Here is a 230686-nt window from a genome sequence, read left to right on the forward strand (position 1 = left end):
CACACTTCACACGAGTAAGCAGCCCGGGCCACACCCCCAACAGGACCCAGGCCAACAGGCGGCCCCGCCACCCCCAACACGACGGAGCCGCCACCACACCCAACAACCCTACAAACCACAACCAAACCCCAGCCGGACCAACCACACACCGCCAGCAAACAGCAACCCAGCCCGACTTTAATGCAGAGAAAGCCGAGAACGGGATTGCGATCGGCCTTGACGGTCGCTGCCGCGTCAGGCATCCACAATCGCCAAGTCTAAAAGCCAAAAGCGCGGGCATAGGCAACCCGCTTTCGGCAAAACAGACCACAAAACCCAAACACAAAGCTCCAACACGAACAAAAGGCACACCAGGTAAGCGCAGCCACCGACTACCATCTTCCAATCACAACCTAAAGCAAGAGTGTCATCTTATCCCATCAGCATCGATCCCTAAGTCTGCATCAACCTCGATAGATGTGTCCAGGCTCTGATCAACCCGGCAAAGCCAACGATAGAGTTCGTCTCTGGCCGTTTTTCCACATTCAAGCAACTCGCATTTGCTGTTTTATGCATTGCATCTGTCCTAATCTTCGCCTCACCCGCCAAAGACGCAAAAACTGATGACAAACCAGGAATCGCTCATCAGCCCATCAATTCAGCCACGGAAGGCCGAAGCCGTCCAAGTATAGGATCTGCAGAGACAATGCACGATAGAGAAGTCGAGGCGGATCAGGAGCCCCGCATGCAAGAACCAGGCAGATCGGTCGCGTATGAGTGCTTTCGCGCCGTATACCATCCCTGCTTTGGCCCATGAGAGGCATTCTGGCAAGATGGTCCATTCACTGGAAAAGCAGTCACTGCGCTGGGTATGCGACTCTGCCGCTGTCTTGGCGCCAACCATTCCGCGAGAAGGGGCCATCAGCCATTAAATGGCTTGATCCATGCAGATCAGTCTGAAGCGTACAAGACCCATCGTCCTGGTTCGGCTGTATTGCTCTAACTCGACCAATGCCTCAACCTGAATGGATTGATGAAATAAGAACCACGCAAGAAAGACAACCGCTCTGGCCGTCGGATCTGATGGCTGCCGCAACCACAACAATCCGCAACGACCGCCACCAGCACATCCCGATTCTCCAATAAGCGTCTCAGCCACTGCTTTGATGGTCAACCGCTCATGTCCTCATAGGAACTACGCGGATCCTGGACACGGTCCCTGGTGCCCTCATGACTGTAGCAACCCGCTAAGCGCTATAATTACTTCCAGCAGCATAGTCGGCCCCTGCTTCGCTGGTCGTCGTGCGCGGCCACTAGATATTTGCCGCAAGGAGGGGGTCATGACCGATACACACGTACGATCCGCATCACCCACAAACCAGCTCCGACGGAAACATGGGCAGGAGCATGAGTGCTTCACCTTTGCCCCGTCCCAGATCTGCCTGACCCCGGGCAGTACCTATGCTGATGCCCAGCAGGCCGGTGCGGACTACCTGCTCAGCCTGGATCCTGACCGTCTGCTGGCCCCATACCGGCGCGAGGTCGGCCTGCCCCACCAGGACAGCCCTTACCCTAACTGGGAATCCATGGGCCTGGATGGCCATATGGGCGGCCACTACCTATCCGGCCTGGCGGCATACTGGCAGACTCTGCTCGATCACCGCTTCCTGGCAAGGGCAACCTATATGTTGACTGTCCTGCGTGAATGTCAACGAGCCTCCGGCGACGGCTTCCTAGGCGGCATGCCCCACAGCGCCGAGCTCTTCCGAAGCCTGCGAAAAGGCCATATCCAGGCACAGTCATTCGATCTGCAAGGCGCATGGGTTCCCCTCTACAACCTCCACAAGCTCATGGCGGGTCTATTGGATTGCTGGCAGGCCTTCCAAATCCCTGAAAACAACAGCCAAGCAGCAGATGCCTCCGCCATGGCCCACGACATGGTTCTGCAGCTGGCTGACTGGTGGTGCAATCTAGCGGACGCCATTGCCGAGCAGGATTTCCAAACCATGCTGTCTTGTGAATACGGAGGATTGAACGATGTCTTTGCCCGTCTATACCAGCTGACCGGGAGAGAACGCTATCTGCGCCAGGCCCGCCGCCTGACCGACCAGGCCTTCTTCGAACCGCTGGCCGGCGGCAAGGATCGGCTTACAGGCCTGCATGCCAACACGCAGATCCCCAAGGTCCTGGGTTACGAGCGTCTGTTTGAGATCACCCGCGAGAAAACCTATCGCAGGGCCGTAGACACCTTCTGGCATGGGGTGGTGGACCGGCGCACGGTCTCCATCGGTGCCCACTCCGTCTCGGAGCATTTCAACCCGCCGGACGACTTCTCCGCCGTGGTCACCTCCCGGGAAGGCCTGGAGACCTGCAACAGCTGCAACATGGCCAAGCTGGCCCTGAGCCTCTATAGGCGCACAGGGCAGGCCCGATACCTGGATTTCTACGAGCGGGTGCTGGTCAATCATCTGGTCTCCACAGTAGGCATCCACGAGCACGGCTTCGTCTATTTCACCCCTATGCGTCCACGGCATTACCGGGTCTACTCCAGCGCCCAGCGCTCCTTCTGGTGCTGCGTTGGCACAGGCCTGGAGAATCACGCACGCTACAACAGCATGATCTTCGAACGCCAACCAGGAAATGAGCCCGGCAGCAAATCCGAGTCCCTGGTGGTCAACCTCTTCATTCCTGCCGTCCTGGACTGGTCCGCCCGCGGACTGTGCGTCGGACTATCCTATGCTCCCGGCCCCGGAACAACCAACCTGGGCCGTCTGGACCTGGAAGGCCCGCCGGAGGAGCAACAGATCCTGGACCTTTATCTGCGTCATCCCTGGTGGCTTGAGGATGCCAGGTACCGGGTCATGCAAGGACAGCAGGCCCAGCTGACCGTCGAGCCAACGAGGTCCGATTCAAACAGCAGCCCATGCTTCGACCATTTGCGCCTGACCTGGACTGGACAAGCAACTTTGGAGGTGGCCCACCGGGTCCGGGTGACTGCCGAGCCCCTGCCTGACGGTTCGGACTGGATCAGCCTGCTGCGCGGTGTCAAGGTCATGGCTGCCCGCAGCGATGACGCTGATCTGGAGGGCCTGAAGGCAGACGACTCCCGAGCCGGTCATATCGCCGCCGGTCCTCTGCGCCCGCTTGGCGACCTGCCCCTGCTCCTGGGAGAGCCCAAGGACTTCCTTCTGCCCCACCCCCAGGACGACGGCGCCATCGAGGTGGCCGTCGCCAGACCGCACGCACCAGCCCGGAAGGCGGAAGGGGACCCCGAGTGGACCGAGTCGCGCCTGTTGCTGGTCCCCTTCACCTCTATAGAGGCCTCCAGGTACTCGGTTTATCTGCCTTGGGCACAGGATTGGGATAAAGACCGCGTTCATCGCACCTTGAAAAACATTGATGTTCAGGAACAGGCCCATGAGCGTCAGATTTGCGATCAGGTGAACTGCGGATCCCAGCAGTCCGAGATCGACCATGAATATCAGGGTCGGAATGACCGGCAGGAGCTGATCGAAGGAGCGAACACCCGTCGCGCACTGACTGGCGGCTGCTTCTCCTACCGGCTCCATGATGCCACTGGGAAAGCAAGGATGCTGGAGGTGGCCATGCGCAGCCAGAACAGCACAGCTCATTATTCTCTGCGAGCGGAAGGCTTGGAGCTGGGGCAACCAGTCAGGAGCCATGAGCACGGCACGGTCCTCGACCGGTACCCCCTGAATGGGCAAGGCTTGAATGCCCTGCCCGACCGGTCTGTCAGGGTGAGGATTCAGGCTGGCAATGAGTGCCCCACCCCTGACATGCTGACCCTGGCCCTGATCCGCGGCTGAATCGCAGGCCCTTCCCCATGCAGAACTGACAGGGCTTCAAAGCAAGGCTGAGGGTGGCATCGGCAATTCCCCCGTTGCGCACTGCCCACTGCATACCCACCATATATATGGGTCGACCGCCTGACCGGGCGAAAGGCGATTCCTTTTATCGCGGTCAGGCGGTCGATGCTTTTCTCGGGAACCTAGTGCTGGTCGTCAGGCTTGGCGTAGATGAACTTGTTGCAGATCAAGTACACGATCAGGCCAAGCAATGCTACGGCAGCGCCGATCAGGAGCAGGTTGCTGTAGTTGGCCGCCAGGCCGGTGGCGCCCATGATGCTGAAGCCTTCCAGGCTGGTCTTGCCCATCAGGCCGCCGATGATGGCGATGCCGATGGAGCCGGTGACATTCATGACCAGGTCGTTCATGCCCACGCCGCGGCCTGACTGCTCCTGTGGCAGGGTGTCAAGCACGGTGGAGACAATAGGCGAGTACATGAGGCCGACGCCGGCGTAGTAGACGCAGGCAGTCAGAGTCAGAGCCAGAAGGCCGGAATTGACCACTAGGGCTGATCCGGCGAAGCCTAGTATCATCAAGCAGGCAGCGATGATGATCGCTGTTTTGCGACCGATTTTGTCCACGATGGCACCCGAGGTGGTGCCCAGCACGGCGGCTACCAGGAATGCCCAGACCACGTGCAGGGAGACCGTGGAGGTCGGCACCCGGTAGACGTCACGCCCGATGGCGTTGAAGATGGGCGACATGCAGTAGTTCATGAAGTAGAAGATCAGGATCAGGGCGATGCCCATCAACCAGCGCTTGTTGCGGAAGAAGGCCGGGGTGATGAAAGGGCTGCGGGCCCGGCTGATATACAGCCCGAAGATCAGGTAGCAGACCGCGGAGGCCACCAGCAGCCACCAGGCGGCATATGAGAAGAAAAGAGTCAACAAGGCCGTTGCCAGGCCGAAAATGACAAAGCCCAGCCAGTCCACCTTCTCGCCATTGCCACCGCCGGTGGGCAGGCTCTTGAGCAGAACGGGCAGGAAGAAGATCGTGACCGCAGGAATAAGGAACAGGTACTGCCAGGCCAGCGAGCTGAGCAGACCAGCAGCGAAGATGCCGATGGCTGCAGACACCTGGTAGCCTGCCGTGAAGATGCCAAAGAAGATCACTTTCAGCGAGGGCTTGAGATATTTGGTCGCCACGACCAGGTAGGCCGAGCCGGCCACCTGCTCCCCGGCGGTCTGCAGCAGCCGGGCCGCAATCACATTCCAGATGTTGGGGGCCATAATCGTGTTGGCCACATACCCGTACACGGACCCCACGAACAATATGCACAAGCCAAAGGTGACCAGCTTGCGCAGGGAGACGAAGTCGCCCAAGGAACCGTAGATGAAGCAGACGATGCCCAGGACGATGCTGGGCAGGGCCGTGATCAGCGAGGCCTGATCAGGTGCGCCCGCATCCTTGCCGACTTGCTGGAATACCAGGTTGAAGCCCTGCAGGCACAAGGTGCCCAGGACAAAGGTGATCAGCAGCAGGATCAATGATCGTACGGCTGTCGAATCCTCGGTGGGTTGTTCTTCGGACATAATGTCTTCAATACTCTTTCTCTTGCGTGAACTTGCCGGGGATGGCGGACATCACTCGGTCTGGGAGGCCAGACTGGTGATGCGGGTCATGAACTCGTTCAGGAAGCGGGGCACATCTACGTCGACGGCCACACGCATGGTCTTGTGCGGATCATTGAGCCGCTGCTCGTCCCCGATGGTGCGCCCGCGCGTGGCCCCTTCGGTCTCGACCTTCATATTCATAGGCAGGGTGGTGACCAGGGTCGGATCCACGGCCACGCCCACGGCCAGCGGATCGTGCAGGCCACAGCCTCCCAGGTGGGGCGAGGTGGTCTCATAGGCCTTGATATAGAAGTCGGTCATATCCGCCAGGAAGGTGCCTGCCGCAGTGCCCAGTTGCCGCCAGCGGGCGGTCTCCTTGTAGGTGAGCAGAGTCTGCAGGGTCACGTCCAGACCGACCATGGTCACGGGCGCGCCGGAGCGGAAGAGCGCATCTGCCGCGTCCGGATCCTGGGAGATGTTGGCCTCCTGCCAGGCATCCACATTCCCCGGCACGGTCAGAGCACCGCCCATAAGCACAATGGAGCCAATGCGCTGGGCTATATCGGGCTCCTTCGCCAGGGCGGCGGCGATGTTGGTCATGGGGCCTGTGGGCACGTATATTAGGTCCTTGCCGTAGGTGTTGACTGAATCGATGATAAAGTCTACAGCCGACTGCGTCTCCGCCTTGCGGTGCGAGTCCGGGATGGCCGCGTCGCCGATGCCGTTCTCGCCGTGAATGAAGACGGAGACAGGCAGCACCTTGAAGGAGTCGGCTTTGGAGGCGTGGGGCAGACCCGGATAGACCTTGACCTCCGGGTGTCCCAGCAAGTCGGTGATGGCCAGATCATTCCGGATGCCCTGCTCCAGCAGAACGTTGCCATAGGTACCCGTTATGCCGATCAGCTCAACTTCGGGGCTGCCCAGGGCGTAGGAAATAGCCAGAGTGTCGTCGACACCAGTGTCCAGATCGAGAATCAGCTTGCGCATGCAATGCTTCCTTTCGTCGCCATGGCTGTATAGAACCATGGCCGTAAGCACCCACGGCGTTCTTGGCGCGCATACGAGTTTACCATAGGTTGGACCGGGCTGTTTCGCCGCTCATGACAGGAACTAGCCGTGGACAATATCCTCAGATGCTCATGGCTTCGGCAACCAGAACTCAGGTGACGAGTCCGGCATCTGCCTTCTGGCTGATTGCACTGTCCATAATGACAAGCCGGACGCACAAGCCGCTCTCCCAGGTGCCTATGATGACTCTGATTCTGCCCGGATGAGCTGGCGAAAGGGGTACCCATGGCTCCAAGGGAAACGAAGGCATCCACAACCACGCTCCAAGAACGTCGACGCAACCTGCAGCTGATGGTCTCGCTAGGCGTGCTGGCCGGAGGCCTCTACGGCTACACCCTGACCGTCATCTCCGGAACGCTGGTTGGCATGAACCTAGGCTCGGGGCCGGACGGGCACCTGACGGCCGGCGAGCAGGGCATGGTCACCTCCGCTTTATTGATAGGGGCGGCGCTGGGATCCTACCTGGCAGGCAGGCTCAACGACCGCTTGGGCCCCAGACTCATCATCCTGACCGGCGCCCTGCTGGCCATCCCCGGAGCTCTGCTGAGCGCCCTGGCCCCGAGCCTGCCCCTGCTGGAACTGGGGAGGTTGGTCATCGGGGTCGGCATAGGCATGACTTCGACCATTGTGCCCATCTACCTGGCCGATATGGTCGGCACGGTTGAACGCGGACGGGTGGTTTCGGTCAACTCGGTCATGATCGTGGTTTGGCAGCTGCTGGCGGTCAGCGTCAACGCCATCATGAACCGGATGGGCGCCGACTGGCGGACCATGCTCTGGGCAGTAGTGCCACCAGCCGTCCTGCTGGCTTTGCTGGCATGCTTCCTTCATGACAGTCCGGCCCACCTGATCCGCCGAGGCGAACAGGACCAGGCGGCGGCCTTCCTTGAGGCTACACGCGACGAAAAAGAGGCCCGGGAGACCATGCAGGAGCTTTCACAGCCCAAGAGTGCGACAACCGCCAGCTTCAAGGCCCCCTGGCTCCGGCGGGTGCTGATCGTGGGCATCGGCGTGGCTATGATCAATCAGCTGACCGGGCTGAATATAGTCAACTACTACGCGCCGACCATCTTCACCGATACCCTTGGCTTCGACCCCTCCCTGTCCATGGTCGCCACTGTGCCCGTCATCCTGGTCTCCGCCATAGCGGCCACCATCGGAGGACTGGGGCTGATTGACCGATTCGACCGCCGCGCCATACTGGCCGCGGGACTTGCAGGCACCATCGTCTTTCTCGCCGCCATCGGGGTCTGCTACCGGTTCGTCGGCGCCCCCGGCTCCGAATCACGAACGGCCGCCTGGATCATGATCGGCATGATGATGATCTACGTGGTTTTCGTCCAGGGCCTGGTAGCCCCGGTCACCTGGCTGCTCCTGTCCGAGATCTTCCCTCAGGAGGTCAAGAGCCGCGGCATGGGCTACGCCAACGTGGCCATGAACCTGACCAACTTCGGACTCTCCCTGGTCTTCCCCACTCTGCTGGCCCGGCTGGGCGGCACCGGCGCCTACCTGCTCTTCGCCCTCATCAATGTATGCGCCTTGGTTTTCGCCTGGGTCATGGTGCCCGAGACCAGGGGCAAAAGCCTAGCCCAAATCGAGCAGGAGGCCCGAGCCCGTGCATGAAAAGAGGGCGAAGCCGGATGCCGGCCCGCCCTCAATGGGCCTGATGCTTCAGATGCCGAAGACCTGCTTGGCCAGCTTGGCAATAGTGTCGCCACCCAGCTCCGCGACATCGTTCTTGCACTGGTTTATCTTGCCAAAGAGCTGGTCCGCATCGTTGTAGGACAGGGGCTTGCCGATCTGCTTGGCCAGGTCCACTAGCTGGTCGATGGTCTCCAGGTTGCTCAGCTTCTCTACCAAGGTCTTCTCGTCCATGAATCACTCCTCTGTAAGCGGCGGTGCAGGTACCGGGGGCCTTACGCCATCGATGCCCATCTTTTCCCCTCCCATCATAGTCAACGACCGGATGAACCGGGCGCGCAAAGGGCTCAAATCAGGTCGTAAGAAAAATCGTGGATCTGGTCCAGGGCCTGCCGGCTCTCCACCAGCCAGGTCATGGCCACTGGATAGACGTGTCCCAGGGTCTGCAGGCGGTTGGGTCTCGGGTCCTGCAGCTCGAAGTCGCGGCCCTTCCTGCACAGAATCTCGGCCAGCTTCAGAGCGTCACCCTGCAGAAAATCGTCGGCGCTAGTGTTCAGGAAGACCGGCGGCAGGTGAACCATGTCGACCAAGGTCGTCAGGTCGGCCACCTGGTCGCCCCCAGCATGCATGAAGCTTCTAAAGAAGGATGGAGCAACGATTGCCAGGTCATCGGTGGGCGAACCAGTTGGATGGAAGTCTTCCAGGTCCGCCGATAAGTAAGGAGTCAGATCGAAAAGCCCTGAGACGAAGGCAGCGCCCCGAGGCCGCAGACCGGCAGGTTTCAGCCCCAGCCTCTGCGCGAATTGGTCATCGGACTCCACTGCCAGCGTATAGAGGGCCAGCGTGCCTCCGGCCGAATCTCCCGTCAGAAAGATCCGATCAGGCGAAACCGGATACGCGTCCAGGTGGTTCTTTATCCAGGTCAGAGCCGTCAGCATATCACCCAGCTGGCCCATGAAGTCCGTGCTCGGGACCAGTCGGTAGTTGACTGAGAAAACCGCAAAGCCGCGCTGGGCCAGGTGGGTGCAGAAGTTCCGGTTGAGCTCCTTGTAGCCGTACATGAACCCGCCGCCGTGGATGTCGATGTAGACCGGGGTCACCTTGCCGTTGCGCAGCAGGGCATCATGAGGAAGGTAAAGATCCAGCTTGTGGGCCCGCAGACCATCGTCCACATAAGCGATGTCGTTGAGGCAGTCCACTCCCTCGGGCACCTGCCAGTGACGGGAGCGGAGAGCATCCATGCGCCCGAAAGTCAGCCGGGAGCCCAGAACGGCCTGGACTATATCGGCACTGCAGCCATCCAGGTCCCCGTCAACTTCGGTCCAACCCTCCAGGAGTTCACGTTCCTCGTCGGTTACAGTCATCTCTGAATCGTTGCTCATCATTCAGCCCTCATATCTTCCAGCTCTACGCCGTTGGTCTCTGGCAGAACCTTCAGAACGAACAGGAGGCTCAGCGCCGCGAAGACGGTATACAGCAAATATACGTTGCCGGTGCCGATCCCATCCCGCAGCCAAGGGAAGGAGGTGGACACCAAAAAATTCCCGATCCAGTTGAAAGCGGTTGCTACGGCCGCGCCCATGGCACGGATATTGTTGGGGAAGATCTCACCAATGACCACCCACATGGCCGGCCCCCATGTGCCGCAGAATGTGAAGTAGAAGAGGTAGACCGCTACCAGAGTGAGCGGCGCCCACACACCCTTCAAGGACAACCCCGTGGCGGTGACCTGGGCATGGTAGAAGCCGAAGGTAGCGAGAAGAAGGAAGACGGCCATGCCAGCAGAACCGAAGGCCAGAAGCTTTTTCCGGCCGATCCTGTCAATCAACGCCATGGAAATGATCATGGGGACGAAAGCGACCACCGCACGAATAACCGAAATGTTCAACGCTTGCTGCTCAGAAAAACCGAGCGATCGCCAAAGGCTGGAATCATAGTAAAGAATGATGTTGACCCCGTTGAACTGTTGGAACAGCGCCACAGCAATAGCTATCCAGACCACCTTTTTCAGGCCGAAGGTGCGTCCGCGCAGATCAGACAGCCGTGGACTGGTCTCATTGCCAACCGAAAGCCTTATCTGAGCCACTTTTGCCTGTGGATCCCGGGTGCCATTGAGTTGCCTGAGCAGGGTGGCAGCCTCCTGGTCACGTCCTTTCATGACCAAGTACCTGGGCGACTCGGGCAACTTAAAGCAGACAATCAGCATGATCAGAGCAGGGACCAACATCATCAACAGCATCCACCGCCAGGTGGGCAAGGAAAACCACAAAGCCTGGTCAGCTCCACCTGAACTTTTGGCCAGCACATTGTTGACTATAACGGAGGCCAGCATGCCGATGCCCACCGCAAACTGCTGGAAACTGGTCAGGAATCCACGCATTTTCGTGGGCGAAACCTCGGCAATATAGGCCGGTCCGACCACAGAAGCAAAGCCCACGCCAATGCCGCCGATGATGCGGAAGAGTAGGAAACTCCATATTTCCGGAGCGAAGGCCGACCCTATTGAACTGACCACAAAGAGTAAAGCCGCCGAAAGCATGATCTTTACTCGCCCAAATCGGTCAGCCAGTTTGCCAGCGAACCAGGCACCGATCACGCAGCCCAACAGGGCAGCCGATACCGAAATGCCGCTCATGAAGCTGTTAAGGCCAAAACCTGCTTTTGTGCCGGCAATGGAATCCACGGCCCCGTTGATCACTGAGGTGTCGTAGCCGAACAGCAATCCTCCTGTTGCCCCTGCCAGACAGACCAGGATGATGCGGCGTCGCACAGACGGATCAAGAACTTCCGTCACATCACCAGACGATGACGACTGATTGTTATTTTGTGACACGGTCACTCCTTTGTAGCATGACACATCGTTACCACAAAGCTATACATACCCGAGGGTCTGAGAATGTCAATCGGTGACCCGGATACGACATTTTGTGACCTGTCTGCCAGGTGAAATGAAATAATGTACAGACTGCTTTCCTCGGAAAGGAGATGTTCAATGCTGCAAAATCCAAAGGAAGCCCATCAATACAACACAGTGATCAGCCCCGACTTCTTGGAAGAGGACATTTATCCCGAGGGCTATCCAGGCCTGGTCATCGTTCATTATGACAACGACGAATTGGTTAGCGCTCATTGGCACCAGGGTCTGGAAGTGATTCACACCATCCATGGTGGCGGCTCCTTCCAGGTCGAAGACCAGCACTATATGCTCAGGGACAACGATAACCTGCTGATCAGCCCGTATAAGATGCACCAGGGCCGCACCGTCAGCCACAGCAAAGGTTTGGTTAAGATCATCTCAGTCACCTTCAACAATGAAGTCGTAGGTCGGATTTACCCCTTTGCCGACAGGTTTCTTTTCTCGCTCTCCAGTCCCCATGCCAACATGCAAGACCGAAAGAATCTGGACCAGCTGATGATCGGCATCGGCAGCCTGTATGAATATCAGAACACGGCTTCGGCATTTCTGCTGAATGCAACGCTTTATCAATTGCTGCATCTGCTGTACACCAGATTCACCATCGGCGTGCGGCCGCCGGAATCAATCAGATCAGGGCGCAATGTCACCAGGCAGATTCTCGGCTATCTAGCCAATCACCACACCGAGAATCTGACCGAGCGGACTGTGGCCGCCTACTTTGGCTACAGCAGAGAGCACTTCAGCCGTCTATCCGAAAGACCACTGGCTCCACCTTCAAGTCCTATCTGACCAAATTGAGACTGGACGACGCAAGAGCCAATATGGATCGGTCCAGTGGCCCCATAACAAATATTGCCGCCGATGCTGGATTCCCCAATCTGACCAGTTTCACACGAGCCTTCACTCGTGAATACGGGATCACACCCCGGCAATACCGAAGGGGGCATCTCCAGATCGATCAAGCAACGTTACAGACGAACAGCGACGATCTATGCGACAAGTAGCAACACTCATAAAAACGTTTGCCTGATAGACAACAAGTCATGTCATGCCGTCAAACGGACATTCATGCTACTGGTCGCGCTCCTGCCGGTAGAATAATGGAAACAGCGACAGAAAGGCCAAGGATGACAATCGCAACCTACGAAGGCGTATCTGCGCTATCCCTGGGCCTGCCGCCCGCCACCGCCATTCCAGCAGCCAAAGGCGAACTGCCCATAAGGGCCTTCACCACGCGACCTCCCGTCTCCTCACGGCTGCGTCAGCACTTCTCCACCAGCATCGACAAGATCGTCATGCTGGCCCTGCTGCGGCCCGGGACTGTTCCTGTGACGGATGGCGCACACTGCCATGAGGTGCTGGTCATGGCCGTCGGGCTGAAGACCCCCGATGTGCCGGAGGACGTGTTGGAACACATCGCCGCCATGCGCTCCTCAGGCATGGTTTTTATCACCATTCACCAAGGTGAAGAGGGGCTCGTCTGCACGCCGGCCGTCCGCCGGGCCCTGCCTACCAAGGCCGGTCATGAGACCAGGCATACGCTCCACCTAGGCAGGCCCCGCCCTGCCGATCAGACCAGTCTGACCCTGGTGGGCGACGATATGGATCAGCTCTGGGACAGCCTGTGCGCCCAGGTGACCCTGGACCAGACTGACGGCACGGATCTGGACAGCCGACTCGCCGTCCGCGAGCGCATCGACCTGCTCAAGACCCAGGAGGCCAAGCTGGCCGGGGACCATGGCCGGGCCCGGACCACCCAGGCCCGCAACACAGCCTTTGCCAAGCTTCAGAAGGTCCGGGCCGAACTGAACCAGCTTTCCGCCGGTAGTCAGACGGCGCAAAATTAGGACACGGAGTCTAGCCCGGCCTGGTTCGGCCTTATTTGTTCTAGCTCGTTTCCCTAGGATGGTCGGCGGTCTCAGGATGCTCACCCAACTCGGCGCGTTCATCGGGGATATCCTTGTAGGCCAGGTATTTGCGCAGTTCGAAGGCCATGGCCAGGTCGGGATAATCGCTTAGGCGGCGGGGATTGTAGCCTGTCTCTCTGGCCAGGGCATCCAGTCGGTTCTGCATGGTGTTCTTGTGGATGAAAAGCTCCTGGGCGGCGTGGGTGATGCTGCCGTTGTGCCGGATGTAGGCGCTGAAGACCCTCTCGAACCAATCGACACGATCCGGAGGGAGGCCCGCAAAGACCTGATCCACAAAGGTCTGACACTGCTCGGCGGGCAGTGAGGTGATGAGCAGACCCGCGCCCATCTGCTCGTACCGATACCGCTGGTCATCGTCGGTGAATCCGGCCCAGCGCGCGGCGATGCAGGCCTGCCGGTAGCTGTGCCAGTACTGGCCCGGATCCGCTTGGATCATCCCCGCGCCTAGCACCACCTTGGAGCCGACTGCCCGACCGAGAGCCTGACGCAGCGCAGCCACGAACTCATCAAGCTCAGCATCCCCCATCTGCGGCGCATAGATGCGAAAGACCTTTGGGCTCACAGCGAAAAGGGGAACCCCGAAGGACAGACAGGTCTTGCAGAGCCTCTCGTAGAGCCTATCCTGGTTGAGCCTTTCCAGCCGGATACCTGGCGTCCGGCCGACCAGAGCCCGTCGTGGACCCGACAGATCCAGGTCGAGGGCCAGGGCCAGGGCGTTCATCAATTCGTCGTCCTTGTGCTCCAGAGTCAGTAGGTTGACCAAGTTGCTGGTCATGATCCGCCGGTTGAATCTGTCAATCTGCTCCATGTTGGCGCAGAGCATGAGCTCGGTCATGCGCTCGATGATCCCGCCCAGAGCGCCAACCTTGTTCACTGGGCCGGTGATGCCGATGACCGCCACCACAGCGTCATTGAGCACCACCGGCACGTTGACCCCGTCACGGGCGCCCTGATAAGGATGGCGACGATCCACGGCAACGGTTTGGCAGTCAACGGCCGCCTGACGGGCCGCGTCATGGAAGCTGCCTATGCGCGAAGCATCAGTGCTGGCCACCATGGCTCCCTCGGTGTCGAAAAAGTTGATATTGTACTCGGTTACATCCTTGAGATTATCGACGATTGTCTGCGCCGTCGCAGGGTCTATGGTCATGGCGCCTCCTTACGGACATGGTACATGAACCATTTTTGCCATCGTCACCCATCGCTTTTCGAGTATGGGTGCCCTGGCAAAAAGTCCATAACAGAGCCACACTAAAAGCGAGAAAAGAATGGGATCGTTACTGGACTGGCCCGGCAGCTACGACGGTGCCGGCCCTGGTCCCTGGCACAGGTTACGGATCAAAGGAACCGACATGGACATTACCCTGTCATGGTGGGCCGCCCTGCTGGGCCTGGCCCTGGCCATCATCCTCATTCTCAAGAAGCTCAACACCACCTATGCACTCATGCTGGGAGCAATCCTGGGCTGCCTGATCGGCGGCGCCTCCCTAGGGCAGACCGTCAACATCGTGGTAGCCGGATCCCAGAGCGTCATGGGCACGGTTATCCGGGTCCTGGCTGCCGGCGTGCTGGCGGGAGTCATGATGGAGTCCGGCGCTGCCAACCGGATAGCCCGAGCCATAGTAGACGGCTTGGGCGAGCGCATGGCCATCCTCTCCCTGGCCCTGGCCACCATGATCATCTGCGCCGTCGGAGTCTTCATCCCCGTGGCCGTCCTGATCGTGGCGCCCATCGCCATCGAGGTTGGCAGTCGGCTCAGGATCTCCAAGCTGGCCCTGCTGATCGCCCTGTCCGGGGGCGGCAAGGCCGGCAACATCATCTCCCCCAATCCCAACACGATCGCGGTGGCCTCAGGGTTCCACATACAGCCCTCGGCAGTCATGATCGGCAGTTTCATCCCGGCACTATGCGGACTGGCCATGGCCGTCCTGCTGGCCACCATCATGCAGCATCGCGGGCGTATCGTCACCATGGACGACCTGGGCGATGATGCAGCTAAAGCCTCCAAGGACAAGGATCTGCCCTCCTTGGGACGCTCCCTGGTGGCCCCTATCACTGCTGTGGTTCTGCTTCTGCTCAATCCCGTGGGCTCTATTCTGCATATCGGCCTGCTGGAGCGGTTCCAGGTGGATGCCATGTACATCCTGCCCCTGGCATCCCTCCTGGGTCTGCTGGCCATGGGACAGGGCGGCAAAATCCTCACATACACCAGCGCCGGCCTGCAGCGCATGGTTGATGTGGTCCTTATCTTGATCGGAGCCGGGGCCTTGGGCGGACTGATCACCAGCTCCGACCTGCCCAAGCAGATCGTCAGCCTCATCCACGCCATGGGCGTGCCCGGATCCATGCTGGCCCCCATCGCCGGCGTCCTCATGGCCGCAGCCACGGCCTCCACCTCCACGGGCGTCATTCTGGGCAGCAGCTCCTTCGGCAAGTCCATCCTGGCCTTCGGCACCTCGGGGGTGGCTGCAGCCGTCACCATGCAGGCAGGCGCCACGGTCATCGACCAGCTGCCCCACGGCAACTACTTCCACGTCACCGCCAAGTCCATCAACATGACCTTGGGCGAGCGGATGAAGGTGGTCCCCTTTGAGTTCCTGGTAGGCCTGACCATGACCCTGGTGGCCATGCTGGTCTATCTGGTCTTCTGAAATGACGAGTCAGGAAAGGCAACAACCATGAAAATCATCATTGCGCCCGACTCCTTCAAGGGCAGCCTGACCGCCAAGGAGGCTGCAAAAGCCATCGAACGCGGATTGCGACGCAGCCCCCTCAAGGCCGAAATGGTCCTGGTGCCCATGGCCGACGGCGGCGAGGGCACGGTCCAGTCCCTGGTCGATGCCACCGGAGGCCATATGATCCAGGCCCAGGTCACCGGACCCTTGGGGCAGACCGTGAACGCCAGCTACGGCATTCTGGGCGACGGACGGACAGCCGCCATCGAGATGGCTGCGGCCAGCGGCATCCAGTTCGTCAACGAACAGACCCGCGACCCGCTGACCGCCACCACTTACGGCACGGGCGAGCTGATCAGCAAGGCCCTGGACCAGGGAGCACAGGAAATCATCGTCGGCCTGGGCGGATCGGCCACCAACGACGGTGGCGCCGGCATGGCCCAGGCCCTGGGTGCCCGGCTTCTGGACGCCCAAGGGCATGAGCTGACCCAGGGTGGAGCGGCGCTGGCCCGGCTGGACCGAATCGACGTCTCCGGGCTGGATTCCCGGCTGGCCCGCACCCGCATTCGTCTGGCCTCGGATGTGACCAACCCCCTGACAGGCTCCGAAGGAGCATCGGCCGTATTCGGCCCGCAAAAGGGTGCAGACCCATCCATGGTGGCCACCCTGGATGCAGCGCTGGCCCACTATGCAGCCGTCATTCGCAAGGACCTGCATCGGGAGGTGGAGACCAAGCCGGGCGCAGGGGCCGCCGGTGGTCTGGGCGCAGGGTTCCTGGCCTTCACTCCGGCCGTCATGGCCTCGGGCGTCAACATCGTGGTGGAGACCACCCGTCTTAAGGAGCTGGCCTGCGGCGCCGACTTCTGCTTCACCGGCGAGGGCGGCATCGACTTCCAGACCGGTTTCGGCAAAACCCCCATGGGCACAGCCCAAGCCGTCAAGGAGTCCTCCCCCGGCTGCAAGGTCATCGCCCTGGCCGGCAACGTGGGCGCCGGGACCGAAGAGCTCTACAAGGTGGGCATCGACGCCATCTTCAGCATCAGCCCCGGGGCCGTCAGCCTTGAGGATGCCATGGCCAAGGCCGCCGACAACCTATCAGCAGCGGCCGAGAACATCGGTAGGCTCCTGTCCTAATCCAGTTCGGATCAGCTGAACAGCAAAGGGGGTTCCGGATGCCTTGAGCACCCGGAACCCCTGCAGTCGGAACCCCTGTCAGGGCCCCTGCTCGGCATGACCTTCAGCAGCCATGCCGCCAGTTGAAGGAGATCAGTCGAATTCGGTGATGACCGAACGGATGACTTCGCCGTTGACCAGCTGCTTGTAGGCCTCATTGATCTGGCTCAGCTTGATGTCCTGGCTGACGATGTCATGCATGTTCAGCCGTCCATCCACAGCAAAGTCCGCATACATGGGGATGTCATGCTTGATGTTGGTGGAGCCCATCCACACGCCCTTGAAACCGCGCTGGTGGACCAGCAGATCGGCCGGGTTGATCTCCAGGGAGACCGTGGCATCCGGCTTGGTCAGGCCGATCGGATAGGCGGTGCCGCCCACGCCCAGCATGTCCCAAGCCTGCTTCATGGTGACGGGCAGGCCGATGGCCTCAAAGGCCTGATCCACGCCGCCGTCAGTCAGCTCGCGCACCTTGGCCACAGGATCCTCGTTCTTGGAGTTGATAACATCGGTCGCACCGAACTTGCGGGCGAATTCCAGCTTGTTGTCCAGCAGGTCGATGGCGATGATCCGCTTGGCCCCGCAGATTCGGGCTCCTGAGATGATGTTCAGGCCGATGCCGCCGGTGCCGATGACGGCCACGGTGTCGCCGGGACGCACATGGGCGGTGTTGATGGCCGCGCCGGCTCCGGTGATGGTGGCGCAGCCGATGCAGGCGGCCTCATCCCACTTGACCTGGTTGTTGACCACAGCCAGCTGGTTCTCGTGAATCAGGGCCTTCTCGGCGAAACCGCCGGTGCCGAAGGCCTGGGTGATGGGCCGGCCGTCAGGGAAGGACAGACGGGGCTTCTCGCCTTCGCCGCGCACGCACTCCTGCTGCTGAGTGCAGGACTGGGGCTGACCCTTGAGGCAGTTGGCGCAATGGCCGCAGACCTGCTCCAGGGAGGCCACCACATGATCACCCACCTTGATGCCGGACACTTCGGGGCCCACGGCCTCGACGATGCCGGCGATCTCGTGGCCGATCACAGCCGGGAAGGGGAAGAACTTGTCATCATCCTCTACCAGATGCAGATCCGAATGGCATAGGCCGGAGGCCTGCACATCCACCAGGACCTCCGCGCCGATGGGATCGTCAATGATAATCTCTTCGGGCTGGGCAAACCCCTTGCCGATTCCATAGGCAATCGACGCTTTGATCTTCTGAGGCATAAACCATCTCCTAATCACAATGCCGCCGCCGGTTTCATGCCAGGCAGGGCAAAAATACATCGTTGGATACTCTGCTGCGGCCACGGCGGTCCTCAATGCATGCACCGCTGCCACAGACCATTCTCATAATAGCAGGGAGGAGACGGCAATGGCCATTCAAGCCAGTCCGGGGAAAGGCCAGCGGCGTTTCCTCGACTGGGGCTCAGAACATCCATAGAATGGGGTCCATGTGCGGACGATTCGCAGCTGACCTGGACTACTCCAAACTGGCCGAAATCTATGGTGCCCGGCAGGCTCCGGGGCTGCCCAGGCCCTCCTGGAACATCAGCCCCGGGTCGGTCATCGCCCTGGTGGCCCAGGACCGGCGTGGACAGCGGCACCTGCATCCGGCCCGCTGGAATCTGGTCCCCTCCTGGTCGGACAGCAGCCAAATGGCCTATCCTACCCACAATGCCCGGGTGGAGAGCGCCCTGACCAAACGGACCTACTCGGACTCTGCCAGGAGCCACAGGGCCATTATTCCGGCCAGTGGCTACTACGAGTGGACATCCGACCACCGACCCTACTACTTTCAGGCTCCCGACGGCCATACCCTGAGCATCGCCGGCCTTTACTCCTGGTGGAGGGCTCAGCCAGGCCAACCCTGGCTGCTGACGGCCACCATCCTGACGACACAAGCCACGCCAGAGGCATCCCGGGTGCACGATCGGATGCCCCTGCTGATCACTGATGCGACCCTGGGCTCCTGGCTGGACCCAAATGTAGATGGCAGAGCGATCCTGCCCCTGGCTGCAGAGTCTGGGCGCCATGCCTCCGAGGCGCTGATCATGCACCCAGTGGCGCCCCTGAAAGGGGACGGGCCGGAGCTGACTGAGGGCATGGCCCTGGATCAGAGAGTCAAAACGGCTCAGAGGGTGAATCCCAACTCCCGTGCCGCATCAGTGGGAACCGGGTCGTAGGCCCAATACTCGCTCAGGTTCTCATCGGAAGACAGGCTGCGAATCTCAGCCTTGTCGATGTAGACTTCGCCGGACAGATGGTCGGTCTCGTGCTGGAAGATGCGGGCCGGCCAGCCGTGCATGCGCTGGCGGTGCTTACGCCCTGAACGGTCCTCCCAGCTGGCCGTGATGTCCAGCCAGCGCCGCCGAACCGCCTGGAATCCTTCCAGGGACAGGCATCCCTCGTAGAAGGCGGCCGTCTCCTGCCCGATAGGCTCATAGGAAGGGTTGACAATGACCCTGAAGGGCAGTTCGTCAATCTGGCGGGGGTCGTCCTCATCGTCATGGACATGATCTTCGATGACTGCGATGGCCAGGCCCAAGCCCACCTGGGGTGCTGCCAGACCCACGCCCGGAGCCTCAAGCATGGTGGCACGCATGGCCTTGAGCAGCCTGTTCAGCGTCTTGGCTGCCAGCTGACCCTTGTAGGGCCGGGCCTGCTGACGCAGGACTGGCTCGCCCATCTGCACGATGGGCAGGAGCTCTTCCCTGCCAGCCTCGCCCAGCATGGACTCCACCCGGTGATTGAGATCGGCATCGAAGGCCGTTTTCCTGCCGAACATGAACGATTCCGCCTTTCCTGGGTCGTCGAATCAGATGGCCAGCTCGTCGGCCACGACTCCCGCCAGCCGCTGGCAGACCTGGTCGGCCTGCTCCTGGGTGGCCGCCTCTACCATGACCCTGACCAGGGGCTCGGTTCCCGAAGGCCGCAGCAGGACCCGGCCAGTGCTCCCCAGCATCCGCTCCTCCGCCTCGACCGCGTCCTGGACCTTGGCATTGGTGCGGGCTGCGTTCTTGTCCACCCCGGACACGTTGATCAGCCGCTGGGGCAGCTGTGGGAAGTCGGCGGCCAGCTCCTTGAGACTCTTGCCCGAACGCACAACCTCCTTGGCCAAGGTCAGGGCTGTCAGGGTCCCGTCGCCCGTGGTAGCGAACTCCCTGTTGATGACATGCCCGGACTGCTCGCCGCCCAGGGTGTAGCCGCCGCGCAGCATCTCTTCAAGAACGTAACGGTCGCCCACGGCCGTCTGAACGGTGACGATGCCCATCTGCTTCAGGGCCAGCTTGAGTCCCAGGTTGCTCATGACGGTGACCACCAGGGTGTCGTTGGCCAGCTTGCCCTCACGCTGCTTAGCGCGGGCCAGAATACCCATGATCTGGTCACCGTTGACCATGTGTCCCTCTTCGTCCACAGCCAGGCAACGATCGGCATCCCCGTCAAAAGCCACGCCCATGACCGCGTCCGAGGCCTTGACCATGGCCTGCAGCTGCTCGGGATGGGTGGATCCGGCATGCTTATTGATGTTGTAGCCATCGGGAGAGGCGTTGATGACCACCACATCCGCCCCAGCCCGGCGCAGAGCCTCGGGAGCTACCACCGAAGTCGCCCCGTTGGCGCAGTCGGCCACGATCCGCAGACCGTCCAAGGGCTTGGGCTGGGTCTTGTCGGGGGCGACAGGGGCCACAGCCTCCACCAGGTGGTCGATGTACATGTTGGTGGCGGTGACCGTGTCATGGGAGACGCGGCCCACGCCCTCGCCCACTGGACGCTCCCAGTCCTGGCCTAGGACCGATTCGATGTCGTCCTCCTTGGAATCCTGGAGCTTGAACCCGCCCCGGGCGAAGAACTTGATACCGTTGTCGGGCATGGGGTTGTGGGAGGCGGAGATGACTGCCCCCATCTCTACGTTGAGCACGCTGGTCAGGTAGGCGATGCCTGGAGTGGGGATGATGCCCACGTCGATCACGTCGAAGCCGCCCGATGACATGCCGGCGGCCAGGGCCGAGGCCAGAAAATCGCCGGAGACCCGTGTGTCGCGGCCGATCAGCGCACGTCGACGGCCAGCGGACCGATCCGCGCCACGACCCAGGACCCGGACCGCGGCATCGCCTAGATCCAGGGCCAGCTGTGCAGTTAGGTCTTTATTGGCCAAACCACGTACACCATCGGTACCGAATAATCTGGGCATTGCTCTCCTCCGAACCCGGCTGCCAGGCCACTGAAGGCCCCGCCGATCCTCACGTACCATCCTGCATGCAGGCGACAGGTTCATTATGGACCCGCCCCTGACCCGTCGCCACTCGGGGCGGGGCGGGCAGGGTGCTAGCGCAGCCGCTCGTTGTATTCGCGAACCTTGAGGATGCGCCTGGATGACTCCGTATTCTGGATGATCATTCCCCGCAAGGCCTTGGGAGCCTCGGCATGGTCGGCCAGCCAGGCATCGCCCGCCTTGACCAGGGCGGCCGGGTCGGCCTTGGACGGGTAGAGCCCGCCTGCCGACAGCGGGTTGAGCAGGGTCTCCGCGATATGGAAGGTTTTCTGGGCCCAGACCTGGTCCACGGCAGCGAAGAAGCGGTCCACGTAAGGCGCAAAGAGCTCCTGGTCCCCCGAGCCGGAGAAGCCGTCTGCCAGGGCCTCAATCTGTGAGTTGGTCAGATCCTCGTTATGCAGGGCCTGACCCCAGGCCCAGGCCTTGGCCTCGACCGTCGGACAGGCAGCCCGGGAGCCCATGGCGAACTCACGATTTTCAGTAGTGTCTCGCGCGGCCAGCTCCCGGTCGATCTCCCCGTCAGCCAGCAGATCGTGGGCGGACAGGGCGTGGATGATCAGCCAACGGGTGTTGTTGTCGACGGTCAGCCCCTCCAGCTTCAGGTCGCCGCTCAGCAGCCCACGGGCGTGTTCCTCGAAGTCAGTATCGTCCCCGTAGCCCAGGTAAGCGCGGACCAATTGGAACTGCTCGTCCGAACCGGGCTGGGCCTTCACGGCAAGGTCCCAGAGCGTTCCTGCCACCAGCTGCAGCATGGGTTGGCGACGACGGGATGCGGTGAAATGGTGGACGGCCGTGGAGATCTGGGACAGGGCGTAGCGGAAGGTGGTGGATTGGTGCTCAGTGGCCAAGGCCTTCAGGCTCAGGCTGATGAAGCGTTCGGCAGGGAATTGCGCGTCCCGGGTCATGTCCCATAGGCTGAGCCAGACCACGGCCCGGGCCAGACGGTCCTCGATCCGGTACAGGTTCTGCGCAGCATACTCCAGGGAGTCCCGGTCCAGACGCAGCTTGGCGTAGGTAAGATCGTCGTCGTTGATCATGACCAATGCCGGACGCTTCCTGCCGACGACCTGGGGCACCTCAGCTCCTTGGCCGTCCAGGTCCAGCTCGAACTGGTCCGTGCGCACCACCTTGCCGGACTTGTCTTCGTCGTAGAAGCCCACGGCCAGTCGGTGCGGACGCAGGACCGGATGCTCCTCGGGAGCAGTCTGATCAATCCTCATGGCGGTGATGGCCCCCTGCTCATCGGTCTGCACCTGGCAGGTCAGGGTGGTGATGCCGGCCTCTTCAAGCCAGAGCCGGGACCAGCTGCCCAGGTCGCGGCCGCTGGTCTTCTCCAGCTCGGTCAGCAGATCCTTCAGTGTGGCGTTGCCATGGGCATGAGCCGTCAGATAGTTGTGAATGCCCTGGAAGAAGCGCTCACGGCCCACATAGGCGACCAGCTGCTTCAACACGGAACCGCCCTTGGCGTAGGTGATTCCGTCGAAGTTGACCTCGGTGTCGTGCAGGTCGCGGATGGGGGCCACCACCGGATGGGTGGTGGGCAGCTGATCCTCGGTCAGAGCCCAGCTCTTTTCGCCTGAGCAGAAGGTAGCCCAGTCGTCGGTCCACTCGGTGGCCTCGGCAGTGGCCAGGGTCGACATGAACTCGGCGAAGGATTCATTCAGCCACAGATCATTCCACCACTTCATGGTCACCAGGTCGCCGAACCACATGTGGGCCAGTTCGTGCAGGACAGTCTCCACGCGGCGGTTGATCTGCGCCCCAGTGGCCTTGGACTCGAAGACGTAGGAGTCGCGGAAAGTGACCAGGCCGATGTTCTCCATGGCGCCTGCATTGTATTCTGGCACGAAGATCTGGTCGTACTTGGCCCAGGGGAAGGGCAGGTCCCAGGTCTTGGCATAGAAGGCGAAGCCTTTCTTGGTGATGTCGAAGAGGTATTCGGCATCACCGGCCAGGGAGTCCTTCAGCGCCTGCCGGCAGTACAGGCCCATGGGGATGGTTCGTCCGTCCTCGTTCCGATACTCGCTGGTCCATCGTGCGTAGGGCCCGGCGGCGAAGGCGGTCAGATAGGAACTCATGACCGGGGTCGTCTGGAAGGTCCAGCGGGTCACGTCCTCGGCGCGGCCGCCCTCCAGGGTCCCTTCGGCGGTTCGGCTGTCCAGGTCTTGGTGGGAGGCGGGAGGCATATTGGAAAGAACCGTCCAGGATGCCGGAGCATCCACAGTGAAGTCGAAGACGGCTTTGATGTCCGGCTGGTCGAAGACGGCATAGACTCTGCGCGCGTCGGGCACCTCGAACTGGGAGTAGAGGTAGACGTTGCCATCCGAAGGGTCCACACTGCGGTGCAGCCCCTCCCCAGTGCGCGAATAACGGCATAGGGCCTCCACCCGAAGCTGGTTATGCCCCAGCAGGTCGTCGAGCTCTATCCGGTCGTCCCGGAAGGCCAGGGCCGGATCCAGACGCCGGCCGTTCAGCTCGATCAGGCTGACCTGGTCGGCTATCAGATCAACAAAGGTGGACTCCCCAGGCCGGGCATCAAAATCGATCAAGGCCGTGGAGGGGAAAGTGGCAGGCCCCTTGGTCAGGTCCAGATTGACCTTATAGCTGACATTGGATACGACGAGGGCTCGTTCTTCGGCTTCCACACGAGTCAGATTGGCTCCGGGCATAATTTCCTTTCACGCATGGATGCCGGTGCCCCCACCGGCATCAGCATAGGTCCTGTACGGATATGGCATTCCAAGTCTAATGCGGACACCCGCCGACGGGCCAGAAGGACGATTCGCCTCTTTCCTTACGGCGCAGTCCGGACGGGAATAACCGCGCATCCAGGCGGTTGATCAAGGCCGATGGCTTACCAGCCGGGCAGAGAGGGGGGCGCCATGCAGGTCCGGACCGGATTCACCACGCAGCAGCTCAACATGCTCTGCCAATACTCTTATGGGATCGGCAGAGGGGACATCAAGACCCGGCCGGGCCTGCACTGGTTCGAGGATCCAGCTCTGGGCATCTACTGGGTGCTGCGCTCCCGCTACTGCCCTGAGAACGGCTTCGAGGGCATGATCGCCGCCCAGGACCTGGATGGCGGTCCGGACTATGCCCATATGGCCGTAGTCTATGCAGGCACCAATCTGCGCGACGACCCCCGGCACGACATCCATGCCGCGCTGACCTGCTTCCTGCCGCCGCTGAACGGGGAGCCAGGACAGACGCAGCAGGCAGGCATCCTGGCTCAGCAGGCACTTGACCTGGCCCGACGCAAGGCGGGAGCCGTGCGCGGGGTCCTCTTTACCGGACATAGCTTGGGCGGAGGTCTGGCACTGATCCAGGCGGCGGAGCAGGACCTGCCCGCCAGGGTCTTCTGCGCCGCCGACCCCTGGCGGGTGCTTGACCAGGAGCAGCGTCAGCGGGTGACCAGCCACTACGGGGACGGCAAGTTCCTGGATTACCGCCTGGGCAACGACAGGGTGACCGGAACCGCCAACCGCCTGCTGAGCGGACAGGCTGACCGCAGCGCCTGTGTGGTCTGGTGCGGCAAGGGGCCCAGCAGGTTCGGACACTGGCTGGGCGACTTCGACTTCGGCCAGGACGGTGAGGTCCTGGCCGAAAGCCCTCTTATGCCAGCTGCATGTACGCGTTAGTATATAGATGGGATGGTCCCCAAAGAAGGGGCGCCACCCATTCGCGAGGACGGGAAGCTGGGTTGTCAACTCCGTCCATACCGTACCGGCATGCATGTCAGAAAGGGTTTACGCCATGAAAGCACTTATGTACTACGGCAAGGAAGATGTACGTCTGGAGGACGTGCCCGAGCCTGAGCTCAAACCGGGAACCATCAAGATCCATCCCGCCTTCACCGGCATCTGCGGTTCCGACCTTCACCTCTACTACGACGGCGAACAAAACGGCGGCAACTCCAAAAACACCCCGCACCCTCTTTCCGGGGAGACCCTGCCGGTGGTCTTTGGCCATGAAATCTCGGGCACAATCGAGGCAATCGCCGATGACGTGCACACCGACATGAAGGTGGGCGACTCCGTGGTAGTCGAGGCCGAAATGGCCTGCGGAGAATGCCCGGCCTGCAAGGCCGGCAACTACAACGACTGCTCCAAGCTGGGCTTCATCGGCATCAACGGCTGGGGCGGCGGCATGAGCGAACACATGGTGGTGGCCGCCGAGCGTGTCTTCCCTGTGGGCGATCTGCCCCTGGATCAGGCAGCCCTGATCGAACCCTTCTCAGTGGCCTACCACGCCGTGCGTCTGATCCACACTGAGCCCGGGCAGACCGCCCTGGTCGGCGGGGCGGGGCCAGTCGGCCTGCTGCTTGGAACCGTGCTCAAGGCCAAGGGACTCAAGGTCATCATGTCCGAGCTCTCCCAGGCCCGCAAGGACAAGGCCCTGCAGTCCGGTGCCGCTGACCTGGTCATCGACCCCAGCAAGGAGGATCTGCTGGAGCGGGTCAATGCCGAGACTGACGGCCGTGGCGCCGATGTGGCCTTCGACGCAGCCGGCGCGGAACCGGTGGTCCATCAGCTTCTGTCGGCGCTCAAGGCCCAAGGCAGCCTGGTCGTCGTGGCCATCCACGTCAAGCCCATCAACTTGAACGTGACCATGGAGATGGGCTTCGGCGAAAAGCTGATGTCGGGGTCCATGGGATACGCCAACGATCATGCCGACGCCATCAAGCTGATCCATGACCGGAACATCGACCTGTCCACCTTCATCACCGACCGGATCAGAGTCGAAGACATCGTGGACAAGGGCTTCCGTCCGCTGCGTGAGGACGCGGAAAACCACGTCAAGATCATCGTGAGCATGTAAGCACTGCTGCCTACTGATAACACCAAAGGCTCCGGCCGTCCATCTGGGCGGCCGGAGCCTTTGGAATCAGCATGCAGGCAGTGGCGATCAATCCTGCGGTTGCACGTCGGTGGCGATGTCTGCCACTACGGGCACGATCATGGGCCTGCGGTGCAGCTTGCGGGAGATCCATCCGCCCAGAGTGCGGCGCATCATCTGCTGCAGCTGGTAAGTGCCTGTGGTTCCCTTGGCCATAGCATCCTCAAGCTGATCGACTATCTGGGCGTTGATGGACTTGAATTCGCTCTCGTCCTCGGCCACAGCGTTCAGGTAGAGCTTGGGGCCGGAGACGACCTTACTGGTCTCGGTGTCGACCACGGCAAAGGCGGAGACGAAGCCCTCGGTGCCCAGAATCCGGCGTTGCTCCAGCTCGTCGTCGGTCAGCTGGCCCACTGAATCGCCGTCCACATAGACGTATCCGCAGGGCACGGATCCAACCACGGCGGCCTGTCCATGGTAGAGGTCCACCACGTCGCCGTCCTCGGCCAGGACCACGTTCTGCGGATCCACGCCGGTCTTTACGGCAATCAGGCCATTGGCCACCAAATGCCGGTTCTCGCCGTGGATGGGCATGGCGCACTTGGGCTGCACGATGTTGTAGAAGTGCAACAGCTCGCCCTCGTCGGAGTGGCCGGAAACGTGGATGGCTGCGTTGTCGCGGTTGACCACCTTGGCCCCCAGGCGCACCAGTTTGTTGATGACCTTGTAGACCTCGTGCTCATTGCCGGGGATCAGCGAGCTGGCCAGGATGACCGTGTCGAACTCGTTGATGGTGATATCGCGGTGGGTCCCGTCGGCGATGCGGCCCAGAGCCGCCATGGGCTCGCCCTGGGATCCGGTGCACATGTAGACGATCTTCTCGTCGGGGATGCTGTGGGCATCCTTGAGATCGACCACGGTGTCCTCAGGCAGGTGCAGGTAGCCCAGGTCGGAGGCAATGGACATGTTGCGGACCATGGACCGGCCGGCGAAGACCACCTTGCGGCCGAACTTGTGGGCGGCATCGACCACCTGCTGCACCCGGTGGACATGGCTAGAGAAAGAGGCCACGATGATCTTGCGCTGGGCCTCGGCGAAGGCCTTGTCCAGGGCGGGGGCGATGGAGATTTCGGGCTTGACGAAGCCGGGGACTTCGGCGTTGGTGGAGTCCACCATGAGCAGGTCCACGCCGGACTCGCCAAGCTTGGCGAACTCGCGCAGGTCGGTCAGGCGATGGTCCAGTGGCAGCGGGTCGATCTTCATGTCGCCGGTGTCGATGATATGGCCTGCCGGAGTGCGCACGGAGACGGCCAGGGCATCGGGGATGGAGTGGGTGACCGCCACAAACTCCAGGTTGAAGGGGCCTACCTTGAGCTTGTCGCGGCCCTTGACCTCAACCTCGGTGGGCTTGAGATGGTGCTCCTCGCACTTGGCGTCGACGAATCCCAGGGTCAGTTTGGAACCAATCAGGGGGATGTCCGGACGCAACTTGAGCAGGTAGGGCACACCACCAATATGGTCCTCATGCCCATGGGTCAGCACCAGGGCATCCACCTGGTCCAGCTTGTCCTTGATGTAGCTGAAGTCAGGCAGAATCAAATCCACGCCCGGCTGCTCCTCCTCGGGGAAGAGCACGCCGCAGTCGATCAGCAGGATGTGGCCGTTGTACTCGATCACATTCATGTTGCGGCCGATCTCACCCAGGCCACCCAGCGGGACGATGCGCATGGAACCCTTGCGGTACTTGGGGGGCGCCACCAGACGCTGCTCGGCCTGAGTGCCCTTGCCGCGGGCGATGGCGCCGTTGCGGCGGTTGCGGGACTCGCCCCGGGACCTGCCTGACCCCTGCTTGCCGTTCTTGGAGGAGGACCGACGATTTCTACTCTTGCCGGTCGTGTTTGATTCTTCTTGTTTTCTTGCCATTCTCACTTGTGTTTCTATTATCTGTACCCCCGTCTGATACAGGGGCGACGCTTGGTTGCTTGTCAGGAACGCATCAGCCCTGCGGCCTTCATGCCTTTCTCGGCTTGGATCAGCTGGTCCTTGCCAGGCCCAAGATTAGGGAGCCTCATCGTCGTGCTGTCCAAGACGCCGGCCACTTTCAAAGCGGCCTTGGCCATGACCGCCTGCTGCCCTTGGCCGTTCAGAGCCTGGACCAGCGGCGCCAAGGCGGTCGACAACCTCTGTGCCCCTTTCAGGTCGCCTTGATCGAACCGAGTCGCCAGGTCCTGCATAGGACCGCTGGCCACATGGGCCATGACCGATATGATGCCGACGGCACCCAAGGCCAGGAAGGGCAGGTACAGCCCGTCATCACCTGAATACCAGATCAGCCCCGTCTCCTTGCGCTTGATGGGAACTGCGGCCAGGTCACCAGTGGCATCCTTGACTGCCTCGACATGCGGCAATTCGGCAAGGCGACGGTAGGTATCCACAGTCACGTGCAACCCGGTGCGGCCAGGTACATCGTAGAGCACAATGGGACGATCCGCAGACTGACAGACGGACCTGAAATGCGCTACAACCCCATCCTGGGAGGGTCTGGAGTAGTAAGGCATGACCACCAGGAGCGCATCCGCCCCGGCTTCCTGGGTCATCTCGGCCATGCGTACCGTATGAGCCGTATCATTGGAGCCTGCTCCAGAGATGACAGGCACATCGACGGCATCCTTGACGGCTCGCACCAAATCGACTTTTTCTTCCATGTGGGTGGCCGGAGATTCGCCGGTTGTGCCGTTGACCAGCAACCCATCCGCCCCATCAGCGACAAGCCTGCGGGCCAGTTTGCCAGCGGCCTCAAAATCCACGGACCCGTCATGGTTCATGGGGGTGACCATGGCCGGCACGACCCGCCCAAACGGGGCCTTGTCCAACAGATGGGTTTGAAGCTCAGACATACTTCAACGCTACTTGCAGACGGGGACTCATCACCCTCGCGACACCCTCCCCCTCACACTGTCAGTCTTGGACAAGCAACGTGCGCTGAACCTCCACGGTCCCTGCCCAAATCAACAGAAGGAGAAAGAGGCGGTTCCCAGTAGCATAAGCCAGAAGGCAGGGCAAGCCAGGCCACCCTGCCGCCTCCCACGCTGTGCGTTCGATCCGCGTCTATCCATCACCTGGCACTACTCAGCCGGGCAGAGAGCAGCATCCCCCCGGGGCAAGCTCATTGCCCTTGTGCGGCGGTGCCGCCGCGATATAGTGCGGCCACCAGGGTCATCAGGTCGAAGATCAGCGCCCAGGCCGCCAGCCACTCGAAGGAGGCGTCACGATTGTCGCCCGCACAATAATCGATCGCCCACAGGTCCTGCAGAAACCACAAGGCGCCCGTCGCGCCCACCGCCATGCACCAGGGCAGGCACGACAAGGGGGAGCCCCCGAACAGCAGGCACAGCATCCACGACGGCACCACGCACGAAGCGGCCGAAGCCGCCCAGGCCGCCACACGGACACGCACCAGATCCGACACGAACCGAAGCCAGGTCACCCCGGCCACCACCAACACGGCCACCGACACGAACACCCAGCGCATCACCCCCGGATGCATACCAGTTGCCGCGCCGAACGCCACCCCCCAGCAGGGCATCATCGGCATCGTCAGCGCCAGACACCAAAACCCAGGACGCCCCCCACGGCTCTCGAACCGACTCAAAAAACCACCACATCGCAAAAATCGAGAACAGGCCCACCAGAAGAAACTGGATGCAACGGCCGCGCACCCACTGCTCCTCCTGGTCGTAAAGGAACGCCCAGCCCGGCACAAACCCCGCGAGGAAGGCCGCACCGCACACCGCCAGCTTGCGCACCACACCGGCACACGAAAAGACACGCTCACCCGCAGGCGCATGACGCGCACACCCCGCCACCCGCGACATGACCGAAGACGCGCTCTGCAGCCAGGACCTCCCCACAGGAAGCCGCAAAGAGCCGGAAACACCAGCCATCACTCACCACCATCCCGCTCAAAGCATCGAATCCGCCACTCGGCCCGCCAGACCGTCGATTCCGGTCCTGCATCAGTGCCGTTCATGCAGGTCTCTTTCCATCCCGCATCGTCGAGGTTCACCCTTTCCTGTTACAGGATAGGGGTCACTGTCCGTTCGGGTCCTCTGGATACTGCGCCGTACCAGTCCGACTCACACCGAGGCTTCCGTTATCGACAACTGGATGACGGCGACGCGAGGGAACGCACATGATGGCCAGCCGGACTACCACAGCCAGAAGGAGAATGATGACCCCCACGGGCGAAGGGCCGGACGGATCCAGCCCTTTCAAGGTATCCGACACCATCGGACCGACAATCAGACCCACGCCCACCACCTCCAGCACATAGGGGACGAGCGCCAACCACCCCGACAAAGCCAGATCATGCAGACGCCGCACCATCAGGGCATACATAGGCACCAGCACTGCCAGGGAGAACAGCCCCGGTATGACGGCCAAGGAACCCGAGGAGAACAGGCCGGTCATAGCAGTGGACATGACCCAGATGAACGCGGCGAAAATCCATATCTCCTTGCGACAGGAACGCCCTTTCCCCTCGCGTACAGGTAGAAGGGCCGCTGCAAGCACTCCTGCATGGTCGCGTCGTACATGGGCTCGTACCCTTTCATCACATCCACACGACGCGGCCTCTTCGAGAACAAGGCACTGGTCATAACCATCACCTTTCCTTTCTTCATAAACACGTCCCGACGGTCCGTCAGAACGGAACATCCGATATTGATGTCAACGACAGCATGCCCATGGCGCCGTCCGGCGTCACCGGCTGGCGTCATCGTCATTATTGGAGGCTCCCAGGAGGGAGGCGATCAGCACGATCAGATCGAACACCAGCGCCCAGGCCGCCAGCCATTCGAAAGCCGCGTCACGATGCGTGTCCGCGCACTTCTCGATCGCCCACATGTCCAACACGAACCACAAGGCGCCGACCACGCCCACCACACAGCACCAGAACAAGGAAGCGCCAGCCGACCCCGTCACCCTGGCCAGCATCCAGGACGGCACCACACACAACACCACCATCGCCGCCCACGACAGGAACCCATTGCGCACCAGCCGCATCAGCAGCGGAAACACCAGCACCCCGAAAGCCACTAACACAGCCACAGACACCAGCACCCACCGGAACACCCCACCAGAGGCACGGCCGACAGCCCCGAAACCCACGCCGAACCCCGGAGCGCACGGGAAAGACAACACCACGAACCAAGGCCCCGGACGCCCCTTCCCATCCTCATACCGTCCCAACAGGATCCACACAGCCAACACGGAAAGCACAGCAAGCAAAATAGACTGAATTTGCCACATGCGGATCCAATCCTGGTCCTGGTCAAACAGGAGGAACCAGCCGCAGGCGAACCCGGCCATATAGGTCATCCCATAGAGCGCCGTCTTCCACAGCACCCCGCCCAGGGAGAACTCACGGGCGCCAGGCCGAGCAAGCGGCACGCTCCCGACCACACACGACATGACCGACGACAGGACAAACGCATCAACCCGATCATCAGCGCCATCCGACACCCCCCCCCCGGCACCGGCACGCCTGCCACTCGACTCAGACATCACCACCACCCATCCTTCGCTCTACCTCTGCGCAAGCACGGAACCCAAGAACCCTGCTAACGGCGAGAAAGGCTTCAAATAACCAAGGGCCTCAGACAACGACGTCTTCCACCCGACACCACCTTTATTCTGATTATAGACCTGAGGCTTTAAGGCATCGACCTCGTCTTTAACCACGGATCGGATTTCATAAGAAACGAATTTCAACCTCTTCGAAACCGGCAGGATGCCGTTCTATTTACCCAGCATCATCGAAAAGTGGGAAACCAAATAACCACCTTGTTACATAAGGTCACCCAAAAGCCTCAGCTTTGGAATAATTCAAGCCCTATTGAAAGACTCTTACCCACAACCTTCAAGCCAAACACTGCTGAACCTCCCCCGGCACAGACCCCCTTTGCCTTAACAGCCGGCGGGGGCGGCCAACAACCAGCAACGGTTTGCTCCCACCTGCTGTACCCGGTGGACGTGGCTGGAGAAGGAGTCCGCGATGATCTGTCCAAGGCAGGGGCAATAGCGCCATTGCTCTCAGGAGTAATTCAGATCAGTCCGGCAGCCTTCATGCCCTTACGAGCAAGAGCCACCTGATCCTCATCGGGACCCAGATTGGGCAGCCTCATGGCGGTCTGATCCAGTCTCCCGGCCGCCTTCAGAGCAGCCTTGGCCATGACGGCCTGCTGACCCTGGCCATTCAGAGCCTGAACCAGCGGATCCAGACGTGCGGCCAAATCCCTTGCGCCATCCAGGTCCCCGGCATCGAATTCATCGGCCGGGCGCTTCATAGGCCCGGAGGCTACATGGGCGATCACCGAAATGATGCCGACCGCACCCAAGGCCAGGAAGGGTAGATAGAGGCCATCGTCACCTGAATACCAGGTCAGGCCGGTCTCCTGGCGCTTGCGAGGCATGGAGGCCAGGTCGCCCGTGGCATCCTTGACGGCTGTTACCCCGTCCAGCTCGGCCAGCTTCCGGTAGGTGTCCAGCTCTACGTGCAGTCCGGTCCGTCCAGGCACATCGTAGAGAATAATCGGCCGCTGAGCCGACTGGCATACCGAACGGAAGTGGGCCACCACCCCATCCTGGGAGGGCCGTGAGTAGTAGGGCATGACCACCAGCAGGGCATCGGCCCCGGCCTCCTGGGTCATCTCCACCATCCGTACTGTGTGCGCCGTGTCGTTGGAACCCGCTCCAGAGATGACAGGCACATCAACGGCATCCTTGACGGCCTTGACCAGGTTGACCTTCTCCTCCATATGGGTGACAGGAGACTCGCCTGTTGTGCCGTTGACCAGGATGCCGTCGGCCCCATCGGCCACCAGGGTCCGGGCCAGATTGGCGGCAGCCTCGTAATCAACGGATCCGTCTTTATTCATAGGCGTGATCATGGCGGGGATCACCCGGCCAAATGGGGCAGGAGGAAGCAGATGGGCACCAGTCTCAGTCATATCTTCACGCTACTTGCAGAAGGGGGCGCTCTTGCGGATATCAGAACAGATAGTGGTCCAGGCCCACGGTCAACCCGGGAATGCTCCCGGCACGGCGCACGGCCAGGAGGACTCCGGGCATGAAGGAGACACGCTCGAAGCTGTCCGCGCGGATGGTCAGCTGCTCGCCGGGGTTGCCCATGAGGATCTCCTCGTGGGCGTTCAGGCCCCGCAGCCGGACGGCATGGACGTGGACACCGTCAACCACCCGGCCCCTAGAAGCATCAGCCTGCTGGGTCGCGTCGGGCATGGGACCCATGCCAGCCTGGCGACGGGCTTCGGCGATGGCGGAAGCGGTTCCCAGAGCCGTGCCGGAGGGGGCGTCGACCTTGTCGGGATGGTGCATCTCGACCACCTCGGCCGACTCGAAGTAGCGGGCAGCCATGGCTGCGAACCGGTCGGCCAGCACTGCGGAGATGGCGAAGTTGGGAGCGATGAAGACACTGAGCCCAGGATGCCCGTCCAGGGCCTGCTTGACCTGGTCCAGACGCTCCTTGGTCCACCCGGTGGTGCCGATGATGGAGTGGACCCCCTGCTCTATCAGGGTCAGGGTATTGGCCAGGACAGCATCGGGGCTGGTGAAGTCGACCGCCACATCCGTGTTGCTCGGATTAATGGCCGCCGGATCATCGTCCGGACCCAGCAGCAGGGCCGTCTGCATATCCTGCGCGCCATTCAGAGCACGCACCACCTCGGTTCCCATGCGTCCGTCTGCGCCCAGCACCGATACCCGGATCATCGGCTGCCTCCTTCTCGATTGTTCATTTCATTTCACTGTGTATTTTCGGTCTTTTTCTCGACCATACCCCTCCTGCGGCTCCTGGCCCAGCCCAGCAGGGCCAGAGGGACAGCGCAGCAGGTGACCACCGCCGGTATGGTCATGCCGCCGTGGGGCCCGAACTGATCCAGGGCGACCCCAGCCAGGGTGGAACCCAGGGATGTGCCGATGGATCCTCCGGTAGACAGCCAGGAGAGCCCCTCGGTCAGGGCCCGGGCATCCACGTTCTCGCGCACGATCAGGTTGCCGGTGGCGAAGATGGGCGAGACGCACAGACCGGTCAGCACCTCGGCCAGACCCAGCAGAGCCAGGTTGTCCATGACCAGGCGGAAGACCACGTAGCCCAGGGTCAGCAGCACCAGGAAGGTCGTCAGATAGCGCCAGCGGGATCCTTTGAGTCTGACCGAGCCGAAGATCAGCGCCCCACACAGGGAACCCAGGGCGAACAGGGCCAGCTGCAGACCCACAGCACCCTCGCGACCCATGGACTTGGTCAGGGCGGTCACTGAGACGTCAACGGCAGAAAAGCTCATGTTGAAGACGACGAAGATGACGACCAGCAGGAGGATGCCCGGGTAGACCAGGGCCGAGCGCGATCCCTGGTGGCCGTCAGTATCACTCGGCAGAACGGTTCCGTGGGCATCCACCGGGGAATGATCCGCTGCCGACTGATCGACGGCCTCCATACGAACGACGGCCGGGGGCTCGGTGGAACGCATGGCGAAGAAGGTCAGTCCGCCGACCAACAGGGCCAGGGCAGGCAGGTAGAGCTGGGAGACCGGGCTCACCGAGGTAGCCAGGTAGGCGGAGAGGATGGGTCCCAGGATGAAGACGCACTCGTCCAGTCCCGACTCCAGGGCGTAGGCGGTGTTGAGCAGATTGGTCTTGTCCTCGCGCAGCACCCAGGCCCAGCGGGTACGCACCAGGGCTCCGAAGGCGAACTGGGTCAGGCCCATCAGGGCCGCCAGCACGAAGAGCACTCCCAGCGGAACCCGGCGCATGGCCCCCACAGCGAATCCCAGGATGGCCAGAGCCTGTACGATCAAGGCGGTCACCCCGACCCGACGCTGGCCGAACCGGTCGAACAAGCGGGCGTAGAAGGGGGTGACCAGGGCCGCGCAGAGCGTGTAGACGGCGCTCATCAGACCGGCCGAGGTCCAGTTGTCATAGATGTTGTTCAGGGCCAGCACGATGCCTAGACCCATCATGCCCAGGGGCAGACGGGCCAGAACGGCCGACAGGCAGAAGCCGGCGGCGCCCGGGTAGGTGAACAGGCGCAGGAATGGGGATTTAGCGGCCGCCACGGTCACCGTCCTTGCCCAGCTGGTCGCTCACACGGCCTCCGTAAATGAAGATGTCGTCGATTCCCTCGAAGAACTTCGGGTCGTCGGAGGGGTCACGCCCGGCGAAGGCCGCATGGTCCCGCCCCTTGAGCTCGGCCAACCGCTCCATGCCCTTGTGGTCGTAGAAGCCCACGTCGCAGGAGGAATCCGTATGCAGGTAGAAGCGCTCGATACCCGCCTGATCCAGATGCTCCAGGGTGTCCCGCCACAGGGCGCCGCCCACACCGCGTCCCCGGGCACGGCTGGAGACCAGGAAGAGCCTCAGCTCAGCCTGGGGTGGGACAGCCAGATCGCACTGCTCCTCCAGCTTGACCTCGGTCAGCTGCCACTGGCGGGCCCGATCCAGGGTCTGAGCGCCCAAGGTTGTGGCAGACAGCTGTTGGTCCACTCGCTCCAGCTCCTCCTGGGCCTGGGGGAAGCACAGTTCGCCACGCCCCTCGGCCAGCAGGGTCACCCCCAGAAAGTCCTGCCCATCAACAGCTATCCGGGCCCTGGTGGTACCCACCAGGTAGTGCAGGATGAAGTGGGCGGCGCTCAGCCGGGACACGGTGCCCTCGGGATCCTCCTGCACCTTCCAAGTAGCGTCGAAAGTCCCCACCAAGTCGGGCATATCCGCCCAGACCATGGGTCGTATTTCCACGCTCCCCCTCCGCCGGGAGGCCTGGTCGTGAATACTGGACGTTGTCATCTGTCTCATTGCTCCATTCGGGCGTGCCCGGCCCAACGACGGCACTTGGCCGTCTGCCGATCGCCTGCTGTTCATGATTGCTGATGCGCGGCACCCATCGCCTTATCTTGCGGGGTCTGCCACAGACTCAGTCCTCGTCCGACTGCTCGGGTATGCCCTCGGCCAGGGATGCGAGAATTTCTTCTTCGGTCCTGGCACGGGCCCTGATGAGTCGATCCTGGGGCCGGTCTTCGCTTACATAATAAAGGCAGGCGTCGATGGTCGACAGGCCGATACCCTCCAAGCGTGACAGGAGCAGCCGGTAGAAGTCCAGCTGGACCAGACGGCGGTTGGTCGACTCCTCTCCGTGCGGTCGGGCACCGGTCTTCCAGTCCACGATGGTGTAGCGCAGATCCGGGCGATCAGGGTCCAGTCCGCCTGCGAAGACGGCATCCAACTTGCCCTTGACAATCTGGCCTGCCAGCACCGCCACGATGGGCCGTTCCACCCAGACGGGAGTGCGCTGGGTCCAGTCAGACTCGGCCAGCCGTTGCTCCCAGGTCAGCAGACGGGCCTGCACGGGATCGGCCTGGGAATCCAGGGACTCCCGCTCCTGGTCAAGCCCGGCCAGCATGCGGGCCCGCTCGGCCATGGCCCCGGGACCAAGCGGACCATCGAGCAGATTCGGCGATTCCGCCTGATCGGGCAGGTCCACCAGTCCTTGAGGGTCGGAAATTTCGGGCAGGATGAAGCGCCTGGCCCAGTCATGGAAGCGGGTGCCTGCCTCGGCCTGCGGGGAGGCCACCTGAGGTATGGGTCTGACCAGCCCCTGCCAGTAATCCCTCTCCATCTTGGGGTCGCCCCCTGCCGAACCAGCCTGGATTGCGGTGACGCTGCTAGCCCCATGCCCCAGGATCCGTCGGCCGGTGCGCCGCAGCAGATCCAGGTCCGTGAGCAGCTGGTCATCGGCGACACCCAGACGACCCGTGCTGACCTGCAGGACGCGGACCGCATTGGCGTAGAGCCCGTCATCGCCCTCCTCATCAACTGCGGGCTCGCCCGGTTCCCCGGCGTGCACCCAAGCGGCCGAACGATCCAGGGCTTGGCGTGTGCGCGCACTCAGCACCGGAGGCCAGAGCGCCTGGTCACGTTCGCCGTCGCGGGCGGCGACCTGATCCACCTGATCCAGCGCGCGGTCGACAATGGACTGGCGGTAGGACTGGGCGTTCTCACCGACAAAGAGCCCCAAGGGCGGCGTCGGTTCGCCCTCCTGCGCATCCTCTGCCTGCTGCAGCTTGACCGCATCGGGCTCTTCCTGGAAGAGCTCCACCAGCTCGGTCCAGAAGTTGGAGGCCTTATCCGGGTCTGGAGCCGGCGTGTTCAAAGCGGCAGACTCCGCCTGGGAATCCTGGCTGAAGGTCAGCAGCAAGTCATGTCGGGCCCTGGTCGCCGCCACATAGATCAGCCGCCGCTCGTCGTCCAGCAGCCGACGGCCGTACTGTTCGCGCTGAGAGGGGGTTATGGCATCGGCCCGGACCGGGCGGGCCTGGTCGTCCAGCCCGCTCTCCCGAGACAGGCCCATGGCCTCCTCCTCCAGGCCCGCAAGGTCAAGCCGACCCAGCAGGTCTTCAGGGTCAGCTCCCAGGGGGGCATCGTGAGGAAAGCGGGGCAGAATCATGGCATCAGCCCGCACCGGCACCGGCACGGACTCGGGATCGACCAGCCAGGTACGGGCCGTGCAGTTGTACTGGTAGACCGGGCCGTCCGGGGATTGGGCCACCGGCTGGTCCGAGGCGGGCTTGACCGTGAGCCGATCGCCCTGGCTGCTGGGGAAGGCGCCACGCTTGAGCCCGACAACCGCGACGGCATCCCACTCCAGACCCTTGGCCTGGTGGACGGTCATCAGGGCCACATCGGCCTGCCGGTCGTCCCCGTCAGTGGGCATTTCGGGACTCTGGTCCAAGGAAGACAGCCAGGAGACGAACCCGCGCAGGCTGGGCCCCAGACCCTGGGGCAGCTCGGACAGGTAGACATCAACCTGATCCAGCAGGGCTTGGATGCCCACCTTGGCCTGGCTGGGCTCCAGAGGACGTTGGGGATTGGCCAGGGAACGAGACAAGACCAGGTCCACGTCCAGATCCAAGGCACGGATGGCGGCGATGACCACCTGGCGCAGGGGGGCCGAGGACTCGACCTGGACCTGGCAGATGACCCGGGCGGCCTCGGCGGCCAGAACCCTTCCCCTGGCAGAGAGCCCGGAGCCCTTCAAGAGGTCTGACAGGTCGTCGCGCAGGAGCAGGTCCACCAGGAAAACGTCGTTGGGAACCTGGTCACGGTAACGGTGCAGATCCTCACGACGGCGGCGCGGATCGGGGTCAGACTCGACCAGGCCGGCACGAATCAGGGCCCGGTACTGACTGTCCTCGTTGACCTTGGCGGCCAGGGATGCCAGAGCGCTCAGGTCGGCCGCGTCCATGCCGAACCGGGCCGAGGCCAGCAGACGCATCAGGGAATCACTGTCGGTGTGGTCGCAGATCAGGGAGAGCAGGGCTCTAAGGTCCATGACCTCGGGTCGATCAAAGAGGGAGGAGTACCCGACGACCTGGCAGCTCAGTCCTGCAGCCTCCATGGCCTCGCGGTACCTGGGCAGGGCAGCCTTGGAGCGGAAGAGAACAGCCACGTGCGGCGCGTCACCGTGATTGCCATAAAGCTCACGTGCCTTGAGGACGAACCTGACCACGCCATCAATCTCCTGGCCGCCGGTGCTGTAGCCCAGGAGGCCCACGGTACCCGGGTCGGCATCCTCACGGGGACGGAGCCTGGCCACATCCACCTCGCGCAGTTCTACTTCGGACCGGCTCTCCTGGCCCCGATGGCGTAGGGGGACGGTCAGCTGGTTGGCGGCCTTGAGCACCCAGCTGGAGTTGCGGAAGGTGCGCGACAGGGTCAGCGGGTCCTGATCCTGCGAGCGCCCAAAGGCCGTCACGCCAGACAAGGGACCATTGCCGGAGGCGGGTCGGTCGGCCAACATGCCGAACTGGGCCTGGAAGGTGCGGAAGGCCCCGGGACTGGCCCCTCGCCAGGCATAGATGGACTGGAAGGGATCACCCACGGCAGTCACTGCGGATCTGCCGGGAGCCTGGTCCGCACTCCCCTGATCCTCCTGTCGATTTTGCGGATGGAAGATGGCCGCTAGAAGCAGCGCCTGGGTGGTGGAGGTGTCCTGGTATTCGTCCAGAAAAACGTGGCTATAGCGGCGACGCAGCTGGGCACTGATGGAGGGAAAACGCTCGACCAGCTGGAAGGCGGCCAGAGTGAAGTCGCCGAACTCGGCCATGTTGGCCTGACGCTTGGCCCGCTGGTAGTCCTGGACCAGGGTCAGCAGCTTCTCTCGTGTCAGAACCGCCCGGCGCATAGCATCCACCCGGTAAAGGCGAATGCTCTGCCTGGTGTCTCGAAAAGCCTCGATTTTGCCTTGATAGTGCTCGTCGGTCTCCTTCTTGCTTCGTTTGGGTGGCGTCTTGCCGGCCCTGGGCTCGGTGTCCGGCACGGGCTGGTCACCGATGAGCTGGTCCGCGCGATCCACAAAGGCGCGGTCCCAGGCACGGATCCGCTCCACAGCCTGGTCGAGATCAGGGCAGTCGCTGCTGATCATGGAGGTGGTCACTGCCCCGGTCAGCCCCAGGACCCGGTTGACGGTCGTCGAGAAGGTCGCAGAGCCCAGGTCGTCGGGTTCACCATCCTGCGCCGAGGAGCCGACGGGAAAGATCAGATCCAGATGGTCGGCAACCACCTGGGAGGCCAGCTGGTGGGCCCCTGCCGAACTCAGGGGACGGGTGTCCTGGTCCATCCCCACCAGCAGGCCGTACTGGCGCACGATGGACTGGAAGAAGGCGTCATAGGTGGACACGGTCGGCTTGAGGAAGTTACGCTCGGGATCCACGCCCGAGGTGCCTCTGCCCTGGTCGCGTCGGATGACCGCCGCCCCCACCCTGGACTGGAGTTCGGATGCGGCCTTGCGGGTGAAGGTCAACCCCAGAATCTGCTCGGAGGGCACTCCCCGACGGATCAGGGCGATGATCCGGCTGGTCATGGTCATGGTCTTGCCCGAGCCGGCGCCGGCCACCACCAGAAGATCCTCATTGACATCCGCATCGACGATGGCGGACTGTTCGGCAGTCTGCTTCATTCCTGATCCTCCAGTAGATTGGGCGCCACCAGTTGCCATGCCTGACATTCCTGACCATTGCCGGCCCGATGGCAACGGACAGGGTCGAAGACCGCGTCATCCCGGCCAGCCGTCAGCTTGACCCCGGCAGCGAAGAAGACCCTGGCTATCATGGTCAGCCCCCATACAGCCTGGGAGGAGACCCGGGCGGCTCGGACCATGCCCCACAGGTCCGCATCCACCCCAGGCGGCACCTGATCAGGCAGATCCGCAGGCTCAGCCTTGGACTTGAGCGGGGAGGGCATGCCGGTTCTGGGCTGAGCGATGGTGACCAGCCTGTCACGCTCGAACAGTGGCGGCTGATAGGCCATCTCCTCCCGGCGCAGCCCTGTTTGCGCATCCTTGGGCGGGGCCTGCAGCTGCAGGAGCAGAGACTGGCTCAGCTTCATCCCCTCGGTCCTGTCCAGATCGGGAGCCTGGGGCAGGCTCCAGGCCGCCCCCACCTCCGGGCTGCTGCCGGGCGTGGGCGGGAAGGCCAGTCCCAGCTGATAGCAGACCAGCTGCAGGTCGTTGAAGAGCTGCCCCTGGGTATAGGGGACCCTGCCGGTCTTGTAGTCCACCAGCCGCAGACGGATGCCCTCGGGCAGGGACCTGACCTCCAGACGGTCGATGCGGCCGGTCAGCCTGACCGTCGTCCTAGAATCCAGAGCTGCTGGGAAGCCGTCGACCAGGCCGGACATCAGGGCGAAGAGCCCATCGGCATCCAGAGGTCTGTCGGGGAAGGTGGCTTTCCAAACAGGAACCAGGTCCTCCACAGACAGGCTGACGTCGAAGGAGCGCTCGCTCTGAACCCCCAGCAGGTCGCCGACCGGGACCGGGCTCTTGCCATCAAGGCCGTATTGGGAATCCGATGAGCGGACGAAATAAGAGGCCAGGTTATCCAGGATCGGCTCTACCCGGCTCCTGCGACCACGCTGGTCATAGAGTTCGTCGGGGTCCCGCAGGCGCTGTTCCTGAGGGGCCAGTTCCTGGTAGATGTCCAGGAGCGCATCCCGCACCTGCTGCTGGCGGGCGTCCGGATCACCCTGGCCGGGACGGTCCAATCCCTGGGCTGTGCCCTCGCTGGCCACCTTGTGAATCAGGGAACCGAACTCCGTGGGCACCCTTGACGGGGAGGGGCCGGAGAACTGGTCACCCAGGGCCCACTCCAGGGGGCAGTTCCAGATGGCATCGACCGCTGAGGGCGAAAGAAGGACCACCTGGCGGTCGGACCGGTGCTCATGGCGATGGTCACGACCCTGGTCACGGTTTTGTATTCGATCCGCCTGACCGGCTTGATTGACGGAAGCATGTGCAGAACGAGGGGCATGGTCCCTTTCAGTAACCGATGTGACACCTGAGGCGGCGCCTACGGCCCTTGACTCGGCGGCCTGTGCAGTATGAACTTCTTCCGCCGAGGCCGGTTCAGCAGCGCCCTCCTGGTCATGGTCATAGAGGAAGGGCCAATGCCTGGGATCGGCCGAATCCTGGCCCTGGTCGGCCAACAGCCGCAGGGCTTGCACGGCATCGTCCACTCGCTCACGGTCGACTTGATCTTCCGGGAGCAGCGCTTGAACAGCCAGGATGGACCGGGCGGCCGCCGTCAGCCCCCTAGCAGACACCTCCAGCCCCCCATAGCGCTCACTGCCGCCGGAGCCAGCGCCGACCATGCTGAACTCGGCCTGGCTCATATCGGCGGTGCGTGGATAGCGTTCGGGCAGGTAGCCGTAGAGGAAGTCCGATGGAACCAGGTCATCGTTCCAGACCGCGCTGATGCGTACCTGGGTCCGGGCCCTGGTCAGCGCCTCCAGAAAACCCTTCTTCTCGGCGTAGAGGATGGAGCGCAGGGCAGGATCGTGGCTGAGCGTGTCCGCCAGGGGGTCGCCGATGCGGTCGTGCAGGACCAGGTCGGCCAGCTCCTCGGCCCCGAACATGGTGTCGCGGGGGATCAGATTAGGCCAGACCCCGTCCTGGACGGCGGGCAGCCAGACCAGCGGCCAGTCGGTGGCCAGGGCGGCGGCGCCGGCGGGTGTGGTCAGGGTGACGGCGTGCTCGATGGGCCCGATCCGCGCCAGGGAGTCGGCCTCGATCTGCATGGTGCGCACCTGGTCCATGAAGGCCTCGACCGTGGGGAAACGACGGGAGCCAGCCGCGTACTGGAAGAGCCGCATGAGCGCGTCCAGACGGTCGTTGGCCTCCTCCCCCTCCTGGGTGGCCATCAGGGCTCGCCGCTGCCAGTCATCGGCCAGGTCCAGGCTCCGCCAGGCCTCCCAGAGCACGTATTGGGGCTGACGGTCCAGGGCGCTGATGCGGGTGGCGGTCAGATGCAGAACCTGCAGGGCCCTGTCCAGGACCTGAACGTCAGGGTCCTCCCGGCGACCTCCGGCGATAGCGGTCATGGCCTCCAGAATGATTCCCGAGGATCGGTCATCCGGATCCAGCACCAGCAGGGTCTCCAAAGCCTGAACCGAAAGAATGGCTGGCTGTTGAGCACCCCGGTCTCCCAGATCCACCGGCTGGTCCGGGGCCGAGGCGGTGGAGAAGGGACCAGACCCGTCCCCTGGCTCGGCGCAATCGTGCCTGGTCAACAGGGAGTCATCGACGCTGATGCCGGATGAACGGTCCCTTTGAGCCCGCCGCTCGGCCAGGTCCTCGACCCAGGTCTGCCAGGCCTGTCCCAGGAACGGCAGGTCCTCCAAGGAGCCCGATGAGTCCGGGTCACTCCCCCGCTGGTCGGACAGGGGGGCCAATGCGGCCATGGTCTCCATGATGGACTCCAGGCGTTCCATTCTGACGGGTCGCTCTGCGCGAGCGGCGGTGGCGGGAACACGGAAGAGCGGCCCAGCCATCAGGGTGCGCAGGCGAGAACGGATCCAGGCGGCCACCTGGGCAGGATCGTCCGGGTCGCTTCCGGCGGCACCAGGGTCCAGCACCGATTGGGCCAGCTCGACCAGGGCGAAGAGACCCTGGATGGCGGGCTCCTGGCTGAGCGGACGGGTCACCGAGGAGAAGCGCACCGGCACACCCTGAACACGGAGCTTGCGGCCCAGGGTACGCAGGGTCATGTTGTCGTGGGCGATGACGGCCATGTCGTTCCAGTCACGCTGATTGGCCAGAAACTCATGCTTGATCTGCCAAACCAGGTCATCGTCCTCCTGGTCGGGGGTGTGGAAGAGTCTGGTCTGTACGCTGCCATCACGGATAAGACCGTCGCCATCGGTCAAGGGTGCCACAGGTCCGGCACCGGGCCAGGCGGGCAGCTTGCCAGGTCTGTCGGGCAGGGGGGTGTCGTTCTCCTCGACTCCGGCGATGCCCAGGCTGACCCTGGCAGCCACCAGATCAGCGTAGGAACCTGGAGCCGCCGGGTCGGAACCCCGGCCGCTTTCGGTATGCTCTGCAACTGCTTCCGGAACCACCATTCTCCGGGGTTTCAGGGTCACGGTGGCGGCGTCCAGGCAGGCGAAATCCTGGGCCAGCAGGGGGGCTGAGGCGCTTGGCATGGGCTTGGACAAGGCCGTCAGGCGAGTGGCCAGAAATTCCGGGTAGGAGCCGCGGAAGGACTGGACCGACTGGTCGGGATTGCCCACCAGAAGGAGTCGGCAGCCAGCCTGGTTCAAGCCCTGCAACAGGCCCATCCCGGCCAGGGTGATGTCCTGCCAGTCGTCCACGACCAGCAGGTCGGGCAGGTCGTCATCGGCCAGACCGTCCAGGCTGCGGGAGGCTTCGACCATGAGCATGGAGGGGTCCAGACGGAATTCGTCCGGGTAGCTCTCGGTGATGCTCTGGCGATACTCATCCTCCAGGGCGAAGGCCAGCCGCCACTGCAGGCCCAGCCGGTCGCGGCGGTCGGGATCCATGGGTTGGACGGCCAAAGCATCCAGAAGCTGATCCCGGTCATCCCTATCCAGGCCCAATTCCGTCATGCGGGCGAACATGTCCCGCAGCTGGGCGATGAATCTGTCCGCGACCCCTACGACCCGTCCCTGGTCATCGCCAACCAAAACGGAGGACCAGCCCGCCCCGTTGCGGAAGTAGCGTTCCAGGAGTCGGCAGACTGCGCAGTCGTCCCCGGCCTGTACATGCTCCAGATGGACGGTCATAACCTGCCTGAGCAGGGCATCCTCCTCGGCGCCGTTGAGCAACCTAGGCAGGAGCGGATCGTGGCCCCCCTGGGCCAGCCGGGACCGTGTCAGCAGACGGAAGGCCAGGGCCTGCAGGGTGCCCACAGGCCGGGTGCGGTCGGACCTGCCCCGCTCAAGAATGACCTGGCGGCTGACCTGGTCGGCCGCGGTTCTACCTGATACGGCCATGCTGGCTCCGTCACCAAACTGCTCCATACCGGCCAGCAGAGCCCGGGTAGTCAGCCTGGTCTTGCCGCTGCGGGGAGGACCAGCCACCACCAGGGCCCGGGTAGGCCGACCCTCCTCGTTCTGGAGCCGATCGCCGATAAGGGCGCGGACCGGTTCCATGGCCTCTTGCGGTTCCACCGGTGGCTGCTTGCTCATAGCTACAAGAATAGGGTCCGGCATGGTCCATCTACAGGCCCCGAAACCCGCTGGTCCGGAACCGCCGGCAGAAGGCTCAATCGATGCCTGATCAGGAACGACGTGCTGTTATCGTGGATAGCAGTTTCCAGGCAGTTCTTAGGAGGTAATGTCCCTTGCAGCAGAACGGTTCCCACCCCCAGCGCCCAGGTGCGGTTCCAGCCATGGACGATGCGCCAGCGCTGCCCGGGCTGCGGCTTATGCGTCCCTTGGACCTGGGGGGCACCGCCGCCGTCTACCTGTACGAGCAGGAGGGGCTCAACCGACCTGTGGCGGTCAAGGTGGCCCTCCAAGGAAGCATGGACCAGCAGACCCATCAGCTCTTTCTGCGGGAGGCCAAGACCCTGGCCAAGCTCTCCACCCACCCCTGCATCCTGAGCATTTACCAGGCGCTTGTCAGCGATGACGGACGGGATTGTCTGGTGCTCGAATACGCTCCAGGCGGCAGCTGCAAGGCCATCATGCTCAAGGGAGGCATGGATCAGGAAGGCGTGCTGGACCTGGGAGTGCGCATGGCCTCGGCCCTCTACTGCGCCCATGAACGCGGAATCCTGCACCGGGACGTCAAACCCAGCAACTTTCTGATCACCGACCAGGGCCTGCCCGTCCTGGCCGACTTCGGCATCTCCTCGGGCATCTATGGAGGCGAACGGGCCGGCGGCCTTTCCATACCCTGGGCGGCTCCAGAGGTCCTGGCCAACCGCTCAGGAGGGTCCGAGGCCAGCGACATCTACTCCCTGGGCGCCTCGCTCTTCGGCATGCTGGCCGGCCGCTCCCCCTACGAGTACGCCTACCGGGCCAGGGATGAGAATCACCTGTCACAGCTGATTCTGACAGCTGAGACCCCGGTTCTGCACATGGGTGAGGCCTCTCCTATGCTGGCTGCGGTTCTGGAGAAGGCCATGGCCCATGACCGGGACGACCGCTACTACTCGGCACTTGAGTTCGGCCGCGCCCTTCAGGAGGTCCAGCAGCAGCTCTACGGCCATGCGACGCCTTTCATCGGCGAGGGAATCGACCCCTATCCCAAGGGGGATGTACGCCCGCACGCCCATACCGGAGCCATTCCGGGCGGGACGGAGAACAAGGAGTCCGGTCACACCTGGACCGGGACAGGGACCAGTTCCGAATCGCGTCTGCAACCAGACAGGGAGGCGGTCGCTGACCATGGAGACAGCCAAGCCAGGCGGTTTCCTGGCGGCCGCCGCCTGATTCTTCTGGCGCTGATCCTCGCTGCCGTCCTGGCCGTTGCCTTGGTCTGGGCCTTCGTTGTCGGCCTGCCAAACGGATCCGAGCGAGGTTCACAGCCGACTACAGGAGCCTCCCAGATCCAAACCCAGCAGGCGCAGTCCCCGGACCCGACGGATTCGAGTGGCCCCCAGGATCTGCAGGAGGGCGCGGTTCCCTCGCCCACCCAGGGTCAGGGCCGTTACCAGGGCACCACGGCAGTTTTCACCTGGGCCAATCCCGACCCCAAACCGGGAGACAGCTACGTTTGGCATCCCCTGGACCAAGGTGGCAACGACGACCGTGGCCGCAGCGTGCAGACCCGACAGCCGACCGCCCGCATCGACGATCCGCAGGGGGGCCAGACCTGCATCAGCGTCACCCTGGTGCGGGCCGACCGGAGCATGTCCCAGGAACCGACCATCATCTGCGCTGTTCAGTAAACCCTCGGTGGAAGAATTTTCACATTCGACCACCCCGACTTTCACAGACCACCAAGCCCCTGCAAACCAGCTAAAATCAGTCCTCAGAGAGAGCATTTACGGCGGTCCGGGACGAGTTAAGAAGCTAAGCCTGTGTGGCAGGACAGGAAAGGAACCCAGGGGATTATGGACTTGCAGGGAGGATTCCTGCGGATGCGCCGGGCCGGGCTGCGCCTGCGGCATGCTCTGGCCGTCCGCGCCAAGAACCCTGCCGCCATCCTGGCCGTCACGCTGACGGCGCTGGTCCTGCTCATCCTGGGCGTCTTATTCGTGCATGGGGTGGACCGCCGTGCCGTTCAGGTGGATGACGGCAGCATCTGGATCACCTCCCAGAACGAGCGTAAGGTCGCCCGGTTCAAGCCCGACATCGGAGAGGCGGACGTGGCCCTGTCGACGGGCACCGACCACTTCGACCTGGCCCAGAGCGGATACGCGGTCATCCTGGGCCGGGAGGGAGGCATGGCACCCATAGCGGCCTCCACCGCCACCCTGGGGGACACCACCCGTTCGGATGCCAGGGTCCAGCGGATGGTCAACGGACCCACACTGGTTCTCTTCCAGGCGCGGACCGGCAAAATCTGGGTGGGCCGGGCCGCTTCGCCGGGAGATCTGGACCCGCAGCGCCGGGACCCTGTGCTGACCCTGGGCTCCGGGGCCTCCGTCACCGTGGATGCCTCCGGAGCCGTCTACGCCTACCGGCCCTCGGACGGGGTCGTGTTGAGGATCGACGGACCAGACTCCCGGGCCCACCGTGAACTGGACTCCCTGACAAACCACATCCCCGTCCGGGCCACTGCCTTCAGCGTCATCGACGGAAGGCCCGTCCTTTTGGCTGGTGACCGGCTTTACTGGCCCCAGGGATCCATCCGGATACCGCACCGGGGAGACCTGCAACTCCAATCCACTCCAGTGGATATGGACCGCCAGGGACCCTGGGTGGGCCTGACCGATCAGGAAAGCGTCCACCTGGTTGATCTGGATCACCCCAGCAATAAGGTTGAGACTGTAGACACCGGCAGCAGCGGTCAACCCGCTCAACCGGTCTCCTCTGGCGGATGCCTTTGGACGGCCTGGGCCTCTTCGGGGAACAATTTCCTGCGATTGTGCGCAACAGGGACAGCCATGCCGCAGGTTCGGTCACCGCAGCCGCGTGCCTCCACCCTGGAGGCCATCGGCCCCACCTCGGATCTAGTCTTCCGAGCCAACCACCGGAGGGTCATCCTCAATGACGTACTGACCGGCGATGTCTGGAATCCCCGAACCTCCACCAAGGTGATTCGGCCGCAGTGGCAGACCATGGAGGTCAAACACACGGACAGGACCGATCAGCGTCAGGACTCGGCCGACAATCGTCAGCGGTTCGCTGCCACCTGTCGATCAGGATCCCAACCCATCCAGGCCGAGGACGACAGTCTGGGCATTCGGGCCGGATCCAGAGCCCTGCTGGATCCCCTGCGTAACGATCACCAGACCGACTGCTCGGTTCTGCGAATCGAGGATGCACGCAGCTCACAGGGCAACCTTCGCCTGACCCCGGTCATGAACGGCCGCTACCTGCAGGTGGATGCCAGCGACGCACCTGTCGGCCGGGCCCGGATCAACTACTCCATCACCGACGGACGCGGCCAGGTCTCCTCGGCTGGCATCGACCTCAACATTGCCCCAGCCAAGATGGACCGAGGCGATCAGGCACCGGTCCAGAACGATACCCCTCCCGAGTACGAGGTGGAGCAGGGAGCCACAACCACCGTCAACGCCCTGGCCGGCTTCGAGGATCCCGACGGGGACCCCCTGACCCTGGCCGGTGCCGAGTCCGTCAATTCGGATCGGATATCCCTGTCCACCAGGGCTGACGGACAGCTGACCATGAGTGCCGGATCGGCCACCTCCGGTCAGCTGGCAGTCAAAGTCACTGTTTCAGACGGAGTCATGAGCGGTCAGGGACTCATCTATTTCACCATTAGACCCGTCAACACCTTGGCCCCACTGGTCGATCCGGTCATTCGCCAGGCCACTGCCGGCCGAGAGGCCACCGTGGACCTGAGCAGGAGCGTACACGCCAATGCCGCTCAGCCCCTCCGCCTGATCCGGGTCGACAAGCCCGACGGAATCCAGACAAAGGTCAACACCGAGAGCCTTTCCTTCACTGCCACCGCCGCCAACCCGGGCACCTATTACGTGCCCTACCGGGTGGCCCAGGGTGACCGGGAGACCCAAGGGCTGGTCAGGCTGGAGGTAGAACACGACCATGGCGGATCCGCGCTGCCGGTTCCTGTCAACGATGTAGCCCTACTTGGGACCGACCAGACCGCCATCGTCGACCCGCTCGACAACGACCTGGATCCCATGGGCGGAGTGCTGGCCCTGACCGATGTGCGGGTGGATCCGGACTCCGGCATCAAGGCCGGCATCGTGGACCACCGCCGGGTCTACCTGTCTGCCAGAAAAATCCCCACACGGCCGCTGAGCATTGCCTACACAGTTGCCAACGCCAGCGGCAGCGCCCAAGGGACCATCGTCCTGCAGCCTCCCTCCCTGAGCAGGGCAGCCTCAGCGCCCAAGGCCCCGAATCTGACGGTAGGGGTCCGCTCATCGGGCCTGGTCACGGTTCCAGTCATGGACAAGGTCACCCACGCTGACGGGACCAGCGTCACCCTGGACCAGCAGCTGACTACGGATCAGCGGGTCTTTGCGGGACTGGCCTTCGTATCCGGGGATACGGTCAGATATCAGGCCAGCGAGCGCACCGGGGACTTCACGGCCACCTATACGGTCAGGGACGATCTGGGCAACGCGGCCTCAGGCACCATCACCTTCCGGGTGCATGCCTCCGACCCGGCCAGCAAGCCCGCGCCTACACCCAAGGATCTGCGGGCCCAGGTGGCTGCCGGGACCAAGGTGCGCATCCCCGTTCCCCTGACCGGCATCGACCCGGACGGAGACTGCGACACCCTGTCCGGCTTGGGCAATCAGGCACCCAGGCTGGGCAGGATCGTCAAAGCCGGTGCCGACTACCTGATCTATGAGGCCTATCCCGACTCGCATGGCACTGACGAGTTCACCTACGCCGTGGAGGACTGGATGGGGCAGCGCGCCCAGGCACACGTGCGCATCGGCGTCTTCCCCGACTCCTCGGTGACCGGGGTCTTCGCCCGGGACGACAAGGTCAAGCTGCGGCCCGGGACCGTGGCCGACGTGCCGGTTCTGCTCAACGACATCTCCGGGGATGACGACTCCTTGAGCCTGGACCCCCACCTGGAGCGCCAGGGCCTGGACCAAGCCAGCGTAAAGGACGACATGATCCGGCTGACCGCCCCCTCACAGCCAGGCACCTCCTATCTGGTCTACCGGGCTCACAACCGGGCAGGGCTGAGCGACCAGGCCACCCTGACCGTGGTCTCGGATCCCCAGGCCCCCATCCAGCCGCCCATAGCGCAGGATTACCAGGTGGCTCCCGAGGATACGGTGGACAAGCGCAGCGTGGAAGTCAATCTGGCCGACTCCATCAGCAATCCATCCGGCACCCTCGATGACCTGCGCCTGGGGATTCATCCTGGGGCCAGGGCCCATGCCAGGACCGTAGGCGAAACCGGCTCCACCAAGCTGGTCATCGACCTGACCAACCAGGCCAGGGCCGTGCCTTACACCGTCACCAACACCCGGTACAAGATCACCTCAATGGCCTTTGTGAAGGTCCCCGCCTATGGGGTATTCCCCCCGGTCCTAAGACCACGCGCTCCGGCCCTCAAAGTGCGGGCTGGTCAGAGCATCACCATCGACATCGCCGATCAGGTCAGGGTGGGCGCAGGCAAGACCGCACGGATCACCTCCCGCCAGTCCGTTTCCGCCACCAAGTCCGACGGGTCCGACCCCTATGTGGACGAGCACACCCTGAGGTTCACCGCCGCCAAGGACTATGCCGGTCCAGCCTCATTGACCTTTGCCGTCCGTGATGGGGATCCAGGCAGCCAGGCCATCGTCAACGAGTCGGTGCTGACCCTGCCCATCACCGTAACAGGCGGCAGAGCATCCCCGCCTGTCCTCTCGGCACCGGTCATCGATCTGGTGGCCGGGGAGCCGGCACAGACCATCTCCCTGCCTGCCATGACCCGTTGGCCTCAGGGAAGCGACCCAGCAGACAGCACATTCTCTTCCGGGGACCCCCAGGGGCCGATCCATGCCAAGCTGAGTCCTCGGGGCCAGCTGAACGTGTCCGCTGACAAGACCGCAACGCCTGGCACCAAGGCCACCCTGTCGGTAACCATCGCCGGTTCATCCGGCCAGGTGCATACGGTCCTGACCTTCCGCATCGTCGCCACCACCCGGCCTCTGGCTTCGGTCCCCTCACGCCAGGTGGGGCTCAAAGCCGGTCAGAGTCTGGAATTGAACCTATTCGACGATGCCCTCAACCCCTTCCCCGACACCCCGCTGCGCGTGGTCGGCCTGGTCAGCGACGACACCTCACGTCTGACAGCCAGCAACCTGGGCGACGGGAGGATCGCCATCAAAGCCGATCGTGACATCGGCGCCTCCACCAACACCATTCTGGCCACGGTCGAGGATGGCAGCCGGGATCCGGGCCGCCGGGTGAGCGCCACCATCACCGTGGGCATCATCGACCGCCCTCAGGCCCCCAGAATGCTGTCGGGCGCGGCCCAGGCAGGCGACGGAACGGTTCTGCTGGCCTGGGAGCCGGGTGCAGCCAACGGCAGTCCGGTGGACGAGTATCGAGTCTCCTACACCTCATCGGCAGGCTCGGGACAACGCTCCTGCGGCAATGCCGTCACTTGCCGGGTCGACGGGTTGGACAACGGCCATGATTACTCCTTCACTGTCCAAGCCCATAACCAGGTGGGCTGGTCCCCCGCCTCCTCGCCGGCGGCAGCAAGGCCAGACGCACTTCCCGGAGGCGTGCAGGCACTGACTGTGGACGGCGGCAGCAAGGAAACCCTGACCGTCACCTGGCGTTTGCCAGAGAATCATGGCTCACCCATCCAGGGCTATACGGTCCACGGGGAGGGTTCCGGCTGCGGTTCGCCACGATGGCGGTCGGCCACCTCCACCAAGGCGGTCTTCGATGTGGGTCATGACGAGTCCGGAGGCACCTGCACAGTGAGCGTGACCCCAGCCAATATGGCCGGATCAGGACCTGTGGCCTCAGCCTCTGGAGCCACCTGGTCGCACCCGGATCCGCCTGCATTCCAGACTCTGGAGTACCAAGGCAAGGATCAGGTCAAGCTGGTCCTGAACCCTGGTGCCGAACACGGCCGACCCTGCGCAGACATCCAGGTGAGCATCGATGGCCTCGACCCCGGCAAGGCTTCCTGGACCCTGCCATGCGGTCAGCCGGAGGTCAGTGATGTCATCACCCTGCCCGCCGGATCAGTCAAACCTGGTGCCAGGCTGAACTTCCGGGCGGTAGCTCGCATCCGTGGAGTGGGGTCCGAAGGCCATTCGCCCGCCGCCACCAAGGAGCTGACCCTGCCCGAGGATGCCGACAAACCAAGCGACAAGACCCTTACCCGTCAGGGGTCCCTCAGCAGACAAGGATGAATGACCATGGATGATCGAAGCGCACAGGAACCCATCCAGCAGGACGGCACCATCCCGGATGACGCGACCAGGAGGAGTACCCCCAAGGCCGCCCGCGAGGCAACCAACGAAGGCCGACGGATCCCCGCCGACCGACTGGATGTACTCAAGCGACAGCGCCAGGCCCTCATGGCCGGTCTGGGGCAGCAGGAATCTGACTCGGCGGCGAACGACGACCGGACCAGGCCCGGCCGCATCCCCGTGGCTGCCGGACAAGAAATGAATCAGAAATCCGGGACGGAATCTGCCCCATCGGACCGCACCATGGTGGAAGACGGGACTATCCCCGGTCATCAGCCAGTCCGTGACCTGTTCTCCCGGTCCTCCTCAGCTCCTGCAGGGCCTGACCTCGTCGACGCCACCGATCAATCCCGTCACCCACAGCTGGAGCGCACCTCAGTTCCCAGATACGAAGTCGAGACCGGGCAGAACCAACGGCCTCCCACCGAAGCAGGAGGTCAGGCATCAGAGACCAGGCAGCAGCGACGTTCAGGCCATGCCACAGGCAAGAACCAGGCCCCCGTGGATGTGTCGACCTTCGCCAACCTCTTCCGCTCCATCGTGGACAACGTCGGCCAGGCGGTGCTGGGCAAGGAGGAAACCGTCGCCTTATGTGTCACCGCCCTGATCGCGGGAGGCCATGTGCTCCTGGAAGACAATCCGGGCACTGGCAAGACCCAGCTGTCACGCGCCCTGGCTGCCTCCATCGCCGTGGACTGCAAGCGGATCCAGTTCACCCCGGACCTGCTGCCCTCCGACCTGTTGGGTGTGACCTTCTATGACCAGGCTCAAGGACAATTCTCCTTCCGGCCCGGCCCGGTCTTTGCTTCCCTGGTTCTGGCCGACGAGATCAACCGAGCCTCCCCCAAGACCCAGTCGGCCCTGCTGGAGGTCATGGAGGAGGGCCAGGTGACCGTGGATGGCCGCACCTACCGCCTCCCTCGGCCATTCATGGTGATGGCTACTCAGAATCCCATCGAACAGCTAGGCACCTATGCCCTGCCCGAGGCTCAGATGGACCGCTTTCTGATCCGCACCTCGCTTGGGACGCCTGGGCACGATGCCAGCATGCGCATTCTTGAAGAAGCCGACATCCGCGACCGGGCAGGCCTGGTGGAACCGGTGGTCGACGCCGCCCAGGTGGAGGCCATGGCTGCCTGCGCCTCCAAAGTTTTCTGCGATTCCTCCATCATGGAATACGTCATCCACATCATCGAAGCCACACGGCACAGTCCCGCCATCCGGGTCGGCTCCTCCATCAGAGGCGGGCTGGCTCTGGTCCGTTGCGCCAGGATCCGGGCCTGCGCCCAAGGCCGTGACTACGTGATTCCCGATGATGTCAAGAAACTGGTCGACCCCATCCTGGCCCACCGGCTGATCCTGACCTCCCAGAGCAGGCTGGCGGACATGGATGAACACCAGGCGCTGGCCGAAGCCCTGGCCAAGGTCCCCGTCCCCACAGGAGAGCAGTGAGCCATGACCGCCTTCGCCAGCCGAACTGCCCCGAAAGCTAGACCGACATCCTCGACAGGATCCGAACAGAGCCTGCAATCCCGGGCCGCCGGCCTATGGCAGTCGATCACTGCCCTGGGCCGGGCTATGGCTCTGGCCACGCTTCTGTGCGTTCTGGCCTTCGCCCCTACAGGCTGGCGTGAACTGCTGGCGGGCGCTCTGCTGGGCGTGGGCATGCTCCTACTGGGGTTGTTGATGAGCCTGGGCAACCTGTCCTGTAGCGCTGAAACGAGCCTGGACCAAGGCCACCTGGAGGTGGGTGGCCAGGCCGAGCTGATCCTGGTGCTGACCAACCCAGGCAGCCGCTCCACCCGCCGCGGCCGAATCGGCCTGGCCCTAGGCCAAGGAACCGTCATGGCACCGCTGCCAGCCCTGACACCCGGTCAGAGTCACCAGATCCGCTTGAAACTGGAGGCCAGGTCCCGTGGCGTGATTGACCTAGGCCCGGTGACCATGGAGGCTGGGGATCCGCTGGGGCTCATCCGTCGCCGCCGAATTCTGAGCGGCGCCCGCAAACTCTATATCCATCCCCGCACGGTGACACTGCCGCCCCTCGAAGCCGGATTGGAGCGCGACCTGGAGGGGGACCCTGGCCCCGGCATTGTCGACGACGATCTGGAATTCCATGCCCTACGCCCCTACGTTCCGGGCGACGACATAAAACGGGTTCACTGGTTATCCACCGCCCGGGCCGGCACCCTGATGGTCCGCCAGTACGAGCCCACCCTGCGCACCAGAATCAAACTGATCCTGGACGGCCAGGCCATCTCCTACAGGAGCGCGGATGAGTTCGAGCTGGCAGTCGAAATCTATGCCTCTCTGGGCTGCCGATGCCTGCTTGACGGCCGTCGGCTGCAAGCACTGGCCCCAGAACCGGACGATCCCGATGCCCATGGGACCACCACCCTGCCTACGGAGGATCCCCGAAGCTTTCTGGATGCCTGCAGTGCCATCCGCCCCCGCCAGGACAGCTACGACAAGCCCGATCTGGCTGATGCTCCCGAGCAAACCAGTCTGACCATCCTGGTGACCGGTCCGCTGGGTGACCGCCAACCCTCAGTCCTAGCGGACGGATCGGCCCAGAACGCATCCCCGGTCATGCTGCTAGCTGCTGACCTGGATGCCCATCCAAGCCTGCAGACGCAACCGGGGTTGGTCAACGCTGTTGTGGGCAACAGGAAGGACCTTCCCATCCTCTTGGAGAACCAGCCATGAGCACATCCGCATCATGGATGGACCAAGCCCAGAGGGAACCTATCCGCCTGATCGACCGGTCTGGTCTGCAATCCACTGTCGACCCGACCAGGCGCCGCTCCCCCGCTATTCTGGTCGCCGCATTGGCCCCACTTGATCTGCTGGCCGGACTCCAGCTGCTGCCGGTCTATGGCAGCCTGCCCTTCTGGCTGACAGTGGGAGCCGCCGCCTGTCTGACCGGACTGCTGATCGCCATGCTCCCCCGCCGTGGGATCGCCACTGCCCTTCTCCAGCCTCTGCTGCTGATTGCCGCCCAGTTCCTACTAGGACCTATATTCGCTCTGAACGGGACCACCATGGCCCATGTCCTGCCCACCCGGGCAACCCTGGCACAAGGATGGTCCGCCACCTTCGGCGCGTTCAAGACCCTGGCAGCCATCGACCCGCCCCTTGGACAGGAGGCAGGCGGACTGATGGCCCTGTGGACGCTGATGCTCTGGACCTGTTACCTGGCCGTGCTGCTGGCCCGCCATGGTCTAGGCCGCAACCTGGGACGGCCGGCGCACCCCGTAGCCGTCCTGACAGCCACCCTGCCCATCCTGGCCACCATGGCTGTGTCAGCTGCCCTGGGCACCAGCAGAGGCCTCTATCCGGCATTGACAGGTGGCATCCTCTGGCTGCTCCTGCTGATCTGGTGCGCCAGTGGTCTGGGGCTGCTGCGTCTGCAGGGGCCCGCATCCGCCCTCCTGACCCTAGCCCTGGCAGCCGGACTGATGTTCTCCGCTGGGCTCCTGCCCGCCCCGACCCGACTGGTCATTCGCGACCACTACCAGCCGCCCATAGACCCCTACCAGTTCACCAGCCCCTTGAGCGATTACCGCGCCTACATCAAACGTCACCGCGACGATATCCTAGTCACGGTCCGCAACCTGCCCGCTGGCACCCCAGTCCGTATGGCCGTCATGGACCGTTATGACGGCAAGGTCTGGAATCTGTCCGACTCCTCAGGTGCAGGAGCCGCCGACTACCGGCGCATCGGCGTTCAGATCCGCACAGAAACACACCAGGAGAAGGCCAAAGACACCAAATCGACCGGACGACCTTTTACAGCAACCTTCCAGATTCGAGAGGGATTCAACCACGCCTGGTTGCCTTCCGCTGGACAGGTCAACGGTATCGATACGGATAAGGGCCTGCAAAGGGAGGATCTCTACTTCAACAAGGCCACAGACACTGTCCTGACCGATCAGGCCCTGCAGAAGGGAACCAGCTATACAGTGCATGGCCTGGCCGAAGATAGACCAGCAACCCGTCGCATCGCCGACAGCGATCCGGGAGATGTGCAGGTGCCTCCCCTGGCGGATGCTCCAGAGAGCCTGCCCAAGGCGGCTGCCTCCATGACCTCCATGCAGGTGCGCGGCGGTGCCAGGGCTCTGGCCATCGAGGAACGGCTGCACCGGGAGGGGTGGTTCTCCCACGGTCTGGCCGGCGATTACCCCTCGGCCTCCGGCCACGGCGACTATCGAATCAATCAACTCCTGCAGGGCCAGGCCATGGTGGGCGACAGCGAACAATACGCCTCAGCCATGGCCCTCCTGGCCCGGCAGATGGGCCTGCCATCCCGGGTGGTCTTGGGATTCCTGCCCAAGAACCGTGACGGCTCCATCAGCAGGGAACGGACCAGGACCCAGGCGGACGGCAGCACCAGAATCGACTTCACAGGACGCGATGCCCAGGCCTGGGTGGAGGTCAACCTAGAGGGTCTGGGATGGGTCCCCTTCTACCCCACGCCACCGGAGACCAAGACCCCTGACAGGTCCCTGGACTCTACGCCACCCAACCCGCGTACCCTGGTTCGCCAGCCACCGCCCCCGCTGGTCGATCCTCCCCGCGACGACCGGACCACCCAGGGTCGGACTACCGTCGGCGGGCAGGAAGCATCCCGGCAGTCTTCACCCTCCTTCTGGAAGCGGTACGGCCCTTTGATAGCCAAAGTGGCGCTCTGGACCATGCCGGTCTGGCTGCCCGCTCTCCTGGCTCTGCTCCTGCTGGCCGTCAAGGCTTGGTTGCGCCGACGGGCCCGGTCGACCGGCGATCCGAAGACACGCATCCGCGCCGGCTGGCGACAGATCGGCAACCTGGGCAGACAGACCGGCCTGTCCTTGGATGGCACCCGTAGCGAGCAGGCAGCTCTGATCGCCCAGACCCTGCTGACCGACCCCCCAGGGTCCTCGTCGGCTGGGCTGCATCGGGATCTGGATCGACTGCGCAACATGGCTGATCAGGCCTCGTTCGACCGTCACCCTTCAGATGAGCAGGAGGTCGAAGACTGCTGGCAGCTGGTCGACAAGCTCAGATCCGCCATTCTGGCATCCCTGCCACGAACCCGGCGTTGGCGCACCCTGCTTTCCCCTAGGCACCTGCGCTGACCTGCCTGCAACCTGGACCGCGAGAAAAACAAGATGAGGGCCCGTGCAATCGTAGCGATTACACAGGCCCTCATCCTTTATCACATATCCGGTAGCCGAATCCGCCAAGCCGGGTCATCCGGCTCAAGCGAATCGGCGGCTACCGGTTGCTCAGACGCTCACTGGTTGGAGTGCTGATCCTCCGAAGAGGAGAAGGTGGCCGAACCGGACTGCTGGGACGGATTCTGGGCGGAGTCACTGCCATCGGCGGCATCCGAAGATCCCGTGTTCGTGGTGGCAGCCGTCTGATCGCCGGCCTCAGCTGACGGATCCTGCACGTTGGGGGTGTCCAGATGGTTCTGGCCGCCCTGGTCATTGAGGAAATCGTCCGGGTTGAAGTCGTCGCCCAGCTTCAAGTCCCCGAAGTCGATGTTGGAGAAGTCTACATCATTCAGATCAGCATCGCTCAGATCCACGTCGCCGCCACCCAGACCGAAGTTGGGGTAGATGGTGTCGCGGATGGCCTTGTCGGGCTCCACAGTGGCGTTGCGGTACCTGGCCAAGCCGGTGCCTGCCGGGATCAGCTTGCCGATGATCACGTTCTCCTTGAGGCCCTTCAGGTCGTCGACCTTCTGGTTCAGGGCGGCCTCGGTGAGGACGCGGGTCGTCTCTTGGAAAGAGGCGGCCGACAGCCAGGAGTCGGTGGCCAAGGAGGCCTTGGTGATGCCCATGAGCTCGGGGCGTCCAGCGGCCGGCTTTCCTCCGGCCTTGACGGCCTTCATGTTGGCAGCCTTGAACTTGGCCTGGTCGACCAATTCGCCGGGCAGGAGGTCGGTGTCGCCCGAGTCGATGACCGTCACGCGACGGAGCATCTGGTGGACGATGACCTCGATGTGCTTGTCGTGGATGTCCACGCCCTGGGAGCGGTAGACCGTGTGCACCTCATTGACGATGTTCACCTGGGCGGCACGCGGTCCGAGGATACGCAGGATCTTCTTGGGGTCTACGGAGCCCTCAATCAGCTGGGTGCCGGCCTCGACGTGCTGTCCATCCTTGACCATCATGGGCGCACGGCGGGTGACCGGGTAGGTCAGCGCCTCCACGGAGGTGTCATCCGGGGTCAGTGTCACCTGACGGCCGCGGTCGGTGTCCTCCACCTTGACGGTTCCAGGGAACTCCGCAATGGGTGCCTCGCCCTTGGGGGTACGGGCCTCGAAGAGCTCGGTGACACGGGGAAGACCCTGGGTGATGTCGGAGGCCGAAGCCACGCCGCCGGAGTGGAAGGAACGCAGCGTCAGCTGGGTGCCAGGCTCGCCTATGGACTGCGCGGCCACAATGCCCACGGCCTCGCCAACGTCCACCAGCTTGTTGGTGGCCAGGGACCAGCCGTAGCACTTGGCGCACACCCCGCGGGTAGACTCGCAGGTCAGGACCGAGCGGGCCTTGACCTCCTCCACGCCGTGGGCGACCATGTCGCGAAGCACGTCCATGGACAGGGCATCGCCGCGCTTGTAAAGCACGGTCTTGCCGTCCTTGGGGTCGATAACGTCGGCGGCCAGGAGCCTGGAGTAGGGTCCGCCGTCGGCGGCCTTGACCAGGACCAGGTTGCCCTGCTCGTCGCGCTCGGCCACCTTCATGGTCAGACCGCGCATGGTGCCGCAGTCCTCCTCGCGCACAATCACATCCTGGGAGACATCAACCAGACGACGTGTCAGGTAGCCCGACTCGGCGGTACGCAGTGCGGTGTCGGCCAGACCCTTGCGTGCGCCGTGCTGGGAGATGAAGTACTCCAGCACCGAAAGACCGTCATGGTAGTTGGACTTGACCGGTCGAGGGATGATCTCGCCCTTGGGGTTGGCCACCAGGCCTCGCATGCCGGCGATCTGGCGGATCTGCATCCAGTTGCCTCGTGCGCCGGACTGGACCATGATGTTCACATTGTTGTCCGGAGTGAAGTGCTCCTGCATGGCGTCAGCCACCTTGTCGGTGCACTCGGTCCACAGGTTGATCAGCTCCTGACGGCGCTCTTCGTCGGTCAGCAGACCCATGTCATACTGGGAGTTGACCTTGGCAGCCTGTCCCTGGTACTCGTTGACGATCTCGCTGCGCTCGGGCGGCACCACGATGTCGGAGAAGGCCATGGTCACGCCGGACCACTGGGCCCGGGTGAAGCCCAGATCCTTCAGGGCATCCAGGGTGGCCGCGACCTGGGCGGTCGAGTACCGGGTGGCGATGTCGTCCACAATGCCGGACAGCTTGCCCTTGGGCACCTGCTCGTTGATGAAGGGGTAGTCCACAGGCAACGTCCGGTTGAACAGGACCCGCCCGTAGTTGGTGGCGAACAGACGGGAGCCGTCCTTGAAGACCTCCTCCTTGACCACGTCGGGGCTGCCGGGCTCGGGCTCGACGACCTTGAGGTCGCCGGGCTTCCAGTCCTTGGGCATGACGAAGTCGGCGGGGACCCGCAGCAGGATCTTGGCCTGCATGTCGATCTCACCCAGGTCCAGGGCCATCCGGGCCTCAGCCAGGCTGGAGAAGATCCGGCCCTGGCCCTTGGCGCCGTCAACCACCGTGGTCAAGTAGTACAGACCCAGAATCATGTCCTGAGAAGGCATAGTGACCGTGTGGCCGTCGGCAGGCTTGAGGATGTTGTCGGAGGCCAGCATGAGCGAGCGGGCCTCAGCCTGGGCCTCAGCCGACAGGGGCAGGTGAACTGCCATCTGGTCGCCGTCGAAGTCGGCGTTGAAGGCCGCGCAGGCCAGCGGGGGCAGGTGGATGGCCTTGCCCTCGACCAGGATGGGCTCGAAGGCCTGGATGCCCAAACGGTGCAGCGTAGGCGCACGGTTGAGCAGGACGGGATGCTCGGAGATGACCTCCTCCAGCACGCCCCAGACCTCGGGGTCGCCACGGTCCACCAGGCGCTTGGCGCTCTTCATGTTCTGGGCGTAGTTGAGGTCCACCAAGCGCTTGATGACGAAGGGCTTGAAGAGCTCCAAGGCCATGGGCTTGGGCAGGCCGCACTGGTGCATGCGCAGGGAGGGCCCGACTACGATCACGGAACGGCCGGAGTAGTCCACACGCTTGCCCAGCAGGTTCTGACGGAAGCGGCCCTGCTTGCCCTTGAGCATGTCTGCCAGGGACTTCAGGGGACGGTTGGAGGCTCCGGTGACGGGACGGCCACGGCGGCCGTTGTCGAAGAGGGAGTCCACAGCCTCCTGGAGCATGCGCTTCTCGTTGTTGAGCATGATCTCGGGAGCGCCCAGCTCGATCAGGCGCTTGAGCCTGTTGTTGCGGTTGATGACGCGCCGGTAGAGGTCGTTCAGGTCGGAGGTGGCGAAACGGCCGCCATCCAGCTGCACCATGGGGCGCAGGTCGGGCGGAATGACCGGGACGACATCCAGGACCATGGCCTCGGGCTTGTTGCCGGTGTTCAGGAAGGCGGAGACCACCTTGAGCCGCTTGAGGGCACGGGCTTTGCGCTGGCCGGAGCCGGTATCGATCTCGTGGCGGAGCTCCTTGGCGGCACCCTCCAGGTCGAAGTCCTGCAGGCGCTTCTTGATGGCCTCGGCACCCATGCAGCCCTCGAAGTAGTCACCGTAGCGGTCCTGCATCTCCCGCCACAGGTCCACGTCGCCTTCCATATCGCCGGGCTTCAGGGTCTTGAAGCGGTCGAAGACGGCGGTGATCCTCTGAATCTGATCGTCGTAACGCTTGCGGATGGCGGTCATGTCCCGCTCGGCACCGTTGCGCAGACGTGCCTTCATAGAACCTTTGACCTCGTCGGTCTTCTCCAGCTCGGCCAGGTCCTCTTCCAGCTTCTTAGCGCGCTTGTCTATCTCCAGGTCGCGCTTTTTCTCCAGCTGGGAGATTTCGTTGTCGAACTCGTCCTGCAGGTCAGGCAGATCCTTGTGGCGCTGCTGCTCGTCCACCTTGGTGACCATGTAGGCCGCGAAGTAGATGACCTTCTCCAAGTCCTTGGGCGCAATGTCCAGCAGGTATCCCAGCCGGGAAGGCACGCCCTTGAAGAACCAGATGTGGGTGACGGGGGCGGCCAGCTCGATGTGGCCCATACGCTCGCGGCGGACGCGGGAGCGGGTGACCTCCACGCCGCAACGCTCGCAGACGATCCCCTTGAAGCGCACGCGCTTGTACTTGCCGCAGGCGCACTCCCAATCTCGGGTGGGTCCGAAGATCTGCTCGCCGAACAGACCGTCCTTCTCGGGCTTCAAGGTACGGTAGTTGATGGTTTCGGGCTTCTTGACCTCGCCATAGCTCCAGCCGCGGATGTCGTCGGCGGTGGCCAGTCCGATTCTCAGTTTGTCAAATGCATTGACGTCCAGCACTCTGTGTCCTGTCTCTGATCTTGTAACTGCTCTGAAGTTTGCCTCTTGGCGGGATGCCCGTCAGACGGGCATCCCTGTGACTGGTGGTTCAGCGGTACTCCGGCTCGGGAGCGGACTGGTCTGCCTTGGCTGCAGCGTCCGGACGGGCGCCGATGTTGAAGCCCAGGTCGTCGGAGGCAGCGCTCGGGTCGTCGTCCTCGTCCTTCATCTCGATCACGTTGCCTTCCGCGTTGAGCACTTCCACGTTCAAGGAGAGCGACTGCATCTCCTTGAGCAGCACCTTGAAGGATTCGGGGATGCCGGCTGCCGGCAGGTTCTCCCCGCGCACGATGGCTCCGTATGCCCGGACGCGGCCATCCACGTCGTCGGACTTGGTGGTCATCATCTCGTGCAGGGTGTAAGCGGCGCCGTAGGCCTCCAAGGCCCAGACCTCCATCTCGCCGAAACGCTGGCCGCCGAACTGGGCCTTACCGCCCAGGGGCTGCTGGGTGATCATGGAGTAGGGGCCGGTGGACCGGGCGTGAATCTTGTCGTCGACCAGGTGGTGGAGCTTGAGCATGTACATGTAGCCCACGGAGATGGGTTTGGTGAAAGGCTCGCCGGTACGGCCATCGTAGAGCACGGCCTTGCCGTCGTCGCCCACCAGGCGCTCGCCGTCACGGTTGGGCAGGGTGGTCTTGAGCAGACCGTTCAGGGCATCCTGACGCACGCCGTCGAAAACCGGGGTGGCCACGGCGGTGCCGGGCTCGGCCTTCTCGGCGCCTGCCGGGATGTGCTTCTTCCACTCCGCTTCCAGGTCGGGGTCCAGGCTGATGTCCCAGCCGGAGTGGGCGATCCACCCCAGGTGGAGCTCCAGGACCTGGCCCAGGTTCATACGGGAGGGCACGCCCAGGGGGTTGAGCATGATGTCGATGGGGGTGCCATCGGCCATGAAGGGCATATCCTCCTCGGGCAGGATTCTCGAGATGACGCCCTTGTTGCCGTGGCGGCCCGAGAGCTTGTCGCCCTGGGTGATCTTGCGGTGCTGGGCGATGTAGACCCGGATCATCCGGTTGACGCCGTTGGGCAGCTCGTCGCCGTCCTCCTCGGCATCCTCGCGGGTGACCTCCTTGACCTCGATGACCGTGCCGGTCTCGCCGTGGGGCACCCGCAGGCTGGTGTCGCGCACCTCGCGGCTCTTCTCGCCGAAGATGGCCCGCAGGAGCCGCTCCTCGGGGGTCAGCTCGGTCTCACCCTTGGGGGTGACCTTGCCGACCAGGATGTCGCCGGCCTCGACCTCGGCACCGATGCGGATGATGCCGCGCTCGTCAAGGTTGGCCACTGCATCCTCGCCCACGTTGGGCAGGTCGCGGGTGATCTCCTCGGCGCCCAACTTGGTCTCGCGGGCGTCGGTCTCGTACTCCTCGATGTGGATGGAGCTCAGGGTGTCGTCCTGGACCAGACGCTGGGAAATGATGACGGCGTCCTCGTAGTTGTAGCCGTTCCAAGGCATGAAGGCCACCAGGAGGTTCTTGCCCAGGGCCATCTCGCCCTTCTGGGTGGCGGGGCCATCGGCGAGGACCGTGCCGGCCTCGACCCGCTCCCCATCCTTGATCAGAGGAACCTGGTTGTAGCAGGTGGTCTGGTTGGACCGCTGGAACTTGGCCAGCTTGTAGGAGGACTGGGTGCCGTCGTCATTCATGACACGAATGATGTCGGCGGAGACGTAGGTGACCACGCCTGGCTTCTCGGCCAGGATGACGTCACCGGAATCGATGGCGGACCGCCACTCGGAACCGGTACCCACCAGGGGACGCTCGGACTTGACCAGGGGGACGGCCTGACGCTGCATGTTGGTGCCCATCAGTGCTCGGTGGCCCTCGTCGTGCTCCAGGAAGGGGATCAGAGAGGCACCCACCGAAACCATCTGCCGGGGGGAGACATCCATCAGATCCACCTGGGAGACGGGCACATCCTTGGCCTCGGCCTCGGCATCACGGACCAGGGCCTCGTCCTCGACGAAGTGTCCGGTCTCGTCGATCTCCTGGTTGGCCTGGGCGATGGTGTGCTCGGACTCCTGGTCGGCGGTCATGTAGACCACGTCGTCAGTCACCTGGCCATCAATGACCTTGCGGTAGGGGGTCTCGATGAAGCCGAAGGGGTTGACGCGGGCGAAGGTGGCCAGGGAGCCGATCAGACCGATGTTGGGACCTTCAGGGGACTCGATGGGGCACATGCGTCCGTAGTGGGAGGGGTGCACATCGCGCACCTCCATGGAGGCACGGTCGCGGGACAGGCCGCCGGGGCCCAGGGCCGAAAGACGACGCTTGTTGGTCACGCCGGCCAGCGGGTTGTTCTGATCCATGAACTGGCTCAGCTGGGAGGTTCCGAAGAACTCCTTGATGGTGGCGTTGACCGGGCGGATGTTGATCAGGGACTGCGGGGTGATGGCCTCGGCGTCCTGGGTGGTCATCCTCTCGCGGACCACACGCTCCATACGGCTCAGGCCGGTGCGCAGCTGGTTCTGGATCAGCTCGCCCACCTGGCGGATGCGGCGGTTGCCGAAGTGGTCGATGTCGTCCACGTCCACCCGCAGCTCGATGTCCTGGCCGTCGCGGCGGCCGGGGAAGGTCTGCCCGCCGGCATGCAGGGTCACCAGATACTTCAGGGTGGCGATGATGTCCTCGGGATGCAGGCTGCGGTCGTTGAAATCGGCCTCAAGGCCCAGCTTGCGGTTGATCTTGTAACGACCGACCCGGGCCAGGTCGTAGCGCTTGGTGTTGAAGTAGAAGGAGTCCAGCAGGTTGCGGCCGGCCTCGGGAGAAGCTGTGTCAGCAGGCCGGATCTTGCGGTAGAGGTCGGTCAGGGCCTCGTCCTGGGTCTCGATGGTCTCCTTCTCCAGGGCATCCAGCACCAGCGGGTAGCCCTTGAAGGCCTTGCGGATCTGCGGCTTGGTCATGCCGATAGCCATGAGGAAGACGATGGCGGACTGCTTGCGCTTGCGGTCCACGCGCACGCCCAGCACATCGCGCTTGTCGATCTCAAACTCCAGCCAGGCACCCCGGCTGGGGATGATCTTGGCCCCGAAAATCTCCTTGTCGGAGTTGCGGTCCTGGGTGCGGTCGAAGTAGACACCCGGGGAGCGAACCAGCTGGGAGACGATAACGCGCTCCGAGCCCCCGATAATGAAGGTGCCGTGAGGGGTCTGCAGCGGGAAGTCGCCCATGAAGACGGTCTGCGACTTGATCTCGCCGGTGTCCCCGTTTTCGAACTCGGCGTTCACATACAGAGGAGCCGAGTAGGTGTAGTCCTTCTCCTTGCACTCCTGGACCGTGTGCCGAGGCTCCTCGAAGTAAGGATCCGAGAAGGTCAGGCTCATGGTCTGGGCGAAGTTCTCAATGGGAGAGATCTCCTGGAAGACCTCATCCAGGCCGGAGACGGGGGCCACGGTATGGGTCCCGTTGACCTGATCCTCCTCGACCCGCTTCTTCCAGCGGTCGTTGCCGACCAGCCAGTCGAAGCTATCGGTCTGCACACCCAGGAGGTAGGGCACCTCGATGGGTTCGCGGATGGATCCGAAGTTGACACGATCGGTGGCCTTGTGCAGTTTGATGTCGTGTTCGTCAGCGCGTGCCTGCGTAGTGGTGGTACTTCTTACAGCTTTATTGGCAGCCAAAATGGACGTTCCTTATCGCTCGCCGTACTCGATCATTCCTGTTACCCCAGGGAGATGCCGAATGGCCGCCATATGCCTATTCGCGGGCACCTCCTCGATGATGCATGCCCGCTATATGACACACCTCATGCAAAGCATCAAGAGTACCAGCTAAGAGCCCCGGAAGCAATCGGCGTGTCGTTTTAGAGCAACTGCTATTGGACCATGACCGGCACAGGGTGGGAAACCACTCGGGGATTGGCCTTGAGGACCAGCTTGGCCTGGTAGGAGCCGGCATTGACGCGGGGCAGCTGATCGTCGGGCAGGCAGCTGTCCTGACTGCTGTCGGCATTCCAGGTGATGGTCTGCACGTCCTTGTCGCCGGTGGCCATGAGCAGGGTGCGAGCCCCAACCGGACAGGCATCGGAACGCCAGATGGTCTCCTCGCCGCTGGTGATAATCAGCACCCGGCCGCCGTCGGAGCCGTCCACCAGACAGGAGCCCGTTCCCTTGTGACGAATGGTCGCCGTAAAGTCGATGGATCCGCCGACCCCGGTACTGGGATCGGGCGCGGCCAGCTCCAAGGCCAAGTCCTCCTTGCCGCAGTCAGGAGCTCCTGAGGAACGCTTCTTGCCGGAATCCTTCTTCTGCTTGTCTTTGTCCTTGGATTTGGTCTTTGAGCTCTGCTGGACACTGGTCGAGGTTCCCTGGGCCCCATTGCCTCCACGCAGTGCTCGGATGCCGGCCCCCACGCCCCAGACCAGACCAGCGCAGACCAACAGAAAGAGCACCGCCAGCAGGGCAGCCGCAATCCTCCGGCGACGGTACATCCGCCGCTTCTTCTCGCTCATGCGTCGCTTGGCCATACTTCTCCAGTCTAATCGTCAGGGCTGCCTTCACTGCGGCAGACTCAGGAGGCCATCTGGGCCGATCTCCAGAAGGCCGTCCTCGTCCAGGGAGGCGATACACCGATCAAGTCGGATTTCGTCGTCGCACAGGGATTTCAGGTCCTTCCTGGAGACGGGCGCGCCCGAAGCCTGTCGCAGTGCCTGGAGAATGGATCCGCGAATCTGCCGATCGGTGCCTGCGAAGCGCTGCCGGGGCCTGGTCCTGCCTGCACCCAGACCGGGCAGCCCAGCCTTGAGGAAACGGCAGTGGCCGGCCAGAGGACAGATGTCGCAGACCGGCTTGCGGGCCACACAGACCGTAGCCCCCAGCTCCATAACGGCCTGATTCCATCGGGTCGAGGGCGGCTCCCGCCAGGCTGCCGACCGGATCTGCGGGTCAGCCGTTCCCAAGCTGTCGTCACCATTCACGTGATGATCAGAAACTTCTGAATCTTCGTCCTCAGGCAGGACCTGCCAGGCCAGCTGGCGCTCTTCTCGGCTGGCAGCACCCCCTTTGGATTCACGTCCCAGAAAGACCCTGGAGAGCACCCTGCGAATGTTGGTATCGATGACGGCGATCCTCTCGCCGTAGGCAAAGCTCATGACAGCGCTGGCCGTATAGTCGCCGATGCCAGGCAGGGCCACCAGCTGGTCGTAATCCCGGGGCAGCCGGTCTGCGTACTGACTGGCCACCTGCCGCGCGCACTCCTGCAGGCGCAGGGCTCGGCGCGGGTAACCCAACCTGCCCCAGGCCGTAATGACTTCAGCCTTGGGGGCGGCGGCCAGTGAGGCCGCATCCGGCCAGACTTTCATCCAGGCCGTCCAGTAGGGCACCACCCGACTCATCTGGGTCTGTTGGCTCATGACCTCGGAGACCAGGACCCCCCAGGGCGTGGTTCGCCCGAAGCGCCAGGGCAGGTCGCGGGCATATCGGCTCCACCAGTCGAACAGCCGCAGACGGATGGGCTCCGTCTCCGCCAAGGTCGTCTCCGCACGCTCCATGGGTCACACCGCCCCTCACCATCCGATTCCGCCTCATTCAACCGCCGTATTCTGCCCGACGGTGCCGACCGGCACTGCCTGGCCTGTCGTTTGGCGACGGTAGGTTGGCCTCATGAACAGGCAGGAACAGGAGCGGTCCGGCGACCCCTCGAAGGCCGTCGAAAGCATGTACGAGTACGGATACCGCAAATCGAACTATGGTCCCGACGAGCTGGTCACCGACGCCCACGGCAACCCCATATCGGTAGTGGATGCCATGATGAAGGCCGATCAGGCCAGCCGTGTCAAGACCTCCACGCCCCACCTGTGCTACTACTCGCCGCGAATCCCCGGCAACACCGGCTCGGCCATCCGCCTATGCGCCGTGACCGGCACCATCCTGCACCTGATAGAACCCCTGGGCTTCAACCTCAAAGACACCAAGCTGCGCCGGGCCGGCCTGGACTACCACGACATGGCCCATGTGGTCCTGCACCCGGACTTCGACGACCTGGTCCGCTCCATGCCCGACAGCCGAATCATCGCCTTCACCGCCCACGCCGACAAGCTCTACACCGAGGTCAGCTACCGGCCGGACGACATCCTCCTGTTCGGCCCCGAACCGGGCGGCATCCCCGACCCCATGGAGATCATGGCCGGCCCTCACGTGGCCGAACAGGTCAGGCTGCCCATGCGACCCAGCCTGCGCAGCCTGAACCTGACCAACTGCGCCTCCATCGCCATCTACGAGGCCTGGCGGCAACTGGGATTCCAAGGCGGTCGCTGAACCCCGCGAGCGCACTCAGTTCTTGAAGCTGTGAATGGGTGCCGGGATGTGTCCGCCTCGATTGACGAAGTCCGCGCAGGAACGGGTATTGACCGGCACGACCGGCCCGCCGCCCATGAGCCCGCCGAACTCGGCCCACTCGCCCACCTGCTTGCCGATGACAGGAATGACCCTGACAGCGGTGGTCTTCTGATTGATCATGCCTATGGCCGCCTCGTCGGAGATCAGGCCGGCAATGGACTCAGCAGATGTATCCCCCGGGATGGGAATCATATCCAGCCCCACCGAGCAGACGCAGGTCATGGCTTCAAGCTTCTCCAGGGTCAGGCTCCCCTCCTGCGCAGCCTGGATCATGGCGGCGTCCTCGGACACGGGGATGAAGGCCCCAGACAGCCCGCCCACCGAGCTGGAAGCCATGATGCCGCCCTTCTTGACCTGATCATTGAGGATGGCGAGAGCAGCGGTGGTCCCCGGTGCGCCCACCTGCTCCAGGCCCATGGCCTGCAGGACCTCGCCCACTGAATCCCCGACGGCAGGGGTGGGCGCCAGGGACAGGTCGATGATCCCGAAGGGCACGTCCAACCGACGGCTGGCCTCCTGGGCCACCAGCTGCCCCACCCTGGTGATCTTGAAAGCCGTGCGCTTGATGGTCTCGCAGAGCTGCCCGAAGTCCGCCCCTCGCGCGGATTCGAGGGCGGTCTTGACCACTCCAGGACCGGAGACCCCCACGTTGATGACGGCCGACCCCTGGCTGACCCCATGGAAACCGCCGGCCATGAAGGGGTTGTCGTCCGGAGCGTTGCAGAAGACCACCAGCTTGGTGCAGCCGGAGCTGTCCGAGTCGGCGGTGCTCTCGGCAGTGGCCTTGACGACCCGGCCCATCAGGGCTACGGCATCCATATCGATGCCCGTTCTGGTGGAGCCCACGTTGACGCTGGCGCAGACCCGTTCCGTCTGGCTCAGCGCCCTGGGCAGAGACTTTATCAGCAGCCGCTCGGCCGGGGTCATGCCCTTGCCGACCAGGGCCGAGTAGCCGCCGATCAGGTTGACGCCGACCTCTTGGGCCGAGCGGTCCAGGGCCTTGGCCACGGCCACATAGTCCTCCACGGTGTGGCAGGCTCCGGCGGCCACCAGAGATATGGGGGTGACGGTGATCCGCTTGTTGACGATGGGAATGCCGTATTCGCGGGCGATGGAGTCCCCAGTGGGCACCAGGTCGCCGGCCAGGGAGACGATCTTGCGATGAATGTTTCGGCAGAGCATGTCCACATCCTGGCTGGCGCAGTCCAGCAGGCTGATGCCCATAGTGATGGTGCGCACGTCCAGGCGCTCCCGGTCGATCATGTCGTTGGTCTCCAGGACCTCGTCACGTGTGATCATGGCTGCCTCCTCAGACCCGGTGCATCCTTGTGAAGATCTCCTCGCGTTGGCAACGGATGGAGACTCCGATGTCCTCTCCCAGGGATTCCATCCTCTGACTCAACGCATCGAAATCATCCCAGCAGGCGGTGCAGTCCACAATCATCATCATGGTGAAGAAGCCATCCAGAATGGTCTGCGAAATATCCAGCACATTGATCCCCTGCTGGGAGAGGTCTGTGCAGACCTTGCCGATGATGCCGATGGCATCCTTGCCCACCACCGTGATGATCGCCTTGTCCATGACCGTCCTCCTCATCCACCTCGCCCTTGACCGGACCCCTTGAAAACCGGGACCCCGCTCCCCCAGCTTAGAGGAGCGCCGGGAGAAGCGGGGGTCGTAGAAGCCTGCAGTCCGGATTCAGGATTCGCGCGCAGCTGCCGAGGAGGGCAGGGCGATCAAGGCTCTGGGGGCCTTAAATCCTTTGGAGGCGAATCGTTCGGCGATGTCACGGGCAAGATCGGAGCCCTTGCCGGCGTCAGCCAGGGCGATGATGGATCCGCCGAACCCGCCGCCGGTCATGCGAGCCCCGTAGGCCCCGCCCTGGCGTGCTGCGTCCACGGCCTCATCCAGCTCCGGGCAGGTGACCTCGTAGTCGTCCCGAAGGGAATCATGGGAGGCGTTGAGCAGGCGGCCGGCCAGGACGTGATCGCCCCTGCCGAAGGCCTCGATGAAGCGGTCCACCCGTCCTATCTCGCTGACCACGTGACGGACCCGCCGACGCATGGTCTCATCCGGCAGCTGCTCCAGCAGGGCATGCAGGGCGGATGGGGGATCAGCGGCCCCATTGACCTGGTCTGCCACCTGGCGCAGGTTGGGCACCCCCAGCAGACGCGCAGCCTGTTCGCAGGTGGCCCGCCGCTGTTCGTATTGGCCATCGTTGAGCTGGTGCTGGGCCCTGGTGTCGACGACCAGCAGCTCCAGGCCCGCATCCTGCAGGTCGAAGAGGACCTGGCGCACATTGCTCATGGCATCCAGCTCCGGCCGGCAGTCCAGCCGCAGGGCGCAGCCGGATCGACACCGCATGGAGGCGCTCTGATCCATGCCCCCGGTGGAAGCGCCGGCCATATCGTTCTCAGCCGTGATGGCGGCCTGGACCAGCCTGACCCGGCCAGCCTCGTCGCCGCCCAGCCCCAGACCGAAGAGGTCATCCAAGGCCAGGGCTACTGCACAGGTCATAGCCGCCGAAGAGCTCAACCCGGACCCCACCGGCACACAGGATGCCAGGGCCAGATCGAACCCTTGAACCTGGGGGAAGCCATCCCGCTGCAGGGCCCAGGCCACGCCTACCGGATAGGCCGCCCAGCCGCTCACTCCCCGGGCCTGAAGCCCATCCATGTCAGCCTGGACCGGATGCTCCGGATCCATGGTGGAGACCAGTCGGACCCGGCTGTCTGTCCTGGGGCTGACGGCCACATAGGTGCGGGTGGGCAGTGCGATGGGCAGACAGAGCCCGGCGTTGTAATCCGTGTGCTCGCCGATCAGATTGACTCGGCCAGGGGCGCTCCAGACGCCCTGGGGATTCTCGCCATAGACCTTTTGGAAGAGCCCACGGGCCTTGGTGGCCCCTTGGCCGTCAGCGCCCTGGGTCCAGGCGTGTATGAATTCCACTGTCGTCGTCATTGATTCTCTCCATTCTCCAGATCCAGGGGTCCCAGCTGGCGGAAACGGTCGGCGATCCGCTCGGGGGTGGTGTCCGACACCCAGGCAGCCATGCCTGACTCGGATCCGGCAAGATACTTGATTTTGTCCACGGCCCGACGGAAGGAGAAGAACTGCAGGTTGAGCCGGTAGTCCTCCCGCCGCGGATCGTGCAGCGGTGCCTGGTGCCAGGCGGCGATGTAGGGCAGATCCATCCCCCTGCCGTCGCCCTTGTCGAAGAAGGCGTTGCCCCTCTTGAGCAGGGTGGAATACATGACGGCCAGGTCCCAGCGCTCCTGGTCGTTGAGCTGATCCAGGCTCAGGATCCCGTCGCGGATGGGGGCCAGGTGGACTTCCAGGGGCCAGCGAGCGGCGGCAGGCACATAGGCCACCCAGGTGGCATTGCGGAAGACCACCCGCCGCCCGGAGTCCAGCTCGGCCTTGAGGATGTCCGCCAGGAGGTTGCCGCCGGTGCGCTCCCGGTAGTCGGCGCACTGCCTCAACTCCTGCTCCAGCCGGGGGGCGATGAAGGGGTAGCAGTAGATCTGTCCGTGGGGGTGGGCCAGGGAGACGCCGATCTCCTGGCCATGGTTCTCGAAGGGGAAGATCTGTTCGATGCCCTCCATGGTCGAGATCTCAGCAGTACGGAAGGCCCAGGCCTCCACCACCGTCCGCAGACGGGAAACCGGCAGATCGGCGGGCAACGCGTGCTCATCGGGGTCGAAGCAGACCACCTCGCAGCGCCCGTTGGCCTCGCGCACTGGCCAGAGTGGGTTGCCGTCCACCAGGGAGGGCTGGTCGACCGCCTGGGTATTGGGCACCTGCATCATGGAGGGGAAACGGTTCTCGAAGACCGCCACGTTGTAGTCCACATCGGGGATCTCCCCATCCTGGTAGGGGTCCCCGGGCTTTCTGGCGGCCAGGGGGTTGCCCTTGGCGGTGGCCTGCGGGCCGGCGGTGATGGGCCGGTTCATCCGGGCCGTGGCCATGGGAATCCAGTCGCCGGTCAGAGGGTCCCGACGCATCTGCGGCGGCTGGAAGGGCACCGTCCTGCCCTCCTGGTCCTGATGGGGGGCGAACCGGTCGGTCAGCGGACGGGGATCGTCCAGACGCCTGGTCTTGCGGCCGGAGACGTACTCAGGATCGTCGTCCAGGTAGAAGAACCGGCGTCCGTCGGCCAGCCTGGTGGGGGTGATGCGGATGTGCTCCCTGGCATACTCGCCGGGAACATACCGCTGGGGGACATACTGCTCTGACTTCATGCTGCTCCTTCATCGTCCGTGATGATTGACAATCCATGGCAACCAGCTATGGCAACCCGCGCACTCCAGTGTGACCGGCCGCTCATTGAGCCTGATCCTCAGACCCATCGGTGGGTTGAGCCTGGCCTTCCTCGGGATTGACCGGCACCAACACCAGCCGCTTGACCAGGGAGCGGGTGGCCTCGGCCGACTCCTGGTCCAGCTGGTCGTCGGTAATGACGGTGTCCACCTGGTCGAAGGAGGCGAACAGGGACAGGGAGGTGCAGCTCCACTTGGTATGGTCGGTCAGGATGATGGTCCGGTCGGCGATGTCCATCAGCGCCATATCGGTGGCCGCCTCCAGGGAATTGGGCATCAGGAAGCCACGTGGGATGGAGACCGAGTGGGTCCCCAGAAAGACCGTGTTGACCCGTAGGGAGGCGATGACCTTATCCGCAATGGGGCCTACCAGGGAGTTGGACCGGGTGATGACGCCGCCGGTGACGATGACCTCCACGTCCTTGCTCTCCATGGCCTGAACCAGCTCGGCCACGGGGATGGAATTGGTCAGCAGGGTCACGCCGGCACACTGACGGCTCTCCAGGAGGTGCTGGGCGAAGACATAGGCCGTGGTTCCGCCGCCGATGGCGATGACGTCACCCGGGGAAACGTAGTCGATGGCATGACGGGCGATGGTGTCCTTGAGGCCCATGTCCATCTGCGACTTGACCGAGAAGAGCGGCTCAGCCAGCAGCGAGCTGGTGGTGACGGCCCCTCCGTGGACCCTCTTGAGCAGGCCCTTGTCCGCCAGGTCGGCAATGTCCCGACGGATGGTCATGGCGGAAACGCCCAGCTCCTTGGAGAGGGCGGTGATACGGACTGCGCCACGAGTACGCAACCGGTTCAATATCAGGTGTTGGCGTTGTGACGATATCATTCGAACATTATCGCACACATTCGCCCAAATTGGCAAGCCGGCCATTGGACTGTGGTCGCGGTCCAAAAACAGGGGCGAACAATCGATGTTTCCTCGATACCCCGACCATTCTTCCATATGCCAGAGGCCTGCCGCGGCTATTGCAGCAATCTGTCAGCCAAGGCACATTCTGTCTTCAAGTCGCCCACAAGGGCCTGCTGGGTCGCCTGAGAAAGCGAACACGATGGTGATGCAATGTCAGTTTCGATGGGTCAACCGTTCAAGTCCCCACAGGGTCACCTGGACCATGGCCTCCAGAACGATCCCGGCATCCATCTTCGAGCTGCCGCGAACCCGCTCCACGAAGACTATAGGCACTTCGACGACACTCAGACCCATGGCCTGGACCCGACGCAGCATATCCACCTGAAAGACGTAGCCGCTGGAGCGGACCCTTCGCAGATCGATCCGCCTGAGCACATCTGCTCGATAGACCCGTAGGCCGGCGGTCATGTCACGCACTGAGGATCCCAGGGCGGTGCGGGCATACCAGGATCCCATACGCGAGATCAGGTCCCGATACCAGGGCCAATGTTGAGTGCGGCCTCCGCGCACCCGGCGCGAGCCGATGACCAGATCCGGATGCGCCTCGCCTCGGGCCACCGCCAGCATTCTGGCCAGATCCTGGGGTCGATGGGAGCCATCCATGTCCATCTCGCAGATCAGGCCATAGCCATGCCCCAAAGCCCAGCGGAAACCCTGCACGTAGGCAGGACCCAACCCGCGGCGGTCATGCCGATGGAGGACGTGCACGCGAGGGTCGCGCTTGGCCATGTCCTCGGCCTTGGCACCGGTGCCGTCCGGCGAGTTGTCGTCGACGACCAGAACATCGACTTCCGGGCAGCAAGCCAGCAGCTGTGGAAGGGTCACTCCGATATTGTCAGCCTCTTGATACGTAGGCATGACCACAATGGTCCCTGCTCCACCACGAACAGCGTCCATGGCCGCTCTCAGCGTGCGATGCCGTAGGCCCCGCGCCGGTAAGGCTCAGGGTAGGGGGCCTGCTGAGCGGACAGCCCCAGTTTGTAGGCGGCCCTAAGCGGCCAGTAGGGGTCGCGCAGACTGGCTCGACCGATCTCGACCGCATCGGCCAGACCCTTGCGTACGATCCGGTCAGCCTGCCTGGGCTTGGTGATCAGCCCCACCGCTGTGGTGGGAATCAGCACCTGACTGCGCACCTGGTAGGAGAAGGGCACCTGGTAGTTGGGAGCGGCTGGGATCTTCACGCCTGGCACCAGACCTCCGGTGGAAACGTCAATCAGATCCACCCCGTGCAGCTTGAGCACCTTGGCGGTGCGGATGGTCTCGTCCAGACCCCATCCGCCAGTGGCCCAGTCGGTGGCGGACATGCGCACCAGCAGGGGCATGCCCGAGGGAATGACCTCGCGCACCGCATCGGTCACCTGGATCAGCAGGCGCATTCTGCCGGACAGGTCACCCCCGTACTCGTCGCTGCGTCGGTTGATCAGGGGATCCAGGAATTGTGAGAGCAGGTAGCCGTGGGCGGCGTGCAGCTCCACTCCCAGGAAGCCGGCTTGAACGGCTCGCACGGCAGCTGAACGGAAGTCAGCCACAATGGAGGCTATCTGCGCCCGCGAGAGCTGAACCGGGACCGCCATCCTCCCGAAGGCGATGGGGCTGGGACCCACGGGCTGCCATCCTCCTTCGGCCACGGGTACGGTGGCGTTGATATAGCCCATGGAGGAGCACCCGGAGGAGCCCTTGCGCCCCGAATGGTTGAGTTGGACGATGGGGACGGCTCCAGCGGCCTTGACATCCCGGACGATGCCCTGCCAGGCCCTGGTCTGCTCGTCATCCCATAGCCCCACGTCGCAGGGAGAGATCCGCCCCTGGGGATTTACAGCCGTGGCCTCCCCGATGACGACCCCGAAGCCGCCCAGGGCCCTGGATACATAGTGCTGATAGTGGAAGTTGGTAGGAACCCCGTCATGCCGCAGGGACGAATAGGTGTCCATGGGCGGCATCCAGATCCTATTGCGGATGTGCTGGTCGCGCAGTTCCATGGGCTGGAAGAGCGCAGGCAGGGCCGTCTCCCGCCTTTTTCCTGATTTTGATTTCCTGGCCTTTTTGACTCTTTTGGCCTTCTTGTCCTTCTTGGACGATTTGATCCCCTTGGCAGCCTTGCCAGTCTTCTTCTTGCCGTCGCCGGCATCCGGCTCAAAGGGCCAGATCGGTTTGGAAACATCCAACCTGCCGGAGCCGCTCACCGGCCCCGGCATCACCTGATCCTCATGAACCCGGCCGTCGGCCCGAGGGGCCTTGTCATCCAGCTCTGAATATTCCTGGACCATCTATTCCTGCCTCTCCCGGCGGACGGCCGTACCCCTCGTGGTCCCGCCCGTCGACGAATCCCTAATGGTCTCCATTGTAAGCACAGCCTCGCTCGGGTCCCAGCCGGAACCCATCAAGCGGATCAGGCCAGGTACTAGTCAGCCGCTTGCACGCTCTGAGTCGCTTCCGAAGTGAGCTCCTCGCTCTCCGGCTCCTGCACGCCTACACCACGGGTCATCTGACGCTGCTGCATCGGAGCCGACTGCTGAGGCTGGACCCCGCCGGTAAAGCGAGCGTCGGGGTTGCCGTAGGAATTATCAGGCTGAATGTTGGCAGCGGCCAGGTAGGTGTTCATGAACTCCTTCCATGCCGGGGTGGCGATGTACATGCCGTACCAAGTGCCCATGGACCGTCCGTTGATGACCTTGCCATTGAAGGAGACCTGACCCTCGGCATTGCCCACAGTGACGAAGGAGGCCACCTGGGGCACGAACCCGCCGGCCAGCATGTACTTGTCCTCATGGGTGCCCGTCTTGGCGAAGGTCTTGCGGCCCCCGTCCAGCTGGGTCACGGCCGCCTCGCCTCCGGGCTGGACCACGCCCTGGTTGAGGGCATAGGCGGTGGTCTCGGCGATGCCCGGGTCGATGGCCTGATGGCAGTTGGCCTTGGGCACCTTGATGGACCGCTTGTTCTTATCGATCACCTTGGTCATGGCAATAGGGCTGCAGGCCACGCCCTTGGCGGCGATGGTGGCGTAGACGTTGGCCATGGTCAGCGGGGAGGCCTGGACCGATCCGATGGTCATGGGCGGCTGGAAGCTGTTGTCTGAGTGGATGTCCATCTGGTCCTTGGGCGAATTGTGGTAGCCCATGTCCTTGGCTGTATCCGCTATGCTGCACAGACCAATCTGCTGGGCCATGGAGGCCTGGGTGGTGTTGTGCGAGCGAATCAGGCCCTGCAGGGGGCTCTCAGGCGAAGTGGTGCCGCCGCCCGAGTTCTCAACGTGCCAGCTGCCAGTGCCGAATCCGTAGGAGGTACCGTCAGCCGTCTTACAGGCGAAGGCGGTCTGCGGATAGCTGGTAGAGGTGCGCAGGGGCTGGTTGATGGACTTGCCGGCCTTCATCCAGGCCACCAGATTGATGGGTTTCCAGGTGGAACCCACGGGGAAACCCCAGCCGCCGCCATCCTGCTGGTCCACTGCATAGTTGATGGCCGTGCGGGTGCCACCGCCGGAGTTCTGGGTGGCGTCGTAAATGCGGTTGATCCCGAAGCCCAAAACCTCGCCGGTGCCCGGACGAATGGCCGCCATCGTCACTTCGAAGCCGGTCGGATCATCCACGGGGATGGTGTCCCGGGCCGCCTTCATGGCTGCGGCGTTGGCATTGACGTCCATGGTGGTGTAGATGTCCAGGCCGCCCTCCTTGAGGAGTTTGTTGCGATCCTCCTGGCTCTTGCCGAACTCCTTGGAGTTGAGGATCTGCTTGGTCACGTAGTCGCAGAAGAAGGCCGCGTCCCCGGCCGCCTGGCAGCCGGCGTCCGCAGACTGCACATGCAGCATCTGATCCAGCGGCTTGGCCTTGTTCTCCTCATACTGGCGCTGACTGATGTAGTTCTCCTGCCTCATCAGATCCAGGACGATGTTCCGCTGCTCCTGAGCGGCCTTGATATTGACGGTTGGGTCGAAACGTGCGGGATTCTTGGTCACGGCGGCGATGGTGGCCGACTCGCCCGGATCCAGCTCCTTGGCCGACTTGCTGAAATAGCGCCTGGCCGCCGACTCAACCCCGTAGACGTTGGTTCCGAACTGGGCGATATTCAAGTACCCTTGAAGAATCTCGGCCTTGGAGTACTTCTTCTCCATCTGCACCGCTATCAGCATCTCCCGCATCTTGCGGGCTATGGTCTCCTCCTGGGCGTGATACTCGGCGATGGGGTCGTTGTTTTCCTCGGCCTGGTTCATGAGCACGTTTTTGACGTACTGCTGGGTCAGGGAGGAACCGCCCTGGGTGTCACCCTGCTTGATGTAGGTCTGGATGAAGGCCCTGAGCACGCCCTGGGTATCCACGCCCGCATGCTCGAAGAAACGACGGTCCTCACGGGCCACCACGGCCTTCTGCATGTAGTCGGAGACATCCTTGATGGGTACCACAATCCGGTTTTGCGCGTAGAAGGTGGCGATGACGGTATGCCCGTCGGAGGCGTAAAGGCGGGACTGCTGGGGCAGATCGTTGACGTTGAAGTCGATGTTCTCCGTCTTCAGAGCAGGCATCAGATTCTTGGAGACGGCGTTGATGCCGAAGACTGCGGGGAACAGAAAACCAGAGACGACCACGCCACCTGCGACGCAGAAGATGAGGTAAGCCAGCAGCAGCGTGAAAAAGCGCCTGACCGACATGGATTTCTTTTGTTCGGGCATGGTCTCCATCCTAGGCCGTTGGCTCTACCTGACAGCGGCGTTCACATGCGTGAGCGTCGAATCAGCGGTCCTGGCTGGAAAATGATGATGGTGCGGCCCTTGCGAGAGATCCATCCCCGGTTGGAGAAGTCCATCAGGGCCTTGTTGACAGTCTCCCGTGAGGCACCGACCAGCTGGGCCAGCTCCTCCTGGGTCAGATCGTAAGGGACCATCAGCCCCTGCTCGAAGGGTTCACCGAAGCGTGTGGCCAGATCCAGCAGGGTCTTGGCCAGACGGGCCGGCACGTCCAGGAAGACCAGGTCGGAGATGCGCTCGTTGTCGGTCCGCAGGCGGTGGGCCAACACCTGAAGCATGTCCACAGCCACCTTGGGGTGCTGATTGAGCCAGTCAAAGAGGGCATCGTGATCCAGGGCAGCCAACTTGGTCTTGTTGACCATGACCACAGCCGAGGCGGTACGCGGCCCGCCGGAGGGGTCAAAGACGGGAATCTCGCCCAGAATCTCCCCGCGCCCATGGATGCTGAGCAGCTGGATGCGGCGGTCGGGCGACTGGCGAACCAGCTTGACCCTGCCCTCCTCCAGCAGATACATTCGGTGGTCGGTGTCCCCCTGCCGGAAGACCGTGGACCCCTTGGCATAAGTGGACTCGTGCATGGTGTCCAAAAGCTGGTCGGCATCCTGCCTGGGCACCTGTTTGAATAGGGCGGTCTGCCTGAGGGCGTTCCCGTCATCGGGAATCTCGTTGGGCTTGTGAACCGCCATACTCCGCACTCCTTTTCGCCATGTCTGGCGGGTCTGCACCGACTCACGCATGGTTGATGACCTCACGCCGGGTTCGACGCGACTGAGCACGATTATACCCACACACATAAACCCCCCTCGCCTGTCATGCGATCTGGGCGGTCCACTCCCCACGGCCGTAGCGCTGCCGGGCCAGGGTGCGGGCCCGTTGCTCAACCTCGGGCGCAGGACTTGATATGCGAAGATCCGACACCAGGGAGGGCAGGGTGTCCAGAAGGGCATCGATCAGAGATTGACGGGTCAGACTGGTCTGCCTGTCGATGGGATCCACCCGGCTTTTGACCGAGGTCACGGCCTTGTCGTGGAATTTCGCCGGATCCACGTTGAGCACCTGGGCCATCAGATCGGCATCCACTGAGTAGGAAAGGGTGGTGTGGTGGAGCAGTCCGCCCGGCCCACGGGAGCCTGGCGGCAATCTGCGTTGGGCGGCGCCCCCCATCTTGCCCCGCGGGGAGGCGATGTCATTCATACCCTGCCAGCCCGCCTGAATCCCTTGCATGCGCAGACCACGAACCAGCCAATAGTCGCAGATCCGGTAGGAGTCGATCAGGTCGGTCCCCTTGACGAAGTCCAGGGGCAGATAGAGGGAATAGGTGATGGCCCGGTCGGGCTGGATGACCATGGTGCCACCGCCGGTACAGCGGCGAACCAGGGTAAAGCCCAGACTGCGCGCCCGCTCCACGTGGACCTCCCGGCTCAGGGACTGGAAGCGTCCCAGGATCACCGCTGGCGCCGCCCAGTTCCAGATGCGCAGGGTGGGTGGCAGCTGGCCCTGGGCCACGACATCATTGAGAGCCTGATCCATGGCCATCTGCATGGCCGGCTGACGTGGACGGTCCCTGATCAGGTCCAGCTTCAGGCCAGACCAACGGCGGCGGCATTCGACCTCGTCTGGCTGAGACTGTTGAAAAGACGCCTGGTCGGGCTCCTCGTGCCTGTGGATGACCAGCCCAGACGGCAGGGCGCGCTCCAGTGCAGTCACTAGGGTCCATGGGGACACGCCGACAACCCGTTGGCCATCCTCTTCTGCCATGATCCTGCCCAGTCGCTTCAGAGCCAGACCAGGATCCAAGGGCAGCGGGATACGGCAAATTGCGGATTCCAGCCGGGATACCGGCCCATGATCATCCTCGGGTTCACGGGAGGCGGTAGGAGCCGGCTCCGTAAAGAAGTCGCCGTCAATCCTGCAGGAAGTGATGACTGGACGGGAGTCTGCCCCCCGGCCCAAGGTCAGGGTTACGCCCGCAAGTTTACCGCACATCTGCTTGCCGACACCGTGCAGAGGGGCCGGATTCAATCCGTCAACTCCCATCCGCGAGCGTCACGATGCCAGAAGGAGCCGGTTGAAGATGTCAGAATCAGGATGCCTTCGATCAGCCCCCAGATTATGGCAATGGTCGGCCCAATGAAGAAGAAGAGGAAGCCGATCAGGGTGAGCATGAGCTGAGCCACACCCCGGCCGGTTCTGCCCAGGTAGAAGTTGCCCACGCCGAAGCAGCCCAGAAAGATGCTGAGCAGACCTGCCGCCAACTTGCTATGCGGAGTGGGTGATATTGGATAGGGACTCCTGCCGGTGGGCATAGCCCCTGGATACCCGCCCTGGGGCATGCCCGGATAGGGCCAAGGCATAGGAGCCTGCGGGGGATACTGCCGGCCAGGATATTGATTGCCTGGATACTGGCCTGCTGGGTATTGATTGCCCGGATACCCGCTCGGTGGGTACTGGCCAGACGGGTACTGGTCGGGATAGCCCTGTCCCGGCTGATAGGGCCTTGGCGGATACTGGCCACCAGGATACTGGCCACCAGGATATTGCTGACCGGTTGGATATTGTTGACCAGCTGGATACCCGGCGGTCGGATACTGACTGGGCTGATAGGGCCCTGGCTGATACGCCCCAGGATATTGGCCGCCGTTCTGAGGGGCAAATGGGTATCCGGCATTGGCCCTCTGACCTGTCGGATACCCACCATGGGGATACTGACTCGTGGGATACTGACCGGTCTGATACGGACTCTGATTCCCTCCGCCAAAATCATGGCCAGCGGGATAGCCCGAAGCCTGTTGCTGCCCGTCGACTGCATCTGGACCTGACTGGCCCGGCTGCGCAGATTTGGCAGCGGTATCTCCCCCGGCGGGCTCCTGTTGCTCGGGCGAAACCTGCGGGGACGGGGAGGGACCGAAGCCGGGATTCCCTGTCGGCATATCGCTGGACTGCCGGTCATCCGGCTGGGGGGCATCATCCATAGTCATGCCCTCCAGTCTAGCCGCCATCCGGCCCGATCACAGCCGGCTTAGGATATCTCTGCCGATCTGCTCCGTGCTCCGCTGGGTGGAGCCGGAGCGTTCGATGTCGTCCTCCACGGCCCGTTCGATGCTGGCCGCCTCGTCCTCAAAGCCCAGATGATCCAGGAGCATCCCGGCCGAGAGAATGGCAGCCGTGGGGTTGGCGATCCCCTTGCCGGCGATGTCAGGGGCGGACCCGTGGATGGGTTCGAACATGGATGGGTAGGTGCCCGAGGCGTTGATGCAGCCGGAGGCCGAGTAGCCCACGCCTCCCACCACAGCCCCCGCCTCGTCCGTGAGGATGTCGCCGAAGAGGTTGTCGGTCACGATCACGTCGAAACGGCTGGGCTCGGTCACCAGGAATATGGTGGAGGCATCGATGTGCAGGTACTCGCGCTCCACGTCGGGGTACTCCTGACCCACCTGGTCGACCAGCCGCTGCCACATGTCTCCCGCGTTGGTCAGCACGTTCTTCTTATGAACCAGAGTCAGGCGACGGCGACGCTTCATAGCCAGCTGGAAGGCGTAACGGATGACCCGTTCCGCCCCGTAAGCAGTGTTGATGGAGACCTCGGTGGCCACCTCCTGGGGAGTGCCCCGGCGAATGAAGCCGCCGGCCCCGGCGTAGAGCCCCTCGGTGCCCTCCCGCACGACCACGAAGTCGATGTTGCCCGGATTGGCCAGGGGCGACACCACGCCCTTGTAGAGCTTGGAAGGCCGAAGATTGACATACTGGTCCAGTTCGAAACGCATTTTGAGCAGCAGCCCCCGTTCCAGGATGCCGGCCTTGATGCGGGGGTCGCCGATGGCCCCCAGGAGGATGGCATCCTGCCGCTTGAGCCGGTCCAGATCCTCATCGGGCAGAATGGCTCCATCGCGCAGGTATCGCTCAGCGCCCAGATCGAAGTCCTCGTAGCGTATGTCAACCTTGCCCCGGGTAACCTTTTCCAAGACGGCCTGAGCTTGGGGAACGATCTCTTTGCCGATGCCGTCACCGGCAATGACTGCAATGTTATATGTTTTCTGCTTGCTATTTGTCATACTGCGAGCATAACGAGCCAGCCAAGCCCCTTTCACGACCCCGACCGAATCCCGGACAGACTAGAATCAGCGGCTTTCGGGGACCATGATGGACAGGCACCAGGCGTTCTCGAAGGCCAGTTCCTCCCACTGCCGGTAGCGTCCGCTGATGCCCCCGTGGCCTGCCTGGGCCTCGATCCTAATCAGAGCATCGGCACCTACCTGCGGCTCCTGCAACCTGGCAACCCACTTGAGCGGCTCCACGTAGAGCACACGGGTGTCGTTCATGGATGTGGTCGCCAGGATGGCAGGGAAGTGGTCGCTGTTGAAGAGCCGGAGCCTGCTATCGGCGTCAGGAACGTTCTCATAGGGCGAGTAGGAGCGCATATACCGGTAGACCTGCTGGTCATGCAGAGGGTCTCCCCACTCGTCCCATTCAGTCACGGTCAGCGGCAGATTCGGGTCCAGGATGCTGGTCAGCGCGTCCACGAAGGGCACATCCGCCTCGATGCCGGCATAGAGCTGGGGAGCCATATTGGCCACGGCCCCCATCAACAGCCCGCCGGCCGACCCGCCGTTGGCCACGGTATGACGGGGATCCGCCCAGCCCTGAGCCTGCAGTGCGGCGGTCACGTCGATGAAGTCCAGGAAGGTATTGACCTTGTGCAGCCGACGGCCCTGCTCGTACCAAGCGCGGCCCATCTCCCCGCCGCCACGCATATGGGGGACGGCGTAGAGCACGCCTCGGTCAAGCAGGCTGAGCCTGCCTGTGGAGAAACCAGGGTCCTGGCTGATCTCGTAGGCTCCATACCCGGTGATGAACATGGGAGCAGGCTTGTCCTGATCCTGGTCCGGCCAGGGACGGCGCTCAGGATGGTCGGGGGCCTGAATGACCGTGTCATCAAGACCAGTCCTCCCGCAGGCATCCAGCGCCGGATGCATGCCTCGCCGCCAGACCAGGGAGACCGGCACCAGGGCCCCATCCCTGACACGGACCAGAATTCGACGCTCGGCGTAGCGCTCCGGCCGGAAGTCGCCCAGCACCCTGGCCCGCTTGAGCAACCGATCCACGCCCCGGACCGGATCCAGCTCCCGCAGCTCGGCGGGGGTCCCATAACTGCCCCGGATGTAGCGCAGCCCAGGAGCCTTGTAGGAGGGATTGTCCGTGGGGCCTATGCTGTAGAGACGGTCGATGCCGTCCCTGGCCTGGTCGGGCAGAACCTCGCGGAAGCGCCAGGGTCGGCCCGCCCGCAGATCCTCCAGCGCCTGGTCCTTGGCGATAACGGCTATGCGGGGCATGCTGTCGGCCCGGTAGGTCAGGACCACGAAGCTGCGGTGGATGCCCAGCCCCTCGATGCCTAGCCCACGAGCGCCTTGGAGGATGGCCGGATTGCCTGGATCCCGATAGGGCTTCTCTGGCGGCAGGGAGGCTAGGTCTCCGGAGCGCTCGCAGCCATAGGGGCTGCCCTGGGCCAGCCGCACCCCTTCTCCCAGCCGAAATGGCGGACGATGGCTGCGCAGATCGATAAGATCCACCTCAAAGTTGGGGTTGTTCACATTGTGATAGACCACAGCCACCGGCAGGTCCTCCCCCGCGGGACCGGCATTTTCGAACCGGGCCAGGCTGATGTCGTACTCGATTCCCTCCTTGCGGGGGATCAGGGGCACAAATTCGCCCTGCGGATCCTTCAGGTCCAGCATGAGCACCTCGCTGGTGATCTTGGACCCGGTGGCAATCAGCATGGCGGATTCGTCGTAACTCAGGCCCAGCCCCACCCAAAAGCGCTCATCATCCTCCTGATAGACCATGACATCCTGATCGGCCGAAGTACCCACCTTATGCCGCCAAACCGTGTTCGGACGCCAGGCCTTGTCCAGGCCGGTGTAGAAGACCCAGTGGCCGTCGGGGGTCAGCACTGCCCCTGAGGAGACCTGGTCGATTCGATCAAGCAGGTCTCGGCCTTGACATAGATCACGAATGCGCAGATCGTAGCGCTCATTGCCCCTGGTGTCCAGTCCATAGAGCATCCAACGGCCATCGGCGCTCAGGTCCAGACATCCCAGAGAGAAAAAGTCATGCCCCTTGGCCTCGGCGTTGGCGTCGAAGATGACCTCCTCGTCAGGCATGGATCCAGGTGCTGCATCGGCCTGGACAGCAGGAGGGTCCCAGTCATGCTGGTCGCGCACCGGCAGGCGGCACTGCACCCCATACTCCTGGCCCTTGAGCGTCCGGGAGAAGTACCAGTAACCATGCATCCGAGTGGGCACCGACATGTCGGTCTGCTGCACCCGGTCGGTGAACTCCTTGAGCAGGGTGGCCCGCAAACCCTTCTGGCCGGCAAGCCGTTCCTGGCAGTAGCGATTCTGGTCGCGCACGTAGGCCTTGGTGGCAGGATCCTCCCGGTTGCGCATCCACTCGTAGGGATCCTCGAAGTGATCCCCATGAAAGCATCGATCAGCAGGACGGCGTTCCGCACGAGGAGGGGCGGGGTTGACGGCCGAAAAACTCATGGGGCGATTATATTCGGGCGCGGCGACGCAGATAAGGCAGCAGGGTCCGCATCAGATTGGCGCCCGTGGTCCCGTAGAAGACAGGCACCTCCGTCACGGGCACCGGCTGTGTGGCAGTGCGCTTGACCAAGGTTCCCAGCCCGGTCTCCTGGGGGCTCAACTGACGGATGCCGATGGCCAGGACCCGGCCCGGATACTGCCGTACCACCTGAGCGAAGGTGGAGGGATCGCTCTGGCCGTCGTCGCCCATGAGCACGAAGCGCATCTTGGGAAAGTCGGCCATGAGCTGGCGGATGAACTCCATCTTGTGCTGCACGATGGAAGGCACGAAGGTCTTGGGCCTGGGATCCAGATCCCGTAGCAGCAGAGGCCCGGCAGGAAAGCCATGATCGCGGATGAATCCGCGTATGGATCCCTCCACATTCCAGGGCGAGGCCGACAGGTAGAAGAAAGGCATCCGGGGGTCCAGATCGCGGATGCGGTTGTAGAGCACGGCCATGCCCGGCACCGAGGACCGGCGGTGCGGATTCGAAAGGAGCAGGTTCCAGGCAGCCTTCCAATGATTCGGCACCTGGCTGATCATGATGGTGTCGTCCACGTCGGATATGACGCCGACAGGAGTCTGACCGGGCACGATGTAGAGCGGCGCATCGATGGGCCGGCGGCCCCGTACCTGGTAGGAGACACGGTGCACGCCTGGGACCAGACCATGCTCGGCCACCAGATCCAGATAGCCCGATCGGTCCGAGAAGACCGCATCCGCGCTCAGGCTGCGGGCGGGATCGACAGCATCGTAGACCGAGGAGTCACCCACCTGGACCCTCCCGATGGCAGTGCTGTCGATGGCCAGACTGACCCTGGTCCTGGGCGCAGGTACGGTCAGCAGGCCACGGATGCCCCGAATGGCCGGATCCCCGCGTCTGCGGCCGTCAGTCAGAATGGTGCGGCAGATCAGCCGGGAATATGATTCGGTGCCGTAGCCCACATAGGGCTGAACGTCGGGCGACCAGCCCAGGCGGCCGGTCATATTGATGGACAGCCCCACCCAGAGGTCGAAAGCGCCAGTAATCAGGCGACGCAGCAGACGCACCGGGGCTGGTCTGCTCTCGATGCCCTCACCGGGCGCGGCCGAATCGAAGGTAGTGCTGACCGAACGGACCCGCAGAGGCCCTTCATTGCGGCCGGATCGCCTGGTCATCACCGGACCGTCAGTTCAGGCTCTTCAGCAGCTGACCGTACTCCTCGGCGCTCATCAGATCGGGCTCATCGTCCTCCAGATCGATCTTGGCTATCCAGCCTTCCCCATAGGGGTCGGAGTTGATGACCTCCGGATCGTCCGAGGCCGCCCTGTTGACGTAGGCGATGGTGCCCGCCACCGGGCAGACCACCGGCTCAACAGCCTTGGAGGACTCCAGCTCGATGACCTCATCACCGGCATCGACGTGGGTGCCGGTCTCGGGCAGGTCCAGAAAAACCAGTTCTCCCAGCTGATCCGCCGCATACTCGGTCACACCCATGGGCGCCGGGGACTGGCTAGGGTCGATCCAGACGTGATCCTGGGAATACTGCAGATGGTCGGGCACATCCAGACGGGAAGTTCCATCACTGTGTTCATCGCTCATGGTTCCAGCCTACTCGGCCGTCTGCCGCGACAGTTGCACCTATCGGGCCGGACCTGGCGGAACCTGTCCCTCCACCTTGACCATGGTCCCGACCGGTGCGTTGTCGTAGATCCATTTGGCATCCTGCTCATACATGTTGATGCAGCCGTGTGATCCGTAGTGAGTGGGGTCGCCCTTGGCAATGCCTCCGTAGTTCCAATCGGCCGTATGGAAGCCCTCGCTGCCATTGTAGTAGGAGACCCATCTGACATTGGGCGACACGTAGCCGGGGCCGCGCATGGTCTGAACGGTATAGCGCACATTGATGAAGAAAGTGCCTGTATCTGACCAGTCCCCGTCATAGGGCTTGCCCGAACAGATAGGGAAGGCCTTAACCTCGGTGGTCCCATGGTAGGCGGTGGCTGTCTGATCGCTCAGGTTGACTCGGATCCAGATGTCGCCGTCAGGCACGTCATAGCGGGCCACCCGAGTCTGCTCCTTGTGAGGCGTGACCTCAGCGCTCGCCTGGATCGGGTTCACGTCGCCCTGGACCAGGGCCTTGACGACCAGATCAGCTGTGGCGGGCACATTCGTAACACGGACCCCGTCTACGCCCTTGGTGGTCTCAGCCACTACATCGCCCTTGGTGTTCTTGACATTGACGGCGGTGACCATATCCCGATCCAGATGCCGAGCTAGCTCCTGATCCAGATACTGCTGGATGGCCTGCCGATCGAAGCCCAGCTCCATGGTTCCCTTGCTGAGGTCTGTCACCGGCTTGACCCAGGTGGCTACAGTGGCGGCCGGAACAGTCATGACATCGTCATCAGCTCCCTTGATGACCAGATCCTTGGCCAGCCGTTGGTTGGCTTGAGATGCCACCTGATTGGCGGTGTCCAGGCTGATGGGCATGCCCACATCCTTGTAGACCAGCCCAACAGCCAGCTGCCTGCCTGGCTTGTCTATCAAGGAGGAGACAGCACTCTGCACACGGCCCAGTTCAGCCCCCTTGCCGCCACGTCCCTCCTGGGCTCTAAAAGCATGAGCACCGGAATCAAAGACGATGGTGGAAGGAACAGAGCGATCTTGACTGGGGATGAAACGTTCAGTCAAATACTTATTCATGGCCAGTTGATCCCGCTCTGCCACCAGCGGCACCGCCTCGCTATAGAAGGGGTTGAGCCGGGAGAGGCCTGCAGGGCCCTTGGCTGTCATGACTCTTGTGACTGTGGCATCCTGATCCACGCTCACGCCCAAATCCTTCAACCCAGCCCGCGCAGAGGCCCCATTGCCTTTGAGCTCCACCTGGGAGTCGCGCACCTGCTGATCGACGATCCGCCGGACTTGGTCGCTGGTCCGGCCCATCATGACCTTTCCGCCTAAGGTGACGCCGGGGGCCACCCGATCACGGAAGAAAGCACGAACGCCGAACCAGCAGCCTACCAGAATCAGCACAGCCAGAAGCGACATGGCCAGGATGGTGCGTCCTCGATGACCACTCGAAGGAGTCTTGTCGCTGGCACCTGCGCCGAAAGCCCGCTCTGCTTGTTCGTCGGCGAACAGGTCCACTGGGTCGGGCCCGTTACCGGTCGCGGGCGGCATGGTCACAGTTTCAGTCTGGTCGACATCCGGAATACGAGGCTCTTCTTGCCCCTCCATGGCCATAATGCACCTTTCGCTACTTACATTTCCACAAAATATTTTACGACAGAACCAAACCCAGAGGCACGGGCCTTCCCAAACCGGTCAGAGCTCGCTGCCATACCATTGTTCAATCATATGTCTGGCAACACTGGCCGCCTGGGGTATGTGCAACCGGCCCGAGGCCAGAGCATTGCTGAATTCCTCCCGTGTGAACCAGCCGGCATCCTCGGTTTCCTGACCATCCACCCGGATATTAGTATTCAGGGATCTGGCCTTGAAGGCCACCATCAGGGAGGAGGGGAAGGGCCAGGGCTGAGAGCCCAGGTAACGCATCTCCCCCAAATTCAGGCCCACCTCTTCCAGAGCCTCACGCCGGCCTGCATGCTCCAGATTTTCTCCAGCCTCGACGAATCCGGCAGTGACCGAACGAAAGCCAGGAACCCACTTCCGGTTGTGCTGGAGCAGAAGCCGATCGTGGCCGTCCACCACGGCCATGATCACTGCGGGCTCGATGCGGGGAAAGAGCGTGTGTCTGTCCCCCGACACATTCCCCTGGCAGATCTGAGCCCATCCAGCCTGGCAGGGATGAACCGGTGCGCCACAGTGGGGACAGAAGACCTGGAGTCCATGCCATACGGACAGAGCGACTGCGCAGATTGCCAGGCCCACCTGACGCGGATGTCCATGAGGGGCATACTCGCGCAGGCCAAGCCAGTCGAAGCGCTGATCCGCAGCCTGAACCAGGTCACGAAGAGGGTCATGGACGACCCGACCGGCACAGGCTAGATCCAGATCCAGGGCCAGCCAGGCCTGCTGGTCGGCCTTCCCCAGGTAGTAGCAGGGCGGCTCGAACTGGTCTGTCGAGCTTGCTAAAGGACCCCGCAAGTATGCAGCGGGCAGTGTGGCCAGACGGATGCTGGCTCCGGTGCGGCCAGACAAGGCTCCCTCACCCCTGGGCACGGCCACCTTCTCGCCCCTCACCAGGATGACCCCCGTGCCGTCCTGGTCCAGCAGGTGGTCAAGCAGACCGGGCTGCGGCCGCGATGCCGTGTCGTAGTCCACATCCCCCTGTGCCAGGGGCAGGAAGGGCAGGGGCTCGGTGAGAGCCAGCGGGGAGAAGACCGTTTTAGGATTGCTCATGAGAGCCTCCCCACGCGACGAACCAGATCCAACAGGGCAACGGCCACCTGGTGCGGATGCTCGACGGCGCTGAAGTGGCCACAGTCGTCGATAGCGGTAAAAGTAACGTCGGTTCCTGCCTGAAGCATGGCCTGGGCCAGAGGCTCCATGACACGTGGGGGGCTGGATGGATCGCAGCGACCGCTGACCAGGGCCACGGGCACCCTGATGCTGCCGACAAGATCGCTCTGATCCGGGCGGCCTGCAGCCATCCGCTCTCGCCAGGCGATGCCGCGAGGATCCTGGGACTGTATCCATTCGGTCATGGTCTGCACGAAAGCAGGCGAACGCTTGACCTTGGAATCGCCCTCCTGAGGCCTGGCGAAGTGCATGACCGGATCCAGCGTCCCCTCCACCTCGCAAGTTTGAGCGATCCGCAGCCGGTTGGCCCGGGAGACTGGACGGTCAGCCATCATGGTGGTGTCACACAGGGCCAGCCCGGCCGCCATCTGTGGATAAAGTCTGGCTATGGCTTCGACCAGGTAGCCTCCCATGGAAAGTCCGACCCAGATGGCCTTCTGCGCCCCCGTGGCGGCGACCATATCCACAAAGGCTCGAGCCATGGCATCCAGAGCACTAGGCAGGGCGCCATCAGAGTCTGCCGGGCCACAGGACGCCGGCTCAGGCAGGGGGCAATCGCCTGCTCCGAGCATATCTGGCGCATAGACAGGAAAGGGGGCCATACCAGCACGATCCGCCTGGTCAATCAGCAAGGCCGCACACCGATTCCACATGCGGTGGTCCACAGGGAAAGCATGGACCAGCACCAAGGGCAGCCCCTCCCCTTGTCGATATACGGTATTGACGATGTTCATGCCCGCCTCCAAGGTTTCACGGCTCATAGTGCACCAGCCCAGGTCAGGGCGCTCATCAGCACCTTGCCGTGCCCACCAGGCATCTGGCTCATGAAGGACTCCAGCATATCCGCCTTGGGATCGATCCACTCCACATCCAGGGTCTCGTCCTGGGGCTTGCAGTCCCCGGCCACCGGCACCAGATAACACAGAGCGATGGCATGCTGGCGGGGGTCGTAGTACTCCGAGACCCCCGGTGTGGGGAAGAACTCAGCCACGGTGAAGGGCTGTGGGCTGGCAGGCAGCATAGGCAGGGCCAACTGGCCCAGATCCTTGGCGATGTTTCTGGCCAGAGCCTCCCTGATGGTTTCATGGTAGAGGATCCGTCCGGTGATCAGGGTGCGTTCAATGTTGCCCTGATCATCCACGCGCAGAAGAGTGCCCACTTGGGTGACAGCGCTCATTTCATCCACGCGAACCGGCACTACCTCCACATAGGGCATGGGTAGGCATCGCCGCGCACGGTCAATGGCATCACGGTCCAGCCATCCGGGAGGATTCGAACCCGAAAAACCCCGGTTGAAGTCCTCTGGAGTGATGTGCGAGAAGGCGCCACGGTCGCGATCGGCATCGAAGTCGTCATCATCGGGAATCTCGTCGTTCAGCACTGGCATGGTTCCATTATCCGCACCAGGCTTGACCGCCCACGGGACCCCGACGGACATCTCCACCCAGAGCATATTCGGGCGCTTTCTCCAGCCTTGATGAAATGCTGATGGTTGAAAGCGGTTGCTAAACACGGGAGCTTCCCGCGCGACAGTCAAGCGACTTCAAGGAGCGTCATTATGACCACCACGACTATCACTTCGGAAAACTTCGAGCAGACCATCAAGGACAACGACCTGGTGCTGATTGACTTCTGGGCCACCTGGTGCGGGCCCTGCAAGGCCTTTGGCCCCATTTTCGAGAAGGCTTCGCAGGCCAACACCGACATCGTCTTCGGTAAGGTGGATATCGACCAGAACCGGGATTTGGCCGCGGCGGCCGACATCCAGGCGGTGCCCACGCTGATGATCACCAAGCAGGGGCAGATCATCTTCAAGCAGGCCGGCGCGCTCAGGTCTTCGGATCTGGACGACCTGATCAACCAGGCACGTAAGGCCGATTTGTCAACCCCTGCGCAGCCCTGAGCCAGTCGAGTTGGCTCCAAGGCAAGTTTGTACTAAAATAGAGATGTATTTGTCCAGTGACCATTTCGGTCTTACCGGAAGCATGCGGTCGATAAGAAGCATTAAGTCGACTGATCACTGAGGATCTGTCGGTCCAACAGAGGAGAGTAATGGCGAACCACCGTAGAGGACGGATGAGTGCGGTCAAGGCTCTGACCAAGCGTCAGTGGCTGCGTCTAGCCGCCGGTGTTACTGTTCTCGGTATGGTCATTGGCGCGGGTTTCGCCTCGCGCGACTTCTACGCATCCACTGAGAACTCGGCCAAGTCCGGCGTAACATCCTATTCCGCCACCCAGGATCTTGGCACGGTGTCCCGCAGCAGCACTAGGCAGGCCATCCGCAATGGTGCGGGCGGTGCCAACTCCGGTACATCCTACGTGAATGTGCAGATCAACGGGAAGAACAAGGTGGTGCTGGGCAACGGCTTCACCGATGTCAAATCCGTGCTGGAAGCCGGGGACATTACCCTGCAGCCGGGAGACCAGATCGCCCCGTCGCTGACCACTCGCATCAACGAGAAGACCATCATCCGCATCGACCGGGCCAACGCCCAAGTCAAAACTGACGAGTCGCCCATCCCCTTCAACACCATCGAAGAAAAGACCGACTCCCTGCCGGCAGGCACCACCAAGGTCAAGACTGAGGGGCAGAATGGCGTCATGGAGACCACCAGCCTGGTCACCGAAGCCGGCAGCAAACATCTGGCCAGCAATATATTCGCATCCTTCGTTAAGACCGTCCCCGTCGATAAGGTAATCCTGGTGGGCACTGGTGGCGGAACCCCTGCACAGTCCGGCTCGACTACCACCACGACGCCTGTAGGCGAAGCCCAGAGCATCGCCCACGATGTGGTCGCCTCCCGCGGCTGGGGCGAAGACCAGTTCACCTGCCTGGTGCAGCTGTGGAACAAGGAGTCCGGTTGGCGGACCAATGCCGCCAACCCCTCAGGTGCCTATGGCATTCCACAAGCGTTGCCCGGCAGCAAGATGGCCTCAGCCGGCCCCAACTGGCAGACAGACGCCCACACTCAGATCGTCTGGGGACTGGACTATATCCAGGGCCGCTATGGGACACCCTGTGGCGCATGGGCTCATTCCCAGTCATCCAACTGGTACTGATTCGTTTTCATACAACTCAACCAGGAACTTCCGGTAGGCTAGTTCGGCTTACCGGAAGTTCTTTTTTGCCTGAGACACGACCTGTTCCAATTACCTGCTGATAATCCGATCGTCAAGCGAGAGAAGGCCATCACTGAAACCTCGGTATTCCAGAGCTGTGATAAACTAATCATAATTGAGCGACATACACGTTGGCCGTGCGGATTGAGTCGGAGATGCAGTTGCAATGTTGTATGCGCTGTTGCTTTTGAAAAGGACCGTATGCAATTGTTATATAAGAATCGCGCATGCTGCATTACTTCTCTTATAGCTATTATCGTATCAGGGTTTATATTGGCAAACCTTTCGTGGATTGACCTAGCACAGGCAGATGCCACCGCATCCCCAATAGCATCGCAAAGCATGAAAAATCCAGGGACGGGGGGGGGGGGGGGACTCCAAGTATACCTGGCTCTACTCAAATTCCCTCTAATATTTCCACACCACCTATAACTCAAAAGCTGGATTCCTCTATTCAACTAACACCCTCTCCGGCTTTGCCCTCCCCCACTTCACTAGACTCAGCAAGCCCCGCTCTTTCCACTCGGTCGATAAGTTCTTGCCCCAATAGTCAATGTTCGGTCACCTTTGACACGGTCCAAGCTGACACAGAAGCCCCTGTCGCACAAATTATCCCTTCGGGAGGTCTGGCGAAACGACCGACAGATCCCACCAAGCACGGATACCTCTTCGACGGCTGGTTTACGGGCCAGGTAGCCTACGACTTCAACCAGCCCGTCACCAGCAACCTGAAGCTGACTGCAAAATGGACAGCCGGCGATGGCCATTGGTCTCTGGCACCTGCGCACGGAGCTGCATCGGGAAATACTGCAGTGACACTGACTCCCCCAGCAATCCGTGGCATCAAATTCTCTCAAATCACATCAGGAGCAACCCATTCCTTGGCTCTTGGGTCGGATGAAAACCTCTACGCCTGGGGTGATAATAGTTCAGGACAATTGGGCGACAGCACCAACACTCTGCGACAAACACCAGTGAAAATAAACAAGCCGGCCAATACGTCAGCCCAATTCACTTTCACTACCATTGCCGCTGGCGACCATTCCTCTTTCGCTATAGGTTCTGACGGTAACCTCTATGCTTGGGGGAACAATACCCGTGGACAACTTGGCGATGGAACTACCACAAACCGGTCGGCTCCTATCCAGGTTCCGAAGCCTGCCGGTGTCTCAAATGGATTTACCTGGACCCAAGTAAGCACCCGATGGGATCACACCCTGGCATTAGGCTCAGATCACAATCTCTATGCCTGGGGATGGAACGAGTACAGCCAGCTCGGCAACACCAGCGTCCCTACTGGCACCGATAATTCCGATGCGTATAGCAGCAAACCTGTACTTGTCAGCAGGCCAGCAGGAGTCACTTTCACTCAGTTAAGTGCTGGACGGTATAACTCTTTTGCCCTAGGCTCAGATGACAACTTGTACGCTTGGGGATGGAACGGATACGGACGGCTAGGAGATGGGACCGATATTCCGCGATCTACTCCTGTTCAGGTCCACCAACCCGCCGGCGTTACCTTCTCCCAGTTCAACGCGGGAGATACATCTTGTTTCGCAATCAGCACGAATGGAGATCTTTACGCTTGGGGATGGAACGGATACGGACGGCTAGGAGATGGCAGCAATGCAGAAGATAGAAAAACACCCACTTTAATATCTCCACCCAACGGAGCACCGTCAGGGTTTACCTGGATACGAGTCATGATAAGAGACTCTCACGTCCTAGCCATTGGCTCGGACGGCAATCTCTATTCCTGGGGACGAAACGATCACGGCCAACTAGGTATCAAAGATATAAGCACCGACGGTTCATACATCAATAGACCACACATTGTCAATCAACCAACATCTACAACTGCCCAGAAATTCACTTGGGCTCAGATCAATGCAGGATGGGAAGAATCATCTGCATTAGGATCAGATGGAAACCTGTACACCTGGGGATGGAACAACGGCGGACAGTTAGGTGATCCAGAGGTTCCTATAGGTACGGATAATAAGCAGGCGATGAGGCTGACACCAAGCTTGGCTGCTTTCCCGCTTTCGCCAGATGTTACTGCGGTCAAATTCGACCAAACACTGGTCAACGATATCAAAAAAGCAGGTACGAACTGGCAGGTGATGACCCCAGCTCATAGGAAGGGGCGAGTAGATGCGACCATTACCTGGAATCTCTATGGCCAGCAGTTCGATGAAATCCTGAATTACACCTATGACCCGCCCAGATATGTCGTCTCTTTCGATAAGGCTGACGGCAGCCAGACCACCAGTCAGTCGGTCATCGAGGACCAAACGGTTCCCAGACCAGATCAAGACCCGACCCGACCGGGCTTCCTATTCGACGGCTGGTTCAACGGCGATGCGGCCTACGACTTTTCTTCCCCCGTCAAGGGTCCCACGAAACTGACAGCCCACTGGACGGCAGGCGCCGGGCAATGGACCACCTCTCCCAAGCAGGGTCCCGACAGCGGTCAGACCAAGGTGATCCTGATACCACCTGCAGCACGGGGCATTAGGTTCAGCCAAGTCAGTGCCGGCGACGATCATTCATTGGCTCTCGGATCGGATGGAAACGTCTATTCTTGGGGGGCCAATAAATACGGACAGCTGGGCGATGGGACCACAACGGACCGCTTGACGCCGGTTCAGATTCCCAAACCGACAGGCGTAATCCGATTCACACAGGTCAGTGCAGGAAGAGCCTTCTCATTGGCTCTGGATGGACAGGGCCACGTCTGGGCATGGGGACTCAACAGCTCCGGACAGCTGGGCAACAATGCCGTTGCTACCAATGGCTCAGCTGCATACAGCTCGAGCCCGATTCGCGTGCAAGCCCCAAGCGGGATGACGGCAACAAACTTCAGTCTCATTGGTATCAGCGCGGGAATCACTCATGTCCTCGCCGTAGACGAGCAGGGCAGAGCCTGGGGCTGGGGATCCAATGAGTTCGGCAAACTAGGCGTTCCTTCTAGCACTGTAGCGACGACAGGAATCGCCACCAGACCCGTCCAGGTTGCAACTCCGCAAGGCGAAACGACGGGATTCCGCTATGCACAGGTCAGTGCGGGCGGTTCACATTCCCTGGCGACTGACACCCAAGGCCATGCCTGGGGCTGGGGATCGAACCAGAACGGTGTCCTCGGCAACACGAGCGATGTAACACTCAATGGTTTCACCTCCATACCTGTCCAGGCCAAGCCAGACACCAACCCGACAGGCGGCTTCAAGCCTGTGCAAATATTGGCAAGCACAGGCCACTCCTTCGCCCTCGATGAGCTGGGACGCCTATGGTCCTGGGGCGGAAACAGCAATGGAGAGCTCGGCCTGAGCGACACCAACATAAGGACTGCTCCGTCCCTGGTAGCCATGCCTACAAACGTCAGCATGTTCACTCAGTTGACAGCCAGCAGAGCTAGCGGCAATTCACTGGCTCTGGACCAGAACGGAAACATCTGGGGCTGGGGTCAAAACTCATCAGGCATGCTGGGGACCGGAAATACAGGCAGCCTGAACAAGCCAACCAAGATGGGCAATCCATCAGGCATCGACCACTTCGTCAAGGTCAGTGCTGGCACTGACCACACTCTGGCTATAGCCTCCAGCGGCAGCACCTTGGGCTGGGGAGACAACGGCCAAGGACGCTTGGGCAACAATGCAACGCAGACAGCCTATTCCCCTGTCGACGCACTCTTCCCCTTCAGACTCGGTATCCCATCCACAGTGAAATTCGGAAACACCAGAGGAACCAGTCCAAGCTTCACGGGGCAGGAGGACGGCGCATGGACCGTGCTGACGCCAAACCACCAGGCCGGCGACACGACTGTCAGCATCACTTGGACGCTCAATGGGGCTCCACAACCCGAGGATGAGACCAATGCCTTCCGTTTCATCCACTATGGCGTCCTGCCCTTGACAGGAGAAACAGGCATCCTGATCACCATCTTGGCTGGATCGCTGGCCGCAATCAGTGGCTTGGCCGCAAAACGTCAGCGGGTTGAAATGCAAAGTGGACAAGGTGGAAGGACGAACGTCCGACACGAGCACTGACCCGAAGTGCCAACCACATCACCAGGCCACAAACAAGCAAGGTCCCGCCACTACATACATGGCGGGGCCTTGCTGCGGTCTCTGTATCTACTTTGCTCTATGCGCACCCTCAAACCCTGACAACCGCATGGCAACTGCTTGCGCGACCGGGGAATGCTCCTGACAAATACTTCTTGAGGATGCCGTGTTTGCGAAAACGTGCTTAGAGCACGGCCTGGAGCACGAAGTCCAGAATGAAGAGGGCTGAGACCGCCCAGATGATGGGGTGGACCTCCTTGCCCTTGCGCTTGCAGACCATGGTCAGGCAGTAGGTGATGAAGCCGGCGGCCACGCCGTAGGAAATCGAGTAGGCAAAGCCCATGAAGATGGCTGTGAAGAAGGCCGGAATGGCCTCAGACAGCTCGCCCCACTCAATCTCCGCGAAGGAGCCCATCATCATGCAGCCTACAATGACCAGAACGGGTGCAGTAGCCGCCGAAGGCACAGCCGATATCAGCGGAGCGAAGACGGCGCTGAGCGCGAAGCAGGCGGCGATGACCACCGAGGTCAGTCCGGTCCGGCCACCGGCCGCGATGCCGGCTGCGGACTCCACATAGGTGGTGGTGTTGGAGGTGCCGAAGAGGGCGCCGATGGAGGTGGCCGTAGCATCGGCGAACAGGGCCCTATCCATCTTGGAGCTGAACCCTCGGCCGTTTTCCAGAGCCTGCTCATCCTCGGCTGAGAAGATGCCTGAGCGCCGACCGGTGCCCACAAAGGTACCGATGGTGTCGAAGGTGTCAGACAGGGAGAAAGCGAAGATGGTCACCAGAACCAAGGGCAGCTTAGCCGGGTCCGAGAAGAGGGCAGGGAACCCATCCTGACTGAAAATGGCCAGGAAGGTCTGCGGCAGCTGTGACCAGGCCTGGCCCAGATCGACCGACTTGGCCATGCTGGTGACCCCCATGGGAATGCCCAGGAGCGTGACTGCGATGATGGCGATGACGAAGGCGCCCTTGTTGATGAAGGCAAGGCGGCCCTTGAACTTGAAGATCAGAAGGAAGACGGTCAGCAACAATCCGATGACGAAGAGGATGACCCCGGGGGTGTTGAAGGTGGTCAGTCCAGGGTTGGCGCCTGATGCCGAAGTCTTGTCGGGCGCGAACTTGATAATACCCACATTGAGCAGACCCACATAGGCGATGAAGACGCCGATGCCTCCGCCGATGGCATGCTGAAGCAGGGGCGGAATGGCCTGGATGATCATCTTGCGCAGCTTGGTGGCCGTGACCAGGATGTTGATCAGGCCGCACAGGAAGACCATGCACATGGTCTGTTGCCAAGTGAAGCCCAGCCCCTTGACCACGGTGAAGGTGAAGAAGGCATCCAACCCGACACCTGGCGCCACGCCATAGGGCACGTTGGCCACCAGACCCATGATCAAAGTGCCGATGACAGCAGCGATCAGGGTGGCGAGAAAGACGGCACCCCAAGGCATGCCCGCCGTGGAAAGCACCGAGGGATTCACCACGATGATGTAGGCCATGGCGAAGAAGGTGGTAATGCCTGCTACCACTTCCGTAGAGACTGTGGTATTATTATCCGAAAGCCGAAATAGCTTATGCATATTCGATTCCTTATTGTCTTATTTGGCGATGAGACAAGAGCAGAATATCACGAGCGCTCGGCTTTTTTGTTACAAGACCTCCTCCAGGCTCCAATACCGCCCCACCACCTTCCGCTCATCTATAATCGGCATACCGGCACGGCCCTGAAGCCGTCCCACATGGGGATGAGCTGATGGGCGGGCACTGTTGAGGAGGGGTATATGGCCAGGAACAATCATTGGGATCCGGACGATCAGAAGCAGTATCAGCACGTGCATGACAGCGAAGTCGATCGCGGACAGGACGAGCGCTCCGCCGAGCGGATTGCAGCCGCCACAGTCAACAAGCAACGCACCCGCGAGGGCCGAACCCTGCGTCAGGAGCAGGAACGCCGCGACCAGCGCCAAAACGACAAGGAGGATTGATTCCTCAGAGGGCGCCCATCAGCAGGTGCGCCAAAACCATGAGCACGGCACCGATCAGCGCAGTCAGAGCCAGGGTGAATCCCGCCAGACGGGCGTTGCCAAGAACCTTGTCAGTGAACATGGTGGCGAAAACCGCCGTCGGAGCCAGGCAGCACAAGGCCACCGCCTGACGGATCAAGGGTTCGAAGGGCAACAGATACCATGCGGCCGCCGCGAACAGGATGCCGAAGGGCAGTCGCCAGGCCAGAATCTGCAATACGGCCTTGATGTCAGCCCGTCCGCCGGGCAGCTCCATGAGCATGCCCACCATGAGCATGGAGCAGAAGGCGTTGGCCGCCGAGAATGGACGGGTGATTTGGGCCGACCAGTCAGGCAATGAGATCCCGGCCAGCGTAAATCCCACCATGACCAAGTAGGTGTCGAATGAGGGCGAGCTCAGGAAGCCCTTGGCTATGGAGAGGGCTGCAGCCTTGCGGTGGAGTTTGCGGGCATCTGGGTCATCCAGCTTGACCGTCTCCCCCGCATCGGGATCCAGGGACTGGCCCGGTCGAATATGCAGAAGCCCCTGGGTCATGACGTTGGTGCCGGCAGAGACCATAACCGAATTGCCGATGTCGAACATGGCGGCGGGGACCAGGGCCGCCGTGCCCAGCAGCGACTGGAGCATGGGGAAGCAGAAACACCCGATGTTGAAGCCCGATCCGTTGAGCATAAGAAAAGCCCGCTGAGCCGTAGGACGATGCCTGCTGGTCAGGAAGATGGCCAGGGGTGGAATCAGCGAAGCCACGAAGGCGAAGGCCGAGACCAGAAGCAGGCTGGGATCGTGGGGGTTGGTGGCGAAGGAGTAGATGATGGCCCCGGGCAGGACCAGATCGAACACGACAGTCTGCAGCACCCGGTAGTCCAACGGGCGAAAGAGTCCAAACCGCTTGAACAGGTAGCCCACCAGGATGATGCCCAAGAGGGTGGCCGATTCCAGCAGTGCTCCCATGCCCTCGCTCCTTCCACGGATGCCGGAACCATGATACCTGACGAGCGGGTGCGCAGACCGGTTCTGTCTCAGCCGAAGCGACCGGATATGTAACGCTCGGTGTCCGGCTCGTGCGGGTTGGAGAAGATTGTGGTGGTGTCGTCCATCTCCACCAGGTGGCCGGGCTGACCCACGGCCTTGAGATTGAAGAAGGCCGTATAGTCCGAGACCCTGGCGGCCTGCTGCATGTTATGGGTGACGATGACGATGGTGTAGTCCCGCTTGAGCTCGTTGATCAGATCCTCTACGGCCAGAGTGGAGATGGGGTCCAGGGCCGAGCAGGGTTCGTCCATGAGCAGGACCTGGGGGTGCACGGCCACGGCACGGGCAATGCAGAGCCTCTGCTGCTGACCGCCAGAGAGCCCGATGCCCGGCTTGTCCAGACGGTCCTTGACCTCGTTCCAAAGATTGGCCCCGCGCAGGGCCCACTCCACCAGATCGTCGGCGTCAGATTTGGCAATGTGCTTCTTGTTCAGCCGTATGCCAGCCAGGACGTTCTCCCGGATGGACATGGTCGGGAAGGGATTGGCCCTCTGGAAGACCATGCCCACGTCCCGCCGTACCTCGACCGGGTCTACATCCGGTCCATACAGGTCGCGCCCCTCCAGAAGCACCTGCCCGCTCACATGCGCCCCCGGGGTGATCTCGTGCATGCGGTCCAGGGTGCGCAGAACCGTGGACTTTCCGCAGCCAGAGGGACCGATGAAGGCGGTGACCTTGTTGGCTCGGATGCGCATGTTCACGTCCTGGACGGCCAAGAAATCGCCGTAGTAGACGTTGAGATGGCTGATGTCTATGCGTTGGCCCATATTCCGGCCTCCGTTCCTCTCATGGCGGCGCTCAACGGGTCCGCCCAACAGCAAAAATGCGCGAGACCAGTCGCCCCAGCAGGTTGAGCAGCAGAACAATAAGGATCAGCACCAGAGCCGCAGCCCAGGCCCTCTGCATGTGGACATCAGCTAGGCATCCCGGGTCAGCGCCTGGCCCGCAGACAGCCAGACCCTGGGAATACTCGTTGTAGACGAAGACCGGCAGGGTGGTCATCCTTCCGGAGAAGAGGTTGGGGTTGGTGGTGGCGATGAAGCCCGAGGCTATCAGCAGGGGCGCCGTTTCCCCGATGACCCGTGCCACGGCCAGAATAGTGCCCGAGACGATTCCAGGCAGGGCCGTGCGCAGAACAATACGGGTGATGGTCCGCTGCTTGGTCACCCCCAGGGCATAGGCCGCCTCACGCAGGTCATTGGGAACCACCGTCAGCATATCCTCGGAGGTCTTGACCACCGTGGGCAGCATGAGCAGGGAGAGCGCCACGGAGCCGGCCAGGCCGTTGACCGTGCCCGGTCCAACCACCAAGGCGAACATGGAGAAGGCAAAGAGGCCTGCCACGATGGAGGGAATCCCGCTCATCACGTCCACCATGAGACTGATGGCCTTGGCCAGGCGGCCTCCATGGGCATACTCAACCAGGTAGACCGCGCACATGACGCCCACTGGAATGGATATGACCATGGATCCAAAGGTAATCTCCAGGGTGCCGATTACCGCGTGCAGGATGCCGCCATAGCCTCCGGTCGGCGTGGGGTTGCCCCCTACCACACCGCTCATGTTGTGGGTGAGGAAGTCCGGTGTCAGCCGTCGCACACCCTTGGACAGGCTGACCCAGAGCACCGAAACCAACGGAATCAGGGCCACCAGGAAGGAGAGCCCGATCAGGACGGTCATCAGCCGGTCCTTGCGCTTGCGAGCACGGATGGAGGACCTTGTAGGCCTGAAACGATCAAAATCGATGACTGGCCCACGATCAGTTCGGCTCGCCATCATGCACCCGCCTTCGCTGTGATCCTGCGCGCCATGTAGTTGACGATGAAGGTGATGATGAAGAGGACCAGACCGGTAGCCACCAGAAGGGCCACACCCTGGGAGTCCGCCTCCGGGAACTGGGCGGCGATGTTGGCGGCGATGGTCTGGCTGTTTGAAGCCTGCAGCAGCCGCAAGGAGTAGCTGAAGCCTGGCGAAAGAATCATCAGCACCGCCATGGTCTCGCCCAGAGCGCGGCCTAGGCCCAGCATGGAGGCCGAGATGATGCCCGAACGGCCGAAGGGCAGGACCGCGAGCCGGATCATTTCCCACTTTGTAGCGCCCAGAGCCAAGGCAGCCTCCTGTTGCAATCGAGGGGCTTGGATCAGGATGTCACGGGTGACCGAGGTGATGATGGGCAGGATCATGACCGCCAGCACCAGGGCCACAGTGGCCACGGACCGGGCAGGGGCTGCAACGGGTCCGGCAAACAGCGGAATCCATCCCAAATGAACAGATAGCCAACGCCAGAAGCCTGTGATATTGGGAACCAAGACCAGAGCCCCCCAAAGCCCATAGATCACCGAGGGCACGGCGGCCAGCAGGTCGATCACCGTGCTAAGCAACGTGGACAGGCGGGCGGGAGCGTAGTAGCCGATGAAGAGGGCGATGCCAAGGGAGACAGGGAAGGCCAAGAGCAGGGCCAGACCGGCAATCAAAATGGTGCCAAAAACCAGGGGACCCACATAGCCCAGGAAACTGCCCGCCCGCCCCCCGCTCAGGGAGAGGATGGCCTGGGTGCGGGAATCTGGGTCCCCAGTGAAGGCCGGAAAGGCCCGCAGGATCAGAAAGAGGGTGACAGCAGCCAGGGCCAGCAGGATCAGAATGCCCGCACCGGTGGCGCAGGCCTTGAAAATCCGATCCGCCCGTTTAGCCTTGTTCAGGGTTGCAGCCCCGTCCAGTTTCTCGTTCATGCCTTCCCCCCGATGGTCTCCACCGAGGCCATGGCCTGGTTGCGCAGCCCCTGCCCCAGCTCGGCGCTGCCCGCATTTGCCGCAGCCATGCGCTGACCCTGCTCGCTCAGCAGATAGGTCAGCCAGGCCTTGGCGAACCGGGTCTTGGATCCGTCTTGATCATCTCGATAGGCGGTGCAGACCACGTTGTAGGAGACCAAAACAATGGGATAAGTATGCTCCCGGCTGGTGCGATGGTCCACGGTCAGGACCACCCGGCCGGGCTGGCTGGCCTGCGGATCCCGCTGGGCTGCATCCAGCAGGTTGGCCACGGTCTTGGCTGTAGGCGGCTGCCAGGTCTTCCCCGCCTGGACCGCCACCGTGCCCAACCCAGTGGTCTGGGCCGCGTCCGCATAGCCAAAGGTACCCTTCGCCTGGTTCATGGTCATGACCACACCGGCAGTGCCCTTGGCGCCCTGTCCTAAGTCGTTGGGCCAATTCTCGCCCGCTGGGTAAGGCCAGGCAGACCCGGCCGTGTCGTGCAGGTAGGACAGAAAACTTTTCGTAGTGCCCGACTTGTCCGAACGATGGATCACCGTGATGTCCAAGTCGGGCAGATTAGCCCCCGGATTGAGGGCTGCTATGCGCGGATCCCGCCATTTGGTGACCTTTCCGGAGAAGATCATGGCGATCAGAGCCGGGTCCATCCGCAGATGGCCGCCTGAACCCTTTGGCCACAGATCGGGGAGATTATAGGCCACGGCGATTGGGGTGGCGTAAACGGGCAGATCAATGGCCGTACCGGAACCGCAGACCTTGCGCGAGCGCTCAAGCTGGTCTGAAGTCAGCGGTGCATCAGTGCCGGCCCAGATGGCCGAACCCGAAAGGAAGGCGTTGACCCCAGCACCGGAACCTGCTGGATCATAGGAGATGCGCGCACTTGGATGCTGCCTGCGGAAGCCGGCTATCCAAGCCTCGTCGGCGCTCTGCTGGGAGGATGCGCCGGATCCGGCGAACTCGCCTTGGAACAAGGCTTGATCTGGAGTATCGATTGCTCCGCCGCCTTCGATGGGGACGTTGTCGCCGCAGGCCGCCAGGGGGATCAACATTGCCAAGGACACGAGGAGGGCCGCAAATCTACCACGACCATGACCATGTGCGTGCATGTTACCTACCTCGACCGCCGTTGCATTTCAAACGTCTGTCCTCATCAACCCGTGTCGGACCCTCCTGCATTCACATTACCGAAGCCCGCTCAACAACAGCATACTGGAAACGCTGACCGCAGGACAAGGCCGCCGCAACCGCGTCAGCCAAGCGGAAAAGCTCAATCACAATCCACAGCCGGGTATATTATAAGGACATTGTCAGACGCTTCACTCTCTAGCTTTTCTTAGTGTCACCGGTATCGGTATGCCCTGATTCCTTTTCTAGGACGGCACCGCAGGGAGTGGTATACGCAGCGGAAACTGAGCCCAAAGGAAGTGGTGGTTGCATGAGGAAGCAGGAGCTCGCCAAACAGGGGCGGACCCTCAGCAAGGATGGAGCCTTCGTCAACGGAAGACTCACCCGTGAGGCCTTCCTGTCGCTGGCCATCCTGACCGTCATCACCTTCCTAGGCAACTTCACCCAGCTGCAGCTGGCTTCGGCACTGCCCACTATAGTGGACGAGTTCCACATCACCCTGACCACCGGTCAGTGGCTGACCTCGGTCTTCCAGCTGGTCATGGGCGTTATGGTGCCGTTGACCGGCTTTCTGACTAAGCGTTTTTCCACTAGGCAAATCGTCATCACCTCCATGGCGGTCTTCACACTGGGTTCCCTGCTGAGCTGGCAATCGCAGACCTTCGCCATGGTTCTGCTGGGGCGCATCCTGGAGGCCGTGGGCACCGGGACCATGTGGCCCGTCCTGCAGATCACCGTCTTCTCCATCTATCCTCTGGCCAAGCGCGGCATGGCCATGGGCACCGTGGGCCTGGCCATGAGCGTGGCCCCGGCCATCGGCCCCACCCTGGGCGGATGGCAGACCGATGCCAACGGCTGGCGCTCCATTTTCCTGACGCTGAGCATCTGCGGGGCCGTGGCGCTGCTCCTGTCGATCCTTGGTCTACGCAACTTCGGGCAGCGAGACAAGAGCGTCAAGGCGGACTTCTTCTCAGTGGCCCTGTCCATCTTCGGTTTCGGCGGCCTCATGTTCGGCTTCACCAACATCGAGAACTTCCCCATCACCTCCTTCATGACCTGGCCCTTCATGTTGGTCGGCCTGATCGGAATCATCTGGTTCGTCCTCCGCCAGCTCAACCACGACAAACCCCTGCTGGACCTGCATGTGCTGCGGATCAAGAACTTCACCGTAGGCACCATCATCGCCTCTATGTCCTTCTTCGCCTTCAGCTCGGTCACCGTCATCCTGCCCATGTACATCCAGACGGATCGTGGCTTCTCAGCCACCATGAGCGGCCTGGTCATGCTCCCAGGGGCCATCGGCACCGCCATCGCTCAGTTCTTCGGTGGCCGCCTGCTGGACCGCTGGGGCGCTCGGCCCGTAGCCATGACCGGCTGCTCGGTCCTGCTGCTGGGCACCATCGCCATGAGCATGATTGGGGCCAACACCTGGATCGGCCTGGTCTCCATCTGCCAGTTCATCCGTCAGATCGGCATGGGCTTCACCCTGATGCCCCTGACCACCTGGTCCCTGAACAACCTGGCCCCCAAGGATGTTTCAGCCGGTTCGGCCGTCACCAACACGGCCCGGCAGATCGCCGGAGCTGTCGGCGCGCCCATCCTGGTCATCCTTATGGAGACCATCACCACCCTGCGCCACAACGCCTTGGGCGGCGGCCACTCCACCCAGATCGCAGCCAACATTTTCGGGGTGCAGTGGGCTCTGCGCATCTCGGCACTGATCTGCCTGGGCATGGTCCTGCTGGTCTACTTCGGCGTTCGCGGAAACGGCGCCGGCTCCGGCCGTCAGATGACCCGCATGCTCCTGCGTCACATGCACATCATCCACACCGATGCGCCTGCCGTCACTGCCTCCACCGCCGACTCCAAAACACAAAACTGATTACCGGGTGGTTTTGCGGGCTATAACCCGCGATCCTATGACAAGATCCTGGGGAACCGTAGCTCTGCCCCCAATACGTCCCAGGACGCGGTCAACACAGGTCCGCGAGATCCACCCCAAGCATGAATCCATGGTAGTGAGCGGAGTCTGCAGATAGGCCGACTCTTCGATGTTGTCGAACCCGACGAGCTGAACCTGGTCGGGCACGGCTCTGCCGTAAGCAGTCAGAGCTGACAGGGCGCCGATAGCCAGCTGATCATTGAGAGCAACCACCCCATCGAACGGCATCCCCGCCTCTAATATCCTTTGCATGGCCAGATACCCGCTGCCCAAGGTCCAGTCATAACCGGTAACGCCCAGAAGCCGATCATCCAGCTGGAGCCCCCTGGCATGAACCGCTTTAAGCACGCCTTTCATCCTCAACTCGGCATTGCCTTCGACTGCAGCCTCCAACTGATTCCGGTCAAGCGGCGCATGCAGACCGATGACCGCCAACGAACGCACCGACCGATCAAATAGATACTCTGCAGCCATCCGAGCTGCCTCGGCATCGTCGACCATGACATGATCCGCCACCCCATGGGTGGTCCGCGCACCCACGCAAACCAGGGGATAGCGTACATTCAGGTCCTCCACGGCAAATCGTTCAAGCTCCGACATAGAAAGGATTATGCCGTCGCTGATAGTGCTATTAAAGGATGCCAAAATCTCATGCGCACCCTTGGCGGACCCCTCGGCATATGTGCTGACATATACTGCATAGTCCCGCAGGCGAGCGCTGTCGATGACCCTATTAGCCAATTCAGCCAGATAGGGAGGTGTCAGCGAAGGCACGGCCAGCGTAATGATACCGGTTTTGTTTCGATGCAAATTGCGGGCCGCGGCATTGACCTTGTATCCCGATTCGTCAATCACCTGCTGCACACGCGCACGGGTCGCATTTGACATACGGCCATTGCCATTGATCACATTGGACGCGGTCTTCAGCGAGACACCCGCCTTGCTGGCCACCTCGCGCAAGGTGATCCGTTTACCTGGACGTCCTTCATCCGTAGCCATAGGCACCCCCTAGAATGCAGCAACCTCCAAGGCACTATGGCAATCAGATCTATTGACGGGTGATCACCACACCATGCACTCCTATAGTGTACTGATTACCGGATAAACCGCCTCCATTGGACCGGGTCGCTCGTTGAACCACCAAAGCCTCACCCATGGTGGACACATCTCTGACAACTGTCGACCCCCGGTTGAAATAGAAATGATAACAGCCCTGTGGCCCGGACCTGATCAGGTGCACCAACCGCGGGTCGCCATCACGTCCGTTATGCAACCCTGCCCCTGCCGCGCCAGTGAGAAAATCAGGAGGAAAGATCCGATTGATCACCGAGACCAGCGATTCCTTGGTGAAACCAGTCCCGAGATAGAGAACCCGGCCCTGACCGTATCCATGGATGGTCGCCGCAGGTTTTCCAGCCATGTCGAGGTCATAGGAACGACGCCCATGGTAACGAGCCAGCACCCTTACCGAATCCTCTATGCTCAAGGGATCGTTGACCCATATATTGCCCTCAATGCCCTCTGATACCAGGATGGATCCACCGCCTTGGCCTCTCGTGCCCAAGGCGATCATCTCCTGGGAAGCGATACCTGTCAAATCACGCAAAACCGCAGGATACCCGCCCAGACCGACGTGCATATGGCCGTCCATAATGCCACTGGCGAAGTCCACCACCAGACGGCCGCCCTCGCTCACGTAGTCTCGCAGACGGCCGGCTTGCCTCTGGTCCAGCAGGATCAGGGCGGGCAACACCACGACGTCATAGCGCTCCCACTGCCCTTTCAGCGGCATTACGTCCGCTCTGAGCCCGACGTCAAGCAAGGCTTGATACCAGATATAGACTTGCTGCCAATGATCCAGAGAACAATCGGGCAGAGTCGAATCAGCCATAGACCACTGGCAGTCGGCATCGAAAAGCAGGGCAATAGGCGAGGGCTCCAATTGGGTCCCGGCCAGTCCACTCCCGGAGAGCCTGTGCAGAATGTCTCCCAAAGCAGCAACCTGAGTATAAATTGCCGAATCCGGCCCTGCATGAGGGACCATGGCCGAGTGGAAGGCCTCTGCTCCGAAGGCGGACTGCCGCCATTGGAAGAAGTTGACTGCATCCGCCCCCATAGCTACGTGGGCCAGAGCGTCCCGGATCAGTTCGCCTCGACGCTTGGAAGCATTGAAAATGCGCCAATTGACGGCTGATGTGGAATGCTCCATCAGACACCAAGGATGCCGTTGAGCATAGGCGTCCACCAGGGAATCCGAGCAGAGGAGCTCATCCAGGTGTCCGGGGCCATGAGCGAAATAGTGGTCATTGGCCACGAAATCGACCTGGTGGGACCAACGCTCATAATCAAGGACACATTGGTCTGTAGAGACCATGAAATTGGTCGTCAACGGTTTATCAGGCGTGAGCTCCTGCAACTGATCGCGTTCGGCACAGAAAAAATCCATCAGCGCATCTGAGCAGAATCTACGAAAATCCAGACGCAGTGCTGGATTGATAAAGGCATCACGCACGCCGGCATGTTCAGGCAGGGGAACCTGATCGAAGTTCTGCAGACGTTGGGACCAGAAATCGTTGCCCCAGGCTTGGTTAAGCTCCTCGATGCTGCCATAGCGCCGGCGGCACCAGCCTTGGAAGGCCTTCAAAGCATCCTGCGAGTAGTCGGTTGCGTTGTTCCATCCATATTCATTGCCGACATGCCAGGCGACCACAGTCGGATTGTCGCGGAAATGCTCTCCCATGACCCTGCAAAGGCGGAGGGCATAGCGCCGAAAAACAGATGAGGTGGGCCTCCAGGATTGTCGAGCACCAGGATGGACCAGGGTTCCGTCCGCCTTCACGGGCAACACCTCAGGATGTGCCTGATAAAGCCAGTACGGAGCCGTAGCTGTAGCCGAAGCCATGTCCACTGCGATACCGGCTTCGCCTAGTAAAGCCACCGCCCGATCCAGCCATCCGAAATCCCAGACTCCGTCGCTTGGCTCCAGACGTGCCCATGAGAAAATGCCCAGTGCCACCATGGTGACGCCAGCCCGCTTCATCAACGCGACATCTTCGGTCCATGCCCGCTCCGGCCATTGGTCCGGGTTGTAATCCCCGCCGAACCAGATCTCCCCTGAATGAACGTCGAGGCCTTTCGGCCATCGGTAAGGTCTGTACTGTTGGGGCTGCCGACGGTCATGATAGTCCGTTCTGCTCATGTCTGATCCCGTCTGCGCCTTCCCGCTACTCCTTGACAGCGCCGGCAGCCAAACCGGACTGCCAGTATTTCTGCAACAGCAGGAAAGCGACGACGATGGGGATGATGGTGACAAGGCTGCCGGTCACCACCAGGTTCTGAATGGCATGGGCACCAGCGGTCGACGCCTGGTCCTTCCAATTGTTGAGCCCGATCGTCAGCGGATACCAATTGGAATCTTTGAGCATGATCAGAGGCAGGAAATAGTTGTTCCAAGTGGCCACGATAGTGAAAAGCGCCGTAGTCACGATGCCGGGGGCCAGCAGAGGCAGACTGATCTGCCAGAAAGTGCGGAATTCCCCGGCCCCGTCGACTCGGGCTGCTTCCAGCAGCTCAGTAGGCACTGCCTGGTCGGAAAAGATCCACATCAGGTATAGGCCGAAGGGCGAGATCAGACTGGGGATGATCATGGCCCAAGGCGTATCAGTCAGTCCGATCTTGGCAAAGAGCAGGAACTGAGGCACAGCAAGAGCGATGCCTGGCACGCTGATGGCTCCGATGACTACAGCAAAGACGAGGCGACGGCCGGGAAAGCGGAACTTGGCCAGGGCGTATCCACCCAGCACAGCCAGTAGGGTGGCGCCACCGGCTCCCACAACCACGTAGAGCAGGGTATTGAGCAACCAGCGCCCGAAGATTCCTCCTTCATAGGTGAACACCTCGCGCAGATTGTCCCAAAGGGCGAACTTGTGCCCAAGGGCCAAACCGAAGGTGCCGATGAAATCCGACTGGGTCTTGGTGGCATTGATGACCAGCCAGATCAGGGGAAACAGGCAGTAGAGGGCGAAGATCCCCGCGGCAAGGGTCAACGGCCAGCTGCGCCGCGGATTGTCCGGATTGGAGAATCCTGTTCGAGCTGCCCTTTGGCGTTCCGCACGCTCATCCCGGGCGACGCGTCGGGCGCGCATACGTTCAGCCTTGGCCCCGTCGACAGCCGTGGAATCAACCGTGCTCATTGCATCTGCTCCTTCATACCCCTGAGCTGGACGGCGTAGGCAGCGACCATGGTGATGATGGCCATGACGATGGCCAAGGCCGCCGCATAGTTGCTCTGACCGCCCATGAAGCTCAGGTTGTAGGCATACATGTTGGGGGTGTAATAGGTGGTAATCGCATTGCCTGGGACCATGGTCTGCAGCACCGAGGGCTCATTGAAGAGCTGGAAACTGCCGATGATGCTGAAGATGACCGTGATGACCAGGGAGCTCTTGAGCTCGGGAACCTTGATGCTGCGCACGATCTGCCACTCCGAGGCTCCGTCAATAGCCGCCGCCTCATAGAGCGAGTGCGGCACAGTCGACAGCGAGGAATAGAAAATCAGCATGTTGTAGCCCGTGAACTCCCAGGTGTTGATGTTGCCTATGGCGGCCAGGAGCACGCTGGGCTGCAGAACGTCGATATGCGTGCCCAGCCATTGATTCAAGGAACCTACCATTCCGTACTTGGTGCCGTAGATGAACCCCCACATCAAAGCCGCCACCACGGCGGGCACTGCGTAGGGCAGGAAGGTGGTGATCCTGAAGAAGCGCGTGCCGTGCAGCTTGAGCGAGTCCAGAGCCAGCGCCATCAATGCCGCCAGAAGGAGCATGATGGGCACCTGGACCACAGTGAAGAGGGCCACACGGCCCACTGATGACCAGAACTGCCCATCCTTGAGCAGCCTGGCGTAATTGGCCAGGCCTACAAAGACGTTCCCTCCGATCATGCGCTTCTCGTACAGACTCAGGTAGATGGCATAGAGCACCGGCAGAACGAAAACGAACACGAAGACCACAACAAAGGGCCCCATGAACTTCCATCCACGCCAATCTGGTCTGCGGGGCCGCTCCCCAGTGCGGCCCCCGCCGGTTTCGCCAGGGCCTTGATCCCGCGCAGGGGCCAGAACCCGCGCAGACGAACCTTCGGCTTCACTCATAATGCCTGCCCTTCTGTCCTGTAGCCGTCCGGAGACGGCCCTGATCAGCCGCCTCCTTCATCACTCACTTGTTGACCTGGTACCCCTGCTGGTTGCCATGATCCACCAGCTTCTGCTGATAGTTCTCGAAAGCCTTCTCCAGACTGGTCTGCTTCATGTAGGCCTTGCCGATGGAATCCCCGTAGGTCGACTGGGCGAAGGGGTTGTAGGGCAGATACTGGAATTTGGAGACTTTGAGGTTGGCTGCCTCGGTCAGGACCTTGTTGACCTCCTGGCCTCCGAAGTACTCATTCTTCTTGCTGGTGAATTCAGCTGAGCTCAGAATGCGTTTCAGAGAGGGGAAACTGCCCTGGTCAGCCATGACCTGGGCTCCCTTGCCGTGTGTCAGATATTCTGCGAACTTCCAGGCTGCCGCCTTGTTCTTGGCCTTCTTGGGCACAACAAGAGCCGAGCCCCCGTCTTCGGCGGACACGCTGCCCCCCTCTTCCCACTGCGGCAGGGGCGCGACCCTCCAGTTGCCCTTCTGGTCGGGTGCGCCGGACTCCAGATTGGTGGGCATCCAGGCGCCGATGGTCAGCGAGGCCACCGACCCATCATTAAGCGCCCTGTTCCAGTCATCGGACCAGTTGGCGGTCTTGGTATCGAGCAGGTCTTCGTCGATCAGCTTTTGCTGAAAGTCGATATACCGCTTCATGCCGGGGTCCTTGGTCATGTTGATGGTGATCTTGTCCCCATCGACCTTCCAAGGATGCGCCCCGGCCTGCCAGGCCTGTGCAGTAAAAGGCTGATAGGCATTCTTGTCACCGGCGTTGTTGGTGATGTAGGAACCTGCGGCTCGGATCTTCTTGGCATCCTGATAGTACTCATCCCAGGTCTTAGGAGGATCGGGGATGCCGGCCTTGTCGAAGACCGCCTTGTTGTAGAAGAAAACCTCGGGACCGGCATCAATGGGCAGCGCATAGGGTTTCCCGTCGTACTGGACCTTGTTCCATGGCCCCGGGGTGAAATCGTCAGCGAACTTGTCGGCCCCATACCCCGACAGATCCTCCAGGTTGTCTTCAATGGCAAACTGCTGGACGGTAGGATCCTCCAGCATGGTGACGTCGGGGATGCCCTTGCCTGCAGCGACCGCATTGGACAAGGCCACCTGGGTGTCACCAGCAGTGCCGGTGTTGTTGTACTTCACGGTGATGCCGGGATTGGCTTTTTCAAAGGCGGCAATGGTCTCCTTGATGCCATTGCCCCAGCCCCAAAAGACTATGCGCCCCGAGGCCTTGCTGGCGTCCGCCGGCTTCGATGCTGATCCGGAGCCGCTGCTTCCACAGGCAGCGAACGAAGCCAGGGCGACCACGGTGATGCCCATGGTCATGAGTTTCCGTGCAGAATGCATGATGAACCTTTCGATGTTTGAAAAACCACGTCCTTGATAAGGTTTTGATGCCCCACTCCTTCCGATCGTTGATACAACTGTGTACCAACGTGGTATTCAGTATAACCCTTAGCCATGGATTGTCAATTCAGCGCAAGAAGACGCCGCCCACGCCCGGCTACAGCCATCAACAGAACGCCCGCCGCCACACAGCCGGCCGCGAAGATCGGAATGCTGCCGGCGGCGATGCCCCCGGCAGCCAATGCATGGGATGAAACCGCGCTCTCGATGCCAAGACGAACGGAGACGGCCCCTCCTCCTGCATGGACCGCCGGAAGCACATTTGCGCCCTGATTGATTTCACCATTGCTTTCAGCCCCCTTGTCAGGCGCATCTGTCAGGGACACGTCGTCCACATGCAGGGTCTGGCCCGAACTGCCGGAAGCCTCGACAGCGATCCTGGTCTGGCCGCCAACTAGTTCGACCGGCAAGGAGGCCTGCCTCCAGCCTGTGCCAGTAGAGTCAGCCAGGTCGATTTCAGAGGTTCTCCCACCGGATTCGATTGCGATCCTGGCCCGATCCATGCCTTTGGGATTCATATAGGAGAGTTTCAGAAGGTAGCGGCCCGCGTGCAGGGGAACATATCCCGGTGCATTAAGATCCTGGACGATGGAGGCGTCGCGGGATCGCCCGGGAGCGAACCGCAGGTCGAAGTCGCCCACTCGCCCATAGGCATCGGCTACGTTGGCCACAGCATCCGGATTGGCACGCCGCCATCCGGCGATGTCGCCAATCACCTGGCCATCCTTATCCCGATACCCGTGCTCGCCTACCGAAATCCTGTCCGCTTCGAAGGACCCATTGAGCACGTAGTCATTGGCCTCACCAACCGACCAAAGGCCGGTATCCGCATCCAGCCTCCACTGGCTCATGGAATTGAAGCGGGGCGTGCCGACATCATCGAAGCTCAGCGGATTCCACTGGTTGTAGCCAAGTCCGTTGCCTGCGAAGTCAGCCCATCGGTCGCCGCAGTGGATGACGGTCTCCGCTCTGCTGCCACGCAAGGTGTAGTAAAAACCGGTCTGGGTGATATGGCCGAAATCTGCTCGGCTGCCATCCATGATCACCGTCTGATTGACGGGCTGATACGGGCCGAAAAGGTGATCTGCAACCTGGAAATGAATTCGGGAAGCATCCCACCCGAACAGATCGGAGCCAGCAAGATAATACCGGCCAGCGTGCTTGAAAAGCGCATTGCCTTCACGCCCAAAACCTTGGTAGAGCTTGGTAGGCTCCAGCAAATCCACCCGGCCGTTTCTGGCGCCTATTCTGGCTGCCCAGACACTGCCGCGGCCACGGCCATAGGAATAGATCAGATAACCTGTGCCGTCCTCATCCTGGAAGACGCTTTGGTCCCCGGTATTGCTGGTGCCCAGTCCGTAATCGCGCATGTCGATACGCCTCTGGGCTTTGAACGGGCCAGCAGGTGAATGGGCCGTAGCGATCAACACCTTTTTGTCGAAATTGCGACCAGCGGCATCAGTAGGCATCTCATGCTGGATGAGCATGGCATAGGTTTGCAGCTCGGGGATATAGGCAACCCCCGTTCTGCACACCCAACCCGCACGGCGGCCACCGAAATCACCGGAGAAGGCATCGGCCTGTGCTCTGTCCAAAGCCACGCCTTGATAGCGCCAGTCGGACAGATTCTCGGATTTGTAGACATCCACTGAAATGAAGTCATTGCCGGTGAGCGCATGGGTTGGGTCATGACGGTAAGTTTCCGCCTGTGAAAAGTGAACACCATACCAAAAGTGAGAGACCCTCCCCGTGGCCGGATCCGGGAAATCGAAGATTCCTCCGCCTTGCATATACATCGGATTGCCGTCGGCGTCATTCCAGAAACGGTCATTGACGATTTGCCCGCTTCCGCCTGCAGAATTAGATTTTTGCCCTGCTTCTTGAGCGGCGACCGTCTTTGGCGCCACGAATGACAAACCCATAATCACAGCCAGAGCGACAAGCAGAATGGCCGATTTGCGGCTTTTCAGCATATGGCCCCCTATGTGATGCCCTTCCCCTGGCATATGCGAACCACGATTGCCGTTCATGGCCAACCTCCCTGTTGCCGATGGCTGCGGGCATAGAACCTGAGAAATTCAGGAATCCATGCGGATGATACAACTGTGTATCAACCTCCGATCATTTTACCACACCAGAACAGGCCCGGATCAAAGCAGGGGGGGGGGGGGGGAGGAGAAGCAGTAGAACGAAGGAGGAGAGGGATTGTGACGATCCTATACGAGCAGACCCGTCCATCGCGGTCTGTTTCCGCCTATCAGGGAAAGGCCAGCAATCAGCGATCCTGCGGAAGGGGCTGGCCCGGGCAGGTATGCAGAACGGCCAGCATGGCCTGCTTTTCCGAGCTTGTGACGCTCAGGGAGTACTTGTCCTTGACTGCTATCTGACGGGCTACATAGGAGCACTGATAGTCCTTGTTCTCAGGCAGCCAGTAGTCGGCCGAAGCACTCCCCTTGGCCTGGTTGGCCGGGCCGTCCACGGCAAGGAGATTGTAGGGGTCGTTGCCAAAACGGTAACGGCGGGCCGTGTCCCATTTGCTGGCTCCTGACCGCCAGGCATTCTCCAGGGCGACCACGTGGTCGATCTGCACAGCCGAGCTAGTCTTAGGGCCTCTGATAAATTCAATGGTCCGCCCAGTGTAGGGGTCCTGCAGACGGCCACTGGCCACCTTGCAACCGCCGGGGGTGGTGGTGCGCAGATCAGTCAGATCGCGAGTCAGCACATCCTCTCGCACATTGCAGCCGTTGCCGTCCTCATCGGTCTCCTTGAAGCCGAAAGCCTCGCGCCGGTACTGGCGGCCCGGTCGGGCATGATCGTCCACTGTCAAACCCTGCAGGGTCTGGGCCGCATCGCCGGTTGCCGTATATCGGCCGGTCAGCCGTCCGACTCCACCATTGACCCTTGGCAATATCAGGCCGATAGTGATGCCCAAGACCACAGCCACCACCAGAAGGATCAACACACGTTCCGTCAGCGATTCGCGACGAAAGCGGGCCGGGGCGGGATTCCTCAATGTCGAACCGTACCGGCCGCGGCTCCGATATCGATGTCTTCTGCGTCTCGAATCGGTCATCTGCCGCTAATACCTCCTATGCCGGCTGCATGCATGAAATCTCCATCATAGCGCTCAGGCGTAGGCGTAAGTCATTGGGTCGTGTCCTGCACGCACCGGAGTGTCCATGGCATCGATGGAGGCATGCTCCTCAGAGGTCAGGCTGAAACCGAACAGGTCCAAGTTCTCCGCCTGCCTTTTCCTGTGGACGGACTTGGGGATGATGATGGTTCCGTTCTCGATGTGCCAGCGGAGTACCACCTGGGCCGGCGTAACCCCGTGGGCCTGGGCGATTTTCTCCAGTCTTCCGCCGCCGACTGTCAGGTCTGCGCCGCGCGCCAATGGCGAGTATGCCTGGACAGCGATGCCGTGTTCCTTGCAGAAAGCCGTCACTGTGCGCTGCTGCCAGCTGGGATGCAGTTCGATCTGATCCACGGCAGGGTATTCCCCCGTCTCCCGGTGCAGCCTTTCCAGATGCTCAGGCAGAAAGTTGCAGACCCCCAGAGTCCGCACTCGCCTCTCATCACGCAGCCGATGGAATGCGCTCCAGACCTGGTCGGCCCGCCAATCAAAGGGGGTGGGCCAGTGGATCATATACATGTCGACATAGTCAGTGCCCAGCAGGGCCAGCTGGCGGTCGAATGCCCGAAGAGCACTGTCGTAGCCCTGTTCGGAGTCACGCAGTTTGGTGGTCAGCCACAGGCGAGCACGCTCAGGGCCACTCTGACAGCCGAAAGCCCTGAGACCACGGCCCACCCCGCCTTCATTGCGGTAGCCCGCCGCGGTGTCGATGTGGCGATAACCCAATTCCAAGGCAGAGCGCACCGCCCCAGCGGTCTGATCATCGTCGATTCTAAGCACGCCCAAGCCCACCTGCGGAATGCGGTTGCCGTCAGACAAAAGAACGTCAGGGACTGCTGCCATGGTCCACACCTTCCATGATGCAGCCCGGCAGTCTGCCGGGCCATGCTCGCTCTATTCTAGAGCCGGGGAAGAGCCGGACCCGGACAGAACTGATACCTGTGGTCGAACATGCTTCCCCATGCACCAGCTAGAATTTGGCGATGCCGAAGAAGTACAGCAGGTGGGTGTCGAACCAGTGATAGCCAAGGTCGAATACAGGCAGGAAGCCGATCCGCATCATCATGCCGACCGAGCCCCAGGCGAAGAACAGACAGAGCAGAGCCAGCAGCCACATGAGTGCGCTGCAGATCCGCCGTGTTTTGATCAACCGGCGACGACGGGTGGCTTCGGCTCGGGTCTCCTGCTCATGGCTGACCATGATCGTGGCCAGTGGCTCCCCCACGGTTCCGGATCCTGTGGCCCGAGACACCAGATGCTCCATCTGCTCCAGGTCTTGACGGCAGCTGCGCCGGCGGCGCGAGAGCAGGTACCAGCCCACAAGGCTGGCCGCAAACAGGGCAAGGAGCACCCAGACCATGTAGATGGGCGCCCCCTCAGGTTGAGTGGGGGGTACATCATCACCGATATAATGCCCCCGCACGATCAGTCGGTGGGAGTTGACGCCATAGGGATAGCAGGTCAGCAGGGTCACGTAGTTGGAATTCTGGATTGGCTGCAGTGCGCTGACATCGGTAGGCAAGATGACCTTAATCTGGTCCACCTTGTAGCTCATGTGCCGTTTGAGCACTCGTATCTGGAAAACATCCCCCTTGCGCAACTGGGTCAGGTTGTCGAAAAGCATGTACCCGACCTCACCGGTATGCCCGGTGATGACGGCATGGATGGTTCGGTTGTCTGTAGGCACGTGGGTCGTGGCAATATGTCCTGTGCCGTCCTTGAGCACCGCATCACTTGTTCCATGGCGCACAGGCAGCTTGACATTGATTTTGGGGATCTCCACATAGGCCATCATGCCCTTGCCGTCCACATTGAGGATCTTGTAGTAGCGACCCAGTGGTTCCTTGACTTCCTTGTACTTGAAGGGGTCCCTCAGCGTAGGCTTGCCTAATTCCTCGTCGTACTTCTTGGCATCGCGCCACATGGCTTTGCGCTGTGCAGGCGAGAGTGCATCCACGATCTGATCGTAGTTGTCGACTGCGGCGGAATCCTTGGAATAGTTCACGTAAGCTGCCAGCAACGGATAGAGGAAGATTGCCAGACCAATCAGGAAAGCCAAGGTCTCCAGGAGGCCGAACCCTCGCCCTGACTTGCTGGCCTTGCCATTGCTCTTAGCTTGTTTGGATGCAGCCGCAGTTGTCTGGCCTGCGTCCTGAGCATGATTTCCTGAAGCAATAATTATAGGAGCCGACGTGGTAGCTTTGCCTGGAACAGGCGCTTGGGCTGCTATTGCATCTGAATTATCCGACTCTACAGCTCTGCGATCCTCAGGTGTTGCCGAAGGTGGATAGGAAGGGGGTACATCGGAACTTGGAGCATAGGCAGGCGGCATATCCGCTTGCACAGCAGGCTTTTCTAATGAGGACGATACTGTCGGAATGGACTCATATGCTACATCACCGTTGCCGGTGGCATTTACTGGGCTGATAGTAGCCGAGTCAGTGTTCTGGTCCATCTATAGCCTTCCTCGTACTGCGCTTCCTATAGTCCAGTTGCCAGTTTTTTGACATATAAAAACCGGCGGTACCTGTATGATACCGCCGGTCTTTACGCATCCTCACAGATGCCTACGATGCCATTTGGTGGCAACATGCCGACATCGCCATGAGAATACCTAGCGTTCATCCCGGTTCCAGGATCGTGCAACTACCCCCAAGTAGATGCCCATCATGGCCAGAATCATAAGCAAAATGCCAGGCGCCACCATGGATGCACCGGTAGCTGCCAGTTTGCCTGGCCCAGATCGCACCACTGGCACGACCTGAGGCACGTCCACAAGCTTGGGGCTTATAGTCACATCATAAAGCGGATGGACCTCCCCCTGCTCGCGGTAGAGCGGCAACTGTACAACTACAGGGTCGGCTTTTACCTTTGCATTCTTAGGTGTGGCTACCATAGTGACCAACCAGTACGAAGCGTGGAAGTAGTCGCCATCAAAAACAGCCGGGCTGCCTCCGGTCAGGCTGGATGCGTCTGAATCGAGATTGGCTCCAGTAAGCCAAACACCTTGCGATTTCGCCTCTGACGCATTGGTTATAGTTCCTTCTTGATCAGAGACACCGTAATATTCAGCGGGCTGCGTCTTGTCTTTGAAAGCATCTGGATTGGCTGCCACCTCGTTGCTGATGGCCGCTTGTGCCTTATCAGCGCCTGGATTATGGTCAAGTGCCTCCACCCGGCTCTTGAGAGTACCTGCATCCAGTCTTAGGGCACGAAAGACGTACCCTGCTCCAGCAGATACAGGAGCACTCGGCAGGATGTCATTCTGGCCTCCTTGACCTGAATGCCCTCTCTTGAGTTGCACCGTCAGGGTCGGGTTAACCGTCGCCGCCTCTGCCGCCGGCGTCATATCGAAAGCGGTAAGTCCTAAACAGGCCAAGGCCGCAATCAGACAAAGCAGGACCCGGCGGGTGAGGCATTTCGGCAAGGCAATTCCCTTCATAAACCTTCCCTTCCAAGGCCGCCTTTCGACGACGTGGTTGCGTCAGATCCGCTGGCCCAAATGGAATCAGACCAGCGTCCCGACATGCGCGGACCGAAGAAGATCTCAACAGTCCATATGAAAATGGCGGACGATTCACGGAGGAACCGTCCGCCATCAGGTCACCTCACATGATTCTTGATATGACCGTGATCATCAGGCCCGGGCGGCGTTATTGCGCCGATTGCGGGCGTAGAGGGCACCACCCATGATCAAGGCGCCGACAACCAGCAGCAGCAGGATGCCGCGACCACCAGTCAAAGGCAGGGCCAATGGGGAATCTCCATCAGTGGTCTTGTAGTGGGCCAGATACTTGGAGACCGCCTCATTGTTGAACATCATCTTCGTACCAGCAGGGATATCACTTACAGGCGCGTTAAAGCTGCCAAAGTTCAGATCTGTGTACTCTGGCTGCAACGTAGCGTTACGACCATACTTCTGAACGATTGCTTCCTCAGTCAAGCCAACATCCCCATAAGTTACCTTTTCGAAGGGGATGCCGGGATTACGCCAACCCTGTGGGGTCTTAGTCTCAACCAACATCCAGCTTGTATTTTGGACAGTCTTGTCAGCTGCCTGGGCTGCGCCAGTTCCGAAGATAGGCAATGCCGCGAAAACTACCAGTCCTTTGTCGTTGGCTGTAGCCTTGTAAACCTGAACACCGGCGGGAACACTATCGTTTGAGCCGTAGAACTTACCATCTGAAGCCAGGTACTTGTCCACAGTATCAGCATCCTTGACCAAACGATATTCCGTACCAGGCAAGGCAGGATACTTCGGATTCTGATTCTTGCTCTGAACAGAACCAAAAGCTACCGCTGCATTGGTAACGTTTGTATGAGATGGCACAGGATCCAGACCCTTGCCATCAGAATTCACGTTATCAATAAAGTCAGATGCCGCATCGTTAACTACACCACCGGTACCCGTAGAATCACCATTGCCCGTTACCAATGCATCATAGGTGACTTCAAGCTCCATCACAGGGGCGTCGATTGACTGTATCGTTGCAAGGCTCTTGAAGAAGTCGAATACCCAGTAAGTCACATCTTTAGAAGGTGCATCCGCAAACATCTTCTGACTGGGATCGGTCAGCCGAGCGGGATTTGCATTAGTAGTTGTATCCGAAGCGAATTCAGCACCTGGCAACGCAGTTACGTTACCCTTGCTATCCCGAATGTCGGCTCTGACAGTGTTCGCATCACCCTTCAGCGAGCTAGACATACGATCAGCAAGCCTTATATCGCCCCCATGACCCTGCAATTCACTGACATCAAGCTTTCCATCACGGTGAACAGCAGCTGCGCTATCATTGTAAATCTTCTGAGACAGCTTATAGGTGACTATATCACCAGCAGTCGCTGTGGTTTGATTCTTGACAGTCCCATCACTACCCTTCACGCTTTGCACAGTCTTGGCGAAAGATTCAGTGCTGACGTTCTTTGGATACAGGTGCAGGTGATAAATGAAACCGCGAGTCTGGTTTTCATCCGACCCATTAGTTGCATACGGCAGACCAAAGAATGAATTGACGGCAGTCTTGTACTTTCTCATATCAAGCGCGTGTGCATTATTTGCAGAATCAAAAGCAGGAGAATTAGCTGTATCCTCACTCAGAACATAGTAATGATTGGGACCTGCGGGGAAAGACAGCTCTGTTCCAGTTAGCTTTCCGTCTGAGCCAACTTGGTACCATTTGTTAATGACACCTTGACCGTCAGTCACACCAGCAAATACCGTATCATTCTTAGGCTGATATGTACTTGAGTCACTAGCATTGATATCAGCCAGACTCTTGCCATCTGCTGGCTTTACTTCCGTAACCTTAAACATAATGCCTTTGGCAGGAGCCAGATCGTGATTGGCGTTCAGCTGATCAGCATCCTTGGCTGAGCCGGTGGGCGCATTGCCGTCATTCAGTGACAGATACTTCGTAACAGTTAACTGAGGCACCTTGGTTGTATCCAGATTGCCTGGTACGAAGTCATCTTCAGCGGCAAATCCATAGTCTTCAGCGGCCGAAGCCTGGGTGGCCGGCATGACGACCATGCCCGCCAGGAGCGTCGCTCCGGCAACCGCTAAGCCTAAAAGCTTAGGGAGCCTTGTCCCTTCATTATCTCGTTGCATGTGCATGCACGCATTCCCTTCTTTGTTAATAGGCACAGGATGGCCAGGCACATCTTCACCTCCCCAACCGTTTACTGCCCCGACTCAGGGGGGTGGGCAATATGTCAACTTTGGGACATGCCACTGTTCCCATTGCCTAATCATCACTGTACCGACAAAATATGGACAACGCAAACCGACAAGCCGAACATGCGAAGGCCCCGCCATGCTCTGTGGTCGGGGCCTTGCAGTCTTTCCAGGAACGGGGGCTCAGTGCCGGTTGTCCAGCCGATGGTAGAGCTCGGCTGCTCGCAGGTCGGCCTCGAAACGTCTGGGTTCGCTGTTTTCGTCAATGACGGCCAGCTCCACTCCGGCCATCCGCGCGAAGTCCTCCCAGGCCTCACGGCCCACGGTGGTGGTCATGCAGGTATGATGCGCCGCGCCAGCGCGCAGCCAGCACTCAGCCGAGACCTTGAGCGAGGGCCGGGGCTTCCAGAGTGCACGGGCCACAGGCAGCTTGGCCAGGGATCCGCCGGGCTCAACCACATCCACCACGTTCATGACCAGGCGGAAGCGTTCACGTACATCCGCCAGGGAGATGACCACGGCATCCGTGCAGGGTGTGGCCGTGAAGACCAGACGCACAGGGTCCTCTCTGTCGCCAATGGACAGCGGGTGGATCTCCAGGCGGGGCCGCCCCTCGGTCAGCAGCGTGGGCGAGACCTCCAGCATGTGGGCGCCCATGATCTCCTCGTGACCTGGCACAAAGTTATAGGAGTAATCCTCCATGAGCGAGCAGCCGCCCTTGAGCCCATAGCCCATGACGTTGCCGATACGGATCAGAACCGAGGTCTTCCAATCGCCCTCTGCCGAGAATCCATACCCGTCAGCCATCAGCCGCTGGGCCCCCACGCCGGGCAGCTGATGCAGGCCACCCAGATCCTGGAAGTTGTCCACGGCGGCCGAGGCGCCCACCTCCTCCATCATGGCGCGCATGCCGAGCTCCTCGCGGGCGGCCACAGCCAGGGAGTCGTACCGGGAGTCCAGAAGCTCGGGAGCCACCTCATAGCTGCTCTTGTAGTCCTCGATCAAATCCTTGACCTGGTCGTCAGCGACGGCGCTCACATGGTCCACCAGCTCATTGACCGGCCAGGTGTTGACGGAGACTCCGAAGACCCGCTCGGCTTCGGTCTTGTCGCCCTCGGTGACGGCGACATCGCGCATGTTGTCGCCCCAGCGGCAGACCTTCATGTTGTTGGCGGCGTCCCAGCCGGCGCAGGCGCGCGCCCAGACGCCGATCTTGTCGGCGACCTCGGGATCGGTGTAATGGCCGACCACGATCTTGCGCGGGATCCCCAGCCTGGTCAGGATGTAGCCAAACTCCCGGTCTCCATGGGCCGATTGGTTCAGGTTCATGAAGTCCATGTCAATGGTGTCCCAGGGGATCTCCATATGGTGCTGGGTGTTCAGCTGCAGGAGCGGCTTGCGCAGCCTCTCCAGGCCACGGATCCACATCTTGGCCGGGCTGAAGGTATGCATCCAGGCCACCACGCCGATGCAGGCAGGGTCCGAAGAGGCCTCGACCATGAAGTTCAGGATGGAATCAGAATCCTTCAGTGTGGGCTTCAGGACCAGCTTGACCGGGATGCGGCCGGATTCGTTGAGAGACTTGGCAATGTCCGCAGCCTGAACGCCCACCTGGCGCAGGGTCTCTTCGCCATAGAGGTCCTGGGAACCGACGGCGAACCAAAGCTCTTTGCCTTCGAATGGATTTTTCATGCTCATGCTTGCTCCTTTGCTTATGCGTTTGTGCGATGTGATTGCCCGACCGGTTCAGCGCTGGCCATAGACGTGTTGGTAGCGGTCGTTGAGCCGGGCTATGTCGGCCGGATCGATAGGCTTGGGCGTGCCGATCTGCTCAGCCGCCCAGACCGTGTGGGCCACCTCCTCGGTCATGGCGGCCGCCTTGACCGCGGCCTCAGCATCGGTTCCCACAGTGAATGGCCCATGGTTGCGCATGAGCACGGCAGGGCAGCCGGGGTGGCCCTTGAGGGTGTCGACCACACCCTTGCCGATGGCTTCCGAACCGATCAGCTCGAAGGGGCCCACGGGAACGGGACCGCCGAACTCGTCGCCCATCATGGTCAGCACGCAGGGGATGTCCCTGCCGGTGGCCGCCCAGGCGGTGGCATAGGTGGAATGGGTGTGGACCACGCCGTAGACCTCGGGCATGTGCCGGTAGATATAGGCGTGGGACAGCGTATCCGAGGAGGGGGCCTCGGCGCCGTCAACCACATTGCCATCCAGATCGGTGACCACCATGGATCCCGGGGTCAGATGCTCATAGCGCACCCCCGAGGGCTTGATGACCATCAGATCGGCAGAACGCAAACGCTGCGAGACGTTGCCCGCCGTCCAGACCACCAGATTCCACCTGGTCAGCTGCGCATGGAGGGTGGCCACTTGCTCGCGCACCAGCTTCACCTCGTCGCGCACCTGGGGTGAATAATCAGCCAAGGACACCATTCTGCAACTCCTTTTCCCGGCCCGATCCCGCTGATCCGGCCGCTTGACGTTTATTTCGTTCCCTGCCTCATCCCTGCAAGGGAATGGTCTTTACGGCCGCCTGTTCGATGGGCAGGCCCTTGGCGAAGCGGCCGAAGAAGGCTCTGAAGCCTTTCACGTCGGCCGGGTCCGGCTGCTCTGTAGTGGACTGAACGCCCGCAAAGACATTGGCGTCCAGGTAATCGGCCAGCGTCTGGTCGGCATGGCCCAGGTAGTCGGCCAGGACGGCCATGCCCCATGCGCCCCCCTCGACCGCTGTAGACATAACCTTGATGGGGGCGTTGAAGGCAGCCGCAAGGATCCGCTGAGCCACCACAGGGGTGGCGAAGATGCCGCCGTGACCGACCATGGTATCCACCTGGACATGCTCCTGGCGGGTCATCACATCCATGCCGATGGTGACCGGCGAGAAAGCCGAATAGAGCTGGGCCCGCATGAAGTTGGCCAGGGTCATCCGCCCCTCGGGGCCGCGTGCAAAGACCGGGCGGCCCTCCTCCAGGCCAGCCAGGAACTCCCCGGAATAGAAGCAGTAGTTGATCAGCCCGCCGGCATCCTTGTCACCCCGGAGCGCCTGGTTGAACAATGCGGCGTAGAGCGCATCCCCCTTCAGGTCCAGGCCGACCACCTTGGCGAAGTCTCCGAACAAGCCCACCCAGGCGTTCAGATCCGAGGTGAAATTGTTGGCGTGGCTCATGCCGGCCGGATCTCCAGCCGGGGTGGTGACCGGATCCACCTCGGGATGGAAATCGCGCAGGGGATGCTCCAGGACCACCATGGCAAAGATGGACGTGCCTGCAGACACGTTCCCGGTGCGGGGGCGGACCGCGTTGGTCGCCACCATGCCGGTTCCAGCATCGCCCTCGGGCGGCGCCATGGGCACGCCGGGCTGCAGCCGGCCGCTGGGATCCAGCAGGGCGGCGCCCTCGGAGGTCAGTGCGCCCGCCCGGCTGCCGGCGGTCAGCGGCTCAGGCAGCAGGTCGTGGATGTCCCAGGGCTGCGCCTGAACCCGGGGCAGCTTGGAGAAGATGTCCAGCAGGCTCTGATCGAACTCCTTGCGGGAGGAATCGATGGGGAACATGCCCGAAGCGTCGCCGATGCCGATGACCTTGCGGCCGGAGAGCCTCCAGTGCATATAGCCGGCCAGCGTGGTGATGTAGGCCACCCTGGGCACATGCTCCTCGCCGTTCAGGATGGCCTGGTAGAGGTGGGCGATGGACCAGCGTTCGGGAATGTTGATCCTGAAGGCCTTTGACAGGGCCTCGTGGGCCTGGCGGGTGTTGGTGTTGCGCCAGGTGCGGAAGGGCACCAGCAACCGGCCGTCCTTGTCGAAGGCCAGATAGCCGTGCATCATGGCCGATATCCCCATGGCGCCGATCCTGGTCAGCGTCACTCCGTACCGGCGGAGGACATCCTCGGCCATGGCCGAGTAGGCCGCCTGCAGACCCTGGTGGACCTGTTCCATGGAGTAGGTCCACAGGCCATCCTCCAGCCGGTTCTCCCACTCGACGTCCCCGGTGGCCAGCGTCCGGTAGTCATGGTCGATCAGCACCGCCTTGATGCGGGTGGAACCGAATTCGATGCCCAGACTGGTCTTGCCCTCCTCCAGTTCGCTCACGATGACACCTTGCTCGCCTACCGCCATGTCTGCTCCTTTGCCTGATATGTTAACGCTCACATAATCTGGTCCCGATTGTATCCGAGACCGAAGCGACAGGCAAGCCCGGGGGAAATGCGGGCCGACGGGGTCAGAACCGCTTGACGGCGTAGCCTAGCGACCGACGCGGAACCACATCCGCCTTGATAAGCCCCACCCCATGACGGGTGACGGGAAAGTCCACCGGCTGGCCCTGGTGGAGCAGAGCCAGAACCTGCCGCATGGTGGCCACCCCCAGATCCTCGAAGCGGGGACGAACCGTGGCCAGCGGCGGAAACATATTATCCACAGTGGGAACGTCGTCGAAACCCACCAGACTTATGTCCCCTGGAATGCGGATGCCGTGCTCCTGCAGGGACCGGGCCACGCCCACAGCCTGGTTGTCGTTGGCGGTGACCACAGCCGAGGGCAGGGAGGCGCCGCTCATGCCCCGCTGATCGATCAGTTGGTTCATCAGCATGTAGGACTCCCCCGCCTCCCAACTGCGGGCATGGACCACGGCCGTCCGAATGCGGCAGCGGGCGCATGCCACCTTCCAGGAGGCCAGTCGCGTGGCCGCATCTCGCCACTGCGAAGGACCGGCCATGTACAGCACCCGCCGATGGCCCCGGGAGACCAGCAGCCGGGCCAGACGCTGGACGGCACCCCACTGGTCGATTCCAGTCAGGGCTATCCGTCCGTCGCCCCGCCTGTGACCCAGGGCCTCCTCGACGCTGGTGATGCCATGCGTGGAAGTGACGATGACCCGGGGCTGACCTACCTCTGTTTGGCAGGCGGCCTGGAACATGGTGTCGGTGGGCGTCAGAAAAATGAAGGCATCCACATTCTGCTCAAGGAAGGTGCCGCAGAGCTCCTGGAAACCCCTAAGAGTGCAGGCCGACTCGTCCACCATCATGACCGACATGAACAGACCATGGGAACGGGCCACGGTCTCGATGGCCGTAATCGACGAGACAGGCCCAAAGAGACTGACGCCGCCAGCCACCAGACCGATGGTCCTGCTGCGGCTGGAAGCCAGTGCCCGCGCCGAGTTGCTGGGTCGGTAGCCCAGCTTCCTGATGGCCTGCTGGACCTTGAACCGGGTAGCAGGTGAGACATCCTTGGAATTGTTGATGACTCTGGACACGGTCTGGTGGGAGACCCCGGCCAGCCGTGCGACCTCGAACATGGAGGGGCGCTTGGACCGTGAATTGCCGCCGCTGCCTGCGGGCATATGACCTTCTTCCGATAGCCGTGTCGACCGTTCCGATATTAGCTCCCGCCGGGACTGGACGAGGGCAGATGCCAGCTGACACGATGCAGACGGCTGGGCCCCAGACGGCGAATGGCCTCCAGGTGGGCAGGCGCCCCATACCCCTTGTTGCGCTCCCACTGGTATGGGGCCAGGGCTGGATCGGAGGCGGCCAGCCGAACCATAAGCCGGTCACGGGTGACCTTGGCGATGACCGCTGCGCAGGCCACACTGGCGCAGTGGGCGTCGCCCTTGACCTGTGTGGAAACCTTGGGCAGAACCGGAAGGTCGGGTGCGTCAAAGCTATCGGCGGCCAAGGTGATGTAGTCGTGGGGGCCGTCAAGGATGGCGGCCAGCCGGCAGCCAGGCCCCAGGCCCATCCCATGCTCCAATTCGGCCAGTGCACGCAGGGCGGCGATGCCCAGGGCATGAACGATGCCCCACTGGTCGATCTCATGGTTGGAGCAGGCCCCCACCGCCCAGCCAGCAGCCCAGTCCTCAAGATCACGGTACATGGCCAGCCGACACGCAGGGGTCAGCATCTTGGAGTCCGCCACCCCCTCAGGGACTGTCAAATGAGGCAGGTCAGCGGACCGGACCGCCACCACGCCGACCATGGCCGGGCCTGCCAGGGCACCGCGGCCGACCTCATCAAGGCCCAGCACATACTCAGCTCCCTGGTCAGCTAGAGCAGCCTCGGTCGCCAGGGTCGGCAAGATCCGCCTCACAGTCGGTTCAGTCCTGCGTCGGCTCGGGCACGGCGTCGAAGACCTTGTGCTGGTTGTTGAGCAGCTTCCAGCTGCCCACAGGGTAATAAGTCAGCAAACCGGTGCCCTTGATGTTCTCCATGGGGACCAGCCCATTGTGACCGTCATCCTTGTGCAGGCGAGAATCGGCGGAGTTGGAGCGATTGTCGCCCATGACGAAGACGTACCCAGGGTCCACCTTGACCTTGAAGGCAAAGGAACTGGGCTCCACTCCTGGGCGTAGGTAGGAGCTCTCATCCAAGGCGACGCCGTTGACGGTGACTGGGGCGCCATGACCCTTGCAGGCCACTGTGTCACCGGGCATGCCGATCAGGCGTTTGACCAGGTGACTGCCGCGGAAGCTTGGCGTGGACTCTTCGCCTAGCCAGTTAGCAGGGTCGGTGAAGACCACCACATCCCCTCGGCGGGGGGCCACCATGGATCTGGTCAGCCTGTGAGTGGTCAGGATTCTGTCCCCGATGCCGAGGGTGTTCTCCATGGACCCGGAAGGGATGACGTAGATGCTGAGCAAAAATATGCGCAGGATGGCGACGACGGCCAACAGGGCAACCAGCTCGAACAGAAACTCGGGTAGAAAACCGCGTTCGCCCAGCCGTGGATGACTGCCCTTGGTGGAGCCACGTCCACCAGGACGGTCTAAGGCATGGCGGGGCGGCACTGGGGCTGAGGTGGCCCGTATGCCGTCCGGGTACGGGATTCCCGACGGGGTCGCTTCCTCATCCCGAAAAACCATATCCACTCCTTGCCATCAGCAGGAACCCGCACGCAAAAGATTCCGCATGCCTCATAGCGTACACACCCAAGCATGGAAAAACCCGGGAGAACTGCATCCCGGGTGTTAGCGGCCAGGCCTGGGCTGGATCGCTCGGACCGAACCTACTTGTTGGACTCGGCCTTGTTGTCACGCCGTTCGACAATGCGGGCGGCCTTGCCGTGCAGCCCACGCAGATAGTAGAGCTTGGCGCGACGGACGCGGCCGTGGCGCAGCACCTTGATGGAGTCAATCTGGGGAGAGTGCAGAGGGAAGCGGCGCTCGACGCCCACGCCGAAGCTGACCTTGCGCACCAGGATGGTCTCGCGCACGCCGGCGCCCTGGCGGGCGATCACCACGCCCGTGAAGGCCTGGATACGGGAGTTGTTGCCCTCAGTGATGTTGACGTTGACCTCGACGGTATCGCCGGGACGGAAGTCGGGGATCTGCTCCGCAGGCTTCATGTGGCTGGCGTCAAATTCCTGAATCGCGTTCATGCTGTTCCTCCATGGCCGCCGCACATCGACCCATGACATGGACCGCAACCACCAAAGGAGGCGATCCTGGACGGAACCCGACGGTCTGCCGTCGGGGGTGCCGATCCGCCGGAGCATCCGGCTGGACCTGAAAGGAAGGGAGCCCATGCGGCAGCCGCCCTTCCGGCGAATAACTCTCCGATAATATACCACGAGCCGGACCTGCGAGGGCCCGGCTGAACATCAGCGGCGATGGGCCCTGTAGAAGGCAATCAGGGACTTTGTGGACTGATCCTGTTCGGCCAGTGCCTGGTCGTCCCGGGAGATGGCCGGCGTAATTTCACGGGCCAGCTTCTTGCCCAGCTCAACGCCCCACTGGTCGAAGGAGTCAATGCCCCAGACTGTGCCCTCGGTCAGCGTGATGTGCTCGTAGAGGGCGATCAGCTCGCCCAGGGCGGCCGGAGTAAGCGCATCACCGAAAATGGATGTGGTGGGGCGGTTGCCGGTGAAGACCCGGGCCGGGACGATGGCCTCCGGAGTACCTTCGGCGCGGACCTCGTCGGCGGTTTTGCCGAAGGCCAGAGCCTTGGTCTGGGCCAGGAAGTTGGCCAGGAAGAGCTCATGCACGTCCTGGTCGCCGTCCTTGGCCGGATTGGGAGTATTGGCAAAGGCGATGAAGTCAGCGGGAATCAGTCGAGTGCCCTGGTGGATCAGCTGGTAGAAGGCATGCTGGCCGTTAGTGCCCGGCTCCCCCCAGAAGATTTCGCCGGTCAGGCTGGTCACTGGCGTGCCGTCCCAGCGCACAGACTTGCCGTTGGACTCCATGGTCAGCTGCTGCAGATAGGCCGGGAAGCGGTGCAGATACTGGTCGTAGGGCAGCACGGCGTGCGAGTGGGCGCCGAAGAAATTGACATACCAGACGTTGAGCAGGCCCATCAGGGCAACTACATTCCGATCCAGAGGAGTGGCGCGGAAGTAGCGATCCACGGTGTTAAAGCCCTTGAGGAACTCCTCGAAGCGGTCCGGTCCGATAGTGATGGCCAAGGAGGTGCCCACGGCGGAATCCACCGAGTACCGTCCGCCGACCCAGTTCCAGAAACCGAAGACGTTGTCCGGATCGATGCCGAAGTCGCGGACCTTGTCCAGGGCGGTTGAGACGGCGATGAAGTGTCGGCGGATGGCCTCGGCTGAGAGGTCCTCACCGTCCTTGGACAGCAGGCCACGCCCCCCTAGGCTCTTCAGGAGCCAGGCACGGGCCTGGCGGGCGTTGGTCAGTGTTTCCAGGGTCGTGAAGGTCTTGGAGACGATGATGAAGAGCGTGGTCTCCGGATCCAGGTCGCGCGTCTTCTCGGCCAGATCGTTGGGATCGATGTTGGAGATATAGCGGGCGCTGATGCCCGCATCCGCATAGGGCTTCAGGGCCTCGTAAGCCATAACCGGGCCAAGGTCGGAGCCGCCGATGCCAATGTTGACCACGGTGGTGATCCGTTTGCCGGTCAGACCGGTCCAGCTGCCCGAGCGGACCTGGTCGGCAAAGGCATAGATGCGCTTAAGAGTGTCGCGGACATCGCCTACCACATCCTGTCCGTCCACAACCAGCCGGCCGCGATCCTCCTCGGGGCGGCGCAGGGCTGTATGCAGAACGGCCCTGTCCTCGGTGTTGTTGATGTGCTCGCCATTGAACATGGCTTCGATCCGCTCCTCAAGGCCGACCTCGCGGCCCAGCTGGGCCAGCAGGGACAGGGTGTCGGGCCGAATCAGGTTTTTGGACAGATCAATATAGAGATCACCCAGCTCGAAGCTCAGCTTTTCGGTGCGCTGCGGGTCCTTGGCGAACCATGCGCGCAGATCGATCCCCTGGCGCTGCATGTCGTCGAAGTGCTGGTGCAAGGCCGCCCAGGCCTTGGTACTGGTAGCATCCACTGGAGGATTGATGGCCATGGTTATTTGGGTCCTTTCATGAGGTGATGCCCGTTCTACCGAGCACCCGGTTCTGTAACCCAAACTACTCACAAAAGCAGACAGAAGACAACAAAATCAGTCAATCTTCTTAACCGAGCCGAATCGCTGTCAGAGTATGTCGTCACGGCCGTACTGGGCCAGCTTGGCCACCATGTCCTTGACCTCCTGGCTGCGGGCCCGGGGGGCCACCAGGAGAGCATCGGGAGTATCGACGACGATCATGTCATCCACACCGAGAAGGGCGACCGTGCGTTCCGAGCCCGGCACGACCATGTCTCCGGCTGAATCCAAATACATGACCCGGTCAGCGTCACCCAGAATCTTGATGTTGCGCCTGTTGGATGACGGAAGCAGGCCGGCCACTGAATTGAAGTCGCCGATGTCATCCCAATCGAATCCCCCCGGAACAACCGCCACGCCGCCGGCCGCCGATAGGGGCTCGGCCACAGCATAGTCAAAGGCGATCTTCTCGATGCCCGGCCAGTGCTCCTCCATGGCCTCGCTGCGGGCCTGCTCACCCTGGTCCCAGACCTGGGCGATGGCCATGACCGCGGCGTATAGCTCCGGCTTGTAACGACGCAGGCAGTCCAGAAGCACCTGCGCCTGCATGACGAACATGCCTGCGTTCCAGCGATACTCTCCTGTGGACAGGTAGGCCTGTGCCGTAGAGGCATCCGGCTTCTCGACAAATTCGCTGACCAGACGGGCATCAGGGGCCCCGGGAATGCGATCGGCCAGGGAGGGACCTTGGTGGATGTAGCCGAAGGCGGTGGAAGGACGGGAGGCGGCGATGCCGATGGTAGTCACGTAGCCGGCGCGGGCCGCCGCCACCGCCTGTCCCACTGAGGCAGCGAACGCCTTGTCGTCACGGATGATGTGGTCTGCGGCGAAGGAGCCCACGATGATCTCCCCGCCATGTCGCTGAGCCAGCACAGCCGTAGCCAGGGCTATGGCCGCCGTGGAGTCGCGTGGAACGGGCTCAGCGAAGAGCGCGTCCGGAGCCAGTTTCGGAAGCTGCTTGCGCACCTGGGCCACATGCCGCTGCCCTGTGGAAACGACCACATGGTCCGCTCCGCAGATGCCGGCCAGCCGGTCAAAGGTGCCTTGGATCATTGTTCTACCTGACCCCAGGAGATCATAGAGGAACTTGGGCCGGTCCTGGCGGCTCAGGGGCCAGAGCCGGGTGCCCACCCCACCGGCCGGAATGACGGCATAGAAATTATCGAGGTCCATGCCCCTATTGTGTCAAGGAGCTTGTACACCCTTGGCCCGAGGACCAAGGCGTTTTTATCCCGAGCATCCAGTATGATGAAACCTGCTGTCTTCATCCGGCCAGCCCGGAGGCAAGGCGAAGGCCACTTTAGCTCAGTTGGCAGAGCGTCTCACTCGTAATGAGAAGGTCGACAGTTCGATTCTGTCAAGTGGCTCTTTTGACAGCTGCCCTTTGCAGGGGTTAGGTATGCAGCAGGCGCGAGTGGCGTAATGGTAGCCGCGCAGGATTTAGGTTCCTGTGTCTTCGGACGTGTGGGTTCGAGTCCCATCTCGCGCACAGGTATTAAGAACAGGGCCCGTCCCCGCCTCCTGGTTCCATGGAGGCGGGGACGGGCCCTGGCTGATGCGTCCTAGGTCAGCGGCGGTTTTCCTGCTTGTTCCTCAGGCAGGCCACGAAGCCGACCAGGCCAAGCGCCATCAGCAGCAAGATCCTGAACACGGCCAGGGGCCACCCGCCCGTCAACGGCAAAGCCGAGTTGGAAGGACGGAACTCCAGCGTCTGCGACACCGCAGCTGACTGGTTTCCTCCTTGGAACCTTCCCTGGGCGTCAGCGCCCTCAGCATCATCGGAAAGCACCTGCGCAGTGAACTCGCCCTTGTTGACGCCCTCAGGCGGAACCGCCTGCCACAAGCCCTGGTCACCCACAACGACATCCGTACTGCTATTGCCGGGCCAGGTTATACGCACCACGGTCCCCTTGGTTTCAGGAACCTTCGCATCCCCGTCCACATACTTATAGGCCCTGCCCGCCACCTGGAAGACGTCATGGCGATCAACGGTCAGCGTGGTAGGAGTCATGTCCACCTTCCGCTCGATCGAAGCCGGCTCCGAGCTGACGTTCATCGGGTTGATCATCTCAACCTGGAAGGCGTACGTCTGCGTCTCGTCGCTGCCGTTGTAGCCGGTGAACCTGCCAGCAGGGATGCTCAGCGTCCAGGACCAGGCGGAAGCCGCCGTCTTGACGACCTTGAGCACAGAACCCGACGCTGGATCCGAGACAGAAGAAGCAGTGCCGACCGCCGCATCCCTCTGGAAGGTATCGGCCGGGGCGGTCACCAGAGGAGTCCAGCCCGAAGCGGCCCCCTGCTTCATCGAAACAGCCATCTTCGAACCAGCCATCCCCAGCCCCCCCGAAGACCAGGCCGTATACACAGGCGACGCCTCACCCCTGAACTCGACGACCGAACCTGCACGCAGACTCCCGTTCACCGTATGAGGCACAGCGACCGCGAGCTTGCCCGCATCCGGAGCATTCTCCCCGGACACGAAATAAGCCGTGCCGACATTCGAGAAGAAAGAAGTCAAACCGAACCCGGAGGTGGATTCAACCACCCAGGCATGATACCGCCGGTACCCGCTATACTTGTTGGGATCCGGCGCCGGATACTGCTTATTGTCGTCCTGTACCTGCCAGGAGCCCCCCTGCCTGCTGCCAGCATCGACCCTGCACTCGGCCTCGCCCAGCCTGAACCCCCACGTGTCCGCGCTTCTGGCCAAGGCGTCATCATTCCGGCCCTGCCCGCCGCCGATGGGATTGGCAGGATCCTCCCCATAAAGAACAACCATGTTGGGATGCGCCTCATCCCTGGAAGGCGTGCACTCACCACTGACCACCGGAGCAAGCCTGCTGGTATACACGCTCCCCGAAGCATCCAAAGGACTGCCCGCATCATTCTCGATCTTCGTGATCGTCGGATCCTTAGGACGGGCCACATCATACTTGTAAAAAGCCGTATTGATGGTCTGCCCCGCAGTCAGGTTCCTGTCCTTCGTCGAAGCGGACATGTTGTCATCTATCCCCACAAGACCTTTGCTCATGGGGTTGTACACTTCAGGACTGACCGTGCAAGCGCTCCCATCCCGGTTCGTGGTCACAGGCCACGTGACCATCTTGAAATAACCATCAAGACCCTGCTTCTCCTTAGCCTCCCTGAAATCAATCCCCCCATCAGCCTTCTGCGCAGGCATAGGATTGCCATCCCTATCAGTCGCGAACAACTCATTCGGATTATTCCGCTGCTTAGGCAAATTAAAAGCCGAATACGAATCGACCGAGGACGTCGCCCCGCTCGAATCAGTGAGCGTATTGGGAGACGGCTGCTGGCCCGTCACCAGAACCGGCTCAGGAGTCAGCTCATCAACAGGCACCCACTCGCCATCCTTCAAAGCCACCCACTGGTAATAATACGAATTCGTCTGCGAACATACATCAGAGCCGCCGCGAACATTCAGCCAGTATGTGAAGAAAGACCGGGACGGGGCTGTTCCCGGAGCAGTGCCATTAATGCCGTTATAAGCAGGAAAACCATAATCAGTCACCATGCCCCAATTAGCCTGATGACCTCCGTAAAGACTTGGATGGTAATCCCAGCCTACCCAAGACCACGGCCCGCTGCACTGAAGATTAGCGCCACTGCCCAGGCAGTCTTTCATGTACTTCTTGAAGCCCCTGCCCTCAGCCGTTAAAGGCGCGGTGATATTGGATGTTCGATCCGGCGCCTTAATATTAATATCAGGATAAAAAGTGCCACATTGATCAGCATCGGTATTAGAGGACCAGGACCAGGTATCAGTGGTACCAGTACCGCAACCCAAAGCTCCTATCTGCTGACCAACGACTGCAAATACGTTCAAAGACTGGTCGACACCGCCTGTTTTATAGTCTGACGGGCCGCCGCCACCATCCGGAATGTTCAAATCGCCCTCGATGGAAATGGTCAAATAGTCGTATAGACCGGAGTTTATGATCTTATGGACAGTGAAGAAATGTTGTTCATTCTGGGCCCACTTATAGGCTCCAGTCCAGGCCGGATCAGTGGATGATTTTGAAGCTATGGTGTTCAGATACTTTACTCGCCGGTAAATGTCCGGATTGTAACCGCCGTCATAATACTGATAAATGAAAGATAGATTACAGGAGCCCGTGGTGTCCATGCCGCCGGTAGCATTGGCGCAGGAAGGGTCGAACTCGTTGTGCTTCACGCGCAGGATGAAGTCCATGCGCACCTCATCCATGTAGGAATCAATCCTTTGGTTGTAAGCCAGCATCCTGTAAAGCAGCGGCTTCCTGCTGGCCGTCCCGTCCTGCCCGTCTACGGCATTCGCCTGACCGGCCGACAAGGCGCTCAGCCCAAGCGGAACAACCATGGCCAGCACCGCCAGAAGGGTCACCAGAACAGCGATAATCGAACGGTTCACTTGCAGTGATCCCCTATTGTTCCGTTCTTGCAATTGCTTCAATACGAAACCCCCAAATCCCGATAAAGTCATGTGCTAGAACAGATCAACTTTGCTCTTAGTCTTTCCCTTAATACCGCCGACTCTATCACAGAGATAAAAGAATCGCACCTTCGCGTTTTCTTTACCAGCTTCAAGCACAACCGGCATTCAGGGCATGATCATCGATGCTTCGCGACCGTTCACCGTATGGAATCTATAAGGATTTATCAGCCTCTAACGCGGCCGTCGCCCAGCACCCAGCTGACGAGAATCGGCATGATGGCCGCCAAGGCCTTGCCCCTGTGCGAAATGGCGTTCTTTTCATCCGAGGTCATTTCCGCCGAGGTCAGAGGCTCCTGGTCGCTGGCGCGCCGAGGCTGGTCACGGGGCACGAAGATCGGATCGTAGCCAAACCCGTTTTCCCCTCGTGCCTGGCGGATGATGCTTCCGGGCATCTCGCCAGTCCTGGTCACCTGAGACCCACGGACGGCGTACCCTGGCACATCAGGAACGACTAGGGCGGCAGCGCAGACAAACCGCCCTCCCCTGTGACCGTCAGGAATGTCGTTCAGCTGGTTCAGCAAGAGCTCCAAGTTGGCTTGGTCGTCGCCGTGGCGGCCGCTCCACCTTGCCGAAAGGATTCCCGGGGCAGCGCCCATCACATCAACGACCAGCCCCGAGTCGTCCGCCAGCGCGGGCAGACCGGATTCCCGAGCGGCCTGCCTAGCCTTGATGAGAGCATTCTGCTGAAAAGTGGTGCCGGTCTCTACCGGATCGGGCAGGCCCAACTGGCCGGCCGAAACCAGCTCGATCCTCTGCCCCTCATGGGGCAGGAAACCGTTGAGTATACTACGAAGCTCACGCATTTTGCCCTCGTTGTGCGTGGCCACAACCACTTTTCTGGCCTGCCCCATACAGATTCTCCTCGCTGAAATACCTGCCCTAAGCGTCAGTCAGATGCCAGAGCCTTGTGCTGAGCGGCCTGAAGCTCCTTGTTCCCCTTGGATGCCAGGTCCAGCAAGAGGCCGAGCTCCTGACGGCAGAAGGGACGATGCTCCGCCGTTCCCTGTATCTCTATGAAATCGCCGGAGCCGGTCATCGACACGTTCATATCGGTCATGGCCCGGCTGTCCTCCAGATAAGGAAGATCAAGCATGGGGTTACCATCGATGATGCCCACCGAGACGGCCGAGACGCAATCCTTGGTCACCTTGTCGGCGCTGCGGATGTGATGATGGTCCTGGGCCCATCGGAGGGCATCGACCATGGCCACGTAGGCGCCGGTGACGGAGGCCGTACGGGTGCCGCCGTCGGCCTGGAGCACGTCGCAGTCAAGCTGGATCTGGTTTTCGCCCAAGGCCTTCATGTCCACTACGCCGCGCAGACAACGCCCTATCAGCCGGCTGATCTCCTGGGTGCGTCCACCGACCTTTCCGCGGACCGATTCCCGTGCAGTCCTGTCGCTGGTGGCTCTGGGAAGCATGGCGTACTCGGCCGTGACCCAGCCCAGTCCGGAGTCCTTGCGCCAACGGGGCAGCGTCGGCGTGAAGGAGGCCGTGCACATGACCCGGGTCTTGCCGCACTCAATCAGCACCGATCCCTCGGGGGCATCCGTCCAATGCCGGGTGATGACGACCGGTCGCAATTCATCAGCCGCCCTGCCGTCAGGCCGCAACACGGCACCTTCCTGGAGCATGTCCTTGATAGCAACCATCAGTGATGATCCTTTCCTGTTCCGCCCAGGCTCCCCTGGTCTGGTCCCTATTATTCCGTCAGCCATCTACCGATCAATGGTCAGCGGTGTCTTGGCCGGCAGGATGCGATCAATCAGGAAGATGACCAGCGACAGGGCGAAGAAAACGACCAGGTACTCAGCCAGGTTGACCAACAGCTGGGCCCATCCCAAGTGTCCGAGGTCCAAGAAGGCATAGGGGTAGGGATTACCGCCCGGCTGCGGTCCCGAATGAGGCCAGATGGCGGCCCTGATCAGCACAAAAGCCACATAGAAGGGGAAATAGATCAGCCAAGTCAGCACATTGTGCCAATGGAAACGACGATGAGGGTCGAACAAGAGGAAGTCCACCGATGCCAGGATGGGGCTGATGACGTGAATCATCCATGTGGTCCGGATGCCCAGGACCAGCTTGTAGTCCGTGCTGTTCAGCCCCAGAACCAGGATGGCCACCAGCCCGGTGATAACGATGTAGAGCGTCAGGCAGCCTTTAAGCCAGGCGGGAGGCTGGACGCCCTTGAGCAGGGTGGCCGCTCCGGCCCAGAGCATGACCAGACCTAGGGCGATATTGGTCTGGAAGGTAAAGTAGACCCACTTGTTGCCGATCCCCAGCAGCCAGGCCTCGTAGGTGCCGCCCAGGCAGAAAAAGGCGATCAGCAATCGGTAGATGCCCACGACGAATCTCATGCGGACCAGCATAGCCCACCTTGGGAGGGCAGGGCGAGCCAGGTGGCCGGAGGATTAGACTGGGTGCCAACCAAGTGCTTTTTCACCCACAAAGGGGAAAATATGAACGCTGAAAACAATAGCAAGGGCACCGGTACCTCTACGGCTCTGATGACCGATATGTACGAATACACCATGCTGGATGCAGCCTTGCAGGATGGTACGGCCGGACGCCAATCCGTCTTCGAGGTCTATACCAGACACCTGCCGGCAGGGCGCCGCTACGGAGTGGTGGCAGGCACTGGGCGGATTCTGGACGCGCTGGCGGATTTCCACCCCAGCGAGGATGAACTTCGCTTCCTGTCCGACCGTCGCATCGTCAGCCAGACCACCATCGACTGGCTGGAGCACTTCCGCTTCACCGGAACCATCCGCGGCTATCGGGAGGGCGAGATATTCTTCCCCGACTCCCCTATTCTGCAGGTCGAAGGCAGTTTCGGCGAGTGCACCCTCCTGGAGACGCTGATCCTGTCCATACTCAACTACGACTCGGCTGTGGCCTCGGCGGCCTCCCGCATGGTCACCGCAGCCAAGGGCCGGCCCTGCATGGATATGGGCGCGCGCCGTGCCAACGAATATGCAGCCGTGGCAGCGGCCAGAGCGGCCATAGTCGGCGGATTCCAGGGGACATCAAACCTGCTGGCGGCCAAGCGATATGGCTTTAAGGCCATCGGAACCGCAGCCCACTCATTCACCCTCCTTCATGACAATGAACGCGAGGCCTTCCAAGGGCAGATTCAGGCCCTGGGCAAGGGAACCACCCTGCTGACCGACACCTACTCCATCGAGGAGGCCGTCAGGACAGCCGTCGAGGTGGCCGGACCAGAGCTGGGCGGGGTCCGCATCGACTCTGGAGACCTGGGCTCGCTGGCCCAGCAGGTCCGCGCCCAGCTGGACTCCCTGGGAGCCACCAAGGCCACCATCACCGTCACCAACGATCTGGACGAGTACGCCATCGCCTCCCTGCAGAACGCTCCAGTGGACTCCTACGGGGTGGGCACCATGCTGGTCACCGGTTCGGGGGCCCCCACCTGCGCCATGGTCTACAAGCTGACCGAGCGCGAGAACTCCGACGGAGTCATGCAGGCCGTGGCCAAGAAGTCGGTGGGCAAGGCCTCGGTGCCGGGGCGCAAGCTGGCCTACCGCTCCTACCACAACGGGGTGGCCGACGCTGAGCACGTCATCTCGGGCGCCGAACAGGCTTTGTCGGCCTATACGCCTGATCAGGACTGGCGAGATCTGCTGGTCACCTACGTGGACCATGGCCAGAGCATGCCAGGGCACCATGGGGGGCAAGCCGTCCTGGACGCCCGTGAGCACCGGGCCAAGGCCCTTGAGGAGCTGCCCATCAACGCCCTGAGCCTGATGAAGGGCGAGCCTGTCCTGCCCACTCTGGTCAGGAGCATCTGATGGGCGCGCAATCCGAAAACCATCAGCCCGACTCAAGCCGATATGATTCCACAACCTACCGGCGCTGCGGAGACAGCGGTCTGAAATTGCCGCCCATTTGCCTGGGCTGCTGGCACAACTTCGGCGACACCACGCCCCTGGACCGTATGCAGGGACTATGCACGACGGCCTTCGACCACGGCATCACCCACTTCGACCTGGCTGACAATTACGGGCCTGGACCGGGCGCCGCCGAGCGCAACATGGGAATCATCCTGCAGAAATGCTTCAGCCACCATCGCCAGGAGCTGGTCATCTCCACCAAGGCCGGTTATGAAATGTGGCCTGGCCCTTACGGGGACCTCGGCTCACGCAAGCATCTGCTGTCCGGGCTGGACCAGAGCCTGAAACGGCTGGGACTTGACTATGTGGACATCTTCTACCACCACCGCCCCGACCCGGACACGCCCCTAGAAGAGACCATGGGCGCCCTGGCTCAGGCGGTCACCAGCGGCAAGGCCCTCTACCTTGGACTGTCCAACTACGACGGGCCGACCATGGCACGGGCCTCGGCCATCCTGACCGAGATGCACGTCCCCTTCATCATCAACCAAAACCGCTATTCCATCTTGGACAGGACCATCGAAGGCAACGGCCTCAAACAGACGACAATGAACGAGAAGAAGGGACTGATCGCCTTCAGCCCGCTGGCCCAGGGGCTGCTGACCGACCGCTACCTGCAGGGGATTCCCGAGGACAGCCGTATTCGGGCCGACGGCCGCTTCCTCAAGGAGTCCGCCCTGACCCCTCAGCGGCTGAAGCAGATCCAGAACCTGAACGGCCTGGCCCGTCAACGCGGCCAGAGTCTGGCAGAGATGGCTCTAGCCTGGCTGCTCAGGGACCCGGCTGTCACCTCGGTGCTCATCGGCGCCTCCAAGCCCGAGCAGATCATGGACAATCTCAAGGCTGTCGAATCCGCCGACTTCAGCCAGGAGGAGCTAGACCTCATCGACCGGATCGCCTTGGACAGGCAGTCCTGAAGCAGCCTGTGCCGCTCAGTAGCCTTCAGTGGCTGCCGCCGGTCATCTGTTCATAAATGCGCTTGCAGTCCGGACAGACCGGGTACTGGGAGGGGTCGTGCTTGGGCACCCAGACCTTGCCGCAGAGGGCCACGACAGGCCGGCCGGTCAGCTTGGACTCGGCGATGCGCTCACGGGAGACGTAGTGGGCGAACCGGTCGGCATCGCCCTGGTCGTTCAGGCGGGTCTTTTCGGCGGTCTCGGTGTCCGGACGGTCCAGAACGGCCGTACCAGTGCCCTGGTCGGGGTTCTGCTCCCGCTCCGGATCCTCCATGCGAATGCTCTTGCTTGCAGTCATGATATCCATGGTACGGCGGCGAGCTACACGTTCGCTCCCTATGACGCGCTACGCTGAGAATCATGACTATCGCTGTATGCCCTGGCTCATATGATCCGGTCACCTCCGGCCACATGGATGTGATCGAACGTTGCGCCTGCTTCTTCGAGACGGTCCACGTGGTCGTGGCCGTCAATGCCGCCAAGACCCCCATGTTTAGCGAACAGAAGCGGGTGGCCATGATCCGCCGGGCCCTGGACGAGGACGGATACCCGAACATCACCGTAGCCTCTACCGATGGCCTGATCACCGACTACTGCCGGAAGGTGGGGGCCTCGGTCATCGTCAAGGGACTGAGACAGAACGGGGACTATGAGGCCGAGCTGGGCATGGCCCTGGTCAATCGCAAGCTGTCCGGGGTGGAAACGCTCTTCCTGCCAGCAGATCCGGTAAGGGAGCACATCTCCAGCACCATCGTCAAGGACGTGGCCAGACATGGAGGGGACATCACCGGCATGGTCCCTGACAGCGTCGTGGATGCATTGATAGACACCTTGCACAGGGACACACCGCACACGGAAAAGAGCCAATGATGAACGAGCAGACCCAGGAGAGGGACGATAAGGAGCCTATCGACGACTCGACCAGAGCGAGCGCTCCCAGGTCCGCAGTCGACATGAAGGACCTGCCCGACCTGCAGGAGGATCGAAGCGAGAGCGGGAACCCCCGATCGGAATTCACCACCGTCTATGACATCATCGATCGGATCCAGGCCGTGCTGGATGAGGCCAAGGCCCCCATTTTCAGTCCGGGACTGGTCAAGGTAGACCGAGACGAGCTGGCCGACGATCTCAACGAGCTCAAGAAGATGCTGCCAGTGCAGCTGGAGCGGGCCTCGGCGCTCATGAGGGAGGCGGAACGCCGGCTGAACACGGCACAGACCCAGGCCAACGCCACCGTATCCGACGCCCAGAGTCGAGCTGCAGACATCGTCAAGGAGGCTGGCGAGCAGGCCCGCTTCCTGGCTGGTCAGGAGAATGTGGTGGCCATAGCCCGGCAGAAGGCCCAGACCATCATCGACACGGCCCAGGCCCAGGCAGACCGTCTGGTCCAGGGGGCCGATGGGTATGCCGCCCAGGTCATGGGCGAGCTCGACACCCAGCTGGGCAAGATGAGTCAGGATGTGCGTGCCGGCCTGGAGGTTCTCCACCAGCGTGAGCAGGAGGCAGCGCGTAGCATGAACGCGTCGGTCTCGGACCGGGGAAAGGAGACGTAGGGATGAGCAGACCGGAGGATTCCCCCTGGGCGGTTTCAGTGGCCCAGGTGTCGACGCGGGCAGGGCAGGGCACCCGAGTGAACCGCGATTTTCCAGCCCCGGAGGGCATCGGCGACCAGGTAGTGGGTATACCGGCAGGAACACCCGTGCATGTGGAGGGTGACATCGACTCCTTGGTGGATGGACTCTTGTTGCAGGCCCACATCAGCGTACCGCTGAAGACCGAATGCACTCGCTGCCTGAGGCCTGTGGACACCAGCATCCAGGACGATCCGGTGGTCTTCTACCCTTACAAGGAACCCGAACCGGAGCCGACCCATGGCAAGGAGGAGATCCTGGCCGAACAGGAGGAGGCCAGCGGCCAGACCTATCCCCTGGCCGGCGCGGGCGCCTTTATGGATCTGGAAGCCCTGCTGCGTGACGCCCTGGTGGAGGCCCTGCCCCTGCAGCCCCTATGCCGACCTGACTGCCGAGGCCTGTGCCCCCAGTGTGGCATGGATCTTAATGACCACCCTGACCACCACCACCAGATGATGGACGACCGCTGGGCGGCCCTGGAGGGGCTGAAGCAGCGTCTTGAGCAGGAGGAGAACCCCGGCAGCGACGGCCAAGCTGGCGAATGACCGGAGGTTGCGATAGACTGCTCTACGCTTAAGCTCGAAGTATTCGATCGAAACAGAGGACAATATGGCACTGCCAAAATACAAGACTTCGCGCGCCAACACCCATTCACGGCGCGCCAACTGGAAGACCCAGGCCGCCGCTACGGTGACCTGCCCCAATTGCGGAGCTCCTGCGCTGCCGCACATGGCATGCCCCAGCTGCGGCATGTACCGCGGGCGCGTCTACCGCGACGCCATTCGTCCGCAGTTCAGCAAGTGAGCCAATCGACGATCGGCACGCAATGAGAGAACCCCGGCCATCGACGGGTGGCGGGGTTTTTCCATATCATCAGACGGCAAGTCCGAGAAAGCGAGAAGGGGCCATGCAGACAGGGCGCTCCAGGAAGGATCAGGAAGACCACATGCAGCAGGAGGAACAGGAGCAAGAGGATTCCGGCAACCAGGCTGCTGAGGAGCTCTTCCAGGCCCTGGGCGGCAGGATCAGCCCGGAGCTGCTGGTGCACGCCCTGACCCATCGTTCCTTCGCCCATGAGCACCCGGGCATGCCCAACAATGAACGGTTGGAGTTCTTGGGCGACGCGGTTCTGGAACTGGTAGCCACGGAGACCCTATACAAGGTTCACCCGGACATGACCGAGGGCCAGCTGGCCAAGATGCGGGCCAAGGCGGTCTCCGAGGAGGCCCTGTCGGCCATCGCCCGGGAGAAGCTGCACCTTGGGCAGTATATTCTTCTGGGCAGGGGCGAGAGCGAAAACGGCGGGGCCGACAAGGACTCCATACTCTGCGACACCGTCGAATCGTTGATCGGATCGGTCTTTGTGGAGCACGGCATCGAGGGGGCCAGGACCACCGTCCATACCCTTCTTGACGACACCTTGGCCGAGGTAGCCACCGAAGGGCCGGCTCTGGATTGGAAGACCTCGATCACCGTCAAGGCCCACAAGCTGGGCTTGGGCGAACCGCGGTACGCCATGGCGGTCTCCGGACCGGAGTACGCCCAGGTTTTCACCGCCGAGCTGCGCCTGGAGGACGGCGGGACCGTGATCGGCAAGGGCCAGGCCAGCAGCAAGCGGAAGGCCCAGCTGGCTGCTGCCGCCCAGGGGTGGAAGCGGCTGGACGACCGGGATCTGCTTGCGACCCTGCGCGCCGAGCAACCCTCCTGAGGATCCATCCGAAATTCCGGCATGCGGTACTGCGCCAACGCCCCGACCAGACCCCTGTTTAGACTATGGGGATAACGTGGAGGCATGCCGTCACGAACGGCATAGGCGCCTCCTCCTGATCGGGATTCGTCCGCCCACACCGCCGAAGCTCCGACAGGTTCATATTTCGACATGCACGGCCGCAGGTCGGCGCGCAGTCTGGAGGTCGAGAGGAAACATGAGTCTGCCGACACCTCTGCAAGCATTCAGTTCGGTACCCAGGAACTGGGGCCCCGACGACAAGGATGTTCCCGCCCAAGGCGAGCCCATGACGGGAGCCCAGGCGCTGATTCGGTCCCTGGAGGATTTGGGGGTCACCCAGGTCTTCGGCGTTCCTGGAGGCGCTATTCTGCCCGCCTACGACGCCATTGACGAGCAGGTGCGCTTCAACTTCACACTAACCCGCCACGAGCAGGCAGCCGGCCACGCAGCCGAGGGCTACGCCGTCTCCACAGGCAAGGTCGGGGTCTGCCTGGTGACCTCCGGACCCGGGGCCACCAACATGGTCACCCCCATAGCCGATGCCATGATGGACTCGGTTCCCCTGGTAGTGGTGACCGGCCAGGTGGGTGTGGACTCCATCGGCACCGACGCCTTCCAGGAGGCTGACATCGTGGGCATCACCTACCCGGTGGCCAAACACTCCTATCTGGTGACCAAGGCCCAGGACATTCCCCGGGTCATGACCGAGGCCTACCACATCGCCCGCTCGGGAAGGCCCGGCCCGGTAGTGGTGGACCTGAGCAAGACGGCCCAAAACGGCAAAATGCTCTACTCCTGGCCCCAGGAGATGATCCTGCCTGGCTATAACCCGGTCACGCGAGCACACGGTCACGTCCTGGATGATGCCGCCCGGCTCCTGGTCCAGTCTCACAGGCCTGTCCTCTATGTGGGCGGCGGCGCAGTCCGATCAGACGCTCGCCGGCAGGTCCAGGAACTCGTGCGAGCTACCGGTGCCCCCATGGTCACCACCCTGCCTGCGCGAGGCATCGTACCTGACTCCGATCCTGCAGTACTGGGAATGCCCGGCATGCACGGCACAGTGGCCGCCAACGGAGCCATCCAACACTCCGACCTGCTGGTGGCCGTGGGCACACGCTTCGACGACCGGGTGACCGGCAGCCTGGAGGACTTCGCCCCAGTGGCCAGGGTCATCCACATCGACATCGACCCGGCCGAAATCGGGAAGAACCGGCAGGCAGACGTACCCATCGTCGGGGACGTGGGCCAGGTGCTGGACGACCTGATTCCGGCGCTCAAAGCGGCCCAGCGCACTTGGGGCAAGCCCGACCTCAAGCCCTGGTGGCGGCTGATCGACGGCTGGCGGCACGACTATCCCACCACCTTTGAGCCCAGCCCGGACGGCACGCTGGCTCCCCAGTGGGTGGTCCAGACCCTGAGCAACAAGGCCGATCCGAATACCATCTGGGTATCCGGTGTAGGTCAACACCAGATGTGGGCCAGCCAGTTCATCGACTTCGAACGCACCCGCTCCTGGGTCTCCTCCTGCGGACTGGGGACCATGGGCTACGGTCTGCCCGCCGCCATCGGCACAGCCATTGGTACCAGGGAACAGGAGGATCCACGGCCTGTCTGGCTGGTTGACGGGGACGGCTCCTTCCAGATGACCTCCGAGGAGCTGGCCACAGCTCAGCAGGCGGGACTGCCCATCCGCATCGCCATACTCAACAACTCGGTCTACGGCATGGTCCGTCAGTGGCAGACCCTCTTTTATGGCAGCCACTACTCCCAGACCGACTTGGAGGACGGCGGCGACAAGCCCACAGACGGCAACGGCATCCCCGACTTCGTCAAGCTGGCCGAGGCCTATGGCTGCCTGGGACTGCGGGCCTTTACCCAGGAGCAGGCCCTGGAAGCCATTGATAAGGCCAACGCAGTGACCGACCGGCCGGTCCTGATCGACTTTCGCGTCTGGAAGGATGCCATGGTATGGCCCATGGTCCCGGCAGGCGCCTCCAACGACACCATCATCTACAAGCCGGGCGTGCAGCCCCTGGCCGGCATCCGTCCGGAACAGGAGCAGCCCGAGCCGCACCAGCAGACCGGAGCCGACCGGGCAGCCATGGCCAACGATGCCGCCGGTCGCATGAACAAGTAGGAAAGGGGTACCACATGGCCAATTATCCAGCATCCAAGCCCGGCTCCGAGCGGCACACCCTTTCCGTCCTGGTCGAGAACCGCCCCGGCGTCCTGGCCAGGGTGGCCGGCCTGTTCGCCCGGCGCGCCTTCAACATCAACTCCCTGTCCGTCTCGTCCACCGAGCGGGACGACATCTCTCGGATCACGGTCACTGCAGACGTGGAGGCCGTCCCCCTGGAGCAGATCATCAAACAACTCAACAAGCTGCTGCACGTGCTCAAGATCGTCGAGCTCAAGGGCGACGAGGCCGTGGAGCGCGAGCTGGTCATGATCAAGGTCAAAGCCAACGAACGCAACCGCTCCGATGTGCTGGAGATCGTCAAACTCTTCCGCGTGCGTGTTGTCGACGTGCACCCCGAGTCACTGACCATCGAGGCCACTGGGGCCGAAGGCAAACTGGAGGCCCTGCTGCGTCTGCTGCGGCCCTTCGGCATCATCGAGCTGGTCCGATCGGGCGCTGTAGCCCTCACGCGAGGCCCTCGGGCGCTGAGCGAGAGGGTGCTGGGCTCACAGATCACCGACCGCTGATCCTCAGGGCTCCCATCCAAGGCAGGCAGTAGATTGGTGAATCATGCCCATCTATGATCTCGGTCTGGAACACGTCGCCCTGTCCTTTGCCACAAAAACCATCTTCACAGATGTGACCCAGGGCATCTTCGAGGGGGACCGGATCGGCATCGTGGGCCGAAACGGCGACGGGAAGTCCACCCTGCTGCACCTTCTGAAGGGCACCCAGGAACCCGATCAGGGACGGGTGACCATGCGCAATGGTCTCACCTTCGGCATGCTGGACCAGCGCGATCCCCTGAAGGACGAGGACACGGTCCGCAGGGCGGCCTTGGAGGATCGGCAAGACTACGAGTGGGCTGCCGATCCCAGATCGCGCGAAATCGTCGAATCCCTTCTGGGCGGCATGGAGCTGGAAGCCAAGGTAGGCACATTGTCCGGCGGTCAGCGCCGCAGGGTGGACTTGGCCCGACTGCTGCTTCGGGATTGGGACATCCTGGCCCTGGATGAGCCGACCAACCATCTGGACCTGCTCACCATCCACTGGCTGGCCGAGCATCTGAAGAACCGCTGGGCCAAGAATTCCGGAGCCCTCCTGCTGGTCACCCACGACCGCTGGTTCCTGGACGAGGTCTGCACCTCCATGTGGGAGGTGCACGACGGAACCATCGACCCCTTCGAGGGCGGCTACAGCGCCTACATGCTTCAACGGGTGGAACGCGAACGCCGGGCTGATCTGGCCGAGACCAAGCGCCGCAACCTGGCCCGCAAGGAACTGGCCTGGCTGACCCGGGGCGCCCGGGCCCGTTCGACCAAGCAGAAGTTCCACGTCAAGGCCGCCCGGGAGCTGATTGCCGACGTGCCGCCCATGCGCAACAGCCTGGAACTCAAGCGGATGGCCACCTCCCGCTTGGGCAAACAGGTGGTGGACCTGGTCGACGTGACCAAGATCTATCCAGAGGCCGACTCCGATATCGAAGGAGGCGAGGATGACAGGGTCCCCTCCCCTCATGCCCAGCGCCCTCTGATGGGATCAGTGACCGTGGCCGCCGATCCCGGCAAGGACCGCCCGGGCACCGCAGCGGCCGACACCCTCACCATCAGCGGTCACAAGGTCCTGGACGACGTGACCTGGCTGATCGGCCCCGGCGACCGGTTCGGCATCGTAGGCGCCAACGGAGCCGGCAAGTCCACTCTGCTGGGTCTGATTGACGGCAGCGTGGCTCCCACGGCAGGGCACGTCAAGGTAGGCAAGACTGTCCGCTTTGCAGTGCTGACCCAACGTCTGGACGAACTGGAGAAACTGGACCGCTATCGGATCAAGGAGGTCCTCAGCCGCTACAAGCCCACCTATCTGGTGGAGGGCAAGGAGGTGTCGCCCAGCCAATTGATGGAGCGCTTGGGCTTTGAAAGCTCCCAGCTGATGACCAGGATCGGCGACCTGTCTGGCGGGCAGAAGCGCCGCATGCAGCTCCTGCTCATCCTGCTGGACGAGCCCAACGTGCTGGTCATGGACGAGCCTGGCAACGATCTGGATACCGACATGCTGGCCGTCATGGAAGACATGCTGGACTCATGGCCGGGCACCCTGATCGTGGTCTCCCACGACCGCTACCTGCTGGAGCGAGTGACCGACCAGCAGTTTGCGCTGATCAACGGCAAGGTGGTTCACCTGCCCGGCGGCGTCCAGGACTACCTGGATATGGTTGAGTCGGCCGATCGGGAAGCTGCGGATGCACCGGGCCGGACATCGGCCAAGGAGGCCGAGTATCCCGATCAGGCCAAGGCCGAACGTGTCGCCAGACGAAATCTGAGCAAGCAGGTTTCTGCCATCGAACGCAAGCTGGCCAAGCTGGCCGATCGGCGCAAGGACCTTGAACGGCAGATGGCTGAACACGACCCCGGCGACTACCAGGGCCTCAACGAACTCAACAGCAAACTCAAGGATCTGACCGGGCAGTCGGACCAGCTTGAGGAGGAGTGGCTGACCATCGGGGAAGAGCTGGAGTAGCCTCAGGCGGCAGCCAGCTGAGCGGCCTGGGTCGAGCACTTGGCCGCAAAGGCAGAGAAGATTGCGTCGGCCAAGGGTTGCATCTGTGGCAACCCTTTCATAAAATCGTCACGCATTTTAGCGATCTTGGACTTCTTCATCGTGCCGACCATGCTCGGCACCTGCATCCACTCCTCGAAGATGGGCGCCGTCACCTCCAGATGGAATTGCAGGCCCAAGGCTGATCCGAGCCGAAAAGCCTGAACCTTGGTTGCCTGGGAGCGGGCCAGGAGCTTGGCACCCGGCGGCAGGGTGACCTGGTCGGCATGCCAGTGCAGCACATCAGTGTTCTTGCTCCACATGGCCACGTCGTCGTCCTGCCCCACCCAGCGGATCGGGCCCATACCGTATTCCGGATCCTGGTTCCTCATCAGGGTGCTTCCCAGGGCCCGCGCCAGAATCTGATGACCCAGGCAAATCCCCAGAATGGGCTTGTTGGCAGCCATCGCCGCCTTGGCAAGCTTGGTCTCCGCCTTGAGTCCGGGGTGATGCTCATAATCGTCAGCCGACATGGGCCCGCCCATGATAACCAGTCCTGCCAACTCACGCGAGCGCGGCAGCTCGGGCTTTTTCTCGTCCACGATATTGGTGATCTCGGTGTCCAGCCCGCACTCCTGAAGATTGTCGAGAATGCAACCCGGCTTTTCCCAATCCACATGCTGGAGCACCAGCACCCTAGGTTTCGCCATGATTCCATTCTTGCACACATGCCGTCGGACCGGGTTCACAGGCTCGGCATTTCCCCTTGGACAGTCAGCAAGCCTTGGTAGGCTCAAGGATATGGATACGAGTTCGCAACCGCATGATTCCAAGGCTTCAGTCAGCCTGGCCGCAGCTGGTCTGCGTCTGTATGACACGGCTGATCACCAGGTGACTCCCTTCAGACCCATTGAACCGGGCAAGGTCGGCATCTACGTGTGCGGGGCCACGGTGCAGAGCTCACCCCACATTGGCCATATCAGGACCACGCTGGCCTTCGACATAATCCGCCGCTGGCTGCTCAAATTGGGGTACCGGGTGACCCTGATCCGGAACGTGACTGACATCGACGACAAAATCCTGACCAAGGCAGCGGCCAACGGCCAGCGCTGGTGGGAGCGGGCTTACATCTACGAGCGCGAATTCACTCATGCCTACGAGACCATGGGAGTCCTGCCGCCCACATACGAGCCCAGGGCCACCGGGCATATCCCCCAGATGATCGATCTGATTCAGCGCATCATCGACCGTGGCCACGCCTATGTGGTGCCCGACGAGCACGGCCGCCCATCAGGCAACGTCTACTTCGACGTGGCCTCTTGGCCTGAATATGGTGCCCTGACCCACCAGCAGACCGGTACCCAGCCCGCTGACGAGCAGGCCGCCGCCAACGACCGACTGGGGCCCAGCATCGACACCAATGGTCAGAATGCCGACACCGATGAGGAACCCGGCAAGCGCGACCCCCGCGACTTCGCACTTTGGAAGGCGCCCAAGCCCACCGATCCGCCCACGGCTCGCTGGCAAACCCCCTTCGGCACAGGTCGGCCGGGCTGGCATCTGGAGTGCTCGGCCATGAGCCACCGCTATCTGGGTGCGGATTTCGACATCCACGGAGGCGGCCTGGACCTGCGCTTCCCCCATCACGAGAACGAGATGGCCCAGTCGCACGCGGCAGGCTGGGGGTTCGCCCATCGATGGATGCACACGGCCTGGGTGACACAGAAGGGCGAGAAGATGAGCAAGTCCCTGGGCAACGGGCTGTCAGTAGACCAGGTGCTGTCGCAGCGTCCAGCCTGGGTGGTGCGCTACGCCTTGGTCTCGGTGCAGTACCGGTCCATGCTGGAATGGTCCGACCAGTCCCTGCAGGAGGCCGAAAGCGCCTACGAGCGCATCCGTAACTTCGTGGACCGGGCCGGGCGGATCCTAGGAGCGCAGCCGGAGCGTGCCCGCGTGGCGGGACTGAGCGCGGATGATCTGCCAGAGGACTTTGTGCAGGCTATGAATGACGACATCAACGTTTCAGGCGGTCTGGCTGCCCTCTATGCACTGATCCGTCAAGCCAACGCGGCGATGGATGCCAATTCTGAAACGCTGGACCGGAAGTGGCTGGCCAATGCCCTGCTTCAGGTCAGAGCCATGCTGGACGTCTTCGGACTTGATCCACTCGACCCCCACTGGGCCAAGGCTGCAGCCGACCGTGACAATCGGGCCATGAACACCCTGGATGCCTTGGTAGGCCAGCAGTTGCAGGAGCGCGAACAGGCGCGAAAGGATCATGACTTCGCCCGTGCCGATGCCATCCGGAGCCAGCTGACAGCGGCCGGCGTGGCCGTGGCGGACACACCAGCTGGCAGCACTTGGGACCTGAGCCGCTGAACCCATGTCCGACATACGCGACGTCGCCAGAAGGGCCGGGGTCTCGGTCAGCACAGTATCCTATGCCTTCTCCGGCAAACGTCCCGTCTCTCCGGAAACCTACCAGCGGATCATGCAGGCCGCCGACGAACTGGACTACGCCGCGGATGCCGGCGCCCGGATGCTGCGGGCCAAGCGCAATCAGATCGTCGCCCTCAGCGCCCCCCTGCGCCCCGGGCAGAACCGGGCCTCCTACGCGGATTACTTCATCGAGATGGCCAGCTGCGAGCATGCTCTCGGCTATGATTCCCTGCTGCTGACCGCTGAAAACGGCGTCGAAGATATTCGGCGGGTCACCCGTAGCAATCTGGCCGACGGGGTGGTCCTGATGGATCTGGTGGACGATGACATCCGCGCCGCCCAGGCCGCCTCATACGGACGCCCCTGCGTGGCCCTGGGAGTGCCTCGGCAGCACACAGCCTGCGCCTGTGTGGATTTGGATTTTGATCTGATGGGCCGCATGGCGGTGGAAGCCATGGCCCGAGCGGGACGCAAACGCCTGCTCTTTTTGGAGGATCTCGAAGGCGAATACCAGCGCGGGTCCGGTTTCCGTCTCATCCTCCTACGCAGTCTCAAGACCTGGGCCCGCCGCCTGGGAATGGATCTGCAACTTCAGCCGGGACCTACCGGCAGCGATTTGGCCTACACCCAGCAGGTGCTGGACATCATCCATCACGGCCGCATTGATGGCCTGATCGGACAGATTCGCCCCTCCCTGCTGGACACCGTGGTGGTCCGCATGCGCTCGGACGGCGTGAGCATTCCCGATGACGTGGCCGTTCTGTCCTGCGCCGCAGGCAAGGTCAGCCCTACTCTTGAGCTTCAGGGCATATCTGAGATGCCACTTACCCCCCGCTCACTATGTGTCAAGGCTGCAGATCTGCTGACCCAAGCTGTGGAGGAGGGGGCTTCCCTGGCCGGTCGAGTCCAACTGGAACGCCCCAGGCTGATCGACCGCGCCTCCATCAGCCGGTAGAAGCAGGAGTTCCCCAGAGCTGCTCAGCGGGGACGACGGTCCCGCTCACCCGTCTCCAGCACATTGTGCGGAAAGGGCTGGTGGGGCTCCTGCTGATACCAATAGGCCACGCTGGCCAGGTCGTCCTGACGCTCGAAGTAGCCCTGCTCATCCACGCCTATCTGTTGCAGGGTCACCCTGATGTCGCTGTTGAAAATGATGGGGTCGGGAATGTGCCAACGGTAGAACCCCCTGGTCACCGGGGTGTCTGCATCCCAGTACTGGGATTCACGGTTGTCCAACTGCCTGGAGTGGAAAGGAAATCCCATATAGGCCCCGCTGTAGGTGACCTCGTGCATGCGACCATCCGGGTCCTGCCCGGCAAAGCTCCAGGCACCGCCGAAGTAGTCCTCGCTGCCCGTGGAGCACCAGGTGGGATAGTCCTTGTCCCCGTCCAGATAGACCTTGACCTCGCCTTCGCCCCACCAGCGGCTCTCCAGAGCGGTCAGAGCCAGATAGGTGCCCACATAGGAGCCCCGGCCATGCACCCCATCCAGGATCACGTAGTCCTGGCCCAGTTCGGTGACCCGCTGACGGCGCCACTGGGCATGGAAGGTCATGACCCCCTCGGGCAGCTCGTCCTTCTCCACATAGTCAATCTGGTAGAAAAAGGCCTCAATGGGCTCGTTGTGCCGGTTGCGCAGGACGATCCGAGCCCCGTCGTGGAAGGGCATGGGCCAGTAGCAGTTGAAACCCCGGCGCGGGTATACGGCCACAGGCACAGACTCCACCCTGCAGGCCTGGGCGTGACCGCAGCAGAAGAAGTCGCCCAGAGGCACGCAGACGGAGGGTGTCTGTTCGCCATCCCAGTAGCATTCCAGGATCAGATTGCGCAGGACGTTAGGCCCGGTGGGCGAGGTGGCATCGATCACGGTCATCCAGATATGGCGGATCTCGCCCGCGCCGGACAGGTCGGCCAGGACCATGTCCTGCCCAGGAGGAATGTTCTTGAGGCAAGGGGTCCCCTTTCTGGATGGACCGAGATTGCTGGCCGTCATGGCTGCACTGCCTTTGCCTCCCCGAGGGTTCTCGGCGTTGATGCAGCGGGTGCGGTCTGTGGATGGGCGGGTCAGCGCCTCAAGACCGTTGGTGATGTTCGGCATGGTCATACCCATGGTTGTGGTTGCCTTTCATATCGGGCCGCCCGCACCCCTCCTCCGCCTTCTTGCAGCGGGCGGCCATGTTCAGTGTACTTGTGCAGCGGCGATTACTTGACAGCGCCCGCTACTATCCCCTGCGAGAGCTTCCTCTGGAAGAAGATGAAGAAGATGATGGTGGGGATGATGCTGAGCAGGGAGGCGGAGGCCAGGTCTGTGGCAGCCATGGTATGCTGCCCCTGCATGGTCGCCAAGGCCAGCGGAATGGTCTGCGTCTTCTCGCTCATCAGGAAGGCCATGGGGATCATGTACTCGTTCCAGGTCCAGATGAAGAAGAAGACGAAGAGGACGCTGATGGTCGACCAGGACACCGGCAGCACGATCTTGCGCAGAATCTGCCAGCGCGAGGCTCCGTCGACGGTGGCCGCTTCCAGGATGGCCTGGGGGAAGGTCCCGTAGACCGATGAGAGCAGGTAGGTGCCGTAGGCGCTCTGGATGATGGTGAAGATGATGATGATGGACCACTGAGAGTTATAGAAGCCCATCCACTTGAACATGACGTAGAGCGGGTAGAGCAGAGCCTCCTGGGGGACCATATTGGCCAGCATGATGAACAGGAGGATGACCGTGTTGCCCTTGACCCTGCCGATGCCCAAGGCGAAGGAGTTGAGGACCGAAAGCAGGACCCCGACAACGGCGACCACCAAGGAAATCAACAGGGAGTTGCCCAGCTTGAGCGGGAAATTGCTCTTGTTCCAGAAGGAGATGATGCCGTCCATGCTGAAGTGGGCAGGCACGGACAGGGGGCCTGTGGCGTTGTAGTCAGCCGTGGTCTTGAAGGCGTTCAGAACCAGGATCAGCAGGGGGAAGAGCATGATTACGGCTCCCGCGATCAGCAGGATCAGACCGGCCCAGTCCCCCCAGGTGCGGATTTTATGGGCGTGCCGGGAGGACACCCGGGCGTCAGCTTGCAGTGTGGCTTGATTATTCATGATGTGCTTCCTGGCCTTCCTCAGGCGATGCTCTTTTGCACGCGCTTTTGCACGATGGTGAAGACGATGGAGAAGATGACGATGACCACGGTCAGGGATGTCGAGATGGCGGCGCCGTAGCCCACCTGCTGCACCTGGAAGAATTGGTTGTAGGAGTAGTAGGAGGGAACCATGGTGGAGGTGCCGGGCCCGCCCTTGGTCAGTAGATAGACCGGAGCGAAGGTCTTCAGAGCACCGATGGTGGAGGTGAGGATGACCACCAGCAGCTCCGGAATGATGGAGGGCAGGGTGATGACGCGGAACTTCTGCCACCAGTTGGCCCCGTCCAGGCTGGCCGCCTCGTAGAGCTCAGGGTCTACCCGCTGCAGTCCGGACATGAAGATGACGATGGGATAGCCCAGCTGGATCCAGATCAGGATGACCATGAGGATGGGCAGGGCCGTGGTGGTCGAACCCAGCCAGTTATGGGCCAATCCGCCTAGGCCGATCTTGGTCAGCAGGTCGTTGACCGCACCGTCTTCAGGCCGGAAGATCCAGCCCATGATGATGGTGGCCACGGCCACAGGCAGAACCTGGGGCAGGTAGTAGAGTGCCCGCAGAGTCGAGGAGGTGCGGGGGCCGAACTTCTTCTGGATGACGTCGGTCAGAGCCGAGGAGATCAGCAGGCCCAGGACCGTGGGAATGATGACGATGGCCACGATGATCCAGAGGGTGTGGCCGAAGGAGACCCAGAAGGTCGAGTCGCCCATGAGCCGGCGCCAGTTGCGCAGACCCACCCATTTGGTCGGCCCCACCCCCCTCCAGCGGGTGAAGCTCAGGTATATGTTCCAGAAGATGGGCACGATGACGATGGCCACGATGCCTATCAGACCGGGAATCAGATAAGGGACGAACCGCGAAGGCGCGCTGCCCGGGATGCGGGACTGCGCCTTCTTCCTGCTATGTGTGTCAGACATGCTTGTACTCTCCTTGGCGGATTGACGCAGCTCAGTCGTCATCCAGATCGAGCTGGGCGACGCCGTCGTCGTAGTTCTTATGCAGGGTATCCAGAACCTGGTCGGGGCTCTTGGTGCCGTTGACCAGCTCTTGGAAGGCGGCCGGCATGGCGTCGGTCAGGTTGGGCGCAGGGTAGTCGGGATAATAGCTCATCCGGCTGGCGTCCGAGGCTTTGGTATATTCATTGACCAGATCACGGCTCTTGGGGTTGGTGATGGCATCCGTGTCGGCCGCCACTGGCACGCCGCCCTTGTTGCCGATGTAGTTCTGAACCTCCTTGGACAGGACCACGTTGATATAACGGGCCGCGGCATCCTTGCGCCGGGATTTCTGCGGAATGACCAGCAGGTTGCCCGCGCAGCCCTCGACCATCTTGGCCCCTGGGAAGATGGATGCCGTCCAGTCGAAGGTCTTCACCTGCTCCATGAAGCGGGTCTGGTTCCAGGTGCCGGTCTGGTAGATGGGATAGGTCCCCTTGATGAATGCCGTGGTCGTGTCCTCGGCCTTCATGCCGGTGGCATTCTTGGAAATGTATCCCTTGTCGATCCAATCACGGATGGTGTTGGTGGCGAAGGTCAGCGGTTTGCTGCGCCAGTTGACCGGGTGCTTGTAGAGCTGCCAGTCGTCGACGAAGCGGGCATCGGCCTTGGTCATGGCCAGCTGCCACCAGAGCCAAAGCACCCCGTACTCCTGGGCATCGGCCGCTATGGGCGTGACCCCGTGGCTCTTGAAGGCCTTGAGGGCAGCCACGAACTGGTCAAAGGTTTGCGGGATGGGGATCTTGTACTTGGCAAAGAGGTCCTTGTTGTAGTAGACCCGCTGCATCTCCGCGTAGGAGGAAACCCCGTACCAAGTGTTCCCGTCCATGACGCCACGCTTGTCGTACTTGCCCACTGCTGCTGCCTGGCCACGCACCTTCTTGTCCCAGCCGTACTTCTGCACATAGGGCTTCAGGTCTGTCAGCAGCTGCAGGGTGGACAGGACCCCGGCCGAACCGTTGCCGCGATTGGACTCCATGACATCCGGGGCGTCGTCCGAGTTGAGGAACTGGCTGCCATTCTGGGCGATCTGAGTGAAAGACTTAACCTCGAAATCCACCTTGATGCCAGTCTGTCGGGTAAAGATATCGGCAGCCTTCAGCCAACCCCGGGCCTGACCGCTGCTGGGCTCCTCGTAGTACCAGATCTTGATGCTGGACGGGTGGGCTTCCTGGGGAGCATCACCCCCCGATCCGCAGGCCGCCAGCGGCAGGATCGACATGGCCAGGGCCAGGGCCGCCCCGATCCCTCTTCTGATCTTCATGATGGCTCCTAACTTCCTTGCATCCTTGCATCCATCTATAGCGATTCAATATGTCGAAAGGTTTCGACTTCAGGTGTATTGCAGGGCTCAGACCATCTCCGTCGATGCACACAAAATGTCGAATCGTTTCGACTCAGTATAGAAGCCAGTCGGGGATCATGTCAAGAAGACACAAAGTGAACTCATGTCTTTCTTTTATGTAGCTACTCGGATCCTCTCGCTCCTCTCGTCATGGTCACATACCGATGTTCAATCAATGTTCCCGAACTCCTCAAGGGTAATAGCACTACAGCTGTTAGCTCAGCAATATCGAATTCTTCTGAACTGCCTATGTTTGTTTGGTCGGCTCTAGGCACAGGCCTTATGGAGCAACCGGCCAATCTCCCGACTGACAGGTAGACTTGGGGCATTATGGCAGCATTTTCATCTTTGACCGATCGGCTCTCCCAGGCCTTCACCCATCTGCGTTCCAAGGGGAAGCTGACCGAGGCCGATATCGACGGCACAATCCGCGAGATCCGCCGCGCCCTCCTGGATGCCGATGTCTCCCTGGACGTGGTGCGCTCCTTTACCGGGCGCATCCGGGAACGTGCCCTGGGCGAGGAGGTCTCCAAGGCTCTGAACCCGGCCCAGCAGGTGGTCTCCATCGTCTACGACGAACTGACTGACATCCTGGGCGCAGGAGTGGATCGACCGCTCAATTTCGCCAAGAACCCGCCCACAGTCATCATGCTGGCTGGCCTGCAGGGTGCCGGCAAGACCACGTTGGCCGGCAAGCTGGGCTTCTGGCTCAAGGACGCCGGGCACACCCCCCTGCTGGTGGCGGCCGACCTGCAGCGGCCCAATGCGGTCACCCAGCTTCAGGTGGTCGGCGAACGCGCGGAAGTGCCGGTATACGCCCCGGAACCAGGTGTGCAGACCAGCGGAGCCGAGTTGGCGGCCCCCGGACAGGTTACAGGCGACCCGGTCAAGGTGGCCGCCGACTCGATCAGAGTGGCCAAGGACAAGCTCTACGACGTGGTCATTATTGATACGGCCGGTCGACTGGGCGTGGATCAGGAGCTGATGGAGCAGGCCCGCAATATCCGCGATGCCGTCCACCCCGACGAGATCCTCTTCGTCATCGATGCCATGATCGGCCAGGACGCGGTCGCCACAGCCAAAGCCTTCGACCAAGGTGTTGACTTCACCGGCGTGGTTCTGTCCAAGCTGGACGGCGATGCCCGCGGCGGCGCGGCCCTGTCGGTGGCCTCGGTGACCGGCAAGCCCATCCTCTTCGACTCCAACGGCGAGGGCCTCAAGGACTTCGAGGTCTTCCACCCCGACCGCATGGCCTCCCGCATTCTGGATATGGGCGACATCCTGACCCTGATCGAGCAGGCACAGCGCCAGTTCGACGAGGAGGAAGCCCGTAAGGCCGCAGGGAAGATGTCCGAGGGCAGCTTCGGTCTGGACGACTTTCTGGAGCAGCTCCAGCAGGTTCGCAAGCTGGGCTCCTTCAAGAGCATCCTGGGCATGATCCCGGGCATGGCCCAGCACCGCAAGGAACTTGAACAGTTCGATGAGAAGGAAGTGGATCGAACGCAGGCCATCATCCAGTCGATGACTCCTCAGGAACGACGCGACCCCAGCATCATCAACGGCTCACGACGGGCCCGAATCGCCTATGGCGCCGGCACTACGGTCTCGGCTGTCAACGGCCTGCTGCAGCGGTTCGAGCAAGCGGCCAAGATGATGAAACGCATGACCAATGGCAGCCGCTCGATCCCAGGCATGGGCGGCATGGGTGCTGGCGGCGGCAAAAAAGGCAAAAGGGGCAAGAAAGGCCGCAAGGGTTCCCGTTCAGGCAATCCCATGAAGCGGGAGGCCGAAGAGAAGGCGTTACGCGAGCGCCTGTCCGGCAAGGGCAAATCCTCCGGCGGCTCGGCCTTCGCCAAGCGCCCCGAGACTCCGCAGATGCCTGAAGGCCTGCCTGACCTGCCCCCCAATCTTGGCGGTGGACTGGGCGGTCTCTTCGGCGGCCGCTAACCACCTCCTTCATGCAGGAGACAATGGCACGTGAACACCCTTCTCTGGATTATCCTGGGGCTCATCGCCTTATGGATGGCCCTGCGCTTCCTGCCTGCCGGAGCTGACTGGCACCGTCCTCTGGTGGAGCTGATCGCTCTGATCGACCTGTTGGTCGTTCCCTTATTGGCCATCTTGATCTGCGCCATTGTGATCCAGGCCTGGCCACAGTCCGCTCTGGCCCTGATTGAGCTGACCCTGGTCACCTTATGGAGACTTCAATACAGGTTTCATCTGGTCTCTCCCATAGGCTCGGGGCACAGAAATAAGCTGCTTGATACAAGGAATCAAGCAGAGGCTGATGCAGACATTGCCGAATCGCATCAGTTCAATCGGGATATAACTGATCCTGCGCTCAACCTGAAAGTCATGACGCTAAACTGCCGCTATGGCATGGCAGATGCACAGTCCATCATGAAGCAGGTTCAAAGCCAAAATGTCGATGTTTTAGCCCTGCAGGAGGTGAACTCGACCCTGCTGACCCATCTTCAGAAAGCAGGGATGAGGCAGATCATGCCATATCTGGTGGAGGGACCGCAGACCCAGAATGACAATGGCGGCAGGAACGCCCTCTTCTCTCGTCAGGAGCCCATTTGGTCTCAACCGGCAGGCCTTGATTTGGAAGCGTCAGCCGTCCCACTAATGCATTTGCATACCCTAGCTGGAACTGTCCGGGTGGCTTCAGTCCATCCGAAGTCGCCCCAACGCGGCGCCAGGCAATGGGGCCTAGGCATCAGGCGTCTGGCTCTATTGAACAGCGAAAAGATGACGGCCGTCCCAGACCTGGAATCACCTGCATTCACCATCATCATGGGCGACTGCAACGCCAACCTGCACCACCCAACCTTTCGCGCCATGATACAGTCCGGCAGGTTGCGTGATGCCTCCCTTTTTCTAGGCTGCGGGCCGCACCCGACCTTTCCGCATTGCCAGGCACTTCTGCCACCACTGATCGAAATCGACCATATCCTGGTCAGCCAGGGCATCAGGGTCGAATCGATGAAGGTGATTAAAGTCCCGCACACCGACCACTGTGGCCTTTTGGCTCAACTGCGTCTGTGAGCTGAGCAGGGGCTGCTCACTTAGGATCACCATGCAGGTAAGGGCCAGGTCCGGTGGACTGTCTGCTGATTATCCTGAAAGGCAGAAAACGCGAACTCGGCTTGTCTGCGGACAAAAGGGCCTTGACCCCTTCCACCCCCATACGGTGAAAGGCCTGAGTAACGCTGGTTATGGTGGGCCTGACCATATCTACAATGTCCGTTCCGTCAAAGCTCATGACGCTCACGTCACCGGGCACATCCAACCCCTGGTCCCTAGCCTGATTGATGGCACCCATAGCCACCAGGTCGCTGGCACCGATAAGGGCGGATATCCGTTCTTTCGACTTTAGACAGTGCTTCATGGCGGCTATCCCATCCTGGTAGAGACATCCCCCATAGAAAACCAGACTTTCCTTATAAGGGATGCTGTTGTCCTCCAGACACTGCCGGTATCCACTGATACGCAGAGTTATTGACCCATGTTGAGGAATGCCAGCCAGCCCAATCCGTCGATGACCCCTGTCAATCAGAAACTGCGTGGCTTCATACCCCATCTGATAGTCATCTGAAGTGATGCAGGGCAGCCGTCCCCCACCCACAAAGGATGAGAGCGATATGCAGTCCATCCCCACCTGCTCTATGGTGGCGATTAATGACTCCTGGAGCTCGAGGGAGACTAGAATAATTCCTCTGACGGCACGCTCTACCGCAGTGGTGATGGCCCGCCGCTGAGCTTGCAGATCAGCGTTGCCCGCATGCAGGATCAGAACATCCAGGTTCCGTTCCGCAGCTGATTGTTCGATCCCCTCGATGATTGAAGAATCGAAATTGGTCTTGGTGTTGGAGAGAATGACAGCCAAAGCATGGCTCTTGCCCTGTACGAGGTCGGCCGCTGCTGTGTTGCGGATATACCCCATCTCCTTGGCGGTCTCCTTGACCAAACGTACGGTCTGACCCCTGTGTTCACCGGTATCGGAAAGGGAACGAGAAACAGTAGCCGTCGACAGTCCCAACCGCTGTGCTATGTCCTTTAAGGTCACTCTGGAAGCTTCAGCCATGACCTCCATCTTTCCCTCTGGCGAGCCCATGTCGGACCCAATTTCTATATCAGCGGCCATCATAGCCACACGCCCGGGCATGATAAGAGATAAACAAAGCTGTATACTCATACCGTAAACGTTTACAGTAATTGTTTACAAAAGATCAAAGGAGATACCTTGAGCGCACCTCAAATGACGAGTGATGCCTCTACCAAGAATCGGCATTCGCTACCGGATATCACCATGAAGACCATGTTCGCCATTACTTTCGGCTACTGCGGCGTCAACATGGCCTTCTCCCTGCAGACCTCGCAAATGAGCCGCATATTCCAGACTCTGGGTGCCGACCCCAGCAAGCTTGGATTCTTTTTCATACTGCCGCCCCTGATCGGAATGATCATTCAACCAATTCTAGGACGCTTTTCCGACGGTCACTGGTCCCCACGCTTCGGCCGCCGGATGCCCATCCTGCTCTGGGCCGCTCCCCTGGCTGCCATCGTCATGGTCCTGCTGCCAAATTCCGGCTCCTTCGGATTCGGTTACGGATCCCTGACTGCTCTATGCTTCGGGGCAGCAGCCATCGTCCTTATGGATTTGTCCAACAACGCCTGCATGCAACCCTTCCGCATGATCATCGGCGACATGGTGAACGAGAAACAGAAGGACCAGGCCTGGTCCTGGCAACAGTCCTTCAGCAATCTGGGAGGCGTTCTGGCCAACCTCTGCCCCTTCCTTTTGACCGGGCTGGGTATAGCCAACATCGATAAGAAGGGAGTGGTCCCCATGTCTGTGCGACTCTCCTTCTACATCGCCGCGGCTGTCCTTCTGGCCACCTCCACATACACCATCCTCTCGGTCAAAGAATACGATCCTAAGACTTATGCCCAATACCACAACTTCGAATATGAGGAGAAGAAGCCGCAGAAGTCCTACTGGACCCTTCTCAAGGAGGCCCCCAGCACTTTCTGGCAGGTTGCAGTCATCCAGTTCTTCGCCTACTTCGGTGTCCAGTACCTCTGGACCTACACCACCGGGGCCATAGCTCAAAACGTCTGGCACACCGCCGACTCTTCCTCAGCTGGATTCCAAGCCGCCGGCAATTGGTATGGCATCCTCACCTTCGTCCAGTCCATCGTGGGCATCATCTACGGATTCCTGGTTCTGTCCAGGACCAGCCAGTACAAGCGCAAGTTCTGGTACCGGATTGGACTGCTCTGCGGCGGCCTGGGAATGATCTGGACCGCTTTCACTCACAACCAGTACGCCCTGATCGGATCCTTTACACTGATCGGCATCTGCTTCCTGACCATGCATGCCGAACCTTTCGCTATTTTCACTACGGAAACCGACGGGGCCAATGATGGAGCCTACATGGGACTCTTCAACATCTTCATCTGCCTGCCACAGATAATCGCATCGGTCAGCAGCTTCGCGATCTTCCCGCTGGTAGGCAGATCAATGCCGACCATGCTCCTGATCGGAGGCATCTCCTGGCTGATTGGCGCAGCCCTGATGGACATCATCAAGAGCCGGAAGCCCGAATCCAACGAGGCTTAAGAAAATTTACGAAAGGAATACGTCTGCCATGACGAACCTACATTACACCGCGAAAGATCAGACCATCACCCTAAGTTCCGACCAGGGGGCATTGATCCTGACCGTGCTGACGGACCAAATCATCCGCGTCTTTCAGGACCGCGGACGCCACACCAACTCCTATGCCATCGAAGGCGAAAAGAAGGTAGAGACTCCCTTCGATCTGAAGGAAGTCGACAACCATCTGGAACTGTCCACAGGGCAGCTGACCGTCAAAGTCGGATCTGACCTGCTCTTGGACGTCTTCGACGCTCAAGGCAATCCGTTGATCCTGGACTACCGCGGCAAGAGACGTCCCATCGCTAAGACGATTGATGCCGCCCACCAGAGCATCATGCGGGCCGAAGGCCACGAAGTATCCGGCGTGAGCCAGACTGAGGATCACTACTACCAGGTAGTCAAGGCCTTGGATCCTGACGAGCAATTCTACGGACTGGGCGACAAGACCGGGTATCTGAACAAGCGGTCCTATCAATATGACAACTGGAATTATGATGAGCCACGACCGCACATTGAAACCTTCACCAACCTCTATAAGTCCGTCCCGGTCCTCTTCGGACTGAAAAAAGGCCACCCTTGGGGTATCTTCTTCGACAACACCTACCGGAGCCATCTTGACCTGGGCAGGGAGAACGCCGACTACTACTTCTACTCGGCCGTCGACGGAAACCTGGACTATTACATACTGGGCGGATCCTCCTTGAAGGAGGTGGTCTCCAACTACACCTATCTGACCGGTCGGGTCCCTCTCCCCCAGCGTTGGATGCTGGGCTATCAGCAGTCTCGTTGGGGCTACAGCATGAGCCAGGACCGGGTGGAGCAGATCGTCGACACCTTTGCCAAGTATCACCTCCCCCTGGAAGCCGTCCACTTCGACATCGACTACATGGACGGCTACCGCGTCTTCACCTGGAACAAGAGCATCTTCAAGGATCCCGCCGGGTTCCTGGCGGATATGAAAAAACGGGGAGTTAGGGTCATTCCCATCCTGGATCCTGGAGTCAAAGAGGATCCCGACTACCCGATCTATCAGGAAGGTCTGGATAAGGGATACTTCGCAACCAACCCGGATGGCAGCGTCTATGTCAACAGGGTCTGGCCCGGCAAGTCCGTATTCCCTGACTTTGGCCGACCTGAGGTCCGCGACTGGTGGGCCGGGCATTGCCGTTTCCTGGTTGACAGCGGGGCAGCCGGCATCTGGACAGACATGAACGAACCCGCCGTATTCGACGGAGAGATACCGGAGGACACTGTCTTCAGCGATGAAGATCAGAAGTCCGATCTTGCCAGGATGAACAATGTCTACGGGCACAACATGGCTAAGGCCACTTATCAGGGCCTGAAGAAAGCCACCGGCAGACGGCCCTACGTCATCACACGCGCGGCCTACGCAGGAACGCAGAAGTATGCGACGGTCTGGACCGGAGACAACCAAAGCCTCTGGCCACATCTGCAGATGTCAATCCCTCAGCTCTGCAATATGGGGATGAGCGGATTCAGCTTCGCCGGGGCCGACATCGGTGGATTCAGCGCCGATACGACCCCGGAGCTGCTGACCCGATGGATCGAAGCCGGCATTTTCAGCCCGCTTCTGCGCAACCATTCCGCCCTCCAGGCACGAGACCAGGAACCTTGGGTCTTTGGCCCCGAGGTCTTGGACATCTACCGGCACTTCCTGCATCTGAGGTATCGCTTCATCCCCTACCTCTACGATTGCTTCGCCAAGCAAATGAACGATGGCCTGCCGGTTATGCGTCCCCTGGTCCTGAATTACCCGGAGGATGCGCGCACACGGAACTTGAACGACGAATACATGATCGGCGACCAAGTTCTAGTAGCACCCGTAGTAGAGCAAGGGCAGGTCTCCCGAATGGTCTATCTGCCCGAGGGCGACTGGGTGGATCTACGCACCATGGTCACTTTCGGTGGCCACCGAGATATTTTGGTTGAGGCTCCTCTGGACCAGCTGCCCGTCTTTGTCAGGGCCGACTCCGTGCTACCTTGGGGTCGACTGGTGGAGCATATGGACGACCAGCCCGAGGAGTCCATGACGTTCAGGCTCTTCGGCCAGTATGGCGACTATACCCACTACCAGGATGACGGATACAGCTTCGACTACGAGCAGGGGGCCTACAACCTCTATCAGATCCATATGGGTAACCAGGGTCAGTGCTCGGTTACTGTACCCCGTCATGGATTCAAGCCTCTCTATCGAAGGATCCACATGGTTCTGCCTGAACAAACCCTGACCCTAAGCCTGGATGACAAGAGCCAGGCCCCGGTCTACAGGGAGATCGAAGCTTAGACCTCGGTCAAAACTGGTTGGAGCAAAACCGAACCAAGGGCCTGTTGGGGCGTATGCCACAGCAGACCCTTAATCCTAAGGTTGAGGTATACTTTTACTGTTATTCATGTCCGGAGGAGCCCTCTCATTCCGACGGCCGTGAGGAACACGCCAGGAGCGCCACCATGCCCCACATGGAGACGTCGCCGGGCACACCAAGTACCAAGGAGAGCCGTTTTGGCAACCAGAATTCGTCTGAAGAGAATGGGCAAGAAGTTCTACCCCTTCTACCGCGTGGTCGTGGTCGATTCCCGCAAGAAGCGCGATGGCAAGGTCATTGAGGAGATCGGCACCTACGATCCCAACACCCAGCCCTCTTCAATCAAGATCGACTCCGAGCGCGCCCAGTACTGGCTGGGTGTGGGCGCTCAGCCCAGCGACCCTGTCTTCAACCTTCTGAAGATCACCGGAGACTGGCAGAAGTTCAAGGATCTGCCCGGCAAAGAGGGCACCCTTAAGGTGCCGCAGGCCGAGGTCGATGCCCAGGCTCGCATCGAGCAGGCACAGAACGAAGCCCAGAAGCTCAAGGCCGCCAAGTCCGAGGCTGATGCCAAGGCCAAGGCCCAGGCGGAGAAGGAAGCCCCCAAGGCCGATGAGTCGGCAGATGCCGCCCAGGCCGAGCAGGCAGCTGAGTAAGGGCACATTCATCAAGGATTGGAAGGACCGGCTAACATGCTTGCACAGGCCGTTGAGCACCTGATCAGGAACATCGTGGACTTTCCCGATGACGTGTCGGTCAAGTCCCACGAGAACTCTCGCGGAGAGCTGTTGAGGGTACGGGTCAACCCCGAGGATATCGGCCGTGTGATCGGCAGGGGCGGCAGGACCGCCAACGCCATCCGCACCGTGATCCAGGCGCTGGCCGACCACAAGGTGCGCGTCGACATCATGGATGTGCGCCGGTGAGCCCCAGCCGGTCCACCAATCACGACCCGCAGGGTCCGGACCCTCAGCAGCCAAGGTTGCTGAGGGTCTGCCGTATCGGCCGCGCCCAGGGACTCAAGGGCGAGGTCAACGTATATGCTTACACCGACGAGCCTGAGCGGCGATTCGCCCCAGGTTCCCAGTTGCAAACCAAGGACGGACAGATTTTCACGGTAGCCTCCTCCCGCCGCTTCAAACAGCGTTGGATCGTCCTCTTCAAAGGGGTGGAAGACAGGAACGCCTCCGAAGCACTGAACGGCATCGAACTGTATGTCCAGGCTGATCCAGCCGAGGAGCTGGCACAGGAGGATGCCTGGTACCCCGAGGATCTGATCGGACTCGAGGTTCGCATGGCCCCAGGCAACTCACTGGGCGAGCCTGCCGGACGAGTGGTCGGCCGCGTCAGCGACGTGCTGGACGGTGTAGCCCAGCAGCAGCTGCAGATCTGCATGACTACCGAAAAAAGCGACGATGATGCGGAAGGGCTGATACCCTTCGTCGAGGCCTTGGTGCCCCAAGTCGACATTGAAAACGAGTACGTGGCCATCGATCCACCTGGAGGACTTCTGCCCGGTCTGGGCTGAATCCATCTTTCAACAAAACCGTAAGTGGGGAGTCAGCGCCCCTTTTCGAGCCGCTGACTCCCCACTTACGGGAATGCGCCTGCCTAAGCAGGAAATGTTGTAGAGCTACATGTCTTCAACCACCAGATATGTCATATCCAGAGGGCCATGCACGCCCACCACGATCACCATTTCGATATCGCCAGTGTTGGAGGGGCCAGTGATGAAGTTGATGTTGGAGGTCTTGAGCTCTCCTGAAACCAGGGCTGGATCATAGTAGTCCATGGCCTGCCGGGTTCGCGGCAGGATCTTGGACTTGCGGATGATGCTCAGATAGTGCACCGGGAGGAAGTGGAAAGCACGACCCTGGCCAGGAGTGGTTGCCACGGTGATGGTGCCAGACTCTGCCAGCAGGAAGTCCGCAAAGGCAATCGCCGTACCAGACTCGTCAGCAGTCCTGATGTTCTCCTCGCGGCTGGCCCCCGGCTTCCAGAAAGTGGCAGGCGGATTCAGGCCATCCCGCCACTCCTCCAGACCGAAGTCTGCGAACAGGTCGGAGGTGGGCAGCATCACATGGTCACTGTCGTCCTTGCGCGAATCGATGAACTCGTCCAAGGCAGTGGGCAACCCGGCCTTGGTGCAGGTGCGGAAGTCCACATGGACGGCCTCGCTGCTCTTCCGGGCGATCTCCAGCAGCTCGTCCTGGGTGTGGCCTGACAAAGTGGTCTCCGGCAGATCGTTGACCGGCACCAAAGGATGGTCCTTGAGCTGGTGGCGTGGTCTGCCGCTCTTCTTAGCCAGGTAGTCCAGGAATACCTCACGATCGGTCATGCCTGCTGCTCCTTCTTGTGATGAGCGAACCAACTGCGGAAGTTCTGCCCGTGCCTGGGCGGATCCGGCAGATCACGAACCTTGGTCCAACCGCCGAAGACGAAGGGCATCCATTCCACATGCCGATCGCTGGCGAAGAGGTTCTTGGCTGTCTCCGGCTGCTTCTTGGATATGGGCGTCAGCATGGTGTGATCCACCCCTAGGGCGGTACGGAAGAGCGAGGAGTGGCCGGTTCCCAGGCCCATGACCCTCATGACGGTGTCGTCAATCAGATTGGCCTTGGATTGGTCGTCCATCATGATCCTTCTGTGCTCGATCATGAGCTGATGCAGGGGGATCTTGACCGGACAGGTGGCCGTACACGCGGCGCACAGGCTGCAGGCGTAGGGCAGGTCTCCGAAATCGTCGTAGCCGCCATCCAGCACCGGCGAGAGCACCGAACCCACAGGACCGGGATAGATGGATCCGTAGCCGTGACCGCCGATGTGCCGGTAGATGGGGCAGACGTTCAGGCAGGAAGCGCAACGGATGCACTGGAGAATGGGCTCGAAAACCGTTCCCAGAGCGTTGGAGCGGCCGTTGTCCAGAATTACCACATAGACATCGTCTGGCCCGTCCGACTCCTGGCCGGTGCGTGGTGCAGTGTAGGTCAGATAGGAGGTCAGCTTCTGGCCGACAGCGGACCGGGCCAGCATGTTGTCCATGGTCTCGGCCTCTTTCATGGTCGGCACCAGACGCTCCATGCCCATGACCACCACCTGGGTCCTGGGGATGCACATGGCCAGGTCGGCGTTGCCCTCGTTGGTCACCAGGTTGATCATGCCCGTGTCAGCCACGGCGAAGTTGCAGCCGGTGATGCCCATGTCGGCCTCAAGGAAGTGCTTGCGCAGAACCTTGCGCGAGAATCGAGCCATGTGCTGAGGATCGTTGTCGCCCTTGTAGCCCAGCTTCTTCTCGAAAACCTGACGAACCTGTTCACGGTTCTTGTGCAGGGCAGGGAAGACCAGATGCGTGGGCTGGTCCCAGTCGTCCTCCTCCAGGATGAACTCGGCCAGGTCGGTCTCCAGCACTTCCAGGCCGGGCACAGTCATCAGCGTAGGATCCAGGTTGATCTCGCTGGTCACCATGGACTTGCTCTTGACGACGTGCTTGGCCTTCTTCTCGATGGCGATCTGCTTGATGTACTGGGCAGCCTCATCGTCGGTCTGAGCGAAGAAGACATGGCCGCCGCGCTTCTCTACATTGTCGGCGAATTCCTCCAGGTAGTCAGGCAGGTAGCGGATGACGTGCTGGCGAATCTGCTCGCCCAGGTCGCGCCACTGTTCCCAGTTGCCCAGTTCCTGACGGGCGGCCTCCCGCTTGACCCACTGCGCATCCTGGGCCTTGGCCACGGCCTGTTGGGCAAATTCGTCCTGTTCGGACTCTTTGACCCTGGTCAGGAAGGGAGCCTTGCTGGTCCGCAGATATTGCGCAGCCTTCTTGCCATTGACCATGCTGCTCATACCAGAGCCCCCTCTTCTTTGGCAGCCCTGAGGGAACCCGCGGCCCCTTCGCCTGCAGAGCGGCCTTCCACATACTTGACGCGGCTCATGTCCACGTTGTGATTGAGCACCTCAGCCAGGTGCATGATGGTGATCTTCTCGCCACGCCGGTTGAAGCGGCCGCCGATGTTCATCAGGCAGCCTGGATCGCAGGAGATGAGGACGCTGGCCTTGGTGCTGAGCACGTCGTTCACCTTCTCATCCACCATCTGCTTGGAAATCTCAGGCTCCTTCATGGAGAACATGCCGCCGAACCCGCAGCAGTTCTCGATATGCGGCAGGGGTACCATGGTCAGACCCTTGACGTGGTCAAGCAGGACGAATGGGCTGGTCCGCTCCCCCAGCAGCCGTGTCATGTGGCAGGAACGATGGTAAGTGGCCACGGCGTTAAGTTCGGCGCCCGCATCCAGCACACCCAGCACACGATAGAGGAACTGCGAGAATTCATAGGTCTTGTCAGCCATGGTCTGGGCCTTGGCCGCGTAGACCGGGTCGTTCTTGAGATGGAAGGGCAGCTCCTTGAGCATATTCACGCAGGAACCTGCAGGACCCACGATGTAGTCGGCATCCACGCTCAGCAGGGCATCGACCTCGTTGCGCATGACCTGCATGCTCTCCTTGACATACCCGCTGTTGAAAGTGGGCTGGGCGCAGCAGATCTGCTGCTTGGGAAGGTAGGTGTCACAGCCGAACCGCTCCAGCACCTCCACCATGGCCTTCCCCACGTTCGGAAACATGAGGTCCACCACGCAGGTGGAGAATATTACTACTTTCATTACCGCACCTCTCTACAACCTTGCACGCCAGGTCCGAACCATCTCCGGATCGCGGAGAAACCCAACATCACTTGAACCCCTAATCCTTCCAACGCATCGCTGCCTTGCGACCGACCACGCCCATGGGGACACCGATGTGCAATCCTGAAAGGACCCATCATTATCATGGTCTCGACCTGGAATTCGCGCCGTCGGGAATCGCCCACCCTCAGCTTTTGAACGTGTGAGATTTACCACATCTATGGTACCACGGCGGTCTGGGAAGCGGTGTCATGTCAAGGACGAGCAGCGACTCATCTATTGGCTACAGTGGAATACAACCCTGCCAGTTCGTCCTCGGGAAGGGGAATCACGGCATGACCAACTACTTGCAGCTCCTCCTGCTCTATGCACCCGCCATCATCTTCGGCCTGCTCTTTCTCTGGGACCTGCACAAGGAGCCACGACAGTTCCGCAATGCCATCTGGTTCCTGCTCCTGCTGCTGACCCTAGGTGGAGCGCTTCTTCTGCAGTTCGGGATGCGCTGGCTGATCCTGCCCCTGGTCATCCTGCTCATTGCCTCTCCCCTGCTGGTGATCTGCTTCCTGCTGGCCAACACGGTCATCGTCATCCGGCATGAGGGGATCTCCCTGACCACCCTGTTGCCGGGACTGCTAGCGCTGGCCGTGGTGGCCTACATGTTTCTTTCGCCCCTCCTGGCTGGGTTTGGCGCCCCCTCATGGCTGCAGAAGCTGGCTGGGCTGATCGACCTGGAAGCCACCTGGTTCTTCTTCTCCTTCCTGGCCCTGCTGCTCTATTCCAGCCTTTACAGGCTGCTGCCCCGCAAGCGTCGCTACGACTACATCATCATCCACGGAGCAGGTCTGCGCGGCGAAGAGCCCACGCCTCTGCTCCGGGGACGGCTGGACAAGGCTGTAGACCTCTGGAAGCGGCAGGAACGCCTGGGACGCTTCGTGGTCTCCGGCGGGCAAGGCCCCGACGAGGTCATCAGCGAGGCAAGGGCCATGGCACAGTATCTACTCAACTCGTGTGGGGTGCCAGCCGAGGCCATCATCATGGAGGACAGGTCGACCACAACCCTGGAGAACCTGCGCTACTCCAAGCAGATCCTGGATGACCGCTACGAGATGGGCACCGGGCCTGAGCATTACCGGGTGGCCCTGGTCACCAGCGACTACCACGTCTTCCGGGCCAGCGAATATGCCAGCAAGGTGGGACTGAATGCCGACGGGATCGGCTCACACACCAAGGGTTACTACTGGCCAACTGCATTCATCCGGGAGTTCGTAGCCATCACCCGCATGCACTGGTGGCCCTACCTGGTCCTTGCACTAGGCTGGGCCGTCTGGGTCGGTATCTCATTGCTCAATTAACACCATTGGCCTTCCAGAAGGAATCAGAGGTCATACAACCTGAACCCCACCTTTATCCTGACTGGCCAGGCTGTGCTCTAGGAACCAGGCCACCAAGAGGATGACCAGGACGATGAGAAACACGAAAACGAAAGCCCAAACGGCCCCGAACTGGAAGGCCTGAGCGCCGGCATGAATCCCTCTGGCCTTGGGCATGCCCGTGATGATGGCGGCCAGAACGCCGGTCGAGGCGGCGCCTGAATACTGCTGAAGGGTGTTGAAGAGTGCGTTGCCGTCAGGCACCAGTTTGGCTGGGATATGCTGCAGTCCGACCGTGAGCAGGTTGTTGAAGACGCAAGCCTGACCGACCATGTAGCAGGCGTAGAGAAGAACCATCAGCGGAACAGACAAGTGCCGGCTGAGAACCAGGAAGCCTAAGGCCGAAAGGAAGAAGGCAGTGCTTCCCACAGCGAGCAGTCCACGCAGGCCATGGCCATCCAAATAGCCGCCCGTGATGGGCTGGCAGAGGGCCGAGAGCAGGCTCCCCGGCAGCAGAAGCAGGCCGGCCACGGTGGAGGTCTCTCCCAGGACGGACTGGGCCATGTTGGGCAGGATGAACGTCAGGCCAATCTGAACGAACTGGACCAGGAAGTAGAGGATCAGGGCAAGGGTGAAGGTACGGTTCCGGAAGACCACGATGTTGATTAGCCTGGTGCGCTGATGCGTAAGGGTCCAGATCCCTGCAACCAGGGCCAGAACACCGAATAACAGAGACAGCCAGGTAATAGGACCGTGCACATCCAGGGTGCTCAGCCCCAGGGTCAGTCCAGTCAGGAAAATACCCAGAAGAAGGAACTGGGGCCAGGCGAAGGGTCCGACATGGGCGCTCTCCCTGTCTACTGAGATGAGTGCTATGACCCCAAAAACCAGCTCTATGGGCAACACGATCAAAAAGATTGCTCGCCAGGATAAGGCTTGGATAACGGCCCCGCCAAAGGTCGGCCCCAGGGAGGGCGCCAGAGCCACCGCCATGCCGGCGCTGCCCACGTAGCGACCCTGGATGTGAAGAGGGACCTTCCTCATAATCAGGGAGAACACTAAAGGAAGAGCGATACCAGTACTGATGCCCTGCAAGAGACGTCCCGCCATAAGGACAGGAAAGCATGGAGCAAGGATGCACATCAGGTCGCTGCACAGGAATATTCCCACGCTGGACAGAATCAATGCACGGGTCGTGAATGAATGCTCCAGCCAGGCGGCGGCCAGAACCGTCAGGGCTACCACCAGCAGATAGCCGGTAGTCAGCCATTGGACCGTGCCCAGCCCGGTGTTGAAGTACCGGGTCATCTCCGGAAAAGTGACATTCAGCGAGGTCTCCAAAAGGACCCCGCAGAAGGCGAGCCCGGCAGTGCCGGTAATCAGCAGTTTTGTTCTCTTATCAACATGGTCGACCATGGACCGTCCGCTCCTCACATATCAGACTGTTCGCATAGCCATCACCACGGATCCGTACGGCATGACATCGTCCGATGCCGCTCTCATTGCTGTTTGCGCAACGGTTATAGCTCTCTGGCTGCGTTGATGACATCTTCCAAGGTGGCGCCGGGCTGACAATCGCATGCTACGACGAGCCGGTTCGCCTCCACAACTTTTGAAGACCCAGCCAGTGTAGCACCCGCAGACGCACCAATCCGTGTCCACTCCGAACCTAAACCAGTTTCGGTAAAGTTGGTGACGTGCAAATCGATATCGTCTCCGTCTTCCCCGAGTATTTTGACGTAACTGGGCTCAGCCTGCTAGGCAAGGCCCAGGAGAAAGGCCTGGTGACCATACGCGCCCACAACCTGCGCGATTGGACCCATGACGTTCATCACTCCGTGGATGATACGCCGGTAGGCGGCGGAGCAGGCATGGTGATGAAACCCGAAGTCTGGGGCCAGTGCCTGGACGACCTGCTGGACATGCCAGACGAATCGACTCAGCAACAACCGTCTGCGGACCAGACAGCCGGCACCGCTGATGTTACAGAACGCAAAGAAGCAATGAAGAGTTCCGGCATCAAAAGCTACGGCATAGCATCCGAAGCAGATTCATCTGCAGACAGCCGCGAGGCAGGCGTGACCGAACCAGTCCTGATCTTCCCCAATCCATCCGCGCCCCTGTTCACCCAGGCCGACGCGACCGAGCTGTCGCAGGCGGAGAGGCTAATATTCGGCTGCGGCCGCTACGAGGGCTACGATGCACGCATCCCCGACTACTACCGGAATCAGGGAATCGACGTCAGGGAGTACTCCATCGGCGACTACGTGCTCAATGGGGGCGAGGTGGCCGTCTCGGTCATGCTGGAGGCCATCACCCGGCTGCTGCCCGGCTTCATGGGCAATCCCGAATCCATCGTGCAGGAATCTTACACAGGCGATGAGCCACTGCTGGAGTATCGCCAGTACACACGCCCCACCACCTGGCGTGGCATGGCCGTGCCCGAGATACTGACCAGCGGCGACCACAGAAAGGTGGACAGATTCCGGCGCGACGAGGCCATCAGGCGAACCAGTCGGATCCGTCCCGACCTGATCGCCCGATTGGACTGCTCCACTCTCGATAAGCATGACCGCCGTCTCTTGGAGGATCTGGGCTGGCGAGCTTCAGGAACCCATCCGATCCGACAGGATACGAATGAATAGGAAGACGTTCAGCTGATACAGCAAACTCACACACAGACGATTGCCTTAAAAAGGATTCATGATCTCGGTAAAAAATCTGTGAGGCACCTTACCCGGAGGTTCCAGGAAGCATAAGACATACAAATTAACATATCTGCTAGGCTGTCCTAGCCCTTTTCCCATCCTGACTCTGGTACCAGTCTGTTTCCAACTCAGAATCATTATCTAGTAAGGCTGCTGGTACCCTCGCAACTTGAATCAGTGATCTGCCAGACTAAGACAGCTGTGTACCCGATTGCAATTACCAGCCCTTGAACTGTTGACAGCCAGGCAGGACGGTCTCTGTCAAAGACGCTATAATAGTGTTAAAAATTGTTCTTTTTTGGGTTCCCTCGATACCTGTTGTGAGCCGTAAAAAGCAATGCCCGCCCTCAGGAACAGCGTAAAGCCAATGCAGTCAAGGCCTTAGAGAAAGCCTTATAGCATCGCTGTCGAAGAAGTCCTTCCAGATATTGTTGCTCTGTCAGACAGCTTCCTTTTCTTTCCTTTGCAACATCATGGCGTGCAGACCTGTTATCTGCACATACATGCACACGTTAACCAAGTCGCCGACTATCATTTCGACATCATTGCATATTTTGATCGCATTCTTGCGAGTTGCTGCCTCTTTGGTGGATATAGCGGTACAACCTGGACTCGGTGCATTTGCTCGCAGACCATACCCCCCCCCTGTATAAGGTCCGCAAGTCGGCTTTATGACAACGATAGTTACTTAACTTACTATCCCTATTTGCACCCCTCGCGTAAGCACCCCTAGAAGTGTTCCTTTTCAAATACCGATCTCCTCCCCCCCCCTGGGGTCCAATCAACATCAGCCGAGACTCTATTACGGTAATGTCGCCAGGTCTGGAAACCTGACTATTCAATCGAAATTAGGGCCATCGCCTTACCAGCGATACATCAAAAGGCTTCGTCTTATGTTCTGTTTCGATTTCAGAACCTCCGTTATTAGCTACGGCTACGGAAATGACTGACCCCTCTCCTCAAAGGCACTTTCCCTTCGCGCACGAGATTAAAGGAACAGAGTATCGTGTTGTGAAAAATTGTGATATCTTTAACAAGTAATCACAGTAAAGGAGCTGTAATGGATATAAAGCAACATAGAATTTCTGACATCGAAGCGGTCGGAGCTTTTCTCATTGTGCGGGAATCATCTGCGGAGTCAGCTTATGCGATTGCAAGCACCGCAATCGACAGTGGCTTACGAGCAGTTGAAATCGCCTACGGGACACCCGATGCCTTAGGAGTAATCGAAAAGTTAGCAAATAAGTACCCGTCCGAGGATGTGCTGATTGGAGCAGGGACAGTTATTGACCACCATGGTGCCGCTGCGGCTGTTGATCATGGAGCAAAACTCCTGGTGAGCCCGTATTCGGTTCCTGAAGTCATGGAAGTGGCTGAACGGTTCCAATGTGTGTCGATAGGAGGAGCCTTTACTCCGACGGAAATGATGAAGGTGCTGGCTATGGGCGGGGACATAGTCAAACTTTTCCCTGCAGAATCCTTGGGACCCGCTTATGTCAAATCCATCCATGCCCCACTTCCCCAGATACCAATCTCGCCAACAGGCAAGGTTAACGCGGACAATATCGGGCAATGGCTTGATGCAGGAGCTGTCTGCGCCGGCATAGGGGGGTACATCACCAACGCGACATCCTTGGACGAAGCTTCACGCGCAACAAAGCGAATCATTACCGCAGTCAAAGAGTGGAAAGCAAAAGAGGAAGAGAAGAACAGCCAACAATAGCCATCGATGTGTATGGAACTGGCAATCACTGATGACTGTAATGTTCCAACACCAATGAAGGAATAGATGGATCCGCGGGGGAATTCCACATTGCTAATTTCATAAGGAAGTGAAAGAAAGCATGCAAAACCATAATCACCAGTCTGCCGCACTAGCAACAGACAAAACATCCGGTGCGCAGATAGATGTTCAAGCAAAACGCAGAAAACTCGAAACCTACGGATGGTGGATGGTGGCCATCATCACCCTGGGCGGAGTCATCAACTACCTTGATCGTTCCACTTTATCCATCGGCAACACAACCATTCAGGGCCAGCTAGGTTTCACAACCATCCAGATGGGCCTGCTCCTATCGGCATTTTCATGGCCATACGCCTTGGCCAACCTACCTGGAGGTTTCCTTATTGATAGGTTCGGCCCCAAAAAGGTATTTCTTGGATGCCTTGCTGGATGGTCAATCGTTGCTATTTTGACTGGATTCGTCTCTAATTTCGTTTCCTTCTATATCGCTAGGGTCTTCCTAGGTATTGCTGAGGCTCCCTTCTTCGCCGCGGGGCTGAAAGCAGCTCAGTATTGGTTCAATGCCAAGGACAGATCCATGCCAGTCAGTGTGATCAATACTGGCTCTCAGATCGGCAACGCAATCGGCCCGCCCTTGCTGACCGCCCTTCTAGTCACTTTCAGCTGGAGAACCATGTTCATCATCGTAGGCGTGGCAGGACTGGTGGTTGCCATACTTTGGTGGTTTTTCTATCGGGACCCCTCCGAAGCAGAAGAGAAAATCATCATGTCAGGTTCAGAGGAAGAGGGTGAGGCAGAGACACCCGCAAAGAGCAAGCATGCCGTCAGGGAGTGGCTATCCCTGTGGAAACTCCCCAATACCTGGTATATGACCATTGGCTGCTTCATGATTTTCTACACAGTATGGGTCTATATAACTTGGCTTCCTGGCTATCTGGAAAAGGCCCGCGGTCTCTCTCTAAAGGGTACCGGATGGGCTGCCGCTGTTCCTTACATCTTTGGCATTCTTGGGGTTCTCTTTGGCGGCTGGATAAGCAAACGATTCATCACAAGAGGGATGAAACCCATTGTCGCAAGGAAAATTCCCATTGTTGGCGGAGCCGTGCTTTCAGCCTGCGCCGTGGCACCAATTGCATACGTTGATTCCTTCGGGCTATCAATGGTTCTTCTCTGCATCGGATACTTCGGAGCTCAGGTTCCCATCGGGTGCATCTGGACTCTCGCGGCTGACGTTGCGGACAGCAACCAGGTTGCCTCTTTGGGATCTATACAGAACTTCGGCGGCTTCCTAGGCGCTGCTGTTGCTCCGATCGTAACTAGCTACATACTGACTAAAACCGGCGGCAGCTTTAACCTTGTCTTCGTTGTAGGAGCCATCGCATTGATTCTCGGAGCCTTCTTCTACGGGGTTATGGTCAAAGACCGTCGCACAGCATCTGTTACAGGAAAGTGAAGCGACGATGACCAAGGCCGTTTTCATTCTCGGGAGAGCTTGTTCAGGCAAGACAACTCTGGCCCTTGCTATGGCTCGTAAAGCCAGAGCAGTTTACCTGGACAAGGACACTATGGTGAACGAATTCACCCGGCGCATAATGATCCTGGCCGGCGAGCCCGAATACGCCCGAGACGAGAGCCATTACTATACCAATGTGGTCAGGCCACTCGAATACTCGTCTCTATTGGCAGTGGGCTCATCCAACCTTCAAATTGGCCAAGATGTCATATTTGACGCACCGTTCACACCATATTTGAAAGACAGAGAGTTTCTCGACAAAGTCATGAAGAAACATAAATGGCCCGGACAGGTGGAGTCCTACGTCATCTACGTCGAAACCACTAAATCCGAACTCCAAAAAAGGATGAGAGCCAGAAATCTTGACAGGGATTCCTGGAAACTCGAAAATTGGGATCGATATTGGGAAGGTAGCGCGCTCCCGCCACCGGAATGGACAGGATCACAACTCATTCGCTACATCAACGATGCAGAGGCCAGGCCTGAAACCCTCATTTCTTGCATATTCCCAGATTCCGTTTAAAACTCAAAGGAGAGCAATATGAATAAAAAGGCAGCAGTGCTGTGTTTGGATGCTGGTCAAACCGGGGTAAGAGCCTGTATCGATATTCCCAAGCCCGATGGTGGCGAGGAGCGAATAGACCTACCCGAAAAGCCAGGCGTAAAAAACAGTCACCCGCTGATTCCTCAGCTGATTGAACGGACCCACGATGCTTTCCGCATGTTTTCGAGGTATCAGAATGAACCTATGAACATCGGCAAAGACACCACAATTGGCTCAATCTGCGTAGGATCCTCCGGCCTTTCCAAAGACTGCCGCGCAGAGGACTTCCTGGATGGTGTATCGGATTTAGGCATATCCGAAGTTTTCCTGGCACATGATTCAGTGACGGGTTATCTAGCGGCTCTGGGACATGAGCGTTATGGAGCCGTCGTCAGCGCCGGAACCGGTGTGGTCACTCGTGGGGTCGGCCCCCACCTGACCAAACGTGTGGACGGCTGGGGGTGGATGATTGGAAATGCCGGCGCCGCTAGCTGGATGGGTAAACTCGCTTTGGAAGCGGCCATGCGTGCTTATGACGGTCGCGGACCGCAGACCAGGCTAACTAAAGTAGCTGAAGAGCACTTTGGACGGCTTGACAAAATATATTTGAAGCTGTACTCGGATGACCAAAGTACCAAGCATCTGGGAAGCATGGCCGAAGACGTGACCAGGCTGGCCGGTGAAGATGCCGTTGCCTTTGAAATCTGCTCAAAAGCTTCAAAGGAGCTGGCAATATCAGCATATACAGCTTTGAGAAAAGCAGATGTGGATAAATATGCTGACATTGCAGTCAGCGGCCGCGGCAGTGTCTTTAATTCACGATTCATCTCAGATCACTTCACCATGTATATTCATTCCATGGTGCCTCATGCCAACATCATCGATCCGATTGGAGACCCACTGTCCGGAGCCAGGCAACTTGGCTATATTGAGCCAGACAATCCCCTGCACAGCCTGATAGCGCACGCGATCAAGTAAGCAGAAAGTGCCGGGGATAGAAAGACTCTCCGGCACTTCTATCACTCATATTCATAATTAGAAGCAGTCGAACACCTCGAAAGGGCAGTCGAATTCAATCCTGATAATCACAACGAATCACTATTTTTTACAAAATAGTATATTTGTTGACAATAAATAGAAGCTGACCCGTATTATTGGAAATATGCGAAAGAAGAAAAGTGAAGCGCTGATTCCGGCAGAGCGTCACACAAAAATACTCGATTATCTCTCGCATGAAAACATCCTCAGCATTAAAAAACTCACAGAATTACTCAATGTTTCACATATGACTGTTCGCAGAGACATTGCAACGTTGATCGAAGAAGGCAAGGTTGCTCCTATACGCGGCGGGGTGACCTTGTCCGAAAACGGAAAACCGGTTCCAGCTCCTTTGAAGCGATCTAATAGATCAAACATCAACATACACCTGAAAAAAGGCATCGCAGAAGTCGCCGCACGCTTTATCAATGATAATTCGATCATCTATCTGGATCCTGGTACAACTACTTATGAATTGATCCCTTATATAAAGCGCAAAAAGAACCTAACAGTGGTGTCCAACGATCTCATTATCGTCAACGACCTCATTTCCAGTGACTTCCATCTAATTCATACGGGTGGCGAAATCGACAATCAGACCATGAGCTCAGTCGGCCCCATAGCCATCTCCGCAGTGCAGAACATCAATTTCGACATTTATTTCATGTCAACACCGGGATGGTCTCTTGAATATGGGGTGACTTCGCCTGACATCGAACGTTCGCAGCTCAAGCAGGCTGTACTCAACAACGCCTTTCAAACAATATTGATGGCCGATTCAACCAAATACAACTCAATTTCTTTGGCCAAAGTATGTAGTCTCGATCAAATCGACCATATAGTCACCGACCAAGGGTTAGAGAATGCAGTCGCTGAGAAAATCAAGCAAACAGGCATCCCACTCCATCTCGCAGCCCCAAACGATGGGGAAATAAAGGGAACAGCTCCTCAGGCTGATTCGATGTAGTAAACCGAAGTTTCACCGTAGGATCTGGATTGGGATATAACCCAGGCAACAGGCGGCTCAGGGGGATTCGAACGCCCGGAACGTTCCAGGACCATCACTGAATTGGAGCCAACGAATTGCCTTTCAACTAGACCATTCATGATCTCCTGACAGCCTTCTGTAGGTAAATCGTAAGGTGGATCCATAAATATAAGGTCGTAAGGTCCTTTCATTGGGCATGACTGGCCAGCGGAGAAATCAGTATTCATGTTGATCTCAAAGGGCCTGACAAAGCGTTCCACTTTGGTTCTGCTCACATGTATATCCATGTCTGAATTCCAAGCGGGATGATGGGCCAGCTTGGCTGCCGATCTGGACAAAAGCCCAGCGGCACGTCCGGATGACTCAACAGACTCCAAGGAGGAAGCTCCACGTGACAAGGCTTCAAACCCTAAGGCTCCAGTGCCTGCATATAGGTCTAGCACCTTGGCTCCATCCAAGGCACCGATAGTCTCCAGATGGGAGAAAATGGCCTCCTTGGTGCGATCGGTGGTGGGCCGGGTGCCCTTGAGGGCTGCAGGAACGGGAAATCCCTTGAAGCGGCCGGCGATGATGTGCATATGGTCTGTTGTCCTTTCAGCTTGAGACCAGGAAGCCTTCGTTGCCCCTCATGAAGTCCAGAACAGCGCCAGCCAGCTCGGGCTGCCCGGCCAGAGTGGGGTCGGATTCCAAGAGTTGGCCTGCCTGGGTTCGGGCACGGGCAATCATGGGCGCGTCGGTGACGACTCGCAGAAGCTTCAGGGAAGAATGGCCACCGGACTGGGCATCACCCAACACGTCGCCGGCTCCTCTGATGCGGATATCCTCCTCGGCGATTTTGGCCCCGTCCGTAGTGTCACGAATGACCTCGAGTCGCTCGGCAGCTGGAGAATCCGCAGGGGCGCGCGAAACCAGGAAAGCCCAAGAGTCAGTGCCGCCGCGTCCCACCCTGCCACGCAGCTGATGAAGCTGGGAGAGCCCGAACCGATCGGCATCAAAGATGACAATGCAGGAGGCTTGAGGCACATCCACCCCCACCTCCACCACAGTGGTGGCTACCAGCAGGGGCGTGCGGCCCGAAGCGAAATCCGCCATAACAGCATTCTTTGTGACATCGTCATCCCGACCAGTCAGTGTGGCCATGGCAATGCCTTGGAATTGCGGCAGGGCAGCCAGTCGCTGACTCATTTCGGCCACCGAGTGCAGAGGCGGACGCTGGCCATCACCTTGGCCTTCCTCAACCAGCAGTTCAGGTTGGGAGTCAGGCGCACTGGATTGGCCGGAGCGGTCTGAGGAGACCGACGGGTCGTCCTCATCGTCGATGCGAGCGCAGATGACATAGGCCCGCTCTCCAGCCTCGATTCGTCGACGCAGGTGCAGGAACATAGCACCCATGGTCGCTCCGTCAGACTCGGCGATGACGTGGGTACGGACTGGTTTGCGGTTGCTGGGCAGCTCGGTCAGGGCGGAGATGTCCAGATCACCGAACCAGGTCATGGCGGCTGTACGCGGGATGGGCGTGGCGGTCATGATCAACAGGTGGGGAACGCGATCGGATTTGCGACGCAGCTCCTCACGTTGCTCAACCCCGAAACGATGCTGCTCGTCGATGACGGTCAGGGCCAGATTGGGAGCCTGGAAGGTCTTGGAGAAGGCCGCGTGGGTGGCGATGACGATGCAGGGACGGCCCGAGGCCGAGACAGCCAGGGCAGAGCGGCGCTGGGCCAATCTCATGCCACCGGTCAGCAACACCAGAGGCAGAACCAGCTGATCCGTCATGCGGATCATGGTGACGTTGTCCACAGGCTTATGGCGGCCTTCTACGGCGGTCGCGGTCACATCGGCGCCCATGGCCTTGAGCATGCCGCCGATAGAGGCATAGTGTTGCTCGGCCAACACCTGGGTCGGAGCCACCAAGACAGCCTGATGGCCAGCCTGGACCGCCTGAAGCATGGCTGCCAGGGCCACCACGGTCTTGCCGGAGCCGACCTCGCCTTGCAGAAGCCGCTGCATGGGCTGATCCTGGGCCATGTCGACACCGATATCATTGATGACCTGACGCTGGCCATCGGTTAGCTGGAACGGCAGGGAGTCGATGAAACGGGCAGGCAGGGTGTCTGGACGGTCGGCGCCCGAATTCGCACATGGATAAGTGGGTTGCTGCTGGGTCTGGCGACGGGTCTGCAGGAGTGCCGTCTGCGAGACGAAGGCCTCCTCGTAGCGCAGGGTCTTGCGCGCCGCAGCGAAGTCCTCAGGGCTTTCGGGCGCATGCATGCCCAAGAGGGCACGGGCACGATGCATCAGCCTTTGGTCGACACGGACCTGCTCGGGCAGCACATCAGGTATGGCTCGGCCCAGCGCTTCCGGATCAATGCGGACCTCGGCACTGGGCTGCCCCTCTTCGACCCCATCAGCCTGCGCCAGCAGACGCAGAAAACCCAGAATGACATCGTGAATATGGTCCGAGGAGATGCGGGAACTGGCATGATAAACCGGCCGTGGGCGACGGACACGTTCCAAGGCCTCGTCAAGGCTGGCTACATCGGGTCGAGAAGCGTCCGCCAAAACCTCTCGATCCGCATCGGCAACAACCAGGGTCTCCGGATGGGTGAACTGGAGCTGGTCCATGTAGATGCCGGGCTCGCCAGCCACGACCAGATCCGCCCCTACCTGCAGCCGACGGACCATCCAATCCATATAGGGCTTCTTGTGAGAGAAGAAAACCAGCCTGACCGCCAGTGGAGTGCCGCCTTGACTATTGACGAAGGCTGCATCGTCCACCATCACGTCCAGCCGAAAACCCCGGTGCCCGCTCAGTGGCACCAGACGCACTTGATCGACCCGGGCGGCGAATGCACAAGGCTCACCCAGCCGAATACCGGCAATAGTGGTGACCTGCATGGGATCGGTAATGCGGAAAGGATAGTAGGTCAGCGCATCTCTCACCGTGACCACACCCAGAGCCTTGAGGGCGCTCACCCGACGCCTGTTGGCCACCAGCGAGGCCACGGTGCTGTGCAGACCAACACGAGCCACTGCCGACATACCCGATCACCTCCCGCAAGCGCCGACCATCATCCCTTAGGATGACAAGAACCCCCGGAGCTTATGCCCCCGGGGGTCCATATACGACCGACAAACCACACTCAGGCGGCGATGCGCTGCACCTTGCCGGCCTTGAGGCACTTGACGCAGACGCGCAGACGCACATTCTGACCATCAACGGTGGTGTGCACCGACTGCAGGTTGGGGCGGAAGATGCGCTTGTTCCGGATATGCGAATGAGAAACACTGTAACCGGTCTGCGGGCCCTTGCCGCACACCGCGCAACGAGCTGCCATGATGACTTCCTTTACGTTGTTTTCCAAGTCGTCCCAGGTGTCCTTGCCCGCAACGCAAGGCTACGGATGAACACACAACTTTGTTAGACTACTACATTCCGCCAAGTAAGGCAAATCAGCAGTCTCAGGCACGAGGAGGCTTGCGGAAGATGCCAATCAGTGATTAGAGCACTCCGCAGAACACCCCGCCGATGATCCAAATGGCCCAGAATGGGATGCGCCACCCGAAGAGGTTGTCGTAATTGCCCGAGAAGAGCATGGACAGGGCCACCAGCGTACAAAGACCCATGATGGTTCCGCTGATGGCATTGCTTATCCGGTGCTCATACCGGTAGGTATCCCAGCGACCGTCTTCAACGGAATCAACCTGCCTGTTGTAGGCCCGGAGGTTCATCATCCTATGGCTTGTTCCCGCATGGACCAGCAGAAAAACCCCCAGAGCCAGGAGGAAGAAGAAAACGAACCCCCTGACCTGATCGGACCAGCCCCAGATCAGGAATCCAGCAGAGTTGATCCCCACATCCAAGAGCACGACTGCCAGACCGCAGACCAGCTCCCAGGTAGTCTGCCGATAAACCCGCGAGCGCTCCTCATCGGTATAGAAATCCGCTACATAGGGATGCCGACGGCGAAAATCCCTTCTGGCGGAAACCGCCGGTATCAGACAGGCCAGGCCCAGGACGATGCCAATCATCAGAGCAAGGAAGGCCAGACCATTCTGTGCGTCGGTCGGCTGGCTGACTGCGGCGAAGAGACCACTGAAAGCCAGTCCCAGCATGATAAGGGCGATGCCGAAAGCCATCCGCAGGCTGTAGGCATTGCTGAAGGAGGCGTAGCCGGTCACGTCTTCCGCAGCAGACTGAACAGGTATAGTCGTGTGCGTTGTCGAAGTCGTCTGCGCGGCATCCTGATGGTCCGGCCTGGACGCACGCTGCCCGGAACCCGGATGCCGAACATCGCCTAGAACCAGGTCATCAAGAGTGCAGCCGAAGAGGTCGCAGATGGCCAGGAGCTTGTCCATCTCAGGGTATGCCTTGTCCGACTCCCACTTGGACACCGCCTGACGGGATACCCCCACCAGCATGGCCAGCTGCTCCTGAGTCATGTTGCGCTGCGAACGCAGATATTACACATTGGTTCTGAAACTCATAATGTTCTTTCTCCAGATCGGCAGATTGCCGATTCAACCAGCGACGAGACCATGATGAAACGTGCAGGGCTCCGACCGCCACCAGCTTTGGGTTGCACCCGACAAAGACACCAATATTTTCTGTCAACCGACGGTTGCATCCTAGCAATCCCAAGGAAGCAGGTGGTCGCTGAATCCCAATCAGCCCCCCTTCCGGCAAGAAATACATTCCCTCTACGTTCACGATACATACCCTTCAGGAGGGGAATGGAGACCCGGCGGGCCTCACCCTGAATCGTCCCCGATTCGACCCTGAAAACACCCTGACAGGAGCTCTCGCCATGGTCTTATAGAGGTAGGAACCAGGCAGATGACGACTGAAAGGAAGGCAACGATGCAGCATCGGGCGATCAAGGATCCATACGCACAACCGCTCATTCTGGACAAGATCTGCTACGACTACGAAACGCGGCAGAAGCAGGGCGCCCGGGTGTTGGACGAGATCAGCCTGGAATGTCAGGCGGGAACCTGGACGGCCATCATGGGCCCTTCGGGCGCCGGCAAATCGACCCTCCTCTATTGCGCCGCAGGACTGCTCCAGGTCAGACAGGGCAAAGTGACCATCGCCGGGGAGGACCTGACGCGAATGAAAGAGAAGGAACTGACCAGACTCCGGCGCGACCATATCGGCTTCGTCTTCCAGGACTACAACCTGGTCAACGCCTTTACCTGCCTGCAGAACACCATGCTGTCCAGCCTCTTCGGCGGCAGGCGGATCCCCGCCCAGGCGGCCCTGTCTGCCCTGTCGAGCGTCGGATTGGAAGGGTACGCCAACACCTATCCGGCCGACATGAGCGGAGGCCAGCAGCAGCGCGTGGCTATCGCCAGGTCACTGGCTGCCAGTCCGGAGATCATTATGGCCGACGAGCCCACCGGCGCCTTGGACACCCACAGCTCGCGTGATGTCATGGACCTCTTCGACCTGGCCGTCCGCAGCGGCCAGACCATACTCATGGTGACCCACGACCCCAACGTCGCCGCCCGCGCCCACCGGGTCATCTTCCTCCAGGACGGGCGCATTCAGGCTGCTTGCCCGGGCGGGGACCCACAGACCATAGCCCAGCAGCTGGCCAGCATGGATGCTGCGCCAAACCAGGAGGCCTTCAGCCCTCCTCTGGCAGTTCCATCCGATCAGCCTCGGTGATGGTACGAATTACCCGGCAGGGCACACCCACGGCCAGGGAGTCAGGTGCGATGTCATGGGTGACTACGGATCCGGCCCCGATAACCGCACCATCGCCGATGGTCACTCCCCCGGTCACAGTCACGTTTGAAGCCAGCCAGCAGTTGGATCCGATGGTTATTGGAGCACCCAACTCGTAGTCGAAGAGGGAACCATCCGTATGGCGCCTCAGATTCCGCTCCTGCCACCGCAAGGGATGCAGAGGGGTGGCCAGGGTGACGTTGGGTCCGATCATCACATCGTCGCCAATCTGCACGGGGCAGGTATCCAGAACAGTGAAGTTGAAATTGGCGAAGATGCGCGAACCAAATTTAGTAAAGCACCCATAGTCGAAGTAGATAGGCCCCATACAGTCAACGTCCTGACCATGTTCGGGCACCAGCTCGTCCAAGAGCCGGCTGCGCAGGTCCCGCTCCTGCTCAGAAGACGCGTTAAAAAGGCGGCAAAGCTCGTGGGCCTTGACCCGCAGCTGACCCAGTTCGGGATCCGAGGCGTCATAGAGCTCGCCGGCAAGCATCCGCTCCCTCTGCGAGCGCCGATTTCCTTTACTGGTTTCGCCAGCCGCACCTGTCAGTTTCCAGTCCTGGTCCATAACCATCCCATCGTTCCCGCGTCACTTCAATGTCACTGCTGCAAGCTCGCACTGCTTGCAGAGTCCCCATCCATGTAATCGTCTGGGTCAGACAGCCGACAGCAGCAGGCACCGTTCGTCATCCGGTTGCGGACATCCGTTCATTCCGAGGGTCAAGCTTGGTAGATTGGAGACAGCGGAGGACCGTGGCGAGGAGGAAGCATGCGGTATGAGGTGAGCGAGGCCATTCCCGAGGATGCCAAGGCCATCCGTACGGCCGTATTCGTGGAGGAGCAGGGCTTTCACAACGAGTTCGACCGAACCGACGATGCCTGTCTCCATATCGTGGCCTATGACGGGGATGAACCCGCCGGGGTATGCCGAGTCTTCCCCGACCATGGCAAGACATGGACCCTTGGCCGCTTGGCCGTTCTGAGGCCCTACCGCGGTCAGCATCTGGGCGCCAACTTGGTAGCCAAGGCTGAGGAAACCGCTCGGAGCCATGGGGCGGACCGGCTTACGCTCCACGCCCAGGAGCGGGTGGCGGGCTTCTATAAGTCTTTAGGCTATAGGGACATGGGCATTCACGACCAGGACGAGGGATGCCCGCACATGTGGATGGAAAAGCCTCTAACGAACAATGCTGGCAGCGAGTCAGAGGACGAGGCCTGATGAACCAGACCATCAACTTTGCCAGCACAAGCGTCAATCCGGACAAGGATCCCATGGGAAGATCCGAACAGGCCATCTCCAGCTTCAGCGATGCCGTCATCTACTGGTTCCGCCAGAATTTCGGAAAGATCATCTTTCTGATCGTCGTGGCTGTCTGCGCTGCATTAATCTCCAAGATCGTAGCGGCGGCCATGCGACGCGCCCTGGAACGGACCAACCTGCCCAGTGCCTCCATCTTCGTCAACATCGTCCGCGCCCTGATCTGGATCTTTGCTGCTGCCACCGTCCTGCAACCCGTCTTCGGAATCAACCCATCCACAGTGGTCGCCGCCCTGGGCGTCAGCGGTCTGGCGCTCTCCTTCGGATTGAAGGATACAATCGCCAATATCGTCGGCGGCTTCGGACTGATGGTCAGCAAGGTGGTCCAGCCTGGAGACATCATCACCATCCAGGGCACCACCGGAACCGTCCGCGACGTGACTTGGCGCCATACCATCGTCATCGACAGGACCGGTAACCAGCTGCTGATCCCCAACTCCATCCTTAACACCACGGCGCTCGATAAGATCACCGAGGCCGGCGAGGCCGCCACCACGGTTCCCTTCACCCTGCGGGGGAATGCCGATATAGCCAGATCCTCCCATTCCATCGCACAGGTGGTGGCCCAGGCAACCAAGGGCATGGCCATGCCAGCCAACCCGCCCATCGTTCAGCTTCAGGGCTTCACCCCTTACGGCATCAAGGGCCAGGTAGTCATGTTCGCCAAGCAGGGCGTCATCGCCGCCGATATGCAGGATGCCGCCACCCGCGCTCTGGCCGGCCAGGACTACCTGGTTCAGGAGGCCGAAATCCAAGCAAACGACATTGAGCACTAACCAGATGGCCTTCTCATCCTGCCAGGGAAATACAAAAGCGTGGTCTCTTCTCTTATGGAGATGCCACATGCTCCGAGAACAACTCCACTTTAGGCCGATATACCCTCAATCAGGTCGGTGATCAGATCGGTGTAGGTGATCCCAGTTGCTTCCCAGGCCTTGGCATACATGGAGATGGGCGTGAAGCCAGGCATGGTATTGATCTCGTTGACAATGACCCTGCCCTCGGGCGTCACAAAGCAGTCGACACGGCTCAGGCCGGCACCGTCCACGGTTCTGAAGGCCTTGGCAGCCAGGTCGCGAACCTTCTGAAGAGTCTTCTTTGGCAGGTTCGCGGGAACTTCCACGTGGGATGCGGAAAAATCCACATACTTGCTGTCGAAGTCGTAGAAGGACTCGTCCTGATCAGCCTTGTCCAGCACCACCTCGCCAGGCCAGGCAGTACGTGGCTTTCTGTCCTTGCCGGAGGCGAGCACGGCGCACTCGATCTCACGCCCTTCGATACCCTCCTCTATCAGAACCCTCCAGTCATGCTTTGCCGCCTCGGCGACCGCAGCAGCCAGAGCTTCAGCTAGGGGCTCTTCTACCTTGACCACGCCAAAGCTGGATCCTGCGCGGGAAGGCTTGACGAAGAGCGGGTAATGCAGCTCCGCCTTCTTCACAGCGGCCAACAGGTCGGTCCCAGACCGCTGTTCACGGGAATCAATCGTGATGCCTGGCGCCACAGGTATGGCGGCTTGGCTGAGCAGAATCTTGGTGTAGTGCTTGTCCATGCATGCGGCAGAGGCGAAGACCCCGCATCCTACGTAGGGCAGCCCCATCATTTCAAGCAGGCCCTGCAGGGTGCCGTCCTCACCATAGGGGCCATGAAGCACTGGGAAAACCGCGTCAACACGCCCCAAAGGCTCCAGAGAACCGGCGGTCCTCGAAGGCTCGGCTCCAGAGACCAGGTCGGCATGGTCGCCGATCAGAAACCCATTCCTACCACGAGCCGTGTCAAGGATGACCGGGCGGCTGCCTTCGGTTATCTGCACGGATGGCAGACTGGCATCACCCAGACCCCACTGCCTGGGATCCTGGCCGCCAATAGTCCATCGACCGTCCTTGGTGATGCCAATGGGAATGGGCTCGTATCGGTCGGTATCGATGGCATTGAGCACGCCGGCCGCCGACACGCAGGATATGGAATGTTCGTCCGCTCGCCCGCCATAGAGCACTACAACACGTTTCCTGACCATCATTCCTCGTCTTTCCTCATCCTGGACATGAATTCCAGCCTCACGCACCTGCCCTGGGCAGATACATCACTCAAGACAGCAGAATATTCCCTTGGCGGGCGGCAGGGCCTAGTCAGGGCCGCTCATCTACAAGCTTGGCACGAACAAGGCATCTTGGGAAGCTGATGCAGACACCAGACAAGCCAGGCATACCGTCTGATTCGGAAAACCGTTCATCGCCGAGCAAAGGGCTGATAGCGCCGGTTTCACAGCCTGTCCCCTATGGCCTTCAGAATTTTCTGATGGGCATCAGCCTCATTCTGCAGTGATCTGCCCGCCGAACAGCTCGTCAATCATGCCCCGACAACTCAGGCCCTGATCCAGCACATGGCTCATGGCCGTAGCCAGCGGGGTCGCCACCTTGTAGCGCTTGCCCAGGGCGACGACAGCATCGGTGGTAGGCACGCCCTCGGCGACACCCTTGCTGACGCGAGTGGCTTCCTCAATGCTTTTGCCCTGGCCCAGATTAAAGCCGAAAGTGTAGTTCCTGCTCAGGGACGACCCACAGGTGGCCACCAGGTCGCCGACTCCTGCAAGACCTGCAAAAGTCTTGGACTTGGCACCGCAGGCCTCTCCTAAGGCAGTGAGTTCAGCCAGCCCCCTGGCCTGGATCATGGCGGCCGTGTTCTCCCCGAATCCAGCCCCCCGTGACATCCCCACGGCCAGCGCAGTGACGTTCTTCAGTGACCCGCACATTTCGAGGCCGATCACATCGTCCGAGACGAAGGCCTTGAAATAGTCGGTCGTGCAGGCACGGGCTACTCTCATAGCGGTATCGGCATCAGCGCTGGCAACCACGGTGGCGCTCGGTTCGCGGGCTGCCACCTCCTTGCTCAGGTTGGGGCCGGATACGGCCGCAAACCTGACTGGGGCCAGGTCCAGCGTCTGGCAGACCACCTGATCCATCCGCCTGTCAGTGCCCCGCTCAATCCCTTTCATCAAAGAAACTGCAATGGCATCATGGCCCAACAGACCCTTGAATTCCGTCAAGGCCTCACAGGCGTGCTGAGCTGCTATGGCCACGACCACGATTTCTGCCCCCGAGACAGCCTCGGCCTGGTCACCCTCAGCGTGAATGGCCTCGGGAAGCCTCTTCACATTCGGCAGACAGCGAGCATTCGAATGTTGACTGTTGATTTCGTCCACGACATCCGGGTCAATGTCCCACATGACCACCCGATTGCCTGCATCAGCCAATACCTGGGCAAAAGCGGTTCCCCATGCGCCTGCCCCCAATACCGCGATCTTCGTCATCATTCTCCTTTGCATAATGCCGTGCGCACGGGAACGCCGACCAGCAGCCTTATTCTTGTCTCCACCATCCTATGACACCACCGCCAGACAGGAGGAATTAGAGGTGGGTTCCGGCCTTATTGCTCGCTTCTGGGCCGACGGGTCATGGTCACGTAGTCGAAGTAACCAGCCTTTGGGGGTTCTTCGCCACGAATCTCGGCCATGACCTCCTCCATACGGTTGCGCAGGCGAACACAGAAGGCATGCACGGACTGCTTGGGGGGTTCCGCACCCCACTGATCCATATCTTCAAGCAGGTCGGAATAGTCAAGGAGCCGGTCATAGCACATGACCACGTTCTTGCGAGGCCAGGGCCACTTGTGATTGATCGAAGCCGCCCCCCAGGTGATGCTGGGATACAGAGGAACCATGCTACCCAGCTGCCGCGAGGCCTCCAGAGCGATGAATCCGACCCCGGGCTTGAGCGACATGGGCCACTTCAGGGGGTCACGGGTCACGGTTCCCTCCGGCCAGATGGTCAGTGGCCTGCCGGAGGTGATGATGCCGATCGACTCCTCCTCAATCGACCTGGCCTTGCCGGACTTGCGTTCCACCGGCTGCATGCCCACCATGCGGAACCAGCTGCCAATCATGGGCCAATGGGCCATCTCGGCCTTGGCCATGTAGCGTGGACGACGCCCCTGGTGGAAGAGGGCCATCATGGGAATGAAAACATCGAACTGGGTCACATGGGTGGCTGCGGTGATAAAAGGCCCGGTCTGCGGCACCCGCTCCAGCCCCCAGGCATAGACCCGGCAGGAGTCACGCACCACTTGGGAGACCCCGCGCAGTAGACGGGTGGTCCCCACGGGGTGTTGACCGTCTATCTCGTCCAGGGCCGGCGTGCGGTGTCCAGTGGGATAGTAGCGGGTCGGATCCACCAGCCTGTGCCTTTGGGCCAGCAGGGCCACCTGCTGGTCGGACAAGGAAGGCACCGCAGACCGGGGGGAGGGTTTGCCTTTGGAAGCCATCTATGATGCCTGCCGGATCAGTCGATCTGTGCGTCCAGGGCCAGCAGCTTGTCGCGGAAGTCCTCGTAGCCACGGTCGATCAGGGAGATGCCGTGGACGGTGGAGGGGCCGGAAGCTGTCAGTGCGGCGATCAGGTGACTGAAACCGCCACGCAGGTCGGGCACATCGATGTCCTGGCCGGTCAGCGGGGTGGGCCCGAAGATGACAGCCGAGTGGTTGAAGTTGCGCTGCTGGAAGCGGCAGGGCAGGGACCCCAGGCACTCCTTGTAGAGTTGGATGGTAGCGCCCATCTGAATCAGCGGCTTAGTGAAGCCGAAACGATTCTCATAGACGGTCTCGTGAACGATGGAAAGACCCTTGGCCTGGGTCAGAGCGACCACCAGGGGCTGCTGCCAGTCGGTCATGAACCCGGGGTGCACGTCGGTCTCGATGGCCACGGGCCGCAGGTCGCCGCCCGGATGCCAGAAGCGGATGCCGTCGTCGCGTACATCGAACTGGCCGCCTATCTTGCGGAAGACGTTCAAGTAAGTCATCATGTCAGGCTGGTGGGCGCCCTCGACCATGATGTCGCCATGGGTGGCCAAAGCGGCAGAGGCCCAGGAGGCAGCTTCGATCCGGTCGGGCAGGGAAGTATGGGTGAAGCCCTTCAGGGAGGGCACCCCCTCGATGCGGATGGTCCGGTCCACGTCCACGGAGATCTGCGCGCCCATCTTCTGCAGGACCGCCACCAAGTCCATGATTTCGGGTTCGGTCGCAGCCCCTGACAGCTCGGTGCGGCCCTCGGCAAGAACGGCCGCCAGCAGGGTCTGTTCCGTGGCGCCCACAGAAGGGTAAGGCAGGTGGATTTTGGCCCCATGCAGACCATCGGGCGCAGTGATGTGGATGCCGGCCTCATGCTCCTTGTCAACATCGGCCCCTAGCTTACGCAGGGTTTCCAGATGGAAATCAATGGGCCGGCTGCCGATGCGGCAACCGCCCAAGGCGGGGATGAAGGCCTCCCCCATCCGATGCAGAAGCGGACCCGAGAAGAGTATGGGGATTCGGGAGGAGCCGGACAGGGTGTCTACGTCGGCCACGTCGGCCAGCTCCACATGGCTGGCATCGATGGTGACCACGCCCTCCTGCGGGCGGACATCCACCTTGACCCCGTGCAGCCTCAGCAAATCCGAAACGACCTGGACATCACGGATCTCAGGCACATTCTTGAGTACCGAGACACCAGGAGCCAAAAGGGCGGCCACCATAGCCTTGCTGACGAAGTTCTTGGCCCCGCGGACCTGTATGGTGCCATGCAGGGGTCTGCCGCCCACCACATGCAGAACATCATTCTGTGTATTCACCTTGGGCATTTATCGGCTTCTTTCTCGTATCCGCTCAGAGCCGGGCTTTGGCGCGTCATCGGCCCCTATTTGCAAGTCTGCCACAGGGGGTGTGGGGACACCGTGAATTGTCGCCTCAGGCATAGAGCATCCACCCAGTCAGATACTGGTCAGGCGCCGGCTGAAACGAAGGGGACCAGCATCGTGAAGCCCATGATCAGCAGCAGCATGATAAAGAACGGGCAGGCCCAGGCACCATAGACGTTCGTATAGGTGCGGTTTTCCCGCAGAAAAGCGACAATCCGATGACGGCCCAGATAAAGGACCAGGACGGCTGTCAGCATGCCTGCCAGCATCATGAGCACGTTTATGTAGGAGGACATATTGTCGCTCATAAAGCCGAGAAGGAGTTCCAACCCGTCGCTGACGACCAGGTTGTTGAACACATGCAGAGCCATGGACCAGAAGATGGAGTATTCGCAGGCCAGATAGCCCAAGAGCAGACCCATAATGAAAGCGAAGAACCCCTGGCCAAGATCGCCATGGAAGAAGCCGAACATAACGGCGGAGGTGACGATGGCGAAGACATGGCCATAGGGCTTCAGCGCGTGCAGGATGGCCCCTCTGAAGACCAGTTCCTCGATGACGGGAGCCAGCAGGCTGACGTAAATAAACATGGGAATGGTACCCGAAGCCTGCTGGATCTGCTCAGTGGTGGTCCAGGACTGCTGCACTCCCAACCGCGCCGTGGTCCAGTCCATACCTGACTGATACCAGTCAGCCAGGGTCTGCCCAGTCAGCGTCAGCGCAAAGCACCCCAGCAGAACCTGCCAGGTCATGCGATGCAGATCCGTGTGGAAAATGCCCAGAGGGCCTGAATCGCAAATCTGCCGACGTCGTGTGAAGACCAGGAAGCAGAGGCCTGTGCAGGCGGCGATCAGATTGATGGTGCCGCCATACTCCTTGTCGGCATGTCTCGTCACATATACAAATCCCGAGTGAGCAGGCACTGGATCAAACACGGCATTCCACTCCATCTGAGCCAGAACACCGAACAGAAGGCCGACGCTGCTGATGATAAGCAGGTAGACCAGCAGCAGGGCCGCTTGACGGTTGAGCATGCCCCTGGCCGCGCTCATCCATGCGCGACCCGCTGTGCCTCGTCTGGGCTTCTGAGTCTGCCCGGTCCCTGACGCGTCGGCTGCCGTCGCTGTCTGCCCCATGTCACCATGCCCTTTCATGATCCTCCGCAGGTTTGGCCGTTCAGCACCGACCTCCAGCTGGTCCAAGTCTACGCCACCAGCGGCGGCACCTATGCATCATGCTCTAGAGCAGGCCGGGCACGAACTTGAAGATTGCCAGCAGCAGGCAGAGCAGCAAATAGAGCAGGAACCAGGGCTGCCTCCAGGACGCATAGGTCCCCCTAGGGGCTCGATAGCGCCGCCAGTAATCCAAGAGACTGGCGCGGTGCAGGAAGAACATGAGCAACCCAGCCAGCATCAAGACCAGAGCCACTGCCAAAACCAGCAGACGGGCAGTTCGCGAGGCGCTCATCAGATAACGGTTGGGCAGACCGCTGAAGAGCAGATCGCCGACCACACGGGCTCCGATGGCCCAGATCAGACCATACTCCAGGGAGCAGTATCCCAATGCCAGCCCCAGCAGGAAGATCCAAAGCCCAGAGACCGGATCACACTGCAGCAGGGCGCAAAGCAGGGATGAGGTCAGAATGGCAAAGACCCGGCCAAACCGACGCAGTCCGTTGAGGATGATGCCGCGGAAAACCAGCTCCTCAGCCAAGGGAACCGCCAGGAGGGCATACAGGGCCATCATCGGCGAGGACGTGCCTGTGACCAGCAGGCTGCGCGAGGCCAAGGAGGGGATGTGCAGAAGCAGACAGAAGTGGTTGAAGAACTTGTTCAGTTCATGGACCATCCCCTGGCCGAGCAGGAGAACTGCTATAAGAGCCAGCAGAGCCGCCAGCGTCATTCTTCTATCTGTGCGCCAATGGACGGCGTCCTCTCTTCGCCGATCCTCACCTCGAATAACGCTCCACTCTGAAATGCAGGCATAGGTCAGCGCCAGCAGGGCCGACAGGAGGGTAATTCCATCGGATAGGAAGGCTATGGACCCGGGGTCTTTGACCTGTTCCATGATGGCAGGCAGAATCATCCCCGAACCGACCATGAGCACCAGAACGGATATGGCCAGGTAGACGAAAGCGAAGGCGGCCTGCCCGTTGACGGCATGAAGAACCCCCGAACTGGCTGTGTAGGCGGTGGACTTTTGGGCAGCGGGCTTAGCCGTCTGCGATTCTGCCCGACCTTGGGATTGGGCCGCAACTGCAGCAGCTGGCTTGGCAGCATCAAGTTCACTTGGAACAGCAATCGGCTGTGAACCGACCGGCACCGGACGGCTTGCGCCTGCGACGGGTGCTGCCGAAGCATTGGAAACGCCCCTGGGGGCTGTCGGCTCGACTGAAGGACGGGTGCGGTTACGAGCAGATCGCCGCTTGGACGGCCGACGGGCTTCCCCACCCTTTTCATGGCCTCTGGCGGGAAGGCCGAGATGAAGACCCCCGAAACGCTTGCGAAAACCATGCGAAGAGCCGGACGGCTTGGTTGCGTCCGTCGCGGCATCCTCGGTCTCGGCCGACTCGGCCTTGGCAGCCACGGCAGCTGCAGCAGCCTCGGCAGCCTTGGCAGCAAGAGCTACCGAAGCACCCGGAGAGGATGCGGACGTCGGCGAAGATGCAAACTGGACGACCGACTGCGTCCCTGGAGCTGCGTTCACAGCCTCAGAAGTTCCGGAGGGAGCAGACTGAACGGCAATGCCTTCTTGGCCGGTCTGCATGGGCTGACCGACACGATCCTTCTGCGCGAGCGCAGTCCCCTGTCCGTCAATAGCCTTTGACGAAACGACCCGACCACCGGAGCCGTTACCGGCGACTGCAGTAGGCTGGACAACTACCCGTGGAGTCGAACAGACCCGACGCCCATGATGATCGGCTTCGCTGACCGCGGATCGTGTACCAGCATCATTCTCCGCTGGAGCCGACGAACCAGTGACCAGGGAATCCCAGTCCGCATCCGAGCGACGGACAACGACTGGTCGGTCGGCGAATACCACGGAAGTTGCAGGTGCAGAGACCTCCGAACCCGGTTTCGCAGACATCGGATCCTCAGAACCAGAGGCCGATGGCGTTCCGGCCGTGGTCACCGATTTGGGTTCAGCTGTATCGACTGAAGAAGGAGCGGGAGCAGAAGCTTTTGAAGACTCCTGCTCAGCCTTGGAAGGTGCCAGAGCAGATGAATTGACGGCATTGGCAGATGACGCAGGAACGGATGAAGTCTTTGCCACGAAAGCTGCAGGTTTGCCTGCACGAGTGCTTGCGGAGGGCTTACGACGCTTGGGCATATTCCAAGAGAAGACCGGACCTTTGTTCGTCTCGGGCTTGGTCCAGGACCAGACGACCTCGACCGCAGGCTGCTCCTGCTGTGCCGGGGTCTCTTTGGCCGTCCCGGTGGCCCTGGAAGCCTCCAGCTCTCGGCGAACCATCACGCGCCGCGGGGACGGCTCCTGGCTAGAATCCTTCCCGCCGTGCCCATCAGCTGGCAGGCCTGTCGGAGGAAACGCAGGAACTTCCGGTTGACTGGCCATGGTGACCGAGTTCAAAAAATTATAGGATCCGGGAAGCACCGAAGGTCGTTCACCGACTGGCAGGGCACCCTTGTGCCCCTTGCCACCGGCTCCTTCATCACCCAGAACCGCCGTCTTCCTATGAGCTATCCGCCCCGGGTAGGCCAATCCATCATCCACGGCCTCCCCCGGCAGGCTCAAGGGTGGCAGGTCGACGGATCCTTCCTCATAATCCCAGTGGCGTGCGTAGTCCTTGCTGGCACTGTGGGTTGCGGTCATGAGGGCAATAGAGGAGCGCGACACTTTCCAGCGCCCCTGATCGCTTTGGGCATTGGCAGACTCGCTGCCGCTGCTGCGATCCTCATCATCCCTCATCCGTCGATGATCCTTCCCCTTCATGCACTACCGTACGGCCGTCAAGGACGTCCAGCGACACGAACCTTTCCCCGTCTTCTTATCTTGACACCGCATATCCGAGTCTAGCCCGACCCCGCCCTTCTCTCGACAGAACCCCGACAACGGGCCGGCATTACCGACTGCCCGGTCAAGCCAGCCCCGGCACGAATTCGCTCAGGGCCATCAGCAGGCATGCCAGGCAGAAGAGCAGGAACCAGGGCGCCTTCCAGGAAGCGTATATCCCCTTGGGAGCGCGATTGCTGCGGCAGTAATCACGGAGAGCCCTAATCTTGAACAGCAGTCCGACGACTCCGGTCAGCAACACCAGGATCATGAGCAGACCTAGGCCGATGCGAACCACCTCGGGTGCCAGGGACATGTACTTGGCCAGCAGACCTGAAGAGAAGGCATTGTTGAGCATGTGCACCAGCAGGGACCAGACCAGCCCGTACTCCATGGCCAGATAGCCCAGAACCAAGCCGGAGACGAAACCGAACAGACCCTGAACCAAGGAACCATGCATGAAGCCGAAAAGCAGAGAAGAGGTAATAATGGCAAATACTCGACCAAAGCGGCGCAGGCCGTTCATGATGACCCCACGAAAGACCAGCTCCTCGGCAAAGGGCCCCAAAAGAATGCCATAGAAGAGCATGATCGGCGTATCCATGCCCCCGTCGTCAGACGCGGTCGGCGGATGCAGACCAGTACCGGAGAGAATGGCACTTAGTCCGGAGTTAGCCGCCCCGGCCACAAGCTGACTGAGGAAGAAGCAGGCCAGGGCGATGATCAACGCCAGCAGGCTGAATCTGCGCGCAGTGACCCAACGCACCTGGTCCTGGCCATGCCGTTCATGGCCTACGATGACCGGCCATTGACTGATCAAGGCAAACAGCAGGGCCAGCACCACGGAGATAACCACTGTCCAGTCCGACAAAGGACCGTTGTACTGCTCCTTGGAAGCGTGTGGGAAGAGAGCAGGCAGAACCACCTTGCCTCCCAGAAGGCCTGCCAGAGTCTCAATGGCCACATAAATGAAAGCAAAAGCACTTAGGGCATTCACTGCCTGTCTGACGCCCCAGTTGTGCACATCGCCGCTGCTGTGCCTCATGATAATCGCCCCTCTTTGTTTGCCAGCCGGTCACAGTCGACCAATGACTGGCACATTCCATGGTAGGCGAAGAGGGAGCGAATGACTTTCATATAAAGGCGCTCGGCCCGTCGGTCAGATGATGCCGCGGTCAGCCAGGGGACCAGGCCAGTCGATTTGACTCTCCCTGGCTGAAGTGACTGGCTCTTCGGGCATGTGCCGGGCCGGCAGGGTACGCGGCTTGAAGGGGAATCGCTCAGCCCGCATGCGCTCATAGGCACGGATATCATCCTCGTGCTGCAGGGTCAGATCGATGTCGTCGTAGCCGTTCATGAGCCGCCATCGCACATAGTCGTCCACCTGGAAGGGCAGGGTCACATCCGCGCAGGTAACCGTGCGAGCGCCCAGGTCCACGGTCATCTCGGCGCCGGGGTCCTCCTCCAGGAGCTTCCAGAGCAACTCCACTGATTCCTGGGGCATGATGGCGGCCAGGACCCCGTTCTTGGCGGTGTTCCCATAGAAGATGTCAGCAAAACGGGGGGCGATGATCACGCGGAAGCCATAGTCCCGCAGAGCCCAGACCGCATGCTCGCGCGAGGATCCGATGCCGAAATCCGGCCCGGCCACCAGGATGCGGGCACCCGAATATTCGGGCCTGTTGAGTATGAAATTCGGATCCCTTCGCCAGGCGTAGAAGAGCGCATCTTCGAAGCCGGTCTTCTGCACCCGCTTCAGGAACACGGCGGGGATGATCTGATCAGTGTCGACGTTGGAGCGGCGCAAGGGCACCCCTACCCCGGTTACAACGGAAAGTGGCTCCATGATAACCTCCTGCCTTCTGGATGGCGATGACGATGGCGAACGATTGATGACTTACAGATCGGCCGGGGAGCAGATGGTTCCCTTGATGGCCGTCGCGGCAGCCACCTCGGGCGAGGCCAGATGCGTCCTGCCGCCCTTGCCCTGACGACCCTGGAAGTTGCGGTTGGATGTGGAAATGGAACGCTCCCCCGGCACCAGCTGGTCGGGATTCATTCCCAGGCACATGGAGCAGCCGGCGTTGCGCCATTCGGCTCCGAAGTCCTCGAAGATGCGGTCCAGCCCCTCCTTCTCGGCCTGAATGCGAACTCGCGAAGAGGCCGGCACCACCAGGACGCGATGGAGGTTCTTGGCCTTGTGATGCCCCTTCATAACGGCCGCTGCCGCGCGAAGATCCTCGATGCGTCCGTTGGTGCAGGAGCCAATAAACACGGTGTCCACGGCGATGTCCCGGATGGGCATCCCCGGCTTCAGCCCCATGTAGTCGATGGCCTCCTGGGCCGCCTGGCGCTTAGCCGGGTCGGCGATCTTTTCTGGCACAGGCACATCAGCTGCGATGGGCAGGCCCTGTCCGGGGTTGGTGCCCCAGGTCACGTAGGGGGTCAGCTGGTCGGCATCCAGGATGACCTCCTTGTCGAAGGCTGCATCCGGATCGGTGGGCAGAGTCCGCCAGTAGTCCAGGGCCTGATCCCACATGGCCCCCTTTGGGGCGTGCGGCCGACCCTCCAAGTAGGCGAAAGTGGTCTCGTCGGGTGCGATCATCCCAGCCCTCGCCCCGGCCTCTATGGACATGTTGCAGATGGTCATGCGCGCATCCATAGACATGCGCCGAATGGCGTCACCCCGATATTCCAGAACGTGCCCTTGGCCGCCGCCAGTGCCGATCCTGGCTATGACTGCCAGGATGACATCCTTGGCGCTCACGCCCGGCTTGAGCTGGCCGCGGACGGTGATGGCCATGGTCTTGAAAGGCTTCAGACTCAGGGTCTGGGTGGCCAGAACATGCTCCACCTCGGAGGTTCCGACGCCGAAGGCCAAAGCCCCAAAGGCCCCGTGGGTCGAGGTATGCGAATCGCCGCAGACGATGGTCATGCCGGGCTGGGTCAACCCCAGAAGGGGTGCAAAGGCATGGACGATGCCCTGGTCCGCATCTCCCAATGGATGCAGGCGGACCCCGAACTCGCGACAGTTGCGCTCCAAGGTGGAGATCTGCAAAGCCGAGACCCTGTCGGCGATGGGTCGATCGATGTCGATGGTAGGGGTGTTGTGGTCCTCGGTGGCTATGACCTGGTCCAAGTGGCGGATCTTCCGGCCTGCCAGACGCAGTCCCTCGAAGGCCTGTGGACTGGTCACCTCATGCATGAGCTGCAGATCGATGTAGATCAGATCGGGCTCGCCTCCCTGGCCCTTCCTGACCAAATGGTCAGCCCAGACCTTTTCCGCCATTGTGCGTCCCATATCGCCTCCTACAAGCCTGCACCGGCCAGGGCGCCAACCTCGCCGGCTCCCCGTCGGCCTTTCATCACTGAGTATGGAACTGCCCAACGATTATGAACTTTTGCATTTCATATACTGAGATGGCATAATTCAACCATGGACACACCTTCTAAGAACGACGACAGATTTCCTTCGGCGAATGATCAGAACCTGCATCAGGAGGAGATTCATTCGGGCGTCGGCGTTCTGGACAAGACAGTGCGGATTCTGGATACTTTGGAGACCGGACCCATGACCCTGGGCCAGCTGGTCAACGCGACCGGATTGGCCCGACCCACGGCCCACCGACTGGCCATCGCCTTGGAGCGCCACCGTTTCGTGCTGCGGGACGCGCATGGCCGCTTTGTCCTGGGCTCCCGCTTCGCCGAGCTGGCCGCTGCCGCCGGCGAAGACCGCCTGCTGACCGCCTCAGGGCCCATCCTGCATACACTGCTTACCCGTTCGGGCGAGTCGGCCCAGATTTTCCGCCGCCAAGGCGAGGTCCGGATCTGCATCGCCGCAGTGGAACGCGCCTCCGGCCTGCGTGACTCCATCCCCGTAGGCGCTCTGCTGTCCATGGAGGCCGGGTCGGCTGCACAGATTCTGCTGGCTTGGGAGGAGCCTGAGCGCCTTCATCAGGGTCTGAGGCATGCCAAGTTCAACACGGCCACATTGGCCACGGTCCGCAAGCGCGGCTGGGCCGAGTCCATCAATGAGCGAGAAGAGGGGGTATGCTCCATTTCGGCCCCAATCCGCAACGGATCCGGACAAGTCATGGCAGCCATATCCATCTCCGGGCCTGTCAACCGCATGTCCACCACGCCGGGAAGGCGATACGCCCCTCTGGTCATGGCCGCTGGCAAATACCTGACCGAAGCCCTGCTGCGAGCCTCATCCCCCGCCCATCACAGGGTCTGAGCGGATTTCTGGCTCTTCACGGCCGCCTGGTGGAGCGCCAAGAGGCAATCAGCCCCGCCAGGGCCGTCAGGCCACCTGCCAGGAATCCGGGCCGACGCAGCAGATTGACCGCATCCCCAGTAGAGGTAGGCACATGGCTCATGGCGAAGGTATAGACCTTGTGGGATCCGGGCCGTCCCACCAATTGGCCGAATTCCAGGAGCTGGGTGCGCGGATTATGGGGATGGCGAATGTCGAACTCGAAGAGCCGTGCCGCCCGCTTGCCGGGCACCGGTCCATAGGAGCCAAATCCGCATGTGGGCGTTGCCCCCAGAGTCAGGTCACCACTGCGTCCGACGAAGCCATTGCGATGGTCATGCCCGGCGAAGAGAGCAAAGTAGCCGCCGTCGCGGGTCAGCAGGTCATACTCCCCGCTGTCCTCGTCCGGACAGGAGACGCCCTCGCCCAGATAGGAGCCAGGGCAGGTGCGCGATTCATCCAGGATGTAGCAATGGGAGTCGAAGCTTCGGTAGCCCTGGACCGCATAAGCCGTAGTGGCCGGCACTGGCTTAAGCAGATCATAGAACTGGGGAATTGGCATGTGCTGGAACACCATGGATCGGTTGCCTAAGAGATCCGGGACGGCCGCCAGGAAGTCCAGGGCCTGGGCCGAAGGCGGGCCATAGCCGCCGGAGCGGGCATAGTCGCCGGAGTCCAGCAGGACCAGGCCCATGACCACCCCCTGACCGTCGCAATCCGCCACTGGCAGGGCGAAAGTGCCTGGGGCACAGACGAAGGCCGTTTGGGAGGGCAGGGCCGACCCGATCAACGCGTGGACCCGATCCGGATGGGCGACCGTAGCCTCTGGGTTCAGACAACCGGGCACTTCCCGGTAGATGGCATCCATCTGATCGGTGTCTAGACCGCACTGGAAGTCGTGATTGCCGTAGGTAACGACGAAGGGAATCCCCCGTTCTACCAGCGGGCCGGTGATCAGACCGACGGTTCTACGGACCAGGTCCTCGGTGTGCTTGATATTCTGCCGACGTACAGGCTCGGCACCCCTGCCGGTCTCTCCATGCTCCGATCCCCGGCGGCCCGCAGCCGCTTGGCCATTCTGGGGCTTGGAGGAGCGCCTCAGCGAGGCTCCCCCCAGTCCCAGGGCGCCGCCCATGCTCAGACCTGCTGAGTAGATGCCATCCAGAGGGGTACTCCAACGCCTCTTGCGGAAGGTGTGCTCGTAGGCCGTGTCGTAACCGGCCACCTGGTTGCCCGAGAAGACCACCAGATCAGGCCTGGCTGCATCACAGGCCGCGCCTATCAGCCTGATCGTGTCCGTAGAGACCTTGGGGCCCTCCTGGACATCGGCCAATTGCAAAAGTCTGAACTTGCCCGAGTGATGGAACTGAAGTCGCCCTAGCCGGGCCGAAACGGACAGCGGTCGATCATGCCCTGCCTCGCCGCCTTGTGGGCAGGCCTGATACGCGTGGTAATGCTGACTCATATATCCCAGCCTACTTCACCTGGCTTCGGCCATCGCCCGATCTGTGCAACCACTTCCCAGAAATGGCCCGTGAAGATGGCATCCTTCGTCCTAGGTCGGAGGATTGCCCAGCAGGGTGTGAGATTGGCCACATTGGCCACAGCGGCAGCCAGGACCGGGCCAATGATCTCCGGGCATGGTCTTGTACTTGGTATATTGAATATGTTGCGGTTCTCAACAAGCGAGAGGGAGCATACCTCCATGGCAGAAGGACAAGGGCTCCTGTTGCGCAAGGATCTTGAGCGGGTCGTCGACCGCCTGCACCAAGAGCGCACCCACGTGGCTCCCTATCAGGAGGATTACCGTCGACTGCTGGACAACCACGGCAAGATGATCCGAGCCGCTATGGTGGTCCTCTTTGCCCGAGCCGGCACCAGCACTGAAGGACTGATGGACGACACTGTCATCACCGGCGCAGCCGCCATCGAGATGCTCCATCTGGCCACGCTAGTTCACGACGACGTTCTGGACAGTGCCCCCATCCGCCGCAACAAGCCTACGGTCCACACCATCCGAGGCAACAAGGCCGCCATCTATCTGGGAGATCTGATCCTCTCGCGCTACATGGAGATCATGGCCTCCATAGCCCCTGATACAGCCTTTATCAGGGAGCAGGCCGGCACAGTCTGCGAAATTGTAGGCGGGGAGCTTTATCAGGAGTCCGACCGCCACCACACCCAGATAACCATAGACGACTACGACCGAGCCATCTCCGGCAAAACGGCGGCCCTCTTCCGCCTGGCCTGCCTGACCGGGATCCGCCTCGACGGCCAGCCAACCGACCCGGCACTGGAACGGACTGCCCGAAACTTCGGCAGTAATCTGGGTATGGCCTTCCAAATCATCGACGACATCAATGATTTTGATCTGGATCACGACACCGGCAAGCCCAAGCTGGAGGATATCCGCGATGGGATCTACACTCTGCCGGTTCTGCTGGGATTCCAGGAGGATGAAAACTTCAGAACACTGGTCCAGCAAGACGATCCTGTCCAGGTGGTCGCCTACTTCAGAAGCCATCCCCACCTGATGGAGAGCAGTCGGCAAACCGCCAGGGACTATCTGCGGCGTGCTGTAGACAGTCTGGAGGATTCCCCCGTGGCCAAAGGCGTGCGCGACCTGCTTCAGGGCATGGCAACTACGATAACCGCTCAGATCTGACCGAATCGGCACTACCAAACGAGAGGGAGCGAAGCCGGTCGGATATCATGCATATGCCGAGCATTCGCCAAAACATTCGCTTCATGCTCGGGATTGCCCCCCCACTGACGCCAAGGCCTGATGACAGCAAAGCCCCCGTCCCGAACCGTGAGGTCCGAAACGGGGGCTTGCCGAAGGGGAAGAGAGGGTGGGCCAGCTAGCCAGCTAGCCAGCCAGCCGTCAGGCCAAGGCCACCCGGGCGGGAGCGCCATGCACCTTGGCGGTCTGCGGCCCATTGCCGTCATCCGGCCGGTAGAAGGGTCCCTGGTGCAGGGTCCTCCTGGTATAGAAGACCATGACTCCGCCCAGTACCAGGAAGAGGAGGAAATAGACAGTGCAGGTGAAGAGCAGGTTTGGCACCGTGCTCGTCGGCGAAACTCCATCGGCAATGGTCTGGAAACCGTAGACCAGCCATGGATATCGTCCAAGCTCCGTCACCAGCCAGCCGCTGGTCGTGGCCACGAAGGGGACGAAAGTAAAGATACCCATGATCCAGAGCTTCCAACGAGTGGTGAACAGCGTGTTCTTCTTCTTGCGTGTAAACCAAAGCACCAATGCGGATATCAGAGCGAAGGCAAAGCCGACTCCGGCCATCAGGCGGAAGACCCAGAAAAGGGTGGCGGCCGGTACGTAGTAGTTCATATCCTTGCCATACTTGGCATCATACTTCTCGTGCAGCTCTTTGTTGATGGTGTTCATGCCCTTGACGGCCCCTGTGCTCTTGCCGTAAGCCAGTATGGACATGGCGCCTGGAACCTCGACAGACCCGTCGACCTTGTGATCCTTCTCGTTGACCAAAGCCACAACCGTCCAGGGGGCAGGATCGCCGGTATCCTCGTAGATGCCCTCAGTGGCGGCCAGCTTCATAGGTTGATCGGTCACGATGTACTTGCCCTGCAGATCACCATAGGTAATCACGCAGATGGAGCCGATCAGCCCCATCAGGGCGGCCAGACGGATGGACTTGGTGAAGAAGTTGACCTTGGCCTGCTTATCGGAGTCAGCCTCTACAGCAGCCACGGCCTTATCCTTGTTGCCCAGATGCATCCTCAGCAGGCTGAAGGCGCTGCAGCCCATGACCACAAAAGCCCCTGTGCAGACGGCAGCGAAGAAGACGTGGGGGAATTCTATCCATAACTGAGGGTTGGATACCACGGCGCCGAAATCGGTCAGACGCACATGGCCGGTGGCCTGGTTGATCTCGAAGCCGACCGGATGCTGCATGAAGCTGTTGGCAGCCAGAATCCAGATGGCCGACATGGATGAGCCCAGGAAGGTCAGCCAGATGAAGACCGCATGCACAGCCGGCTTGAAGCGGTTCCAAGTGAACATCCACACACCGATGAATGTGGATTCCAGGAAGAAGGCCAGCAAGGCTTCGATGGCCAATGGGGCACCGAAGATATCACCCATGAACCTGGAGTAATTGGACCAGTTCATGCCGAACTGGAACTCCTGGATGATCCCAGTGACCACGCCGACTGCGAAGGAGAGCAGGAAGATTTTGGACCAGAACATGGTCATCTTCTTGTAGACATCCTTCTTGGTCACCACATAGATGGTCTCCATGATCGCGACCGCCAGGGACAGACCGATGGTCATAGGGACATAGAAGAAGTGGAATATCGTCGTCATGGCGAACTGGAATCTAGACAATCCCAATACAGTGAACATCGTTCCTCCCAATCTCTGCAGTGATTCGTCGGGCGTGAGTGCACGGGTCGAATCCGAACGGATTCAGATGTGACCGGACTTCTTGCCTACGAAAGCCTTTTGGCCCTCCCCGGCTTAGCGATCCTGCCGCTTCTCCGGGCTTCGGCTTCCATACCGTACAGTCCATGAACTGTCGGCATGCAACAACCAGCAGGGAAGCCATCCGCCAAGATCGACGACCTGGCAACCGCGCAAAGCTCACTGCCCGGAAAACAGCCTGATGGTCATTCAACAGGGTTCCGTCCATCCGAATCTGACTGCCAGTCCAAGTATATCCCTTGACCGTCGCTCTTGTCCACGTCCGAGACATCCATGCGATAAAGTTCACGGAAACGTGCGTTTTCCCGATACAGGTCGACCGGGCGCCCTTGCATGACGATGTGACCGTCCTGCATGAAGATGACCTGGTCGGCCTCCTCCAGCCCCTGCAGGTGATGGGTCACCCAAAGGAGTGTGCGCTTTTGGCTTACTCTGAAAATCATAGCCATGAGCCATCGCTCGGTAATGGGATCCAGACCGATGGTGGGCTCGTCCAAAAGAATGATGGGAGTGCGCTTGAGCACGATTCTGGCCAAGGCCACACGCTGACGCTGCCCGCCTGAAAGACGGCCGCCGGCCTCCTCCACCGGCGTGTCGATTCCCTGGGGCATGCCCGCCACAACCTTATCCAGCTGAACAGCCTTCAAGGCCTGGCGGACCTGATCGTCATCGGCCTGTGGAGCACCCAGACGCACGTTGGAGGCAATCGTGGTATTGAAGAGGAATGCCTGCTGGTTCAAATAGCCGAAAAGCTCGGGACGCTGGTCCTGCAAGGCATCGACCGGTATTCCATTGATCAGGATGCGGCCACTGGTGGGGCGCAGGTCGCCCAGAAGCAGCTGAAGAACCGTTGTCTTGCCCTCACCGCTGGGACCGAGCAGGGCCACTCGTTGTCCACCCTCGATCCGCAGGCTGAAGTCGTCCAGCAACAGCGGGTCATCAGGCCCGTAGGAGAAACTGACATGATCGAAAACGATCGACCTGATCGGCCCCTCCAGCCTGGTCTGAGCACTGGCCGGAATCCGCCGGGACTCGACCCGCTCGGTCAGTTCATTCAGGTGGCCCAGAGAGTCCGTATAAAGGGGAACCTCAGCCACCGCCTGGGAGACCACGATGAAACAGTCGACCAAAGGAAAAACCGCCAGGACCACTGCTGCCGCGAAGTCCGCAACGGAGGTGGAACTGGTCATACGCAGATCCGCTCCAACGATCAGAGCCACCACCATGAGGGCGAAAATCATCTGGATGCCGCAATTGCGCCATCGCTCAAACCGCTTTTGCTGCCTACGGCCATTGGCGATGTCGTTGAAATCGTCGGACGCTATATCCACGAACCGCCGCCGGCGGCGGGTGATCACCCAATCCCCCAGGCCCATATAGCTCTCAGTTACAGCAGTGTACTGGTCCTGCCGCCTTGCCTTCTCCATGTCATAGCGCCCGTCTGAATAAGCCAGCGAGACCAGCGGGACCAGGATCAGGATCAAGGCGAAAAGCAGGAAGAGCAGGAGCGAGGTCAGCCAGGAGAAGACGCCTACGGCGATGGTGACCACCACCCACATAATATAGGCCACGACCGTGGGGAAGATGGTGCGCAGGTAGAAGTTCTCCAAATGGTCCAGGTCGTCCGAGAGCATGCCCAAAACCTCGCCCGTGCGTTCATGCTCGTTCAGGAAGGCAGCATCCTGCGAGAGGGTGCGATAGAGCTGAACCCGCAGCTTGGAGACTACTCGGAGCACCCAATCATGGCTCTTGATGCGCTCCAGGTACTTGAATGACGGCCGTCCGATGCCGAAGGCCCTAGTCAGGACCACCGGCACGTAGACTGCGAAAATGTTGAAGGGGTGACGGGCCGACCTGCTGATCAGGAAGCCCGAGGTGAACATGAGCCCGGCCGCGCAGACGAAGGTGATGGCCCCCAGGAAAAAGATCAGGGCAAGCAACCCCTTGTTCTGACGAAGGTAGGGCCAGAACCAATGATCCCGGTGCCAGATCTGCATGTAGCCTGACAGCCCGCGGCCGCGGCGGGAGGTCTTCGGCGCCCTCCTGCCGCCTTTTCCGGCGGCATCAGTCCTGCTGGTAGTCGGCAATCTGGTTCCCCCCCATCTCGTTGATCAGATCATCCAAGGGCCCGCCCTGACCGATCAGCTCGCGCGGATCGCCTTGGGCTACAATCCGTCCATCCTCCAGCATGATCACCCAATCCATGTTGGCCAGCCAGTGCAGGCGGTGGGTGGCCAGGACGACAAGGTGCCCGTTCATGATGGGCAGCAGTGTCTGCTTCAGATCGTATTCCGTCTCGATGTCCAGGTGGGCGGTGGGCTCGTCAAACAACAGGATCTCGCGTGAGGGGTCCAAGACGCCCCTGGCCAGGGCGATTCGCTGAGCCTGGCCGCCGCTGATGCCACGGTTGCCCTCACCGATTCGGGTGTTCAGACCGTCGGACAGTGTTTTTAGCCAGTCGGTCAACCCGGCCTGGTCGGCTGCACGAGCCACCGCAGCATCGTCTGCATCCTGGTTGTAGAAGCGGATGTTGTCAGCCACGGTGCCATGGAAGATGAAGGGGTTCTGGGGAATATAACTGATGTGCCGCTGCCAGGCAGCCGCATTGCAGTGCTCCAGCAGATGACCGTCCAAGTCGATGCTGCCCGCCTTGGGCTGCTCAAAGCCGGCCAGCAAATCCATCAATGTGGACTTGCCTGCTCCTGAACGGCCGACGACGGCCACCTTGGAAAAGCCGCGCAGGTCCAGCTCCAGCCCGCTCAGGGCCAGGGGCTGCTCCTCGGCATCGCTGTCGACCCGGCGGACCTGTGACTCCGGAACATCCTCGACTTCGGTTCCTCGCGATGCTCCGGAATTGGATGCCACCGAAACCGGCATCCCATCACCGTCATGACCCTTGGATGCCTTGGGCTTATTGCTTTTCTTGCCGGTCTTTTGATTCTCGGATTTGGCCATGGCATCCATCTGCGCCCCGGCTGAAGCATTGCTCTGCAACGGCTTGGGGCCAGGATAGGCGAAGTCGATTCCCTCCAGGTGCAGGTGGCTGTCCTGCTTCCACCCGGACCAGTCCAGCTCCTCCAAGCGCTTAGGCTCAGGCTGGGCCAGCATGTCTACGATGTCATCCAAGGCATTCTTGCCGTTCAGTGTTGCATGGAAGTCGTCTCCGAACTGGCGAATAGGCATGAAGTATTCGGGAGCCAAGATCAGGGCCAGCAGGGAGGGAAAGAGCTCCGCTTTGCCATCGATCAGGCTGTTGCCCAAGAAGACCGCCATGATGGCGATGGCCAAAGTGGCGAAGAAGTCCAGGGCAAAAGTGGAGGTCATAGCCACCCGGATAACGCTCATGGTCCTCTTCCGGAAGCGGTCAGATACCGAATAGATCTCGTCCTCGTACTCCTTGTCGATGCCCAGCATCTTCAGGGTCGGCAGGCCCAAGACCGTATCCATGAACCTTGTGTTGAGCTTTCGGAACTGGGCGTACTGTCGACTGGAGCGATCCCTGGCGGCCAGGCCCAGGATGACCATGAAGAAGATGAGCAGGGGCAGCATAAGCAGGAGAATCAGACCGGAACCTGCATCCTGTGCCCAGACCATGACCAGAACGATCAGGGGGATGAAAATGAGATCCATCAGCTTGGGCAGGACCGTCAACACATAGGTGCGCACCTGGTCGAGTCCGTCCACCAACATGGTGACGGCCGATCCTGTGCCGCGCCGGGCCAGAGCCGATGGGCCCAGCGAGAAGACCTTGTCCTGAATTCGGGGCCGCAGCTGCGCCACGACGGCATCGGCACGATCGGTGGCGATACGATCCTTGGCCACGTCGCAGAGCTGCCGACAGGTGTAGGCGACCAAAAAGATCAGCACTGGCGCCACCAGCACACTGAGGTTCTGAAGGTGCCAAATGCGCACCAGAGCCAAGGTAAGTCCATAGGCCTGAGCCACCACACCGATTCCCTGGACCAGGGACAGGCCGGCCAGCAGGCCCAGGGTGGACCGGACTCCATCGAAACGGAAGAGATTTTTGTCGATCAATGCATTACCCTTCGGATGTCCTCCGGTCCTGTCGGCGCTGCCTCCCCTGCCCCTTGAATTTCAGAGGGTCTCAGCCACGGTGGCCGAAGGGGCCACAGGCGAGGTCAGATGGGCGCCATCGGTCTCCAGCCGCTTGCGCTGGATGAAGTAGCTCCAGATGAAATAGGCCAGCATGATGGGCAGGAGGATGCAAAGCACCACAGTCATGATCTTCATGGTCAGCGGAGAAGCCGAGGCATCCTGGATCAGCAGGTCGTGAGCCGGATTGTCGGCAATCATCACACGGGGGAAGAGCCCGTTGAAGATAAAGGCGATGATGGCCATCAAAGTGATGCCCGAGCAGGTGAAGGCATAGCCGCCGTGCTTCTTGAAGACAGCAAGGTGGCCTCCAATGACGGATGCCAGAATGATCACAGTGATCAGCCAGGTGGACAGGGGGCGGGCCTTGTAGAAGTCGGTGTTGAAGATGGCCAGGAGCACAAAGACGACCAGTGCCGGATAGGCGATCCAATAGGCCTTCTCGCTGACGTTGAGCATCCGGCGTGAATCCATGGCTCCAAGCTTCAGGCTCAGGAAATGCAGGCCGTGGACGAAGCTGAAGAAGACGACTGCTATGCCGCCTACCACGGAAAGCCAGTTGAACACGTCAAAGAACCCGGGCCAGGCATCGCCGTTCTTATCCATGGGAATGCCCTGGATCAGACTGGTCAGCATCATACCCAGGAAGAAGGGCGCAAATAGGGAGCCGATGAAGTTGGCCCACTGCCATACGCCACGTTCACGGCTGGTCAGTGCATGGGAGGCGAACTCGAATGAGACTCCGCGCAGGATCAGGGCGACCAGCACCAGGAAGAGCAGGATGTAATACCCCGAAAAGAGGGAGGCGTACCAGAGCGGGAAAGCCGCGAACATGGCGCCGCCGGCAGTGATCAGCCAGACCTCGTTGCCGTCCCAGTGGGGGCCGATGGCCCTCATGAAGGTGGCACGCTCATCACCATCGCGGGCCACGAACCTGGTAGCCATGCCAACGCCAAAGTCGAACCCCTCGAGCAGGAGGAACCCTGCAAAAAGCAGGCCAATGACGAAAAACCACAAACCTTGTAGGAAACTCATGCTAATGCCACTCTCCTCTCGCTCCTGCCGATCCGCATACGGGCGCGGGATCTCCGCACTCCTGGCGGAAGCCGCAGTCGGCCGGGGTTTCCGCCGGAATGAGAAGGAGCAGGAGGTAGTCAATCATATTGATGAACGCAGGGCCAATGGCAATCCTCGCCGCGAATGATCCGATCCAAGGCTGGAGCGGAACGAACATGCTTTCCGTCGCAGACCGATGCGGCGACTTCCTCGTGTCCTGAATCATGTTCGTCCTCCCCTCTTTCATCGCCTTGTCCCTTGCATTCCTTGAGACGCTGGTTCAGTTGCTCTCCAGCATGGTACGCACGTCGGCCAACTCAAGGACCGACCGCTCGTTGACGATCCACTTCAGGACCGAGACCATCCTGCCCCTGAGCTTCAGCGTCCCCATTCGGTCGATTTCGGCGACCCCGGCGTGAGGGCCAAGGGAGCACACAGTTCCTTCGCTCCGGAAGGTGAACCGCTGAGGCTCCTGCCCCCGCGTTCTGGCAAGGACATTCGCGGCCGCGGTATCAGCCTGGGCCATCGAAATCTGTGCAGTGGTTGGGTAGAGCCGACCTGACTGGGGGTCGGGAACGGCGCTCACATCACCCACCAGGAACTCCTCTGGATGCTGCTCCACCGATAGGTCATCCCTGACCACTACACGGTTGCGCTTCTGATTATACCCTGAATCGGCAATAACGTGGCTGCCACGTACGCCCGTTGTCCAAATGATCGTATGGGCCTTGAACTCCTGGTCATTGGAGACCACGGCACCTTGCTTGACCTCGGTGATAGGGGTCGAGGTGTGGAAGTTGACTCCCCGCTTGCTCAGATAATCCACAGCCCAGTCGACCAGGTCCTTGCTGAACATGGGCAGAATCTTGGGCGACGCCTCTATGCAGTCCACCTTGACCCGATCCATGGGGAAGCCCAGGCGCTTCGAAAGCTGAGGCAGCCGATAGACCAGCTCGCCCAGGTACTCGATGCTGGTGAAGCCCGCGCCACAAACCGCTATGCTCAGGTCCAGCGGATCATGGCTGGTCTGGTAGCGGGCCAGCGTCTGCTCCAATTTCCTGCGGGCTGCCAGAGCGGTGTCCACGTCCACGATGGGCCATCCATGCTCTTCGGCCCCCTTGATGCCGAAGGTTTCGGACTCGAAGCCCAGGGCGTTGACCAAGTAATCGTAGGACAGGGGATCGTGATGCTCCAGGCTCACCCGATGGCTGTCCTGATCAATGCCGACCACCTTGTCGACGATCAGTGTCACCGAATCAGGCAGAGACTTGCGCAGGTCGAAGACCACATCCGCTGGCTCCTTGGTTCCCGCCGCCAACTGGTGCAGCTGGGTGGACTCGTAGTGGTACTCATTCTGGTTGACCAGCACCACATGGGCATCCGTCTTGGCATGAGCCAGCCTCTTGACCACGCGAAGGCCCGCATAACCGGCTCCTAACACCATGATTGTCGTCATGTTCACGCACCTTTACCAAAGAAAACCGTACAATGACTCAAACACTGGGTGATGCCGCCCGATCAGCCGATGACCGGGTCCATCACTCAAACTTCTATGCTCAACGTATCAGATTCCACCATCGGAAACTCTGACATGACTGCCTGCCGGGCCTCCTCTTTTTGTTTGCTTGCTCACACCGCGGACGACTCTCATGGACACGACCGGCCGCCTCTTTGGAAACCGGAAGCATTTCTGAGAAACGCAGCAATACGCATACAAGAAGAGCGGAACATCGTTTCGATGCTCCGCTCTTGGGGACTCTGAATCCCTACTGCTGGGGTACCTGGACTCGAACCAAGAACGGATGAACCAGAATCACCTGTGTTGCCAATTACACCATACCCCAATTGGCTGTGCGACAACCGCTTGGACGATTGTCACATGTCGTACCCCCGACCGGATTTGGACCGGTGTTGGCGCCGTGAGAGGGCGTAGTCCTAGACCGCTAGACGACGGGGGCTTCACTTTTCGCCGCGTACGAACCCGGTTCAGCAGGTCAGTAGCACAACAAAAAAGAAATATACCCGCTCAGAGGTTTTGGCGCAAGTTGGCCATCCTCCGGAGTGTTGTGCTCTTGCCCAAGATCTCCAGGGACTCAAACAGGGGTGGCGAGACCCGCCTTCCCGAGACCGCCACCCTGACCGGCCCGAAGGCCAGTCGGGGCTTATAGCCGCCCTCATCCACCAGCGCCTGAGTGAGCAGGTCGTGCAGGTGATCGGTTTTCCAGTCCTGGTCGGATACATCATCCAGAGCGGCAATGGCCAGGTCCAAGACTTGTCCAGCGGAGTCCTTGAGCTGTTTACGGGCATCCGGCTGGGGCTCCAGGTAATCCTCCTTGCTGAGCAGACTGCCTACCATGCCGGAGACCTCGCCCAGCAGACGTACGCGAGGCTGGACCAGGGGGGCGGCAGCGGTCAGGATCCGCTGCTCACGATCGCTCAGGTCCTGCCAGCGCTCAGCACTCACCAGCCTGTCGCGCCTGAGGTAGGGCAAGGACCGGTTCAGGAAGTCCTGTGGCTCCAGCATGCGGATGTGCTCGGCGTTGATAGCTACTGCCTTGTCGATGTCGAAGTGGGCCGGATTGGCCTTGACATCCCGGATGTCAAAGTGCTCAACCATCTCATCCATGGAGAAGACATCCCGGTCGGGGCCAATTGACCAGCCCAGCAGGGCCAGATAGTTGAGCAGACCTTCCGGAATGAAGCCGTGCTCCCGGTGCAGAAAGAGGTTGGACTCAGGGTCGCGCTTAGACAGCTTCTTCTTGCCCTGGCCCATGACATAGGGCAGGTGCCCGAAGAGAGGCATGGCCCGGGCTATGCCCAGCTTCATCAAGTAACGGTAGAGGACGATCTGCCGGGGGGTGGAACTGAGCAGGTCCTCGCCGCGCAGGACCACATTGATGCGCATCAGGGCATCATCCACCGGATTGGTCAGAGTATAAAGCGGATCGCCGTTGGGGCGCACAATCACATAGTCGGGCACGGACCCGGCCTTGAACTCGATATGCCCGCGAATCAGGTCGTCAAAGGCGATGTCCTCGTCAGGCATGCGGATGCGCAGGGCGGGCCGCCGACCCTGGTCGCGGAAGGCCTGACGCTGCTCATTGCTCAGGTCGCGGTCATAGCCGTCGTAGCCGAAAGCCGCCGGTCGACCAGCGGCCAGGTTACGCTCCTTGATCTCCTCGGCAGTGGAATAGGACTCGTAGGCGTAGCCGGCATCCAGCAGCTGCCGGGCTACATCGCGGTAAATATCGCCACGCTCGGACTGCCGGTAGGGGCCATCCGGGCCGCCGACCTCCACACCCTCGTCCCAGTCCAGCCCCAGCCACTTGAGGGCCTCCAGAATCTGCTGGTAGCTCTCCTCGCTGTCGCGCTGGGCATCGGTGTCCTCGATGCGGAAGACGAAGGTACCGTGCGAGTGCCGGGCCTGGGCCCAGTTGAAGAGTGCGGTTCGAACCATGCCCACATGCGGGGTGCCGGTCGGCGAGGGGCAGAAGCGGACCCTCAGATCCTTGGGCAGGTCGGGTTTGGCGTCGTGATCATGCTCATCAGTCATGACACCCATTGTGCCCCGGCAAGGCGACGTAGACCAACTCAGAGCAGGAGCCGGTATCAGCCCCGCTGCTGCTCTTGCTGCCTGTCCTTGCTGTAGGTCTCCGGAATAAACCTGGTCTGGTCATGCAGCTTGGGCCAGATTACCACCTGGCCCTGCTCCAAGGAACGCGGCACATCGATGATCCGCTGGTTGTCCGAGCCTCGGAACTGGAGCAGGCTGTTCTTCCGATTCTCCAAGTAGCGTCCGTCCACCAGCACGTCAAGGTAGGAGATCAGCTGGGCCTTGTCCGGGGTCTCCCCCGGCCGGTTCAGCTCCTCCCATGTATAGCCTGTCCAGCACCAGATATCCTTCTCATGGCCGAACTCGCGCCGGATCCGCTCCGAAAGGCCGAGCAGCATGGGGGTGTTGAGCAGGGGCTCCCCGCCCAGGTAGGTGATGCCCTGCACATAGGACAGCGACAGGTCCTTGACAATGCGGTCCTCAAGCTGCTGGGTATAGGGGTGCCCGGCGCCGAAGTCCCAGATGGAAGCGTTGTAGCACCCCTGGCAACGGAAAGGGCAGCCGCTGACGTAGAGGGAGCAGCGGATCCCCTCGCCGTCGGTCATGACCAGACGCTTGTAGTCCGCCACGATTCCTCGACTAAGCCGACGGCCGTCCCACTGGCCGGCCCTGGGATTGTTGGTCAGCTCAGAGGGGATCCCTGGACCGCGCCCCTGCTCATCAGCAGCGAAGTCACGGTGGCCGCCTGTCTTTCTCATGGCTCCCTGTTTGTCCATCATCTGGTCCTCCTCATGACAATGGCGGGCCGCAAACTACCCGGCCCGCCATGTACTGCGCCTCTTCAGAGGCTATTCGGCCTTGTCGTCAAACCACTCCTTGGTGGATCCGTCCTTGAGGACCACGTGGCCGGTCTCGCCCTCCATGTGCTTGACGCGGTGGGCGATCTCCTCGTGCCTGCCGTGGACCATGGGCCGCTGGACTGGGTTGCCCAGGTAGCCGCAGGTGCGCTTGGTCACGTTGCACTTATCGGGGTCGTCATTGCCGCATTCGGGGCATTTGAAGCCCTCCTCAGTGGGCTCGAAGTCGCCCTCGTAGCCGCAGACGAAGCAGTGGTCGATGGGGGTGTTGGTGCCCAGGTAGCCGATGCCGATGTCGTAGGCATAGTCCCAGACCGCCTCCAGGGCCTTGGGGTTCTGCTGCATGGATGGGAACTCGCAGTAGTTGATGAACCCGCCCGAGGCCAGGTAAGGGAAGTCCCGCTCGTAGCTGAGCTTCTCCATGGGCGTGGGCCGCAGCCAGACCGGGTAGTGGAAGCTGTTGGTGTAGAAGTCGTGGTCGGTGACGCCGTCGACTACGCCGAACTTCTCCTTGTCCATCCGTGCGAAGCGGTCAGTCAGCGACTCGGCCGGAGTGGAGTAGACCGAATAGTGGTACCCCTCAGCCTTCTCCCACTGCTTGCAGAGCTGGTTCATCCGGCGCACAATGCTTAGGGCGAACTCCTTGCCATCCGGATCCCAGGAGTGGTCCTTCATCCAGTCCTTGCCGTAGAAGACGCTGGTGGCCTCATAGAGTCCGATGTAGCCCAAGGAAACAGTGGAGCGGCTGTTGCGGAAGAGGGTGTCTACGCTGTCGGTGGGCTTCAGCCTGCCGAAGGCGCCGTACTGGTAGAGGGTGGGGGCGTTGATGGGCGTGGCCTGCTTGCAGCGCATGATGCGGAACTGCAGAGCATGGTGGGCCACCTCCATACGCTGGTCAAAGATCTTCCAGAAGCGGTCCTTGTCGCCGCGGGACTCCAGAGCGATGCGGGGGATGTTGACGGTCACGACACCAAGATTCATGCGACCGTCCTCTTCGTCCTCGCCCGTCTCGGGATTGGTCCAGGCCTGCAGGAAGGAGCGGCAGCCCATGGGGGCCTTGAAGGAGCCGGTGATCTTGACCAAATTCTCGTAGAAGACCACGTCAGGGTACATGCGCTTGGTCGAGCACTCCAGAGCCAGCTGCTTCATGTCGTAGTTGGGATCGCCCTCGTCCGCGTTCAGCCCATGCTTGATGGTGAAGACCAGCTTGGGGAAGATGGCGGTGTGGCGGTCCTTGCCCAGTCCGCGGATGCGAATCAGGAAGATGGCCCGCTGAATCTCCCTGGCGAACCAAGAGGTGCCCAGGCCGAAGCCCACAGTGACGAAGGGTGTCTGACCATTGGAGACACGGTTGGAGTTGATCTGGTACTCCATGGTCTGCATGGCATCGTAGATGTTCTTGCGAGTCAAGATCTTGGCATAGACCTGACGCAGCCGAACAATCTGCGGAGCGTCCAGATCGAAGGGGGCGTCCTCGCCAATGGGAGCACGATCGTCCAAGTGGAGCCAGTCAGCTTCCCGGGCCTTGAGGCCGCGGACGACATCCTTGGCCACGTCGATAGGCTCCTCGTCCGGCAGAACAGCCTCAGCCATGGAATAGTTCTTCTTGTAGTCCAGACGCGCATACCTGTCCAGCATCTCGTCACAACGGTTGACGGTCTGACCGCCGTACTGGGAGCCGGCAATGTCCTTGATGATCTGGGTGATCTGCGTAGCAGCGGTGCCGATGGACTTGGGCGAGTCCATCATGGCGTTGCCCAGCTCGAAACCATGGGCCAGCATGTCACCGAAGTCAGGCAGGGAGCAGTTGGTCTCAGCAGTAAAGGGCGAGTAGTCCGCGTCGTGGAAGTGGATGTCGCCCTTCATGTGGGCGTTGGAGACATCCTTGGGCAGCATGGCGAAGGCCGAGGCCTTGGATACCGCGCCGGCCAGCAGGTCGCGCTGGGTGGCGTAGACGTTGGCGTCCTTGTTGGCGTTCTCGCGCACCAGAGTCTCGTCCTTGCTGGTCAGACGATGAACGGCCTCATTGACATCAGTGGCCTTGGCCCGCTGAATGTCACGGTCAAGACGGTAGGAGGTATAGGAGCGAGCAATCTCGTAAAGATGGGCATTGACCAGGGCATGCTCGACCAGGGTCTGGATGTCCTCGATCTTGACTGGGTTGGTGTAGCGATCAGTGATCTCGGACTGGACGGTCAGGGCCATACCCCGGATCTGCTGGCGATCCTCAGGACTGACCTCGTGCTTGACATCCTTGAAAGCAGCTTCGATGGCGTTCATGATGTTGACAGGATCAAAATCGACGATCCGGCCGTCGCGCTTCTCGACCAGAATGCCGTCAACAGCATCGCGATCCGAAATGCCACGCTCCTTCACGCTATCGGTCATGACCTCAGTATCCATCGTCACTCCTCATACGGTTGTCATACGGTTACTCATGTGCGCTTGCTTTGGCGTTCCCGAATTCCATACCGGGAACAGCGAATCACATGTATGTCATTTTTGCTGACAGGACTTACTCTATCACGTCGTGACCACCATATGTAGTGTCTGATGATGATTCGTTTCCTACATTTAGTTGTTCCCGTGTTTGGTGGACTAAGTCACCAACAGCGGGGTCTGGACAAGGGCTGCAAATGGCCGAAGAGCCATCGGGGGATCATCTACAGGGACGACGCAGCCGCCCGACACGCACACATTTTGCCCAGCCCCGACCCCTGCACCAAGCAGGAACAGACCTAAGCCAACAGACCCCGCGGCACAAAGAGGGTCTGGGTGCGCAGGCGGCGATCCATGCTCATGCCCTCCGGGGCCTGCCGCCCCGACTCGATCATGGACAGGAGCATGTCAACCCCCTGGCGACCCATGCGGTCCACCTGCTGGGAGATGACCGACACCTGAGGACTGATCAGTTGGAAGACCTCCAGGTCGTCGAAAGAGACCAAGGGCACTCGCGAGCGCTGGTCGCCGTCCCACTCCATAGCAACGGCCTTGATGGCATCGGCAGAGTAGCCGAAGATAACGGCGTCCACCCCCTGACCAAGCAGGTGGCGCATGGTCGCAGCCGCCCGGGGGCGATCCTCGAAACCTTGGCGGACCACCAATCCCGTCAGCCCCTGACAGGCATCCACACCGGCCAGAAAAGCCTGCTCGCGCTCGCGGAAGGTATAGGAGCGACTCTCTGGGCCCGGGACGAAAGCCACTCGTCTGCAGCCCCTTGCTACTAGAGCATCCAAGGCTGCCTCCAGGCCAGGCACCGGGTCAGAATCCACCAGAGGAACACCGGGCAGGGTCCGGTCGGGACGGTCTACGAAGACCACAGGAAATTCCCTTGCCAACATGGTGCGAAGCATGGGCGAGGTGGGTCCGTCAGGCACGACCAGAACACCGTCCATATGCCGAGACAGAAGGATGCGGTAATAGTCCTCCTGCCTGCTGGCTTGGCAAGAGGACACGCCGATCAGGGGCGCGTAGCCTGCCGAGTAGAGCTGGTCCTGGACGGCGTAGACCAGCTCAGAGAAATAAGGGTTGCGAATGTCGGGGACCAGCAGACCTACGGCATGCGAGCGCGAGGATCGCATGGAACGGGCTCGACTGTCAGGGATGTAGCCCAGCTCCATGGCCGCCCTGCGAACCCTGTCCTTGGTAGGCGGGGAGATGCGCCCCTTGTTATTGAGCGCCTGGGAGACCGTGGATACGGACATGCCCGCTTGCTTGGCCACATCACTGATGGTCACCGACATGGGAACCCTCTCCGTCGAACCCTACCGAAATCGGTTGTCTTGCTCCTGACGAGACCGACAGCAGCCGGCCCGCGCGGACCTCTCGTGAGCCTCCAGTATACGGGCAAATGATGCAACCTTTCATCACGGCAAGGCAGGACCGGCTGGGTTGGACTAGAGTGGTCTTGTTCGCGCGGCTGGTGGCAGCAGCCGTGACACACATCGCAGAATTCCATCGGTCAAGACCGTACCGGATCGTCGCGCGGGCTCCTCACCTTCCCGTAGCGGCCCCGACGCGGATGGGCACCAGGAGTGCCGGAGAGGCAAGGTGACAGTGATGAGCATGTCGGGGAACAGAGGCTCCAGGAGAATTCCCGGCCACAAACTGATCATGCGGGCGCTCGCCCTGGTAGCTGCGCTCTGCATGGCAGCTACGAGCGCAGCCTGCGGTGCCAAGGGGGCAGAGAACAAGGCCGATGACGGCTCCAGGCTCTCCTTCATGCTGGACTGGACGCCCAACACCAATCATGTAGGCATCTACGTGGCCCGACACCTAGGCTACTTCGACAAGGCCGACCTGAAGCTGACCATCCTGCCGACGGCCCAGGCAGGAGCCGAGACCTCCGTTCAGAACGGGGTCGCCGACGTAGGCTTCTCCAAGCTGAGCAACCTGGCCACCTTCAACTCCCAGGGAGCCGACCTGCGGCAGGTCTTCAACATAGGCCAGCATTCCGTGGCGCGCTGGTGCTCGCTGGCCTCGCGCACCGACATCCAGACCCCCAAGGACTTCGACGGCAAAACTTTCGTCAGCTTCGGCTCGGCTGAACAGACGGCCGTAGTCAAGCAGATGATCCGCTACGCAGGAGGCAAGGGCGACTTCAAGCGGGTGACCAGCGGCACCAACACCTTCGCCACACTGACCAGCGGCAAGGGCGACTTCGCCGGCTTCTACGCCAATTGGGAAGGCGTGCAGAGCGAGCTCAAGGGCCCAGCCCTGCACTGCTTCACCCAGGCCGACTGGGGAGTGCCCGGCAACCCCGACCAACTGGGCTTCGTGGTCAAAAATTCCTGGCTGCGGCAGGCCGGCCACCGTCGCGCCTTGACGGCATTCGTCAAGGCCTGCCTGAAGGGCTACGACTACGCCCTGAGCCATCCCGACCAGGCGGCGGACATCCTGGTCAGGGAGACCAAGGGATCGGCCATCGACCCGACCCTGGCCAAACGCTCCATGGAGAGCATCGTCAAGGAAGGGTACTGGGTCGACAGCCCGGAGCAAAAGAGCATCAGCGGGCTGATCAACGTCAAGGATGCCCAGGACTATCTGGACTTCCAATTCAAGGCGGGCACCTACCGGGATGCCAAGAAGGGCGACCCCAACAAGGCCCCTCGGGCCACGGACCTGTGGACCGATCGCTACGTCCGGGAAGCAGCTGGTCGATGAGGGTGCGGAAGCAGGGCAGAGCCCGGGCGTTGCCTCCGACCCTCACCCTGCTGGCGCTCCTGATCATCTGGGAGCTAGCTGCCCGGCTGGGCGGAGTCAGTGAACAGGTTCTACCAGCGCCCAGCCGGGTCCTGGCTGCCACAGTGCAATCCCGGGAGGACCTGCTGCCCGCCACCGCTATCACCCTCCTTGAAGGCCTGCTGGGCTTCCTCCTGGCCTCGGTCCTGGGAATAGTGATCGGCCTGGCACTCTACCGCTGGCGAACTCTGCACGACGCCCTCTACCCCCTGATCGCCGGCGCCCAGATGATCCCGCTGATCACCGTCGCCCCCCTGTTCGTTATCTGGTTCGGATTCGAGCCCCTGGGCAAGGTAGTCATCGTGGCCGTCTTCGCCCTCTTTCCCATCGTGGTCCAGACCTACCGGGGCCTCAAGTCCGTACCCCGCTTCTACCAGGACGTGGCGCTGAACTGCGGGGCAACTCGAATATGGACCCTCTTGCATGTCAAATTGAGAGTGGCCGCAGGACAGATCTTCGGCGGCCTGCGCATCAGCGCCGCCTATGTTTTCGCCACCGCGGCCACCTCGGAGTATCTGGGCGCCAGAAACGGCCTGGGCATATGGCTGCAATCGGCCTTCAACTCATTTAGAACTCCACTGATCTTCTCGGCCACCCTGGTCATCATCCTGCTGACCGCCCTCCTGCTGGGCCTGATCACCCTGACCGAACGGCTGCTTCTGGGCGATGCCAGCGACGATCATATGGTCAATCCGGACGACGAGTGAACCGCCCTGCAACAGCAAACATACCGAATCCGACAAACCAGCCCGAGGGAATATGACGAGTCCTCCATCCCCTGCACTACCCATGACTGGCAAGCAGAAGAAATGGCCTGCCATAATAGGAACATACAGAAGAATCAGATCCGGAATAATCAACAGAAGATGAGAGGGACAATATCGATGAGCTATCCAGATGATACGAACAACGGGGGCCGGAGCCCCAATGACCAGGGTTCGGCCAACGGCTGGCCCCAGAACGATCTGGCAGACGGAACCGCCTCAGGACCCACGGCTTACCTGAATCAGCCTCAACCAGGACAATCCGGCTATGCACAGCCAGCTTCGGATCAGAGCGACATCTACCATCCGATCAGCGAAGTCCAAAGACCTGCCGACGACCACCGCCAGGAACAGGCCTACCAAGAGCGGCCATATCGTCAGCAGCCGGGCTCCAACCAACAACAGCCCTATGGCCAGCAGTACTATGGACAACAGCAGGCGCCCTATGGCCAAGTTCCGAATCCCGACCAGGCCAATGGTCGGCCCAATGGCACACCCCCGCCGTCCGGCTATGCATCGGGCAACCCTTATCAGACACCCAAGGGTTGGTCGCAGGCAGGCTACCAATCGGGGTATCAAGCAGGCCAACAGCCCGGGCCTCAGATTCCACAGTATCCGGCTTACCCCTATGCGGATGCCGGATTCAATGGCGAGCCGCCACTGAACGCACCCTGGTACGGCATTGACTTCGTAAGTGCCTGCAAGCGTTTCTTCGTCAAATATGTGGTCTTCTCCGGAAGGGCCTCCCGTGGGGAATATTGGTGGTCTGTTCTCATGGTCTTCCTCATCAACTTAGCGCTCTCGCTCATCACCTCAGAATTCTTCTTTGTGGGACGGATCCTGTCCCTCCTGGTTACCCTTGGATTTTTCATACCGAATCTGGCAGTGGGCATACGGCGACTTCACGACACCAACCTGTCCGGTTTCTGGATACTCCTGCCCTTCGTAAGCGAGCTGGTGGGCGGCATCCCTCTGGTCTTCGCCATCATAGCTATTGTAGACGGGCACCCGGGATCCTCGCTCTCCCTGCTTGGCTTAGGCGCATTGATCATGATCGCCGGAGCCGTCGCCGGGATCATTCTGCTGGCCCGGCCCAGCGATCCACGAGGAGCCCGTTTCGACCGCTGAATCCACCCTTCCCTTCGCCTTGACCGATGCCAAGGCGAAGGGAAGAAATTCTTAAAGCTCCACAGGAGGCTTGTTGAGGTCCTCGGGCACATGGGCGAACTTGGCCTGCAGAGCCTCTCGACTCTTGCGCTCATCATCCTCCTTGGCCCTGCGCTTGGCCTCCTCGGGATCCCAGAGCACCTCCTGGCGATGGCGGTCCCACTCAGCGCCCACTAGAGGGGCCAGCAGATCGGCGAAAGCCTCGGGATCCTTCAGCAATCCCAGGGCGTGGACGACATCCTCGTCAGACACGAAAGCCCGGGGAATGCCCAGTCGCTCGTTGAACTCATTGACATAGACCAGGATTGGCGCGGCGGTCGCAGCATGGCCAGGGTCAGCGCCTGCACGCTGAAGCAGATCACGGCAGATCTCCAGACTCGTAGCAAGGGCCTGGGCCACTCCCTCCTTGTCCTGAGAAGATTCGGAAAATTTGTTCTGATCCTGCAGGGACTGCTCGGCCTTGGCCACTCCGGCAGCCACATCCTGCTGCCGGGCCTGGTCCCAGCCGCTGCCCAAAGTGTCAGCCAAATCCGCAAGCGCCTTGGACTGGTCGCCCTGCGCCTGTGCAGCCGCCTCGATGGCGTCATTGGCCGCCATGAGGGCATCCACCAGCTCCTGAGGACGTCCGGGGATGTCCTCAGCGCCCTCATAGACGTATTCAGCGTCAGGGATAGTCACATCCTCACCCGTCATCAGCTGTGCCAGCACCATGCTGATGCGCACCTGCAGGTCCTCCGCATACTTGGCGTCGTTGGCCAGATGCTCGGCCTTTGTCAAGGGCCAAAGGTCCACCAGCCTGGCCCCCTGTTCAGCTGCCTCAGCCACGGCGGGCCGTCCGCTTATCGACTCCGCGCTCGATTGCACATCCACCATGATCATCACGCTCCTTCATCGGGTTCTCGGACAATCTTCCACGACAGTATCCCCTGTCATCCTAGGCCGCTCAAGCGGTCTTCACACGCCTGCCGCCGGGTTTGCATAGGCGATTCCCAGCACTTTGCCAGTAGCGCAGTCAAGGGTGATAGAGGTCACCGAGGCCAGGGCAGCGGCCCGGAGGAGCATATTGTGCTCGGGATGGCCGGTCTCCAAGAGGTGGCGATACGACCAGATGGGCGACTCATGTGAAACAGCCAGAACCTGTGCATCAGGATGGCTGCGGACCACCTGCCGGACAAATTCCCCCACTCGCCGGGCGATCTGCCGATAGGACTCCCCCCAGCTGGGACGGCGTAGATCCAGAATCAGCCTCAGGTTGGAGGGCCGCCAGAGGGCCCCCTGCCCGTGGCCGATGCGCTTGCCCCGGAATTCGTTGTCGGCCTCAATCAGACGACGATCGTACCTAGGCTCCAACGGTTTCAAACCGTGCTGGACACGGGCGGGGTTGATCTGCTCAAGCAGGATGGCCGTAGTCTCCCTGGTCCTGTCCAGCGGAGAGGAGTAGACGGCTTCCAGATCGCGCATGCCGGGAGCGTCGGCCATAAAGCGGGCCGTCGCCTCGACCATGGCCCTGCCTCTGTCAGACAAGTGGAATCCCGGCAATCGCTCATAGAGAATATGATCGGGATTATCAACCTGGCCATGACGGACGAAATGAATGGTCGTCGCAGGCACGACCCACCTCCCAAACTCCCCGGCGAGCCTCATCAGTGGCCATGACGGAGGGTAGAATTATCAGTATCCCAATGGCACCCGTCAGGTGCCGATATGGTTACCACTGTAGCAGTCCCCCCAGCAGCCTCACATCCCTTCATACGTGGGGAAGGTCCTGAGGAAAACATGCTTCGGGACCGTGCAAACACCCTAGGAAAGCGAGACGAACAGCCCATGCCACGGCAATTGAAGGCAGCTCTGGTCGAAGCCGGCCGCAGGGTCTTCGGAGGATACTCGGCGCTCCTGCAACTGCCTCACACGGCACAGTTCGCAGTGGGGTCGGTCATTGCCTCCATGCCCTTCCCCATGGTGGGCATGACCATCACCATCTCGGTGCAGCACTACTACGGCAGTTATGCCCTGGCCGGCGCCCTGACCGCCATCCAGGCCGTGGCCCTGGCCCTAGTCAGCCCAATGCTGGGCAAGATGGTCGACAAGTTTGGCCAGCGACAGGTTTCCATCCCCACGGTTCTGGTCTGGATCGTGACCGCCACGGTCCTGATCACGGCCATCACCGCCCATGCTCCCACCTGGGTGCTCTACCTGGCCACCCCCTTCATGGCGGCCATTCCGCCATGGGGAGCCATGAGCCGCAGCCGGTGGACGCATCTGCTTCGTGGCGACCATCGAGCCACCAGCCAGGCCCTGTCCCTGTCTGGGGTCTTCGACGAGGCCATGTGGGTGATCGGCAACCCGCTGGCTTCCATCCTGGCGGTCATTTCGGGCGTGTTGGCCTTCTCCTTCACTGGGATCTGCGTACTGGTGGGAGCCTTTATGTTCCTCTCCTGCAAAGAAACCGAGCCGCCCTCGCAGACGGACATGGCCCGCGCCCAAGGCATCACCCGCAAAGAGTACCGAGAACGACAAGCTCAGCAGGTGGCTCGTCTGCGGGCCCAGGAGGGCGGGCACAGCCGCAGCGGCGCCTTCTGGAGCGCTGGCATGATCGCCGTCTGCGCCACCTGGTTCGGCCTGGGAGCTTTTCAGAGCGCAGCGTCCATCTCCATCATCGCCTTCGCCACAGAGCAAGGGATGAAGCAGATGACCGGGTTCGTCTTCGCCTGCTTCTCCTTCAGCTCCCTAGTCGGCGCCCTGCTTTACGGGGCCAAGAACTGGACTATTCCACTCTGGAAGCGTTTCTACTTCTGCCTGCTGGTAGTCAACCTAGGTATCGGAACCTTCATGTTTGCCAGGAATCTGTGGACCATCATGGTCATCTACCTGATCATCGGCGTCTGCCAGGCACCCACCTGGATCAACGGCAACCAGCTCATGCTCCACCTGGTGCCGCCCATCCGCTTTACCGAAGGCATGGCTTGGCTGAGCGCCATGAATTCGATCGGATCCTCGGCGGGTTCGGCTGTGGCCGGGCAGTTCATCGACCGTTACGGATCCCAAGGCGGGTTCGGGGTGGTCACTACTCTGGCTCTGACCTCGCTGGCCATCGCCTTTGTGGGCTTCCGTCAAATCCGCAACAGCACCGAGGACCCCATACTGACCGAGCTGCCTGCCTAAGGCCATAACGTAAGGCTTTTGCGCACAAGCGGCTCCTGGTACACCACCAGCGAGGAGGAATGATTGAATAGACTACCGTGCGTAGATTAATCGGACAGCTGCTCAAGTTCGGCATCGTGGGCATCATCGCCTTCCTGATCGACATCGGCATCATGAATCTGCTGATCATGGGGCCGCACCTGAACAATGTCCTGGCCGGAGCCATCTCCTTCCTGATCTCACTGGTCTTCAACTACCTGGCCAGCATGCGCTACGTCTTCAAGCATCGGGAAGACATGGCCCGGTGGATGGAAATGACGGTCTTCCTGGTCTCCTCGGTCATCGGCCTGGGGATCAACGAAGTAATCCTGTGGACAGGCACTGCCATGCTGCCCCCGGATGCCATCACCACCATGCACGCCCGCTACCTGCTCTATTCAAACATCGCGAAGATCACAGCCACCGTGGTGGTGTCCATCTGGAACTTCCTGATCCGCAAGTGGCTGCTGGACGCGCCCGCGTCTGGCAAGCCGGTCAACCCACGTTCAGTGGCTCACCGTTTGGGCGCCTGGTCCCTGCGTCACCGGCCCTTCGGCTGGCGCTGAGCTCATCAATCTGGTCGAGGCTACTATGGAGAAGAAAGTATAGTCAGCTATCCGCCAGGCGGGCCGAATCGTCTTGATTGGGTCATGGCCGGACGGACCGGAAAGGAAGCGCCATGCCCGTCATCCACACTCACGTAAGCACACCCCTTACTGCCGAACAGCGCAATCGGATCAAGACCGCCTACGGCAAGGCCATCACCGCTGTCCCCGGTAAGTCTGAGGGCTGGCTCATGTGCCCCTTCGAGTCGGACATGCCCATCTACTTCGGTGGTGATGACAGCAAGCCCGCAGCCTATGTCGAGGTCAACGTCTTCGGCAGCGCTGTCCCCAAGTCCGCCTGGGAAAGCCTGACCAAGACCATCATGGACACACTGGAATCAGAGCTGTCCATCCCCAAGGACCGCACCTACATTCGCTACACGGCCACTACCGACTGGGGTTGGAACGGCGGCAACTTCTAGAGCAGGCAATCCCCTGCAAGGCATAAGGAGGCCTTCCCGCGCATATACCTGCTGCGGGAAGGCCTCCTGCTTAAGCCCGGATCCCTATTCCGAAGGATCGTTAAGGGATGATCGGGGTCAACGGATTGAAGATGGCCGTTGACCCCAGGATTTGCTACTCTGCGACAACCTTGACCGTAAAAGCAGCCGAGATCTCGGGATGCAGGGCCACAGTTGCCGGGAATTCGCCAGTGGTCTTGATGGTCTCCACGGAGATAGCGCGGGGATCGACGTCAGCCAAGGGGCGAAGAGCCTGGGCGATGGCATCGCTGGAGATGCCGCCGAAGAGCTTGCCCGAATCGGACACCTTGGCTGTGATCTCGACGGTCTGCCCATCGATGGCAGCCTTGGCAGCCACGGCATCCTCACGGGTGGCCATGGACTTGGCTCGACGGGCCCGCTGCAGGGACTCGATCTGCGCAGCAGCGCCCTTGGACCAGGCGAAAGCCAGTCCCTGGGGGATAAGGAAGTTGCGCGCATAACCGGGCTTGACCCCGACAACGTCACCTTTGTGACCCAGATCGGTTACGGTATCGGTCAGAATAACCTTGGTTTCCTTTGCCATAATCCGGACCTCCCTCAGCGACCGTTGGTGGCGTAGGGCAGCAGGGCCATCTCGCGGGCGTTCTTGATGGCCTTGGAAATCTCGCGCTGCTCCTGGACGGTGACGCCGGTGATACGGCGGGAACGGATCTTGCCGCGGTCAGAGATGAACTTGCGCAGCAGAGCCACATCCTTGTAATCAATGGTATGAATCTTGGCAGCCCTCAGAGGATTCGGCTTCTTCTTGAAGGGCTTGACCGGCGGTTGCGGCCTCTTGCGTGACATATGTTCTCCTTAAATGAATGATGACGCTATGAAACTTCAGAATTCGGGTTCGTCCCCGGAACCACCGAACTCGCCGGTGGACCCGAAGGATCCGAAGGAATCGCTGGACCCGGTCGATGACCAGGGATCCTGAGCAGGGGCCTGCTGGTTCTGCGCTGGCTGCTGACGACCCATAGGAGCCGATGCCGCGCCGGCGCCACCCTGGTAGGAAGCCCCACCCTGGTAGCCGCCATTGGCGGATCCTGCGAAACCACGGGATCCACCGCCACCAGTGTTGGAGTTCCTAGTGACCTGGGCGGTGTTCCGTGTCAGTGCGGGTCCAATCTCGTCCAGACGCAGCTCCACGACCGTGCGGTTATTGCCCTCACGATCCTGATAGGAGCGCTGCACCAGACGACCCTGAGCGATCACCCTCATGCCCTTGGCCAGACTGGCCTGGATGTTCGAGGCCATGGGACTGTAGGTGGAATCCCAGGCCGAGCAACGCATGAAGAGCGAGTCGCCGTCCTCCCACTGCCCCGAGTTCCTGTTGAACTGCCTGGGCGTGGACGCGATGGTCAGGTTGGCCACCGTGCCTCCGTTGGAGGTCGTACGCACCTCCGGATCCGCAGTGAGATTACCCACTACGGTGATATACGTATCTCCCGCCATGTCACGACCTTTCCTCTTGCCGGAGACCCTGGATGGTTTGCCATCGCGCGGTTCCCGGGCCCACGATGGACGTGTGCCCCGAAGGGCTCGTCAACGCCTGATAGCCGTCTTTATTTGGCCTCCTTACGAAGGATCTTCGTGCGAATGATGGATTCGTTCAGGTTGAGGACACGGTCGAGCTCGGAGCTGACAGCCGGCTCGCAGCTGTACTCGACGACCACGTAGTTGCCCTCGGTGTTCTTGTCGATCTCGTAGGCCAGCTTGCGACGGCCCCAAATGTCGATATTGTCGACGGACCCGCCTTCCTTGGTGACCACCTCGAGATACTGATCAGTCAGCTTCTTCAGGGATCGCTCATCCAGGCTCGGATCAGCAATGAACATCATTTCATACTTGTGCGCAGACATCACCCACCTCCTTTGGACCTAACGGTCACGGACTTTCCGTGACAGGAGGGTGTAGCACCAACATTGAAGTCGCAGTATTCGCTAAGAATATGAACAACTATCAATTCACAATTATGCACATTACATCGTGGGGATGACCAAGATCATCTGTACAGAGGCAGAAGAAGCTACTTTAACTTATATCCCCGTCGGCACAGGGAAGGTCAGACAATGGGATAATAGTATTCCGAGATAAGAGAAGATAATAAAACCTCTAATAACCAAATTAGCACTCTTCTTGTTGCCAAAACTAAGACGAAGATTAGGTATGAGTAACATTAATACTGCATAGACAGGAATGTAGTATCTGCTCTGTAATCCGCCGATATAAGAACCTAACGAAGAAGACCCCCATGATGATTCTAACCCCGCTCCAGTCAACGCAAAAAAGAGAAGAGCCACAAGCGCTGATATAATTATGCTTTCAGCGCCGTACTGTCTTATTCCTGCACACCCTTTGATTATCAGTAAACAACATGCAATAAGCGCCGGAACCATAATTGTAGCTGGCATCAAAGTAGCAGGGCCAATACCTGTGAATAGTTGTATATTACGCTCAATATCGTTTGGATCACCTGTGGTATTGATTGGCTGGATTAGGGAAACCAACAGACTGCGGATCATCAGCAGTGGATGTTCTAGAATCCTATCCTTTGCTACACTGAAACTTTCCAAATCGACAATCGCACTGGGCGGTATTTTTGCTGTCAGCAGCGACCATAGCAGGAAAGACAAAACAGTGCATAAACTGGCGCAGACTGACGTAAGCCACAACGATTTCGACTGATTTGTCGACCTCTTCGAAACAGGTAGTATCCAAACCAGGAGGAAGAAGATGGCACAGGTAATTTTTATCAATCCAAGTATCACTGACATGAAACAGAGCAAGAACATGGATCGTCGACTGATGTGATTTTCAATCTGTAATAGATGAACTACATAGGCCACAAAAAGCAGACTGAAGGCATTTGTAAATGCATCTGCCGTTGGCCAGCAAATGGAGGTAAAGACAATAGGTAGAAGCCCTATACCCAAAAAAGCAAATTTGTATATGCCAGCTAATCGGATTGCAGTAGCAATAAGGAGCGCACAAATCAGCAGGGTAAACACTGCTGCCAGTCGTTTATGTCCACAACCTAAGATTCCAGGGAAATAGACAACTGGAGAATTAATTGCGGTGTTATTAAAAACACGAAAAACACCATCCGGGTCAAAACCACCGTAGCTACCACTGCCATCAGGATTTGCCTGCGCAAGTAAATGCCCCTGTCCTATCTGAAGGATCCGGTTCCAATGGTCAGCTTGGTCGGGCCAAGATGGTTGCTTATCGAAAAAAATAATCAACAAACCTGAGGGGATAGTAATTGCTAAATAAAACAAGGCTTCGCTACCTAACCAATGGAGGAACTGATCCCCGACAGAACATAGGCGCTTCATGTATTTATTTGAATCTCTAGGACTAATTGCAACCTCTTCCGCAGTTGCAGCCTTAGGCGTATCCATTAGATGTTTCCTTCTATATCGTCGAATCTAGGCTGTACACTAAAACACCTTAATCAGCTGCTCAAACTCACTCAAGAATTAAATCACATCCGAGTATCGAGAAATCTACAAACTCACCAAGCGACTAGTAAACCACAAATTAATAATACTCAAATCTCATAAGCTCTTCATGACATGTCTATTTCGATTGCACATATTCCAAACTATATAAATCAAGGTTATTCTACCTCTTTCGACCTTTATCTTATAGGGACGGCAATTATATCTGTAATGGAATTATTAACAGTTTTTTGTAAATATGGAATTAACCCGTTAAAGCTGCTCAATAAATCAAATTAGGATTCCGCAGAAGAGAGACGGGATAATCGCGGGCAAAGAATGGGAATAGGATAAAGCCACATTGTTCCTTATTTTGACTAATAACAAAGCAGGGTGAATCAGGATATAACTAGAACTGCTTAGTATTTCTGACAGGAGAATGAAAACGAGAGCAAGAAAAAGTTGATTGTTACTCAACTGTGTCAACCTGTGAAACTACAACTGATTTAGCAAATTTGTAAGATCAGGGACAACGTCAATTATCAAATTCTCATTTTGTTAGCCTTGTTCTAAGGCAATCTGAGAAAAGAAGTACACCTTCATGCACAACAAGTTGAAGATAATACAATATAAATACTATTATCGAGCAACAAGGGCTAAGACTCTCCAATTCAAAAAACTTTTCCTCTCGTTTAAGACACCATGGATAACTACATTCATAATCAGGGGTCCATTTTACTTGCGAGAATGCTACCAAGATACGAACGCAACAGCCGAGTACCGAATCAGTCTCCTATCAATCTCGCGTTACACTTCAGACTTCAAAATGTCAGCATGCTCAGCAAAACTACTTCCTAGATAACTAACAGCAAATATTGACAGAGATTTTCTTTAGATACTATTCTCCCATTTGAGAACGGCAAAGAACTAGAATTCATACATCCTTGTTGCCCACCCGTCCTCAATAACTACAGACTTTCTATGACTAATGGGTATGTAATAAGGCCGCAATCTGCAAGTGACCAGAATAGTTACATTTTTAGTCTCCCAAAGCCAATTTAATGCCCTCATCATAGATGTTCTCTAGAATAGTTCCCATGATTCATGAATCTATGGAATTGGTCTCAGTGATTATCCCTATTTATAATGCCGAAAAATATTTACCTGCATGTATAAACTCAGTGCTAGCTCAGTCCTATCAGAAGATTGAAGTAATTCTGGTAGACGACGGATCAACGGACTCCTCTTCGACAATTTGTGATGAGTATGCCAAAAGAGATGCACGGGTCAAGGTAGTACATCAGACCAATGGTGGAATAGCCTGTGCACAAAACACAGGTTTGGATGCGGCCCAGGGTGAATATATAGCCTTTGCTGACAATGACGACATTCTCGACAGCCGCAACGTGGAACTACTCATGCAGGCTCTGGTGAGAACAGGCGCCGATATGAGTAAGGCACGCTGGCGACAGTTCGGCCCCTCCCTCATGGATCAAGTCAAACGGGAGGCAGGATTAGGAGCCAACAATCCACGTTCTGTAACGGTTTTTAGTAATCCTCTGGCCGCCTATCAGAATATTTTCTGCAAAAGTATACGAATGCTGGAGGACCTGGCCGGTAGATATGGTGAGGCACGATATCTCAACGAGGCCAACTGGTGTCGGCTGTACCGCGCTCGGCTTTGGACAAACATCCGCTTCCCCGAAGGTAAGTACGCTCAGGATACGGCTGTAGCTGGCCGCCTCTATTCCCGTATGAGCAGGGTTGCCGACATAAACGTGAACCTCTACAACTGGCTACAACGCTCTGACTCTGTCACACATCGGCAACAGAAGCCAGGTTTTTATCACGATCATGTCCAGGCTGCCCTAGACAACATGGCCATCTGTCATAAAAGGGGGGTAACACCAGCGCGCAGTTACTATACACTGATTGGAAACTTACGATATGAACGGACGACTTCAGAAATCTACCCTGACCCTGAAGCGAAGAAAAGACTAGCCGAAGATGAGAATAGGGCTATAAAGGTCCTGCAGGAGCTGAGCCTGACCCAACACCTTTACTGCCGGACTCTGAACGACATCAGAACCTTGGAAAAAGTCATCTATGACAAGCTTATCAAAAACATGGTCTAGGGGGGGGGGGGCTGATCTCTCAGCTTCTACTCATCCCACGAATACTGGCCATCCCTGCCCTCCAACCATGAACCATGGCCAGCATCTTCGTCCACTTGTCATCCTCCCAAACCAAAACGAAAACCAGATCCTTGATGAACCTCCACAGGGAGGATAAGAAAGAGTATGTTCCCATCTTGTAATCGACATATATGGCATTGCGCTGAATGTAATATTGACGGAAGGCCGAATGGTTCCAAATGATCGGATTCCTCCCCAATATATGGATGGTGCGGCTCTGGCCAATCTGGTGGGGCATGATCACGGAGGAGCATTCCTCAATCGAATACCCTGCGGCGACCAGGCGCCTGGAGAAATCGAAATCGACCCCGTCAATAAACAGCCACTCGTCAAAGCCCCCCAATGACTTCCACGCCTCAACACTGGTCAGACTACCCGAAGTGATGCACTCATCCTCTGAACGTTTACTGTGAAAGATCGTCCCATCCCGGCGATTTTCCAGAAGAGGACACACGATACCTACCCGTTCCCCCTTGGCCTGAGCGAGATGCCTGCAGTATTCCTGCAGCATCGTTGGGGGCGGGCAGGAATCGTCATCCAGGGTCAGCACCCACTGGAAACCCCGGTTCTGGGCCCAGGAGAAGATCTGATTCAAGGCAGCGGCTACGCCCAGGTTCCTCCCGTTCTTGATCAGGACAAGGTTGGGATATCGCGAAAGCAAGGATTCCATCGCTTCAATCTGCCTTGACCCATTGTCCACGATCACCAGGTGGCCACACTGATCCAGGATGGATGGAATGGCGGTCTTCAAATCGGATAAATCCGGGTCGTAGGTCACCATCCCCGCCAACACCGACATGGTCAAGGCGTCCGTTTCACGTTCAGCGGCCATCTTCAGCTCAGTCCGCCCCATTGACTTGTTCAACCTTGTAGAGGCTCCACTCATCAGTTTTGCCTATCTTCTCCAAATGAACCTTGGACGAACTCAAGGTATCCAGTTTCTTCTTGGTCAGGATATGGGTGACGCCAACCTTGGGGAGGTCGTCGACCGCCAGACGGACACCGAAGTGGTCCGCACCGATGTACCAGAAGGTGGACGTCTTCTTCCCTGTCACCTCCGCATCGATGTAGGCGTACCTATTGTAGATACGTTCCTGTCTGGCGTTGGGATC

At 60.7% G+C, this 230686-nt stretch carries 178 protein-coding genes, 4 tRNA genes and 1 pseudogene (1 of these 183 cut by a window edge); 62 read left to right on the top strand and 121 right to left on the bottom strand.

Annotated elements, in window-relative coordinates:
* Nucleotides 1–907: 907 nt before the first annotated feature.
* On the bottom strand, nucleotides 908–1153 hold the full coding sequence (locus J3T93_RS03990) for a hypothetical protein (protein ID WP_267401189.1): 246 nt from the start codon (nucleotides 1151–1153) through the stop codon (nucleotides 908–910).
* Nucleotides 1154–1319: 166 nt separating this feature from the next.
* Between J3T93_RS03990 and J3T93_RS03995 the strand changes: the two genes are divergently transcribed.
* Complete coding sequence (locus J3T93_RS03995) at nucleotides 1320–3806, top strand: beta-L-arabinofuranosidase domain-containing protein (RefSeq protein ID WP_267430616.1); 2487 nt, start codon at nucleotides 1320–1322, stop codon at nucleotides 3804–3806.
* Nucleotides 3807–3988: 182 nt separating this feature from the next.
* Here the strand turns inward: J3T93_RS03995 and J3T93_RS04000 are convergent, their stop codons facing one another.
* Both J3T93_RS04000 and J3T93_RS04005 read right to left on the bottom strand, forming a co-directional pair.
* Entirely contained in the window at nucleotides 3989–5377 is a 1389-nt protein-coding gene (locus J3T93_RS04000; RefSeq protein WP_267430617.1) for an MFS transporter, read from the bottom strand.
* Nucleotides 5378–5428: 51 nt separating this feature from the next.
* Nucleotides 5429–6385 (bottom strand): nucleoside hydrolase, encoded by a 957-nt coding sequence (locus tag J3T93_RS04005; protein ID WP_267430618.1) that lies wholly within the window; start codon nucleotides 6383–6385, stop codon nucleotides 5429–5431.
* A gap of 306 nt (nucleotides 6386–6691) precedes the next feature.
* Here J3T93_RS04005 and J3T93_RS04010 point away from each other — a divergent pair, with 306 nt between their 5' ends.
* Nucleotides 6692–8089 (top strand): sugar porter family MFS transporter, encoded by a 1398-nt coding sequence (locus J3T93_RS04010; protein ID WP_267430619.1) that lies wholly within the window; start codon nucleotides 6692–6694, stop codon nucleotides 8087–8089.
* Nucleotides 8090–8137: 48 nt separating this feature from the next.
* On the opposite strand, the gene J3T93_RS04015 is transcribed toward J3T93_RS04010, so the two are convergent.
* From J3T93_RS04015 to J3T93_RS04025, 3 genes are all read right to left on the bottom strand, one after another.
* Nucleotides 8138–8341, bottom strand: coding sequence for a hypothetical protein (locus J3T93_RS04015; protein ID WP_211120454.1), 204 nt, complete (start codon nucleotides 8339–8341; stop codon nucleotides 8138–8140).
* A 113-nt stretch (nucleotides 8342–8454) separates the two neighbouring features.
* Nucleotides 8455–9489 carry an alpha/beta hydrolase gene (locus tag J3T93_RS04020; protein WP_267430620.1) on the bottom strand — a complete coding sequence of 345 codons (1035 nt, stop codon included), beginning with the start codon at nucleotides 9487–9489 and terminating at the stop codon, nucleotides 8455–8457.
* A complete protein-coding gene (locus J3T93_RS04025; protein WP_267430621.1) occupies nucleotides 9489–10940 on the bottom strand; it encodes a sugar porter family MFS transporter in 1452 nt (483 codons plus the stop codon). Before J3T93_RS04025 ends, J3T93_RS04020 begins: the two co-directional genes overlap by 1 nt.
* Before the next feature lie 123 nt (nucleotides 10941–11063).
* Here J3T93_RS04025 and J3T93_RS04030 point away from each other — a divergent pair, with 123 nt between their 5' ends.
* From J3T93_RS04030 to J3T93_RS04035, 3 genes are all read left to right on the top strand, one after another.
* On the top strand, nucleotides 11064–11813 hold the full coding sequence (locus J3T93_RS04030) for an AraC family ligand binding domain-containing protein (protein ID WP_267430622.1): 750 nt from the start codon (nucleotides 11064–11066) through the stop codon (nucleotides 11811–11813).
* A complete protein-coding gene (locus tag J3T93_RS10025; protein ID WP_416378831.1) occupies nucleotides 11774–12028 on the top strand; it encodes a helix-turn-helix domain-containing protein in 255 nt (84 codons plus the stop codon). Before J3T93_RS04030 ends, J3T93_RS10025 begins: the two co-directional genes overlap by 40 nt.
* A 123-nt stretch (nucleotides 12029–12151) precedes the next feature.
* Nucleotides 12152–12871 carry a DUF4391 domain-containing protein gene (locus J3T93_RS04035; protein ID WP_267430623.1) on the top strand — a complete coding sequence of 240 codons (720 nt, stop codon included), beginning with the start codon at nucleotides 12152–12154 and terminating at the stop codon, nucleotides 12869–12871.
* Nucleotides 12872–12911: 40 nt separating this feature from the next.
* Here the strand turns inward: J3T93_RS04035 and J3T93_RS04040 are convergent, their stop codons facing one another.
* Entirely contained in the window at nucleotides 12912–14102 is a 1191-nt protein-coding gene (locus J3T93_RS04040; protein WP_267401177.1) for a CdaR family transcriptional regulator, read from the bottom strand.
* Between the two features lie 202 nt (nucleotides 14103–14304).
* Between J3T93_RS04040 and J3T93_RS04045 the strand changes: the two genes are divergently transcribed.
* Both J3T93_RS04045 and J3T93_RS04050 read left to right on the top strand, forming a co-directional pair.
* Nucleotides 14305–15603: a GntP family permease gene (locus J3T93_RS04045; protein ID WP_267401176.1), complete on the top strand. Its 1299-nt coding sequence runs from the start codon at nucleotides 14305–14307 to the stop codon at nucleotides 15601–15603.
* A 27-nt stretch (nucleotides 15604–15630) separates the two neighbouring features.
* Nucleotides 15631–16761, top strand: a complete 1131-nt coding sequence (locus J3T93_RS04050; protein ID WP_267430624.1) for a glycerate kinase — start codon at nucleotides 15631–15633, stop codon at nucleotides 16759–16761.
* 132 nt (nucleotides 16762–16893) lie between these two features.
* Here the strand turns inward: J3T93_RS04050 and J3T93_RS04055 are convergent, their stop codons facing one another.
* Nucleotides 16894–18012: a zinc-binding dehydrogenase gene (locus J3T93_RS04055; RefSeq protein ID WP_220236959.1), complete on the bottom strand. Its 1119-nt coding sequence runs from the start codon at nucleotides 18010–18012 to the stop codon at nucleotides 16894–16896.
* A gap of 227 nt (nucleotides 18013–18239) precedes the next feature.
* Here J3T93_RS04055 and J3T93_RS04060 point away from each other — a divergent pair, with 227 nt between their 5' ends.
* The gene (locus J3T93_RS04060) at nucleotides 18240–18971 is read left to right on the top strand and encodes an SOS response-associated peptidase (protein WP_267430625.1); all 732 of its coding nucleotides are present in this window, start codon (nucleotides 18240–18242) and stop codon (nucleotides 18969–18971) included.
* Here the strand turns inward: J3T93_RS04060 and J3T93_RS04065 are convergent.
* The 3 genes from J3T93_RS04065 to pepN all read right to left on the bottom strand — a co-directional run bounded on the left by J3T93_RS04065 (nucleotide 18920) and on the right by pepN (nucleotide 23730).
* A complete protein-coding gene (locus J3T93_RS04065; protein WP_220236957.1) occupies nucleotides 18920–19573 on the bottom strand; it encodes a peptide deformylase in 654 nt (217 codons plus the stop codon). The two genes, J3T93_RS04060 and J3T93_RS04065, sit on opposite strands and share 52 nt — an antisense overlap.
* Before the next feature lie 30 nt (nucleotides 19574–19603).
* Nucleotides 19604–20980 (bottom strand): phosphoglucosamine mutase, encoded by a 1377-nt coding sequence (gene glmM / locus J3T93_RS04070; RefSeq protein WP_267401169.1) that lies wholly within the window; start codon nucleotides 20978–20980, stop codon nucleotides 19604–19606.
* 134 nt (nucleotides 20981–21114) lie between these two features.
* On the bottom strand, nucleotides 21115–23730 hold the full coding sequence (gene pepN, locus J3T93_RS04075; RefSeq protein WP_267430626.1) for an aminopeptidase N: 2616 nt from the start codon (nucleotides 23728–23730) through the stop codon (nucleotides 21115–21117).
* A 213-nt stretch (nucleotides 23731–23943) separates the two neighbouring features.
* Between pepN and J3T93_RS04080 the strand changes: the two genes are divergently transcribed.
* Together J3T93_RS04080 and J3T93_RS04085 are read left to right on the top strand one after the other, a co-directional pair.
* Nucleotides 23944–24702: a hypothetical protein gene (locus J3T93_RS04080; RefSeq protein ID WP_220236954.1), complete on the top strand. Its 759-nt coding sequence runs from the start codon at nucleotides 23944–23946 to the stop codon at nucleotides 24700–24702.
* Between the two features lie 115 nt (nucleotides 24703–24817).
* Nucleotides 24818–25882 (top strand): 2,3-butanediol dehydrogenase, encoded by a 1065-nt coding sequence (locus tag J3T93_RS04085; RefSeq protein ID WP_220236953.1) that lies wholly within the window; start codon nucleotides 24818–24820, stop codon nucleotides 25880–25882.
* Between the two features lie 87 nt (nucleotides 25883–25969).
* On the opposite strand, the gene J3T93_RS04090 is transcribed toward J3T93_RS04085, so the two are convergent.
* The 11 genes from J3T93_RS04090 to J3T93_RS04140 all read right to left on the bottom strand — a co-directional run bounded on the left by J3T93_RS04090 (nucleotide 25970) and on the right by J3T93_RS04140 (nucleotide 44449).
* Nucleotides 25970–27823 carry a ribonuclease J gene (locus J3T93_RS04090; RefSeq protein WP_267430627.1) on the bottom strand — a complete coding sequence of 618 codons (1854 nt, stop codon included), beginning with the start codon at nucleotides 27821–27823 and terminating at the stop codon, nucleotides 25970–25972.
* A 62-nt stretch (nucleotides 27824–27885) separates the two neighbouring features.
* Nucleotides 27886–28797, bottom strand: a complete 912-nt coding sequence (gene dapA / locus J3T93_RS04095) for a 4-hydroxy-tetrahydrodipicolinate synthase (protein WP_267430628.1) — start codon at nucleotides 28795–28797, stop codon at nucleotides 27886–27888.
* 269 nt (nucleotides 28798–29066) lie between these two features.
* Entirely contained in the window at nucleotides 29067–29471 is a 405-nt protein-coding gene (locus J3T93_RS04100; protein ID WP_267430629.1) for a hypothetical protein, read from the bottom strand.
* 518 nt (nucleotides 29472–29989) lie between these two features.
* On the bottom strand, nucleotides 29990–30616 hold the full coding sequence (locus J3T93_RS04105; protein ID WP_267430631.1) for a DUF805 domain-containing protein: 627 nt from the start codon (nucleotides 30614–30616) through the stop codon (nucleotides 29990–29992).
* 45 nt (nucleotides 30617–30661) lie between these two features.
* Nucleotides 30662–31465 (bottom strand): hypothetical protein, encoded by an 804-nt coding sequence (locus J3T93_RS04110; protein ID WP_267430633.1) that lies wholly within the window; start codon nucleotides 31463–31465, stop codon nucleotides 30662–30664.
* A gap of 539 nt (nucleotides 31466–32004) precedes the next feature.
* Nucleotides 32005–32910, bottom strand: coding sequence for a 4-hydroxy-tetrahydrodipicolinate synthase (gene dapA / locus J3T93_RS04115; protein ID WP_267430635.1), 906 nt, complete (start codon nucleotides 32908–32910; stop codon nucleotides 32005–32007).
* 40 nt (nucleotides 32911–32950) lie between these two features.
* Nucleotides 32951–33688 (bottom strand): 4-hydroxy-tetrahydrodipicolinate reductase, encoded by a 738-nt coding sequence (gene dapB / locus J3T93_RS04120; RefSeq protein ID WP_267430636.1) that lies wholly within the window; start codon nucleotides 33686–33688, stop codon nucleotides 32951–32953.
* 32 nt (nucleotides 33689–33720) lie between these two features.
* The gene (locus tag J3T93_RS04125) at nucleotides 33721–35031 is read right to left on the bottom strand and encodes an MFS transporter (protein ID WP_267430637.1); all 1311 of its coding nucleotides are present in this window, start codon (nucleotides 35029–35031) and stop codon (nucleotides 33721–33723) included.
* Nucleotides 35018–35767, bottom strand: coding sequence for a GNAT family N-acetyltransferase (locus tag J3T93_RS04130; protein ID WP_267430639.1), 750 nt, complete (start codon nucleotides 35765–35767; stop codon nucleotides 35018–35020). The genes J3T93_RS04125 and J3T93_RS04130 overlap by 14 nt, the downstream gene beginning before the upstream one ends.
* 118 nt (nucleotides 35768–35885) lie before the next feature.
* The gene (locus J3T93_RS04135; RefSeq protein ID WP_267430641.1) at nucleotides 35886–39926 is read right to left on the bottom strand and encodes an ATP-dependent DNA helicase; all 4041 of its coding nucleotides are present in this window, start codon (nucleotides 39924–39926) and stop codon (nucleotides 35886–35888) included.
* Complete coding sequence (locus J3T93_RS04140) at nucleotides 39923–44449, bottom strand: PD-(D/E)XK nuclease family protein (RefSeq protein WP_267430643.1); 4527 nt, start codon at nucleotides 44447–44449, stop codon at nucleotides 39923–39925. The genes J3T93_RS04135 and J3T93_RS04140 overlap by 4 nt, the downstream gene beginning before the upstream one ends.
* A 155-nt stretch (nucleotides 44450–44604) precedes the next feature.
* Here J3T93_RS04140 and J3T93_RS04145 point away from each other — a divergent pair, with 155 nt between their 5' ends.
* From J3T93_RS04145 to J3T93_RS04165, 5 genes are all read left to right on the top strand, one after another.
* The gene (locus J3T93_RS04145; RefSeq protein WP_267430645.1) at nucleotides 44605–46158 is read left to right on the top strand and encodes a serine/threonine-protein kinase; all 1554 of its coding nucleotides are present in this window, start codon (nucleotides 44605–44607) and stop codon (nucleotides 46156–46158) included.
* A 165-nt stretch (nucleotides 46159–46323) separates the two neighbouring features.
* On the top strand, nucleotides 46324–51750 hold the full coding sequence (locus J3T93_RS04150) for an Ig-like domain-containing protein (protein WP_267430647.1): 5427 nt from the start codon (nucleotides 46324–46326) through the stop codon (nucleotides 51748–51750).
* A 6-nt stretch (nucleotides 51751–51756) separates the two neighbouring features.
* Complete coding sequence (locus tag J3T93_RS04155; RefSeq protein WP_267430649.1) at nucleotides 51757–53262, top strand: AAA family ATPase; 1506 nt, start codon at nucleotides 51757–51759, stop codon at nucleotides 53260–53262.
* A gap of 3 nt (nucleotides 53263–53265) precedes the next feature.
* Entirely contained in the window at nucleotides 53266–54516 is a 1251-nt protein-coding gene (locus J3T93_RS04160) for a DUF58 domain-containing protein (RefSeq protein ID WP_267430651.1), read from the top strand.
* Complete coding sequence (locus J3T93_RS04165; RefSeq protein WP_267430653.1) at nucleotides 54513–56924, top strand: transglutaminase-like domain-containing protein; 2412 nt, start codon at nucleotides 54513–54515, stop codon at nucleotides 56922–56924. Before J3T93_RS04160 ends, J3T93_RS04165 begins: the two co-directional genes overlap by 4 nt.
* 158 nt (nucleotides 56925–57082) lie before the next feature.
* Here the strand turns inward: J3T93_RS04165 and J3T93_RS04170 are convergent, their stop codons facing one another.
* From J3T93_RS04170 to J3T93_RS04185, 4 genes are all read right to left on the bottom strand, one after another.
* On the bottom strand, nucleotides 57083–61246 hold the full coding sequence (locus J3T93_RS04170; protein ID WP_267430655.1) for a DNA-directed RNA polymerase subunit beta': 4164 nt from the start codon (nucleotides 61244–61246) through the stop codon (nucleotides 57083–57085).
* Between the two features lie 88 nt (nucleotides 61247–61334).
* Nucleotides 61335–64901, bottom strand: a complete 3567-nt coding sequence (gene rpoB, locus J3T93_RS04175) for a DNA-directed RNA polymerase subunit beta (RefSeq protein WP_267430657.1) — start codon at nucleotides 64899–64901, stop codon at nucleotides 61335–61337.
* Between the two features lie 194 nt (nucleotides 64902–65095).
* Nucleotides 65096–65746, bottom strand: coding sequence for a hypothetical protein (locus J3T93_RS04180; protein WP_267430659.1), 651 nt, complete (start codon nucleotides 65744–65746; stop codon nucleotides 65096–65098).
* Between the two features lie 30 nt (nucleotides 65747–65776).
* Nucleotides 65777–66769, bottom strand: coding sequence for an A/G-specific adenine glycosylase (locus J3T93_RS04185; protein ID WP_267430660.1), 993 nt, complete (start codon nucleotides 66767–66769; stop codon nucleotides 65777–65779).
* Between the two features lie 112 nt (nucleotides 66770–66881).
* Between J3T93_RS04185 and J3T93_RS04190 the strand changes: the two genes are divergently transcribed.
* A complete protein-coding gene (locus J3T93_RS04190; protein WP_267430661.1) occupies nucleotides 66882–67535 on the top strand; it encodes a tRNA (cytidine(34)-2'-O)-methyltransferase in 654 nt (217 codons plus the stop codon).
* Nucleotides 67536–67550: 15 nt separating this feature from the next.
* Here the strand turns inward: J3T93_RS04190 and J3T93_RS04195 are convergent, their stop codons facing one another.
* The 11 genes from J3T93_RS04195 to J3T93_RS04245 form a co-directional block, all read right to left on the bottom strand.
* The gene (locus J3T93_RS04195; RefSeq protein ID WP_267401138.1) at nucleotides 67551–68915 is read right to left on the bottom strand and encodes a PFL family protein; all 1365 of its coding nucleotides are present in this window, start codon (nucleotides 68913–68915) and stop codon (nucleotides 67551–67553) included.
* 10 nt (nucleotides 68916–68925) lie between these two features.
* Nucleotides 68926–69198, bottom strand: coding sequence for an ACT domain-containing protein (locus J3T93_RS04200; protein ID WP_267430662.1), 273 nt, complete (start codon nucleotides 69196–69198; stop codon nucleotides 68926–68928).
* Nucleotides 69199–69315: 117 nt separating this feature from the next.
* A complete protein-coding gene (gene galK / locus J3T93_RS04205) occupies nucleotides 69316–70578 on the bottom strand; it encodes a galactokinase (protein WP_267430663.1) in 1263 nt (420 codons plus the stop codon).
* Nucleotides 70575–71858, bottom strand: coding sequence for a galactose-1-phosphate uridylyltransferase (gene galT / locus J3T93_RS04210; RefSeq protein ID WP_267401134.1), 1284 nt, complete (start codon nucleotides 71856–71858; stop codon nucleotides 70575–70577). The genes galK and galT overlap by 4 nt, the downstream gene beginning before the upstream one ends.
* 82 nt (nucleotides 71859–71940) lie before the next feature.
* Nucleotides 71941–72792 carry a DeoR/GlpR family DNA-binding transcription regulator gene (locus tag J3T93_RS04215; protein WP_081709277.1) on the bottom strand — a complete coding sequence of 284 codons (852 nt, stop codon included), beginning with the start codon at nucleotides 72790–72792 and terminating at the stop codon, nucleotides 71941–71943.
* 219 nt (nucleotides 72793–73011) lie between these two features.
* Nucleotides 73012–73716, bottom strand: a complete 705-nt coding sequence (locus tag J3T93_RS04220) for a polyprenol monophosphomannose synthase (RefSeq protein ID WP_229132536.1) — start codon at nucleotides 73714–73716, stop codon at nucleotides 73012–73014.
* Between the two features lie 47 nt (nucleotides 73717–73763).
* The gene (locus J3T93_RS04225) at nucleotides 73764–75125 is read right to left on the bottom strand and encodes an NADH:flavin oxidoreductase/NADH oxidase (RefSeq protein WP_267430664.1); all 1362 of its coding nucleotides are present in this window, start codon (nucleotides 75123–75125) and stop codon (nucleotides 73764–73766) included.
* 134 nt (nucleotides 75126–75259) lie between these two features.
* Entirely contained in the window at nucleotides 75260–77521 is a 2262-nt protein-coding gene (locus tag J3T93_RS04230; RefSeq protein WP_267430665.1) for a transglycosylase domain-containing protein, read from the bottom strand.
* A gap of 41 nt (nucleotides 77522–77562) precedes the next feature.
* Nucleotides 77563–78282: a Crp/Fnr family transcriptional regulator gene (locus J3T93_RS04235; RefSeq protein ID WP_267430666.1), complete on the bottom strand. Its 720-nt coding sequence runs from the start codon at nucleotides 78280–78282 to the stop codon at nucleotides 77563–77565.
* A 124-nt stretch (nucleotides 78283–78406) separates the two neighbouring features.
* Nucleotides 78407–79633 carry a lipoate--protein ligase family protein gene (locus J3T93_RS04240; protein WP_267430668.1) on the bottom strand — a complete coding sequence of 409 codons (1227 nt, stop codon included), beginning with the start codon at nucleotides 79631–79633 and terminating at the stop codon, nucleotides 78407–78409.
* A complete protein-coding gene (locus tag J3T93_RS04245) occupies nucleotides 79615–79851 on the bottom strand; it encodes a TM2 domain-containing protein (RefSeq protein WP_051354139.1) in 237 nt (78 codons plus the stop codon). The genes J3T93_RS04240 and J3T93_RS04245 overlap by 19 nt, the downstream gene beginning before the upstream one ends.
* Nucleotides 79852–80013: 162 nt before the next feature.
* Here J3T93_RS04245 and J3T93_RS04250 point away from each other — a divergent pair, with 162 nt between their 5' ends.
* Entirely contained in the window at nucleotides 80014–80415 is a 402-nt protein-coding gene (locus tag J3T93_RS04250) for a hypothetical protein (RefSeq protein WP_267430669.1), read from the top strand.
* Nucleotides 80416–80604: 189 nt separating this feature from the next.
* Here the strand turns inward: J3T93_RS04250 and J3T93_RS04255 are convergent, their stop codons facing one another.
* From J3T93_RS04255 to J3T93_RS04290, 8 genes are all read right to left on the bottom strand, one after another.
* Nucleotides 80605–81648, bottom strand: coding sequence for a 3-isopropylmalate dehydrogenase (locus tag J3T93_RS04255; RefSeq protein WP_267430670.1), 1044 nt, complete (start codon nucleotides 81646–81648; stop codon nucleotides 80605–80607).
* Between the two features lie 66 nt (nucleotides 81649–81714).
* On the bottom strand, nucleotides 81715–84138 hold the full coding sequence (locus J3T93_RS04260; protein ID WP_267430671.1) for a S9 family peptidase: 2424 nt from the start codon (nucleotides 84136–84138) through the stop codon (nucleotides 81715–81717).
* A gap of 7 nt (nucleotides 84139–84145) precedes the next feature.
* The gene (locus tag J3T93_RS04265; protein ID WP_220236912.1) at nucleotides 84146–85336 is read right to left on the bottom strand and encodes an App1 family protein; all 1191 of its coding nucleotides are present in this window, start codon (nucleotides 85334–85336) and stop codon (nucleotides 84146–84148) included.
* 10 nt (nucleotides 85337–85346) lie between these two features.
* On the bottom strand, nucleotides 85347–85760 hold the full coding sequence (gene gcvH, locus J3T93_RS04270; protein ID WP_267401122.1) for a glycine cleavage system protein GcvH: 414 nt from the start codon (nucleotides 85758–85760) through the stop codon (nucleotides 85347–85349).
* 39 nt (nucleotides 85761–85799) lie between these two features.
* The gene (locus J3T93_RS04275; protein ID WP_267430672.1) at nucleotides 85800–87398 is read right to left on the bottom strand and encodes a L,D-transpeptidase family protein; all 1599 of its coding nucleotides are present in this window, start codon (nucleotides 87396–87398) and stop codon (nucleotides 85800–85802) included.
* Nucleotides 87399–87485: 87 nt separating this feature from the next.
* Complete coding sequence (gene nudC, locus J3T93_RS04280; protein WP_267430673.1) at nucleotides 87486–88523, bottom strand: NAD(+) diphosphatase; 1038 nt, start codon at nucleotides 88521–88523, stop codon at nucleotides 87486–87488.
* Nucleotides 88520–89377, bottom strand: coding sequence for an alpha/beta fold hydrolase (locus tag J3T93_RS04285; protein WP_267430962.1), 858 nt, complete (start codon nucleotides 89375–89377; stop codon nucleotides 88520–88522). The genes nudC and J3T93_RS04285 overlap by 4 nt, the downstream gene beginning before the upstream one ends.
* Before the next feature lie 23 nt (nucleotides 89378–89400).
* Nucleotides 89401–90030 (bottom strand): NUDIX hydrolase family protein, encoded by a 630-nt coding sequence (locus J3T93_RS04290; protein WP_267401119.1) that lies wholly within the window; start codon nucleotides 90028–90030, stop codon nucleotides 89401–89403.
* A gap of 171 nt (nucleotides 90031–90201) precedes the next feature.
* Between J3T93_RS04290 and trxA the strand changes: the two genes are divergently transcribed.
* From trxA to J3T93_RS04305, 3 genes are all read left to right on the top strand, one after another.
* Nucleotides 90202–90546 (top strand): thioredoxin, encoded by a 345-nt coding sequence (gene trxA, locus J3T93_RS04295; RefSeq protein ID WP_267401117.1) that lies wholly within the window; start codon nucleotides 90202–90204, stop codon nucleotides 90544–90546.
* A 173-nt stretch (nucleotides 90547–90719) separates the two neighbouring features.
* Complete coding sequence (locus J3T93_RS04300) at nucleotides 90720–91703, top strand: G5 domain-containing protein (protein ID WP_324123865.1); 984 nt, start codon at nucleotides 90720–90722, stop codon at nucleotides 91701–91703.
* A 536-nt stretch (nucleotides 91704–92239) separates the two neighbouring features.
* The gene (locus J3T93_RS04305; protein ID WP_416378829.1) at nucleotides 92240–95812 is read left to right on the top strand and encodes an InlB B-repeat-containing protein; all 3573 of its coding nucleotides are present in this window, start codon (nucleotides 92240–92242) and stop codon (nucleotides 95810–95812) included.
* A 202-nt stretch (nucleotides 95813–96014) separates the two neighbouring features.
* Here the strand turns inward: J3T93_RS04305 and J3T93_RS04310 are convergent, their stop codons facing one another.
* A complete protein-coding gene (locus J3T93_RS04310; protein WP_267430674.1) occupies nucleotides 96015–97415 on the bottom strand; it encodes an NCS2 family permease in 1401 nt (466 codons plus the stop codon).
* A 201-nt stretch (nucleotides 97416–97616) separates the two neighbouring features.
* Here J3T93_RS04310 and J3T93_RS04315 point away from each other — a divergent pair, with 201 nt between their 5' ends.
* On the top strand, nucleotides 97617–97820 hold the full coding sequence (locus J3T93_RS04315; protein WP_220236903.1) for a hypothetical protein: 204 nt from the start codon (nucleotides 97617–97619) through the stop codon (nucleotides 97818–97820).
* Between the two features lie 4 nt (nucleotides 97821–97824).
* On the opposite strand, the gene J3T93_RS04320 is transcribed toward J3T93_RS04315, so the two are convergent.
* The 5 genes from J3T93_RS04320 to J3T93_RS04340 form a co-directional block, all read right to left on the bottom strand.
* Nucleotides 97825–98811 (bottom strand): AEC family transporter, encoded by a 987-nt coding sequence (locus J3T93_RS04320; RefSeq protein ID WP_267430675.1) that lies wholly within the window; start codon nucleotides 98809–98811, stop codon nucleotides 97825–97827.
* A 68-nt stretch (nucleotides 98812–98879) separates the two neighbouring features.
* Nucleotides 98880–99659: a phosphate ABC transporter ATP-binding protein PstB gene (gene pstB / locus J3T93_RS04325; protein ID WP_267430676.1), complete on the bottom strand. Its 780-nt coding sequence runs from the start codon at nucleotides 99657–99659 to the stop codon at nucleotides 98880–98882.
* 31 nt (nucleotides 99660–99690) lie between these two features.
* Nucleotides 99691–100671 carry a phosphate ABC transporter permease PstA gene (gene pstA / locus J3T93_RS04330; protein WP_220236900.1) on the bottom strand — a complete coding sequence of 327 codons (981 nt, stop codon included), beginning with the start codon at nucleotides 100669–100671 and terminating at the stop codon, nucleotides 99691–99693.
* Entirely contained in the window at nucleotides 100668–101621 is a 954-nt protein-coding gene (pstC, locus tag J3T93_RS04335) for a phosphate ABC transporter permease subunit PstC (RefSeq protein ID WP_267430677.1), read from the bottom strand. Before pstC ends, pstA begins: the two co-directional genes overlap by 4 nt.
* Complete coding sequence (locus J3T93_RS04340; RefSeq protein WP_267430964.1) at nucleotides 101618–102709, bottom strand: phosphate ABC transporter substrate-binding protein PstS; 1092 nt, start codon at nucleotides 102707–102709, stop codon at nucleotides 101618–101620. Before J3T93_RS04340 ends, pstC begins: the two co-directional genes overlap by 4 nt.
* A 386-nt stretch (nucleotides 102710–103095) precedes the next feature.
* On the opposite strand from J3T93_RS04340, the gene J3T93_RS04345 reads away from it, so the two are divergent.
* Nucleotides 103096–104667 carry an MDR family MFS transporter gene (locus tag J3T93_RS04345; RefSeq protein WP_220236897.1) on the top strand — a complete coding sequence of 524 codons (1572 nt, stop codon included), beginning with the start codon at nucleotides 103096–103098 and terminating at the stop codon, nucleotides 104665–104667.
* Here the strand turns inward: J3T93_RS04345 and J3T93_RS04350 are convergent, their stop codons facing one another.
* The 20 genes from J3T93_RS04350 to J3T93_RS04445 all read right to left on the bottom strand — a co-directional run bounded on the left by J3T93_RS04350 (nucleotide 104668) and on the right by J3T93_RS04445 (nucleotide 130688).
* Complete coding sequence (locus J3T93_RS04350) at nucleotides 104668–105726, bottom strand: LacI family DNA-binding transcriptional regulator (protein WP_220236896.1); 1059 nt, start codon at nucleotides 105724–105726, stop codon at nucleotides 104668–104670.
* A 49-nt stretch (nucleotides 105727–105775) separates the two neighbouring features.
* Entirely contained in the window at nucleotides 105776–107926 is a 2151-nt protein-coding gene (locus tag J3T93_RS04355) for a beta-galactosidase (protein ID WP_267430678.1), read from the bottom strand.
* 25 nt (nucleotides 107927–107951) lie between these two features.
* On the bottom strand, nucleotides 107952–108920 hold the full coding sequence (locus J3T93_RS04360; RefSeq protein WP_267430679.1) for a carbohydrate ABC transporter permease: 969 nt from the start codon (nucleotides 108918–108920) through the stop codon (nucleotides 107952–107954).
* Complete coding sequence (locus J3T93_RS04365) at nucleotides 108917–109879, bottom strand: carbohydrate ABC transporter permease (RefSeq protein ID WP_220236893.1); 963 nt, start codon at nucleotides 109877–109879, stop codon at nucleotides 108917–108919. Before J3T93_RS04365 ends, J3T93_RS04360 begins: the two co-directional genes overlap by 4 nt.
* A gap of 64 nt (nucleotides 109880–109943) precedes the next feature.
* Nucleotides 109944–111269 carry an ABC transporter substrate-binding protein gene (locus J3T93_RS04370; protein WP_220236892.1) on the bottom strand — a complete coding sequence of 442 codons (1326 nt, stop codon included), beginning with the start codon at nucleotides 111267–111269 and terminating at the stop codon, nucleotides 109944–109946.
* Nucleotides 111270–111391: 122 nt separating this feature from the next.
* Nucleotides 111392–113302 carry a family 43 glycosylhydrolase gene (locus J3T93_RS04375; protein WP_267430680.1) on the bottom strand — a complete coding sequence of 637 codons (1911 nt, stop codon included), beginning with the start codon at nucleotides 113300–113302 and terminating at the stop codon, nucleotides 111392–111394.
* 302 nt (nucleotides 113303–113604) lie between these two features.
* Nucleotides 113605–114402, bottom strand: a complete 798-nt coding sequence (locus tag J3T93_RS04380) for an HNH endonuclease family protein (protein ID WP_267401100.1) — start codon at nucleotides 114400–114402, stop codon at nucleotides 113605–113607.
* 54 nt (nucleotides 114403–114456) lie between these two features.
* The gene (locus tag J3T93_RS04385) at nucleotides 114457–115305 is read right to left on the bottom strand and encodes an aldo/keto reductase (RefSeq protein ID WP_267401099.1); all 849 of its coding nucleotides are present in this window, start codon (nucleotides 115303–115305) and stop codon (nucleotides 114457–114459) included.
* A 127-nt stretch (nucleotides 115306–115432) separates the two neighbouring features.
* On the bottom strand, nucleotides 115433–116521 hold the full coding sequence (locus tag J3T93_RS04390; protein WP_220236888.1) for a class C sortase: 1089 nt from the start codon (nucleotides 116519–116521) through the stop codon (nucleotides 115433–115435).
* A 555-nt stretch (nucleotides 116522–117076) separates the two neighbouring features.
* Nucleotides 117077–117904 carry a hypothetical protein gene (locus J3T93_RS04395; protein ID WP_267430681.1) on the bottom strand — a complete coding sequence of 276 codons (828 nt, stop codon included), beginning with the start codon at nucleotides 117902–117904 and terminating at the stop codon, nucleotides 117077–117079.
* A 195-nt stretch (nucleotides 117905–118099) separates the two neighbouring features.
* A complete protein-coding gene (locus tag J3T93_RS04400) occupies nucleotides 118100–120076 on the bottom strand; it encodes a pilin N-terminal domain-containing protein (RefSeq protein WP_267430682.1) in 1977 nt (658 codons plus the stop codon).
* 243 nt (nucleotides 120077–120319) lie between these two features.
* Nucleotides 120320–121834, bottom strand: coding sequence for an L-arabinose isomerase (araA, locus tag J3T93_RS04405; RefSeq protein WP_220236885.1), 1515 nt, complete (start codon nucleotides 121832–121834; stop codon nucleotides 120320–120322).
* A gap of 48 nt (nucleotides 121835–121882) precedes the next feature.
* Nucleotides 121883–122575 carry an L-ribulose-5-phosphate 4-epimerase gene (locus J3T93_RS04410; RefSeq protein ID WP_267430683.1) on the bottom strand — a complete coding sequence of 231 codons (693 nt, stop codon included), beginning with the start codon at nucleotides 122573–122575 and terminating at the stop codon, nucleotides 121883–121885.
* A gap of 67 nt (nucleotides 122576–122642) precedes the next feature.
* Nucleotides 122643–124256: a xylulokinase gene (locus J3T93_RS04415; protein ID WP_267430684.1), complete on the bottom strand. Its 1614-nt coding sequence runs from the start codon at nucleotides 124254–124256 to the stop codon at nucleotides 122643–122645.
* A 103-nt stretch (nucleotides 124257–124359) separates the two neighbouring features.
* Nucleotides 124360–125481, bottom strand: coding sequence for a LacI family DNA-binding transcriptional regulator (locus J3T93_RS04420; RefSeq protein ID WP_267401092.1), 1122 nt, complete (start codon nucleotides 125479–125481; stop codon nucleotides 124360–124362).
* A 38-nt stretch (nucleotides 125482–125519) separates the two neighbouring features.
* Nucleotides 125520–126227 carry a ribonuclease HII gene (locus J3T93_RS04425; RefSeq protein WP_267401091.1) on the bottom strand — a complete coding sequence of 236 codons (708 nt, stop codon included), beginning with the start codon at nucleotides 126225–126227 and terminating at the stop codon, nucleotides 125520–125522.
* A gap of 7 nt (nucleotides 126228–126234) precedes the next feature.
* Nucleotides 126235–126999: a signal peptidase I gene (gene lepB, locus J3T93_RS04430; protein ID WP_267401090.1), complete on the bottom strand. Its 765-nt coding sequence runs from the start codon at nucleotides 126997–126999 to the stop codon at nucleotides 126235–126237.
* A 143-nt stretch (nucleotides 127000–127142) separates the two neighbouring features.
* Entirely contained in the window at nucleotides 127143–127514 is a 372-nt protein-coding gene (rplS, locus tag J3T93_RS04435; RefSeq protein WP_220236880.1) for a 50S ribosomal protein L19, read from the bottom strand.
* 222 nt (nucleotides 127515–127736) lie between these two features.
* Nucleotides 127737–129434: a glucose-6-phosphate isomerase gene (gene pgi / locus J3T93_RS04440; protein WP_267430685.1), complete on the bottom strand. Its 1698-nt coding sequence runs from the start codon at nucleotides 129432–129434 to the stop codon at nucleotides 127737–127739.
* A gap of 129 nt (nucleotides 129435–129563) precedes the next feature.
* Nucleotides 129564–130688 carry a mannose-1-phosphate guanylyltransferase gene (locus J3T93_RS04445; RefSeq protein ID WP_267430687.1) on the bottom strand — a complete coding sequence of 375 codons (1125 nt, stop codon included), beginning with the start codon at nucleotides 130686–130688 and terminating at the stop codon, nucleotides 129564–129566.
* A 121-nt stretch (nucleotides 130689–130809) separates the two neighbouring features.
* On the opposite strand from J3T93_RS04445, the gene J3T93_RS04450 reads away from it, so the two are divergent.
* Together J3T93_RS04450 and J3T93_RS04455 are read left to right on the top strand one after the other, a co-directional pair.
* Nucleotides 130810–130882, top strand: a tRNA-Thr gene (locus J3T93_RS04450).
* Between the two features lie 41 nt (nucleotides 130883–130923).
* Nucleotides 130924–131004, top strand: a tRNA-Leu gene (locus J3T93_RS04455).
* A 78-nt stretch (nucleotides 131005–131082) separates the two neighbouring features.
* On the opposite strand, the gene J3T93_RS04460 is transcribed toward J3T93_RS04455, so the two are convergent.
* From J3T93_RS04460 to J3T93_RS04475, 4 genes are all read right to left on the bottom strand, one after another.
* The gene (locus J3T93_RS04460) at nucleotides 131083–133926 is read right to left on the bottom strand and encodes a hypothetical protein (RefSeq protein WP_267430688.1); all 2844 of its coding nucleotides are present in this window, start codon (nucleotides 133924–133926) and stop codon (nucleotides 131083–131085) included.
* 248 nt (nucleotides 133927–134174) lie between these two features.
* On the bottom strand, nucleotides 134175–134861 hold the full coding sequence (rdgB, locus tag J3T93_RS04465; RefSeq protein ID WP_267430689.1) for an RdgB/HAM1 family non-canonical purine NTP pyrophosphatase: 687 nt from the start codon (nucleotides 134859–134861) through the stop codon (nucleotides 134175–134177).
* A gap of 35 nt (nucleotides 134862–134896) precedes the next feature.
* The gene (rph, locus tag J3T93_RS04470; RefSeq protein WP_267430690.1) at nucleotides 134897–135661 is read right to left on the bottom strand and encodes a ribonuclease PH; all 765 of its coding nucleotides are present in this window, start codon (nucleotides 135659–135661) and stop codon (nucleotides 134897–134899) included.
* Nucleotides 135662–135727: 66 nt separating this feature from the next.
* Nucleotides 135728–136366, bottom strand: a complete 639-nt coding sequence (locus J3T93_RS04475) for a Pr6Pr family membrane protein (RefSeq protein WP_220236873.1) — start codon at nucleotides 136364–136366, stop codon at nucleotides 135728–135730.
* Nucleotides 136367–136468: 102 nt separating this feature from the next.
* On the opposite strand from J3T93_RS04475, the gene J3T93_RS04480 reads away from it, so the two are divergent.
* Complete coding sequence (locus tag J3T93_RS04480; protein WP_267400602.1) at nucleotides 136469–137815, top strand: nicotinate phosphoribosyltransferase; 1347 nt, start codon at nucleotides 136469–136471, stop codon at nucleotides 137813–137815.
* Nucleotides 137815–138834 carry an aldo/keto reductase gene (locus tag J3T93_RS04485; protein ID WP_267430691.1) on the top strand — a complete coding sequence of 340 codons (1020 nt, stop codon included), beginning with the start codon at nucleotides 137815–137817 and terminating at the stop codon, nucleotides 138832–138834. The genes J3T93_RS04480 and J3T93_RS04485 overlap by 1 nt, the downstream gene beginning before the upstream one ends.
* A 25-nt stretch (nucleotides 138835–138859) precedes the next feature.
* Here J3T93_RS04485 and J3T93_RS04490 read toward each other — a convergent pair whose 3' ends face one another.
* Nucleotides 138860–139171 carry a DUF3039 domain-containing protein gene (locus tag J3T93_RS04490; RefSeq protein WP_024627652.1) on the bottom strand — a complete coding sequence of 104 codons (312 nt, stop codon included), beginning with the start codon at nucleotides 139169–139171 and terminating at the stop codon, nucleotides 138860–138862.
* A gap of 62 nt (nucleotides 139172–139233) precedes the next feature.
* Between J3T93_RS04490 and coaD the strand changes: the two genes are divergently transcribed.
* The 8 genes from coaD to J3T93_RS04530 all read left to right on the top strand — a co-directional run bounded on the left by coaD (nucleotide 139234) and on the right by J3T93_RS04530 (nucleotide 146929).
* Nucleotides 139234–139743: a pantetheine-phosphate adenylyltransferase gene (gene coaD, locus J3T93_RS04495; protein ID WP_267400600.1), complete on the top strand. Its 510-nt coding sequence runs from the start codon at nucleotides 139234–139236 to the stop codon at nucleotides 139741–139743.
* Nucleotides 139740–140426 carry a cell division protein gene (locus tag J3T93_RS04500; RefSeq protein WP_267430692.1) on the top strand — a complete coding sequence of 229 codons (687 nt, stop codon included), beginning with the start codon at nucleotides 139740–139742 and terminating at the stop codon, nucleotides 140424–140426. The genes coaD and J3T93_RS04500 overlap by 4 nt, the downstream gene beginning before the upstream one ends.
* Before the next feature lie 2 nt (nucleotides 140427–140428).
* Complete coding sequence (locus J3T93_RS04505; RefSeq protein WP_267430694.1) at nucleotides 140429–141049, top strand: YceD family protein; 621 nt, start codon at nucleotides 140429–140431, stop codon at nucleotides 141047–141049.
* Nucleotides 141050–141113: 64 nt separating this feature from the next.
* Nucleotides 141114–141308, top strand: a complete 195-nt coding sequence (gene rpmF, locus J3T93_RS04510; protein WP_220236867.1) for a 50S ribosomal protein L32 — start codon at nucleotides 141114–141116, stop codon at nucleotides 141306–141308.
* Nucleotides 141309–141450: 142 nt separating this feature from the next.
* Nucleotides 141451–142212 carry a ribonuclease III gene (gene rnc / locus J3T93_RS04515; protein WP_267430965.1) on the top strand — a complete coding sequence of 254 codons (762 nt, stop codon included), beginning with the start codon at nucleotides 141451–141453 and terminating at the stop codon, nucleotides 142210–142212.
* A gap of 217 nt (nucleotides 142213–142429) precedes the next feature.
* Nucleotides 142430–144370, top strand: coding sequence for an acetolactate synthase large subunit (locus J3T93_RS04520; RefSeq protein ID WP_267430696.1), 1941 nt, complete (start codon nucleotides 142430–142432; stop codon nucleotides 144368–144370).
* Between the two features lie 14 nt (nucleotides 144371–144384).
* Nucleotides 144385–144939, top strand: a complete 555-nt coding sequence (gene ilvN, locus J3T93_RS04525; RefSeq protein ID WP_267430698.1) for an acetolactate synthase small subunit — start codon at nucleotides 144385–144387, stop codon at nucleotides 144937–144939.
* Between the two features lie 43 nt (nucleotides 144940–144982).
* The gene (locus tag J3T93_RS04530; RefSeq protein WP_267430699.1) at nucleotides 144983–146929 is read left to right on the top strand and encodes an ABC-F family ATP-binding cassette domain-containing protein; all 1947 of its coding nucleotides are present in this window, start codon (nucleotides 144983–144985) and stop codon (nucleotides 146927–146929) included.
* A 2-nt stretch (nucleotides 146930–146931) separates the two neighbouring features.
* Here the strand turns inward: J3T93_RS04530 and J3T93_RS04535 are convergent, their stop codons facing one another.
* The gene (locus J3T93_RS04535) at nucleotides 146932–147657 is read right to left on the bottom strand and encodes a type 1 glutamine amidotransferase (RefSeq protein WP_220236863.1); all 726 of its coding nucleotides are present in this window, start codon (nucleotides 147655–147657) and stop codon (nucleotides 146932–146934) included.
* A gap of 91 nt (nucleotides 147658–147748) precedes the next feature.
* Here J3T93_RS04535 and cysS point away from each other — a divergent pair, with 91 nt between their 5' ends.
* Together cysS and J3T93_RS04545 are read left to right on the top strand one after the other, a co-directional pair.
* On the top strand, nucleotides 147749–149326 hold the full coding sequence (gene cysS, locus J3T93_RS04540; RefSeq protein ID WP_267430700.1) for a cysteine--tRNA ligase: 1578 nt from the start codon (nucleotides 147749–147751) through the stop codon (nucleotides 149324–149326).
* 4 nt (nucleotides 149327–149330) lie between these two features.
* Nucleotides 149331–150341 carry a LacI family DNA-binding transcriptional regulator gene (locus J3T93_RS04545; RefSeq protein ID WP_267430701.1) on the top strand — a complete coding sequence of 337 codons (1011 nt, stop codon included), beginning with the start codon at nucleotides 149331–149333 and terminating at the stop codon, nucleotides 150339–150341.
* 23 nt (nucleotides 150342–150364) lie between these two features.
* Here J3T93_RS04545 and J3T93_RS04550 read toward each other — a convergent pair whose 3' ends face one another.
* The 4 genes from J3T93_RS04550 to J3T93_RS04565 form a co-directional block, all read right to left on the bottom strand.
* Entirely contained in the window at nucleotides 150365–151483 is a 1119-nt protein-coding gene (locus tag J3T93_RS04550) for a glycoside hydrolase family 172 protein (RefSeq protein ID WP_267430702.1), read from the bottom strand.
* Nucleotides 151484–151587: 104 nt separating this feature from the next.
* Nucleotides 151588–152469, bottom strand: a complete 882-nt coding sequence (locus J3T93_RS04555; protein ID WP_024627640.1) for a carbohydrate ABC transporter permease — start codon at nucleotides 152467–152469, stop codon at nucleotides 151588–151590.
* A gap of 20 nt (nucleotides 152470–152489) precedes the next feature.
* Nucleotides 152490–153425, bottom strand: coding sequence for a carbohydrate ABC transporter permease (locus J3T93_RS04560; RefSeq protein WP_267430703.1), 936 nt, complete (start codon nucleotides 153423–153425; stop codon nucleotides 152490–152492).
* A gap of 31 nt (nucleotides 153426–153456) precedes the next feature.
* The gene (locus J3T93_RS04565) at nucleotides 153457–154767 is read right to left on the bottom strand and encodes an ABC transporter substrate-binding protein (protein WP_267430704.1); all 1311 of its coding nucleotides are present in this window, start codon (nucleotides 154765–154767) and stop codon (nucleotides 153457–153459) included.
* Nucleotides 154768–155178: 411 nt separating this feature from the next.
* Here J3T93_RS04565 and ffh point away from each other — a divergent pair, with 411 nt between their 5' ends.
* A complete protein-coding gene (gene ffh / locus J3T93_RS04570) occupies nucleotides 155179–156795 on the top strand; it encodes a signal recognition particle protein (protein WP_267430705.1) in 1617 nt (538 codons plus the stop codon).
* Nucleotides 156796–156825: 30 nt separating this feature from the next.
* Nucleotides 156826–157896 carry an endonuclease/exonuclease/phosphatase family protein gene (locus tag J3T93_RS04575; protein WP_267430706.1) on the top strand — a complete coding sequence of 357 codons (1071 nt, stop codon included), beginning with the start codon at nucleotides 156826–156828 and terminating at the stop codon, nucleotides 157894–157896.
* Nucleotides 157897–157912: 16 nt separating this feature from the next.
* On the opposite strand, the gene J3T93_RS04580 is transcribed toward J3T93_RS04575, so the two are convergent.
* Nucleotides 157913–158935, bottom strand: a complete 1023-nt coding sequence (locus J3T93_RS04580) for a LacI family DNA-binding transcriptional regulator (protein WP_267430707.1) — start codon at nucleotides 158933–158935, stop codon at nucleotides 157913–157915.
* A gap of 159 nt (nucleotides 158936–159094) precedes the next feature.
* On the opposite strand from J3T93_RS04580, the gene J3T93_RS04585 reads away from it, so the two are divergent.
* The 5 genes from J3T93_RS04585 (at nucleotide 159095) to rimM (ending at nucleotide 164365) form a co-directional block, all read left to right on the top strand.
* The gene (locus tag J3T93_RS04585) at nucleotides 159095–160474 is read left to right on the top strand and encodes an SLC45 family MFS transporter (protein ID WP_267430708.1); all 1380 of its coding nucleotides are present in this window, start codon (nucleotides 159095–159097) and stop codon (nucleotides 160472–160474) included.
* A gap of 28 nt (nucleotides 160475–160502) precedes the next feature.
* Entirely contained in the window at nucleotides 160503–162818 is a 2316-nt protein-coding gene (locus tag J3T93_RS04590; protein ID WP_267430709.1) for a glycoside hydrolase family 31 protein, read from the top strand.
* 216 nt (nucleotides 162819–163034) lie between these two features.
* Nucleotides 163035–163493: a 30S ribosomal protein S16 gene (gene rpsP / locus J3T93_RS04595; RefSeq protein ID WP_046322448.1), complete on the top strand. Its 459-nt coding sequence runs from the start codon at nucleotides 163035–163037 to the stop codon at nucleotides 163491–163493.
* Nucleotides 163494–163529: 36 nt separating this feature from the next.
* On the top strand, nucleotides 163530–163763 hold the full coding sequence (locus J3T93_RS04600; protein WP_015021362.1) for an RNA-binding protein: 234 nt from the start codon (nucleotides 163530–163532) through the stop codon (nucleotides 163761–163763).
* Nucleotides 163760–164365, top strand: a complete 606-nt coding sequence (rimM, locus tag J3T93_RS04605) for a ribosome maturation factor RimM (RefSeq protein WP_267430710.1) — start codon at nucleotides 163760–163762, stop codon at nucleotides 164363–164365. Before J3T93_RS04600 ends, rimM begins: the two co-directional genes overlap by 4 nt.
* A gap of 105 nt (nucleotides 164366–164470) precedes the next feature.
* Here the strand turns inward: rimM and J3T93_RS04610 are convergent, their stop codons facing one another.
* Genes J3T93_RS04610 through J3T93_RS04620 form a run of 3 tightly spaced genes read right to left on the bottom strand, consistent with a single transcriptional unit; the run spans nucleotide 164471 to nucleotide 167492 of the window.
* Nucleotides 164471–165175: a LutC/YkgG family protein gene (locus J3T93_RS04610; protein ID WP_045935029.1), complete on the bottom strand. Its 705-nt coding sequence runs from the start codon at nucleotides 165173–165175 to the stop codon at nucleotides 164471–164473.
* Entirely contained in the window at nucleotides 165172–166677 is a 1506-nt protein-coding gene (locus tag J3T93_RS04615) for a LutB/LldF family L-lactate oxidation iron-sulfur protein (protein WP_267430711.1), read from the bottom strand. The genes J3T93_RS04610 and J3T93_RS04615 overlap by 4 nt, the downstream gene beginning before the upstream one ends.
* On the bottom strand, nucleotides 166674–167492 hold the full coding sequence (locus tag J3T93_RS04620) for a (Fe-S)-binding protein (RefSeq protein WP_267430712.1): 819 nt from the start codon (nucleotides 167490–167492) through the stop codon (nucleotides 166674–166676). The genes J3T93_RS04615 and J3T93_RS04620 overlap by 4 nt, the downstream gene beginning before the upstream one ends.
* Before the next feature lie 356 nt (nucleotides 167493–167848).
* On the opposite strand from J3T93_RS04620, the gene J3T93_RS04625 reads away from it, so the two are divergent.
* Complete coding sequence (locus J3T93_RS04625; protein WP_267430713.1) at nucleotides 167849–168865, top strand: YdcF family protein; 1017 nt, start codon at nucleotides 167849–167851, stop codon at nucleotides 168863–168865.
* A 30-nt stretch (nucleotides 168866–168895) separates the two neighbouring features.
* Here the strand turns inward: J3T93_RS04625 and J3T93_RS04630 are convergent, their stop codons facing one another.
* A complete protein-coding gene (locus J3T93_RS04630; RefSeq protein ID WP_267430714.1) occupies nucleotides 168896–170299 on the bottom strand; it encodes an MFS transporter in 1404 nt (467 codons plus the stop codon).
* Nucleotides 170300–170580: 281 nt separating this feature from the next.
* Between J3T93_RS04630 and trmD the strand changes: the two genes are divergently transcribed.
* The 6 genes from trmD (at nucleotide 170581) to J3T93_RS04660 (ending at nucleotide 177397) form a co-directional block, all read left to right on the top strand.
* Nucleotides 170581–171528 (top strand): tRNA (guanosine(37)-N1)-methyltransferase TrmD, encoded by a 948-nt coding sequence (trmD, locus tag J3T93_RS04635; RefSeq protein ID WP_267430715.1) that lies wholly within the window; start codon nucleotides 170581–170583, stop codon nucleotides 171526–171528.
* Nucleotides 171529–172651: 1123 nt separating this feature from the next.
* Nucleotides 172652–173314, top strand: a complete 663-nt coding sequence (locus tag J3T93_RS04640) for a bifunctional 4-hydroxy-2-oxoglutarate aldolase/2-dehydro-3-deoxy-phosphogluconate aldolase (RefSeq protein WP_267430717.1) — start codon at nucleotides 172652–172654, stop codon at nucleotides 173312–173314.
* Nucleotides 173315–173435: 121 nt separating this feature from the next.
* Nucleotides 173436–174788: an MFS transporter gene (locus J3T93_RS04645; protein ID WP_267430718.1), complete on the top strand. Its 1353-nt coding sequence runs from the start codon at nucleotides 173436–173438 to the stop codon at nucleotides 174786–174788.
* Nucleotides 174789–174795: 7 nt separating this feature from the next.
* On the top strand, nucleotides 174796–175371 hold the full coding sequence (locus J3T93_RS04650) for an AAA family ATPase (RefSeq protein WP_267400568.1): 576 nt from the start codon (nucleotides 174796–174798) through the stop codon (nucleotides 175369–175371).
* Between the two features lie 18 nt (nucleotides 175372–175389).
* Nucleotides 175390–176370, top strand: coding sequence for an N-acetylglucosamine kinase (locus J3T93_RS04655; protein WP_267430719.1), 981 nt, complete (start codon nucleotides 175390–175392; stop codon nucleotides 176368–176370).
* Nucleotides 176371–176554: 184 nt separating this feature from the next.
* Nucleotides 176555–177397, top strand: coding sequence for a DeoR/GlpR family DNA-binding transcription regulator (locus J3T93_RS04660; protein ID WP_267430720.1), 843 nt, complete (start codon nucleotides 176555–176557; stop codon nucleotides 177395–177397).
* Here J3T93_RS04660 and J3T93_RS04665 read toward each other — a convergent pair.
* From J3T93_RS04665 to J3T93_RS10030, 4 genes and pseudogenes are all read right to left on the bottom strand, one after another.
* Nucleotides 177379–177996, bottom strand: a complete 618-nt coding sequence (locus J3T93_RS04665) for an RsmD family RNA methyltransferase (RefSeq protein WP_267430721.1) — start codon at nucleotides 177994–177996, stop codon at nucleotides 177379–177381. The two genes, J3T93_RS04660 and J3T93_RS04665, sit on opposite strands and share 19 nt — an antisense overlap.
* Before the next feature lie 16 nt (nucleotides 177997–178012).
* Nucleotides 178013–180460: an ATP-dependent DNA helicase RecG gene (locus J3T93_RS04670; protein ID WP_267430722.1), complete on the bottom strand. Its 2448-nt coding sequence runs from the start codon at nucleotides 180458–180460 to the stop codon at nucleotides 178013–178015.
* Nucleotides 180461–180561: 101 nt separating this feature from the next.
* Nucleotides 180562–180756, bottom strand: coding sequence for a 50S ribosomal protein L28 (gene rpmB, locus J3T93_RS04675; protein ID WP_015021347.1), 195 nt, complete (start codon nucleotides 180754–180756; stop codon nucleotides 180562–180564).
* A gap of 892 nt (nucleotides 180757–181648) precedes the next feature.
* Nucleotides 181649–181861: pseudogene (locus J3T93_RS10030) on the bottom strand (helix-turn-helix transcriptional regulator); the annotation flags it as partial.
* Between the two features lie 418 nt (nucleotides 181862–182279).
* Here J3T93_RS10030 and J3T93_RS04685 point away from each other — a divergent pair.
* On the top strand, nucleotides 182280–183089 hold the full coding sequence (locus J3T93_RS04685; protein WP_267430723.1) for an ABC transporter ATP-binding protein: 810 nt from the start codon (nucleotides 182280–182282) through the stop codon (nucleotides 183087–183089).
* On the opposite strand, the gene J3T93_RS04690 is transcribed toward J3T93_RS04685, so the two are convergent.
* On the bottom strand, nucleotides 183049–183726 hold the full coding sequence (locus J3T93_RS04690; protein WP_267400558.1) for a sugar O-acetyltransferase: 678 nt from the start codon (nucleotides 183724–183726) through the stop codon (nucleotides 183049–183051). The genes J3T93_RS04685 and J3T93_RS04690 overlap by 41 nt on opposite strands.
* A gap of 195 nt (nucleotides 183727–183921) precedes the next feature.
* On the opposite strand from J3T93_RS04690, the gene J3T93_RS04695 reads away from it, so the two are divergent.
* Entirely contained in the window at nucleotides 183922–184371 is a 450-nt protein-coding gene (locus tag J3T93_RS04695) for a GNAT family N-acetyltransferase (protein ID WP_267430724.1), read from the top strand.
* Nucleotides 184371–185246: a mechanosensitive ion channel family protein gene (locus tag J3T93_RS04700; protein WP_267430725.1), complete on the top strand. Its 876-nt coding sequence runs from the start codon at nucleotides 184371–184373 to the stop codon at nucleotides 185244–185246. Before J3T93_RS04695 ends, J3T93_RS04700 begins: the two co-directional genes overlap by 1 nt.
* An 89-nt stretch (nucleotides 185247–185335) precedes the next feature.
* Here J3T93_RS04700 and J3T93_RS04705 read toward each other — a convergent pair whose 3' ends face one another.
* The 9 genes from J3T93_RS04705 to leuC form a co-directional block, all read right to left on the bottom strand.
* The gene (locus tag J3T93_RS04705) at nucleotides 185336–186484 is read right to left on the bottom strand and encodes a D-alanine--D-alanine ligase family protein (RefSeq protein ID WP_267430967.1); all 1149 of its coding nucleotides are present in this window, start codon (nucleotides 186482–186484) and stop codon (nucleotides 185336–185338) included.
* 294 nt (nucleotides 186485–186778) lie between these two features.
* Entirely contained in the window at nucleotides 186779–187777 is a 999-nt protein-coding gene (locus J3T93_RS04710; RefSeq protein ID WP_267430726.1) for an NAD(P)H-dependent glycerol-3-phosphate dehydrogenase, read from the bottom strand.
* A gap of 116 nt (nucleotides 187778–187893) precedes the next feature.
* Nucleotides 187894–188787: a lysophospholipid acyltransferase family protein gene (locus J3T93_RS04715; RefSeq protein ID WP_267430727.1), complete on the bottom strand. Its 894-nt coding sequence runs from the start codon at nucleotides 188785–188787 to the stop codon at nucleotides 187894–187896.
* Between the two features lie 17 nt (nucleotides 188788–188804).
* Nucleotides 188805–190136 (bottom strand): UDP-N-acetylglucosamine 1-carboxyvinyltransferase, encoded by a 1332-nt coding sequence (gene murA / locus J3T93_RS04720; protein WP_220236834.1) that lies wholly within the window; start codon nucleotides 190134–190136, stop codon nucleotides 188805–188807.
* A gap of 140 nt (nucleotides 190137–190276) precedes the next feature.
* Nucleotides 190277–191329 carry a CPBP family intramembrane glutamic endopeptidase gene (locus J3T93_RS04725; protein WP_267430728.1) on the bottom strand — a complete coding sequence of 351 codons (1053 nt, stop codon included), beginning with the start codon at nucleotides 191327–191329 and terminating at the stop codon, nucleotides 190277–190279.
* Between the two features lie 103 nt (nucleotides 191330–191432).
* Nucleotides 191433–194120, bottom strand: coding sequence for a type II CAAX prenyl endopeptidase Rce1 family protein (locus tag J3T93_RS04730; RefSeq protein WP_267430729.1), 2688 nt, complete (start codon nucleotides 194118–194120; stop codon nucleotides 191433–191435).
* A gap of 169 nt (nucleotides 194121–194289) precedes the next feature.
* The gene (locus tag J3T93_RS04735) at nucleotides 194290–195249 is read right to left on the bottom strand and encodes a CPBP family intramembrane glutamic endopeptidase (protein ID WP_267430730.1); all 960 of its coding nucleotides are present in this window, start codon (nucleotides 195247–195249) and stop codon (nucleotides 194290–194292) included.
* Nucleotides 195250–195363: 114 nt separating this feature from the next.
* A complete protein-coding gene (gene leuD, locus J3T93_RS04740; protein ID WP_267430731.1) occupies nucleotides 195364–196050 on the bottom strand; it encodes a 3-isopropylmalate dehydratase small subunit in 687 nt (228 codons plus the stop codon).
* Nucleotides 196051–196101: 51 nt separating this feature from the next.
* Nucleotides 196102–197505: a 3-isopropylmalate dehydratase large subunit gene (leuC, locus tag J3T93_RS04745; protein WP_267430732.1), complete on the bottom strand. Its 1404-nt coding sequence runs from the start codon at nucleotides 197503–197505 to the stop codon at nucleotides 196102–196104.
* A 135-nt stretch (nucleotides 197506–197640) separates the two neighbouring features.
* Here leuC and J3T93_RS04750 point away from each other — a divergent pair, with 135 nt between their 5' ends.
* Nucleotides 197641–198441, top strand: a complete 801-nt coding sequence (locus J3T93_RS04750; RefSeq protein WP_258561538.1) for an IclR family transcriptional regulator — start codon at nucleotides 197641–197643, stop codon at nucleotides 198439–198441.
* Between the two features lie 16 nt (nucleotides 198442–198457).
* Here J3T93_RS04750 and J3T93_RS04755 read toward each other — a convergent pair whose 3' ends face one another.
* Complete coding sequence (locus tag J3T93_RS04755; RefSeq protein ID WP_267430733.1) at nucleotides 198458–199924, bottom strand: serine/threonine protein phosphatase; 1467 nt, start codon at nucleotides 199922–199924, stop codon at nucleotides 198458–198460.
* A gap of 240 nt (nucleotides 199925–200164) precedes the next feature.
* Here J3T93_RS04755 and J3T93_RS04760 point away from each other — a divergent pair, with 240 nt between their 5' ends.
* Entirely contained in the window at nucleotides 200165–201124 is a 960-nt protein-coding gene (locus J3T93_RS04760; protein ID WP_267430734.1) for a polyprenyl synthetase family protein, read from the top strand.
* Nucleotides 201125–201343: 219 nt separating this feature from the next.
* Here J3T93_RS04760 and J3T93_RS04765 read toward each other — a convergent pair whose 3' ends face one another.
* The 11 genes from J3T93_RS04765 to J3T93_RS04815 all read right to left on the bottom strand — a co-directional run bounded on the left by J3T93_RS04765 (nucleotide 201344) and on the right by J3T93_RS04815 (nucleotide 216237).
* Nucleotides 201344–202837, bottom strand: coding sequence for a cytochrome ubiquinol oxidase subunit I (locus tag J3T93_RS04765; RefSeq protein ID WP_267430736.1), 1494 nt, complete (start codon nucleotides 202835–202837; stop codon nucleotides 201344–201346).
* A gap of 263 nt (nucleotides 202838–203100) precedes the next feature.
* Nucleotides 203101–205002, bottom strand: a complete 1902-nt coding sequence (cydC, locus tag J3T93_RS04770) for a thiol reductant ABC exporter subunit CydC (protein ID WP_267430738.1) — start codon at nucleotides 205000–205002, stop codon at nucleotides 203101–203103.
* A complete protein-coding gene (locus tag J3T93_RS04775) occupies nucleotides 204980–206950 on the bottom strand; it encodes an ABC transporter ATP-binding protein/permease (RefSeq protein ID WP_267430739.1) in 1971 nt (656 codons plus the stop codon). The genes cydC and J3T93_RS04775 overlap by 23 nt, the downstream gene beginning before the upstream one ends.
* A gap of 60 nt (nucleotides 206951–207010) precedes the next feature.
* Nucleotides 207011–208063, bottom strand: a complete 1053-nt coding sequence (gene cydB / locus J3T93_RS04780; RefSeq protein ID WP_267400541.1) for a cytochrome d ubiquinol oxidase subunit II — start codon at nucleotides 208061–208063, stop codon at nucleotides 207011–207013.
* Nucleotides 208064–208364: 301 nt separating this feature from the next.
* Nucleotides 208365–209540, bottom strand: coding sequence for an NAD(P)/FAD-dependent oxidoreductase (locus tag J3T93_RS04785; protein WP_267430740.1), 1176 nt, complete (start codon nucleotides 209538–209540; stop codon nucleotides 208365–208367).
* Between the two features lie 316 nt (nucleotides 209541–209856).
* A tRNA-Gln gene (locus tag J3T93_RS04790) sits at nucleotides 209857–209928 on the bottom strand.
* A gap of 41 nt (nucleotides 209929–209969) precedes the next feature.
* A tRNA-Glu gene (locus J3T93_RS04795) sits at nucleotides 209970–210042 on the bottom strand.
* A gap of 68 nt (nucleotides 210043–210110) precedes the next feature.
* Nucleotides 210111–211637, bottom strand: a complete 1527-nt coding sequence (gene gltX / locus J3T93_RS04800; protein ID WP_220236823.1) for a glutamate--tRNA ligase — start codon at nucleotides 211635–211637, stop codon at nucleotides 210111–210113.
* 56 nt (nucleotides 211638–211693) lie between these two features.
* Nucleotides 211694–212416, bottom strand: coding sequence for an anaerobic ribonucleoside-triphosphate reductase activating protein (nrdG, locus tag J3T93_RS04805; RefSeq protein WP_220236822.1), 723 nt, complete (start codon nucleotides 212414–212416; stop codon nucleotides 211694–211696).
* A 69-nt stretch (nucleotides 212417–212485) separates the two neighbouring features.
* Nucleotides 212486–214882: an anaerobic ribonucleoside-triphosphate reductase gene (gene nrdD, locus J3T93_RS04810; protein WP_258561586.1), complete on the bottom strand. Its 2397-nt coding sequence runs from the start codon at nucleotides 214880–214882 to the stop codon at nucleotides 212486–212488.
* 350 nt (nucleotides 214883–215232) lie between these two features.
* Nucleotides 215233–216237: a LacI family DNA-binding transcriptional regulator gene (locus tag J3T93_RS04815; RefSeq protein ID WP_267430741.1), complete on the bottom strand. Its 1005-nt coding sequence runs from the start codon at nucleotides 216235–216237 to the stop codon at nucleotides 215233–215235.
* Between the two features lie 316 nt (nucleotides 216238–216553).
* Here J3T93_RS04815 and J3T93_RS04820 point away from each other — a divergent pair, with 316 nt between their 5' ends.
* From J3T93_RS04820 to J3T93_RS04830, 3 genes are all read left to right on the top strand, one after another.
* Nucleotides 216554–217657, top strand: coding sequence for an ABC transporter substrate-binding protein (locus J3T93_RS04820; RefSeq protein ID WP_267430742.1), 1104 nt, complete (start codon nucleotides 216554–216556; stop codon nucleotides 217655–217657).
* Nucleotides 217654–218442, top strand: coding sequence for an ABC transporter permease (locus J3T93_RS04825; RefSeq protein WP_220236818.1), 789 nt, complete (start codon nucleotides 217654–217656; stop codon nucleotides 218440–218442). The genes J3T93_RS04820 and J3T93_RS04825 overlap by 4 nt, the downstream gene beginning before the upstream one ends.
* 177 nt (nucleotides 218443–218619) lie before the next feature.
* On the top strand, nucleotides 218620–219627 hold the full coding sequence (locus J3T93_RS04830; protein WP_267430743.1) for a DUF805 domain-containing protein: 1008 nt from the start codon (nucleotides 218620–218622) through the stop codon (nucleotides 219625–219627).
* 51 nt (nucleotides 219628–219678) lie between these two features.
* Here J3T93_RS04830 and J3T93_RS04835 read toward each other — a convergent pair whose 3' ends face one another.
* Both J3T93_RS04835 and J3T93_RS04840 read right to left on the bottom strand, forming a co-directional pair.
* Nucleotides 219679–220539, bottom strand: coding sequence for a hypothetical protein (locus J3T93_RS04835; RefSeq protein ID WP_267430744.1), 861 nt, complete (start codon nucleotides 220537–220539; stop codon nucleotides 219679–219681).
* Between the two features lie 81 nt (nucleotides 220540–220620).
* The gene (locus tag J3T93_RS04840) at nucleotides 220621–221277 is read right to left on the bottom strand and encodes a histidine phosphatase family protein (RefSeq protein ID WP_267430745.1); all 657 of its coding nucleotides are present in this window, start codon (nucleotides 221275–221277) and stop codon (nucleotides 220621–220623) included.
* A 213-nt stretch (nucleotides 221278–221490) separates the two neighbouring features.
* Between J3T93_RS04840 and J3T93_RS04845 the strand changes: the two genes are divergently transcribed.
* From J3T93_RS04845 to J3T93_RS04855, 3 genes are all read left to right on the top strand, one after another.
* The gene (locus J3T93_RS04845; protein ID WP_267430746.1) at nucleotides 221491–222828 is read left to right on the top strand and encodes an MFS transporter; all 1338 of its coding nucleotides are present in this window, start codon (nucleotides 221491–221493) and stop codon (nucleotides 222826–222828) included.
* A 77-nt stretch (nucleotides 222829–222905) separates the two neighbouring features.
* Nucleotides 222906–223412, top strand: coding sequence for a GtrA family protein (locus J3T93_RS04850; RefSeq protein WP_267430747.1), 507 nt, complete (start codon nucleotides 222906–222908; stop codon nucleotides 223410–223412).
* A 113-nt stretch (nucleotides 223413–223525) separates the two neighbouring features.
* Complete coding sequence (locus tag J3T93_RS04855) at nucleotides 223526–223873, top strand: phenylpyruvate tautomerase MIF-related protein (RefSeq protein ID WP_267430748.1); 348 nt, start codon at nucleotides 223526–223528, stop codon at nucleotides 223871–223873.
* Between the two features lie 154 nt (nucleotides 223874–224027).
* Here the strand turns inward: J3T93_RS04855 and rplI are convergent, their stop codons facing one another.
* The 5 genes from rplI to J3T93_RS04880 all read right to left on the bottom strand — a co-directional run bounded on the left by rplI (nucleotide 224028) and on the right by J3T93_RS04880 (nucleotide 227340).
* Nucleotides 224028–224477, bottom strand: coding sequence for a 50S ribosomal protein L9 (rplI, locus tag J3T93_RS04860; protein ID WP_267430749.1), 450 nt, complete (start codon nucleotides 224475–224477; stop codon nucleotides 224028–224030).
* Nucleotides 224478–224491: 14 nt separating this feature from the next.
* Nucleotides 224492–224740 (bottom strand): 30S ribosomal protein S18, encoded by a 249-nt coding sequence (gene rpsR / locus J3T93_RS04865; protein ID WP_015021310.1) that lies wholly within the window; start codon nucleotides 224738–224740, stop codon nucleotides 224492–224494.
* Between the two features lie 36 nt (nucleotides 224741–224776).
* Nucleotides 224777–225391 (bottom strand): single-stranded DNA-binding protein, encoded by a 615-nt coding sequence (locus J3T93_RS04870; protein ID WP_267430750.1) that lies wholly within the window; start codon nucleotides 225389–225391, stop codon nucleotides 224777–224779.
* Nucleotides 225392–225501: 110 nt separating this feature from the next.
* Nucleotides 225502–225798 carry a 30S ribosomal protein S6 gene (gene rpsF, locus J3T93_RS04875; protein ID WP_267430751.1) on the bottom strand — a complete coding sequence of 99 codons (297 nt, stop codon included), beginning with the start codon at nucleotides 225796–225798 and terminating at the stop codon, nucleotides 225502–225504.
* 177 nt (nucleotides 225799–225975) lie between these two features.
* A complete protein-coding gene (locus J3T93_RS04880; protein WP_267430752.1) occupies nucleotides 225976–227340 on the bottom strand; it encodes a DUF2142 domain-containing protein in 1365 nt (454 codons plus the stop codon).
* A gap of 1136 nt (nucleotides 227341–228476) precedes the next feature.
* Here J3T93_RS04880 and J3T93_RS04885 point away from each other — a divergent pair.
* Nucleotides 228477–229514, top strand: coding sequence for a glycosyltransferase family 2 protein (locus tag J3T93_RS04885; protein WP_267430753.1), 1038 nt, complete (start codon nucleotides 228477–228479; stop codon nucleotides 229512–229514).
* 19 nt (nucleotides 229515–229533) lie between these two features.
* Here the strand turns inward: J3T93_RS04885 and J3T93_RS04890 are convergent, their stop codons facing one another.
* Complete coding sequence (locus J3T93_RS04890) at nucleotides 229534–230427, bottom strand: glycosyltransferase family 2 protein (protein WP_267430754.1); 894 nt, start codon at nucleotides 230425–230427, stop codon at nucleotides 229534–229536.
* Nucleotides 230414–230686 carry the end of a DUF7657 domain-containing protein gene (locus J3T93_RS04895; RefSeq protein WP_267430755.1) on the bottom strand. It continues 2013 nt past the right edge of the window, so 273 of the gene's 2286 nt are visible here — the last part of the coding sequence; its start codon lies beyond the right edge, outside the window; its stop codon occupies nucleotides 230414–230416. Before J3T93_RS04895 ends, J3T93_RS04890 begins: the two co-directional genes overlap by 14 nt.

Source organism: Bifidobacterium sp. B4111 (assembly GCF_026537235.1).
Lineage (GTDB): Bacteria > Actinomycetota > Actinomycetes > Actinomycetales > Bifidobacteriaceae > Bombiscardovia.

What these genes read in the sequence shown, in the direction of transcription:
- J3T93_RS03995 (WP_267430616.1), top strand. Translation starts at nt 1,320, where the DNA reads ATGACCGATACACACGTACGATCCGCATCACCCACAAACCAGCTCCGA.
- J3T93_RS04000 (WP_267430617.1), bottom strand. Translation starts at nt 5,377, where the DNA reads ATGTCCGAAGAACAACCCACCGAGGATTCGACAGCCGTACGATCATTG.
- J3T93_RS04005 (WP_267430618.1), bottom strand. Translation starts at nt 6,385, where the DNA reads ATGCGCAAGCTGATTCTCGATCTGGACACTGGTGTCGACGACACTCTG.
- J3T93_RS04010 (WP_267430619.1), top strand. Translation starts at nt 6,692, where the DNA reads ATGGCTCCAAGGGAAACGAAGGCATCCACAACCACGCTCCAAGAACGT.
- J3T93_RS04015 (WP_211120454.1), bottom strand. Translation starts at nt 8,341, where the DNA reads ATGGACGAGAAGACCTTGGTAGAGAAGCTGAGCAACCTGGAGACCATC.
- J3T93_RS04020 (WP_267430620.1), bottom strand. Translation starts at nt 9,489, where the DNA reads ATGAGCAACGATTCAGAGATGACTGTAACCGACGAGGAACGTGAACTC.
- J3T93_RS04030 (WP_267430622.1), top strand. Translation starts at nt 11,064, where the DNA reads ATGTACAGACTGCTTTCCTCGGAAAGGAGATGTTCAATGCTGCAAAAT.
- J3T93_RS04035 (WP_267430623.1), top strand. Translation starts at nt 12,152, where the DNA reads ATGACAATCGCAACCTACGAAGGCGTATCTGCGCTATCCCTGGGCCTG.
- J3T93_RS04040 (WP_267401177.1), bottom strand. Translation starts at nt 14,102, where the DNA reads ATGACCATAGACCCTGCGACGGCGCAGACAATCGTCGATAATCTCAAG.
- J3T93_RS04045 (WP_267401176.1), top strand. Translation starts at nt 14,305, where the DNA reads ATGGACATTACCCTGTCATGGTGGGCCGCCCTGCTGGGCCTGGCCCTG.
- J3T93_RS04050 (WP_267430624.1), top strand. Translation starts at nt 15,631, where the DNA reads ATGAAAATCATCATTGCGCCCGACTCCTTCAAGGGCAGCCTGACCGCC.
- J3T93_RS04055 (WP_220236959.1), bottom strand. Translation starts at nt 18,012, where the DNA reads ATGCCTCAGAAGATCAAAGCGTCGATTGCCTATGGAATCGGCAAGGGG.
- J3T93_RS04060 (WP_267430625.1), top strand. Translation starts at nt 18,240, where the DNA reads ATGTGCGGACGATTCGCAGCTGACCTGGACTACTCCAAACTGGCCGAA.
- J3T93_RS04065 (WP_220236957.1), bottom strand. Translation starts at nt 19,573, where the DNA reads ATGTTCGGCAGGAAAACGGCCTTCGATGCCGATCTCAATCACCGGGTG.
- glmM (WP_267401169.1), bottom strand. Translation starts at nt 20,980, where the DNA reads ATGCCCAGATTATTCGGTACCGATGGTGTACGTGGTTTGGCCAATAAA.
- pepN (WP_267430626.1), bottom strand. Translation starts at nt 23,730, where the DNA reads ATGCCCGGAGCCAATCTGACTCGTGTGGAAGCCGAAGAACGAGCCCTC.
- J3T93_RS04080 (WP_220236954.1), top strand. Translation starts at nt 23,944, where the DNA reads ATGCAGGTCCGGACCGGATTCACCACGCAGCAGCTCAACATGCTCTGC.
- J3T93_RS04085 (WP_220236953.1), top strand. Translation starts at nt 24,818, where the DNA reads ATGAAAGCACTTATGTACTACGGCAAGGAAGATGTACGTCTGGAGGAC.
- J3T93_RS04090 (WP_267430627.1), bottom strand. Translation starts at nt 27,823, where the DNA reads ATGGCAAGAAAACAAGAAGAATCAAACACGACCGGCAAGAGTAGAAAT.
- dapA (WP_267430628.1), bottom strand. Translation starts at nt 28,797, where the DNA reads ATGTCTGAGCTTCAAACCCATCTGTTGGACAAGGCCCCGTTTGGGCGG.
- J3T93_RS04105 (WP_267430631.1), bottom strand. Translation starts at nt 30,616, where the DNA reads ATGTTCCGTTCTGACGGACCGTCGGGACGTGTTTATGAAGAAAGGAAA.
- J3T93_RS04110 (WP_267430633.1), bottom strand. Translation starts at nt 31,465, where the DNA reads ATGTCTGAGTCGAGTGGCAGGCGTGCCGGTGCCGGGGGGGGGGTGTCG.
- dapA (WP_267430635.1), bottom strand. Translation starts at nt 32,910, where the DNA reads ATGACTGAGACTGGTGCCCATCTGCTTCCTCCTGCCCCATTTGGCCGG.
- dapB (WP_267430636.1), bottom strand. Translation starts at nt 33,688, where the DNA reads ATGATCCGGGTATCGGTGCTGGGCGCAGACGGACGCATGGGAACCGAG.
- J3T93_RS04130 (WP_267430639.1), bottom strand. Translation starts at nt 35,767, where the DNA reads ATGAGACAGATGACAACGTCCAGTATTCACGACCAGGCCTCCCGGCGG.
- J3T93_RS04135 (WP_267430641.1), bottom strand. Translation starts at nt 39,926, where the DNA reads ATGAAGCAGACTGCCGAACAGTCCGCCATCGTCGATGCGGATGTCAAT.
- J3T93_RS04140 (WP_267430643.1), bottom strand. Translation starts at nt 44,449, where the DNA reads ATGAGCAAGCAGCCACCGGTGGAACCGCAAGAGGCCATGGAACCGGTC.
- J3T93_RS04150 (WP_267430647.1), top strand. Translation starts at nt 46,324, where the DNA reads ATGGACTTGCAGGGAGGATTCCTGCGGATGCGCCGGGCCGGGCTGCGC.
- J3T93_RS04155 (WP_267430649.1), top strand. Translation starts at nt 51,757, where the DNA reads ATGGATGATCGAAGCGCACAGGAACCCATCCAGCAGGACGGCACCATC.
- J3T93_RS04160 (WP_267430651.1), top strand. Translation starts at nt 53,266, where the DNA reads ATGACCGCCTTCGCCAGCCGAACTGCCCCGAAAGCTAGACCGACATCC.
- J3T93_RS04165 (WP_267430653.1), top strand. Translation starts at nt 54,513, where the DNA reads ATGAGCACATCCGCATCATGGATGGACCAAGCCCAGAGGGAACCTATC.
- J3T93_RS04180 (WP_267430659.1), bottom strand. Translation starts at nt 65,746, where the DNA reads ATGGCCAAGCGACGCATGAGCGAGAAGAAGCGGCGGATGTACCGTCGC.
- J3T93_RS04185 (WP_267430660.1), bottom strand. Translation starts at nt 66,769, where the DNA reads ATGGAGCGTGCGGAGACGACCTTGGCGGAGACGGAGCCCATCCGTCTG.
- J3T93_RS04190 (WP_267430661.1), top strand. Translation starts at nt 66,882, where the DNA reads ATGAACAGGCAGGAACAGGAGCGGTCCGGCGACCCCTCGAAGGCCGTC.
- J3T93_RS04195 (WP_267401138.1), bottom strand. Translation starts at nt 68,915, where the DNA reads ATGATCACACGTGACGAGGTCCTGGAGACCAACGACATGATCGACCGG.
- J3T93_RS04200 (WP_267430662.1), bottom strand. Translation starts at nt 69,198, where the DNA reads ATGGACAAGGCGATCATCACGGTGGTGGGCAAGGATGCCATCGGCATC.
- galK (WP_267430663.1), bottom strand. Translation starts at nt 70,578, where the DNA reads ATGACGACGACAGTGGAATTCATACACGCCTGGACCCAGGGCGCTGAC.
- galT (WP_267401134.1), bottom strand. Translation starts at nt 71,858, where the DNA reads ATGAAGTCAGAGCAGTATGTCCCCCAGCGGTATGTTCCCGGCGAGTAT.
- J3T93_RS04220 (WP_229132536.1), bottom strand. Translation starts at nt 73,716, where the DNA reads ATGCCTACGTATCAAGAGGCTGACAATATCGGAGTGACCCTTCCACAG.
- J3T93_RS04225 (WP_267430664.1), bottom strand. Translation starts at nt 75,125, where the DNA reads ATGGTCCAGGAATATTCAGAGCTGGATGACAAGGCCCCTCGGGCCGAC.
- J3T93_RS04230 (WP_267430665.1), bottom strand. Translation starts at nt 77,521, where the DNA reads ATGCCCGAACAAAAGAAATCCATGTCGGTCAGGCGCTTTTTCACGCTG.
- J3T93_RS04235 (WP_267430666.1), bottom strand. Translation starts at nt 78,282, where the DNA reads ATGGCGGTTCACAAGCCCAACGAGATTCCCGATGACGGGAACGCCCTC.
- J3T93_RS04240 (WP_267430668.1), bottom strand. Translation starts at nt 79,633, where the DNA reads ATGGGAGTTGACGGATTGAATCCGGCCCCTCTGCACGGTGTCGGCAAG.
- J3T93_RS04255 (WP_267430670.1), bottom strand. Translation starts at nt 81,648, where the DNA reads ATGACAAATAGCAAGCAGAAAACATATAACATTGCAGTCATTGCCGGT.
- J3T93_RS04260 (WP_267430671.1), bottom strand. Translation starts at nt 84,138, where the DNA reads ATGAGTTTTTCGGCCGTCAACCCCGCCCCTCCTCGTGCGGAACGCCGT.
- J3T93_RS04265 (WP_220236912.1), bottom strand. Translation starts at nt 85,336, where the DNA reads ATGACCAGGCGATCCGGCCGCAATGAAGGGCCTCTGCGGGTCCGTTCG.
- gcvH (WP_267401122.1), bottom strand. Translation starts at nt 85,760, where the DNA reads ATGAGCGATGAACACAGTGATGGAACTTCCCGTCTGGATGTGCCCGAC.
- J3T93_RS04275 (WP_267430672.1), bottom strand. Translation starts at nt 87,398, where the DNA reads ATGGAGGGGCAAGAAGAGCCTCGTATTCCGGATGTCGACCAGACTGAA.
- nudC (WP_267430673.1), bottom strand. Translation starts at nt 88,523, where the DNA reads ATGAGCAATCCTAAAACGGTCTTCTCCCCGCTGGCTCTCACCGAGCCC.
- J3T93_RS04285 (WP_267430962.1), bottom strand. Translation starts at nt 89,377, where the DNA reads ATGAACATCGTCAATACCGTATATCGACAAGGGGAGGGGCTGCCCTTG.
- J3T93_RS04290 (WP_267401119.1), bottom strand. Translation starts at nt 90,030, where the DNA reads ATGCCAGTGCTGAACGACGAGATTCCCGATGATGACGACTTCGATGCC.
- trxA (WP_267401117.1), top strand. Translation starts at nt 90,202, where the DNA reads ATGACCACCACGACTATCACTTCGGAAAACTTCGAGCAGACCATCAAG.
- J3T93_RS04300 (WP_324123865.1), top strand. Translation starts at nt 90,720, where the DNA reads ATGAGTGCGGTCAAGGCTCTGACCAAGCGTCAGTGGCTGCGTCTAGCC.
- J3T93_RS04310 (WP_267430674.1), bottom strand. Translation starts at nt 97,415, where the DNA reads ATGCATAAGCTATTTCGGCTTTCGGATAATAATACCACAGTCTCTACG.
- J3T93_RS04315 (WP_220236903.1), top strand. Translation starts at nt 97,617, where the DNA reads ATGGCCAGGAACAATCATTGGGATCCGGACGATCAGAAGCAGTATCAG.
- J3T93_RS04320 (WP_267430675.1), bottom strand. Translation starts at nt 98,811, where the DNA reads ATGGGAGCACTGCTGGAATCGGCCACCCTCTTGGGCATCATCCTGGTG.
- pstB (WP_267430676.1), bottom strand. Translation starts at nt 99,659, where the DNA reads ATGGGCCAACGCATAGACATCAGCCATCTCAACGTCTACTACGGCGAT.
- pstA (WP_220236900.1), bottom strand. Translation starts at nt 100,671, where the DNA reads ATGATGGCGAGCCGAACTGATCGTGGGCCAGTCATCGATTTTGATCGT.
- pstC (WP_267430677.1), bottom strand. Translation starts at nt 101,621, where the DNA reads ATGAACGAGAAACTGGACGGGGCTGCAACCCTGAACAAGGCTAAACGG.
- J3T93_RS04340 (WP_267430964.1), bottom strand. Translation starts at nt 102,709, where the DNA reads ATGTTGATCCCCCTGGCGGCCTGCGGCGACAACGTCCCCATCGAAGGC.
- J3T93_RS04345 (WP_220236897.1), top strand. Translation starts at nt 103,096, where the DNA reads ATGAGGAAGCAGGAGCTCGCCAAACAGGGGCGGACCCTCAGCAAGGAT.
- J3T93_RS04350 (WP_220236896.1), bottom strand. Translation starts at nt 105,726, where the DNA reads ATGGCTACGGATGAAGGACGTCCAGGTAAACGGATCACCTTGCGCGAG.
- J3T93_RS04355 (WP_267430678.1), bottom strand. Translation starts at nt 107,926, where the DNA reads ATGAGCAGAACGGACTATCATGACCGTCGGCAGCCCCAACAGTACAGA.
- J3T93_RS04360 (WP_267430679.1), bottom strand. Translation starts at nt 108,920, where the DNA reads ATGAGCACGGTTGATTCCACGGCTGTCGACGGGGCCAAGGCTGAACGT.
- J3T93_RS04365 (WP_220236893.1), bottom strand. Translation starts at nt 109,879, where the DNA reads ATGAGTGAAGCCGAAGGTTCGTCTGCGCGGGTTCTGGCCCCTGCGCGG.
- J3T93_RS04370 (WP_220236892.1), bottom strand. Translation starts at nt 111,269, where the DNA reads ATGCATTCTGCACGGAAACTCATGACCATGGGCATCACCGTGGTCGCC.
- J3T93_RS04375 (WP_267430680.1), bottom strand. Translation starts at nt 113,302, where the DNA reads ATGCTGAAAAGCCGCAAATCGGCCATTCTGCTTGTCGCTCTGGCTGTG.
- J3T93_RS04380 (WP_267401100.1), bottom strand. Translation starts at nt 114,402, where the DNA reads ATGACCGATTCGAGACGCAGAAGACATCGATATCGGAGCCGCGGCCGG.
- J3T93_RS04385 (WP_267401099.1), bottom strand. Translation starts at nt 115,305, where the DNA reads ATGGCAGCAGTCCCTGACGTTCTTTTGTCTGACGGCAACCGCATTCCG.
- J3T93_RS04395 (WP_267430681.1), bottom strand. Translation starts at nt 117,904, where the DNA reads ATGAAGGGAATTGCCTTGCCGAAATGCCTCACCCGCCGGGTCCTGCTT.
- J3T93_RS04400 (WP_267430682.1), bottom strand. Translation starts at nt 120,076, where the DNA reads ATGCACATGCAACGAGATAATGAAGGGACAAGGCTCCCTAAGCTTTTA.
- araA (WP_220236885.1), bottom strand. Translation starts at nt 121,834, where the DNA reads ATGAGCATGAAAAATCCATTCGAAGGCAAAGAGCTTTGGTTCGCCGTC.
- J3T93_RS04410 (WP_267430683.1), bottom strand. Translation starts at nt 122,575, where the DNA reads ATGGTGTCCTTGGCTGATTATTCACCCCAGGTGCGCGACGAGGTGAAG.
- J3T93_RS04415 (WP_267430684.1), bottom strand. Translation starts at nt 124,256, where the DNA reads ATGGCGGTAGGCGAGCAAGGTGTCATCGTGAGCGAACTGGAGGAGGGC.
- J3T93_RS04420 (WP_267401092.1), bottom strand. Translation starts at nt 125,481, where the DNA reads ATGCCCGCAGGCAGCGGCGGCAATTCACGGTCCAAGCGCCCCTCCATG.
- lepB (WP_267401090.1), bottom strand. Translation starts at nt 126,999, where the DNA reads ATGGTTTTTCGGGATGAGGAAGCGACCCCGTCGGGAATCCCGTACCCG.
- rplS (WP_220236880.1), bottom strand. Translation starts at nt 127,514, where the DNA reads ATGAACGCGATTCAGGAATTTGACGCCAGCCACATGAAGCCTGCGGAG.
- pgi (WP_267430685.1), bottom strand. Translation starts at nt 129,434, where the DNA reads ATGGCCATCAATCCTCCAGTGGATGCTACCAGTACCAAGGCCTGGGCG.
- J3T93_RS04445 (WP_267430687.1), bottom strand. Translation starts at nt 130,688, where the DNA reads ATGGACCTCGATAATTTCTATGCCGTCATTCCGGCCGGTGGGGTGGGC.
- rdgB (WP_267430689.1), bottom strand. Translation starts at nt 134,861, where the DNA reads ATGGGGCAGGCCAGAAAAGTGGTTGTGGCCACGCACAACGAGGGCAAA.
- rph (WP_267430690.1), bottom strand. Translation starts at nt 135,661, where the DNA reads ATGGTTGCTATCAAGGACATGCTCCAGGAAGGTGCCGTGTTGCGGCCT.
- J3T93_RS04475 (WP_220236873.1), bottom strand. Translation starts at nt 136,366, where the DNA reads ATGAGATTCGTCGTGGGCATCTACCGATTGCTGATCGCCTTTTTCTGC.
- J3T93_RS04480 (WP_267400602.1), top strand. Translation starts at nt 136,469, where the DNA reads ATGAACGCTGAAAACAATAGCAAGGGCACCGGTACCTCTACGGCTCTG.
- J3T93_RS04485 (WP_267430691.1), top strand. Translation starts at nt 137,815, where the DNA reads ATGGGCGCGCAATCCGAAAACCATCAGCCCGACTCAAGCCGATATGAT.
- J3T93_RS04490 (WP_024627652.1), bottom strand. Translation starts at nt 139,171, where the DNA reads ATGACTGCAAGCAAGAGCATTCGCATGGAGGATCCGGAGCGGGAGCAG.
- coaD (WP_267400600.1), top strand. Translation starts at nt 139,234, where the DNA reads ATGACTATCGCTGTATGCCCTGGCTCATATGATCCGGTCACCTCCGGC.
- J3T93_RS04500 (WP_267430692.1), top strand. Translation starts at nt 139,740, where the DNA reads ATGATGAACGAGCAGACCCAGGAGAGGGACGATAAGGAGCCTATCGAC.
- J3T93_RS04505 (WP_267430694.1), top strand. Translation starts at nt 140,429, where the DNA reads ATGAGCAGACCGGAGGATTCCCCCTGGGCGGTTTCAGTGGCCCAGGTG.
- rpmF (WP_220236867.1), top strand. Translation starts at nt 141,114, where the DNA reads ATGGCACTGCCAAAATACAAGACTTCGCGCGCCAACACCCATTCACGG.
- rnc (WP_267430965.1), top strand. Translation starts at nt 141,451, where the DNA reads ATGCAGCAGGAGGAACAGGAGCAAGAGGATTCCGGCAACCAGGCTGCT.
- J3T93_RS04520 (WP_267430696.1), top strand. Translation starts at nt 142,430, where the DNA reads ATGAGTCTGCCGACACCTCTGCAAGCATTCAGTTCGGTACCCAGGAAC.
- ilvN (WP_267430698.1), top strand. Translation starts at nt 144,385, where the DNA reads ATGGCCAATTATCCAGCATCCAAGCCCGGCTCCGAGCGGCACACCCTT.
- J3T93_RS04530 (WP_267430699.1), top strand. Translation starts at nt 144,983, where the DNA reads ATGCCCATCTATGATCTCGGTCTGGAACACGTCGCCCTGTCCTTTGCC.
- J3T93_RS04535 (WP_220236863.1), bottom strand. Translation starts at nt 147,657, where the DNA reads ATGGCGAAACCTAGGGTGCTGGTGCTCCAGCATGTGGATTGGGAAAAG.
- cysS (WP_267430700.1), top strand. Translation starts at nt 147,749, where the DNA reads ATGGATACGAGTTCGCAACCGCATGATTCCAAGGCTTCAGTCAGCCTG.
- J3T93_RS04545 (WP_267430701.1), top strand. Translation starts at nt 149,331, where the DNA reads ATGTCCGACATACGCGACGTCGCCAGAAGGGCCGGGGTCTCGGTCAGC.
- J3T93_RS04550 (WP_267430702.1), bottom strand. Translation starts at nt 151,483, where the DNA reads ATGCCGAACATCACCAACGGTCTTGAGGCGCTGACCCGCCCATCCACA.
- J3T93_RS04555 (WP_024627640.1), bottom strand. Translation starts at nt 152,469, where the DNA reads ATGAATAATCAAGCCACACTGCAAGCTGACGCCCGGGTGTCCTCCCGG.
- J3T93_RS04560 (WP_267430703.1), bottom strand. Translation starts at nt 153,425, where the DNA reads ATGTCTGACACACATAGCAGGAAGAAGGCGCAGTCCCGCATCCCGGGC.
- J3T93_RS04565 (WP_267430704.1), bottom strand. Translation starts at nt 154,767, where the DNA reads ATGAAGATCAGAAGAGGGATCGGGGCGGCCCTGGCCCTGGCCATGTCG.
- ffh (WP_267430705.1), top strand. Translation starts at nt 155,179, where the DNA reads ATGGCAGCATTTTCATCTTTGACCGATCGGCTCTCCCAGGCCTTCACC.
- J3T93_RS04580 (WP_267430707.1), bottom strand. Translation starts at nt 158,935, where the DNA reads ATGGCTGAAGCTTCCAGAGTGACCTTAAAGGACATAGCACAGCGGTTG.
- J3T93_RS04590 (WP_267430709.1), top strand. Translation starts at nt 160,503, where the DNA reads ATGACGAACCTACATTACACCGCGAAAGATCAGACCATCACCCTAAGT.
- J3T93_RS04600 (WP_015021362.1), top strand. Translation starts at nt 163,530, where the DNA reads ATGCTTGCACAGGCCGTTGAGCACCTGATCAGGAACATCGTGGACTTT.
- J3T93_RS04610 (WP_045935029.1), bottom strand. Translation starts at nt 165,175, where the DNA reads ATGACCGATCGTGAGGTATTCCTGGACTACCTGGCTAAGAAGAGCGGC.
- J3T93_RS04615 (WP_267430711.1), bottom strand. Translation starts at nt 166,677, where the DNA reads ATGAGCAGCATGGTCAATGGCAAGAAGGCTGCGCAATATCTGCGGACC.
- J3T93_RS04620 (WP_267430712.1), bottom strand. Translation starts at nt 167,492, where the DNA reads ATGAAAGTAGTAATATTCTCCACCTGCGTGGTGGACCTCATGTTTCCG.
- J3T93_RS04625 (WP_267430713.1), top strand. Translation starts at nt 167,849, where the DNA reads ATGACCAACTACTTGCAGCTCCTCCTGCTCTATGCACCCGCCATCATC.
- J3T93_RS04630 (WP_267430714.1), bottom strand. Translation starts at nt 170,299, where the DNA reads ATGGTCGACCATGTTGATAAGAGAACAAAACTGCTGATTACCGGCACT.
- J3T93_RS04640 (WP_267430717.1), top strand. Translation starts at nt 172,652, where the DNA reads ATGGATATAAAGCAACATAGAATTTCTGACATCGAAGCGGTCGGAGCT.
- J3T93_RS04645 (WP_267430718.1), top strand. Translation starts at nt 173,436, where the DNA reads ATGCAAAACCATAATCACCAGTCTGCCGCACTAGCAACAGACAAAACA.
- J3T93_RS04650 (WP_267400568.1), top strand. Translation starts at nt 174,796, where the DNA reads ATGACCAAGGCCGTTTTCATTCTCGGGAGAGCTTGTTCAGGCAAGACA.
- J3T93_RS04655 (WP_267430719.1), top strand. Translation starts at nt 175,390, where the DNA reads ATGAATAAAAAGGCAGCAGTGCTGTGTTTGGATGCTGGTCAAACCGGG.
- J3T93_RS04660 (WP_267430720.1), top strand. Translation starts at nt 176,555, where the DNA reads ATGCGAAAGAAGAAAAGTGAAGCGCTGATTCCGGCAGAGCGTCACACA.
- J3T93_RS04665 (WP_267430721.1), bottom strand. Translation starts at nt 177,996, where the DNA reads ATGCACATCATCGCCGGCCGCTTCAAGGGATTTCCCGTTCCTGCAGCC.
- J3T93_RS04670 (WP_267430722.1), bottom strand. Translation starts at nt 180,460, where the DNA reads ATGTCGGCAGTGGCTCGTGTTGGTCTGCACAGCACCGTGGCCTCGCTG.
- rpmB (WP_015021347.1), bottom strand. Translation starts at nt 180,756, where the DNA reads ATGGCAGCTCGTTGCGCGGTGTGCGGCAAGGGCCCGCAGACCGGTTAC.
- J3T93_RS04685 (WP_267430723.1), top strand. Translation starts at nt 182,280, where the DNA reads ATGCAGCATCGGGCGATCAAGGATCCATACGCACAACCGCTCATTCTG.
- J3T93_RS04690 (WP_267400558.1), bottom strand. Translation starts at nt 183,726, where the DNA reads ATGGTTATGGACCAGGACTGGAAACTGACAGGTGCGGCTGGCGAAACC.
- J3T93_RS04695 (WP_267430724.1), top strand. Translation starts at nt 183,922, where the DNA reads ATGCGGTATGAGGTGAGCGAGGCCATTCCCGAGGATGCCAAGGCCATC.
- J3T93_RS04700 (WP_267430725.1), top strand. Translation starts at nt 184,371, where the DNA reads ATGAACCAGACCATCAACTTTGCCAGCACAAGCGTCAATCCGGACAAG.
- J3T93_RS04705 (WP_267430967.1), bottom strand. Translation starts at nt 186,484, where the DNA reads ATGGTCAGGAAACGTGTTGTAGTGCTCTATGGCGGGCGAGCGGACGAA.
- J3T93_RS04710 (WP_267430726.1), bottom strand. Translation starts at nt 187,777, where the DNA reads ATGACGAAGATCGCGGTATTGGGGGCAGGCGCATGGGGAACCGCTTTT.
- J3T93_RS04715 (WP_267430727.1), bottom strand. Translation starts at nt 188,787, where the DNA reads ATGGCTTCCAAAGGCAAACCCTCCCCCCGGTCTGCGGTGCCTTCCTTG.
- murA (WP_220236834.1), bottom strand. Translation starts at nt 190,136, where the DNA reads ATGCCCAAGGTGAATACACAGAATGATGTTCTGCATGTGGTGGGCGGC.
- J3T93_RS04725 (WP_267430728.1), bottom strand. Translation starts at nt 191,329, where the DNA reads ATGGGGCAGACAGCGACGGCAGCCGACGCGTCAGGGACCGGGCAGACT.
- J3T93_RS04730 (WP_267430729.1), bottom strand. Translation starts at nt 194,120, where the DNA reads ATGAGGGATGATGAGGATCGCAGCAGCGGCAGCGAGTCTGCCAATGCC.
- J3T93_RS04735 (WP_267430730.1), bottom strand. Translation starts at nt 195,249, where the DNA reads ATGAGGCACAGCAGCGGCGATGTGCACAACTGGGGCGTCAGACAGGCA.
- leuD (WP_267430731.1), bottom strand. Translation starts at nt 196,050, where the DNA reads ATGGAGCCACTTTCCGTTGTAACCGGGGTAGGGGTGCCCTTGCGCCGC.
- leuC (WP_267430732.1), bottom strand. Translation starts at nt 197,505, where the DNA reads ATGGGACGCACAATGGCGGAAAAGGTCTGGGCTGACCATTTGGTCAGG.
- J3T93_RS04750 (WP_258561538.1), top strand. Translation starts at nt 197,641, where the DNA reads ATGGACACACCTTCTAAGAACGACGACAGATTTCCTTCGGCGAATGAT.
- J3T93_RS04755 (WP_267430733.1), bottom strand. Translation starts at nt 199,924, where the DNA reads ATGAGTCAGCATTACCACGCGTATCAGGCCTGCCCACAAGGCGGCGAG.
- J3T93_RS04760 (WP_267430734.1), top strand. Translation starts at nt 200,165, where the DNA reads ATGGCAGAAGGACAAGGGCTCCTGTTGCGCAAGGATCTTGAGCGGGTC.
- J3T93_RS04765 (WP_267430736.1), bottom strand. Translation starts at nt 202,837, where the DNA reads ATGTTCACTGTATTGGGATTGTCTAGATTCCAGTTCGCCATGACGACG.
- cydB (WP_267400541.1), bottom strand. Translation starts at nt 208,063, where the DNA reads ATGAGTTTCCTACAAGGTTTGTGGTTTTTCGTCATTGGCCTGCTTTTT.
- J3T93_RS04785 (WP_267430740.1), bottom strand. Translation starts at nt 209,540, where the DNA reads ATGACGACAATCATGGTGTTAGGAGCCGGTTATGCGGGCCTTCGCGTG.
- gltX (WP_220236823.1), bottom strand. Translation starts at nt 211,637, where the DNA reads ATGACTGATGAGCATGATCACGACGCCAAACCCGACCTGCCCAAGGAT.
- nrdG (WP_220236822.1), bottom strand. Translation starts at nt 212,416, where the DNA reads ATGATGGACAAACAGGGAGCCATGAGAAAGACAGGCGGCCACCGTGAC.
- nrdD (WP_258561586.1), bottom strand. Translation starts at nt 214,882, where the DNA reads ATGACCGATAGCGTGAAGGAGCGTGGCATTTCGGATCGCGATGCTGTT.
- J3T93_RS04815 (WP_267430741.1), bottom strand. Translation starts at nt 216,237, where the DNA reads ATGTCGGTGACCATCAGTGATGTGGCCAAGCAAGCGGGCATGTCCGTA.
- J3T93_RS04820 (WP_267430742.1), top strand. Translation starts at nt 216,554, where the DNA reads ATGAGCATGTCGGGGAACAGAGGCTCCAGGAGAATTCCCGGCCACAAA.
- J3T93_RS04825 (WP_220236818.1), top strand. Translation starts at nt 217,654, where the DNA reads ATGAGGGTGCGGAAGCAGGGCAGAGCCCGGGCGTTGCCTCCGACCCTC.
- J3T93_RS04830 (WP_267430743.1), top strand. Translation starts at nt 218,620, where the DNA reads ATGAGCTATCCAGATGATACGAACAACGGGGGCCGGAGCCCCAATGAC.
- J3T93_RS04835 (WP_267430744.1), bottom strand. Translation starts at nt 220,539, where the DNA reads ATGGTGGATGTGCAATCGAGCGCGGAGTCGATAAGCGGACGGCCCGCC.
- J3T93_RS04845 (WP_267430746.1), top strand. Translation starts at nt 221,491, where the DNA reads ATGCCACGGCAATTGAAGGCAGCTCTGGTCGAAGCCGGCCGCAGGGTC.
- J3T93_RS04855 (WP_267430748.1), top strand. Translation starts at nt 223,526, where the DNA reads ATGCCCGTCATCCACACTCACGTAAGCACACCCCTTACTGCCGAACAG.
- rplI (WP_267430749.1), bottom strand. Translation starts at nt 224,477, where the DNA reads ATGGCAAAGGAAACCAAGGTTATTCTGACCGATACCGTAACCGATCTG.
- rpsR (WP_015021310.1), bottom strand. Translation starts at nt 224,740, where the DNA reads ATGTCACGCAAGAGGCCGCAACCGCCGGTCAAGCCCTTCAAGAAGAAG.
- J3T93_RS04870 (WP_267430750.1), bottom strand. Translation starts at nt 225,391, where the DNA reads ATGGCGGGAGATACGTATATCACCGTAGTGGGTAATCTCACTGCGGAT.
- rpsF (WP_267430751.1), bottom strand. Translation starts at nt 225,798, where the DNA reads ATGTCTGCGCACAAGTATGAAATGATGTTCATTGCTGATCCGAGCCTG.
- J3T93_RS04880 (WP_267430752.1), bottom strand. Translation starts at nt 227,340, where the DNA reads ATGGATACGCCTAAGGCTGCAACTGCGGAAGAGGTTGCAATTAGTCCT.
- J3T93_RS04885 (WP_267430753.1), top strand. Translation starts at nt 228,477, where the DNA reads ATGATTCATGAATCTATGGAATTGGTCTCAGTGATTATCCCTATTTAT.
- J3T93_RS04890 (WP_267430754.1), bottom strand. Translation starts at nt 230,427, where the DNA reads ATGGGGCGGACTGAGCTGAAGATGGCCGCTGAACGTGAAACGGACGCC.